This window comes from Pseudomonas sp. Z5-35, assembly GCF_051131945.1.
GTDB lineage: Bacteria > Pseudomonadota > Gammaproteobacteria > Pseudomonadales > Pseudomonadaceae > Aquipseudomonas > Aquipseudomonas marvdashtae.
In genome coordinates this window covers 1,453,085-1,677,728 of the sequence record NZ_CP071640.1, presented here as the reverse complement: position 1 = coordinate 1,677,728, position 224,644 = coordinate 1,453,085, and the positions used below count along the sequence as shown (strand labels likewise).

General features: G+C 58.1%; 226 protein-coding genes, 5 tRNA genes, 9 pseudogenes and 1 riboswitch (2 of these 241 cut by a window edge). Of the genes and pseudogenes, 111 read left to right on the top strand and 129 right to left on the bottom strand.

What is annotated here, in order from left to right; all coding sequences use genetic code 11:
* The 3 genes from J3P95_RS07955 to J3P95_RS07945 form a co-directional block, all read left to right on the top strand.
* Window positions 1-24, top strand: partial view of a hypothetical protein gene (locus tag J3P95_RS07955; RefSeq protein ID WP_172436054.1) — the 3' end only. It extends 165 nt beyond the left edge of the window; 24 of the gene's 189 nt are visible here — the last part of the coding sequence; its start codon lies off the left edge, out of view; its stop codon occupies window positions 22-24.
* Between the two features lie 196 nt (window positions 25-220).
* Window positions 221-931: a TorF family putative porin gene (locus J3P95_RS07950; protein ID WP_434561946.1), complete on the top strand. Its 711-nt coding sequence runs from the start codon at window positions 221-223 to the stop codon at window positions 929-931.
* A gap of 81 nt (window positions 932-1,012) precedes the next feature.
* The gene (locus tag J3P95_RS07945) at window positions 1,013-1,879 is read left to right on the top strand and encodes a DUF6279 family lipoprotein (RefSeq protein ID WP_434577937.1); all 867 of its coding nucleotides are present in this window, start codon (window positions 1,013-1,015) and stop codon (window positions 1,877-1,879) included.
* 57 nt (window positions 1,880-1,936) lie between these two features.
* On the opposite strand, the gene J3P95_RS07940 is transcribed toward J3P95_RS07945, so the two are convergent.
* On the bottom strand, window positions 1,937-2,329 hold the full coding sequence (locus tag J3P95_RS07940; protein ID WP_186614036.1) for a transcriptional regulator: 393 nt from the start codon (window positions 2,327-2,329) through the stop codon (window positions 1,937-1,939).
* Between the two features lie 181 nt (window positions 2,330-2,510).
* On the opposite strand from J3P95_RS07940, the gene J3P95_RS07935 reads away from it, so the two are divergent.
* On the top strand, window positions 2,511-3,242 hold the full coding sequence (locus J3P95_RS07935; RefSeq protein ID WP_434577938.1) for a DUF899 domain-containing protein: 732 nt from the start codon (window positions 2,511-2,513) through the stop codon (window positions 3,240-3,242).
* 198 nt (window positions 3,243-3,440) lie between these two features.
* Here the strand turns inward: J3P95_RS07935 and J3P95_RS07930 are convergent, their stop codons facing one another.
* Window positions 3,441-3,698 carry a BrnA antitoxin family protein gene (locus J3P95_RS07930; RefSeq protein WP_434577940.1) on the bottom strand — a complete coding sequence of 86 codons (258 nt, stop codon included), beginning with the start codon at window positions 3,696-3,698 and terminating at the stop codon, window positions 3,441-3,443.
* The gene (locus J3P95_RS07925; protein WP_434577942.1) at window positions 3,676-3,954 is read right to left on the bottom strand and encodes a BrnT family toxin; all 279 of its coding nucleotides are present in this window, start codon (window positions 3,952-3,954) and stop codon (window positions 3,676-3,678) included. Before J3P95_RS07925 ends, J3P95_RS07930 begins: the two co-directional genes overlap by 23 nt.
* 589 nt (window positions 3,955-4,543) lie before the next feature.
* Between J3P95_RS07925 and J3P95_RS07920 the strand changes: the two genes are divergently transcribed.
* From J3P95_RS07920 to J3P95_RS07905, 4 genes are all read left to right on the top strand, one after another.
* Entirely contained in the window at window positions 4,544-4,816 is a 273-nt protein-coding gene (locus tag J3P95_RS07920; RefSeq protein ID WP_434577944.1) for a hypothetical protein, read from the top strand.
* A gap of 115 nt (window positions 4,817-4,931) precedes the next feature.
* Window positions 4,932-5,234, top strand: a complete 303-nt coding sequence (locus tag J3P95_RS07915; protein ID WP_434577945.1) for a type II toxin-antitoxin system RelE/ParE family toxin — start codon at window positions 4,932-4,934, stop codon at window positions 5,232-5,234.
* The gene (locus J3P95_RS07910; protein WP_186636124.1) at window positions 5,227-5,526 is read left to right on the top strand and encodes an addiction module antidote protein; all 300 of its coding nucleotides are present in this window, start codon (window positions 5,227-5,229) and stop codon (window positions 5,524-5,526) included. The genes J3P95_RS07915 and J3P95_RS07910 overlap by 8 nt, the downstream gene beginning before the upstream one ends.
* Before the next feature lie 311 nt (window positions 5,527-5,837).
* On the top strand, window positions 5,838-6,113 hold the full coding sequence (locus J3P95_RS07905; RefSeq protein ID WP_434577946.1) for a hypothetical protein: 276 nt from the start codon (window positions 5,838-5,840) through the stop codon (window positions 6,111-6,113).
* 238 nt (window positions 6,114-6,351) lie between these two features.
* On the opposite strand, the gene J3P95_RS07900 is transcribed toward J3P95_RS07905, so the two are convergent.
* Entirely contained in the window at window positions 6,352-7,698 is a 1,347-nt protein-coding gene (locus J3P95_RS07900) for a DEAD/DEAH box helicase (protein WP_434577947.1), read from the bottom strand.
* A gap of 193 nt (window positions 7,699-7,891) precedes the next feature.
* On the opposite strand from J3P95_RS07900, the pseudogene J3P95_RS07895 reads away from it, so the two are divergent.
* The 11 genes and pseudogenes from J3P95_RS07895 to J3P95_RS07845 form a co-directional block, all read left to right on the top strand.
* Window positions 7,892-8,593: pseudogene (locus tag J3P95_RS07895) on the top strand (mechanosensitive ion channel domain-containing protein); the annotation flags it as partial.
* 1,183 nt (window positions 8,594-9,776) lie between these two features.
* Window positions 9,777-11,147: a site-specific integrase gene (locus J3P95_RS07890; RefSeq protein ID WP_434577949.1), complete on the top strand. Its 1,371-nt coding sequence runs from the start codon at window positions 9,777-9,779 to the stop codon at window positions 11,145-11,147.
* 61 nt (window positions 11,148-11,208) lie between these two features.
* Window positions 11,209-13,041 (top strand): integrase, encoded by a 1,833-nt coding sequence (locus tag J3P95_RS07885; RefSeq protein ID WP_434626462.1) that lies wholly within the window; start codon window positions 11,209-11,211, stop codon window positions 13,039-13,041.
* On the top strand, window positions 13,038-14,963 hold the full coding sequence (locus J3P95_RS07880) for an integrase (RefSeq protein ID WP_434577952.1): 1,926 nt from the start codon (window positions 13,038-13,040) through the stop codon (window positions 14,961-14,963). The genes J3P95_RS07885 and J3P95_RS07880 overlap by 4 nt, the downstream gene beginning before the upstream one ends.
* Complete coding sequence (locus tag J3P95_RS07875) at window positions 14,960-15,175, top strand: hypothetical protein (RefSeq protein WP_434577954.1); 216 nt, start codon at window positions 14,960-14,962, stop codon at window positions 15,173-15,175. The genes J3P95_RS07880 and J3P95_RS07875 overlap by 4 nt, the downstream gene beginning before the upstream one ends.
* A complete protein-coding gene (locus tag J3P95_RS07870) occupies window positions 15,172-15,564 on the top strand; it encodes a hypothetical protein (protein ID WP_434577955.1) in 393 nt (130 codons plus the stop codon). Before J3P95_RS07875 ends, J3P95_RS07870 begins: the two co-directional genes overlap by 4 nt.
* 491 nt (window positions 15,565-16,055) lie before the next feature.
* Entirely contained in the window at window positions 16,056-16,508 is a 453-nt protein-coding gene (locus J3P95_RS07865) for a hypothetical protein (RefSeq protein ID WP_434577957.1), read from the top strand.
* A 566-nt stretch (window positions 16,509-17,074) separates the two neighbouring features.
* Window positions 17,075-18,061, top strand: coding sequence for a tyrosine-type recombinase/integrase (locus tag J3P95_RS07860; RefSeq protein WP_434577958.1), 987 nt, complete (start codon window positions 17,075-17,077; stop codon window positions 18,059-18,061).
* A gap of 161 nt (window positions 18,062-18,222) precedes the next feature.
* On the top strand, window positions 18,223-18,537 hold the full coding sequence (locus J3P95_RS07855; protein ID WP_434577959.1) for a hypothetical protein: 315 nt from the start codon (window positions 18,223-18,225) through the stop codon (window positions 18,535-18,537).
* Window positions 18,538-18,875: 338 nt separating this feature from the next.
* Complete coding sequence (locus tag J3P95_RS07850; RefSeq protein ID WP_434577960.1) at window positions 18,876-19,136, top strand: hypothetical protein; 261 nt, start codon at window positions 18,876-18,878, stop codon at window positions 19,134-19,136.
* A gap of 15 nt (window positions 19,137-19,151) precedes the next feature.
* Window positions 19,152-19,754: a hypothetical protein gene (locus J3P95_RS07845; RefSeq protein WP_434577961.1), complete on the top strand. Its 603-nt coding sequence runs from the start codon at window positions 19,152-19,154 to the stop codon at window positions 19,752-19,754.
* A 456-nt stretch (window positions 19,755-20,210) separates the two neighbouring features.
* Here the strand turns inward: J3P95_RS07845 and J3P95_RS07840 are convergent, their stop codons facing one another.
* Window positions 20,211-20,426 carry a DUF6630 family protein gene (locus J3P95_RS07840; protein ID WP_434626459.1) on the bottom strand — a complete coding sequence of 72 codons (216 nt, stop codon included), beginning with the start codon at window positions 20,424-20,426 and terminating at the stop codon, window positions 20,211-20,213.
* An 869-nt stretch (window positions 20,427-21,295) separates the two neighbouring features.
* Here J3P95_RS07840 and J3P95_RS07835 point away from each other — a divergent pair.
* Window positions 21,296-22,435: a hypothetical protein gene (locus tag J3P95_RS07835; protein WP_434577964.1), complete on the top strand. Its 1,140-nt coding sequence runs from the start codon at window positions 21,296-21,298 to the stop codon at window positions 22,433-22,435.
* Between the two features lie 237 nt (window positions 22,436-22,672).
* Here the strand turns inward: J3P95_RS07835 and J3P95_RS07830 are convergent, their stop codons facing one another.
* The 5 genes from J3P95_RS07830 to J3P95_RS07810 all read right to left on the bottom strand — a co-directional run bounded on the left by J3P95_RS07830 (window position 22,673) and on the right by J3P95_RS07810 (window position 28,020).
* Window positions 22,673-24,097 carry a protein kinase domain-containing protein gene (locus tag J3P95_RS07830; protein ID WP_434626457.1) on the bottom strand — a complete coding sequence of 475 codons (1,425 nt, stop codon included), beginning with the start codon at window positions 24,095-24,097 and terminating at the stop codon, window positions 22,673-22,675.
* A 286-nt stretch (window positions 24,098-24,383) separates the two neighbouring features.
* Window positions 24,384-24,752, bottom strand: a complete 369-nt coding sequence (locus J3P95_RS07825) for a histone-like nucleoid-structuring protein, MvaT/MvaU family (protein ID WP_101220365.1) — start codon at window positions 24,750-24,752, stop codon at window positions 24,384-24,386.
* Window positions 24,753-24,828: 76 nt separating this feature from the next.
* Window positions 24,829-25,230 (bottom strand): hypothetical protein, encoded by a 402-nt coding sequence (locus J3P95_RS07820; RefSeq protein WP_434577966.1) that lies wholly within the window; start codon window positions 25,228-25,230, stop codon window positions 24,829-24,831.
* Window positions 25,223-25,726 (bottom strand): hypothetical protein, encoded by a 504-nt coding sequence (locus J3P95_RS07815; RefSeq protein ID WP_434577967.1) that lies wholly within the window; start codon window positions 25,724-25,726, stop codon window positions 25,223-25,225. Before J3P95_RS07815 ends, J3P95_RS07820 begins: the two co-directional genes overlap by 8 nt.
* Before the next feature lie 35 nt (window positions 25,727-25,761).
* Window positions 25,762-28,020, bottom strand: a complete 2,259-nt coding sequence (locus J3P95_RS07810; protein WP_434577969.1) for a hypothetical protein — start codon at window positions 28,018-28,020, stop codon at window positions 25,762-25,764.
* A gap of 138 nt (window positions 28,021-28,158) precedes the next feature.
* Here J3P95_RS07810 and J3P95_RS07805 point away from each other — a divergent pair.
* A pseudogene (locus J3P95_RS07805) lies at window positions 28,159-28,544 on the top strand (histidine phosphatase family protein); the annotation flags it as partial.
* Window position 28,545: 1 nt separating this feature from the next.
* Here J3P95_RS07805 and J3P95_RS07800 read toward each other — a convergent pair.
* Window positions 28,546-29,439, bottom strand: a complete 894-nt coding sequence (locus J3P95_RS07800; RefSeq protein WP_434577971.1) for a hypothetical protein — start codon at window positions 29,437-29,439, stop codon at window positions 28,546-28,548.
* A gap of 167 nt (window positions 29,440-29,606) precedes the next feature.
* Window positions 29,607-30,662: a hypothetical protein gene (locus J3P95_RS07795; protein WP_434577972.1), complete on the bottom strand. Its 1,056-nt coding sequence runs from the start codon at window positions 30,660-30,662 to the stop codon at window positions 29,607-29,609.
* A 153-nt stretch (window positions 30,663-30,815) separates the two neighbouring features.
* Between J3P95_RS07795 and J3P95_RS07790 the strand changes: the two genes are divergently transcribed.
* The 4 genes from J3P95_RS07790 (at window position 30,816) to J3P95_RS07775 (ending at window position 34,247) form a co-directional block, all read left to right on the top strand.
* Entirely contained in the window at window positions 30,816-31,817 is a 1,002-nt protein-coding gene (locus tag J3P95_RS07790; protein ID WP_434577974.1) for a hypothetical protein, read from the top strand.
* Complete coding sequence (locus tag J3P95_RS07785; protein ID WP_401352629.1) at window positions 31,814-32,878, top strand: hypothetical protein; 1,065 nt, start codon at window positions 31,814-31,816, stop codon at window positions 32,876-32,878. The genes J3P95_RS07790 and J3P95_RS07785 overlap by 4 nt, the downstream gene beginning before the upstream one ends.
* A gap of 10 nt (window positions 32,879-32,888) precedes the next feature.
* Entirely contained in the window at window positions 32,889-33,563 is a 675-nt protein-coding gene (locus J3P95_RS07780; protein ID WP_434577976.1) for a hypothetical protein, read from the top strand.
* 93 nt (window positions 33,564-33,656) lie between these two features.
* The gene (locus tag J3P95_RS07775; protein WP_434577978.1) at window positions 33,657-34,247 is read left to right on the top strand and encodes a hypothetical protein; all 591 of its coding nucleotides are present in this window, start codon (window positions 33,657-33,659) and stop codon (window positions 34,245-34,247) included.
* A gap of 124 nt (window positions 34,248-34,371) precedes the next feature.
* On the opposite strand, the gene J3P95_RS07770 is transcribed toward J3P95_RS07775, so the two are convergent.
* On the bottom strand, window positions 34,372-35,067 hold the full coding sequence (locus tag J3P95_RS07770; protein ID WP_434577980.1) for a hypothetical protein: 696 nt from the start codon (window positions 35,065-35,067) through the stop codon (window positions 34,372-34,374).
* Between the two features lie 278 nt (window positions 35,068-35,345).
* On the opposite strand from J3P95_RS07770, the gene J3P95_RS07765 reads away from it, so the two are divergent.
* Together J3P95_RS07765 and J3P95_RS07760 are read left to right on the top strand one after the other, a co-directional pair.
* Window positions 35,346-35,831, top strand: coding sequence for a hypothetical protein (locus J3P95_RS07765; RefSeq protein ID WP_434577981.1), 486 nt, complete (start codon window positions 35,346-35,348; stop codon window positions 35,829-35,831).
* 189 nt (window positions 35,832-36,020) lie between these two features.
* Entirely contained in the window at window positions 36,021-36,713 is a 693-nt protein-coding gene (locus J3P95_RS07760; RefSeq protein WP_068931345.1) for an ImmA/IrrE family metallo-endopeptidase, read from the top strand.
* A 258-nt stretch (window positions 36,714-36,971) separates the two neighbouring features.
* On the opposite strand, the gene J3P95_RS07755 is transcribed toward J3P95_RS07760, so the two are convergent.
* Entirely contained in the window at window positions 36,972-37,379 is a 408-nt protein-coding gene (locus tag J3P95_RS07755; protein ID WP_434577983.1) for a hypothetical protein, read from the bottom strand.
* A gap of 226 nt (window positions 37,380-37,605) precedes the next feature.
* A complete protein-coding gene (locus tag J3P95_RS07750) occupies window positions 37,606-38,160 on the bottom strand; it encodes a hypothetical protein (RefSeq protein WP_434581261.1) in 555 nt (184 codons plus the stop codon).
* Between the two features lie 298 nt (window positions 38,161-38,458).
* Here J3P95_RS07750 and J3P95_RS07745 point away from each other — a divergent pair, with 298 nt between their 5' ends.
* The 5 genes and pseudogenes from J3P95_RS07745 to J3P95_RS07725 all read left to right on the top strand — a co-directional run bounded on the left by J3P95_RS07745 (window position 38,459) and on the right by J3P95_RS07725 (window position 42,022).
* Entirely contained in the window at window positions 38,459-38,926 is a 468-nt protein-coding gene (locus J3P95_RS07745) for a helix-turn-helix domain-containing protein (protein WP_434626451.1), read from the top strand.
* A gap of 167 nt (window positions 38,927-39,093) precedes the next feature.
* Window positions 39,094-39,414: a hypothetical protein gene (locus J3P95_RS07740; protein WP_434577986.1), complete on the top strand. Its 321-nt coding sequence runs from the start codon at window positions 39,094-39,096 to the stop codon at window positions 39,412-39,414.
* A gap of 386 nt (window positions 39,415-39,800) precedes the next feature.
* Window positions 39,801-40,802: a metallophosphoesterase gene (locus J3P95_RS07735; protein ID WP_434577987.1), complete on the top strand. Its 1,002-nt coding sequence runs from the start codon at window positions 39,801-39,803 to the stop codon at window positions 40,800-40,802.
* A gap of 68 nt (window positions 40,803-40,870) precedes the next feature.
* A pseudogene (locus J3P95_RS07730) lies at window positions 40,871-41,479 on the top strand (histidine phosphatase family protein); the annotation flags it as partial.
* Between the two features lie 27 nt (window positions 41,480-41,506).
* The gene (locus tag J3P95_RS07725; RefSeq protein ID WP_434626656.1) at window positions 41,507-42,022 is read left to right on the top strand and encodes a DUF7693 family protein; all 516 of its coding nucleotides are present in this window, start codon (window positions 41,507-41,509) and stop codon (window positions 42,020-42,022) included.
* Window positions 42,023-42,222: 200 nt separating this feature from the next.
* Here the strand turns inward: J3P95_RS07725 and J3P95_RS07720 are convergent, their stop codons facing one another.
* The gene (locus J3P95_RS07720; RefSeq protein WP_434577988.1) at window positions 42,223-43,257 is read right to left on the bottom strand and encodes a chemotaxis protein CheB; all 1,035 of its coding nucleotides are present in this window, start codon (window positions 43,255-43,257) and stop codon (window positions 42,223-42,225) included.
* A gap of 12 nt (window positions 43,258-43,269) precedes the next feature.
* Here J3P95_RS07720 and J3P95_RS07715 point away from each other — a divergent pair, with 12 nt between their 5' ends.
* The 4 genes and pseudogenes from J3P95_RS07715 (at window position 43,270) to J3P95_RS07700 (ending at window position 44,960) form a co-directional block, all read left to right on the top strand.
* Window positions 43,270-43,524, top strand: a complete 255-nt coding sequence (locus J3P95_RS07715) for an AzlD domain-containing protein (RefSeq protein ID WP_434577990.1) — start codon at window positions 43,270-43,272, stop codon at window positions 43,522-43,524.
* A gap of 158 nt (window positions 43,525-43,682) precedes the next feature.
* Window positions 43,683-43,892, top strand: coding sequence for a hypothetical protein (locus J3P95_RS07710; protein WP_434581264.1), 210 nt, complete (start codon window positions 43,683-43,685; stop codon window positions 43,890-43,892).
* Window positions 43,889-44,364 (top strand): annotated as a pseudogene (locus J3P95_RS07705) (hypothetical protein). Before J3P95_RS07710 ends, J3P95_RS07705 begins: the two are co-directional and overlap by 4 nt.
* A gap of 5 nt (window positions 44,365-44,369) precedes the next feature.
* Window positions 44,370-44,960: an SH3 domain-containing protein gene (locus tag J3P95_RS07700; RefSeq protein ID WP_434626448.1), complete on the top strand. Its 591-nt coding sequence runs from the start codon at window positions 44,370-44,372 to the stop codon at window positions 44,958-44,960.
* A gap of 16 nt (window positions 44,961-44,976) precedes the next feature.
* On the opposite strand, the gene J3P95_RS07695 is transcribed toward J3P95_RS07700, so the two are convergent.
* The 5 genes from J3P95_RS07695 to J3P95_RS07675 form a co-directional block, all read right to left on the bottom strand.
* Complete coding sequence (locus tag J3P95_RS07695) at window positions 44,977-46,488, bottom strand: sensor domain-containing diguanylate cyclase (protein ID WP_434581268.1); 1,512 nt, start codon at window positions 46,486-46,488, stop codon at window positions 44,977-44,979.
* 291 nt (window positions 46,489-46,779) lie between these two features.
* The gene (locus J3P95_RS07690) at window positions 46,780-47,310 is read right to left on the bottom strand and encodes a hypothetical protein (protein WP_434577992.1); all 531 of its coding nucleotides are present in this window, start codon (window positions 47,308-47,310) and stop codon (window positions 46,780-46,782) included.
* Between the two features lie 113 nt (window positions 47,311-47,423).
* A complete protein-coding gene (locus tag J3P95_RS07685; RefSeq protein WP_041478933.1) occupies window positions 47,424-47,648 on the bottom strand; it encodes a DUF2188 domain-containing protein in 225 nt (74 codons plus the stop codon).
* Window positions 47,649-47,836: 188 nt separating this feature from the next.
* Window positions 47,837-48,676 carry an alpha/beta fold hydrolase gene (locus J3P95_RS07680; RefSeq protein ID WP_434577993.1) on the bottom strand — a complete coding sequence of 280 codons (840 nt, stop codon included), beginning with the start codon at window positions 48,674-48,676 and terminating at the stop codon, window positions 47,837-47,839.
* Between the two features lie 186 nt (window positions 48,677-48,862).
* Entirely contained in the window at window positions 48,863-49,873 is a 1,011-nt protein-coding gene (locus J3P95_RS07675) for a chemotaxis protein CheB (protein ID WP_434577995.1), read from the bottom strand.
* Between the two features lie 415 nt (window positions 49,874-50,288).
* Here J3P95_RS07675 and J3P95_RS07670 point away from each other — a divergent pair, with 415 nt between their 5' ends.
* The 4 genes from J3P95_RS07670 to J3P95_RS07655 all read left to right on the top strand — a co-directional run bounded on the left by J3P95_RS07670 (window position 50,289) and on the right by J3P95_RS07655 (window position 52,497).
* Window positions 50,289-50,699, top strand: a complete 411-nt coding sequence (locus J3P95_RS07670; protein WP_434577996.1) for a response regulator — start codon at window positions 50,289-50,291, stop codon at window positions 50,697-50,699.
* Window positions 50,700-50,882: 183 nt separating this feature from the next.
* Window positions 50,883-51,089 carry a DUF6555 family protein gene (locus tag J3P95_RS07665; protein ID WP_434581269.1) on the top strand — a complete coding sequence of 69 codons (207 nt, stop codon included), beginning with the start codon at window positions 50,883-50,885 and terminating at the stop codon, window positions 51,087-51,089.
* A gap of 154 nt (window positions 51,090-51,243) precedes the next feature.
* The gene (locus J3P95_RS07660; RefSeq protein WP_434577998.1) at window positions 51,244-51,936 is read left to right on the top strand and encodes a DUF421 domain-containing protein; all 693 of its coding nucleotides are present in this window, start codon (window positions 51,244-51,246) and stop codon (window positions 51,934-51,936) included.
* Window positions 51,937-52,164: 228 nt separating this feature from the next.
* The gene (locus J3P95_RS07655) at window positions 52,165-52,497 is read left to right on the top strand and encodes a hypothetical protein (RefSeq protein WP_434581271.1); all 333 of its coding nucleotides are present in this window, start codon (window positions 52,165-52,167) and stop codon (window positions 52,495-52,497) included.
* An 84-nt stretch (window positions 52,498-52,581) separates the two neighbouring features.
* Here J3P95_RS07655 and J3P95_RS07650 read toward each other — a convergent pair whose 3' ends face one another.
* Window positions 52,582-53,292, bottom strand: a complete 711-nt coding sequence (locus J3P95_RS07650) for an SOS response-associated peptidase family protein (RefSeq protein WP_434577999.1) — start codon at window positions 53,290-53,292, stop codon at window positions 52,582-52,584.
* A gap of 98 nt (window positions 53,293-53,390) precedes the next feature.
* Here J3P95_RS07650 and J3P95_RS07645 point away from each other — a divergent pair, with 98 nt between their 5' ends.
* Together J3P95_RS07645 and umuC are read left to right on the top strand one after the other, a co-directional pair.
* Window positions 53,391-53,822 carry a LexA family protein gene (locus J3P95_RS07645; RefSeq protein WP_434578001.1) on the top strand — a complete coding sequence of 144 codons (432 nt, stop codon included), beginning with the start codon at window positions 53,391-53,393 and terminating at the stop codon, window positions 53,820-53,822.
* A complete protein-coding gene (gene umuC, locus J3P95_RS07640) occupies window positions 53,809-55,089 on the top strand; it encodes a translesion error-prone DNA polymerase V subunit UmuC (protein ID WP_434578003.1) in 1,281 nt (426 codons plus the stop codon). Before J3P95_RS07645 ends, umuC begins: the two co-directional genes overlap by 14 nt.
* A gap of 78 nt (window positions 55,090-55,167) precedes the next feature.
* Here umuC and J3P95_RS07635 read toward each other — a convergent pair whose 3' ends face one another.
* From J3P95_RS07635 to J3P95_RS07620, 4 genes are all read right to left on the bottom strand, one after another.
* Window positions 55,168-55,509 (bottom strand): DUF3703 domain-containing protein, encoded by a 342-nt coding sequence (locus J3P95_RS07635; protein WP_434578005.1) that lies wholly within the window; start codon window positions 55,507-55,509, stop codon window positions 55,168-55,170.
* 15 nt (window positions 55,510-55,524) lie between these two features.
* Window positions 55,525-57,621, bottom strand: coding sequence for a heavy metal translocating P-type ATPase (locus J3P95_RS07630; RefSeq protein WP_434626652.1), 2,097 nt, complete (start codon window positions 57,619-57,621; stop codon window positions 55,525-55,527).
* 533 nt (window positions 57,622-58,154) lie between these two features.
* Window positions 58,155-58,799: a DsbA family protein gene (locus J3P95_RS07625; RefSeq protein ID WP_434578007.1), complete on the bottom strand. Its 645-nt coding sequence runs from the start codon at window positions 58,797-58,799 to the stop codon at window positions 58,155-58,157.
* Window positions 58,796-59,230, bottom strand: coding sequence for a disulfide bond formation protein B (locus J3P95_RS07620; RefSeq protein WP_434578009.1), 435 nt, complete (start codon window positions 59,228-59,230; stop codon window positions 58,796-58,798). The genes J3P95_RS07625 and J3P95_RS07620 overlap by 4 nt, the downstream gene beginning before the upstream one ends.
* 104 nt (window positions 59,231-59,334) lie before the next feature.
* On the opposite strand from J3P95_RS07620, the gene J3P95_RS07615 reads away from it, so the two are divergent.
* The 4 genes from J3P95_RS07615 to J3P95_RS07600 all read left to right on the top strand — a co-directional run bounded on the left by J3P95_RS07615 (window position 59,335) and on the right by J3P95_RS07600 (window position 61,994).
* Window positions 59,335-59,742 (top strand): MerR family transcriptional regulator, encoded by a 408-nt coding sequence (locus J3P95_RS07615; protein ID WP_434578011.1) that lies wholly within the window; start codon window positions 59,335-59,337, stop codon window positions 59,740-59,742.
* Between the two features lie 142 nt (window positions 59,743-59,884).
* Window positions 59,885-60,253: a hypothetical protein gene (locus J3P95_RS07610; protein WP_434626442.1), complete on the top strand. Its 369-nt coding sequence runs from the start codon at window positions 59,885-59,887 to the stop codon at window positions 60,251-60,253.
* Between the two features lie 60 nt (window positions 60,254-60,313).
* On the top strand, window positions 60,314-61,486 hold the full coding sequence (locus J3P95_RS07605; RefSeq protein WP_434578015.1) for a DUF3800 domain-containing protein: 1,173 nt from the start codon (window positions 60,314-60,316) through the stop codon (window positions 61,484-61,486).
* Window positions 61,479-61,994, top strand: a complete 516-nt coding sequence (locus J3P95_RS07600; protein WP_434578017.1) for a hypothetical protein — start codon at window positions 61,479-61,481, stop codon at window positions 61,992-61,994. The genes J3P95_RS07605 and J3P95_RS07600 overlap by 8 nt, the downstream gene beginning before the upstream one ends.
* A gap of 502 nt (window positions 61,995-62,496) precedes the next feature.
* Here the strand turns inward: J3P95_RS07600 and J3P95_RS07595 are convergent.
* From J3P95_RS07595 to J3P95_RS07585, 3 genes are all read right to left on the bottom strand, one after another.
* Window positions 62,497-62,775 (bottom strand): hypothetical protein, encoded by a 279-nt coding sequence (locus tag J3P95_RS07595; RefSeq protein ID WP_434578019.1) that lies wholly within the window; start codon window positions 62,773-62,775, stop codon window positions 62,497-62,499.
* Window positions 62,776-62,839: 64 nt separating this feature from the next.
* Window positions 62,840-63,223, bottom strand: a complete 384-nt coding sequence (locus J3P95_RS07590; protein WP_434578020.1) for a hypothetical protein — start codon at window positions 63,221-63,223, stop codon at window positions 62,840-62,842.
* 590 nt (window positions 63,224-63,813) lie between these two features.
* The gene (locus J3P95_RS07585; protein WP_434578023.1) at window positions 63,814-64,209 is read right to left on the bottom strand and encodes a DUF6957 family protein; all 396 of its coding nucleotides are present in this window, start codon (window positions 64,207-64,209) and stop codon (window positions 63,814-63,816) included.
* 130 nt (window positions 64,210-64,339) lie between these two features.
* Between J3P95_RS07585 and J3P95_RS07580 the strand changes: the two genes are divergently transcribed.
* Window positions 64,340-64,801: a helix-turn-helix domain-containing protein gene (locus tag J3P95_RS07580; protein ID WP_434578025.1), complete on the top strand. Its 462-nt coding sequence runs from the start codon at window positions 64,340-64,342 to the stop codon at window positions 64,799-64,801.
* A 307-nt stretch (window positions 64,802-65,108) separates the two neighbouring features.
* A pseudogene (locus tag J3P95_RS07575) lies at window positions 65,109-65,717 on the top strand (mechanosensitive ion channel family protein); the annotation flags it as partial.
* 13 nt (window positions 65,718-65,730) lie between these two features.
* Here the strand turns inward: J3P95_RS07575 and J3P95_RS07570 are convergent.
* The 3 genes from J3P95_RS07570 to J3P95_RS07560 form a co-directional block, all read right to left on the bottom strand.
* On the bottom strand, window positions 65,731-66,597 hold the full coding sequence (locus J3P95_RS07570) for a carboxylate/amino acid/amine transporter (protein WP_186636111.1): 867 nt from the start codon (window positions 66,595-66,597) through the stop codon (window positions 65,731-65,733).
* A 214-nt stretch (window positions 66,598-66,811) separates the two neighbouring features.
* Complete coding sequence (locus J3P95_RS07565) at window positions 66,812-67,411, bottom strand: FMN-dependent NADH-azoreductase (RefSeq protein ID WP_434578027.1); 600 nt, start codon at window positions 67,409-67,411, stop codon at window positions 66,812-66,814.
* Between the two features lie 150 nt (window positions 67,412-67,561).
* Window positions 67,562-67,876 (bottom strand): 3-phosphoglycerate kinase, encoded by a 315-nt coding sequence (locus tag J3P95_RS07560; RefSeq protein WP_186636105.1) that lies wholly within the window; start codon window positions 67,874-67,876, stop codon window positions 67,562-67,564.
* A 50-nt stretch (window positions 67,877-67,926) separates the two neighbouring features.
* Between J3P95_RS07560 and J3P95_RS07555 the strand changes: the two genes are divergently transcribed.
* The 4 genes from J3P95_RS07555 to J3P95_RS07540 all read left to right on the top strand — a co-directional run bounded on the left by J3P95_RS07555 (window position 67,927) and on the right by J3P95_RS07540 (window position 72,153).
* On the top strand, window positions 67,927-68,850 hold the full coding sequence (locus J3P95_RS07555) for a LysR family transcriptional regulator (RefSeq protein ID WP_109755825.1): 924 nt from the start codon (window positions 67,927-67,929) through the stop codon (window positions 68,848-68,850).
* A 13-nt stretch (window positions 68,851-68,863) separates the two neighbouring features.
* Window positions 68,864-69,667 carry an alpha/beta fold hydrolase gene (locus tag J3P95_RS07550; protein ID WP_434578030.1) on the top strand — a complete coding sequence of 268 codons (804 nt, stop codon included), beginning with the start codon at window positions 68,864-68,866 and terminating at the stop codon, window positions 69,665-69,667.
* Window positions 69,668-69,671: 4 nt separating this feature from the next.
* On the top strand, window positions 69,672-70,235 hold the full coding sequence (locus tag J3P95_RS07545; RefSeq protein WP_186636099.1) for a peptidylprolyl isomerase: 564 nt from the start codon (window positions 69,672-69,674) through the stop codon (window positions 70,233-70,235).
* 85 nt (window positions 70,236-70,320) lie between these two features.
* Entirely contained in the window at window positions 70,321-72,153 is a 1,833-nt protein-coding gene (locus J3P95_RS07540; protein WP_434578032.1) for an ABC transporter ATP-binding protein, read from the top strand.
* A 182-nt stretch (window positions 72,154-72,335) separates the two neighbouring features.
* Here the strand turns inward: J3P95_RS07540 and J3P95_RS07535 are convergent, their stop codons facing one another.
* From J3P95_RS07535 to aceK, 5 genes are all read right to left on the bottom strand, one after another.
* On the bottom strand, window positions 72,336-73,460 hold the full coding sequence (locus J3P95_RS07535) for a GNAT family N-acetyltransferase (RefSeq protein ID WP_434578034.1): 1,125 nt from the start codon (window positions 73,458-73,460) through the stop codon (window positions 72,336-72,338).
* 139 nt (window positions 73,461-73,599) lie between these two features.
* The gene (locus tag J3P95_RS07530) at window positions 73,600-74,910 is read right to left on the bottom strand and encodes an OprO/OprP family phosphate-selective porin (protein WP_434561916.1); all 1,311 of its coding nucleotides are present in this window, start codon (window positions 74,908-74,910) and stop codon (window positions 73,600-73,602) included.
* Between the two features lie 374 nt (window positions 74,911-75,284).
* Window positions 75,285-76,406 carry a beta-ketoacyl-ACP synthase III gene (locus J3P95_RS07525; RefSeq protein ID WP_434578036.1) on the bottom strand — a complete coding sequence of 374 codons (1,122 nt, stop codon included), beginning with the start codon at window positions 76,404-76,406 and terminating at the stop codon, window positions 75,285-75,287.
* A 229-nt stretch (window positions 76,407-76,635) separates the two neighbouring features.
* Window positions 76,636-80,547, bottom strand: a complete 3,912-nt coding sequence (hrpA, locus tag J3P95_RS07520; RefSeq protein WP_434578038.1) for an ATP-dependent RNA helicase HrpA — start codon at window positions 80,545-80,547, stop codon at window positions 76,636-76,638.
* A gap of 117 nt (window positions 80,548-80,664) precedes the next feature.
* Window positions 80,665-82,374 (bottom strand): bifunctional isocitrate dehydrogenase kinase/phosphatase, encoded by a 1,710-nt coding sequence (gene aceK / locus J3P95_RS07515; protein WP_434578040.1) that lies wholly within the window; start codon window positions 82,372-82,374, stop codon window positions 80,665-80,667.
* A gap of 130 nt (window positions 82,375-82,504) precedes the next feature.
* Between aceK and J3P95_RS07510 the strand changes: the two genes are divergently transcribed.
* Window positions 82,505-83,413 carry a DMT family transporter gene (locus J3P95_RS07510; RefSeq protein WP_434626435.1) on the top strand — a complete coding sequence of 303 codons (909 nt, stop codon included), beginning with the start codon at window positions 82,505-82,507 and terminating at the stop codon, window positions 83,411-83,413.
* Window positions 83,414-83,481: 68 nt separating this feature from the next.
* On the opposite strand, the gene J3P95_RS07505 is transcribed toward J3P95_RS07510, so the two are convergent.
* The 3 genes from J3P95_RS07505 to cysK form a co-directional block, all read right to left on the bottom strand.
* The gene (locus J3P95_RS07505) at window positions 83,482-84,345 is read right to left on the bottom strand and encodes a DMT family transporter (protein ID WP_434578042.1); all 864 of its coding nucleotides are present in this window, start codon (window positions 84,343-84,345) and stop codon (window positions 83,482-83,484) included.
* A gap of 338 nt (window positions 84,346-84,683) precedes the next feature.
* A complete protein-coding gene (locus J3P95_RS07500; protein ID WP_434578044.1) occupies window positions 84,684-85,622 on the bottom strand; it encodes an aspartyl/asparaginyl beta-hydroxylase domain-containing protein in 939 nt (312 codons plus the stop codon).
* Between the two features lie 201 nt (window positions 85,623-85,823).
* Window positions 85,824-86,798, bottom strand: a complete 975-nt coding sequence (gene cysK / locus J3P95_RS07495; protein ID WP_434561902.1) for a cysteine synthase A — start codon at window positions 86,796-86,798, stop codon at window positions 85,824-85,826.
* Between the two features lie 124 nt (window positions 86,799-86,922).
* On the opposite strand from cysK, the gene J3P95_RS07490 reads away from it, so the two are divergent.
* On the top strand, window positions 86,923-87,999 hold the full coding sequence (locus J3P95_RS07490) for a DUF748 domain-containing protein (RefSeq protein ID WP_434578046.1): 1,077 nt from the start codon (window positions 86,923-86,925) through the stop codon (window positions 87,997-87,999).
* On the opposite strand, the gene J3P95_RS07485 is transcribed toward J3P95_RS07490, so the two are convergent.
* On the bottom strand, window positions 87,996-88,496 hold the full coding sequence (locus J3P95_RS07485; protein ID WP_434578048.1) for a DUF2442 domain-containing protein: 501 nt from the start codon (window positions 88,494-88,496) through the stop codon (window positions 87,996-87,998). The two genes, J3P95_RS07490 and J3P95_RS07485, sit on opposite strands and share 4 nt — an antisense overlap.
* 402 nt (window positions 88,497-88,898) lie before the next feature.
* Here J3P95_RS07485 and J3P95_RS07480 point away from each other — a divergent pair, with 402 nt between their 5' ends.
* Complete coding sequence (locus J3P95_RS07480; protein ID WP_025212404.1) at window positions 88,899-89,744, top strand: AAA family ATPase; 846 nt, start codon at window positions 88,899-88,901, stop codon at window positions 89,742-89,744.
* A 34-nt stretch (window positions 89,745-89,778) separates the two neighbouring features.
* Window positions 89,779-90,957 carry a vWA domain-containing protein gene (locus tag J3P95_RS07475; RefSeq protein WP_305496176.1) on the top strand — a complete coding sequence of 393 codons (1,179 nt, stop codon included), beginning with the start codon at window positions 89,779-89,781 and terminating at the stop codon, window positions 90,955-90,957.
* Window positions 90,958-91,009: 52 nt separating this feature from the next.
* Here J3P95_RS07475 and J3P95_RS07470 read toward each other — a convergent pair whose 3' ends face one another.
* From J3P95_RS07470 to J3P95_RS07440, 7 genes are all read right to left on the bottom strand, one after another.
* A complete protein-coding gene (locus J3P95_RS07470; RefSeq protein WP_434578051.1) occupies window positions 91,010-91,930 on the bottom strand; it encodes a biotin-dependent carboxyltransferase family protein in 921 nt (306 codons plus the stop codon).
* A complete protein-coding gene (gene pxpB, locus J3P95_RS07465) occupies window positions 91,927-92,631 on the bottom strand; it encodes a 5-oxoprolinase subunit PxpB (RefSeq protein WP_434578052.1) in 705 nt (234 codons plus the stop codon). Before pxpB ends, J3P95_RS07470 begins: the two co-directional genes overlap by 4 nt.
* On the bottom strand, window positions 92,628-93,380 hold the full coding sequence (locus tag J3P95_RS07460) for a 5-oxoprolinase subunit PxpA (RefSeq protein WP_434578053.1): 753 nt from the start codon (window positions 93,378-93,380) through the stop codon (window positions 92,628-92,630). Before J3P95_RS07460 ends, pxpB begins: the two co-directional genes overlap by 4 nt.
* A gap of 62 nt (window positions 93,381-93,442) precedes the next feature.
* A complete protein-coding gene (locus J3P95_RS07455) occupies window positions 93,443-94,729 on the bottom strand; it encodes an MFS transporter (RefSeq protein WP_434578055.1) in 1,287 nt (428 codons plus the stop codon).
* A 326-nt stretch (window positions 94,730-95,055) separates the two neighbouring features.
* Window positions 95,056-95,598 carry a DUF2937 family protein gene (locus J3P95_RS07450; RefSeq protein WP_025212399.1) on the bottom strand — a complete coding sequence of 181 codons (543 nt, stop codon included), beginning with the start codon at window positions 95,596-95,598 and terminating at the stop codon, window positions 95,056-95,058.
* Window positions 95,599-95,610: 12 nt separating this feature from the next.
* Window positions 95,611-96,387, bottom strand: a complete 777-nt coding sequence (locus tag J3P95_RS07445) for a class II glutamine amidotransferase (RefSeq protein WP_434578057.1) — start codon at window positions 96,385-96,387, stop codon at window positions 95,611-95,613.
* Window positions 96,388-96,418: 31 nt separating this feature from the next.
* A complete protein-coding gene (locus tag J3P95_RS07440) occupies window positions 96,419-96,913 on the bottom strand; it encodes an MFS transporter (RefSeq protein WP_186636048.1) in 495 nt (164 codons plus the stop codon).
* A gap of 159 nt (window positions 96,914-97,072) precedes the next feature.
* On the opposite strand from J3P95_RS07440, the gene J3P95_RS07435 reads away from it, so the two are divergent.
* Window positions 97,073-99,127, top strand: a complete 2,055-nt coding sequence (locus J3P95_RS07435; RefSeq protein ID WP_434626429.1) for a S9 family peptidase — start codon at window positions 97,073-97,075, stop codon at window positions 99,125-99,127.
* 106 nt (window positions 99,128-99,233) lie between these two features.
* Complete coding sequence (locus J3P95_RS07430) at window positions 99,234-99,707, top strand: cyclic nucleotide-binding domain-containing protein (protein WP_434561886.1); 474 nt, start codon at window positions 99,234-99,236, stop codon at window positions 99,705-99,707.
* Here the strand turns inward: J3P95_RS07430 and J3P95_RS07425 are convergent.
* On the bottom strand, window positions 99,704-99,991 hold the full coding sequence (locus tag J3P95_RS07425) for a hypothetical protein (RefSeq protein WP_434578060.1): 288 nt from the start codon (window positions 99,989-99,991) through the stop codon (window positions 99,704-99,706). The genes J3P95_RS07430 and J3P95_RS07425 overlap by 4 nt on opposite strands.
* A gap of 75 nt (window positions 99,992-100,066) precedes the next feature.
* Here J3P95_RS07425 and J3P95_RS07420 point away from each other — a divergent pair, with 75 nt between their 5' ends.
* From J3P95_RS07420 to J3P95_RS07405, 4 genes are all read left to right on the top strand, one after another.
* Entirely contained in the window at window positions 100,067-100,753 is a 687-nt protein-coding gene (locus J3P95_RS07420; RefSeq protein WP_030141186.1) for a spermidine synthase, read from the top strand.
* A gap of 48 nt (window positions 100,754-100,801) precedes the next feature.
* The gene (locus tag J3P95_RS07415; RefSeq protein ID WP_186614107.1) at window positions 100,802-101,176 is read left to right on the top strand and encodes a YajD family HNH nuclease; all 375 of its coding nucleotides are present in this window, start codon (window positions 100,802-100,804) and stop codon (window positions 101,174-101,176) included.
* A 110-nt stretch (window positions 101,177-101,286) separates the two neighbouring features.
* Entirely contained in the window at window positions 101,287-101,757 is a 471-nt protein-coding gene (locus J3P95_RS07410) for an RNA methyltransferase (RefSeq protein WP_030141187.1), read from the top strand.
* A 76-nt stretch (window positions 101,758-101,833) separates the two neighbouring features.
* Window positions 101,834-102,211, top strand: a complete 378-nt coding sequence (locus tag J3P95_RS07405; RefSeq protein WP_434578062.1) for a YgaP family membrane protein — start codon at window positions 101,834-101,836, stop codon at window positions 102,209-102,211.
* Between the two features lie 28 nt (window positions 102,212-102,239).
* On the opposite strand, the gene J3P95_RS07400 is transcribed toward J3P95_RS07405, so the two are convergent.
* On the bottom strand, window positions 102,240-103,469 hold the full coding sequence (locus J3P95_RS07400; protein ID WP_434578064.1) for a hypothetical protein: 1,230 nt from the start codon (window positions 103,467-103,469) through the stop codon (window positions 102,240-102,242).
* 31 nt (window positions 103,470-103,500) lie between these two features.
* Window positions 103,501-103,950: a YcgN family cysteine cluster protein gene (locus tag J3P95_RS07395; RefSeq protein WP_033054039.1), complete on the bottom strand. Its 450-nt coding sequence runs from the start codon at window positions 103,948-103,950 to the stop codon at window positions 103,501-103,503.
* Window positions 103,951-104,087: 137 nt separating this feature from the next.
* Between J3P95_RS07395 and J3P95_RS07390 the strand changes: the two are divergent.
* Window positions 104,088-104,213, top strand: a pseudogene (locus J3P95_RS07390) (nitroreductase family protein); the annotation flags it as partial.
* Between the two features lie 55 nt (window positions 104,214-104,268).
* Here the strand turns inward: J3P95_RS07390 and J3P95_RS07385 are convergent.
* From J3P95_RS07385 to J3P95_RS07355, 7 genes and pseudogenes are all read right to left on the bottom strand, one after another.
* Entirely contained in the window at window positions 104,269-105,201 is a 933-nt protein-coding gene (locus tag J3P95_RS07385) for a D-2-hydroxyacid dehydrogenase (protein WP_434578066.1), read from the bottom strand.
* A gap of 120 nt (window positions 105,202-105,321) precedes the next feature.
* Window positions 105,322-105,615: a YcgL domain-containing protein gene (locus J3P95_RS07380; protein WP_186614117.1), complete on the bottom strand. Its 294-nt coding sequence runs from the start codon at window positions 105,613-105,615 to the stop codon at window positions 105,322-105,324.
* Complete coding sequence (rnd, locus tag J3P95_RS07375; protein WP_434578068.1) at window positions 105,612-106,745, bottom strand: ribonuclease D; 1,134 nt, start codon at window positions 106,743-106,745, stop codon at window positions 105,612-105,614. Before rnd ends, J3P95_RS07380 begins: the two co-directional genes overlap by 4 nt.
* A gap of 121 nt (window positions 106,746-106,866) precedes the next feature.
* A complete protein-coding gene (locus J3P95_RS07370) occupies window positions 106,867-107,508 on the bottom strand; it encodes a class I SAM-dependent methyltransferase (RefSeq protein WP_434578070.1) in 642 nt (213 codons plus the stop codon).
* Window positions 107,509-107,576: 68 nt separating this feature from the next.
* Window positions 107,577-109,226, bottom strand: coding sequence for a phosphoethanolamine transferase (locus J3P95_RS07365; RefSeq protein ID WP_434578072.1), 1,650 nt, complete (start codon window positions 109,224-109,226; stop codon window positions 107,577-107,579).
* A gap of 196 nt (window positions 109,227-109,422) precedes the next feature.
* Entirely contained in the window at window positions 109,423-109,788 is a 366-nt protein-coding gene (locus J3P95_RS07360; protein ID WP_434561870.1) for a 5-carboxymethyl-2-hydroxymuconate Delta-isomerase, read from the bottom strand.
* Between the two features lie 69 nt (window positions 109,789-109,857).
* A pseudogene (locus tag J3P95_RS07355) lies at window positions 109,858-110,187 on the bottom strand (LysR substrate-binding domain-containing protein); the annotation flags it as partial.
* Window positions 110,188-110,354: 167 nt separating this feature from the next.
* On the opposite strand from J3P95_RS07355, the gene J3P95_RS07350 reads away from it, so the two are divergent.
* From J3P95_RS07350 to J3P95_RS07340, 3 genes are all read left to right on the top strand, one after another.
* Entirely contained in the window at window positions 110,355-110,567 is a 213-nt protein-coding gene (locus J3P95_RS07350) for a YegP family protein (protein WP_434578074.1), read from the top strand.
* A gap of 132 nt (window positions 110,568-110,699) precedes the next feature.
* The gene (locus tag J3P95_RS07345) at window positions 110,700-111,506 is read left to right on the top strand and encodes an AraC family transcriptional regulator (protein ID WP_434578076.1); all 807 of its coding nucleotides are present in this window, start codon (window positions 110,700-110,702) and stop codon (window positions 111,504-111,506) included.
* A 102-nt stretch (window positions 111,507-111,608) separates the two neighbouring features.
* Complete coding sequence (locus J3P95_RS07340) at window positions 111,609-111,977, top strand: cupin domain-containing protein (protein WP_434561864.1); 369 nt, start codon at window positions 111,609-111,611, stop codon at window positions 111,975-111,977.
* A gap of 11 nt (window positions 111,978-111,988) precedes the next feature.
* Here J3P95_RS07340 and J3P95_RS07335 read toward each other — a convergent pair.
* From J3P95_RS07335 to dapA, 14 genes and pseudogenes are all read right to left on the bottom strand, one after another.
* Window positions 111,989-112,072 (bottom strand): annotated as a pseudogene (locus J3P95_RS07335) (phytanoyl-CoA dioxygenase family protein); the annotation flags it as partial.
* A 112-nt stretch (window positions 112,073-112,184) separates the two neighbouring features.
* Window positions 112,185-112,964 (bottom strand): methyl-accepting chemotaxis protein, encoded by a 780-nt coding sequence (locus J3P95_RS07330; RefSeq protein WP_434626649.1) that lies wholly within the window; start codon window positions 112,962-112,964, stop codon window positions 112,185-112,187.
* Window positions 112,965-113,042: 78 nt separating this feature from the next.
* A pseudogene (locus J3P95_RS07325) lies at window positions 113,043-113,819 on the bottom strand (MCP four helix bundle domain-containing protein); the annotation flags it as partial.
* A 390-nt stretch (window positions 113,820-114,209) separates the two neighbouring features.
* A complete protein-coding gene (locus J3P95_RS07320; RefSeq protein WP_434561862.1) occupies window positions 114,210-115,832 on the bottom strand; it encodes a hypothetical protein in 1,623 nt (540 codons plus the stop codon).
* A gap of 90 nt (window positions 115,833-115,922) precedes the next feature.
* A complete protein-coding gene (locus tag J3P95_RS07315) occupies window positions 115,923-117,566 on the bottom strand; it encodes a hypothetical protein (protein ID WP_434578078.1) in 1,644 nt (547 codons plus the stop codon).
* Entirely contained in the window at window positions 117,566-119,185 is a 1,620-nt protein-coding gene (locus tag J3P95_RS07310; protein ID WP_434578080.1) for a hypothetical protein, read from the bottom strand. The genes J3P95_RS07315 and J3P95_RS07310 overlap by 1 nt, the downstream gene beginning before the upstream one ends.
* Window positions 119,186-119,199: 14 nt before the next feature.
* The gene (locus J3P95_RS07305; RefSeq protein ID WP_434578082.1) at window positions 119,200-121,107 is read right to left on the bottom strand and encodes a hypothetical protein; all 1,908 of its coding nucleotides are present in this window, start codon (window positions 121,105-121,107) and stop codon (window positions 119,200-119,202) included.
* A 210-nt stretch (window positions 121,108-121,317) separates the two neighbouring features.
* Window positions 121,318-122,229 (bottom strand): Ig-like domain-containing protein, encoded by a 912-nt coding sequence (locus J3P95_RS07300; RefSeq protein WP_434578084.1) that lies wholly within the window; start codon window positions 122,227-122,229, stop codon window positions 121,318-121,320.
* 75 nt (window positions 122,230-122,304) lie between these two features.
* The gene (locus J3P95_RS07295; protein WP_434578086.1) at window positions 122,305-124,797 is read right to left on the bottom strand and encodes a hypothetical protein; all 2,493 of its coding nucleotides are present in this window, start codon (window positions 124,795-124,797) and stop codon (window positions 122,305-122,307) included.
* Window positions 124,798-125,008: 211 nt separating this feature from the next.
* Window positions 125,009-125,098 (bottom strand) — tRNA-Ser (locus J3P95_RS07290).
* A gap of 83 nt (window positions 125,099-125,181) precedes the next feature.
* Window positions 125,182-125,895 carry a phosphoribosylaminoimidazolesuccinocarboxamide synthase gene (gene purC, locus J3P95_RS07285; protein ID WP_030141208.1) on the bottom strand — a complete coding sequence of 238 codons (714 nt, stop codon included), beginning with the start codon at window positions 125,893-125,895 and terminating at the stop codon, window positions 125,182-125,184.
* 27 nt (window positions 125,896-125,922) lie between these two features.
* Window positions 125,923-126,681 carry an MBL fold metallo-hydrolase gene (locus J3P95_RS07280; RefSeq protein WP_434578088.1) on the bottom strand — a complete coding sequence of 253 codons (759 nt, stop codon included), beginning with the start codon at window positions 126,679-126,681 and terminating at the stop codon, window positions 125,923-125,925.
* A 4-nt stretch (window positions 126,682-126,685) separates the two neighbouring features.
* Window positions 126,686-127,801, bottom strand: coding sequence for an outer membrane protein assembly factor BamC (gene bamC / locus J3P95_RS07275; protein ID WP_434561848.1), 1,116 nt, complete (start codon window positions 127,799-127,801; stop codon window positions 126,686-126,688).
* Between the two features lie 17 nt (window positions 127,802-127,818).
* The gene (dapA, locus tag J3P95_RS07270) at window positions 127,819-128,697 is read right to left on the bottom strand and encodes a 4-hydroxy-tetrahydrodipicolinate synthase (RefSeq protein ID WP_434578090.1); all 879 of its coding nucleotides are present in this window, start codon (window positions 128,695-128,697) and stop codon (window positions 127,819-127,821) included.
* A gap of 315 nt (window positions 128,698-129,012) precedes the next feature.
* On the opposite strand from dapA, the gene J3P95_RS07265 reads away from it, so the two are divergent.
* Complete coding sequence (locus J3P95_RS07265) at window positions 129,013-129,573, top strand: glycine cleavage system protein R (protein ID WP_434561844.1); 561 nt, start codon at window positions 129,013-129,015, stop codon at window positions 129,571-129,573.
* A 10-nt stretch (window positions 129,574-129,583) separates the two neighbouring features.
* Window positions 129,584-130,057, top strand: a complete 474-nt coding sequence (locus tag J3P95_RS07260) for a peroxiredoxin (protein ID WP_434578093.1) — start codon at window positions 129,584-129,586, stop codon at window positions 130,055-130,057.
* A 57-nt stretch (window positions 130,058-130,114) separates the two neighbouring features.
* On the opposite strand, the gene J3P95_RS07255 is transcribed toward J3P95_RS07260, so the two are convergent.
* Both J3P95_RS07255 and J3P95_RS07250 read right to left on the bottom strand, forming a co-directional pair.
* Window positions 130,115-131,185: an AI-2E family transporter gene (locus J3P95_RS07255; RefSeq protein WP_434578094.1), complete on the bottom strand. Its 1,071-nt coding sequence runs from the start codon at window positions 131,183-131,185 to the stop codon at window positions 130,115-130,117.
* A 29-nt stretch (window positions 131,186-131,214) separates the two neighbouring features.
* The gene (locus J3P95_RS07250) at window positions 131,215-131,454 is read right to left on the bottom strand and encodes a sulfurtransferase TusA family protein (protein WP_304554895.1); all 240 of its coding nucleotides are present in this window, start codon (window positions 131,452-131,454) and stop codon (window positions 131,215-131,217) included.
* Window positions 131,455-131,551: 97 nt separating this feature from the next.
* Between J3P95_RS07250 and J3P95_RS07245 the strand changes: the two genes are divergently transcribed.
* Window positions 131,552-132,985 carry a M48 family metalloprotease gene (locus J3P95_RS07245; RefSeq protein WP_434578097.1) on the top strand — a complete coding sequence of 478 codons (1,434 nt, stop codon included), beginning with the start codon at window positions 131,552-131,554 and terminating at the stop codon, window positions 132,983-132,985.
* A 61-nt stretch (window positions 132,986-133,046) separates the two neighbouring features.
* Here the strand turns inward: J3P95_RS07245 and J3P95_RS07240 are convergent, their stop codons facing one another.
* From J3P95_RS07240 to rpoE, 4 genes are all read right to left on the bottom strand, one after another.
* A complete protein-coding gene (locus tag J3P95_RS07240) occupies window positions 133,047-134,474 on the bottom strand; it encodes a DegQ family serine endoprotease (protein ID WP_434561836.1) in 1,428 nt (475 codons plus the stop codon).
* Between the two features lie 230 nt (window positions 134,475-134,704).
* Window positions 134,705-135,652, bottom strand: coding sequence for a MucB/RseB C-terminal domain-containing protein (locus J3P95_RS07235; RefSeq protein WP_434578099.1), 948 nt, complete (start codon window positions 135,650-135,652; stop codon window positions 134,705-134,707).
* A gap of 8 nt (window positions 135,653-135,660) precedes the next feature.
* Entirely contained in the window at window positions 135,661-136,242 is a 582-nt protein-coding gene (locus J3P95_RS07230; RefSeq protein ID WP_186612236.1) for a sigma-E factor negative regulatory protein, read from the bottom strand.
* A gap of 30 nt (window positions 136,243-136,272) precedes the next feature.
* Window positions 136,273-136,854, bottom strand: coding sequence for an RNA polymerase sigma factor RpoE (gene rpoE, locus J3P95_RS07225; RefSeq protein WP_003172477.1), 582 nt, complete (start codon window positions 136,852-136,854; stop codon window positions 136,273-136,275).
* A gap of 559 nt (window positions 136,855-137,413) precedes the next feature.
* Here rpoE and nadB point away from each other — a divergent pair.
* Complete coding sequence (gene nadB, locus J3P95_RS07220; RefSeq protein ID WP_434561832.1) at window positions 137,414-139,030, top strand: L-aspartate oxidase; 1,617 nt, start codon at window positions 137,414-137,416, stop codon at window positions 139,028-139,030.
* Here the strand turns inward: nadB and J3P95_RS07215 are convergent.
* Together J3P95_RS07215 and J3P95_RS07210 are read right to left on the bottom strand one after the other, a co-directional pair.
* The gene (locus tag J3P95_RS07215; protein WP_434578102.1) at window positions 138,999-139,451 is read right to left on the bottom strand and encodes a protein YgfX; all 453 of its coding nucleotides are present in this window, start codon (window positions 139,449-139,451) and stop codon (window positions 138,999-139,001) included. The genes nadB and J3P95_RS07215 overlap by 32 nt on opposite strands.
* Entirely contained in the window at window positions 139,435-139,689 is a 255-nt protein-coding gene (locus J3P95_RS07210; RefSeq protein ID WP_007930227.1) for a succinate dehydrogenase assembly factor 2, read from the bottom strand. The genes J3P95_RS07215 and J3P95_RS07210 overlap by 17 nt, the downstream gene beginning before the upstream one ends.
* Window positions 139,690-139,839: 150 nt before the next feature.
* Here J3P95_RS07210 and J3P95_RS07205 point away from each other — a divergent pair, with 150 nt between their 5' ends.
* A complete protein-coding gene (locus tag J3P95_RS07205; RefSeq protein WP_434578104.1) occupies window positions 139,840-140,781 on the top strand; it encodes a YgfZ/GcvT domain-containing protein in 942 nt (313 codons plus the stop codon).
* A gap of 34 nt (window positions 140,782-140,815) precedes the next feature.
* A complete protein-coding gene (locus J3P95_RS07200; RefSeq protein ID WP_434561826.1) occupies window positions 140,816-141,637 on the top strand; it encodes an HDOD domain-containing protein in 822 nt (273 codons plus the stop codon).
* A 45-nt stretch (window positions 141,638-141,682) separates the two neighbouring features.
* On the opposite strand, the gene J3P95_RS07195 is transcribed toward J3P95_RS07200, so the two are convergent.
* The 3 genes from J3P95_RS07195 to J3P95_RS07185 form a co-directional block, all read right to left on the bottom strand.
* The gene (locus J3P95_RS07195; RefSeq protein WP_434578106.1) at window positions 141,683-143,074 is read right to left on the bottom strand and encodes a sensor histidine kinase; all 1,392 of its coding nucleotides are present in this window, start codon (window positions 143,072-143,074) and stop codon (window positions 141,683-141,685) included.
* A complete protein-coding gene (locus J3P95_RS07190; RefSeq protein ID WP_186612242.1) occupies window positions 143,067-143,738 on the bottom strand; it encodes a response regulator in 672 nt (223 codons plus the stop codon). The genes J3P95_RS07195 and J3P95_RS07190 overlap by 8 nt, the downstream gene beginning before the upstream one ends.
* Window positions 143,739-143,863: 125 nt before the next feature.
* Window positions 143,864-144,124 carry a hypothetical protein gene (locus J3P95_RS07185; protein WP_434561822.1) on the bottom strand — a complete coding sequence of 87 codons (261 nt, stop codon included), beginning with the start codon at window positions 144,122-144,124 and terminating at the stop codon, window positions 143,864-143,866.
* Between the two features lie 73 nt (window positions 144,125-144,197).
* Here J3P95_RS07185 and J3P95_RS07180 point away from each other — a divergent pair, with 73 nt between their 5' ends.
* Genes J3P95_RS07180 through J3P95_RS07165 form a run of 4 tightly spaced genes read left to right on the top strand, consistent with a single transcriptional unit; the run spans window position 144,198 to window position 148,243 of the window.
* Window positions 144,198-145,175 carry a Bug family tripartite tricarboxylate transporter substrate binding protein gene (locus J3P95_RS07180; RefSeq protein WP_434561820.1) on the top strand — a complete coding sequence of 326 codons (978 nt, stop codon included), beginning with the start codon at window positions 144,198-144,200 and terminating at the stop codon, window positions 145,173-145,175.
* Window positions 145,176-145,232: 57 nt separating this feature from the next.
* The gene (locus tag J3P95_RS07175; protein WP_434561818.1) at window positions 145,233-145,694 is read left to right on the top strand and encodes a tripartite tricarboxylate transporter TctB family protein; all 462 of its coding nucleotides are present in this window, start codon (window positions 145,233-145,235) and stop codon (window positions 145,692-145,694) included.
* A 1-nt stretch (window position 145,695) separates the two neighbouring features.
* Window positions 145,696-147,210, top strand: coding sequence for a tripartite tricarboxylate transporter permease (locus tag J3P95_RS07170; protein WP_434561816.1), 1,515 nt, complete (start codon window positions 145,696-145,698; stop codon window positions 147,208-147,210).
* Window positions 147,203-148,243, top strand: a complete 1,041-nt coding sequence (locus J3P95_RS07165) for an AbrB family transcriptional regulator (RefSeq protein WP_434561814.1) — start codon at window positions 147,203-147,205, stop codon at window positions 148,241-148,243. The genes J3P95_RS07170 and J3P95_RS07165 overlap by 8 nt, the downstream gene beginning before the upstream one ends.
* 28 nt (window positions 148,244-148,271) lie before the next feature.
* On the opposite strand, the gene ung is transcribed toward J3P95_RS07165, so the two are convergent.
* The gene (ung, locus tag J3P95_RS07160; RefSeq protein WP_434561812.1) at window positions 148,272-148,964 is read right to left on the bottom strand and encodes a uracil-DNA glycosylase; all 693 of its coding nucleotides are present in this window, start codon (window positions 148,962-148,964) and stop codon (window positions 148,272-148,274) included.
* Window positions 148,965-149,095: 131 nt separating this feature from the next.
* Here ung and J3P95_RS07155 point away from each other — a divergent pair, with 131 nt between their 5' ends.
* Window positions 149,096-150,208 (top strand): enoyl-CoA hydratase/isomerase family protein, encoded by a 1,113-nt coding sequence (locus tag J3P95_RS07155; protein ID WP_434578110.1) that lies wholly within the window; start codon window positions 149,096-149,098, stop codon window positions 150,206-150,208.
* Between the two features lie 23 nt (window positions 150,209-150,231).
* On the opposite strand, the gene cheR is transcribed toward J3P95_RS07155, so the two are convergent.
* Window positions 150,232-151,059, bottom strand: coding sequence for a protein-glutamate O-methyltransferase CheR (cheR, locus tag J3P95_RS07150; protein WP_434578112.1), 828 nt, complete (start codon window positions 151,057-151,059; stop codon window positions 150,232-150,234).
* 55 nt (window positions 151,060-151,114) lie between these two features.
* Window positions 151,115-152,041: a chemotaxis protein CheV gene (locus J3P95_RS07145; RefSeq protein WP_434578113.1), complete on the bottom strand. Its 927-nt coding sequence runs from the start codon at window positions 152,039-152,041 to the stop codon at window positions 151,115-151,117.
* Between the two features lie 78 nt (window positions 152,042-152,119).
* On the opposite strand from J3P95_RS07145, the gene flgA reads away from it, so the two are divergent.
* The 4 genes from flgA to J3P95_RS07125 all read left to right on the top strand — a co-directional run bounded on the left by flgA (window position 152,120) and on the right by J3P95_RS07125 (window position 154,712).
* Entirely contained in the window at window positions 152,120-152,884 is a 765-nt protein-coding gene (gene flgA, locus J3P95_RS07140; protein ID WP_434561804.1) for a flagellar basal body P-ring formation chaperone FlgA, read from the top strand.
* A gap of 161 nt (window positions 152,885-153,045) precedes the next feature.
* Window positions 153,046-153,357 (top strand): flagellar biosynthesis anti-sigma factor FlgM, encoded by a 312-nt coding sequence (gene flgM, locus J3P95_RS07135; RefSeq protein WP_434561802.1) that lies wholly within the window; start codon window positions 153,046-153,048, stop codon window positions 153,355-153,357.
* 48 nt (window positions 153,358-153,405) lie between these two features.
* Window positions 153,406-153,873 (top strand): flagella synthesis protein FlgN, encoded by a 468-nt coding sequence (locus J3P95_RS07130; protein WP_434561800.1) that lies wholly within the window; start codon window positions 153,406-153,408, stop codon window positions 153,871-153,873.
* A gap of 92 nt (window positions 153,874-153,965) precedes the next feature.
* Window positions 153,966-154,712, top strand: coding sequence for a flagellar brake protein (locus J3P95_RS07125; protein WP_434561798.1), 747 nt, complete (start codon window positions 153,966-153,968; stop codon window positions 154,710-154,712).
* 64 nt (window positions 154,713-154,776) lie between these two features.
* Here J3P95_RS07125 and J3P95_RS07120 read toward each other — a convergent pair whose 3' ends face one another.
* From J3P95_RS07120 to J3P95_RS07100, 5 genes are all read right to left on the bottom strand, one after another.
* A complete protein-coding gene (locus tag J3P95_RS07120) occupies window positions 154,777-156,144 on the bottom strand; it encodes an MFS transporter (protein ID WP_434561796.1) in 1,368 nt (455 codons plus the stop codon).
* A gap of 70 nt (window positions 156,145-156,214) precedes the next feature.
* On the bottom strand, window positions 156,215-157,456 hold the full coding sequence (locus tag J3P95_RS07115; protein WP_434563742.1) for a glutamine synthetase family protein: 1,242 nt from the start codon (window positions 157,454-157,456) through the stop codon (window positions 156,215-156,217).
* A gap of 244 nt (window positions 157,457-157,700) precedes the next feature.
* Window positions 157,701-158,393, bottom strand: a complete 693-nt coding sequence (locus J3P95_RS07110) for a sensor histidine kinase (protein WP_434561794.1) — start codon at window positions 158,391-158,393, stop codon at window positions 157,701-157,703.
* Entirely contained in the window at window positions 158,386-159,993 is a 1,608-nt protein-coding gene (locus J3P95_RS07105) for a response regulator (protein WP_434578117.1), read from the bottom strand. Before J3P95_RS07105 ends, J3P95_RS07110 begins: the two co-directional genes overlap by 8 nt.
* A gap of 218 nt (window positions 159,994-160,211) precedes the next feature.
* Window positions 160,212-160,288: transfer RNA gene (locus J3P95_RS07100), tRNA-Arg, on the bottom strand.
* A 529-nt stretch (window positions 160,289-160,817) separates the two neighbouring features.
* Between J3P95_RS07100 and J3P95_RS07095 the strand changes: the two genes are divergently transcribed.
* Window positions 160,818-161,144, top strand: a complete 327-nt coding sequence (locus J3P95_RS07095) for an Arc family DNA-binding protein (RefSeq protein WP_010226671.1) — start codon at window positions 160,818-160,820, stop codon at window positions 161,142-161,144.
* Window positions 161,145-161,266: 122 nt separating this feature from the next.
* Here the strand turns inward: J3P95_RS07095 and mgtE are convergent, their stop codons facing one another.
* A complete protein-coding gene (gene mgtE / locus J3P95_RS07090) occupies window positions 161,267-162,709 on the bottom strand; it encodes a magnesium transporter (protein WP_434578118.1) in 1,443 nt (480 codons plus the stop codon).
* A gap of 323 nt (window positions 162,710-163,032) precedes the next feature.
* Between mgtE and J3P95_RS07085 the strand changes: the two genes are divergently transcribed.
* A complete protein-coding gene (locus tag J3P95_RS07085; RefSeq protein WP_434581276.1) occupies window positions 163,033-163,524 on the top strand; it encodes a cell envelope protein SmpA in 492 nt (163 codons plus the stop codon).
* Window positions 163,525-163,564: 40 nt separating this feature from the next.
* Here the strand turns inward: J3P95_RS07085 and J3P95_RS07080 are convergent.
* From J3P95_RS07080 to ltaE, 7 genes are all read right to left on the bottom strand, one after another.
* A tRNA-Arg gene (locus tag J3P95_RS07080) sits at window positions 163,565-163,641 on the bottom strand.
* Between the two features lie 72 nt (window positions 163,642-163,713).
* Window positions 163,714-163,790 (bottom strand) — tRNA-Arg (locus J3P95_RS07075).
* A 107-nt stretch (window positions 163,791-163,897) separates the two neighbouring features.
* A tRNA-Ser gene (locus tag J3P95_RS07070) sits at window positions 163,898-163,988 on the bottom strand.
* A gap of 62 nt (window positions 163,989-164,050) precedes the next feature.
* The gene (gene csrA, locus J3P95_RS07065; protein ID WP_003178872.1) at window positions 164,051-164,239 is read right to left on the bottom strand and encodes a carbon storage regulator CsrA; all 189 of its coding nucleotides are present in this window, start codon (window positions 164,237-164,239) and stop codon (window positions 164,051-164,053) included.
* 185 nt (window positions 164,240-164,424) lie between these two features.
* A complete protein-coding gene (locus J3P95_RS07060; RefSeq protein ID WP_434561790.1) occupies window positions 164,425-165,666 on the bottom strand; it encodes an aspartate kinase in 1,242 nt (413 codons plus the stop codon).
* Window positions 165,667-165,751: 85 nt separating this feature from the next.
* The gene (gene alaS / locus J3P95_RS07055; RefSeq protein ID WP_434578120.1) at window positions 165,752-168,373 is read right to left on the bottom strand and encodes an alanine--tRNA ligase; all 2,622 of its coding nucleotides are present in this window, start codon (window positions 168,371-168,373) and stop codon (window positions 165,752-165,754) included.
* A gap of 146 nt (window positions 168,374-168,519) precedes the next feature.
* Window positions 168,520-169,524 (bottom strand): low-specificity L-threonine aldolase, encoded by a 1,005-nt coding sequence (gene ltaE, locus J3P95_RS07050; protein WP_434578122.1) that lies wholly within the window; start codon window positions 169,522-169,524, stop codon window positions 168,520-168,522.
* A 143-nt stretch (window positions 169,525-169,667) separates the two neighbouring features.
* Window positions 169,668-169,836: riboswitch (FMN riboswitch) on the top strand.
* Between the two features lie 101 nt (window positions 169,837-169,937).
* On the opposite strand from ltaE, the gene J3P95_RS07045 reads away from it, so the two are divergent.
* Window positions 169,938-170,447 (top strand): 6,7-dimethyl-8-ribityllumazine synthase, encoded by a 510-nt coding sequence (locus J3P95_RS07045; protein WP_434578123.1) that lies wholly within the window; start codon window positions 169,938-169,940, stop codon window positions 170,445-170,447.
* 58 nt (window positions 170,448-170,505) lie between these two features.
* Here the strand turns inward: J3P95_RS07045 and astE are convergent, their stop codons facing one another.
* The 13 genes from astE to acs form a co-directional block, all read right to left on the bottom strand.
* The gene (gene astE, locus J3P95_RS07040) at window positions 170,506-171,513 is read right to left on the bottom strand and encodes a succinylglutamate desuccinylase (protein WP_434578124.1); all 1,008 of its coding nucleotides are present in this window, start codon (window positions 171,511-171,513) and stop codon (window positions 170,506-170,508) included.
* 12 nt (window positions 171,514-171,525) lie between these two features.
* Window positions 171,526-171,813 carry a hypothetical protein gene (locus J3P95_RS07035; protein WP_003178862.1) on the bottom strand — a complete coding sequence of 96 codons (288 nt, stop codon included), beginning with the start codon at window positions 171,811-171,813 and terminating at the stop codon, window positions 171,526-171,528.
* 69 nt (window positions 171,814-171,882) lie between these two features.
* Complete coding sequence (astB, locus tag J3P95_RS07030; RefSeq protein ID WP_434578125.1) at window positions 171,883-173,229, bottom strand: N-succinylarginine dihydrolase; 1,347 nt, start codon at window positions 173,227-173,229, stop codon at window positions 171,883-171,885.
* 83 nt (window positions 173,230-173,312) lie between these two features.
* Complete coding sequence (gene astD, locus J3P95_RS07025; RefSeq protein ID WP_434563738.1) at window positions 173,313-174,782, bottom strand: succinylglutamate-semialdehyde dehydrogenase; 1,470 nt, start codon at window positions 174,780-174,782, stop codon at window positions 173,313-173,315.
* Window positions 174,779-175,804 carry an arginine N-succinyltransferase gene (gene astA / locus J3P95_RS07020; RefSeq protein WP_186635891.1) on the bottom strand — a complete coding sequence of 342 codons (1,026 nt, stop codon included), beginning with the start codon at window positions 175,802-175,804 and terminating at the stop codon, window positions 174,779-174,781. The genes astD and astA overlap by 4 nt, the downstream gene beginning before the upstream one ends.
* Before the next feature lie 54 nt (window positions 175,805-175,858).
* A complete protein-coding gene (gene aruF, locus J3P95_RS07015; RefSeq protein ID WP_434561778.1) occupies window positions 175,859-176,878 on the bottom strand; it encodes an arginine/ornithine succinyltransferase subunit alpha in 1,020 nt (339 codons plus the stop codon).
* A gap of 120 nt (window positions 176,879-176,998) precedes the next feature.
* On the bottom strand, window positions 176,999-178,219 hold the full coding sequence (locus J3P95_RS07010) for an aspartate aminotransferase family protein (RefSeq protein WP_434561776.1): 1,221 nt from the start codon (window positions 178,217-178,219) through the stop codon (window positions 176,999-177,001).
* Window positions 178,220-178,454: 235 nt separating this feature from the next.
* Complete coding sequence (locus J3P95_RS07005; protein ID WP_434561774.1) at window positions 178,455-179,435, bottom strand: GlxA family transcriptional regulator; 981 nt, start codon at window positions 179,433-179,435, stop codon at window positions 178,455-178,457.
* Between the two features lie 112 nt (window positions 179,436-179,547).
* Complete coding sequence (locus J3P95_RS07000; RefSeq protein WP_053124413.1) at window positions 179,548-180,312, bottom strand: ABC transporter ATP-binding protein; 765 nt, start codon at window positions 180,310-180,312, stop codon at window positions 179,548-179,550.
* A 56-nt stretch (window positions 180,313-180,368) separates the two neighbouring features.
* Window positions 180,369-181,067, bottom strand: a complete 699-nt coding sequence (locus J3P95_RS06995) for an ABC transporter permease (RefSeq protein WP_186635882.1) — start codon at window positions 181,065-181,067, stop codon at window positions 180,369-180,371.
* Window positions 181,064-181,753 (bottom strand): ABC transporter permease, encoded by a 690-nt coding sequence (locus J3P95_RS06990; protein ID WP_003178836.1) that lies wholly within the window; start codon window positions 181,751-181,753, stop codon window positions 181,064-181,066. The genes J3P95_RS06995 and J3P95_RS06990 overlap by 4 nt, the downstream gene beginning before the upstream one ends.
* A gap of 90 nt (window positions 181,754-181,843) precedes the next feature.
* A complete protein-coding gene (locus J3P95_RS06985) occupies window positions 181,844-182,617 on the bottom strand; it encodes an ABC transporter substrate-binding protein (protein ID WP_434561772.1) in 774 nt (257 codons plus the stop codon).
* 707 nt (window positions 182,618-183,324) lie between these two features.
* Window positions 183,325-185,280 (bottom strand): acetate--CoA ligase, encoded by a 1,956-nt coding sequence (gene acs, locus J3P95_RS06980; protein ID WP_434561770.1) that lies wholly within the window; start codon window positions 185,278-185,280, stop codon window positions 183,325-183,327.
* Window positions 185,281-185,689: 409 nt separating this feature from the next.
* Between acs and J3P95_RS06975 the strand changes: the two genes are divergently transcribed.
* From J3P95_RS06975 to J3P95_RS06960, 4 genes are all read left to right on the top strand, one after another.
* Window positions 185,690-185,953, top strand: a complete 264-nt coding sequence (locus J3P95_RS06975) for a DUF2790 domain-containing protein (RefSeq protein ID WP_434578129.1) — start codon at window positions 185,690-185,692, stop codon at window positions 185,951-185,953.
* Between the two features lie 488 nt (window positions 185,954-186,441).
* Entirely contained in the window at window positions 186,442-187,692 is a 1,251-nt protein-coding gene (locus tag J3P95_RS06970; RefSeq protein WP_417695946.1) for a ribonucleotide-diphosphate reductase subunit beta, read from the top strand.
* Between the two features lie 225 nt (window positions 187,693-187,917).
* Window positions 187,918-188,427, top strand: a complete 510-nt coding sequence (locus tag J3P95_RS06965; protein WP_434578131.1) for a BRO-N domain-containing protein — start codon at window positions 187,918-187,920, stop codon at window positions 188,425-188,427.
* Window positions 188,428-188,621: 194 nt separating this feature from the next.
* On the top strand, window positions 188,622-188,816 hold the full coding sequence (locus tag J3P95_RS06960) for a DNA-binding protein (RefSeq protein WP_434561764.1): 195 nt from the start codon (window positions 188,622-188,624) through the stop codon (window positions 188,814-188,816).
* On the opposite strand, the gene J3P95_RS06955 is transcribed toward J3P95_RS06960, so the two are convergent.
* Both J3P95_RS06955 and J3P95_RS06950 read right to left on the bottom strand, forming a co-directional pair.
* Entirely contained in the window at window positions 188,785-189,033 is a 249-nt protein-coding gene (locus J3P95_RS06955) for a type II toxin-antitoxin system Phd/YefM family antitoxin (protein WP_434561762.1), read from the bottom strand. The genes J3P95_RS06960 and J3P95_RS06955 overlap by 32 nt on opposite strands.
* Before the next feature lie 88 nt (window positions 189,034-189,121).
* Window positions 189,122-189,529 (bottom strand): helix-turn-helix domain-containing protein, encoded by a 408-nt coding sequence (locus J3P95_RS06950; RefSeq protein WP_434578132.1) that lies wholly within the window; start codon window positions 189,527-189,529, stop codon window positions 189,122-189,124.
* Window positions 189,530-189,843: 314 nt separating this feature from the next.
* Between J3P95_RS06950 and J3P95_RS06945 the strand changes: the two genes are divergently transcribed.
* Both J3P95_RS06945 and J3P95_RS06940 read left to right on the top strand, forming a co-directional pair.
* Window positions 189,844-190,833, top strand: coding sequence for a hypothetical protein (locus J3P95_RS06945; RefSeq protein WP_434578134.1), 990 nt, complete (start codon window positions 189,844-189,846; stop codon window positions 190,831-190,833).
* Window positions 190,834-191,092: 259 nt separating this feature from the next.
* On the top strand, window positions 191,093-191,410 hold the full coding sequence (locus J3P95_RS06940) for a helix-turn-helix domain-containing protein (RefSeq protein ID WP_434561756.1): 318 nt from the start codon (window positions 191,093-191,095) through the stop codon (window positions 191,408-191,410).
* Between the two features lie 12 nt (window positions 191,411-191,422).
* Here the strand turns inward: J3P95_RS06940 and J3P95_RS06935 are convergent, their stop codons facing one another.
* Window positions 191,423-192,469, bottom strand: coding sequence for an MBL fold metallo-hydrolase (locus J3P95_RS06935; RefSeq protein ID WP_434578136.1), 1,047 nt, complete (start codon window positions 192,467-192,469; stop codon window positions 191,423-191,425).
* A 187-nt stretch (window positions 192,470-192,656) separates the two neighbouring features.
* On the opposite strand from J3P95_RS06935, the gene J3P95_RS06930 reads away from it, so the two are divergent.
* Window positions 192,657-193,265 carry a TetR/AcrR family transcriptional regulator gene (locus J3P95_RS06930; RefSeq protein ID WP_434578138.1) on the top strand — a complete coding sequence of 203 codons (609 nt, stop codon included), beginning with the start codon at window positions 192,657-192,659 and terminating at the stop codon, window positions 193,263-193,265.
* 3 nt (window positions 193,266-193,268) lie between these two features.
* Here the strand turns inward: J3P95_RS06930 and J3P95_RS06925 are convergent, their stop codons facing one another.
* The gene (locus J3P95_RS06925) at window positions 193,269-194,216 is read right to left on the bottom strand and encodes a LysR family transcriptional regulator (RefSeq protein WP_434561750.1); all 948 of its coding nucleotides are present in this window, start codon (window positions 194,214-194,216) and stop codon (window positions 193,269-193,271) included.
* A 14-nt stretch (window positions 194,217-194,230) separates the two neighbouring features.
* Here J3P95_RS06925 and J3P95_RS06920 point away from each other — a divergent pair, with 14 nt between their 5' ends.
* Window positions 194,231-194,938 (top strand): CTP synthase C-terminal region-related (seleno)protein, encoded by a 708-nt coding sequence (locus tag J3P95_RS06920; protein ID WP_434563736.1) that lies wholly within the window; start codon window positions 194,231-194,233, stop codon window positions 194,936-194,938.
* Window positions 194,939-195,069: 131 nt separating this feature from the next.
* On the opposite strand, the gene J3P95_RS06915 is transcribed toward J3P95_RS06920, so the two are convergent.
* Window positions 195,070-195,396, bottom strand: a complete 327-nt coding sequence (locus tag J3P95_RS06915; protein ID WP_434561748.1) for a DUF2025 family protein — start codon at window positions 195,394-195,396, stop codon at window positions 195,070-195,072.
* A gap of 227 nt (window positions 195,397-195,623) precedes the next feature.
* Between J3P95_RS06915 and J3P95_RS06910 the strand changes: the two genes are divergently transcribed.
* From J3P95_RS06910 to J3P95_RS06900, 3 genes are all read left to right on the top strand, one after another.
* Entirely contained in the window at window positions 195,624-196,751 is a 1,128-nt protein-coding gene (locus J3P95_RS06910; protein WP_434561746.1) for a glycerophosphodiester phosphodiesterase, read from the top strand.
* 123 nt (window positions 196,752-196,874) lie between these two features.
* The gene (locus J3P95_RS06905; RefSeq protein ID WP_434578141.1) at window positions 196,875-197,180 is read left to right on the top strand and encodes a PepSY domain-containing protein; all 306 of its coding nucleotides are present in this window, start codon (window positions 196,875-196,877) and stop codon (window positions 197,178-197,180) included.
* Window positions 197,181-197,364: 184 nt separating this feature from the next.
* A complete protein-coding gene (locus J3P95_RS06900; protein WP_434561742.1) occupies window positions 197,365-198,387 on the top strand; it encodes a transporter in 1,023 nt (340 codons plus the stop codon).
* Window positions 198,388-198,590: 203 nt separating this feature from the next.
* Here J3P95_RS06900 and J3P95_RS06895 read toward each other — a convergent pair whose 3' ends face one another.
* The gene (locus J3P95_RS06895) at window positions 198,591-200,216 is read right to left on the bottom strand and encodes a methyl-accepting chemotaxis protein (RefSeq protein WP_434578143.1); all 1,626 of its coding nucleotides are present in this window, start codon (window positions 200,214-200,216) and stop codon (window positions 198,591-198,593) included.
* A 287-nt stretch (window positions 200,217-200,503) separates the two neighbouring features.
* Between J3P95_RS06895 and J3P95_RS06890 the strand changes: the two genes are divergently transcribed.
* The 3 genes from J3P95_RS06890 (at window position 200,504) to J3P95_RS06880 (ending at window position 202,217) form a co-directional block, all read left to right on the top strand.
* A complete protein-coding gene (locus tag J3P95_RS06890; protein ID WP_434561738.1) occupies window positions 200,504-200,647 on the top strand; it encodes a hypothetical protein in 144 nt (47 codons plus the stop codon).
* A 35-nt stretch (window positions 200,648-200,682) separates the two neighbouring features.
* Entirely contained in the window at window positions 200,683-200,934 is a 252-nt protein-coding gene (locus J3P95_RS06885) for a hypothetical protein (RefSeq protein ID WP_434578145.1), read from the top strand.
* An 83-nt stretch (window positions 200,935-201,017) separates the two neighbouring features.
* Window positions 201,018-202,217, top strand: a complete 1,200-nt coding sequence (locus J3P95_RS06880) for an MFS transporter (RefSeq protein ID WP_186635816.1) — start codon at window positions 201,018-201,020, stop codon at window positions 202,215-202,217.
* Here J3P95_RS06880 and arfB read toward each other — a convergent pair.
* Complete coding sequence (arfB, locus tag J3P95_RS06875; protein WP_434578148.1) at window positions 202,214-202,627, bottom strand: alternative ribosome rescue aminoacyl-tRNA hydrolase ArfB; 414 nt, start codon at window positions 202,625-202,627, stop codon at window positions 202,214-202,216. The two genes, J3P95_RS06880 and arfB, sit on opposite strands and share 4 nt — an antisense overlap.
* Before the next feature lie 107 nt (window positions 202,628-202,734).
* Complete coding sequence (locus J3P95_RS06870) at window positions 202,735-204,156, bottom strand: amino acid permease (RefSeq protein WP_434578150.1); 1,422 nt, start codon at window positions 204,154-204,156, stop codon at window positions 202,735-202,737.
* Window positions 204,157-204,813: 657 nt separating this feature from the next.
* Between J3P95_RS06870 and J3P95_RS06865 the strand changes: the two genes are divergently transcribed.
* Both J3P95_RS06865 and J3P95_RS06860 read left to right on the top strand, forming a co-directional pair.
* On the top strand, window positions 204,814-204,951 hold the full coding sequence (locus tag J3P95_RS06865; protein WP_042729498.1) for a hypothetical protein: 138 nt from the start codon (window positions 204,814-204,816) through the stop codon (window positions 204,949-204,951).
* 84 nt (window positions 204,952-205,035) lie between these two features.
* Window positions 205,036-206,001, top strand: a complete 966-nt coding sequence (locus J3P95_RS06860; RefSeq protein WP_434578152.1) for a leucyl aminopeptidase — start codon at window positions 205,036-205,038, stop codon at window positions 205,999-206,001.
* Between the two features lie 156 nt (window positions 206,002-206,157).
* On the opposite strand, the gene rluB is transcribed toward J3P95_RS06860, so the two are convergent.
* The 6 genes from rluB to J3P95_RS06830 form a co-directional block, all read right to left on the bottom strand.
* On the bottom strand, window positions 206,158-207,405 hold the full coding sequence (gene rluB, locus J3P95_RS06855) for a 23S rRNA pseudouridine(2605) synthase RluB (protein ID WP_434561728.1): 1,248 nt from the start codon (window positions 207,403-207,405) through the stop codon (window positions 206,158-206,160).
* Between the two features lie 144 nt (window positions 207,406-207,549).
* Complete coding sequence (locus tag J3P95_RS06850; RefSeq protein WP_434561726.1) at window positions 207,550-207,741, bottom strand: DUF1289 domain-containing protein; 192 nt, start codon at window positions 207,739-207,741, stop codon at window positions 207,550-207,552.
* 42 nt (window positions 207,742-207,783) lie between these two features.
* Complete coding sequence (gene scpB, locus J3P95_RS06845) at window positions 207,784-208,743, bottom strand: SMC-Scp complex subunit ScpB (RefSeq protein WP_434561724.1); 960 nt, start codon at window positions 208,741-208,743, stop codon at window positions 207,784-207,786.
* 11 nt (window positions 208,744-208,754) lie between these two features.
* Window positions 208,755-209,453, bottom strand: coding sequence for a segregation and condensation protein A (locus J3P95_RS06840; protein WP_434563734.1), 699 nt, complete (start codon window positions 209,451-209,453; stop codon window positions 208,755-208,757).
* A gap of 132 nt (window positions 209,454-209,585) precedes the next feature.
* On the bottom strand, window positions 209,586-210,215 hold the full coding sequence (locus J3P95_RS06835; protein WP_053124883.1) for an L-threonylcarbamoyladenylate synthase: 630 nt from the start codon (window positions 210,213-210,215) through the stop codon (window positions 209,586-209,588).
* Window positions 210,216-210,228: 13 nt separating this feature from the next.
* A complete protein-coding gene (locus tag J3P95_RS06830) occupies window positions 210,229-211,092 on the bottom strand; it encodes a PHP domain-containing protein (protein WP_434578155.1) in 864 nt (287 codons plus the stop codon).
* An 87-nt stretch (window positions 211,093-211,179) separates the two neighbouring features.
* Between J3P95_RS06830 and J3P95_RS06825 the strand changes: the two genes are divergently transcribed.
* The 11 genes from J3P95_RS06825 to J3P95_RS06775 all read left to right on the top strand — a co-directional run bounded on the left by J3P95_RS06825 (window position 211,180) and on the right by J3P95_RS06775 (window position 223,363).
* Window positions 211,180-211,776, top strand: a complete 597-nt coding sequence (locus J3P95_RS06825) for a septation protein A (RefSeq protein WP_434578157.1) — start codon at window positions 211,180-211,182, stop codon at window positions 211,774-211,776.
* A 1-nt stretch (window position 211,777) separates the two neighbouring features.
* Window positions 211,778-212,077, top strand: a complete 300-nt coding sequence (locus tag J3P95_RS06820) for a YciI family protein (protein ID WP_045156716.1) — start codon at window positions 211,778-211,780, stop codon at window positions 212,075-212,077.
* Between the two features lie 109 nt (window positions 212,078-212,186).
* On the top strand, window positions 212,187-212,597 hold the full coding sequence (locus J3P95_RS06815) for a translation initiation factor 2 (protein ID WP_434578159.1): 411 nt from the start codon (window positions 212,187-212,189) through the stop codon (window positions 212,595-212,597).
* 7 nt (window positions 212,598-212,604) lie between these two features.
* Window positions 212,605-213,282 carry a response regulator transcription factor gene (locus J3P95_RS06810; protein ID WP_434578160.1) on the top strand — a complete coding sequence of 226 codons (678 nt, stop codon included), beginning with the start codon at window positions 212,605-212,607 and terminating at the stop codon, window positions 213,280-213,282.
* 164 nt (window positions 213,283-213,446) lie between these two features.
* A complete protein-coding gene (locus J3P95_RS06805) occupies window positions 213,447-213,884 on the top strand; it encodes a Spy/CpxP family protein refolding chaperone (protein ID WP_434578162.1) in 438 nt (145 codons plus the stop codon).
* A 67-nt stretch (window positions 213,885-213,951) separates the two neighbouring features.
* Complete coding sequence (locus J3P95_RS06800) at window positions 213,952-215,280, top strand: ATP-binding protein (protein ID WP_434561712.1); 1,329 nt, start codon at window positions 213,952-213,954, stop codon at window positions 215,278-215,280.
* A gap of 118 nt (window positions 215,281-215,398) precedes the next feature.
* Window positions 215,399-216,826 (top strand): di-heme oxidoredictase family protein, encoded by a 1,428-nt coding sequence (locus J3P95_RS06795; RefSeq protein ID WP_434626412.1) that lies wholly within the window; start codon window positions 215,399-215,401, stop codon window positions 216,824-216,826.
* A gap of 28 nt (window positions 216,827-216,854) precedes the next feature.
* Window positions 216,855-217,919, top strand: coding sequence for an imelysin family protein (locus J3P95_RS06790; RefSeq protein WP_434561708.1), 1,065 nt, complete (start codon window positions 216,855-216,857; stop codon window positions 217,917-217,919).
* Between the two features lie 2 nt (window positions 217,920-217,921).
* The gene (locus J3P95_RS06785) at window positions 217,922-219,019 is read left to right on the top strand and encodes a DUF1513 domain-containing protein (protein ID WP_434578166.1); all 1,098 of its coding nucleotides are present in this window, start codon (window positions 217,922-217,924) and stop codon (window positions 219,017-219,019) included.
* 155 nt (window positions 219,020-219,174) lie between these two features.
* Complete coding sequence (locus J3P95_RS06780) at window positions 219,175-220,323, top strand: efflux RND transporter periplasmic adaptor subunit (RefSeq protein WP_434578168.1); 1,149 nt, start codon at window positions 219,175-219,177, stop codon at window positions 220,321-220,323.
* A gap of 13 nt (window positions 220,324-220,336) precedes the next feature.
* Window positions 220,337-223,363, top strand: a complete 3,027-nt coding sequence (locus J3P95_RS06775; protein ID WP_434561702.1) for a multidrug efflux RND transporter permease subunit — start codon at window positions 220,337-220,339, stop codon at window positions 223,361-223,363.
* 94 nt (window positions 223,364-223,457) lie between these two features.
* Here J3P95_RS06775 and J3P95_RS06770 read toward each other — a convergent pair whose 3' ends face one another.
* The 3 genes in view from J3P95_RS06770 to J3P95_RS06760 are tightly spaced (at most 5 nt apart) and all read right to left on the bottom strand, a layout consistent with a single transcriptional unit that may run on beyond the window.
* The gene (locus J3P95_RS06770; protein WP_434561700.1) at window positions 223,458-223,685 is read right to left on the bottom strand and encodes a hypothetical protein; all 228 of its coding nucleotides are present in this window, start codon (window positions 223,683-223,685) and stop codon (window positions 223,458-223,460) included.
* 2 nt (window positions 223,686-223,687) lie between these two features.
* The gene (locus J3P95_RS06765; protein ID WP_434578170.1) at window positions 223,688-224,395 is read right to left on the bottom strand and encodes a lipopolysaccharide kinase InaA family protein; all 708 of its coding nucleotides are present in this window, start codon (window positions 224,393-224,395) and stop codon (window positions 223,688-223,690) included.
* A 5-nt stretch (window positions 224,396-224,400) separates the two neighbouring features.
* Window positions 224,401-224,644: the 3' portion of a class I SAM-dependent methyltransferase gene (locus J3P95_RS06760; protein WP_434578172.1), read on the bottom strand. It continues 425 nt past the right edge of the window; 244 of the gene's 669 nt are visible here — the last part of the coding sequence; its start codon lies beyond the right edge, outside the window; the stop codon is at window positions 224,401-224,403.

Sequence of the window (224,644 nt, the reverse complement as noted above, 5' to 3'; positions counted from 1 at the left end):
CAGATCAGCCTGGGCAAGAAGTAAACTTCGTAACACCTGGTCCCAAAGCGCTTTGACGCTCGAAGCGCTTGGACTGGAACCCCTCTGCTTACCCCCCTTCGCGCAAAAATCGACGAACGGCCATCGCGGTCGAGCATTCGCCGGTATGCTTGCACCTCTCTAGCTCAGGCGTTTCAGCTTGGCTACGGTCCCCTGCTCCTCGCTATTCACGGAGTGAAGCATGCGCATTCACACGGTCGTGCTGTTGATCAGCCTATTGGCCTGTCCTCTCGTCCAAGGGCAGGTGTTCCAGCGCGAGCTCGGTGACTTCGACCTTAAACTCGGCACCACGCCCAGCCGTAGCATGGCCCAGGGCCTTGTCACGCCATCGAGCACCGGTTCGTTCCACGGCGGCCTGGACCTGAGCCATGACAGCGGCTGGTATATCGGCCAGTGGTCGCCCAGCGCGGGAGTGTCCGCCGATCTTGAAGTCGATTCCTACATGGGTTTCAAACAGCCCTTCGACCAGACCCTCGGTTATGAAGTCGGCCTTATCCATTACAGCTACCCCACCGTCGATACGCTCGACAGCCAAGAGTTCTATGGCGGCCTGACCCTGCTCGGCAGTCGCTTCGGCGCAGCCCTGAGCAATGACCCGGACAAACAAAACAGCACCTTGTTTGCCGACCTGGGCGGCAACGTGCCGTTCGGCATTGGCATCAGCGCCAAATACACCACCCACCAGCTCAACTCGCCGGTGTCTGTGGATAACGGCTCCATCAGCAGCTTCAGCGACTGGTCGTTGAAAATCTCCCGGCCTTGGAAAGGCATCGACCTGGACCTGATCTACAGCGACTCTAGCCTCAGCGGCAACAGCTGCTCGGCGTATTCCGGTCACAACAGTGAGTGCGACGGACTGGTCACACTGAAGATGGCCCATCCTTTTTACTAAGCGTTACGTATTCAATCGGCTGAACTGCGGCGCGCCTGCCATGCTCAAACAAAGCACCTACGCCCTTGCAAGGACTCGCTCATGTCGCGCTGGTTAACCCGCACCGCCATGTTTATCGCCATGCTTCTCGTGCTCACCGCTTGCAGCCGTGTCGGGCTGGCGTACCGCAACCTTGACCTGATCATCCCCTGGACGCTCAACGACTATTTGGAGATCAACGGTGAGCAAAAAGACTGGTTCGACGATCGCCTCAAGGAGCACCTGAGCTGGCATTGCAGCACGCAATTGCCCGGCTACCTTGACTGGCTCGATCGCCTGAAGACTATGGTGCAAACCAACCAGGTAACCGACGAAGCCCTGCAGCAACGCACCCGCGAGGCCAAGGCCGCCATCGCCGAAACCGCCCGGGAAATCACCCCGTCGGCCATCAAACTGCTGCAAGGCCTGAGCGACGACCAAGTGGCCGACATGGACGCCGCGTTTGTCAAAGACCAACGCAAACGCCAACGGGAATACCTCAAGCCGACGCTGCAACAGCAGATCAAGGAACGTGCCGAGCGCATGGAAAAACGCCTGAACGACTGGATCGGCCCACTCAACGACGCCCAGCGTCAACGGGTACAAGCCTGGTCCACCGCCCTCGGCGACCAGAACCAGCAATGGATCGCCAACCGCGCTCACTGGCAGAACCAATTCAGCCAAGCCGTGGCCCAGCGCCACAGCCCGGACTTTCCCAAACGCATCGAGCAATTGCTGGTCAACCGCGAAAGTCTATGGACTCCCGCCTACCGGGAGGCCTACAACAAGACCGAAGCACAGGCCCGCAATCTGCTGGTGGACCTGATGGGCGACAGCACCGCGGAGCAGCGTGAACGGCTGTTGCAAAAAATCGACGGGGTGAAAAGGGACTTCAGTGATTTGAAATGCTTGAAGGTAGCGCAACGGTAGGACAGGCCATCACCTGGGAGCGGGCGAGCCCCGCTCCCAGGTGATATAGCGCTGGATCTAGGCAATCTGCGCCTTCGAAGCCAAATCATCGAACGTAAACTCATCCAGCGCATCTTCCTGTTCATCCAGCACCTGGCGCGGATGATCGTTACCCGGAATGCTGCTGTCGATCAGGCTCAACAACCGCGAGCCACGCGGCGTCAGCACAAAATTCTCGCCATTGCCGCCTTCTTCCTCCGGACGAGGTTCAATATAGCCGCGCTCCAGCAGTAACTTCTCGTACTCTCCGGCGACCGCTTTCAGATGATCGAGGTTCTCGATTTCTTCGCCCTCAGCTGCTTTCGCCGCCGCGTGCTGCTCCGCATAGGGCCGAGGGGTAAAACTGTGGCCGGCGCCGTTCTGCACTTCGTGAAGCAACCGTTCGATCAAGTCCCAGTTATAAGTCGTCATCCTGGTCCATCCTCTAAAGAGTGAGATGCCTACTTGTTTTGTGACCGAGGCGGCGCCGCGCCGTTCAGCCGGGTTCACGACCGGTCCTCTCCCCGAGCCGACCAACGGCATGTCGAATCCGACGCCAACCAAACGACTAGGCAGAGCAACCGTCGATAAACGAATCTCTGAGGAGCAGCCCATGAACATCGAACACCATCCAGTCGTGTCGCGGGAAGAATGGCTCGCCGCCCGCACCCAACACCTGGCTCACGAAAAAGCCTTCACCCGCGAACGGGACAAACTCAGCGCCGAACGCCGCGCCCTGCCCTGGGTAAAAATCGACAAGCCCTACCGCTTCCAAGGCCCGCACGGCGAACTGAGCCTGGCCGACCTGTTCGGCGGTCGCAGCCAACTGATCATCTACCACTTCATGTTCGGCCCCGCCTGGACCGAAGGCTGCCAAGGCTGCTCGTTCCTGTCCGACCACATCGACGGCGCCAACCAACACCTGGCCCACCACGACGTGGCCGTCGTGGCCGTCTCCCGCGCGCCCCTGGCCGAATTCCAGCCCTTCAAACGCCGCATGGGCTGGGCCTTCGACTGGGTCTCGTCAGAAAGCTGCGACTTCAACTACGACTTCGGTGTCAGCTTCAAGACCGAAGACACCGCCGCCGGAAAAGCCACCTACAACTACGAAAAAACCGACACCACCGAAGGCGAACTCCCCGGCCTGAGCGTCTTCTATCGCAACGAAACCGGCGACATCTTCCACACCTACTCCACCTACGCCCGCGGCCTCGACATCCTGGTCGGCACCTACAACTACCTCGACCTCACGCCGAAGGGCCGCAACGAAGAGGAGATCATGGATTGGGTGCGGCATCATGATAAATACGAAGAGGCCAAGCCGCGTGGCTGCTGCCATGGCTGATGGGCCAGCCGCCCAGTCGAGCGCGGTATCCGTGGCGAGGGAGCTTGCTCCCGCTCGACTGCGTAGCAGTCGCCAGTTTTGCCTTAACCACAGCGCTGGGCGATAGGTTTGATGAAATCGGAGGAGCTGCGGGCGCAGGTAACAGAATTAACGACAACGGGCGACTTCTCAGCCACCCGTTTCATAGCATCAATTGGCTCACCGACGATGGCCCTGCTGAGCCTGCATGTATTGGCGAAGAAGCTGATTGATGCGTGTCTGATAGCCCGCGCCCTGCCCCTTGAACCACTCGACCACATCGGCATCAAGGCGAATAGTCACCGACTGCTTTACCGGCACACGCAGCTCGGCGCGACGGAAGAAGTCCTCATCCAATTCGGGGATATCCCTGGTATCGATGTCCGCGTCATCCAACTTGGCCAAGCGCTCCCAGTCAGTTTTCGATGTTTTCGACATAACGTATGGCCTCCTGCTTAGTAGCTTTTCGGGCGGAGATGATGCGGATCACATCGCCCCGTCGTTCGGTGTACACGACCACGCCAATCAACGTTTTGATCAATCCGATAGTGATCCAACGCTCTTCGCCGTAGGCCCTTCGGTCATCGTGCAAGACCAGCATCGGATGCTGAAAAATGCCCGGCACGTCGTTGAAGTCGATGCCGTGCTTAAGAATGTTGGCCCGGTTCTTGGCTTCGTCCCATTCAAACAGCATGGGACCGTCTGTACTTACTTACGTACATACACAGTACTCTCCTCTGCAGAAATACACAGCCCCGGTAGCTCGATGGAATGACCATCGGATCACTAGCGACATTGGAAACAGCTCAAAAGGCGCAACCGTATTCGACGCATGACGCCTCTTCCCCGAAGATTACTGTCGTAACCGTTCATCTGAAATCAGACGTATCCTGTAAAAAAGTGCGAAACGTCCTGCGCAGAGGTGGAAACCTCCTGCGAAACGAACAGACAAGGTGGCAAACAGGTCGTAGTAGGAAACGGGGGACTGACGCCGCATCACGATGAATACGAAAGAGAAAAACCCCACGGTTGCTGATGCGACTAAGCACAATCCTCAAGTCGATCACCGCTTCCGTGGCGAGGGAGCTTGCTCCCGCTCGACTGCGCAGCAGTTGCTTGCTTTAAGCCGACAAATACCAGGCCAAACGTCCTACATGAAGCTCGGAAAGCGGAGTCTTGTGGCACTGGAACGGGCCGGCCTATAGTTCGTCGTCGCCCAAAAGACGACCGGGTTTGGCGACCCGAATCAACAGAGAGGCTCATCAACTTCCGAGGCTCTTGCTATGACCAGATTCATGCCCATCACTGGCGTCGACTGCACTCCAGCCACCCTGCTCATCGACACCGAAGCCCCACTCAATGTCCTCTTCGAAACCGCCGACTACCGCATCCGCACCGTGACCCAGGTGCTGGAAAACATCGCGTTCCGCTCGGATATCAGCTCCGATACGGTAGTGCTTTCTGACTTTTGCAAGATGCTGACGATAGCGTTGCGCGACGGGTGTGATGTGATGGATGTGATTGGGAGACGGTTGCGGGCGCAAGCTGCTGAGTAGCGCAAATGGGCGACCTTTGGCCGCCCGTTTCACTTTCGAATTATGGAATAACAAGGCACACGCTTGACCCTGAATATGCAGCCTTGCTTTTTCTGTATTTTATAGACTACATTTTATGAAGAAGATCGAATCCAGCAAATTCCGATCCTGGCTGAAAAAGCTCAAGGATGACACCGGCAGAGCTCGTATCACCTCACGGATCAATCGACTGACAGAGGGGTTACCTGGCGATGTCGCTCCAGTCGGCCATGGTATCAGTGAGCTACGAATTCATTACGGGCCTGGCTACAGGGTGTACTTCCACCAGCAGGGCGACGTGCTGGTGATTCTACTCTGTGGCGGCGATAAGGGCAGTCAGAGCCGCGACATTGAAACCGCCCACCAGATAATGCAGGCGTGGAGAGCACAGAATGACTGAGACTTTTACAGAATTCGACCCCGCAGAATACCTCAGCACTCCCGAGGCCATCGCGGAGTTCATGAGCGATGCCCTGGAAACCGGCGATGCAAGCTATATCGCCAAAGCGATGGGGGTAGTCGCACGAGTCAAGGGGATGGCGGAATTGGCCAGGGAAACTGGCCTGTCGCGCGAACAGCTATACCGCTCGTTCAGCGAGCATGGTAATCCCACTCTGAAAACACTCCTGGCGGTCATGAAAGCACTTGGCGTCGACATGACGGCTCGGCCCCACACCCACACTACGTCGTAGCCATAACGGAAGCAGCGCAGGAAACGAGGACAGATTTATTTTGCTGTCTGCCCCTTGGCCGCCGCTGCCCTCGTTGTTCTACTCGTATGCCAACAATCCGCTCTACCTCGTCAATGAAGCGCCCTGTCCCGGTCAACTGATCACGCTGCAGCGCATCTTGCATCAAACGGACCTGATCTGTAGGTACAAAAAGATCCTGCGCGGCGGCAGGATTCCCCTCATCAGCAGCCCACCTTGCAATCACTGAACTTTCTCCCCGCCATCAGCCTCAACCGTTTATCTGCCCAACAAAGGAATACGAGGCCCGAGCCATGAAAACCCTGATCACACTCACCCTCGCTGCCACCCTCACCTGCGCCCTGCCCGCCTGGGCCGCTTGCACGCCCGAAGAAGCGACCATCAAGCGCGAGCAACTGGCGGATAAGGTCGCCAAGCTCACCGAGCAGGATCCATCCAAGGCCAAGGAGATGAATGACGAACTGCAGGCCATGAAGATGGAGACATCCAGCAAGAAGGTGCCGGACAAGTGCGAGTTGATTGATAAGCGCCTGCGGGAACTGGAGGAGGCGCAGAAGAAGGCGGAGTGAGCGCCGAGCTCAGCACATCCCGCTTCTGTGGCGAGGGAGCTTGCTCCCGCTGGGGTGCGAAGCAGCCCTGAAGTCAGTAACTCGGTGTGCCAGGGGCAAACGGGGTGCTTTTATTGGGGCTGCTGCGCAGCCCAGCGGGAGCAAGCTCCCTCGCCACAGGGTTTTGCGTCAGATTCAACTGCTCATAAAAAAACCGGACCCAAGGTCCGGTTTTTTTCATCAAGCGCTAACGCCGATTTTACTCAGCCGCCGGCGCCTCTGGCTTGCGGCGCTTGAGCGGGGCCATGCCGTCCTTGCTGACCAACGACAAGGCGTCGGTCTTCGGGCGGTTGGCGATCTTGCGCTTGGTCGGGGCCTTGGCGCCTGTTTTTTTCTTGTCGCCCTTGGCGTCGACTTTTTTCTTCTTCACACCAACGGCCTTGCCCGAGGCCTTGACCTTTTTCGGTCCGCCGTAGGTGCCTTTGACTTCCTTGATGGTGCGACGCTCGAAGCTCTGCTTGAGGTAGCGCTCGACGCTCGACATCAGGTTCCAGTCGCCATGGCAGATCAGCGAGATCGCCAGGCCCTCGTTGCCGGCGCGACCAGTGCGGCCGATACGGTGCACATATTCGTCGCCGCTGCGGGGCATGTCGAAGTTGATGACCATGTCCAGCCCATCCACGTCCAGGCCACGGGCCGCGACGTCGGTGGCGACGAGGATTTTCACGCCGCCCTGCTTGAGGCGGTCGATGGCCAGCTTGCGGTCCTTCTGGTCTTTCTCGCCGTGCAGCACGAAGGCTTTGTATTCCTGGGCAACGAGACGGCCATAGATGCGGTCGGCCATGGCCCGGGTGTTGGTGAACACGATGGCCTTTTCATAGGTTTCGTTGGCCAGCAGCCAGTTGACGATCTGCTCTTTGTGCTGGTTGTGGTCGGCGGTGATGATTTGCTGGCGCGTGGTGGCGTTCAGCTGGCTGACCGCGTTGAGCTGCAAGTGCTCAGGGTTGTTCAGGACCTTGGCGATCATCTCACGCAGGCCAGAACCGCCCGTGGTGGCGGAGAACAGCATGGTCTGCTGGCGGTTGGTGCACTCTTCCACCAGGCGCTGCACGTCTTCGGCGAAGCCCATGTCCAGCATGCGGTCGGCTTCGTCCAGCACCAGCACTTCGACTTCCTTGAGGTCGAGGTTGCCGGCGTTCAGTTGCTCGATCATCCGCCCCGGCGTGCCGATCAGGATGTCCGGCACCTTGCGCAACATGGCGGCCTGGACCTTGAAATCTTCGCCGCCAGTGATCAGGCCGGACTTGATGAAGGTGAACTGCGAAAAGCGCTCGACTTCTTTCAAGGTCTGCTGGGCCAGTTCGCGGGTCGGCAGCAGGATCAGCGTCTTGATGCTGACACGGACCTTGGCCGGGCCGATCAGGCGATTGAGGATCGGCAGCACGAACGCGGCGGTCTTGCCGCTGCCGGTTTGCGCCGTCACCCGCAGGTCACGCCCTTGGAGCGCGAGCGGAATAGCCGCTGCCTGCACCGGCGTTGGCTCGACAAATTTAAGCTCGGCCACGGCTTTGAGCAGGCGTTCGTGCAGGGCGAATTGGGAAAACACGGGTGCTACCTCGAAGAAATGCAAAAAAACAGCTGCATAGGGTAACGGTTTCAAGCGCGAAGGCCGAGTTTCTTTGTACAAACGGCGGCAAATCAGTGCATTTTTATCAGCCGTTATTGCAACAACGGTCACTTGAACGGGCTTAAATGCTCTAATCGCCCCGTCGCGTCTTTATAGAAGAACCGTCTCGTCCATGGACATCAAACAACTCTGGGTCAACATCCAAGACCTCTGGGGTGCCCTTGACCAGCATCCGCTCCTGCATTCCAGCCTCGCCCTGATGTTGCTGCTGGTCATCGCCCTGGTACTCGGGCGCATAGCGCGCTACCTGATCCTCCACGCCGCCAAGCTGCTTGGGCGCCAACCGGCCCTGCACTGGGTCAACGACCTGCGCCAGAACAAGGTCTTTCATCGCCTGGCACAGATGACGCCGTCGCTGATCATCCAGTTCGGCCTGCACCTGGTGCCGGAACTGAGCAAGACAAGCACGGTCTTCCTGGGCAATGTCGCCCTGGCGTTCACCATCCTGTTCATGGTGCTGAGCCTCAGTGCCCTGCTCAGCGCCCTGCTGGATGTGTACGCCCGCACCGAGCATGCCCGCACTCGCTCGATCAAAGGCTACGTGCAACTGACGAAAATGGTGCTGTATGTGTTCGGCGCGATCATCATCGTCGCCACGCTGATCGACCGTTCGCCGCTGTTGCTGCTGTCGGGCCTGGGTGCGATGTCGGCGGTGATCCTGTTGGTCTACAAGGACACGCTGTTGTCGTTCGTCGCCAGCGTGCAGTTGACCAGCAACGACATGCTGCGGGTCGGTGACTGGATCGAGATGCCCCAGGTCGGCGCCGACGGTGACGTGGTGGACATCACGCTGCACACGGTCAAGGTGCAGAACCACCCGTGAGTTATGAAAAACTGACTCTGACCCGTAGATAATCTCAAAAATGGACAATCCATTTCATCCTGATTTCCTGCTACCCCGAACCAAGCTCTCATCCCTCCACCCAGACTGTCAGCAATGGCTTCGGTGTGGCTAATACCTACTCAGCACTTCTTCGGCATTTAGTAGGTAACCCGAATAGGTGAATCGGTTTGCCAAAGAGACGGTAGCGAAGCAGCTCCAGCGTCTTGATGGCATCAGTCAATCACCTAGTGGTAATTGGATTGGGCAGGAGCAATAGTGCTGGAGAGGACTCGGATTTCATGTGTACGCCTCTCCAAATCATCCTTAGCCAACCCTAGCCATCTTCCCAGCACCTTATTAGATGGGGCTGACAATGTCGTCCTCAGGAATAGGTGCGCTGCCGTACCGCGCTTGGAAGATAGCTCCTGCTCCCGGAGGTGGATATGAGCAATACCTATTCACGCTGCATCATTCAATTCAGGCAGCACGATGCGTGCTGACTGGTGAAACGCCGAGCTTGCCAATCGGATACACGACTCTTCCGCAGGGAGGAAACCAGCACTCGCAAACGCAACATTAGCAAGCGAAGGAAAACCTCCAATCAGCCAGACGGGTGTAGCGATGCTGTCCTAAAGAGCCGTAGACACAGAGTGAGCGGCAATTAGCCGGCTAGCAGCTTTAAACACAAGTCGAACAGAACCTTGAAGCAGGCATTGAGCCGCTCTAAATACCTCCGGGTACCAAGGCCCTAACATCCAGAGCTAGGTGATCCAGCGACCGTTGGTCAATTGGTGTCGGTAAACATCCTGGCGCGAATAAACAATAAATAAGGTTGATTTAATAGTCCCTAGATATCGAAATTTCGCACTACTATTTTTTTCTATCAATACTGACCTTGCGTCCGTGAGCCGCAGAGCTCAAGGCGTGGCGAATAGCGCAACAAGAGCACCAGCCAAAATTTGGCAAACAATCAAACCTGACAATTCATTAATAAACAAATAAACATCAATAATGTGCATATAAGAGTCTACTCTCTGCATACTCTAAATGACTCTTGACAGCACCACCGGAGGGGAACTTCAATCGCTACCCCTAATCCATAATCGCGCCTTCGAGCATGCCAGCACTCGCAAACAAAACGCCTCGAAAAGTACCTGTGAGAAAGTACCGGTACGTGACGTTGCCGCTTGTGTCTTTATTTAGAAAGTCGAATCCCACTAATGATGGGGATGGCTCTGAGCAAGAAGCTACTTTGGCGGGTAACTATTCCATCAGACCGTTCGATAGCAATGGCGGAGATAAGGAAGTCCGTAACGTACCGGTAATCCTTAGGCCAGATGGTTCCATATGGAGACATGGTTCGCTTTACATCCTAGCGAGAGCCATGGATTTTGACGCGCCGTCAGATCAGACATTAAAAGGATTCGCCAAGGGTCTTGTGGACTACATGAATACGCTAGCACAAGACGGCGTTGATTATCTGGCAACACCCAAACGAGAAGGCGCACGCCCGACATTTCATTACAAGGCCGAGTTAAGCCTAAGGGTTAATCTGAATGAAATTGCACCTAGCACTGCAAACGGGCGAATTTCAGCAGTCGTGAACTTTTATCGCTGGATGCAGGGTCGTTACGACTATCATCCCACCGAAGCCCTATGGACAGAAAAAGTTTGCAGAATTCCATTTCATGACAGGAGAGGCTTCTATCGAAACAAAACAGTAATAACGACCAACCTAAGAATCGTGGCAACAGGTGAAGACTCTACAGACGATTACATTATCGATGAAGGTAAGCTCTATCCGTACAGCCAAGAGGAACAGACCGTTCTAGTGCAAACTTTGGTTGCAAGCGGCAATACCGAAATGTTTTTGGCTTTCCTTCTTTCCATATTTACAGGATCAAGGATCAGCACAACTTTTACCATCCGCGAGTGCAACATTGTGAATCCGGAATTCGTTAAAACAAATGAAATAGAAGTCAAAATAGGTCGCGGGACACTGATCGATAATAAATTTAACAAATCCATGCTCATATACATTCCCGCTTGGTTAAACGCCTTACTTTACGCCTACATAAATTCAGATCGTCATACTAGGCGAGTCACCAAGGCCTCAGCAAAAAACGGCGGGGAGCAATATGTATTTCTAACTCAACACGGCAATCCCTACTACATATCAAAAAATGATATTGAAAGGGGTCTAGACAAACCGATTCAAGAAGGCTACTCAGTTCGTCAGTTTGCCTCTAAAAAACTCCAACCTCTATTAAACCAGTCTGACACGCCATTCAAATTTAGATTTCATAATCTTAGGGCTTGCTTCTGCATGAATCTAATTGATCAAAAATTGAAAGGCATACCTAGCTCGGATGAGAATCGTATTTATGCCGTGCTAACTGAAGCGCAGCGAAGAATGGGCCACAGCGACTTTTCAACAACGCAGCGATACTCCCGTTTCCGGGAAACGAGAAATATCGGCCTGCAGGCTCAGAGTGACTTCGAACTTCACCTTCAGACCTTGGCGGAAAACTATGTTTACGCCTAAAGTTCGCTCAATACTGCGTAACAATCCAGCCATTACAGTCATTGACGTCGACAAGACCTCCATGATCGAAATTCATAAAATTATTGATAACAATGGAATTCAAAATCTTGCCTTCTTGGTAGTTGACGAAGACCTATTTCATGTCGGGTCACACTGCTTTACTCAGAGGCGCCGGATATCAGGGAGCTCTCTTTACAAGTGCAACCAGTACGATTACTGTCGCGATAAAGCCAAGGCAATTGATGGATGGGCCAGAGCGCTTATCGACAATCTCAAAACCGGCGAAATTAGGCCTATAACATTCATGGGGCGATGCCGGTTATTGAATCAGCAGTTCGAGTGGGCCTATAAGAATGGTTATTCCGACCTGTTGAAAAGCGATCAGAATTATTATGAATGCTATTCATCATACTCTAACGCTGTTTACAATCAGTGGGTAGGCGGAAAAAACGTAGACTCAACGGCCTCCGGAAAACAAACCTATGCGTTCAGTATTATCAAGTCTCTATTTCCCGATTCAGAAACGCACTTCAAACAGGCTTTACCGAGAGTTTATGTTAACACTAAGGCTCCTCCTAAAAACGAGACAAAGGTTCCTAAGGAAGATGAGTTGTCGCATGCTCTTGCGATCTCGTCCGACATTTTCAGCGGACTAACAAAATCGCTAATTAACTTCGACAAATATCCATTTCAAATTTTCTTATTCGGCAAGATGCAGTGGATCGTTCCTCATGAATATTTCTGCCATCCAAGAAATTTTGTTCCTCTCCAAGGCGCAAGTGAGGTCTGGGACTACAACACGGGTTCGTTGATTGCCAACCAACCCAGAAATCGCAGGAAGCGGTATAGGAACGGCCTTCTGTCGCTCGAGAGCGAAAATGCCAATCCCGCTATTCTAACTCAACATAGGCATCGGCTCGCCAAATGGGCGCATGACTGTTTTCTTCTTTTATTCGCGGCAAACACCGCAATCAACGAGAAACAGATCTCTGTCCTAGAGTGGCATACTGGAACCTACGACGTATTGCCGGCTCACCAAGGATTCCGTACTGTGAAGTGGCGAGCAGGTAACAAACGTCAGAGCTTTACCATAGCCGCGAAATTCGTCAAGAGATTTGAAGAGTATCTTGAATTAAGAAAACTTATCACCCGCAACTATGCTTCGAAGTATCTTTTTCTGCATGTACCGGTGATGCCAGAAGATAGGGTGAGACCTCTACAAAAAGGCTGCTTATTAAAACTTATATCTGCGATGCGCTCATTTGTAGACAAGGATTTCCCCAAGGTCGGCTACCGGCAGCTGCGCCTATATAAGTCAAACTACCTGCTCAAAGAGTACGGACTTGTCGTAGCAAGCCAGCTTCTACAAAGTAGGATCGGCACTATAGCCAAGGCATATTCATCAGCTGAAGACGATGTAGCCACTAAAGAAATCAGTGCATTTTACAATCTGCTATCAGATGCTATTAAAGCTTCAGCCCGAAAACGCCAGCAGGATATACCTGCTGGACACTGCATTGAACCCGGAAATGCTATAGCTGTGATGGAGATCGAGCCGGACGTTAGCCAACCAGCTTGTGAAAACTTTATCACATGCCTTTTTTGCACAAATTTTGTCGTGCATGCCACAGATAATGACATCAAAAAGCTTTTTAGCCTCAAGTATTTTCTCAACGAAATCCGCCACCAGTCTACTTCGACTGAAGAGTTCAATAAGTTAAACGGCCCAACAGTGGGACGAATTGAATCAATCTTAATAAGTATTAGCAAAATCTCACCGGAGCTCGCCGAAAGAGTTTTGACCATCCGGGCCTCTGTATTTGACCATGAAGAACTTTCTGGATACTGGGCAGCCCTACTTAACCAATTAGTTCACGTAGGGGCAATTAAATGAAATCATCATCCACTGTATCGCTCCAGCATGGTATCGATGCCTACATGGGCATCCCCGCCTACCTGGTCACTCCTGCGACCGTAATTAGCAGGGACATACACGGCAACATCTTAAGCGTCGTGAGAGATATTGAATGGCAGACGCCATTGTTGAGAAACCACCAAAATAGAAAGGCTTACATTAGCTTCAGCAAGTTCAGGACAAATACCGAACTTGAGATCAAGAACCTCGAACAAACACAAAGAATTGTTGCAGTCTGGATTTATCGGCCTTCACAGAGAACTGGCTCCTACCCGAGTATTGACACAGTGCGATCCTTCTTAACTGATCTCCGCAGACTCTCCAATCAAGCCACGAATAAGGGCATCACATTGGCGGAACTTCTCGAACATCCTGTCCATTTTAAGTCGCACGTTGACAAAATAAAGTCGTACACGACCCTCAGAACTCTACAGATGATTATCAACAAGGTGATTGAAGAGCACATACTTCCTGTGTCTACAACTATCACCAAGATACTCGACCGGGCAATTCGAGAATCAGAGGATGAGTCAGAGCAGCACCCCGTTATTCCAGGGCGAATTTTGTTCGAAAAGATTTCTCATTACACGTCCCTACTTCAGGAATATCAAGAAAACGAAGCAAAGCTTTCTGAATTGAACCGACGAGTAGGGTCGAATCGATTCTATGGTCGATTCAAAAGAAAGTCCAAGGATCCGCACAAACCCAACGTCGAGTTCGACGTCGCAATGGAAGAATGTGGTCTCTCAGCGATTCGTGACAAATATAAGATGAGGCAACTCTCGAATGTTGGCAATTTTATCAGCAGATGTAACTACGCTGCAAAAATGCTTATTCACGTCTTTACCGCCATGCGGGATCGGGAAGCCTACCTTTTAAAGGATGGTTGCGTTAAAAAAACAGGGCCTAAGACATACATTGTGGAAGGACTTACGGTAAAGCTCACCAAACAGCCTCGACCAGCCAAGTGGGTCACCTCCGAGTCAATTCTACTTCCTTACGATTGTGCTTGTAGCATCACTCGACTAATCAAAACATATATGCCAGCTTGCATAGATACTGAAAATCGCCTTTTTCTTTCAGTATCATACCTTCCGGTAGCCAACGAATACGAAAAAAAACAAAAAGATACCGAACTGTACCAGAGTGCCCTACACCCAACCCGCTGGGAAGAGACTTTTCCGCAAACAACAATTACAGATGAGGACTACCAGGAACTGGTGATGCTTGACCCACTTCGTAACTGGGCCGCCAATCCAAAGTTTCAAGTAGGTCAAAACTGGAACCTAACCACGCACCAATTCCGGCGATCAATGGCCGTTTATGCAGCTCAGAGCGGCTTGGTGTCCCTACCCACTTTGAAAAGAATGCTTCATCACACACTGCTACAGATGTCCATCTATTACACCCGGGGATTTGCATCTGCCAAGTTTCTTTTCTCCGAGCAGAATCCTGATTTGGCGGAGTTCTTCAAAGCGCAGGCAGTGAATGCTGAAGCTAGCCTCTTTCTCAAGGATGTAATTATGGAAAAAGCGAATCTGCACGGCGCTGCTGGAACCTGGTATGAGCGCAACGTTAAAACGGAATACGTCACCAACATTGTTACAAACTTCAAGGAAACCTTGAGCAAAATGAAACAGGGACTTCTTTCATATAAAGAGACGATCCTTGGTGGCTGCTTCAAGATTGGGGAGTGCAAGGAGCGAGCGCACCTTAATTACGTGAGCTGCGTAGACTGCAGCAGCGCCTGCATCAAGGAAAAAAAGCTAGACCAAACTATCCTAATTCAATCAAAAATCATCGAAAGCATTCCCGAAGGAACATTTGCCTACAACACAGAACAAACCAAGCTTAGCATGCTGCAATTTTTCAAAGACAAAATCTCACAGGTGATCGCATGACATCAGAAGGTATACAACACTACGAAGCAGTTCTTCAACGACTGATCAACAACAAGCCTGCTTCATCAGGAGTGAAAATAAGCCGTGATAGCGTGACTAAAGCAGCACTGCAAAAGAGCTCGCCTACCGGTAAACATTCCCGCCCCAAAGTACGCGCTCTAAAAAACAAAGCACAGCGTGTTGAGATTGTTAAGGATGATGTGAACTCATGACTTCCGATGTCATTCTTCAATATGAAACAGCACTTCAACGACTGGTTGATAACAAGCCAAACATCTTGCCGCTGGGCAGCAAGATCACAATCAACAACGTGGCCTTGGAAGCTGGGCGCGGGAAAGGCTCTATCAGAAAAGATCGGGAGTGCTTTGATGAGCTTCGCGAGAAAACCAAGGCTGCCGCAGACAAACAAAAAAAAGAAAACAGCGCGAAACCCAACAAAGCGTCTGAAAAGCTGTTCAAAGACCTCTATCACCAGAGCTTAGCCAGGGAATTGATGCTGATTTCTCAGATTGATGAGCTGGAGAAAGATCTTTCTGTATTGAGCAACGTGACGAATATCGCTACGCAGAAGAAAAAAAACAGAAAGGCGGCTGAGAAATGAGCACTCTGTACAAGATCTTAAAGTTCTTGTGGCCAGATGAGCAGAGTGACTGGGAGAAGAAGCAAGAGCGCTTGTTTATCGACGCCGTAAACAAATTGGAAAACTACTATGTGACTAACCGGGGTAGGCTTTCGATGGATCCTGAAGAAGCCAGAAAGGCCCTGCTCCGCTTCGCTCAGCAGTATAAAAAGCCCCCACAGGCAGGTCATCGCTTGGGGGTCGTACAGGCTGGAATACTCATGCAGCGGTATGCACGTAGGCGCTTGGATAGTGTATCGGCGGCTCGATATGAGTTTCTCGAGTCTGCTAATGGCCTTAGCGCCGTGGTAGCTGCAGAGCCACTTACATCGACTATCACCTGTCAGGATGGGCTGGAAGGTGTCCATTCTCCGTTGGGCAATGCCGTAAAGGTCATTACTCGCGATGACCTGGCTGGCATACCAACCTCGAGTCGGCAATCCATATGACGACGAATCTTAAGGAGCTTTGTGATGGGCGGTAAAAGGAAGCCTTTCATTACCACCAAGGCAGTAAGTGAGGCGGTTGTAAGATCGGGTGTAACTTGCGGATGGACGCTTCCACTGATCCAAGAGGTATGGGAGCTATCGTCGCTTCACCTATCCGAAGCAGTCATGAGAGATGTTTTTTCCACGATCCTCACTAAACCCACCGTTTCAGCGCTGTTCGACAGGAACGTGTATAGCGTTACAGGACAAGAGGCACTTCAATTCGTACCGCCAGCGGGCTCTATTAGCGACCCAGCGTACACTCTTAGCGAGATGCTGCGAGACGTGATCAAAGATCAATGGCCGATGGACAGGCTGCCACCATTCGCCAGCGAGTGGAATGACTTTAACGAGGCACTTTTTGAGACGCTATTTAACTCGGGCTTTTCATCGCGTCGCTTGAGAGGTTGGAAACTTGAGCAAGATTTGGGCATGTGAGTTGAAAATACTCGGATGTTCGGATAGCCTTATTGAGTCCTCGAGGACGGGATTACCTGGCTCCTGCGGTCAGCTTGCAAATCCTAAGAGTACAGGCTAGAACACCCTACTCAACCAATGTGCAATGAATGCTTGTCGTGCAGCTGACAACGACGCATTAGGCATTCATAGTTCGGCATGTGGGTTGAGTAGGTTCTAATCCACTCGCTGACCAACTTCTTCCAATCCCGGTAGTAAGCACCTTCTACCATACGTGTAGAGCCCCAGCTCGCCCATATTCACACCTATGTCCTCGAGTAGTGACCTCGTAAAGGCCGATAGTGACCCTTTCGACGTATACACATGGGAGTGCTCTTTTCCAGTCAAGAATGCCAGAGTGGCTACTTATACCTCTCACTAGACAGCTCAAAGATCGACGTGATAGCTTTCTCCGACCGATGTATCTGGATCGGGCGGTCGGCTCGCGAAGGCCTAAGTGCCACAGGTTTGCTAGACCCTTCTTCACGCACGCATTTCGACAATAGTCAGCGGGCAGCCGACGCCTCGACGTTATTGGAGAACTGCCAATGCGCGTTCCAGTACATCCAAAAGACCTCATCCGCAACAGTAGCCTGAAAAAGCTCGCCAAGAATCTGCAGAAGCAGTGGTGTGGCCCAAGCCCACTCACCCACACATCAGCCCTGGAGCTCCTTGCCCAGGGTCTTGGTTACAAGAACTACAAGGATCTGGCAGTTTCCACGAGTGAGCAGATGCCAGCAGGTACCTTTCCAAGCCAGTCTGCGGTGAGGCAGGCACTGATGCTCGCAATCAAAGCGGCGATGACACCCAGCGAGTGGTTTGCCTCAGACCAGGCGGCACTGGCGCAGATGATCGAGTCGCTGCACCTTAACGCTCTTTCAGCATTCAAAATGCCGAAAAAGGTTCATCAACCGCCACGTCATGGTGAACAGTCCACTGGGTCGAATATGTCCGCTTTGAGAACTCAGATGGCGAAGTCTGCACGGAAGCTCTCCTCCCACTTATCAGAGGAAGAACTTGAGTCTCTCAGTCGGGCCGTTGAGACCACGGAGAGCCCGCGAGATCAGGCACTGATGAGCTGCATGATGGCCGGCCTTCGAATAGAGGAATACTTAAGCGCTAGGCCCAGCGACTTTTCTGGAAATGATGAACGCATCCTCTTTGTGTCTCGGGGCCCCAAAAAAGCGCGAGTCACATTGCCTCGCAAATACTGGACACCCATCAGCCGCTTCATCATCACGGCGAATCTGGCGGGAAACGCTCTTCTGTTCCAATCCAAAAGGAGCCCAGAAATTCCTATGTCGCCTTCGGCGCTTAAAAAACTATGCGAGGCTTGGGCACACAAAGCTGGCATTGATCCTGCCAAAGTCAGTCCACTCACGATTCGCATGTCCTTAAAGTTGAACGCGGCTATGCAGATGGCCACTGTGAGTAGTCCGCTCCCAATCGTGGCAAAACAAATGGGCCACTGGCCAACGGAGTCGATGACGAAGTATTACCTGAGTAGCGGCTTTGCCTCCAAACCCAGCGATTGAGACGAGACGTTCAGGGTGGCAGTGACGGTGACCAAGAAGGCAATTTTTGACGCGTTCGGGACGGTTGTGCGGATAGATCGAAGAACGAACCCATACCGCCAATTGCTGCGGGAAGGCATCAAGCAAGCCGGCGCTCTCACCCTGGTGATGCACACGTCATCATGATGCTGAACTTGGAGCTGAATGAGCTCGCCGAGCACGTCGGCATCCTGCTTTCAGAATCTCGGCGAGTCGAGATGGAGTGCGCTCTGCAGGCCGAGCTCAACTCCATCGAGGCATATCCCGATGCAATTGAGGCGGTCGCTATGCTCCGGGAGCGTGGCGTTGCTCTCGTTATCAGCAGCAACCTTGCCCAGGCCCTATGGCGCGGCGGTGGAGCAGCTTTTCCCGAGCATGAATACCCACGCATTCAGCTTCGAGATCGGCGCTTCCAAACCCGATCCTCGTATTTACCTGGCCGTACTGGAGAGGCTTGATCTCAGGTCAGGAAGGACTGCCAGAACCGATGCACTTGAAGTTTGGATTGTAGGTGACTTAGCGCGGTGTGATCCGGATGGTGCCCGAGCACGTGCGCTAGTAACGCTGACTGTCTTGAACCAGGCCCGTCGATGCTCGCCGTTGTCCTAACAATGCCGGACTTTCATCCTTACGCCTGCGCGCTCGGCTTGCTAGTTGCTAGGAGCCTTCAACCTGAACTGCAGACAAAATCTTCCGCACCAGCTCAAGATTTTCCAAAACCAACCGTTTGTCATAGGTATGTACTCCCTTTGAGCGAACCGCTTTGATCCCACCAACCGATGATTACGCACAGCGTTTGAGTGCCGCCATTCCGTTTCCCAAGACGATCCTGGGCAACCGCCAGCACGGTGCCTGGCAACGTTTGATCAGCGTCATCAAGTCTTCAGAAACCCTTCCTGCATTTGATAAAGCAGCAGCCTATGTAGAGGGCTACGTACATGCGCTGGTCGACAGCGACCAGATCGGCATTTCCATCGAACGAGATGTGTTGATCATCGAGACTGTCGACGCTTGGCGATGCGCCCGTGTTGGCTCCAGCACCTCCACCTATTTGTAGCCACCAGTGAGTACCATGACTTCTATTTTTCAACGCTATGCCGACGACGAACCGTCTGAATTACGCATCCAGATGCCGCAGCGGGTTCTGGCTACAACCGTCAGTCATTACCAAATTGATGTTCTGGTAGGCCACTGGGAAATGTATCTGGTTGACTCCTCCTCCGCTCACGATAGGTTTCCATGGGCTGGACGATTTGTCATGGGCATGCCCGTACCAACTTGGGCGCGCGGCGTGCAGTGGAACGTCGGCCAGCAGGCTCGTTTCATTATCGCTGTTTGGGCAGGGCTAGACCTGGGAAGCTACCTTACAAACGACTGGTGCGAGCCTGCGAGCACTGGCAGGGCATTGGCGGAGAACAGCGAGATTCTGGTCGATGGACAGCAACGGCTTCACAGCCTTGAAGAGTATTTCCTTGATCGTCTTGCGGTGCCAGATGCACAAGGTCAGCCGAGGGTCTGGTCTGAGCTCAGCAATGGCGAGAGGAAGCGTTTTTTATCCACGATTTTTACCCATGCGAGGGTGTCTTCTGGCGACGAGATAGCATTGCGCAAAACGTATGACCTTTGCGCGCAGGGCGTTATGCCCAGGTCATTCGATCAGCGCACCTTTCGTTAGCTATCGACGCTACGGTCGTTGTGGCATGCCCCAAGAGGGGACGGCTGTCGTGAACCACGCCCCGTCAAGGACGGGGCGTGGCCCTTCGGGCTTCCATCCTCATGCTCTTCGACCCTTCTGGTCTGCGCGCTCCGCTTGCAGAGCGATCCGACTCACCTTCTTGCTTGGACATTGGCTACCGCTCCCACATACTGCTGAGCATCCGATCAAAGATGAGGCCGGGCAAATGGGTTGGCTATTTTGGAAAGACAAACGTCCTGAATGGGTTCAGGCAGAGGAGCGAGCGTTCATCAAGGCAGCCAACGGCTTGAAGACACTGCAGACAACACCTCGCGGTGGAATGCGCATTGACCCCGAGGAAATCAGGGATCAGATCCTTGAGGCCCGAGAGTTATACAAAAACTTGGTTCAAAAATAACGGTAGCAAGCAGGCAACCTGCTTGAAGCTTTTGCCCTTTACAAAGTTTCAAGCCTCGCCTCAATGCCGGCCTTTTTGGCCATCGCGATCATGATGTCGAGGCGGTCGGCATCCACGATAAATCCTACATACTCATCACCGCCGGTATTCAGGTGCAGGTAGCGTTTGCCAAACCTGGCCAGCCACTCATCAAACTCGGCAAGCACCTTTACAACAGTCATCCCCTCGCCTTGCTCGTACGGATACCAACTCATGTACGAACAGAGTGATAGCGGTTGGAGGCTTATGCCAAAGAGTGATGCGGGCGCGGCTCTTCGAGCACGGCTGTCGTAAACCAAGCCGCCTAGGCGTCTTGGCCCTGCGGGCGGACATCCTCGCGCCTGCGCGCTCCGCTTGCCCGATTCAGCACTACCTTGAGCCCCAATCATTCGAGGACAAGCTGTTGGTAAACTTCGATCTCGACCTTGCTCGGGTCACTGAAACTCACTACATCACCGGGAAAGCAGCGATTAATTTTCCTCGGTCGGGATCGACTACCTGAGGATGGCATTTCCTTGGCTACTGCGACTGGGACGCTGGGCAAGTGAAAGTCTCATTAGCGGGTATCCACTACCCCGATATTTAGTTTCTTTTTGGTGCTACTGGTGTGTTTGACGCCAGCGAGGATCCCGCCAGACGTGGGTGGCGTTTCGATTCCGCGATCTACATGGCAGACCATTTCCGCGCCGCTGAAGATATGGTTTACGCTAATCCACAATTGCTGCTGACAAATCGGCAATCTGCCCTGGGGCAGTTTTCAATCCGCGCGAACAGTAGGAGGCTCAGGCAAACCATTGGTGTCAACGCAAACTAAGTCCTAGAAGCTGTCGTCCTCGATCTATAGCCCATCTTGGGCTTCACGCTCCGCTTGCGAAACTCCAAGTCCCCAGCGAGGTTTGGTACTACCTGCCTAGCTAATGGATGTAGCCTTCTCGCCCTTGCTTAAGCTTGCGAATACCCTGCAAACTATACTGTCTTCGTGCCTCCGAAAAAGCCATCATTGCAATCGTGGGATATAGGTTTGCTCGATAAATCTCAACCTCTACATAAAACTTACCTCATCAACAAAAACGACCTACTAATTATGAAAATCTCTATTCCACTACTCACACTACTCGTATTAGGCACAGCCACGTCAATTGTCAGCATCACTCAAGATCAGGACATGCAATTTCTATATTCAGCACTTGCAACCTCACTTGGCATGGCCATAATTTTCCAATTCAATGGCTGGCTTACCCTAGATGATCGTCAGCTCTTCAAACAGCCACTTTTCATTATCGCCACAACTTATCCAGCTTATCTATTTTTAATATTTGGCTTCTGGGCTTGGAAAGATCACACACTAGAATTATCCGCTGATGGTTACGCACAATTCTTGGCAATTAGCAAACTACCATTAATTATGCTGGCGACTTCAGTCCCCCTTGGCGCCATAGTCAACAATGTACACCGGACAATCCAAACCGAGAAACAAATCAGTCAGAGCGAATTAAAAAATCGAAATGACATTTACTATGGCCACGTAAAGTTTATCGTCGACCAATTTGACAAAATAAAAGGGCGTGAGATATGTCATAAATTTCAATTTAGAATTGCAGACCACATAGCAAACAAAAAAGAAATCGAAGAAAAGATTTACGACATACAATCCCAAATAACAATAATCAAGCCAATAGAACTTTATGGAAAAATATTTACTCAAGCGTCTTCCACTAGCGGTTCAACACTTCAAGTGTCCTCTCAATTTCTTGACACCATACAAAAAGAATGGACTGACATTGAAGGGATTTGTAAGAAAATAATAAAAAAACCCGAACCGAATTCAGATTATTCTCTTTATCAAAAAGAGCTCATGGAGTGGTACCGGGATTTAAATTTCACCCACGAACGACTTTGCCACTATTTATGCCTAGATGGTTTCCAGTCGGAGTATTCATTCATCATGACAGACAAATATGGACACTGGCAACTTACTTCAACTTTCTCAAGCGGCAGTCATTTATACAACTCTTTGCGTTCACTAGCCACTGTAACGACTCTAATACTGGATAGAGTTCGCGACAGAACAATGGATGACTATTTCAAGCCAAACGAGCCAATTTTCAAAATTGGGGCACACTTCGCCAGCGACATGACCCAAATTCTCACTCCAATCATAATTTCCGATTATCTGAAACCAGACCTACATCGATCTTTAACTTCAACCTTACCTACCATATGATCAGAAGCGCTCAAGTGCAATGCAGATATTAATCTAACTATAGACACTCAGGACGAACGCACGGACACCGTGCAAACCTAATGGGCAACCTGTAATTAACGTTATGTGGGATACGTCGATCGCTCTTCGGCAGCCCCCGCCTGCATCCCAAGTGACCGCCCCAGCCGCGCCGACTCTCGAATTTCCCATCGGCGCAATTGGGTTAGGCTGGAAAGGGTTTTGGTTCATCCTTACCACCTAGCTCCTACTAGCGCTCCGCTGAATATAGGCCCTGAATTCGTCAGCGGACATGGTGTTATGCCGGGCGTCGTAGGTACCTGGTACGCGATTATAGACAGAAGAAGTGCTGAAGATCACGAAGCTGCCGCGTGACAATCGCGTGACACGCCTTGCCTCCTCACTCAGAGGTCTGCCTCGATACTCATTTTCGAACCAGGCATTCAGAGGTGCATAAACACCAGGTGCGATCTCAGTAAGCTCCTCAGAGTGTTCAAGGTATACGAAAGCATCATTATCTAGCGCAGGATAGATAGGTTTGAGTTCAAGCCTGAAATAATTCCACTCTGGCTTCCCGGCACATGACTCAAAATAGAGGCGCTCTGGACAGCAAATTTCAAACATACGATCACTGACCTGCAGCTCAATCATGTCGTTTTCCGGAGCAAGGTCTGCCGCTATCAGCGTCATTCCCCCTCCTGTCGGATAGAACATATGATTCAACCCGGAACTCGATGCGGCGGTATTCAGCACAGCGCAGATTTGTAGCCGGTCTTCCCACTGAGCTCTAGCTGGCGTCCCTAACGGGAATATTTTATCCGCGACCTCTCGCCACTCATGCCCATTTCTGGTATCGAAATCGTCATTGATGCCCTTCCATTGCTCCAACATCTCTATGAAATGCTCAAGAGGATGCCTCTGTCTGGGTTCGTGGTCGGTAGAGGTAGCTAAAAGCTCATCAAGTGGCGTCAGGTAGAGTTCGGGAAAGTAGTGGCGTAGCCCTACTGAAGTACGCGGGTCATACTGCCCATCGAACCCTAACGGCCTACGGGTCAGAACCATCCAGAGCGATTTTGCTAACGAATAAATGTCTGCCAGTTGTCCATCGGCCTCAATTGGTGCTCTCCTCATTTCTGGTGCCATAGTGAATTTCGCACCGACGTCCCGGCGCTCGGGTGTCAACCCTTCTGCGTTTGGGAGCTTCACCAGACCAAAGTCTGAGAGGCAAATCTGACCGTCCAGAACCAAGAAGTTAGCAGGCTTGATATCTCGGTGAGAGATACCTCCGCCATGCAGCCGACTCAAAGTCTTTGCCAGAGTCTGAAAGTCGGTGGCAATCTCGAATGGGTTCTTGTGCTCTATGGTGTCCAAGTAAGGCACAGCTAACGGCATGACGTACCAAGGTCTCTCCCTCTTAGGATTCGCCGGAATATAGCTGTCCAGTAGAGGCACGATTCCCTCTGGGATGCCCAGCCCCTTCAACACCTCTATCTCTCGACAAAAACGCTGATATGGCTCATCAGTGCCGCCGCGTATGAGGACTTTTATCGCTCGGCGTTCTCCACCTTCATTTGTGGCTTCCCAGACCTCGCCATTGCCGCCCTTGCCGAGGAGCTGACCCAATGTCCACTGACCAAAAACCGCACCTTGCTCAATCCTGCTCAAAACATGCTCTCGTTTAGGTGTTATTCAAATGCCTTCAAAAAGCAAGGCGGCTTACAGTGGGATGCTACGACCCCCTACCTATCGAGGCGGCGGTTCGGTGAAGCGAAGTCTAGGGTAGATCCTGCTTTCTCGAGCACATTCAGATATCTGATAAAACGCGGACAAAAGAGCTTGCTCTGACGGGCAATGCCGAACCTCGTTGTCAACTCAAGCGCTGCTGAACGAAGCATTTCCTATCCCAATAAAGAAGGGCCCCGCAAGGCCCTACATTTGTACTCAACAGATTTTACTGGGCCAGCCAGCTCTCGACCGTATCGGAACCATGTTCGGCTTTCCATTCCTTCAGCACTTTGTGATTGCCACCCTTGGTCTCAACCACTTCACCTGAGTGAGGGTTCTTGTAAACCTTGATGGCGCGCGCCTTGCGGACGCCCTTGGTCTCAGCGACTGCAGGAGCGCGGCGGCTAGAAGATTGCGGATCGAGAATCGCGACGATGTTGCGCAGGCTGTAACCATACTCGCCCAGAAGATCGCGGAGCTTCTTCTCGAACTCGATCTCACGCTTCAGGCCATCATCGTTTTTCAGTGTTTCAAGCTCTGCCAATTGGGCAGCAAGCTGCTGTTCAAGCGCGCGGAATTCAGCGAGACGGGACATGTAACACCTCAGATATTTAGTGTTGCCAGTATAGTCAGCACTATCCAAAGTAGACAATCGAAGGGCCCTCATACGCCTAACGCTGATGCTCACGCCTTGCAGACATGTGAGCATCCAAGTGCTTCATTTCACCCTGCCATTGAGTCAGAAATTTGTCCCAGTCATGGGCGTACGGGCCATCGACCAAGCGCGTCGAGCCGATGCTCGCTTGTAGAAAACGCTCACGCCACGGCTGTGGAATACTGGCCTCGTCAACGATGTTGATACCGGAACTGTGGCGCTCAATCAGGACTGCTTTGCGGACAGCATCAATATCGAGGTGTGGATGACTCTGGTTTAAGTCGACGCGCTCTTGGTCTTCAATGTCGTCAAGCACATTCAAAATAGCGACAGCTTGTGGGTCGCCCGGCACCAGGTGCGAAAGTGTCCAGAGGGCTTTGCGCCTAACAGACTCAACCGTACGAAGATCATCAGCCATGTTCAGCGCCTCGATTGGAACCGGCAGTCAGTCGACGATAAAGGTCGGCTAAGAGGCGAGCATCCAGCAGCGCGTGATGTGGAAGTTCCGGGAGCGTCACGTCGCCGATATCATCCGCTTCGAGATGCCTGAATAGCAGGATCAGGTTAGTCGCGCGATTGGCAACATTACCTGGCCAACGATGATCTACGTAGGCTAGTTGGCAGAAGAGATCCCAATCCCATTCTGGAGCATCGGAGCAAACCTCGAGGGGGCCTTCCAGATCACTCAGGAAAGCGAGCAGTGAGGATTGGGCTTCGACCAAGGTTTGCCCGTGCGCCGCTAGGTTGAGCTGAGGCAGCACGTTCAGGATCACGAAATCGCTGCAGTCTCCCACTACGTAGGTGTCCGTGAGTTCAACGTAGTATTCATGGCGTGCCTCGGACACGAGTGCCAGCGAAATCAACTTCGTGTCTCGGTTGAGCTTGGTGAACTCACAGTCCAGAAATAGCTTCATCCTCTCCTCCGTAGCCCTTACCCTTTTTACCTAGTTTAGAGATCTACATCGTCAAAGATGTCACGCCCTCCACCCGTTGCAGATGGCCGAATCAAATCGCTCCGTCCGACTGCTGGTTCCTCATACCGCTCTTGCGAGACCTCACTCACCCAATCGTCAACTCGACGCCGTTGGGTATCGAGCACATCCTCCATACCGGGCCATTCCGGAAAGGCCGCGTAAATACCCTCTAGCTCATCAATAAAATCACAAAAGTGGTTATCAGGATCGTTTTCGTAGCAATACGATTCCTGCAGGGATTTGCGAACCCTGTCTAGGTCAGGCAGCACATATTTCTGTACATCGCTGTAGAATTCTTCACGCTCGTGGCTAGTGAAGAACTCATGCATCTCGTTATCGTAGATGTGCCCGAGCTCATCATGATCAAAGACAAAGTCCCGAATCTTGGTGGAAATCGCTTCTCGTGCTGACTCAGGTAAAAGCCCTTGCCGTAGCAGGCGGAGCGCTAGATCAGATGACCTCGTGAACAGGTTTATCGCGAAGTCACGAACCAAGCTGGAGTGCAGCTTTCCATCAGTTTTCGAGTAGATGACCAAGAACACGTCATTTGTCCTGCGCTGCAGAAAAGAATAAAGCCTTCCCCGCCTGGTGCGCTCCATGTCGCCCTCGCATGCAACGTATTCACAGCACCGGTTCGCGATTTCTGCGAACATACTTGAAGGCAAAATCGTAGCGTTTTGAACCCCTGCGTTGCCGCATGTCACCAGTTCCATCAACCGCTCAATCGGTGTTCCATCCACAAAGATCTGCAGATGTTCAGGACTCTGGGCGAGTATCAACGCAAACGCATCCCCAATCGTAGGATGCTTGTATCGCCAGAAACGTCCATCAGCTGTATCCGCCATCTGAAGAAAACTTCCCCGGAGGCTATCAAGAGCTCGGATACACCCGGCCTGGCTACCGCCCAACCTCTCAATTGTCTGCATCTCGCCGCTAGACAGACTCACCGGGCTTTCGATTGCTCCATGCTTCATGTAGAGAAGAGCAAGTGCGGCCTGGCTCTCGTCATCCATTCCCTGCATCGTCTCGACGAGCCATCGCTCCTGCTTCGCGACAAATTCGTCGATATTTTTCTGGTCAATCTTTAGCGCTTTGGTGAATTCAACGCTCCCCAAGCGCCGAGCAGTCTCCGGAGCGAACCGACTATGAGCTGCCACTGCAGGAAGAAATTCCTTCAAGACCGTCCGAACCCGCTGTGGTTGGTTTCCAAGCTTCACATGGTTGTAGAGGATTTCTGACCTTTCCTGGGAGGTCAGCTCTTTGACGTCGATGACAACTTGGCTCTCTTCCATCAGAGGAAATGCTGTTTTCTTGAGGTCACGTCGGGCGCTGTTGTAAATGTAGTCACGGCTGGTCAGAACTATCCGATGCCCGCCTCGGATCATGGTCGTGAGAGCGGGAAGAATCCGGTTCCACTCCATCACCAAGTCTGCTTCGTACTGCATGGCCCCGAAGGCGTCATCAACCCATACGAATTGCGATGCTTCTTCAGTATTCCAGTGATCTCTTATCTGCTCGGGCCTCTCCAGCTTCAATACTAGGCTCCCCCATTTATCCATCGCACACATGGCCATGAGTGAGGCAATCGTTGTCTTACCTGCTGCGGGTTCTCCAACCAACAGAACAAAGCCATGCTGCTGAAGGGCTTGAAGCGCCTTGCGATAGGTGCCCGTCACCACGAGCTTTGAAAGGTCGGGAAGCTCCGTCAGCAGCGCCTTCGTCTGCTTGTAACGTCTCCCATCCAAGATCTGGCTAAGGTCGCCAAGACCATAGAGTCGGGGCACGTTCATGCGCAAATCACTGTTCAGCTGGATCTTCTCGCAGATCCAAGTAGAGCCCAGCAAAAGCACGTGCTTGGCCCCAGCATCCTCAAACGCCAACCGTATTTTGAGATTGCTATCCCCTGTCCAGCCTGCGTTTGTCATCAGGACATAGACATCACACTTTCCTTTAGCGACGAGCCTGCGCACCTTTTCAAGCTCACCAGTCACATCAGATAGAGTGAGATTGTGATCACGGCGCGATGTGAACTTGCACTGGATGACGAATTCGCCTTCATACAGTTCGTTTGGCTGAGGAGACCACGTCCCCTTGAACCCACCATCGCGGCCTCCGTCATTTCCTTCAAGGAACGTCTCGACTGTTTGGCCCAAAACTGTTGAGGCTACCGCCATGCACAGCTGCTGAAAACTATGCCAACCTAAGAGGTGAAGGTCGTATTTTGGCGGCGTCATGGGCATTCGATCCTTGCAGCAAAATCTAGGGGTAGGACAGAAAGCCATCATAGCGGAACTGCAATAATGCCGGGGCTGCAGTAGCAGAAGCGCACCTACTCCCCTACTGGCGAGATCGAATTGGAGGATATTCGGTTTATGAGACAGGTCAGGTGGATCCCTCATGGAGAAAGCGCTGCCAACGCCGACGAAGCCAGCCTGGATCACCCGACAATTCCTCTTACGTCGAAAGGGGTTGAGCAAGCGTGCTTGGTGGCCTGCTCTTTTCGCAGTGCTCCCGATCTGTTCGTTGCCTCTCCCTTCTCTTGAGCTGCGTCAACACCTATGGCTAGAGTGGCAAAGTTAATGGCCGTCCCGCATGAGAACTTGGCCAACTCAGGAATTCACGTATCTCGAGTTAGGTAGGTGCGCGAACACGCCCGTCACCCAACGGCGTGAGTTGGTCGACCCATACTGGTCTAGATCCGATCCTGCATTCAGGTATGACTCGGGGTGCCGAATTGTTTCTGGACTTCATATTCCGAGTCACTGATCACATAGTCCACGATACGTTGCCATTTCCAGAAGCTCCCTAGAGAACTGCTTGTGCACCCTTTCACGAACGGCATCCTTGCGGATTTGCATTGCCCCCATGAGGTACTCGACCGTGAATTGATAGTCTCCGTAGCCTTGCGAAAGTTTTTGCATGGAATCCGAAATAGCCACAATCGAACACGCCAATTGCCGACAACCTTCAGGTGAAACCGCATTCCATGCCAAACGTGGTGAATAGCGAAGCATGGTGTGACATGACACCAGCTGATTAACCACAGCATTCAACCCCAATAAGTCCCGCGTAGAATCCAGGGATGGATCAGGTGCGTACCAAAGCCATTCATCGACCGTTTCTCCTACCAGAGGGTTGACAAGCCCTTGGAACGACTCACCCGGTCGTTTCAGTAGGATCTCAGCAGCAGTGTCCGCATCTGTAAAAACTCGCATTCCCTTGCCCAAAGTCTCATAGGTCGCGGCCCTAGTCACAGCATCGCCAACAATGAAAGCACCAATCGACCGATCAATTTTATTCGGCTCATGGATATCTCCATACGCAAGACCACCCCTACATAGCAATCCTGTCCCGATTGCTTCGTGCATCAAGAAACGTCCCGCGTCAGTAACCGCACCAAGATCCTCAGACCATAGGAATGCACAATCTGATAATTGCGCGAGCTTCACGGACTTAAACCGTCGGCCTGTCCGCATCAGCACCTTTCGAAAAGCCAACAAAATCTGAGCAGCAAGCAACTGGTGCGGAAAGTTTCCTTCAGGCTTGATTTTCCAAGGTAGGTATTCTGATTCCGTGAGCTTGAGTCTCCCTCGAGTGAGAGCGCTGAAGCCGAGCATATCTACAAACAGCACCGCCCCTTGAAAACTACGCATTCTTTCTTCCTATTTTTTCGTGTGTCGGATATCACCAGACCGGCAGCGCCAGATTTTTAATAAACGCTAATAATTCTAGACATTTAAAATACTATATAACCCCCCCCAAGCAAGCCACTCAAGTTATAAAAAAACGAATTCACATTTTAGGAAAACTCCTAATCAACCTATCTTCCAAGCCCCATTAAAAACTGATCTACTCGATCAAACAGGTAGCTATTCGGATCAGTGCCTTCATCTTTGGCAATAAGGAGATTTACGATCTCAGGCACAGTTATAGGTATTATCAGTTTCCCATGCTCCCGCATGGCTCCAGCGATGACCGAAGTGGCAGACTCAGCACATTCCTCATGCGAGATTACAACTGCAACCTTCCTTAGAGCGGCTGGATAGAGATATCGCTCCGTCGTAATAATTTCATTCTGTGTAATAGGCTTGGTACAGTTCTTGAACTCGAACACCACATACCTACTGCCTAAGCCATCCAACATCAACCTCCACACTTCGGCTGATTTTGATAGTATTCGACACACCAAATCGCGACGATGAAGTCCGTCCACAGTTCGTGATTGCTCATGCCAGCCATAAAGATCATGCTCAAATAAATACTTGAGAGCATTAATAGTGGCACTTTCAAAATCAAAAGCCATAGGCCGACCTCGCTCAATGGCGAGCAATTCATCAGCTAACTGCCTACCCTTCTTAGGTGGAGCTTCAAAGTTATTACCCCTCATACCTGGACTTGCTACAACAGGGTAAACTAAGCGATCAATTACAGGTTCTTTAGCGGAGTCGATTTCCAGAAGCGCTTCAAGCTGATCTCGAATATCAGGAAACGGTGCCGCAAGGTCAAATAGCGTTTTCTCATCCCAAACGTCGACGTCAGGAAAACTCCCAATAATGTCGGCGAACTTTGGCCACAAAGGACATGAAATAACTAGGATTCCTTTATCCGCTCCAATCCGACTACGGGATTCCTGGGTGAACTCCAGTGCTCTGATAAACAATGTTGCCCCTGGAGGGGATGTTCGCCGGTAAAATTTCAGCTCAACCAACGTCAGCGCATCTGAACCGCCAAAGATGATATCCGGCTCGAAGCCGATGATGTCCTCAGGTTCCTGTCTGACATCCTGCTTACCTAAGCGACGCAAGAGCTCAGCGACGAGTGAGGTAAAGGCCAAACCAGACCGGAACGCGTTACGTCCTTTATTTCGTGCAACCATTGGCATCTCCATTCCAGATGGTCTACCGATCAATTTTCGGGGACAGAGCCGTTGATCCAAATTGGCAAGCGCCAAGGGACTACAAATCCCAAGAGGGCTGCTATGATGGCCAGTAGCCTATAGGCCAATCCGAAAATTTGCTAGGGATGCACCATGTCGGAAACAGTAAATATTGGCGAAATTGCTGAGGCGCTAGTCCAAGACATATTTTCTTATTTTAAATGGGAAATAAAACCCCGTTGGAATGAAAACTTCAGTTGTCACTGCCCTCACCATCTTACGCCTACAAAAAAACCTAAGGACAAGCATCCTGGCGATGTGATTTTTTTCTATGAAGATCCATACCTCGGATCGACAATCTACCTTCATTCCGACTTGAAAGCTTACAAAGAAGAATCAATCACCAAAACAAAGGTTCGCGAGGCTTTTAAAGCATTGGCCATGTCTATTGAATGCGCGCAGGACTCTGAATCTTGGAGAAGCACGTTCAGCATAGATACATCTGAAGAGCATGAGGTTCGCGGACTACTGATCGTCCACAATCATGATCATGGCTACCACAAAGCGTTTGGCGACCTGATCGATAATATAGGCTTCGATTCCATCCCTATTCCGGCCAATGTTTGCCTTCACTTCTTCGGCCCTGAGGATTTGATGCGCTTATACAGCATCGCAAATGACATTATGCGATTAATTCACCAGCGCAAAATATCGCCTGACTATACATTCTATTATCCAGACTTAGTAATGCGACACCGGCAGGGTGATGTTTGGGGACAACCAGCGACTGTAGAAGCGCTTACCAGTCCCTACCTTATTCTGCAGCACAGCAACCTACAGGCAGGGAACAACTCACAGGCTGGTTACGTCGTATATTACAACAGACCCGGTGCATCGCCTGAAGAGTTTGAATATCTCCTCGATAGTCTGTCCAGATACCAAATGCTAGAATCGGGAAAAGAAGTCCAAATTCGTGTCACCCATAAATCCCCACATCACGATGTGACGGCGAACTTCAACCTTGCGAAAACAAAATACGCAAAAATGTGGGGATTCGATCCTATACGGGAGCAGGTTCTAAACGACATAAAAATCTCCTCTATCACATCGATGGTAGATGGTTACAATATCGCATGGATGGGGTGGAGAGAATGAAAAAGAGAAAATTTGGCCCCGCACTTTACTTCGCATCTGACAAAAACGTATTTGATGCGCTCGTACAAAAACATAAAGTTGACGCACAGACGTTGACCACTTTATTTAGAAATAGAAATACTATCGTCTCCAAGGCAACAGACCGCGAAGTATTGGCTGATTATTTTTCCCGACTTACTCATGACTACTACGATCACAAGCTCATTTCCGAAAAAATCGGAATAGCTCCACGTAGGGAGCGCTCAACAACAGTGGAGCTCGTGGGAGAACTGGATGTCAACGATGTTCGCTCAGCTATCGAGGAATTAAAACGTGAGATTATCGAATCAGGAGATAACGCTTACATCTCACGAGAGGGTGACAACTTTAGTTTAACCATCCAATACTCCAGATTCGATTACAAAAAATCTGAGTTCGCACAGCTCGTTGTCAAGGATGCAGTAATCGAGTTTACCAAAACGGAAAATGGATACAGTATTGTTTCGCCCCAAAATGATTTCACCAACGAAATTCGGGATGAAATAGTATCAAGCATAACAACGCAAGCACCTACCCAGATTGAAAAGTTTATTGTCACACTTTTTGACAAACCATCACCTCAAGTAAGAACGAAATTCTTTATTGACTTAATCGATGGTCTTGAGGGCTTTAGCAAGCGGGATGTAACGGACGTTTACGTGTACAAGCCTAAGCCATCCGATGAGGATAGAGACGACCTAACAAGCGACGAAGACGAAACGCACATAGAAAAAGTATTGCTCCGTGGAAACGGTGTGAACAGGTCAGGCATTCTTAATGACTTGGTATCATCGGACACTTACTTTATTGTAAAAATTTGCTGGCTCACTAAGCGAGTATTAGGGAACGGTGATATTTATAAGCTCGAGGCGTCTTTTGCAGACCCTAAAGACTGTCATAAATTCTCTGTTCTGTTGAAGTCAGTCCATCCAAATATTGATGGAAAGTTTCCTCGCTCCAGAACTCCTTTAAAACCTGAAATTGATGAACTATCGAAGGCGATTGAGACGTCCGCTAAAAAAGCCATGGTAGCTATAAAATAGTGAGGCAAAAATGATCTCAAGATTCAAGTGGTATGCCGTTCGAGTTCCTTTTTCTGTGGATGAGTTTCTACAGAAACTGGCGCAGAGCCGGTACGATCCCTCACTAAATAGTGGTTTCATAGTAAATATTCCAGAGCGCTCATTCCAATTTTTTTGGAGAACATCTATATATGCTACGTCTATAGACCTTGATGGTATCAGCAAGCAAAATGAAGTCGTGTCAACGTGTAGCCAAAGGGTGACATTACTTGGTACTGACCAGCTAATGTTCCGAATGGAAGACCCGCCCCGCTCCTCTAAAGAGCTCCTCAACAGTCTAGACAAAATACTTGGTTTCGGATTTACCTGCGAGCAAATATTTGTCACTGATAAAATAGTCAAAGACTCAATCAAAAGCTTCCAGACGATCACTCTGAACTCGTTAAAACTATCAGGATCCATTAGCTCCATTGCTGCAACCGCACGTGTTGAGATCGCCTCCAAAGTCGGAATTGATCCCGAGAGCGTCGAAGCTTTTGGTTTGTCGCACTCAGTCGTGGACGCAGGATCCTACTCGGTGCGCTACAAAGGTCTGACGGGCCAGGTAGGGTTCACTAGAACCGGAATTTGTAAGCTGAGCGGTGACCTTACCCCTCGGGTGCAGTCGTACATTGAGACAACGTTAATGGCCGGCCTCAAGAAATGAATGCATCTCAGCTGAAATAAGGTAGCGAGATCTAACTGAGTCATCCTCAGGGACATTTGTGGCTCTACTGTTGAATATACATTAGGCAAGACGATGCGGATATATATTGGATACCAAGACGGCACAGGCAAAGTCACAGAGAGGGAGATATCAGACCTGCGCAAGGAAGCTGATAATACTATCGATGCTTTTTGCCACCTTCGAAGCGACCGTAGAAGTTTCAATCTTGATCGAATAATACGCTCGGTGGCAGTTGACACGGGCGAGGATCTCAACCCATATCAGCTAGTCCCGCTCATGCGAGCTCCAGACTCCCTTGACTCGCTTACCTGGCAAGTCAGACCAGCTATAAAGGCTTTGAAGTTTTTTAGCCTAACCACCCGAGGCTTTTCGAAGAGGGAGCGTCAGCACCTGAATAAATTCGTCAAAGAATTGGTTGCCCTTCCGCAAAGCGACGAGGAGATCAGTGACTGGGTCTACGATCTTTGGTGCGCTGATTTGTACCAATACCGTGACGGGGACGACAAAGAATACAAAGGGCTACTGGAATATATCCCTCCCTCGCTTCTGGAAGTGTGCCGCGCCTACGCTGTTAAAATATTAGGAGGGGCCGCTAACGAACCAGAAAACTCAAGATGGGGTGAAAGAATTGATGAAGAATTCGGGCCACCCCGGCTGTTCTGAACCCTCGATAACGGTGCCATGGCTGTTGACGCAAAGAAACATCCATGGCACCGTTATGAGCCATCTTAATCGCTGATCTACAGCGAGGTGACGCTAACTAGCTAACCAATTGAAACATAGCTAGCTAATTTTCTCCTAGGTAGCCGCAGACCACTGCGTACACTGCAGGTTCTTGGATATAAATAACGGCTAAACTTAGGAGTATCATCCCGAAAATCGCGGACACCACTCCCCTTACGATACCGAAGTCATTGACGCCTCGCTGGAGTTTTACCGAGCAAACGGTAAATGCAAGGTAAAATACGCCGATTAAAAAGTTCGACGCCCTCGAAATAGAACTTGCGGATATCGCTGCAGTGACATTCGCTCCAAATTCCCCAAGCTCACAGCTATGCACTAAAGCTGTCATTCTCGAACCCAGCGCTGGCATCTCAGCGATCTTCATAAAGACTAGGCAAATCGAGATATAAAAAAATGAGTTGATCGTAGAAAACAGCGCCCCCTTTCCAAACATGAAGCGTGCGCCTAACCAGAAGCAAGCTCCATAGAGGATCAGGAGCATGCAATTCAGGACAACCATGACGGCTACAAAGTCTTTACTCAGTTCTATCCCAATCCCTTTCAGCGATGGAAAGCTTAGAAGAGATAAAGCAACGGCCATTACGAGCCCGATCAAGCTGGCTTGCGCACACCAGTAATTGCGTAGCTTCATATCTTTGAAAAATTCGGTCGGAGTAATTATAGAACGCTGTAGATCTTTGGCTCCAGCCACGAACGTGGGAAAAACACTCTTGATCACAGAAAATATACCGTCAGACACGCACAGCCCCTTAGCTAATTAGTGAACACATACCATCGGCGGCACTCACTAATCCCTTAGCGAAACTACGATATTTTTTCACTGGTATTTTTCGAGCGTTACCTATTAGCTCGCAGCATTCTTCTCAAAGCGTAGTGATGCGCCACGCGCTTTAATACGGTTATGATTTACATCAACTAGAACAACGCGATCCTCCACCCTTCGATGGGGCGCTACACCACGAACTGGGGTGTGCTCCGCTTAACCGAATCGGCGCTCAAAAATTCAGGAAAGCCCTCATGGCCCAGCCGCTTTTCGACCTTGACCTCAAACGCGCATCCCGCGAAAACTACATAACAGGCAAGGCCGCCTTCAATTTTCCACATCCTGGAAGCACCACGGGTGGGTGGCATTTCCTTTCCTATTTTGATCGGGAATCCGGCGAGACCAAAGTGTCATTGGCAGGCATCCATTATCCTGACACCGCAGCCTACTTTGGTGACCTTGGCATCATCGACGTGACCGATGAGCTAGCAAAGCGTGGATGGTCTGTGGAGGGCCGACGTCTGTTCCTGGCCGATCACTACCGAGCCGCTGCGGACATGATCGTTAGATGGGCATTGAGTGAGTCTAATCACTGCAACGTAGAGATCGATGATTGGTTCCCCTCTCGTGCGGAAAGACAGCGACTGCTAGAGACTCTAGATACAGCAAGGTCAGAGCTTTCCGAGGTTGGCCGATGGCAAAAAGTGGAAGCGTGGCTGCGTACGCAAACCTTGAGCTAGGGTAGTCGGTAGTCTAGATCGCAACAGAGCAAGCACCGAGATGGGTTCTGGGCTGGAGTATCCAGCGCACGAGCACCGGGAGCCCACTCATGTCTTTAGCCCGACATCACCTTGGCATTACAGGTCGTTGACAACACTACATATGGTGATTATTCTGCAATAGCAGCACATCATATGGTGTAAAAAGCTATGAACCGTGAAAGCATTCAGCAAGCAGCCCATCGTCTTCATAAGGAAATTTGGGACAACCAAGAACGCCTATGGCCAAACCGACACCTGACGCCATTTCAGATGCTGGCACCTGAGGTTGCGGCCCATATTTTAGGACTTGATTACCAGCTCCTTCCTGACCTGGGTTCTCCACTGTTCGGGCGAGAGGGAGAGCGCTTCAAGGCTGCTGGCTTAATGAATCGCTCGATTCGACGCATAGCAGTTTCCACCGAATTCCCAATGAATGTGATCCGGTTCACCGGCGCACATGAGGTCGGTCACTTTGTGCTTCATGAAGATGAGGTGATGCATCGTGATAAGCCTTTGGACGGATCGGCACGAGGACAAAGTCGTCCTCCCAAGGAAAGGGAGGCTGATTACTTTGCGGCGTGTTTTTTGATACCAGCCCGACTTCTACTGGATGCTTTTGCTGCTCAATTTCAAATGAAGGGCCCCTTCCCTTTCACCGATACCACCTGTTACCACCTCAACCCTTCAGATCCATGGTCGCTTCTGAACGCAGAAAGGGATTCGCTTGATCGAGAGATTTCGCTGGCAAGGTGTGCCCGGTTCAATAACCGTAATTTGATTCCACTTTCGGTTCAATTTGGGGTTTCGGATATTGCGATGGCGATTCGAATCAAGGAGCTTCAGCTAGTACGCTGGCCTTAGCATCTATCCCCCTTGATGCTCTAGTGCCGATGTTCAGTGGTGCGTCGGCCAAAACAAGTCCCTGGTTGGTGGGGTTTCAACGAAATCGATGGATGTACTGAGTTCGTCTTGCATGTGCTCGAAGACTTTTTCGAGACGCGGATGAGCTTTCGATTCTCGCAGTGCATTCACTAACTCCAGAAGCTCTCGCCCTTGGGCTAGCGGCATCTGGATATCGCAGTACACCTTGTCATCGTCTTGTCCCATGCCCTCACCCGCTCAGTCTTTTTTAGATTTATTTCTTGCGGCCCGATGCTGCTCCAGGTGTCGCATCTCTGCTTCCCAACTCGCCAGGAATTTATCCCAGCCTGAGGCGTATGGCCCATCGACCAACCTGGTCGACCCGATGCTTGCCTGATGGAAACGCTCCCTCCAGGGTTGCGGAATGGTATGTTCCAAGATGATGTCGATTCCGGAGTGATGACGCTCCACCGAGACAGAGTTACGAACCTGAATGAGGTCGAGTGGCTTATCGCTACAGGGGGTGTCGTTTCGCTCTTGGTCGTCGAGATCATCGAGGATGGCAAGGAGGTCGGATGCGTTGGGATCACCAGGACGGAGGCTGGCAAGTGCCCACAGAGTCCTTCGTCTAGCGCCCTCAAGCTGACGGAGTTCATCGTGGGTCATTTCAGCCGCATCCTTGTTGATTTGATATCGGGCAGTAGCTATGGCGTGCCGCCTGCGGCGGAAGGCTGGCGAGAACTGAGCCACGGCTGCGCCGCGTCTCAGCCCGATGGGCGCTCATCCTGCACGCCTGCGCGCTCCGCTTGCCTGATACTCGCATGGAAAGGAAAGTCTGGCGCAGCGAGGCCGAAGCCGGGGCAGGTGTAACCGTGCCCTACGTACAGGATTATTACTTATGGAGCTTACTGAAGCGACTCGATAGCACTGCAGCTTCAGTAGTTTCCCAAGCTTCAGGATCAGACGTAGCGTTGAACATCAACCATGCCCTCCACAGGAAAAAGGCGGCAACCAAGCTCGACTCAATTACTGCAAATACCGTAGTAGTATACATATAATCTGAATTTTCCCCGAAGAAAAACAGCACTGGAAATATCGAAGCTATCCAGCCGGCGACGAAAGTTAAGCAAAATGCGATGGCCGCAGTGACCGTCAGGAAAAGCGGGACTTGATATCTATACTGGGTTGCAAATGATTTCTCGCCGTTTTGCTTTGCTAAGCCGTACAAAATGCCTGTGTTTTTTTCTTTGTCATTATTTCTTTTAAACAAGCCATACAGAGTTACACTCTCGCCGACCTCTAACTCTTCGTAAAACTTGTTCGACACTTGCAAATTCGGGATAACTGCACCATCAATGCTGACTTTAGCTTTATGTCCGCCGTTCATTCGATCAACAGATCGGACGTAGTCAACTTTTCCTGAAACTTTCACGCAATCGAACTTCATCACTCACTATCCCTGCCTTCGCTTAAAAAACCGCATTCAGTTCATGCCAGGAAGCCTTCTATGATGGTTGCAGGGAGGCATGCGGAGGCTATCCAATGCACGCTCTATGGAGCGGCTCGCATCAAGGCCACCGAGCCATGTTCCACCACCCGCTCTCCTGATCAAACCATCGCTCCTGACACCGTGGCGCCTTGATCGACGACCGCCTGACAAACCTAATGCCACGATAATATCACCATAGTCTGTTTATCGAAACACGCTTGCCGTGGCTCTATCCTCAGTTTTGAGGATCCGACTCATGCATCTGAAAGAAGCGCTGGCAGGAGCATTGCGTGGAGCTCGTGCTCATCAGGGGTTGAGTTACGAAGAGTTGGCGGGGGCAACGCACAGAACGTACGTAGGGAAGCTTGAGCAGGCCCGAGCGAACGCGACGTTGGAGAAACTGGACGAGATCGCTGACTATCTAGGGCTCGACCTTTTGACTATGGTCACTCTCGCCATTGCTGCGCAGGGTGACGAACTTCCATCCGAGGCTTTGCAACGTACTGCCTTGCGTGTCAGGGAATTCGAGATGTCTGGAGGGTGGCAGTTGGTAGAGGAGCAATTCAGTGACGGAAAGCTCATCAAGCGCTCCCAAGGCAAGCCAAAGCGGCCCGTTAATGCGAATTACATTCGAGCCCTGAAAGCGCAAGGTTTCGACAGGAAAACAATCGCCGAAAAGCTCGGCGTTGCGCGAAGCACTGTCCAAAAATATTGGAATACCTGAGCCGGCAGAACATCAGCGATCCTTGACTCACCCTGGCGTAACCATCCCACTCGACCAACCGTTTCTCCTGCATTCGCTCATGCAGTTTCTGACTCGGTTTTGAGTGGTTGCTCTAATTTCGCAGAGGTAAGGTCTGCCCTCAACTAAAGAAGAGAGCAGGTGTTTTGATGAAAAAAGTCTTAGGCGTAGCTTTGCTGCTAATTGTGGCGGATGCGCAGGCACAGACTGTGGAAGCGGAGATGACAAAGCTGAAGCTGCTTGCCGAAAGCTGTATCGCTTCACTTTCTACTCAGAGCTGCGGCGCAACCACTTCCTGTAATGTGTTCAAGAGCTACAGCAGAGAATTGATGCCGGATGGCCCTGCTGGCTATTACGAGTTGCATGGCCCGGATAAGTCAATGAACCCTCAAAATGGAAAGCTGGTTAGCGAGGCAGTGAAAGCCGCTTCCAAGGCAAATAAGGCCGGAGAAAAGTGCAATCCGACGTAGCTGCTTTTGGATCTGCAGGGCGCATTCCTATGCGATTCAGGTGGCCGATAGCAGTCTAGCGCCAGGCAGCTATCAGCCGGTTCCGTCCGTTTACGTAAAGCCCAGACGCTCGAACGACTGCTGAAGACAATCTGAGCAAATCGCGGTTTATGGCGCGCCCTATCGGGTCGGCTGTCGTAAACCATGCCATGGCTGACGCCAAGTCATGGCCCTTTGGGCTTCCATCCTCGCGCCTCCGGCCTACTGGCCTGCGCGCTCCGCTTGCCCCAAAGCAATGGAGCGTAGTCATCCTGCTTGGTCATATTTCTGTTGGAAGGTGGGGTTGCTGGGTGGACAATACGGTTTTGCTCACCTGGTAGCTGGCCACTGAGGAAGGAACCCCGCGCATGAGTCAGAAAGTCCAGAGGCTTCCCCGGAACGAGGTCGGTCGCGACTTCGTCGTCGGTGACATCCACTTCAAGACGATTGATCTTCATAAAGGATTGTTGAAGCTAGGTTTCGACAAAGCTACCGACCGAGTCATCGGGGTGGGTGACCTCATAGATCGCGGGCCTGGAGTCCTCGACGGTCTGAAGCTTCTTGGTGAGCCGTGGTTCTTCACTGTTCAAGGTAACCATGAGCAGATGCTTATCAATGCTTACAGGGAAAACCCTAGCGCTCGGTACGTAGCTCATGGTGCAGGCTGGTGGTCGACCATAGCCGACGAATCGAAAGAGATGATAATTGGAAAGCTTGAGAGCCTTCCCACAGTCATAGAAATTGAGTCCCCTCGCGGTTTGGTTGGCGTTGCTCACGCTGATGTCCCTGCCGGGATGTCATGGATCGAGTTCGCTCGAGACATCTCGATCCCTGCTGTCGAAGAGATTGCGCTATGGGGGCGCGAGCGGATCAAAAAGCACCATCGAGAAGGTGTAAAAGGGGCATGGCGTGTATGCACAGGGCACACCTGGATTCCAGAGCCGGTTCGATTAGGAAACGTTCTGGCACTCGATTGCACGGGAGGGGGGGAAGGGCCACTCGCTATCTATTGCGTTCAGGACGACACAATTTACGTCGAAGGGCGTGCAGTGTCACTTGACCAAGCGGACGTCGTTACCGAGTTACTGGAAGAGCTTGAGCATACGGCAGGTAATCTGAAAGCAACCATCCATGCTAATAGGCTTATTGAGGCGCAAAGCTTGAGCCATGAGGCCGACGAGTTGGCTCGTCGAGTGAGCACTATCTGGCTGACCTTGGGTTCGGAAATTAATGAGTCTCAGAAGTTACTTAACGCGCTTCACGGACTCAGCCTGCTCACCGGGGAACGAAGGGCAGCTAAGCTCGAAGAGCTGAAATTCAAGCATGCAGGCACCCAGATAGAGGGGTTGCTATCGAGACTTCTTGATTGAAGGTTGAGTACCAGTAATCTTGGGGATCTCAGAGAAATGACGGCCTAACCTGTGCGAGTAGATGGTTAATGAAGCATGTCAGGCTAATCCGCCACGGAGAGAGCGCTGCGAACGCAGGCCAAGCCACTTTAGATCACGCGACCATTCCTCTCACTCCGAAAGGAGTTGAGCAAGCGCACTTGGTGGCACTGTCGTTTAACCATGCACCGGCTCTTATCGTTGCCTCGCCTTTTACTCGAGCCCATTCGACCGCTATGGCGACCGCAGCGGCTTTCCCGCATATCCCATTTGAAACTTGGCCCATCCACGAATTTACCTATCTTGAGCCCGCACGGTGTATCGATACGACCGTTGCCCAGAGACGAGGTTGGGTGGACGCATATTGGGCCAAAGCAGATCCTGGTTTCACGGATGGTGACGGCGCTGAGTCATTTCTAGATTTCATAGCTAGAGCTCAGTCTTTCCTGAAGCGTCTTGCAGAACATCCCGCCCAAGACATCGTAGCGTTTACTCATGGTCAGGTTATCAACGCTGTAGCTTGGCTGATTGAGCGCAAACCTCTGGGCATTGATGGCGAAGCTATGGTGGACTGGCGTGAGTATGAGATCGCGAACCAAGTGCCCAATTGTGGTGGGTGCCTGCTTTCGAAAGATCCCGACCAAGCCGGGTGGAGAGTAAGCCGGTCAGCCGCCGAGGAGTCACGAATGGATGCCACCTGGCGCGTGCCGGGCAGAGCCTATCAAGTCGCCCGTGATCCTGAGCGCCTGCTTATTGAAGAGCGCGCCGAAGCTCTCTCAGCCGCAGGCTATCCGCTGCCAGGTGATGATCCGGCTATGTACGCTGAGCGAAGGCTGAAAGAGGCCAGAGCGGCAGCGGGTTCATCCCAGGTAGGTAGCGTTAGCGAAAACACTGCGGCTGAGCTCTTCGCAAGAGAGGTGTCCCAGGTACTGAGGGAGGCGATTTTCGGTCGCAGCGTCATGAGTAAGGTTGGTCATGAATCGTGGGACGAGATTTACGCCGGCCACTTCCTGATCAATGTAGACGGTTGGGATGTATCGATTTACAACGATTGCGATGAGCTTGACTACTGCGAAGAATGCGTAAGTCCAGATGGGCGGCGGTGGTCGTTTGACTCTGGAGATCGCTTTGGCACAGATCCCATAGCACTGCTCAGCACATGGGAGCATCAGACACTAGAGCGGATGCTGAAGGAGTTGTGAGTCTGATTTAACGTATCGTTGCGTGCCCCTACTAGGGAACGGCTGTCTTGAACCAAGCCTTGGCGTAACGCAAGCGTCTCGGCCTCCGGGCTTCCATCCTCACGCCTGCGCGCTGCGCTTGCATGATTACCGCCGAGTTTGTGGTGATCAGCTAGTTATCGCGGCAAACTCGGCGAGATACGCTGAGGGTCTTGGTTCGGTTAGCTGCCGTTAGCGTCATCATGCCCGAATAAAGTCGGATCAAGCACTAGACTACGCAATGACTCAAGGCGCCGTTCTGCAGCATCAGCTTGCTTGTAGAGCTCAGAAGCCTCATTGGGCGTACCTGCTGCTTTCGCCAGCTCGGCCATCTGGCGTAATAACATAATCCGCTCCTCCACTGCTCGCAAAGTGTCCCAAAGTCCGGTATCGATAGCGGCGTTGACCTCACAAATCAGCGACTTGATGGAAAACGCGTGACCGGTGTGGCAGCGAAACCTCACGATTGATCCTTCATGAATCTGTACCAAGACTCCGTGACAATCCGGGCAGGTGAACTTAGAAATTTTACCGAGATCCATGACGCCGGCTTCTAAACCGTTGCCGTTTATGGCAATGGTATTTTCGACTAGATGGCTTGTTGTTACTTCGCTCTGAGAGCGTTGACCAGCCAGGGTGCCGACCACTTTGGCTAACTCACGTGCGATGGATTCAACCGAGCCAACTAAATCGATCTCAACGTGTTGTATGGCACTTTCAGGCATAGAGCTGAGCATCGCTTCTGAGGGACTCTGAACGTAGCTCAAGCCACCTCGATCTTTCACCGCCCAAAGCCCAGCGGTGCCATCATCAAGTGCGCCTGACAAGACTATGCCTATTACTCTGGCGCCATAGCTCACCGCCGCTGAACGAAATAACACGTCCACAGCAGGCCGAGCTCGGCATTCCTTTGGCCCGCGCGTCAAGCGTATACCTTCCACCGTCACCACCAGATGACGATCCGCGACGGCCACATAAACGGTGCCCGGCTCCAGACGCTCACCGTCTTGAGCCGCCTTGACTCGCATCCTAGTCACCCTTGAGAGGATGCTGTGAAGCACGCTTGGCTCGTGAGCGGGAATATGCAGCACCACGAGAAATGCAGCTGGCAAATCTGAAGGGAGATGTTCAAAGAACGACATAAGGGCTTGAACACCACCCGCAGAAGTACCTATAACCACAACGTTTCGTGCACTAGCATCCAATTTACCATTCACGATTATTTTCCTATGTTTAATCTAAGAGCACGCAGGGAAGGCGTTTTCGTCATGTCCTTCGTGCCCATAAGCTACCGTGTGCAACAATTCATCAGTGCGATGTCTGGCTCAATCCTGATAGCTGTCCTCACACCCTTAGCGGTTACAGGTGGCAATGGCGCCCGTCTCGCCTTGTTGATGACGGGCATCATAACGCTGGTTTCGAAAAAACCTTTGCCAGCGATTGCTGCGGGCATTGCCGTAGCGACCCTATGGCGAAACCTTTGAGTTGGTTGTCGGCCCAGTTGCTGCGGCCTGGGCAGCCGCTTTTCCGTCGAGTTTGACTTACCTGAACCGTATCAGCGCCCTGCCGTGGTTTGAGGGGTAACGCAATTCTTTAAGCTATCCGGTTGCTATGCTGTTCTTTTAGCCTGAGGGAAACGTGCATCGTGACTGAATATTCACTGCCCGATATTTTGGAAAGGATGTACCAGAACCAACTCGCCCTAGAGGCCGCCCTGATGGAGCTGACTCTCCAGATTGAAGCTCAGGGCCAAGCCGAGTTGGGAGAAAACATCCGTGGCGCGCTTGACACAATCGGCGAGAACGCGGGCCACATCAAGCAAGGTCTAGCCCGGCTCAAAAATCTCTCATGATGCAGCCACTGGTCGATTTTGATCTCAAACGCGTCTCACGCGAGCACTACATAACCGGGAAAGCTGCGATCAATTTTCCAGATCCAGGTAGTACAACGGGAGGATGGCATTTCCTGTCTTACTTCGAGCGAGAATCCGGCGTGGCCAAGGTGTCTCTTGCGGGTATTCACTATCCTGACACCGCCGGTTTCTTTGGAAATTTGGGTGTCATGGACGTTACCGAACCACTCGCTCAGCGTAGGTGGTCTGTGGAGGGCGTAGGCTGTACATGGCGGATCATTACAGAGCCGCAGCGGACATGATCGCGAGATGGGCCCTTAGCGACTCCGAGCACTGCAATCTCATGATTGATGAGTGGCTTCCATCCCCATCAGAGAACCAACGACTATTTGAGGTACTCGGCGTGGCAAAGCCGGAGTTCCTCAATGTCGGCAGGCTGCAGAAAGTGGAAGCTTGGCTAAGCTTGCAGTAACGTAAATGCCGGGATGCAACCACAGGTTCGGTGCGAACTGGACGAGGGCAATGGATATGCGTAAAAAAACTCAGTCGTGGTTTGTCCCGCTTCTAATTCTCTTCGCTGTCTTTTGGGCAATAAGCAAGAAAGACACGCCTCCCGCTAAGGTTCCGCTCAGCCAGCAGCCCACGCCGAACGTCTTAGTTTCTGCTCCGCTACCAGCGACCCAGCCAGTACAGAGCGTACCAGTCGATCAGTTTGTAAATGCGGATCGGTTGAACCTGCGGAACCAGCCTGGAGGAAAGGTCATCTCGACCTTGAAACGTGGCGACAGGGTTCAAGTCTTCGAAAAGAAAAATGATTGGGTTCGCATCAGCGTGGATGGTCAGCCAGCTAAATGGCTATCATCTAAAAGCCTGTGTGACGGCGCGAATTGCTACGCAGTCTCCAAGCCGCAACCAGTCCGTCAGGCGAGACCTGCTCCTCAGCCTACTCCTCGACAAACGCCGAGTTATGGATCTTCCTGTCCTTGTTCTTCCGGAAACGTTTGTATCGGGCCAAGAGGCGGTCGGTACTGCATTACCTCAGGTGGAAACAAGCGCTATGGGGTTTGATGGATATGAAAACGATCTAGCTTTCTATCCGATTCCTTCCCTTTGACTTCGCGGCGTAAAGTAAACGGTCAGCTTTGAGGAGGAAATTCTTGTAATTCTCATCCCCTGCTTTGCAAGTAGAGATTACACCTGAGCTTATTGTGACTATGCCAAATGGGCTCGCTGAATGTTGAATTTTTGCGCTCAACAAGGAAAGTCTTATGTTTTCTGCAACCATAACCGCACCTGCGAGTTCGGTGTCCGGAAGCAGAACTACAAATTCTTCCCCACCGTAGCGAGCAGCGATATCACCTGGCCTGTTGACGTTGGCTGCAATAAGGTTCGCTACGTGCACAAGGCAATCATCGCCGCTCAAATGACCGTAATGGTCATTATATTGTTTGAATAAATCTATATCCAAAAGAATTAAGGCTAAGCTTGTCTGATTTCTCGTGGCACGCTTCCATTCTTTGTCCATAGCCAAGTCAAAACTTCTCCTATTGGCAAGAGAAGTGAGACCATCTGTATGGGCAATCACCTCTAGCTCTCTGCGGATTACTTTGAGCTCGCGCTCTGCAACAAGCAGTTGTTGGATCTGCCGATATAGCAAGCTGCCTAGAAATGCCAATGCCAATATGATGGAACCTACCAGTGCAGTCGATTGGTAAACATATGACCACCAAGGAGCAAATACATGCTCGTACGACACTCCGGCTGCTGCGACGATAGGCAGCCCAGCCAAGCGACGATAGGCATAGATCCGCTCAACACCATCGACAACGGATTTGAGAATTGCAGTACCGCTATCGCTCTGGGGTAGATACCGGCTAAAGATCTCACCTTTGGAAAGATTGGTCGTCATCAAAGCTGCGACTGTCGGGCGTCGGGCGAGTAGCTCGCCGTTATCGAGTGCTAGGAAAATTACTCCTTCGTCGTCAACGTCCACACGCTTGAAAAAGCTTTGAAAATAAGAAACCGGAACAGTGGCTAAAGCAACCCCCGCGAAGGCTCCATTAGCTGTTTCAATACGCCGGCTGATTGGAATCACCATGTCGCCAGTCGTACGACTTTCAACTATGGAGCCTACGTGGATGGACTGGTCATCATGCTCACGATGATAAATGAAGTACGCTCTGTCGCTGTTGTTTTTAGTTTGCAAACCTTCAGAGAATGAATTGGCCATCCAATTGCCTTGTGCATCGAAGATGAAAAGCCCCTGAATGCCTTCAATATCGCTCACCTGTCGGGCCATCAGCTTCGCTAAGCGCTCTTGTTGATCGGGGCCAATCCCATCGTGCGCTACACGCTCAGCGAGATCTCGCAAGGTATTGTCGGCTTGCAGCATCGTGTCACGTGCCTGCTGTTCTGCGGCAAGGACAATGTTCGAAACAGTTATTTTGGCCGCGTCTACTCGCTCGCCGGACGACTTCACCATCTGCCAAGCGGTTGCGAGGGTCAACGAAAAACAAACTAGAAGAATGAAACCTATCAGCGAAAGAGACAATGCTTTAGGTGTCAGCCTTGCTGATATCGGTAAGAAGAGCGTCATTTTTTCGTCGTCAAAATTTGCGGTGGGCTTAACAGAGCAATCTTCATACCGTAGATCTAAAGAAAGATCAAAGCATTCGCCCGCAGCTTCTGAGCGCCCCCGGAACGCGTCGAACATTGACAGAGCGCCCAAAATCCAATACCTGCGCCACCTTGTAAAACGCCTTAAACACCCCTTCGACTGATGGTGCGAAAACTCACCCCCATTGGCTGCTAAAGATATTTGCAGCCAGTTGCGCAGCGCTACCGATGCTCAATTGTGGCAGCGACGTTCGTGTGGGGGGTATATCAATCACTGCCACCCAAGCCTTGCCAGGATCTCGCGCCGGTAAGGTGTATCGATCTGGGAAGGCACTTTTCCGATGTAGTCGCGCGCATGCTCACGTGTTTCTCCGCTTAAGCCGGCAAGATAGGCAATAGCGTCTTCGGCTGCGGGAACTAGCCCTTCAATGCCTCTAAGCCTTGGTGGCAGTCCAGTCCAAATTACCGCGTCCAATTGGCGGTGGATTGCCCATTCAGCAATGACTCCCTCTGCCGTCGCACCGACCACGAAACTGCCGATGCCATCCTCCCGATCTTGAGGAACCCCCTCTCGAATTCTTAGGGCCTCGCGCGCGTCATCAAGGTTGTCCAGATCTAGTACCGCCCAAAGCACTTTGCACCCTGGGGCGTTCGCACATATGGCTGTCGTAAGGTCTCCGTTATCACTGACTCGGGCGAACTCGATGGGCAACACCGGGCCGTCCATAAACCATTCGCTCGCAAGCGGTAGGGTGTCCGGTTTCCAAATCAACGATCCCCATCCTAGGCATGCAATTACCATGATCAGCACCTGTGTTTAAAACGAGCTCACTTGAAATGACCGGATACATCTAGGTTGGCTGCTTGCACAGCAGTCCGGTGCAATGCGCACCGCCTCCAGGGCAGAGAATTGGTTCAGCCTTTTGTTTTCCTTGGATCCGCTGATCGAGGAAATGTACGTTCCTCTTGGATCGTGCCGTCCTCTTTGTGAATTTTGAGAGAGGCTGTTTTTCCTTGGAGAAACTCGCTCGCTATCTCGGTAATTTCTGCTTTGGTAGATGCGGTCTTGGAGGCGCGTTGCGCGCCCTCTTTGACGAGCTCCCAAAGTTTTTCCGTTTTTTTGATGTGATAGTTATCCATTGGCTCACCTCTGACGTGGAGATCAATACCTTTCAGGTTGACCATAGGAGAACCGAAGAGTTTGAACGGATTGGCGGCATTCTGGATGCTTACGGAGACCCCCTTGAGTTTTCTAGGGACGTGGGGGAAATGCCCGAAGCAGGAGCTGTAGCCGCTACACAGCAGGAAGAGCTTTAGCATGGCAAAGGTTAAACAGTCTTGGCTCGCTGCAAGCGTTGCTTACCGGCGCGGTTAGCAATCTCCGGCGCTGAGCCTTCACCGTTCTGTTCCCGGTAAAGAAAGTCGCGTATCAAAACAGCAGTTCGCCTGGCACTGGTCACTACGAAAAAATGCCCCTCGCCCTTGAGCACGCGCAGTTCGGCTTGTGGAATTGAGCGTCGCAGGATATGCGCGTTATAAGGCTGTACCAGGGTGTCACGGTCGCCGATCAGAATAAGCGTGCGCGAGCGCAGGCGGAATAACCGCAGCAGACTTGTCCAGCCTACCAAAGCGGCTAGCTGGTGATGATAGGTTCGCGGGCGTACGGTGAGCATTCGCTTCACAACACCGAAACGCAGCAGGGCCTGTGTCGAATTGGCTGAACCATCTCGTGCGGGCTGTTTGTCGCCTGCGTTCCCTCTAAAAAATTCCAAGATGTCGGCGGGCTTTACCAGTAGCACCGGGCCCGCAGAGGTCGCCGCTAGGATCAGCCTTCGTACCATGGTGGGATGACGAAGAGCCAACTCTTGCGCCAATGCCCCGCCCCAGCTCACGCCGAATACGTCAACATGGTCGATGCTCAGTTGCTTGAGCATTTCGGCGATCAGATCGGCATGACTTGGCAAACGCATCGGCCAGCGGGGCATCTGCGATTTGCCGACACCAGGCACGTCCAACGTGATCGTTGTGTAGTCGCCTAGTTCGTTGCGCAAAGCATCGAAGGTTTTGATCAAACCTCCCAGACCATTGAGTAGAATTAACGGAGGGCCTTGCCCGGCGATTGAAACATTCACCTGCAAGTCTTTAACGGTCATCATTCGGCTAGGCATGGGCTACCTCCCTCACTCGTGAAGCCGTGTAGATGAGCTGTTATAGGCGCTCTAGCACAGGCAGTCCTCATAACAACTCGGTTTTTTCCGGCCATAGACAGCCTGATAGAGCCTCAAATTATCTTGTGGACATCCTTACCGGAGCCGCACGCGTTACTGGACGGCGCAACCCGATTCGGCGCGTGTTCAACCGGCACGTAACGATGAAACCAATGCTTGGAGAGTCGCCTTGTGGCTTTCGAGTCCCTCACTTGCAAGCTCATATTCTGGTAACGCACCGATGCGCCCGCCATCTTTGCTGCTCTGCATGAGGCGACCAAGGAGCAATTGTTTTTCATGCAAGGCTCTAATGGCCACCCAGAGTGCTTCCTCAGTCGTTTCATCCTGCCCATGAAATAATGCGGCGGCGGTATAGGCATGGCCTGTATGGCAGCGAAACCGTAGAGAGGAAGCGTTCACCTCCCACAGAGCGCCTCCGCATTCAGGACAAGACAGGCCTGCGACTTGGCCGATCTCATTCAGCGCATAAAGGCCACCCTTGCTGGAATTCTCAGTCAGGTCATTTTCCGTAGCGAATGGCTCGATACGTTTTGACTCAGAAGGCGCCGTGGCCTCCGCTGTGCGTTGATTGATGACCTGTACGAGCCTCTCACTCAACTCAGCGACCGGCAGGCATCCGTCCACAACCACATGACGCAGAGCGTTCGTCGGCATTGAAGGCGCTTCGGCAGTCTTAGGATCTTGTACGAAAGCCAGTCCGCCATAGGCCTTTATCGCCTGAAGCCCAACTACACCGTCATCAAGCTCTCCGGTCAACAATACCCCTATGGCATTGCTTCCATAGCTAATGGCAGCCGATCTAAACATCGGATCAATCGCAGGCCGCGAGTGGTTTTCCTTTGCGCTTCGAGTGATCTGAATAGCTTCTTTTTTAACAAGCAGATGTTTGTCCGGAGGCGCTATGTATACACGACCCGTCTGTACCTGTTCTTCATTCACAGCGAAGGCGACGGGCAATGGGCTCGTTTGGGCAAGAAGGTTAGGGAGAGCACTAGGTTGGTCTCCGATGTGCATCGTGACAAAGACAGCCGCATTTAAATCAGACGGAAGCTCGGCAAAAAACTCACGCAATGCAGCGAGACCGCCGCTGGAAGTACCGATGACGATGACTTGGTGGTTGTGGCTTTCTTGCTGCATGAATCAATCCTAGGTTGCTAGCTGTTGCATGCTCCAATTTGACTCAACTGCCCCAGCTACTTTGCGAATGAGTGCTTGTCTGTGTCTCGATGATGCGTTGACCGGCTTCATAGTTTCGATAGATACCTCGGGGGGAAGGTTCGAAAAAATGCGCACTGCTTGATCTAGATCATGGGATTGCTGAGCAGCATCCTTAGCCCTAGGCGCACAATTGGATCTGAATTCGGTGCCCACTCAGGCGACTAGAAAATCGCGGCGCCAAGCTCTCGTTCAATACGCTGCGAGGACGTCTGTAGGGGCACGACCTGAGTCGAGTGTCCCGTGTGCTCCAAGCGCTTCCACCGCACACCCGCTATTTATGCTTACACTCATGCAACCGTTCCGTTTGTTTGGTCGGCTTTGAGAGGAGGATTGTTTGAACGTAAATTGGGAAGGATTGCTGCCGATTCGCGGCGAGGTCATCGTGATTGAGGACGACCCAACTCTGCAGTCGCTCATGACCGATATCATGGATGAGATTGGCGCTAGGACTGTCTCGTTCGCTACGGCGGATGATGCCTTAACCTACCTGCTCGGAGCACATGGTCAATGCGCCATAGTGATTGCCGATTATGGCGTCCCCGGACAAGTCCAAGGCATCGAGTTCATAGAGATGGTCAAAGGCAGGTGGCCTCACATCGCTGCGATACTTACCTCGGGTTATCTGATCGAGAGCACCGAAGTGCCAGCTCAAACTATTTACCTGCACAAACCTTGGTCACTTGATGAATTGGTGACGGCAGTGGCGGAGCTTTTGCAGCCCGATAAACCGATTAGCAAACGCTGAACCAGGCTCGAAATCGTAAGGCTAGGCAGGACATGGTTGGTGCTCAGCCCGCTAGGTCTGCAACACTACTGCTCATGAAGCCAATTCGGAGCTGAAGTCCCTGAATTTTTTGAATTTTTCCGCGCCCGATGACTCCGTTAACAATGAGCAGACGGAGTAAGTCATGGAAACAATCTATTCGTCATCAACTACAAGCTTCATGGTGTGCCGAAGTCCTTCATCATCCGTAGCAAAGCGATGCAAAACGCTGATGCCTGGCACTGGGCTAGTTGCGATGCGGGCGCAGCCCCCATTCCCAGGCATGGACGCCCGCCACTGAAGATGGTGTCCAAATCTCAAGCCGAAAAATACGGCATTACCGATGTCACCTGGCGAGCCAGCTCAACGTAGCAGCGCGTGATATGGCGCGAGCCTTTGATAAAGCCGCTACGCGTCGCAGCCCCACCGCAAAGTTCGATTCCCCGCTGAATACTCTGGTACCAGCTTTTGGAATCAAATGTTGAATCGATCCGTCGACTATTCTCACAATAAAATCGAGGTCACGATGTCGCCTTTTGATATCCAGCGGATGCTCATAGACGAATTTCCCTTAACGTTTTTGCTGGAGGTGGGTTTCCGGGCCACCTTCGCTTTTCTCGCAGTGTTTCTTTTTTTGAAATCCAGCGGTCGACGAGGGATCAGACAGCTTTCACTTTTTGAGCTGGTCGTGATTTTGACATTGGGCTCCGCCGCAGGAGATGTGTCCTTCTACCATGACGTTCCGCTGCTGCCGGTCGCCGTAGTATTTCTCACGCTCCTGCTTCTCTACCGGCTTACTGTCTTAGTGATGACCAAGAGCAAAAGATTCGAAGCCTGGATGGATGGGCTTCCGGTAACCGTCATCCGTGACGGTCTCTATGAGCTCAAGTCTTTAGAAACGCTGAACATCTCATCCAACGAATTGTTGATGGAGTTACGACAGCAAGGGGTGGAACATCTCGGACAAGTAAGGCTCGGTCTCGTTGAGACCGACGGCGACATCAGCCTTTATTTTTTCGAACAAAAAGATTTGCGCCCTGGGCTGTCCGTCCTACCATTAGAGCATCGTGCCGAGTTTGAAACTGCGCCTGCGTCGGCTCTGTATTGCTGCGTAAATTGCGGTTTCTCTCAGCAAATTGCGGAGGCCCAGCGGGCTGATTGTTCTCGGTGTAGTCATGACATCTGGTCAATTGCGCTCACAACACCGCGCTGTCGGTGACGACGCCCTCGGTTGGGCTACCGGGCACAGTGATGCTGTACGCCCGGTACGCCAGTGACCCAGCGGACGGGCTCATTACATTACTGTCTAAGGGGCAACTTTCGCGAGCCTGGAGGGGGTCTTGTCTTGAAATTGACCTGGGCAAGCGAAATCTCCTTCCGCTCCATAGCCCATCCTGATGTAAGCCTTCCTAAACTTGAGCTAATTGCTGCTCCATCGAGACGTTTTATGAAAGCTGATTTCACTGAAGAAGAAATGCGCCGAGCTTTGTTCGGTACGGCTAAGCCCGAAGAGGTTCTTGCACCTCCAGCACCGGAACCTGTGGCAGAAGTCGTCATCACCAAGCCGATAGCTGTATCTGCAGCCAAGAAGAAGCCGGCGAAACCGTTCACGCCTAGGCTCAGGGTCACGCTTCGGGTTGGAAACGAATTCGAGGGGACGATGCACGAGCTGATCCATGAGGCCGACACGCTGAGTTCGTTGCTTGCTGAGCAAGATGCTGTGAGGGCTGCCAGGCAGAAGTACAGGTACGTGGAAGTGGTATCGGTTAAATCGATGTAACAAACGCGGCTGGGCTAATGAGGTAGCTGTCGATGTGCCTATACAGAACGTGAGGCCTCTGCAGGGCTACGGTGTCGCGTCTGCTCAATCATCGACATCAGAGGCCAAGGAAAGCGGCTGAATCAGATGCGAGCCCTGATTCCGAACATTTCCGACATCCTTACCAACCTTGTACCAATGAAAATCTGTAGCGGGCCTGCATTGCTCCATCGCTAGTTCACGAGCTCGCTCAGGTGAGGTATCCGGGTCGATCCATTCACGCGCATGCTCCGGCGATAAGACTAAGGGCTTGCGGTCGTGGATATCGACCATGCCTTCATCACTCGCGGCGGTAATGATGACAAAGCCGTCGCGATCATCCGGCTCCATACCTTCGCGCACCTCGGCCAGCCCTGCGAAGAACATCGGAATTTGCTCTTTCAGAGTAATGAAATACGGCTGCTTTTTCTTCGGATCTTCTTCGTCCTTTACCCATTCGAACCAGCCATTCGCCGGAGCAAGCACGCGTCCGTTTGGCCAGAGCTGATTGAAAAACTTACCGGTGATGACGGTCTCGACTCTGGCGTTTATCGGGTCGGGACGCTTACCCTTCGCCCAGAAGGGCGACCATCCCCATTTGACCTTGTCGACACTCAACCCCTCTCCCCCTGGCCGAATGATCTCTACCCGCGTCGCCGGCGCGACGTTGTATCGCTCAATGGGCCAAAGGTCATAGCCATTGATCACTAGCTGCTTTGGCGCAAGCTCCTTGAGGTAGTGATCCATCGATTCGTAGATCGAGTAGCGTCCGCACATGCTGTCACCCGTCGAATTGTCGTGCTTATGAGATTGACCGCAAGCGAACCAAATCGTTAACTGTATACATATACAGTTTCCACTCTAAGGTTTGCATCATGAGCATCACCATTCTGGGCCCGCTGGCTACCGGCGGCGAGAAGCTGCCTCTGTACTCATTCAAGGTGCCTGCAGGCTTCCCTTCGCCCGCTGCTGATCACATCGAAAAGCACATTTCTCTAGATGAGCTCTTCGATATACGAGCTCCCCACGTCTACCTCGTGAGGATTGATGGCGACAGCATGCAGGGCGCGGGGATCTATTCGGGGGATATGGTGGTGGTTGATCGAAGCATAGATCCGATCAGTGGGGACATCGTCATAGCTGCCCTTAACTCTGAGCCATTGCTCAAGCGTCTGCATTTGCGCGACAACGCAGTAATACTTCTGTCGGAAAATCCCAAGTATCCGGCAAGGCACGTGATGGAAGGCGACGAACTCATGATTTGGGGTGTAGTGAAATACAGCGTCCGCGATCATGACAACACCTGAACCTGTCTTCGCCCTGATTGACTGCAACTCGTTTTACGCAAGCTGCGAGCGAGTCTTTAGACCCGACCTCGCTAAGACACCTATCGTGGTGCTGTCCAACAACGACGGCTGTGTGATTGCGCGTAGCTACGATGCAAAGCCTTTCGTGAAAATGGGTCAGCCGTACTTCCAGATCAAAGACCATCTCCGCCGGCATGGTGTTGTAGCGTTCAGCAGTAACTACGCGCTATACGGCGACATGAGCGAGCGCGTCATGACTATCATCGAATCGATGGTGCCAGCGCTTGAGGTCTACAGCATTGACGAAGCGTTTGCCGATCTGACTGGCATACAGGGTGATTTATCTGACTTTGGCCGAAGAATGCGATCCGTGCTTTTCAAGCGCACGGGCATCCCAGTCAGCGTAGGCATCGCTCACACCAAGACCTTGGCCAAGCTGGCGAACCATACAGCAAAGCGGTTATTGGATATTACCGGTGGTGTAGTGGATCTCTGTGATCCGTTCAAACGGGACTGGACGTTGCGCAATACGGATGTCGGCGAGGTCTGGGGCATCGGCAGACGCATGAAGGCTCACCTGGAAACGATGGGCATCAAGACCGCGATGGACTTGGCAAAAGCCGACCCCTGGGTGCTTCGCCAGAAATTCAGCGTGGTGATCGAAAAGACGGCTCGCGAACTCGCCGGCACTTCATGTCTCGAACTGGGCGAAGCTGACCCGCCGAAGCAGGAGATTTGCTGTAGCAGGATGTTCGGCACGCGGCTCACCGAGATTGAGTCCATCAAGGAAGCTGTCGCTACCTACACACAACGCGCGGCGGAAAAGCTCCGAGCACAAAACTCGCTATGCAAGAAAATCCGCGTGAGCGTTAGAACCGGCATGTTCAATCCCCAGGAAGCGAAATATGCGAATGGCGCCCTGGTGGAATTGCCGCACCCAACCAACGACGTGCGGCTCATGACCAAGGCAGCAACCGAAGCGGTTAACCGTTTGTTCCGACCTGGCTTCAAATACAGCAAAGCCGAAGTATTGCTGATGGATCTGCGACAGCCTGGCGAATTCACCGATGACCTGTTCGCACAATCTCAGCCGGTAATGGCGGATAAGGTGATGGGCGTGCTGGACGAGATTAATGGCCGCTGGGGAAAGGGAGTGTTGCGTTTAGCCAGCGTGCCTGTCGCCCCTGGTTGGGCAATGCGTCGGGAGCTGATGAGTCAGAGCTATACGACGAAGCTTGATCAGTTGTGGACGGTGAAAGCCCGCTAGCGAGGACGCGTTCGGCATCTGCAGCTTAAAAAATGCGCCTCCTATGCCGACTACTTACGCCCAAAAGCGGCCATTCCTTTAGTCTTCGCGCAGCAGTTCTTCCAAGTCGGCGGAAAGCGGCATCACAGACAAGGCATTGACTCGTGCTCTCCCCGTATTGCCTGCTGGCACCCAAACTCTGGAAAACAACAATGCCGCAATGATACGCGGAAGCTGACCCACCACCTCTCGCCAGTCCTTTGTCAGTACCCCCATTTTCAGCATGAGCCAGTGAGATTTCGCATGAGCCAGTGGCATACGCTGAGTAAGGATGTGCGCCCGCTCCAACCAGCGGTAGGCAGCCTGAATGTCACTAGCCCGTACAGCGAGCCCAGCCTCATTAAAGGCTTTGATTATGGCGCTACGCAAAGTCTCTTTCATGCCGACCTCGCAACTCTATCTCTTCAGCAGTCGGAGGCCATTGAGAACCACCAGCAAGCTGACCCCAACGTCGGCAAATACAGCCATCCACATGGTGGCCAATCCCATCAAGGTGAACACCAGAAATACGGCCTTAATGCCAAGGGCGAACACGATATTTTGTTTGAGGATCAACGCGGTCTGCCGTGACAGACGTACAAAGGCCGGGATCTTGCGCAAGTCATCATCCATCAGCGCAACGTCAGCCGTTTCGATGGCGGTTCCGGTACCAGCGGCAGCCATGGCGAAACCGATCTGTGACTTCGCCAGTGCCGGTGCATCGTTTATTCCATCACCGACCATCCCCACCACGTGGTTGCGGCTTTGCAGCTCACCAATGGCCGCCAGCTTGTCGGCAGGCAGCAGGTTTCCTCGCGGCTCATCAATTCCAACACGCTGGGCGATGGCTTCAGCCGTGTGTGCATTGTCACCTGTCAGCATCATGGTCTTGATGCCCAGCCCGTGCAGTTCCTTGATTGCGAGCTGGCTTGAATCCTTTACGGTATCGGCGACGGCAAACAGTGCAAATACCTGCGTAGAACTGGTCAACGCCACGACCGTTTTACCTTGACGCTCCATTCGACTCAGAGACTCGTTCAGCTGTGGTGTACCCAGCCCCAGCTCTCCGATCAAACGGTGGTTTCCAAGATAATAAAGCTGTCCGTTGATCGAGCCCTTTACCCCACGACCGGGAATAGCCTCAAAGCTCTCTACCTGTTTGAGCGTGGAGGCTCCCAGCCCCTCATGCCTGGCGATTGCCTGCGAGACCGGGTGATCCGAACGAGCCCCCAGACTGGCGGCAAGCAATTGTGGCGCCACATCTGAAGTCTCGGTCAGGGGCAGGTAGTCGGTCTGAACCGGCTTGCCGTGGGTGATGGTTCCGGTTTTATCCAGCGCGACAAAGCTCAGCTTGGCGCCAATCTCCAGGTAGACACCACCCTTGACTAGAATGCCTTTTCGAGCCGCTGCCGCCAGCCCGCTAACGATGGATACGGGCGTGGAAATGACCAGTGCGCAGGGGCAGGCAACAACCAGCAGCACCAAAGCGCGATAAATCCAGTCCGTCCATACCCCAGCCATGAACAAGGGCGGCAACACCGCAACGGCCAAGGCGAAGAAGAACACCCCTGGCGTATAAACCTTGGCGAACTTATCGACGAATCGCTGGGTGGGTGCCCGCGAGCTTTGAGCCTCTTCCACGGCGTGGATGATTCGGGCAAGCGTCGTGTTATTGGCCTCAGCGGTTACACGGTATTCGAAGGAGCCCGACTCATTGATGGAGCCGGCATACACCGGATCATCAATGGACTTTTCGATAGGCAGGCTCTCACCGGTGATGGGGGCCTGGTTGACGGTAGATGAACCTGAGGCTACATCACCATCCAGGCCGATACGCTCACCAGGACGCACCCTAACCAGCGCTCCGACCCTGACCGTCTTCACATCGACTTCCAGCCAGGAGCCGTCGGATTGGCGGACAGTCGCGCGTTCGGGGGTCAGATCCAGCATCCCTTTGATGGCGTTACGTGCACGATCCAGCGACTTCGCCTCGACCATCTCCGCGATGGTGAACAGCACCATGACCATCGCCGCTTCTGGCCACTGACCGATCAATACAGCGCCAGTCACTGCAATACTCATCAAGGCATTGATGTTCAGATTCAGGTGTTTAAGTGCAATCCAGCCTTTTTTATAGGTCGTAGGGCCACAGAGGGCGATGGCAAACAAGGCTACGACAGCAACCACCCACTCCGGGGCCGATTGGGTGAAATGCAATACTTCCGCGCCTGCCGCCGCAATACCAGACAGCGCCAACGGCCACCAACTACTTTTATGATCGGGTTTAGCTTGCGACTCTGTTTTCGCCGCATTGGCGTCAGGCGCCTTGTTCTCAGCCGTCAATGGCTCCGCGTTCATACCCAGCGACAGCACCGCTGCTTCGATGCCCAAGGTATCCGGTAACTCGTGCCACACACCCATTGTGCGGTTCATCATGTTGAATTCGAGTTTTTGTATTCCACTCATTCGAGCAAGCTTGCCCTCGATCATGGTCTGCTCGGAGGGGCAGCACATCTGTCCGATGCGGAAGCTGCTGAAGCGAGCCCCGCTGCTGGAACCCGTTTGGAGAACTTCTGGCGCTAAAGCCTTCGGCTCTGATGGTGCACAGGACACTTCGGTAAAAAGATCGTTGTCGAGCGCAGCGGCAGGTTTGCTTGGTTCGGCCAGCGTATACAGGGTGGACGGCGCAGTTGGAGCAGTGCCGCATGATCTGCCGCCGTCCGAAGCAGGCGCGCAGCAACCGGCGTCTTTTGCCCTGGACGGTTCTAGATTCGCGCCTGAGGACTTCGGGGCACAACAACTGTCAGCGGGCTGAGCTTTCGCTGCACCTGGATCGCAGGGCGTTGCAGCAGGGGCACAACAATCCGAGCCTGCGGACGGATCAAACACTTCGACGATGGTCTGTGTTTCAGGTGCTTGTTTGTCACCGCAACAGCTTTTCATGAGGACACTCCCAGCAGATATGGCGAAGAGTTAAAACCCTATAGCCACTATAGAGTCAAGCGAATCTGAAGATCGTTGACCCGTATTCAACAAACCAATCTCGTTTAGCGCGACTGGTTGATCTCGCTCCAGATCAAGTCATAAAGTGGCTGAGCGCCGAAGTTGGTCAGCGGTTTACCGTTGACGAAGAAGGTCGGGGTGCCGCTTACGCCTACCTTTTTCGCATCGGCAGCGTCTCGTTCAATGGTCGCGGTGATATCAGCAGACATCATGTCCTCGCGAGCTTTGGTCACGTCCAGGCCCGCCTGGCCCGCTGCGTCCCAAGCCGCCATAGCCTTAGCGTCGTCATGCCATTGCGGTTGAGCCTCGAGCACAGCTTCAAGTACCGGCACAAAAACGCCCTGTTTGCGCGCAGTTTCCAGGATGCGGATGGCCTCTTCAGAGCCCACGTGAAGACGAACATAACGCAGCACCAAGCGAACATCGCCTGGGTGCTGGGACATCATTTTTTTCACGATGGGATAGAAGGCGCGGCAACTCTCACACGACGGATCGAAGAACTCGACAATAGTGACCGGTGCCTTGGCAGGGCCAAAGCTTGGCGAATTGAAACGCACCAGTGCGCTGCTTTCCTGCACCGGTGCAGTCGCTTGGGGTACCGAGGAGGCACGATCATAAAAAAATGCAGCGACCGCAAAGCCGATAACGGCTAGGACACTGATGGCAAGGATGAGTGTGCGTCGGCTCATTGGGTGAATCTCCGGCGGATAAGAACAAGAAGAATGATCAGGAGGCTGAAAACACCTACCGATAACAAGGGCAGCGGCACGCTACCGAGAATGGTCATGTCGGCACCAGAGCAGGATGGGCCGGCACCGCAAGGTTTGATGCTTTCGGGGACTAACCCGAAATAAAGCAGGTTGTGATACAGGGCGATCAACCACCCCATCACGGCCAAAGGCAATGCGTAACGCCAGACGCTTATGTCCGACACACAGCAAGCGACACCCAGCACCAGTACCAGGGGAAACATGAAAGCGCGCTGAAACCAGCAAAGTACACAGGGCTCCTGCCCCATGACTTCGCCAACGAACAGCACGGTAATGGTGGAAACGAGTGCAATCAGCCAGGCACAAAGTAGTAATGCCCAGCCCTGGGGTTGTGGAGGTGAGGTTTGCATCGGGTTAAATCCTTTTCTTATAGACGAGGCGCACGCACGAATGGATTTGCTAATTGACTGATGTGAGTAGAATGAAGGTTCTAGCGACTATAAGGTCAAGCGAAATGAATGCGGCCACTTACACAGTCGGTGCCTTGGCGAAAGCGACCGATACCAAAGCGGTAACCATCCGTTATTACGAACAATTGGGCCTGCTACCCTCTGCCGGTAGATCGCCGTCGGGCTATCGCTATTACACAGATGGCGAGCGTGACCGCCTGTTATTCATTCGCCGTAGTCGCTCGCTAGGATTTAGCCTCGACGACATTCGTGAACTACTAGGTTTTGCTGATCGGCGAGATGCATCTTGCGCCGGGGTAGACGCAAAGGTCGAAGGACAACTGGAGCAGGTGCGAATGCGTATTCGCGATTTGCAAGGTCTTGAGACGGAGTTGCAGCGACTCAATCGTTGCTGCCAGGGTGGTGTGATCGAGCAATGCCGCATTATTGAATCGCTGTCGAAGCGTGATTGATAAGCTCTAGGACAGCCGCTAAGAGCTAAAAGTGGTAGCTCGTTAGTTGTTATAGACGAAACTGGCAGAGTGCTTCGAGATGCTGATGGCTTTTGGCCTCGATGCCAGCTAGATTTGGAGCTTTCTACGATCAAGGACGGATATGAAAAAGCTCATCGCAATCATGGGGATGTGTGTCGCACTCGGCGGTTGCGCTACGTCGCACTACACGGCAGGGCGGGACTTTCCTTCGGCCAGTGTAGCGAGCATCACCAAAGGCAAAACCACGACTACTGAGTTGAAGTCGCTATTCGGTGAGCCTTACGCCAAAAGCGCAGTCAGCGAAACTGACGAGAAGTGGATCTACACCTACACCAACGGCTCAGCCCATGCCCAAAGCTACGTGGTCACCATGAAGGTGACGACTACTGGCACTCAGAAAACGCTCGACGTCTTGATCCGTAATGACGTGGTCATCAACTACACGTTCAGCGAAGGCCCTGCGCCAGGCACAACTACCGCCACGAACTGAGATTGCCCCTTTGCACTGGGCGATCTACCGCGCTCAGCCAGTTGTTGATGGAGTACGGCCATGGACAGAACGTATGCCTTCGTGGATGAGTCCGGGAATTCCGACCTAGATACGTCGAAAGCTGGAAGCTCGGACTTCTTCATCGTGTGCTCCATTCTAGTGGCAGAGAAAGACCTGGAGGCTGCTTATGCCCAAGCTGAAGCGCTCCGCAAGCGGCATTTTCAAACAGGCGAGATCAAATCTAGCAATCTCAAACCCAAGGATTCAGATCGCCGCGCCCGGATCCTAAACGAGCTAGCCGAGCTGCCATTCAAGCTCTATTTCACCGTCGTTGATAAGTCCCGAATTCACAAAGACGGCGGCCTCCGTATCAAGACCTCGTTCATAAAATACCTGAACGGGTTGCTTTATGAACGCTTGTTCCGCGCATGCCCTGACCTCCAGATGGTCGTAGACGAGCATGGTGGCCAGGAATTTCAAGAGAGCCTCAAAAGCTACGTTGCAGAACGATTCGTGGACGACCTATTTGGCGATAAAGATGCCTTCCAGACGATGGCCAGTAAGGACAACGTTTTGGTTCAGGTTGCAGATTTCTTCGCTGGTTCAGTCGCTCAGATCTACGAAGAGAAAGCTTCGGAAGAAGCAGTTCTTGCCTACAAGAAAATCCTCCGCAGCCTGACGCTTGGAATGCTTGAGTGGCCATCCAAGTACCAGTCTCTTCTGCCGCCGCCGGCGTATGAACCTGGATATGCAGACTACCAGGTACACCAAGAAGCTCTCCGCCAGGCTGATCGTTTTAGCGAGCGCGTTGGTAAGCACCCCAATGAAGATGAGCGACTGCAGCTGAGCATCTTGCGGTTCTTGAGATTCCAAAGCGAACTCGTCACCAAAGACTACGTGCCAACCGCAGAAATAGTCGGCCACCTAAAAGATAGCGGCTTCGGAGATATCAACGACCAGAGGATCCGCTCCAGCGGCATCGCCAAGCTTCGCGATTCGGACGTGATCATCACAAGCGCGGCCAAAGGCTACAAAATTCCTCAGACACGGGCTGACATCAACGAGTTTCTGGAAAGGGCGTCAGGCATAGTCGTCCCTCTGCTGGAACGTGTCAAAAAGGCTCGAGAGGTGTATCGGCTGAGTAGTCGAGGAGAATATGACATCGTGACTGCAGCCAACCTGACTGAGCTTGCTAAGCTGCTCACTGCGCTCGAGGCGTTTGCAGATGACTGAACTCAGTCATGGCAACGAACCTCAGCAGGCTGCATTGATCCAGAATGAAATCCTAGAGATCTTGAAAGAGGCCAAGGTGCTCGCGCGTAGATTCTATCGCCTGACCGGCAAGCCGCTGGGCGTGATCGGCGAGGTGGCAGAGTACGAAGCTGCTTTGAAACTCGGTCTACTACTCCATCCTGCAAGGCAGGCCGGTTACGACGCTACAGAGACGCTGGAAGATGGCATCGCGAGAATCCAGATCAAGGGCCGCTGTATCTTGAACCCGCTAAAGATTACGGGCCGCATGGGCGCAATTGATCTACGGCAACCCTTCGATAGTGTGCTTTTGGTGCTGCTTGACTCAGAGTTCAACGCATTTGCAATGTACGAAGCGAGCCGTGCCAAGGTAGAGGCAGCGCTGACCTTGCCAGGGTCGAAATCCAGAAATGAACGGGGAGCGCTGGCGATTAGGCAATTCATGTCGATAGCTGCGTTGCGCTGGGCTCGTCATGAGCCTAGCGACTAAGAGTATTAACCGCCGTCTGGACGCCGAGTGCTGCGGATATGTCCCGTGTGACGAGCCAGGTTAATGTCCCTAATACGGCACGTTAATCACCATTTTTAGGCTTAATGACCCTATATGGGCACATTAAGCGGAGCGACGGAATGCAGCCTACGATGAGAGGAAGGCTTCACGTCCTCACCAGCTGCGACCTGCGCCATGACTGCTCAGCTGGCATCTCACCGAAAGCATTGTGCGCCAGCAAGCAACCGTTAGTGACTGTAAGACTAGCTTCCGAACCAGCCACTAGAGGGTTCGGCATATGACTTTACGAGTGAAAGCAAGCGGAGCACGCAGGCCGCTAGGCCGTAGACGTGAGGATGGAAGCCCGCCAGGGTCAAGACTCGTAGGGGCTTGGTGCACGACAGCCGTCCCAGGAGGGGCACGCAATGAACTGTCGGTCGCCGACCTAACCTCCAAAGCCGCATTCACTAATAGTCCTCGACGGCTAATCAGAAACGCAGAATCACAAATCCTTCTTCTCTTCCGTCAACTCAACGTCACCCAATGCCCCCAGGTGAATTCGTCGACAAGGTAGCTCTACAAGGAGACCTTGATCAACTAGCATCCGAGGAACCTCCCAAAGCAATTTGGTGATATCCCAAGTTTCCGTAACAGCAGATACGGTCTCGGCAACGAATGCGCCAAGGTCGAAATCTTGGGTCGCTACAAACGGCCCATCCCGGCTGTAGGTCTCAAAGACGCCGGAAGCAATGGAGACGACCTCGCCTTTCTTCAGGAGCATGAAGCCACCTTGATCCCAAAGTCACAACAGTAGGCCGAGACATTCCCTCCCTCCCGATGAAATATCACTGCAAGATCCGAGGGGTCGGATGGTACTGCCCATTAGTGGTACGCAAAAAATCACGCAAGCTGGCGCGGCCATTTTGGCGCTGAAAAGTTGCTAATACATAACGGCTATTCTCCGTCGTCATAACCCAGAATCTGCCTTCGCGCTCAACTTTCAATACGTCAGAAGTGCGGATCAAATGGCCGTCTCCGAACCGCCCGTACTGGTCTTTCCGCTTGTGGCCAAACACCACACCGATGCCTGCGCGCGCCCTTATGGATACACCACATAGGTACGCGGTAACCGGTAAGTCGAAGCCCTGCTCTCGCGCTTTTATGATTCGCAAGAGGTCGAAATCTGTATGGCGCTTTCCGTGGAAATTTACATCTATCGTGTCGAGCATATCTGCGCTCCAGTAGGGGCTGTATGGTGTGAACAAGAATTCGCCACGGAACCTGGCGCGCTGGTATCGTGGGGAATTACTGGTAAATTTCAGGCTGATCGAATCATGCTTGAGAGAAAGACGGGCCTCAGGTTGGCCAGCCCTTCAATCTTGAAGTCTCGCTGGTGTGAGGTGTGATACACCGCCCCCTTAGCCACTTCCAACAAGCAAACCTCAGAACCAGACCTGTCCTCACCTACGGTTACTCTGGTTAACCGCTCCATCTGCCAACCTCCGGACTTATTCATCCAAGATGGCGTCACAGCCATAATCTCGGTGATAGCTAAGTCCGCACCTTGGCTTACCAACATTTTCTGAAGCTGGTGGGTGTCGTCAATCATCACCGCGCACTCGCTGGGCCGACCCTCGTTTTCGACGCTAAGGGTCAAGTGATACCAAGGTGTTCGGAGCAGCCTTGAGACTCCGCGCCAATGGGACACGCCCTCCCCGAACATTCCTGGGACGCCAATCAGGTCGTTGTCTAAGGTTCTGAACATGTGTCGCCTCAAGCTGCTGGAGCACTTCAGTTGCCCAGCAGAACCGGTGGGTAATCAGAAAAGGGAAAATATCGCTTCGATAGAAGCAGACTTACGATGGCCTGGCCCGAGCAAGACGTAGACCGTGTTGCGTGTTTCGAATAGGTAGCCTTCCTTGAAAGCGGTGCCCATGCTTGAGCGCACCCAATGGCCTGGCTCGAAACGCCTCTGCTCGTCGTCCACAACTTTGTGGGCAAACATGAACATTGGCTGGCAGCCTGCGGCAGCTACTTTGGCTCGCTCGGTGTCGGTGACTATGGCGTCGAGGATTGTCCATTCTTCTACGGCGCAGAGGGGCATCCAGTTGTAGCGCTTTCTGGCTGCATACATCGCTGCCTCGAGACCGTGCTCAGAACCCATCAGGCTGACTCCGAGATCGCCCAACAGACCGTCTTCGATGATCCCATCCACGGCCCAACCCCTCTCTGTCAATATTCAATAATTAGCGGCTGAGGCGTAATACCGCCACAACGACAAATATATCTGTTTGTGTGGCGGTAGGCAAATACGACATACCGTCTCTTTTTATTGGGATAGTGAAATGTCGCTGCGGAAATCTTATGCAGCAGTAGTTCAACTGCTTCGCACTCGGAAAGGCTTGTCTCAAGCAAAACTCGCGGGCTCGTTAACACAAGCCCACGTGAGCGAGCTAGAGCTCGGTAGAAGCTCAGCGACCATCGAAATGAGTGCCCGACTTGCCTCAGCGCTGAAAGTAGAGCCAATAACTCTGCTGGCACTCGCTGCTGCCTCCCATGAGAAGTGCACAGTGCGGGAAGCTCTCCTGGCTGCGCTGGCTGAGGCTGAATCCCTAGGGCTAGCGGACACTCCTCTGCCAACCGAACCACAAGTTATGGCTCCGTCTAGAATGTTGGAAGCCAAGAGAAAATGGTTGGCCGTGCAAGAGCTGAAGGCGAAAGGGCTCAGTCAGAGTGAGGCAGCGAAACATCTAGGGGTGCCTGAATCGACGTTGCGTCGGTTGTGGCATCAGACGCTTAAAGATTAAGGCTGGTGCGGCGAATGCATCAACTGGGGCAATTAGCTAACTGAGAATCTTGCATTGGGGATCAGCAGCCCAACCAGGCTGGTGCCAAAATTCACGCTTTCAGGCGGCAGGAGCGAGGTAGATCTGAAAGGGCCAGCAAGGTCTGGATTTGCCCAGGGAAGCAGCTTTCCGAAAACCGCAGCGTTCCCCTATCAACAGTGAGATGTTGCCGACCCTGTCCATTTTTATGGAAAAAGATGGACAGATGCGATTGTCTGTAAGTGTTTGTTTTTTAATATTTTCGATTGTCCATTTTAGGGCCCTCTCACGGGTGTCAATTTTCGACAAGACCATCGTCTCGATCCCGACCTGGCGCCTGATGTCCGAGTCGTTCAAGAACTGGCGCGGCATGCAGCAGTCCGGCGGGCGGCGGATCAAGCGCAGCCTGTTCATCGACGCCAGCGGCGTGCGCTTCCTCCACGACGAGGAGGAACAGCGCCTGACCCAGGTGCACCTGCTGACCGACTACATCGGCCGCAAGCAGGCCGAACTCAAGGCCTGGAACGAAGCCCAGGGCAACGTCGCGGCGATGTCGGCCAACCGCCGGCGGATGACCAACCTGGGTACCTTTCGTGCCTATGCCCTGGCCTATCTGAAAAGCCACCCCGAGATCCAGCCGAACATGACCTGCATGGTCCGGCAGTTGCAGACCACCGCCCAAGGCATCCCGCTGGAAATCTACTGCTTCACTGGGACCACCGTGTGGGCCGACTACGAACGCATCCAGGGGGATATTTTCGACTACCTGCTGGCGGTGATGCCGGAGTTTGGATTGAACCTGTACCAGCAGCCCAGCGGCACGGATTTGCGCTCAGGATTGCTGCCGGCGGTGCTGGGGGCGAGCCACCTGCCGGAGACGGAGAAGCAGGTGGTCTGAACCACCACGATATTCAGGGCGAAGGCTGAGGTCGGCGAACCCCCAACCGACTGATCCACACTGCCGCCAGTATCACCGACCCGCCCAGTAGCAACCGCCCCAACGCCTCGTGCTGGTTCCAGATCAACAGGTTCACCAGCAGCCCCACCGGCACGTGCAGGTTGTTCATCACTGCCAGCGTGCCGCCGTTGACCAGGCAAGCGCCTTTGTTCCACCAGTACAAACCGAGCGCGGTGGAAACCAGCCCGAGGAATACCAGTACGCCCCACTGCAACGGCGCTTCAGGCCAGAAATCCGCCTTGCCGAACAGCAGGAACGCCGGCAACGCAACCATCAGCGCGCCCAGGTAGAAATAGCCGAAACGTCGGTAGTGCGGCAGGTCACTCGGATGCCGCGCTACCAAGTGCTTGTACAACACCTGCCCCGCCGCATAGGTGAAGTTGGCCAGTTGCAGCAGCAAGAACCCCATGAAGAAATCCGGGTTGATCCGGTCGTAGCGAATCACCGCCGCGCCGGCCACGGCCACCAGCGCCGCGATCAACGCCCAGGGATTGAAGCGGCGGTTGAGGGCATCTTCGATCAAGGTCACGTGGAGCGGCGTGAGAATGGTGAACAACAATACCTCTGGGACCGTCAGCACTCGGAAACTCAGGTACAGGCAAACGTAAGTCACGCCGAACTGCAAGGCGCCGATCAACAGCATGCCGCGCATGAACGACGGTTCCACCTGGCGCCAGCGCGTCAACGGAATGAACACCAGCCCCGCCAGCACGACCCGCACCAGCACCGCGAAATAACTGTCGACGTGGCCGGCCAGGTATTCGCCGATCAGGCTGAAGGAAAACGCCTGGATCAATGTCACAAAAAGTAGATAGCCCATACCGCCCTCGTTTCGAATGGCGGCGAAGATAACGGTTTTGAACAGTGGGAGCCATGAGATCGCAGGCAAAAAAAAGCCCGATCTCGCTTAAGCGTTCAATCGGGCTGATGCACTCAGGGAGCAATAAGTGCAAAGGGAGGTTCGATGCGCAAAACAGTTTGAAGGGAAGCGCCGAGTCACTAGACCACTTGGCGATTACCCGAGGATTAACGGATCAGGCGACCTGGGACAGCTTGGCGTTGGCCTGATTCAAGCCCTTCTCCTGGAAGTCACCGCCCAGGTTCAAGCCTTCGGCATGGATGAACGTGACGTCGTGGATGCCGATGAAGCCCATCACCTGGCGCAGGTACGGTTCCTGGTGGTCGGTGCTGCCGCCTGCATGGATGCCGCCGCGGGCGGTCAGGACGAAGGCGCGCTTGCCGGTCAATAAACCCTGGGGACCGGTGGGGGTGTACTTGAACGTCACGCCGGCACGCAATACGTGGTCCAGCCAGGCTTTCAAGGTGCTGGGAATCGCGAAGTTGTACATCGGCGCGGCCATCACCAGTACGTCGGCGGCCAGCAGTTCGTCGGTCAGTTGGTTGGAGCGCTCCAGCGAAGCGTTCTCGATGTCGTTGCGCTGCTCGGCCGGTTTCATCCAGCCACCCAGCAAGTTGGCGTCCAGGTGCGGCACCGGATTGACGGCCAGGTCACGAACGCTGATCCCATCGGCCGGGTGTGCGGCTTTCCACTGGTTGATGAAGGTCTGGGTCAGTTGGCGGGAAATCGAATCTTGCTGGCGGGCACTGCTTTCGATGATCAGGACGCGGGACATGGCTTTGTAGGCTCCATCTGAGAATGTTGTCAGTCGATGGAGAGAAGGTTAAGCGCGATCATATCGATGAAAAAGCGCAAATAATTGCTGCAATGCATCGATATTTTCGTTTATAAGCGGAGCACGCCTAGCGACGCTGCCCGCCGTTGGCTACTTCGGCTTACAGGTCAGCTCGATGCGCAGCTTGATGATGTTGCGGTTGAACTTGGCGGTGGCGTTCTTGAATTTGCCGGCGGCGACTTCGATCTTGCGGGTGCGCGGCGCTTCGGGGCCGTTGCGGAAAACCACGGCGCAAGCCGCGTCCGTGTTGCCGTAGTTGTTGACTTGGATCGAGCCAATATCGGCATCGGTGTCGTAGGCGGTGTAGTCGATGCTCAGGCCGTTGAGGTGTTTTTCCACATCGATCGGGTAGGCGAACGCGGTCAATGGCAACAGGGCCAGCAACGCACAACAGATTTTCTTCATTCGGCAGTCTCCACCAAGGGACCGCCAGCTTAGGACAAGAGGAGCTCAATATGAAAGCGCCCCGCGTGACCCTTGATCAGTGGCGAACGTTGCAGGCGGTGGTGGACCACGGTGGTTTCGCCCAGGCTGCCGAAGTGCTGCACCGCTCCCAATCCTCGGTGAGCTACACCGTCGCGCGCATGCAGGATCAGCTCGGCGTACCGTTGCTGCGCATCGACGGGCGCAAGGCCGTGCTGACCGAAGCCGGTGGCGTACTGTTGCGCCGCTCCCGGCAATTGGTGAAACAGGCCAGCCAATTGGAAGACCTGGCCCACCACATGGAGCAAGGCTGGGAAGCCGAAGTCCGGCTGGTAGTCGACGCGGCCTACCCCAACGCCCGCCTCGTGCGCGCCCTGACGGCGTTCATGCCACAAAGCCGTGGCTGCCGGGTGCGGCTGCGCGAGGAAGTGTTGTCGGGGGTCGAAGAAGTGCTGCTCGAAGGCGTGGCCGACCTGGCCATCAGCGGTTTCAGCATTCCCGGATACCTGGGCGCGGAACTGAGCGATGTGGAGTTCATCGCGGTGGCCCATCCCGAACATGCCTTGCACCGCCTCAATCGCGAGCTGAACTTCCAGGACCTGGAAAGCCAGTTGCAAGTAGTCATCCGCGACTCCGGCCGCCAGCAACCCCGAGATGTCGGCTGGCTCGGTGCCGAACAGCGCTGGACCGTCGGCAGCCTGGCTACCGCCGCGAGTTTTGTCGGCAGCGGGTTGGGATTCGCCTGGCTGCCCCGCCACATGATCGAGCGAGAACTCAAGGAAGGCTTGCTCAAGCGTCTACCCTTGGAACAGGGAGGCAGCCGCAATTCGACCTTCTATCTGTTCTCAAACAAGGAAAAACCCCTGGGCCCGGCCACACAAATCCTCATCGAACTGCTGCGCACCTTTGACACCGCGCCGCTGGATGCGCCGTTCGCCGCCCCAGAACAAGCCTGACAAGGAATTCGCGATGGCCTATTTCGAGCACGAAGGTTGCAACCTGCATTACGAGGAGTACGGCCACGGCGCGCCCCTGGTGCTGGTCCACGGGCTGGGTTCAAGCACGCGGGACTGGGAAAAACAGATCCCGGTGTTGTCCGCCCGCTATCGCCTGATCGTGCCCGATGTGCGCGGCCACGGTCGCTCCGACAAGCCCCGCGAGCGCTACAGCATCGAAGGCTTCAGCGCCGACCTGTGCGCCCTGATCGACCACCTCGACCTAGGCCCGGTGCACTTGGTGGGCTGGTCCATGGGCGGCATGATTGGTTTCCAGCTGGCGGTGGATGAACCCGCGCGGGTCAAGAGCCTGTGCATCGTCAACAGCGCCCCTGAAGTCAAGGTCCGCACGCCCGACGACTGCTGGCAATGGTTCAAGCGCTGGAGCCTGATGCGTCTTCTCAGCCTGGAAACCATCGGCAAGGCCCTCGGTGCGAAGTTGTTCCCCAAGCCCGAACAAACCGAGCTGCGCCTGGAAATGGCCCGGCGTTGGGCAGAGAACGACAAACGTGCCTATCTCGCCAGTTTCGACGCCATTGTCGGTTGGGGCGTGCAGGAACGACTCTCCCAGGTTGCCTGTCCAACCCTCATTATCTGCGCCGACCACGACTACACCCCGGTGGCGCTGAAAGAGGCTTATGTGAAACTGTTGCCTGACGCACGACTGGCGGTCATCGCCGATTCACGGCACGCTACACCGCTGGATCAACCCGAACGCTTCAACCAGACCCTGCTCGAATTCTTGACCGCTATCGATTCCACTACCCAGGATCATTGAACCCATGCTGAAAAAAATCGCCCTCGCCGCCGGCTCCGTCCTGTTTGCCGCCAACCTGATGGCCGCGCAACCAGCCAAGGCGCCACACGTCTTGCTGGATACCACCAACGGCCAGATCGAAATCGAACTGGACCCGGTCAAGGCGCCCATCAGTACCAAGAATTTCCTTGAGTACGTTGACAGCGGCTTCTACAACAACACGATTTTCCACCGCGTGATCCCAGGCTTCATGGCCCAGGGCGGCGGCTTTACCCAGCAGATGCAACAGAAAGACACCAAGGCGCCGATCAAGAACGAAGCCAGCAACGGCTTGCACAACGTTCGCGGCACCTTGTCGATGGCTCGCACTTCCAACCCGGATTCGGCCACCAGCCAGTTTTTCATCAACGTGGCTGACAACGCTTTCCTCGATCCGGGCCGCGACGCCGGCTACGCGGTGTTCGCCAAAGTGGTCAAGGGCATGGACGTGGTGGACGTCATCGTCAACTCCCAGACCACTACCAAGTCAGGCATGCAAAACGTGCCGATCGATCCTGTGATCATCAAGTCGGCCAAGCGCATCGACTAAACGCACAGGGCAAGCCTGAGCGGCGCCGGCAACCCCGCGCCGCTCACAGCAAAGAAGGAGAGCCCTCGCCCGGGCTATGTACCCCATGGTTTACCGCCGTTTTGAAAAACTGATCGACATCTTCCGCGACGCGCCGACCTCGGCCCCGCCGAACCGCGTCCTGCCCTTCTATACCTATTACCTGAAACAGGTCTGGCCCAGCTTCGCCGCGCTGCTGCTGGTGGGCCTGATCGGCGCGCTGATAGAAGTCGCGCTGTTCAGCTACCTGAGTCGCATCATCGACCTGACCCAGGCCACGCCCAGCGCAGACTTCTTCAAGCTCCACGGCGTGGAGCTGGCTTGGATGGCCGTGGTGGCGCTGGTGTTCCGGCCGATCTTCGTGGCCCTGCATGACCTCTTGGTGCACCAGACCCTGAGCCCCAGCATGACCAGCCTGATCCGCTGGCAAAACCACAGCTACGTGCTCAAGCAGAGCCTGAACTTCTTCCAGAACGACTTCGCCGGGCGCATCGCCCAGCGCATCATGCAGACCGGTAACTCGCTACGCGACTCGGCGGTGCAGGCGGTGGATGCGTTGTGGCACGTGCTGATCTATGCCATCAGCTCCCTGGTGCTGTTCGCCGAAGCCGATTGGCGCCTGATGATCCCGCTGCTGATGTGGATCGCCAGCTACATCGGCGCGCTCTGCTATTTCGTGCCACGGGTTAAGGAACGCTCCGTGGTCTCCTCCGATGCCCGCTCCAAGCTCATGGGGCGGATTGTCGATGGCTATACCAATATCACCACTCTGAAGCTGTTCGCCCACACCAACTTCGAACAGCAATACGCGCGCGAAGCCATCGAAGAGCAAACTGAAAAGGCTCAGCTGGCCGGCCGTGTGGTGACCAGCATGGACGTCGTCATCACCAGCATGAACGGGCTGCTGATCGTCGGCACCACCGCCCTGGCGCTGTGGCTGTGGACGCAATCGTTGATCAGCGTCGGTGCCATTGCGCTGGCCACCGGCCTGGTGATCCGCATCGTCAATATGTCCGGCTGGATCATGTGGGTGGTCACCGGCATCTTCGAAAACATCGGCATGGTCCAGGATGGCTTGCAGACCATCTCCCAACCCGTCAGCGTCACCGACCGCGAGCAGGCCAAGCCGCTGGCCGTGGCCCAGGGCGAGGTACGTTTCGAGCACGTCGATTTCCACTATGGCAAGAAAAGCGGCGTCATCGGCGACCTGAACCTGGTCATCAAGCCTGGCGAGAAAATCGGCCTGATCGGCCCGTCCGGCGCGGGCAAGTCGACACTGGTGAACCTGCTGCTGCGTCTTTACGACGTACAAGGCGGGCGCATCCTCATCGACGGCCAGGATATCGCTCATGTCGGCCAGGAAAGCCTGCGCGAGCGCATCGGCATGATCACCCAGGACACGTCGCTGCTGCACCGTTCGATTCGCGATAACCTGCTTTACGGCAAGCCCGACGCGACCGACGTACAACTGTGGGAAGCGGTGCACAAGGCCCGTGCCGATCAGTTCATCCCGCTGCTATCGGACGCCGAAGGCCGCAGCGGTTTCGACGCTCATGTGGGTGAACGCGGCGTCAAACTCTCCGGCGGCCAGCGCCAACGCATTGCCATCGCCCGGGTACTGCTCAAGGACGCGCCGATCCTGATCATGGACGAAGCGACTTCCGCGCTGGACTCGGAAGTCGAGGCGGCGATCCAGGAAAGCCTCGAGACGCTGATGCAAGGCAAGACCGTGATCGCCATCGCTCACCGCCTCTCGACCATCGCCCGGATGGATCGCCTGGTGGTGCTGGAAAACGGCCGCATCGCCGAGACCGGCAGCCATGCCGAACTGCTGGCCCATGGTGGGTTGTATGCGCGGCTTTGGCAGCACCAGACGGGTGGATTCGTGGGGATCGACTGACCGGGCCAGGTGATGAAGAACCCGTGGCGAGGGAGCTTGCTCCCGCTGGGGTGCGAAGCGCCCCCAAAAATCTAGGCTCCAACACAATAAATGGGTTGGACACCAGCCTTATTGGGGCTGCTGCGCAGCCCAGCGGGAGCAAGCTCCCTCGCCACAAGGTTTTGTAGTGACCATTAGCAACCTCAGCACTGCCGATAAGGCAGTGCTGCTTTCGCCTCTTCGGCATACGCCAGCACGCCCTCGTGCTCGCGCGCGAGAAAATCCGCCACCGCCGCTTTCAGCCCCGGATGGCGCAAGTAGTGCCACGAGCGGGTAATCACCGGCTCGAACCCGCGAATCAATTTGTGCTCGCCCTGGGCCCCGGCGTCAAAGCGCTGCAGACCGTTGGCGATCGCATAGTCCATGCCTTGGTAGAAACAGGTTTCGAAGTGCAGGCGATCAAACTCCGCCAGGCATCCCCAGTACCGCCCATAAAAGCTGTCGCCCCCCACCAGGCTGAACGCCATCGCCACCGGCCGTGAACCTTGCTTGGCCAGCACCACGCGAATGGCCTCGGGCATGCGCTCGGCCAACAGGCTGAAAAACGCCCGGGTCAGGTACGGCGCCTGCCGTCGCACCGCGTAGGTATTGGCGTAACAGGCGTAGACAAAATCCCACTGCGCCTCGTCCAGTTTGTGGCCTTCAAGCCACTCGAATTCGATGCCCTGCCCCGCCACTTGCTCACGTTCCTTGCGCATCTGCTTGCGCTTGCGGGAACTGAGCGCATCGAGAAAATCCTGGAAGTCCCGGTAACCGCGATTCTGCCAGTGGTATTGGCAGCCGATCCGCTGCAGCCAACCGTCCTGACCGGCCAGCGCCGCATCGGTAAAGGCATCGGTGAAGTTGATGTGAGCGCTGGAAAGCCCTTCGATTTCCAGGTAACCCGGCAGGCTGCCGAGCAATTCCAAGCCATCCTCCACACACGCCGCCAACAACCGCGGACCGCTGACCGGGCTGAACGGCACCGCCGTCAACAGCTTGGGATAATACTCGATGCCGGCCCGGGCGCAGGCATCGGCCCAGCCGTGATCGAACACATACTCACCGTAGGAATGCCATTTGCGATAACTGGGCAAGGCCGCCAGCAGCCGTCCGTCTTTCATGTGCAACAGGTGCTCGGGCTGCCAGCCGGAATGCGCGCCCAGGCTGGCGCTGTCTTCGAGGGCGCTTAGAAAGGCGTGGCGCAGGAAAGGTTGATTGGCGGGCACCAGCGCGTCCCACTCATGTGGCGCGATGGCGGACAGACTGTCCAGGACGTGAAGCGGCATGCAGTTCCTCGATATCCAGGCGGCGGATTACCCGAGTATCGCCGATCCAGGCCGGTCGGGCATAAAAAAACCCCGCCAGAGGCGGGGTTCAAAGGAGCATAACGGATGAAAGTGCAGCGGTGTATCAAGTCAAAGCGATTTAGAACACGTACTGAGCGCGGACAACAAAACCATCGCCGTCGTCATCGCCGTTGACGTTGGTGACCTTGTCGGTCTTGGCCTTGACGTAGGCACCGGTGATTTTCACCGCTTCGTTGGCGTACCAGTTCACACCTAGATTGTGCACCTTGGCTTCGGCATCGCCCACTTCGCGGGTCGCCGAGGCAGTGGTGATGTTGTCGTCTTCGACGGTCATGCTGTCGTAGCGGTAGAACACTTCCCAGGCACCGATGGATTTGTTCTGTGGCTTGATCGCGTCAAACTTGCCGACTTTATAACCACGGGACTCGCCGGTGAGGGTGTAGGCACCCTGGACGTAGAAGCCGTGGCCCTTGAGGTCTTCGAAGGCGTCGCTGTCAGCCTTGGTCTTGCGCGAGATGTATTCACCCTGGATCGACGCTGGCCCCATAGCGAAAGCGGCTTCCAGGCCGAAGGCGGTGTCAGTGTCGTACGAACCGGCCGGCGAGTTGTTCGCGCCGCCCAGGACCGGACGGTTGCCGTTAGGACCGGCATCGTTGCCGCCCAGGGTTTCAACGCCACGCATGCCCAGGCGGGAGCGATAACGAGCATCGAACGCAGTGTCGGAGACGTCACGGGAGGCCACGCTCAAACCGAAGTGCAGCACGTTGCCGGCTTCGTGCATCGGCGCGAATACAAAACGACCGTTGACTTGCTTGACGCTGTCGCCGTCAGCATCGTCATTGTCCTTGCTGAACACGCCGGCCGAAGCATAGAACGAATCAGCGAAAGTGCTGGATGCCTGGATACCCATACCGTTCTGCTTGTCCATGGCCCAATCGACCAGATCGTAGGCGGAGTTTCGCTCAGGCGCGGTGACCCATTTGGAGCTGGTGGCTTTTTCAAGGCCAAAGTCTGGGTCAAAACGGCCAACCTTGATGGAAACCGGTTTGAAACCGTTATAGGCCAGAGACGCCTCGTCGAAGTAGCCGTTATCGGAATCGCCGGTGTTATGGGACATGTCGTAGTTGATGGTGTATGCCCAATCCGTGTACAGCACGCCGGACAGTTCCAAGAAAGCACGACGGAAATAGGCGGCGTCTGCCGAATTGCCATTGTCGGTGTAGATCCCGTCGAACTGACTGTAGTCAGCCTGCAAACGACCGCCGAGCTTGAAGCTGAACTCTTTGTCAGTGGTAGCGACCTCAAGGCCGCCCTTGGTCTTGACCACGATATCGGCGCCATCGGTGGTGACGGTGCCGGCGAAAGCCTGGGCGGTTACTGCCATTGCCAGTGCGCTGGCGGCAACACCTGCGAAGTGCTTACGGATCATCGAAGAATTCCCCTAGTTGGTAGTCTATGCGTTAGAAAACACGCGGAACTGGGCCCGCTGGTGTTGGGAGGGGATCTTGGCGACGGGGTGTGTCAGGCAAGTTGCTATCACATAAAGATTTTATGACAGCGGAACTTTTTACTTCGAATCGGAATAACAAATGAGGCAGCTTCGAGAGGCAAGCTGCAAGCGGCAAGCTAGAGCGGTGAAGCAGCGATCAAGCTGCTTTCGTGGCGAGGGAGCTTGCTCCCGCTGGGCTGCATAGCAGCCCCAAACTTTATCTGGCACCGCAATGCATCAGATAGGACGCAGGGGGCTGCTGCGCAGCCCAGCGGGAGCAAGCTCCCTCGCCACGGGAAATCAATCAGGACAAATCAACGCTTGCGCAGGATCACGCTGCCAATCGAGTAGCCGGCGCCAAACGAGCTGAGTACCGCGACCGAGCCGCTGGGCAAGTCATCCTGATACATGTGGAATGCAATCACGGAACCGGCCGAGCTGGTGTTGGCGTAGCGGTCGAGAATCACCGGGGCTTCTTCCTCGGTGGCCTCGCGTCCCAGCAGTTTGCGCACGATCAGCTGGTTCATGCTCAAGTTGGCCTGATGCAGCCAGAAACGCCTCACTTCGCCGACGTTCAGCTGATTTTCCGCCAAATGAGCGCCGACCAGTTCCGCCACCATCGGGCAGACGTCACGGAACACCTTGCGGCCTTCCTGGACGAACAGTTTGTCTCGCGTGCCGAGGCCCTCTTCCGCCGCGCGGTTGAGGAAGCCGAAGTTGTTGCGGATGTTGTTGGAGAACTTGGTGAGCAGCTTGGTGCTGACCACATCGAACTGGTACGGCGATGTCGCCTGGTCGGCCCGCTCGATGATCACCGCCGTGGCCGCGTCGCCGAAGATGAAATGACTGTCGCGGTCACGGAAATTCAGGTGCCCGGTGCAGACTTCCGGGTTGACCATCAGGATCGCCCGGGCCTGGCCCAGTTGCACGCTGTTGGCGGCGGACTGGATGCCGAACGTCGCCGAGGAACAGGCCACGTTCATGTCGAAACCGAACCCTTCGATGCCCAGGGCTTCCTGGACTTCGATGGCAATGGCCGGATAAGGCCGCTGCAGGTTGGAACAGGCGACGATCACGCCGTCGATGTCAGCGGCGCTGCGACCGGCGCGTTCAAGGGCCTGTTTCGCGGCGCCTACGGCCATTTCGCAGAGCACCGACCACTCGTCATTGGAACGCTCAGGCAGGCGCGGCGTCATGCGTTGCGGATCGAGGATGCCCTCCTTGTCCATCACGAAACGGCTCTTGATGCCCGAAGCCTTTTCGATGAACGCCGCGTTGGATTCGGTCAATGCTTGGACTTCGCCGCGCTCGATGGCCTCGGCGTTGTCGGCGTTGAACTGCGCGACATAGGTATTGAAAGACTGCACCAGCTCTTCGTTGGAGATGCTGTTGGCCGGGGTGTACAGGCCGGTGCCGCTGATGACGACGTTATGCATGGTCGTGTCTCTGATCTGTTCAGGCAGAAAGTATTGGCACCGACGTACCAACACACAAAGGGACTTTTCCCATCCAGGGGAAGCAGCCCAGGCATCGCTTTATTCCGATCCGCCCGTGGTCTTGAAGCGCAAGACCACGGGACCGGCATTTATAGGCGCGAAGTTTGCCATAAACGCTGGCGTTTGGCCCATTCTCCGTTGCTGAAGACACAACACAGGAGCCGGACGGTCAAGCGTCCACCTGTCCCCACTGTTTGCTCAGGCGCTTGTCGGAAATCGGCACCTTGGTGCCCAGTTGCTGGGCGAACAGCGACACCCGATATTCTTCCAGCCACCAGCGATATAACTCCAACTGCGGATCGCGCTTGCCCTCCTGGGCATGTTTGCTCGCGCGGGCCTGGTATTGCGCCCAGAGGTTGGACAGCTCACCACTCCAGACCCGGTCTTTCTGCACCTGGCTGCCGAGTTTCTCGAAGCGTTGCTCGACGGCCTTGAGGTAGCGCGGCAGTTCCTTGAGCCACTGATGCGGGGTTTCACGTACGAAACCCGGATACACCAAGTGGCTGAGCTGCTGCTTGATATCGTTCAGGGCCACGGCCTGGGCCAGGTCGATCTTGCCTTTGAAGCGTTTTTGCAGGCCGTGCCAGAGCTTGAGGATGTCCAGCGTCAGCTTCGCCAAGCGTTCGGCATGCTCGGTCCAGCCGCCGCGCTTGCGCTCGGCCAAGGCCGCCAGTGCGGCGCCGTCACGGGGCAGGCTCGGCTCGCCTTCGAGCACGCAGCTGTCGAGGCTCGCCAACAGGATGTCTTCCACGAGGCCGTCGACGCGGCCCAAGTCACGGTACAGCAGGCCCAGCTCCGTCAAGCCCGGTAGCTTGCCTCGGAGGAACTTTGCCGGTTCGGCCAGTTGCTGCATCAGCAAGCGCTGCAAGGCGCGACGGTGCTGGAACTCGGCTTCGGCCGGCGTCGGGAAGCGCCCTTCCTTGACCACACCGCCCTCTTCCACCAGCGCCGGATACACCGTCATCGACAACCCGGCGATCTTCTGCTGGGTTTTCTCCGCGACCGGCGCAAAGACTTTCGCCTCCACCGGCGCCTGGCTTTTCGCCGTTTGCGGTACGGCCAACGCGGCCTGGCTGGCTTCGGCAAAGCGGGCGGTCAGCTCGGCCAGGTCACGGCCTTCGCCGAGGAACTTGCCCTGGCCGTCGACGATTTCCAGGTTCATGCGCAGGTGGCTCTCCACCTGCTGCGCCGCTTCGGCCCAGGCTTCGTCACTGACTCGCGCGCCGGTCATGCGCAACAACTCGCGGCCCAGCGCCTGGGGCAACGAGCCCTCGGCGAACGTCATGCGTTGCAGCGCGGCCTTGACGAAATCCGGCACCGGCACGAAATTCTTGCGCAAGGCCTTGGGCAGGTTGCGCACCAGGGCAATGCACTTGGCTTCGATCATCCCCGGCACCAGCCACTCCAGGCGCTCCGGCGGCAACATCGGCAGCAGTGGCGCCGGCACACGCAAGGTCACACCGTCGCGCGGGTGGTTGGGCTCGAAGTGGTAGCTCAACGGCAAGGTCAGCTCGCCGACGCGCAAGGTGTCGGGGTACTGCGTGGCCGTGACCTCGCTGGCTTCGCGGGCCAGCACGTCTTCTTCGCGCATGATCAGCAATTGCGGATCTTTCTGGCTCTTGATCCGATACCAACTATCAAAGGTCGCGGTCTGGTGGATCTCCGCGGGCAGGCGCGCATCGTAGAACGCGAAGAGGGTTTCCTCGTCCGCCAGGATGTCACGCCGGCGCGCCTTGGCTTCCAGTTCGTCGAGTTGTTCCAGCAGGCGGGTGTTGGCGCTCAGGCACTTGGCCTTGGACTGGATCTCGCCGCGCACCAGCGCTTCGCGGATGAACAGCTCGCGGGACACCACCGCGTCCACCGGCCCGTAGTGCACGGGCCGGCGACCGACGACGATGAGCCCGAACAGGGTGATCTGCTCGTAGGCCACCACTTGCCCGCGCTTCTTCTCCCAATGGGGTTCGAAGTGGTTTTTCTTGATCAGGTGCCCGGCCAGCGGTTCGATCCAGTCCGGTTCGATTTTCGCCACCATGCGCGCGTACAACTTGGTGGTTTCCACCAACTCGGCGGTCATCAGCCACTGCGGACGCTTCTTGCCCAGGCCTGACGACGGGTGGACCCAGAAACGCCGTTGACGCGCACCGAGGTAATCGCCGTCCTCGGTTTTCTGGCCGATCTGGCTCAGCAGGCCCGAGAGCACCGCTTTGTGCAGTTTCGGGTAGTCGGCCGGGTCTTTATTGAGGCTCAGCTGCATGTCGCGGCAGATCAGGCTCAACTGACGATGGGAATCGCGCCACTCACGCAGCCGCAGGTAATTGAGGAAGTTCTTGCGGCACCAGTTGCGCAGCGGGCTGGCGGTCAGGGCCTGGCGCTGCTCTTCAAAACCGCGCCATAGATTGACCAGCCCGGCGAAGTCCGAGTCGGCATCTTTCCATTGGGCGTGGGCCTGGTCGGCCGCTTGCTGGCGTTCCGGCGGGCGCTCGCGCGGGTCCTGGATCGACATGGCGCTGGCAACGATCAGCACTTCCTGGAGGCTGCCCAGTTTTGCCGCTTCCAGCAGCATGCGGCCCATGCGCGGGTCCACCGGCAGCCGCGCCAACTGCCGACCCAACGGCGTCAATTGGCTGTTGCGGTCCACCGCCGAGAGCTCTTGCAGCAGATTGAAACCGTCGCTGATGGCCTTGCCGTCCGGCGGCTCGATGAAAGGGAAGTCCGTTATCTCGCCGAGGCGCAGGTGCAGCATCTGAAGGATCACCGCCGCCAGGTTGGTACGCAGGATCTCCGGGTCGGTGAATTCCGGCCGGCCGAGGAAATCTTCTTCGCTGTACAGTCGAATGCAGATCCCCGGCTCGACCCGGCCACAACGGCCCTTGCGCTGGTTGGCGCTGGCCTGGGAAATCGCTTCGATGGGCAGGCGCTGGACCTTGGCGCGATAGCTGTAGCGACTGATGCGCGCGGTGCCGCTGTCGATCACGTAGCGGATCCCCGGCACGGTCAGCGAGGTTTCCGCCACGTTGGTCGCCAGCACTACACGCCGACCTGGGTGGGACTGGAAAATCCGCTGTTGCTCGGCCGGCGACAGGCGTGCATACAACGGCAGGATCTCGGTGTGCTTGAGTTGGGCCTTGCGCAGCATTTCCGCCGCGTCACGAATCTCCCGCTCGCCCGGCAGGAACACCAACACATCGCCAGGGCTGCGGCGCTCGCTACGTTCGTAGGCGGCGATTTCATCGAGGGTGGCGAGGATCGCCTGGTCGACGGTCAAGTCGTCCTCGACCCGATTGCCCTCCTCGTCCTGCTCCAGGGTCAGCGGGCGATACCAGGTTTCCACCGGGAAGGTGCGACCGGAGACCTCGACGATCGGCGCGTCATCGAAATGCTTGGAGAAACGCTCCAGGTCAATGGTCGCCGAGGTGATGATGACCTTCAGGTCCGGACGGCGCGGCAGCAGGGTCTTGAGGTAGCCAAGCAGGAAGTCGATGTTGAGGCTGCGTTCGTGGGCTTCGTCGACGATGATCGTGTCGTAGCGCTCGAGGTAGCGGTCGTTCTGGGTTTCGGCCAGCAGGATGCCGTCGGTCATCAACTTGATGAGGGTATTGGCGTCGCTCTGGTCCTCGAACCGCACTTGATAACCGACCAGCGCGCCCAACGGAGTGCCCAGCTCCTCGGCCACGCGGCTCGCGACGCTGCGGGCAGCGATCCGGCGCGGCTGGGTGTGGCCGATCAAGCCATGCTGGCCGCGACCGATTTCCAGGCAGATCTTCGGCAACTGGGTGGTCTTACCCGAGCCGGTCTCGCCGGCGATGATCAACACCTGGTGCTTGAGCAGCGCCTCCTTGATTTCGTCGCGCTTGGCGGCGATCGGCAGATTGTCGTCGTAGCGGATCAGCGGCAGGCTCGCCTTGCGCGCCAACACCTGGTCGCACGACGCTTGCATGCGCGCCACCCACTGGGCCAGCTTGGCCTCGTCGGGCTTCTTGCGCAGCTCGAACAACTGCCGCCGCAACCGGTTACGGTCGGCGAGCATGGCGTGATCGAGGTTTTTCAACAGTTTGTCGATAGCGGGGGCTTGGTCAGTCATCAGGTACGCAAGGGGAATAGGAGCAGCGGCAAGTTTCAAGCTGCAAGCTGCAAGTTGCAAGCGGCACTGGCCTGAAACTCGAACTTGCAGCTTGAAGCTTGAAGCTCGAAGCTGCCCCTATCCCCTGCGCCGATACGGGAACACGTCGATCACCTTCCCTGCCCGAATCGCCTCTTGCAGGCTTTTCCAGTAGTCGGCGTTGTACAGCTCGCCATGCAACTGGTCGAACAGCTTGCGCTGTCCGGCATCGGCGAACAGGAAGGGGGGGAATTCCTCGGGGAAGACATCCAGCGGCCCGATGGAATACCAGGGCTCGGACGCCATTTCGTCTTCCGGCGTGCGCGGCTGGGGGATATGGCGGAAGTTGGCTTCGGTGAGGAAGCAGATTTCGTCGTAATCGTAGAACACCACGCGGCCATGGCGGGTCACGCCGAAGTTCTTGAGCAACATGTCGCCAGGGAAGATGTTGGCGGCCGCCAACTGCTTGATCGCCAGACCATAATCCTCCAGCGCCTCGCGCACCTGGGCTTCGTTGGCGTTTTCAAGGTAAAGGTTCAGCGGCGTCATCCGGCGTTCAGTCCAACAGTGGCGGACCAACACCGTGTCGCCGTCCACCGACACCGTGGACGGTGCCACCTCCAGCAGTTCCTCCAGGCACGCTGGCTCGAACTTGCTCAAGGGAAAGCGGAAATCGGCGAACTCCTGGGTATCGGCCATGCGCCCGACCCGGTCGACGCTTTTTACCAGCCGGTATTTCTCGATGACCGTGGCCCGGTCGACGTTTTTCGACGGCGAGAACCGGTCCTTGATGATCTTGAACACGGTGTTGAAGCCCGGCAAGGTAAACACGCTCATGACCATGCCGCGCACGCCCGGTGCCATGATGAATTGGTCGTCGGTGTTCGCCAGGTGATTGATCAAGGCCCGGTAGAACTCCGACTTGCCATGCTTGTAGAAGCCGATGGATGTGTACAGCTCGGCAACGTGCTTGCCCGGCAGGATGCGCTTGAGAAAACCGACGAATTCCGCTGGCACCGGCACGTCCACCATGAAGTACGAACGGGTGAAGGAAAAGATGATCGACACCTGCGCCTCATCGGTGATCAGCGCGTCGATCTGGATGCCCCGGCCTTCGCGGTGCAGCAAAGGAATCACCAGCGGCCATTGCTCGTCCCGGGTGTAGATGCGCCCCACCAGGTAAGCGCCCTTGTTGCGATAGAGCACCGAGGAGAACAATTCCACTGTCAGCTCGGGGTCTTTGCAGACCCAGTCCGGCAGGTTCTCGCGCAGTTGGGTTTCGAGGCGTTTCAGGTCACCGGGCAGGTCGGCGTAGTCTTCGCTGAAGCGATAATCGGCGAACATCTGCGCCAGCATCTTGTCCAGCTGCCCTTCGGGTCTATAGGTACGAGTCTGGGCGGCGCGGGCACGACGCAGGCTCGGCCGGGTCGTGTGGATGAACATCGTGCCGTCGCTGATCAGGTCATGACTGAACAGGCCGCAAAAGATCGAGTTGTACCAAGTCTCGGACAACTCATCGTCGAAGCGCAGGTCGATCAGGCTGATATAGGCGCTTTTCACCAGGGGCCAGCAGCCGACATCCATCAGGGCTTCGGCAGCGAAGGCCCCGCGCAGCCTGGCCACGGTTTCGAAGACTTTTTCTTCGTACAAGCTGATGCGCGCCGCCGAAGCCGTCTGCGCCTCTTGCCACCGCGCTTGCTCGAACCGGGCGCGGGCACCGTCGGTGATCTGCCGGAAATGCTCACGATAATCGTCGAAGCCGTCGAGGATCGAACGGGCGATATCGGTGGCGGGCCATGGCTGCGACATAGGGAAAACCTCGGCGGGTCATGCTTGTTATTGGCGACTGAGCTTAGAGGCCAATTGCGCGGCAACGCAACCATTGCCATTGGTCTTGGGGGCGGCGACACTTGCGACCCCATCAAGGAAGGAAATCCCCGTGAACCCCGTCGATATCTTGCGTTTGCTATCACTGGCCGCCATTTGGGGGGCGAGTTTCCTTTTCATGCGCATTATTGCCCCAGTGATTGGCACGATTCCCACGGCGTTTTTTCGCGTTTCCATCGCCTTCGTCGGACTGCTGGTGATCCTCGCGCTGATGCGTATCGATTGGAATTTCCGCGGCAAACTGAAAATCGTGATGGTGCTGGGCCTGATCAACTCCGGCATCCCGGCGACCTTTTACTCCCTGGCCGCGCAAGTCCTGCCGGCCGGCTACTCGGCGATCTTCAATGCCACCACACCGCTGATGGGGGTGTTGATCGGCGGGTTGTTCTTCAGTGAAAAACTGACCCTGGCCAAGGTCAGTGGTGTGTTCCTCGGGCTCTTCGGCGTCGGCATCCTGACCGGCGCCGGCCCGGTGGCCTTCGACCTGCAATTGCTGATGGGCGCCCTCGCCTGCCTGCTCGCCACCACCTGCTACGGGTTTGCCGGTTTCCTCACCCGTCGCTGGCTCGATCACCAAGGCGGGCTGGACAGTCGCTTGTCGGCTTTGGGCAGCATGTTTGGCGCCACGGTTTTTCTGCTGCCGCTGTTTGGCTACAGCGTCATCAGCCAACCACCGGCCAGTTGGGGCGGCTGGAGCGTCTGGCTGTCGCTGCTGGGATTGGGACTGGTGTGCACCGCGCTGGCGTACATTCTTTATTTCCGCCTGCTCAGTTCCATCGGCCCGGTCAGGTCCATGACCGTGACATTCCTGATCCCGCCGTTCGGCGTGCTGTGGGGAGCGCTGTTGTTGGATGAGCCGTTGGGAATGGCGCACCTGTATGGCGGAGTGTTGATTGCCGCGGCGTTGTGGCTGGTGCTCAAGCCTGGGGCGGCGAAAGCGGGTGAGGTTTCTGCCCGTTAGTCTTTCGGCGAAGCTGAAAATGCCATCGCGAGCAGGCCCGCGATGGCATGGGTCCAGCCAGGGATCAGCTAGCGACTTTTACGAAACACAAACACCAACCCGATGATGATCAGCATCATCCCCAGCAAGCTCAACAACGCCAGCCGGTTGCCAAATACCAGGTAGTCCAGGATCGCTGTCACCGCCGGTACCAGGTAGAACAGACTGGTCACGTTGACCAGATTGCCCCGGGCGATAAGCCGATACAGCAGCAAGGTCGCCAGTACTGACACCACCAGCCCCATCCACAACACCGGCACGATGAAACCCATGCTGTGCTCGACGTGAAACGGCTGGAACGGCACGAACACCGCGCACAGGATGAGCCCCGCCAGGTATTGCACCGGCAGGGTGCCAAGCGGATTGTCGGTGATGCGCTTCTGCATGATGGAACCTGCCGTCATGCTCACCAGAGCCAGCAACCCGCACAGCATCCCCGCCAGGGACATACCCGCCAGGCCGATGCCTTGGTACACCACCATCACCAGTCCAACCAAGCCCAGCGCCAAGCCGAACATCCGTTGCCAGGACCGTTGGCGCTCCATGAGCACCACGGTGAGGATCGGCTGCACGCCCATCAGCGTAGCCATCACGCCGGGGGTAACGTTCAGCTGCAGCGCCAGCAGATAAAAAATCTGATAGGCCCCCAACAACACCAAGCCGGTCGCCGCCGCGTACAGCATCGGCTTGCCGGCCCGGGGCAGCTTGAATTTCAGCAAGGGGATCAACAGCACCAACGCGCACAACGCGATAGCAAAACGGATCAGCAGGAAAGCGAAGGGTGACGCGTGGGCCAGGCCCAGTTTTGAAAAGATCGCCCCGCTGCTCCACAGCAAAACGAACAGGCTCGTGGAAGCCGTCGCCAATAAGGCGTTTTTGGAAAAGGGAAACATGAAAACCACCTGTAGTCAGGCAAAAAGCCAACTCAGCCGAAGCTGAAATCCAGTCGTTTTTTCAGGCGGGCACAGGGAACGGCAACCGTCGCCGATCAGCCCTGGATGCCAACACCCGGCGGAGATACGCAGGCGTACACCGCAGAGCGACTGACAGGTGGAGGGTATTGACCGATCTGCTCAGGCCGCGGATTCCCGCACGGCACGACGCCAGCGTTGAACGCTGGAACCACAACCGCGGTGAAAGGGAATGCAGGCATGAGCCGATCTCTTGGAAGGCGGGTTCGAAAACCCGGAGAACGCTGACTATAACCAGCGCCCCATGAGCTACGCAATGTTTAAACGAACAACCAATACCCCAGCGCCGTCAACACGGCCACCGCCAGCACGGGCCGCATCACCCGATAGGCCTTGGGGTGCTTGCGCTTGAATTGCTTGACCCGGCCACTGACGCCGTCGCTGAACGATTTGCTCCAGGCATAGGCTAGGTTGATGCCGCCGACGTGCTCATCGTCCAGGTTCTGCGGCGCGGTGGCGCGTCCGAGGAAGGCGCTGATGGTGCGGTTGAAGCGCGTCATCAACGGATTTCTCAGGGGCCGCTCGACATCACAGAAGAGGATCACGCGAGTCTCGGGTGTTTCGTTCTTGACCCAGTGCACATAGGTTTCATCGAACATGACGTCTTCGCCGTCGCGCCAGGCATAGATCTGCCCGTCGACGAAGATCCGGCAATCGTCGGAATTGGGCGTGGACAGCCCCAAGTGATAACGCAGCGACCCTGCGAACGGATCGCGATGAGGATTGAGGTGGCTGTCGCCCGGCAGCAGCGCGAACATCGCGCCTCGCACGTTGGGGATGCGATTTACCAGCTCGACGGTTCTGGGGCACAACAGCTCTGCCGAAGGCAGCGGTTTGTCGTACCACTTGAGGTAAAAACGCTTCCAGCCCTTCTTGAAGAACGAACCGAAACCAGCGTCGTTGTTTTTCTCCGCGGCGCGGATGTAGCCCTCGTCGAACAGGTGCATGGCTTCGTCGCGGATCACCTGCCAGTTGTCCTTGAGCACATCCAGTTCAGGGAACTTGCTGCGATCCAGGTACGGCTTGGCAGGCACGCCGGAAAACAGGTACATCAAGGCGTTGTAGGGGGCGAACAACGCAGAGTGATTGACGAACTGGCGCAACACCGGCAAACGCGCCTTGCCACGCAAATGCACATAAAGCGTACTGCCCAGAAACAGCAGCAACACCGAGGCCTTGGCAACAAACGAAATGGTCATGGAACAGCTCCTTGTAGAAACCACTTACGCAACGCCAACTGCCCGACGTAGCCGAGGGCCATGCTAAATACTCATGGCCCGGGTAAAAACCATCTGACGTAACATTCTCTATTGAGTAAAGCGCAATAAACACTTTTTAACAGGCACCACCTGAACCTTGGCTGAAGCATCGGCAATCATTACCAACGTGGTGATGTTCGGTTACTGCTGCGTCTCCTGCTCGGTAAACAAGTCGCTGAACAGCATGCTCGACAGGTAGCGTTCGCCCGAATCCGGCAGGATCACGACGATCGTCTTGCCCTGCATTTCCGGTTTTTCCGCGAGGCGCACAGCCACTGCCATCGCCGCGCCGCAGGAGATGCCGCAGAGAATCCCCTCTTCCTGCATCAAGCGCAGGGCCATGGCCTTGGACTCATCGTCGGTGACCCGTTCGACCTGGTCCACGATCGACAGATCGAGGTTCTTCGGTACGAAACCCGCACCGATCCCCTGGATTTTGTGAGGACTGGGCTTGATCTCCTGCCCCGCCATCCGTTGGGTAATCACCGGCGACGCTTCGGGCTCTACCGCCACGGACAGGATCGGTTTGCCGCAGGTGTTCTTGATATACCGCGAAACGCCGGTAATGGTTCCGCCGGTCCCCACGCCCGCGACCAGCACATCGACGGCGCCATCGGTGTCGTTCCAGATTTCCGGACCGGTGGTTTTCTCGTGGATGGCCGGGTTGGCCGGGTTATCGAACTGCTGCGGCATGAAGTATTTCGACGGGTCGCTGGCCAGGATTTCGGCGGCTTTCTCGATGGCGCCTTTCATGCCCTTGGCCGGCTCGGTGAGCACCAGTTCCGCGCCCAAGGCCTTGAGCACCTTGCGCCGCTCGATGCTCATGGACGCCGGCATGGTCAGCATCAGTTTGTAGCCACGGGCAGCCGCCACGAACGCCAGGCCGATACCGGTGTTGCCCGAGGTTGGCTCGACGATGGTCATGCCAGGCTTGAGTTTGCCCGAGCTTTCAGCGTCCCAGATCATGTTCGCGCCGATCCGGCACTTGACCGAGTAACCCGGGTTGCGCCCTTCGATCTTGGCCAGGATGGTCACACCACGAGGGGCGATGCGGTTGATCTGCACCAGCGGCGTATTGCCGATGGAATGGGCGTTGTCAGCGTATATACGACTCATGACCGGGTCCTTAATGCAGAGGAATTTAGCGCTTTAAGGTAAGCCTGTTGCCAAAGGGCGTCCAGTTGCAGCGAACGTTCCCGCTGTGACAACGGTCAATGGTTTAACAACGGAGACTACTGACATGAAGCGTCGATACAGCTGGCCACTGTGGGCCTTCGTCGCCATCGTTGCGCTACTGGTGGCCTTGCATTTCGCCTTGCCTCACCTGGTGCGCAACTACCTGAACGACAAACTGGCCGACATGGGCAGTTACCGTGGCCAAGTGACCGATGTCGACTTGGCCCTCTGGCGCGGCGCCTATCGGATCAATGGCCTGCGAATCGTCAAGGTTGACGGCAAGGTCCCGGTGCCGTTCGTCGACGCGCCACTGGTCGATTTGTCCGTGAGCTGGCACTCACTGTGGCATGACCACGCGGTCGTGGCCGAGGTGGAGTTCGCCCATCCCGAAGTGAACTTCGTCGACGGTGGCGCCAACCGGCAAAACTCACAGACCGGTCAAGGCACCGACTGGCGCGAGCAGTTGAGCAAGTTGATGCCCATCACCCTCAACGAGGTGCGGATCAACGATGGCAAGGTGACCTTCCGCAACTTCAACTCCAAGCCGCCGGTGAACCTTCGGGCCACCAACGTGAACGCCACTTTCCATAACCTGACCAACGTGGTCGACACCGAAGGCAAGCGCGACGCTCGCTTCGAGGGCAAGGCCCTTGTCGCCGAACATGCGCCCCTGGAAGTCCAGGCCACCTTCGACCCGCTGAGCGACTTCGAGGACTTCGATTTCCGCCTGCGGGCCAGGAACATCGAGCTCAAACGCCTGAACGACTTCGCCGCGGCCTACGGCAAGTTTGACTTCAACGCCGGCCACGGCGACCTGGTGGTCGAAGCCGAAGCCAACAACGCCAAGCTCAGCGGCTATATCAAGCCGCTGTTACGCGACGTGGATGTGTTCGACTGGCAGCAGGACGTGGAAAACCAGAACAAGAATATCTTCCGCTCCGTCTGGGAAGCGTTGGTCGGAGGGGGTGAAACGGCCCTCAAGAACCAGCGCAAAAACCAGTTTGCCACCCGCGTGGAACTCAGCGGCAACGTCCACCAACAGGACATTGGTGCATTCGAAGCCTTCCTGCAGATCCTGCGCAATGGTTTTGTCCAGGCATTCAATGCCCGCTACGAGCAACCGCCGCCCTCCAAGGATTAACCCTTGCCGGTGACGGTATAACGGCCGGTCTGTTCCGCCGCCGCTACGGCTGGTGCGCGCTGCAGCGAGTCCCAGCCCAGGCACGCCAGGGCCAGCGAACGCGGCACCGCTTCGCGACCGCTGCTGTAGCGACTGATGCTACGGGCGCTGACCCCCAGCGCTTCGGCCGCCTGGTTCAACGGCAAGCCGGTACGGGCTCGCCAACTGATGAAGATGCGGGTGTTTTCATCCTTTGCATTCTGCGCCAGCGCATCCAGGTACAAAGTGTCGGCGCCGATCTGAATATCCAGCGCCGGCCACTCGACGCTCCAGCCGTCGTCACCCAGCACCGCGCCTTCAAACGCGCCCTCCTCCAGCAAAGGTCGCAGGCCCGGAAAATGTTGCACATCGGCGCTCAGGTCCAGCGTCAGTTGCTGACCATCGATAAAAGTCAGTTCGAGAATGCACGGTAATAAAGGCTGCACGGCCAATAGCCGCGGTCGTTTCATGGGTAGCATCGTTGCCAATCCTCCAGCAGTTGCGCCTGATGAGCCCTGACCCAGTCCAACGACCAACACGTGGCTTACGTGTAGCGCACTTGTGGCGAGGGAGCTTGCTCCCGCTGGGCCGCGAAGCAGCCCTAAAAGCCTGCGAGCGCTGCGCACTCGAGCGGGAGCAAGCTCCCTCGCCACAAGTGCGGCTGATCGTTAGAAAAATATGAATCCAGAAATGTATCGCCAAATTGGCGATATGCAATACTGGCAAGACGCCAAGACTGAGTCAACATGTGACGCCCCATTCAGAGACTGAATACAGCGTCTGCGTTCACAGTCGGCGGGGCCGCGCGTTATAGTCGGGCACGATATCTATTTCGCGCGCCCCGCCTCGCCGGGCCGGCGACTCCGTTCGAGGAAATACCGATGAAGTTCGAAGGCACCCGCGCCTACGTGGCCACCGATGACCTGAAACTGGCCGTGAACGCCGCCATCACCCTGGAGCGGCCGCTGCTGGTCAAGGGCGAACCGGGCACCGGCAAGACCATGCTGGCCGAACAATTGGCGGAGTCCTTCGGCGCGCGCCTGATCACCTGGCACATCAAGTCCACCACCAAGGCCCACCAGGGTTTGTACGAGTACGATGCGGTCAGCCGCCTGCGGGACTCGCAATTGGGCGTAGACAAAGTCCATGACGTGCGCAATTACCTGAAGAAAGGCAAGCTCTGGGAAGCGTTCGAGTCCGAGGAGCGGGTCATCCTGCTGATCGACGAGATCGACAAGGCCGACATCGAGTTCCCCAACGACCTGCTGCAAGAGCTCGACAAGATGGAGTTCTACGTCTACGAGACCGACGAAACCATCAAGGCCAAGCAGCGCCCGATCATCATCATTACCTCCAACAACGAAAAGGAACTGCCGGACGCCTTCCTGCGCCGCTGCTTCTTCCATTACATCGCCTTCCCCGACCGCGTTACCCTGCAAAAAATCGTCGACGTGCATTACCCGGACATCAAGAAGGACCTGGTCAGCGAAGCGCTGGACGTGTTCTTCGACGTGCGCAAGGTGCCGGGCCTGAAGAAAAAACCTTCCACGTCCGAGCTGGTGGACTGGCTCAAGCTGCTGATGGCCGACAACATCGGCGAAGCGGTGCTGCGCGAGCGTGATCCGACCAAGGCCATTCCGCCGCTGGCCGGTGCCCTGGTCAAGAACGAGCAGGATGTGCAATTGCTCGAGCGCCTGGCGTTCATGAGCCGTCGCGGCACTCGCTGATCCTCTTCGTCTAACAAGAGCGAGGGCGATTGCCATGCTGCTTAACCTGTTCAATGAGATGCGCGCTGCCAAGGTGCCCGTGTCGGTGCGTGAATTGCTGGACCTGATCAACGCGCTGAAGCAGCGGGTGATCTTTGCCGACATGGATGAGTTCTATTACCTGTCCCGAGCGATCCTGGTGAAGGACGAACGGCATTTCGATAAGTTCGACCGGGCGTTCGGCGCCTACTTCAACGGCCTGGAAAAACTCGACGATCACCTCCAGGCGCTGATTCCCGAAGACTGGTTGCGCAAGGAGTTCGAGCGCTCGCTGACCGACGAAGAACGGGCGCAGATCCAGTCCCTCGGTGGCCTGGACAAACTGATCGAAGAGTTCAAGAAGCGCCTGGAGGAACAGAAAGAACGCCACGCCGGCGGCAACAAGTGGATCGGCACCGGCGGCACCAGTCCGTTCGGCTCCGGCGGTTTCAACCCCGAGGGCATCCGTGTCGGCGACGCCGGCAAGCGCCAGGGCAAGGCCGTGAAGGTCTGGGACCAGCGCGAGTACAAGAACCTCGACGACCAGGTCGAACTGGGCACCCGCAACATCAAGATCGCCCTGCGTCGCCTGCGCAAATTCGCTCGCCAAGGTGCGGCCGAAGAGCTGGACATCGACGGCACCATCGACCACACCGCCAGGGACGCCGGCCTGCTGAACATCCAGATGCGCCCCGAGCGACGCAACACCGTCAAGCTCTTGCTGCTGTTCGACATCGGTGGCTCGATGGATGCCCACGTAAAGATCTGCGAGGAACTGTTCTCGGCCTGCAAGACCGAGTTCAAGCACTTGGAGTACTTCTACTTCCACAACTTCGTCTACGAATCGGTGTGGAAGAACAACCTGCGCCGCACCTCGGAGCGCACATCGACCCAGGACTTGCTGCACAAGTACGGCGCCGACTACAAAGTGATCTTCATCGGCGACGCGGCAATGGCGCCCTATGAAATCACCCAGGCCGGCGGCAGCGTCGAACACTGGAACGAAGAAGCCGGTTATGTGTGGATGCAGCGCTTCATGGAAAAATACAAGAAGCTCATCTGGATCAATCCGTACCCGAAGGACACCTGGGGTTATACCGCCTCGACCAACATCGTGCGGGAGTTGGTGGAAGACCGGATGTATCCGCTGACCTTGCGGGGCTTGGAGGAAGGGATGCGGTTTCTCTCCAAATAAGCGCTTCGCGCCAGTGATGACTCTTCGCGATCCCTTCGGATCGCGAAGCTTTTCAACCCTTCAAGAACGCCTGAAGACATTCAACCTGCTGCCGATGCGCAACCTCCTGCACCACTGGCCGCAACCGCACCTGCGTCCCCGGCAGGCATTGCGCCAGCCGGGCCAGGGACAGCGGCGTCAGGGCACCCAGGCGCGGATAGCCGCCGATGGTTTGCCGGTCATTGAGCAACACGATCGGCTGGCCGTCCGGCGGCACCTGCACGGCCCCCAGCGGAATGCCTTCGGAAATCATCGCCGGGCCCTGATATTCCAACGTTTTGCCAAGCAGGCGCATGCCCATGCGGTCGGCGCGACTGTCCAGCGTCCAGTCCGTATTGAAGGCGTCGAAGAGGCTCCGTCCACTGAACGCACCATTCTGCGCCCCGAGGATCAGGTCCAGCGGCTGCGCTTGCTGGAAATCGGGAATCAGCGCGTGCGGCATGGGCCGAGGCGTCGCCGCGCCTGAATAACTCAAGTGTTCGCCGCGACTCAACGCCCGCCCCCGCCCATCCAGGCCACCCAGTTCTTCGCGCACCACCGTCGCCCGGCTGCCCAGCACCGCGGGCGCGTCGAACCCGCCGGGCGCCGCCAGGTAAGCCCGGGCGCCAAGCACCGGCTGGGTGAGCGCCAGGGTCTGGCCTTGGCGCAGGCTAAAAAACCGCCACGACGCCACCGCCTGGCCATCCACCCGCGCGCCCAGATCAGCCCCGGCCAGCGCCAGCACGCAATCTTTCTCGGCCACCACGGTAAAGCCGCCGAGGGTGATTTCCACCACCGCCGCGTCGGGCGCGTTGCCCAACATCCAATTGGCCCAGCTCATCGACAGCCAATCCGCCGCGCCGCCCTGGGTCACGCCCAAGTGCCTGACGCCGAAACGGCCGCTGTCCTGCAACAGGCACAGCGGTGTGCTGGCCTCAATCAACAAACGACTCATGCCTGGGCCTCCAACGGAGTGTCGTCGCCCCCCAGGGCGATGAATTCTGCGTGATCGATGGCGGCAAACCGCACCGTGTCGCCGGGTCGCATCAAGCTGTAGCCGTCGCGCTCGCGGTCGAACAGTTTGGCCGGGGTACGACCGATCAGGTTCCAGCCACCTGGCGAGACCACCGGGTACGCCGCGGTCTGGCGCTCGGCGATGCCCACGCTGCCCGCGGCCACCTGCTTGCGCGGCGTATCGAGGCGCGGCGCGGCCAGTTCTTCATCAACCAGCCCCATGAAGGCGAAGCCCGGCGCGAACCCCAGGGCAAACACTTGGTACTCACGCTCGGTGTGGCGACGGATCACTTGCTCCACCGTCAACCCGCTGCGGCTCGATAGCAGGACCAGCTCGGGCCCGACGCTTAGGTCGTACCACACCGGCAACACATGGCATTGACCGACGGAGCCGGCGTCCGGCGAAAGGTTGTTCAGCGCCTCGCCGATCAGCTCGCGAGCCTGGGTCGGCGTCAGGGCCAGCAAATCGTAATGCACCATCAACGTAGTGTAGGACGGCACCAGGTCGATCAAGTCGCCGGCAAAAACCTCACGCAAACGCTCGCTGGCGGCGAGCATCCACGGCATGTTCGTCTCGGCGATCTCATCGAACAGGCGAACCATCAGGCAGTCCACCGCCACCACTTCCAAGCGCGGCTTCATGGCGCGCTCTGCCCGTCCAGGGCCTGGCGGATACGCTGCACGGCGGCCACGGAACTGGCGTTGTCGCCATGCACGCACAAGGTGTTGGCGTGCAGATTCAAGGGGCTGCCATCGCTGGCCGTTAGCGCATCGCCGCGGGCGATGGTCAGGGCCTGCTCAATGATGATCTCGGGATCGTGATGCACCGCCGCGGGCAATTGCCTGGAAACCAAATGACCGGCACTGTCATAGGCTCGGTCGGCGAAGGCCTCGAACCACAGCGTCAGGCCGTACTCATCGCCCAAGGCTTGGGCGGCGCTGTTGTCCCGGGTCGCCATCAGCATCAACGGCAACTGCCGGTCATAAGCGGCGATTGCCTGGATTACCGCGCGCAGTTGCGCCGGGTTGGCCATCATGTCGTTGTACATCGCACCGTGGGGTTTGACGTAGCTGACCCGGCCACCTTGGGCGCGGCAGATACCGTCCAGGGCGCCGATCTGATAGTGCAACAGGTCCTGCAATTCCTGGGCGCCATAGGCCATGGAACGTCGGCCGAAGCCCGCCAGGTCTTGATAGGCCGGGTGCGCGCCGATCCGTACGTCGTGGCTCAGCGCGAGGCTGACGGTCTTGCGCATGATGCTCGGGTCGCCGGCATGAAAGCCGCAGGCGACGTTGGCGCAATCGATGAAGGGCATCACCTCGGCGTCCAGACCGATGGTCCAGTTGCCAAAGCTTTCGCCGATGTCGCAGTTCAATAGCAGGCGGTTCACGGTGAACGCTCCTGTAGGCTCTTTCTTTTTAGCTATGAGGCATTGGCCCCACAGGTTATCAGTTACTCGGCTTCCAACTGCTTGCCTTGGGTTTCCGGCAGGCTCAGGGCCGCGAGGATCACCACTCCGTAGGACACCGCCGCGAACGCACCGATACCGACGCTCAATGGCACCTTCTGGCTGAGAATACCGATCAACAGCGGGAACAGCGCCGCCACTGCCCGGCCAATGTTGTAGCAGAAACCCTGGCCCGAGCCCCGGATGCGGGTCGGGAACAATTCAGTGAGGAACGAGCCCATGCCGCTGAACATTCCCGAAGCGAAGAACCCCAGGGGGAAGCCCAGCCAAAGCATCACGGTATTACTCACCGGCACTTGCGTGTACAGCAGCACGATCGTGAATGAGCCGACGGCGAACAGGACGAAGTTTTTCTTGCGGCCAAGAATGTCGCTCAAGTACGCGCTGATCACGTAACCCACATAGGAACCGACGATGACCATCGCCAGGTATCCGCCGGTGCCCAGCACGCTCAAACCGCGCTCGTTTTTCAGGAACGTCGGCAGCCAGGAGGTGATTGCGTAGTAACCGCCCAACGCGCCTGTCGTCAGCAGCGAAGCCCGGATGGTGGTGGAGAGGATGCCGGGGGCAAAGATCTCGTAGAACTTGGCCGGATTCTCCGGCGTCAGCCGGGCCTTGGTCTGGTTGTAGATTTCCGGATCCTTGACCAACCGGCGGACGAAAATCACGAACACCGCCGGCACGATGCCGAGAATGAACAAGGCGCGCCAAGCGTCTTCCGGCGGCAAGACCGAGTACAACAGCGCATACAGGATCGCCGTCATGCCCCAGCCCAGCGCCCAGCCCGATTGCACCATGCCCACCGCCTTGCCACGGTCCTTGGCGCGGATCACCTCGCCCATCAACACCGCGCCAGCGGTCCACTCGCCGCCAAAGCCGAAGCCCATCAACGTGCGGGCGATCAACAGCTGTTCGTAGTTCTGGGCGAAGCCGCAGAGGAAGGTAAAGAAGGCGAACCACAACACCGTCAGTTGCAAGGTGCGCACTCGGCCGATGCGGTCCGAGAGAATACCCGCGACCCAACCGCCGATGGCCGAAGCGATCAGCGTGCTGGTGTGGATCAGCCCCGCTTCACCGGTGGTGATGCCCCACATGGCGATCAGGGTCGGCACCACGAAACTGAGCATTTGCGTGTCCATGCCGTCCAGGGCATAACCGATCTTGCAGCTCCAGAACGTGCGCCGTTCCTGCTGGTTGATGTTGCGGTACCAGTCGAACGGGCCGGAACGGGCCTGCGGCTGGGGGACGCCGAGCGTGTCGGGTGCACTCATGGTGGTTCTCCACGGTTTTATTGTTGTGAGTCTCAACGACGCTGGCGTGGAGACCGTTGCCCCGATTCTTGAGCGCGCAGCCGATCCCGTCCAACGAATAAAACCTTGGCCGGGTCATAAGAAAAATTTGATTGGGCGGAGCATTGCCAGGAAAGGCGGACCGCTTCTGTGGCGAGGGAGCTTGCTCCCGCTGGTCTGCAAAGCAGACCCAAAACGGCCGGGCATCATCAACCTGACACTGCGCAGCGTCTGGTTTCGGGGCCGCTGCGCGCTGGAGCGCGAGCCCGGCCCAGCGGGAGCAAGCTCCCTCGCCACAAAAAGCGCTGTCAGAGTCCGCGCAGGTCGCGCTCTTCAATCGGCCGGCTCTGGCGCAGGCGTTTGCCGCCCAGCACGACCCAGTCGATCAGGCGGAACAGGCATTCCAGGCCGAACGACAGCAACAGGGCACCGCTGATGCCCCAGATCATAGCCTCGGGCGTCAGCAGGATCTGGTAGCTGTAGCCGTTCCAGGTTTCCTTGCGGATGTCCGGATCGGCCGCCAGCGCCACTTGCAGCAGGCGGATATACCACGGGCCTTGCATCGCCTGGAATTGCTTGTCCAACGCCTGCTGACGCACAAGCAACGTGTTCAGGCTGTCGGCATCGCTGCGAAAGATCGGGTCCTCGCTGGCGCGGTAATGCGCGACCAAGGCCTGCATGTCGCCCTTGAAAAATTGATTCGCGGTGCCCTGGAAACCCTGGAGCCCGGTTTGCGCCTCGATCAGGTGAGCTTCGACCCGCTTGGCATAGTCGCTGACAAAGCCTGGCACCTGGACCCCGACCAGCAGGCCCACCGCGAACAACACCAACCGTAGATAGCTGAGCAACATAGTCTGACGTCCTTATTCGGTTCGGCCGTGGCTGACGCATTCGCCGCGTCGCCACAGGCTCCATTGGCCCGGTTCGTAGCGGGTCCAGGTTTCGTTTTCAGTCAGGGGTTCGGTGGCAATCACCGTGACCACGTCGTTGGGTGTGGTTTCGGCCTGGAAATCGACAATCACGTCGACGTCCTTGAGCCGCGCCGGACCGAACGGTGCGCGCCGGGTGATCTGCGCGAGTTTGGTCGAGCAATAGCAGAACAACCAGTCACCGTCGCTGAGCAGGCAGTTGAACACGCCTTTGCTGCGATATTCGCTGCAGGCTTCGATCAACGATGGCAATAATTGCTCCACTTCCACCGGTTCCGGAAAGGCTTGGCGCAGGCGGTTGAGCAAATCACAGAATGCCGCTTCGCTGTCGGTATCGCCCACGGGGCGGTAGAAGCTCACGCCCGGCTGGAAATCGGCGAGCTGGCCGTTGTGGGCGAAACACCAGTTTCGCCCCCACAGCTCACGCACGAACGGGTGGGTGTTGGACAGGCAGACCTTGCCGACGTTGGCCTGGCGGATATGCCCGATCACCACTTCGCTCTTGATCGGATAGCGCTGCACCAGGTTCGCCACCTCCGACTCGCTGCTCGCGGCCGGGTCCTGGAACAGGCGCAAGCCGCGGCCTTCATAGAAGGCGATCCCCCAGCCGTCGCGATGTGGTCCGGTCTTGCCCCCGCGCTGCATCAACCCGGTGAAGCTGAACACGATGTCGGTCGGCACATTGGCACTCATGCCCAATAATTCACACATGCTCGAACCCTTGGAGGAATGGGAGGCCTGGCTACAGGCGCGGTTCGATACGCGAACGCTGAGGGTTACTCGGCACGGGTGGGCGACCGTAGCGGTCATCGCCGGCGACGCCGAACGGCGGTTCGTCGTCAGGCTCGGCTGCCTCGGCGGCTTTCGCGGCGGCAGCTCGCTCCTTGCGGGCCTTTGAAGCGCGTTCGATAGGGAAGCGGATCAGCACGACAATCAGGTAGAGGCCGAAGGCGATCATGCCGTACATGAGCAGGTCCGACGCTGCGCGCCAGAGATTGTTGCCAACCTTGAACAGCACATCCAGGGCGACAATTGCCAGCGCCGGCGCAACCTTTTCCTTCACCGGGTCGACGATGGTCGGGCTGAACAGCAGCACCGCCATCAACAGCCGCAGCGGCTCGCGCAACCAGCGCCACATGAAGCGGGTCATGCGCATCCATACCAGCAGGCAGCCCAAGGCGGCGAAGGCGTAGAGGCCCCAGGCAATCAGATAGTCGTTCTCGGTCATGGTGTCCATGGCAAGGCAGGCAAAGAGGCGCTTATAGTAACGGCTTTTCGCTCGTCAGGCTGCCCCGGTGTCTGCCCCTTGGCTGGCATGGTGAGTTTTTCGGTCCGGCAACAGAACTGACGTCACCGGCCACTTGTCCCTTTTCGTATCCAGCCCGAGAGTTTTTTCATGCCCCTATCCGCCCACGTTCCCGACGCACCGATTGCCCGCAAGGACGCCGGTGTCGACCCGTATGCCTGGCTGCAGGAGCGCGACACCGACGCCGTGCTCGAATACCTCAAGGCCGAAAACCGTTATCAGGAAACCCGACTCGCCGATCAGGCCGAATTGCGCGAAACGCTGTTCCAGGAAATCAAGGGACGGATCCTCGAGACCGACCTGTCCCTGCCCTCGCCCTGGGGCCCGTACTTGTATTACACCCGCACCACGGCCGGTGACGAATACCCCCGTCATTACCGCTGCCCGCGTCCGGCCGACGACAGCCTGACCGTCGATGAAAGCCATGAACAACTCTTGCTGGACCCGAACGCGCTGGCCGGCGGTGGGTTCTTTTCCCTGGGTGCGTTCAGCATCAGCCCCGACCATCAGCGCCTGGCCTACAGCCTGGATACCACGGGCGATGAGATCTACACCTTGTTCGTGAAGGAATTGTCCAACGACAAGGTCAGCGAACTCTCCTTCGAAAACTGCGACGGCAGCATGACCTGGGCCAACGACAGCCTGACGCTGTTCTTTGGCGAACTGGACGACACCCACCGCCCGCACAAGCTGCTGCGCTATCGCCTGGACGGCACGGCCGCCGAAGAGGTGTTCCATGAGCCGGACGGGCGTTTCTTCCTGCACTGCTACCGTTCGAGTTCGGAGCGCCAGCTGATCCTGTCCCTGGGCAGCAAGACCACCAGCGAGATCTGGGTGCTGGACGCCACACAACCGCAACGGCCGTTTACCTGCCTGGCGCCACGGGTGGAGCACCATGAATATGATGTCGATCACGGCTTGCTCGACGGCCAGTGGACTTGGTTCATCCGCAGCAACCGCGACGGCATCAATTACGCGCTGTACCAGGCGGCCGATACGGGCGAAGCGCCGACCGAGGCTGACTGGCAGCAGCTGATCCCCCACAGCGACACGGTGATGATCGATAGCCTGAGCCTCAACGCCAGCGCGATGACGTTGAGCCTGCGCGAAGGCGGTCTGCCGATCATCGAAGTTCATCCACACGGCTTGCCGGCGTATCGGGTGCAATTGCCAGACGCGGCCTACAGCCTGCACGTGCAGAACAGCCTGGAATTCGTCAGCGAGCGCGTTCGCCTGCGCTACGAGGCCCTGAACCGTCCGGCGCAAATCCGCCAGCTGGACCTGGCCAGCGGTGACCAGGTCGTACTCAAGCAAACCCCGGTGCTGGGTCCGTTCGACGCCGATGGCTACGTCAGCCAGCGCCTTTGGGCCACAGCACCGGACGGCACGCAAGTGCCCATCAGCCTGGTGGTCAAGCGTGAAGCCCTCGGCCAGCCGGTACCGCTCTATCTGTATGGCTACGGCGCCTATGGCGAGAGCCTCGATCCATGGTTTTCCCACGCGCGGCTGAGCCTGTTGGACCGTGGCGTGGCGTTTGCCATCGCCCATGTCCGCGGTGGCGGGGAACTGGGCGAGGCCTGGTATCGCGCGGGCAAGCAAGAGCACAAGCACAACACCTTCAGCGACTTCATCGCCTGCGCCGAACACCTGATCGCCGAGGGCTACACCACGGCCGAACAGCTGGCAATCAGCGGTGGCAGCGCCGGTGGCCTGTTGATCGGCGCGGTGCTCAACCAGCGCCCCGAGCTGTTCAAGGTCGCAATTGCCGAAGTGCCGTTCGTCGATGTGCTCAACACGATGCTCGACCCTGAGCTGCCGCTGACCGTCACGGAATACGACGAATGGGGCAATCCCGAAGAGCCGCAGGTCTATGATCGGATCAGGGCCTACGCCCCCTATGAAAACGTTCGCGCCCAAGCGTATCCGGCGATGCTGGTTATCGCCGGCTACAACGACAGCCGCGTGCAGTATTGGGAAGCGGCAAAATGGGTGGCCAAACTTCGGGCCACCAAGACCGATGACAATCCGCTGCTGCTCAAGACCGAACTGGGCGCCGGCCACGGTGGAATGAGCGGTCGCTATCAGGGATTGCGTGACGTAGCGCTCGAATATGCATTTGTCCTGAAGGTTTTAGGACGGGCCTGAGGAACTCTGTGGGATGGCCGGGTCTTAGCTCCATTGGCAAGGCATCCCATCTGTTCTCCCCCAAGGCCAGGCTGACCCTGTAAACACAAGAAAAGACCGTGACGACATGTCAGAACCGACTTTACTGAACAACCAGATTCGCGATTGGCTGATGGACTGCGGCTTGTTCGACCAATTGCTGCCCGTCGACTTCGCCGCGGCGTCGGGCTATTTCAGCATCAGCACCATCGCCCAAGGCGAGGCGATATTTCACGAGGGCGATGCTGGCAGCTTCATGTGCATCCTTCACACCGGCCAAGTGGCCGTACAAAAAACCGGCCCTGACGGCCAACCCGTCACCATCGCTACACTGCGCAGCGGCCGGGCGTTCGGCGAAATGGCCGTGCTCGATGGCGAACGGCGTTCGGCCAGTTGCATTGCAGCCACTGATTGCCAGTTGCTGAACCTGGGCAAGGATTCCCTGGAAAAAATGCTCAACGACGCGCCGAAGATTGCCGCCAAGATCATCCGCGCCCTCGCCGTCTCCCTGTCCAAGCGCCTGCGCATGGCCGATGGACAGTTACTGTCGCAGCAGGTCTAGCCACCAGGCGACTTGGCCTTCGGCGGCTTAGGTTCCAGGCCCGGTATCGGTTGGTCCTTCGGCGGCCTGGGCATTTCGATCGGCGGCAGCAAGGGCGGGCCGCCACTTCCAGGGCCGGCCTTGGGTACGCCACTGGGCGCGACCGGCGGGTACGGCATGGGCGTGGCGGCGCCGGGCGAACCGGGAATGCTCGGCGGCGATACTGGAATGGTCGGCTGCTGGGCCTGTGCATAACTTATCGAGAGCGCCGCCAGGGCAATGGCCGTTAGAATGCTGCACTTCATCAATGGCTCCATGGCTATTGTCTGCTTTGAGGCTAGTCCCTACCGGGCAAGTCTGCCCCTTCCCATGAGATTTCCATGAAACGTTTCGTTCTGCTCGACACCACGCCCATCCCTGACAACGGCGGTGCCCTGTGCCTGTTCGAATATGGCGAAGACTTCGTCATCAAGATCCAGGGCGGTGACGGCGGGCAGTTGATGAATACGCGCATGCACGGTTCCGAAGATGCCTTGGCCGAGATTCCTTGCCGCAAGGTCGCCGGCCGTCCTGGCTCGCGCGTGCTGATCGGGGGGCTCGGCATGGGCTTCACCCTCGCCTCGGCCCTCAAGCATTTGGGCAAGAGCGCCGAAGTGGTGGTGGCCGAACTGGTTCCCGGCGTGGTGGAGTGGAATCGCGGCCCCTTGGGCGAAAAGGCCGGACGGCCGCTGTCGGACCCGCGCACGGTGATCCGCATGGAAGACGTCGCCAAAGTGCTGCAAGCCGAGCCCCAGGGCTTCGACGCAATCATGCTGGACGTCGACAACGGCCCCGAAGGCCTGACCCAGAAAGCCAACAGCTGGCTGTACTCGGCCGGTGGCCTGGCCGCCTGCGCCAAAGCCCTGCGGCCCAAGGGCGTGCTGGCCGTGTGGTCAGCCAGTGCTGACCGGCAGTTTTCCGATAAGCTGAAGAAGGCCGGCTTCAAGGCTGAAGAGGTGCAAGTCTTCGCCCACGGCAACAAAGGCACCCGCCACACCATCTGGATTGCCGAGAAGCTCAAGGGCTGAGCTAAACTCTGTCCAACCGTCATCAGTCTTTTCCACAGAGGTGAACCCATGAGTTCGTCCCCCCCACCGTCCAACACCGCCAAGCTGGACCGCATCCTTGCCGACGCCCAGCGCGACCGGGAAATGGGCTACCGCGACAAAGCCCTGAAAATGTACCCCCACGTCTGCGGCCGCTGCGCCCGTGAGTTTTCCGGCAAGCGCCTGAGCGAACTGACCGTTCACCACCGCGACCACAACCACGACAACAACCCGCAGGACGGTTCCAACTGGGAACTGCTGTGCTTGTACTGCCACGACAACGAGCACTCGCGTTATACCGACCAGCAATACTTTGGCGACGGCTCCCTGAGCACGCCGAAGATCGCCAAGGCGACCCATAACCCCTTCGCCGCATTGGCCGGACTGATGAAAAAAGACGAATAGCAGGCCCCATCGGGGCAAGGGAGCCTGTTCCCTCGCCACGGGCGTATCGTTTTTCGTAAGTAAACGGCATTCCCCGTATAATCGCGCCTTTTCTCAAAGGCACCCCGTCCGTGGCCAACAAACGCTACAGCTGCATCGGTCTGTTCAACCCCAAGTCACCGGAAAACGTCGGTTCGGTGATGCGCGCCGCCGGTTGCTACGGCGTGGCGTCGGTGTTCTATACCGGCAAGCGTTATGAACGCGCCGCCGACTTCGTCACCGACACCAAGAAAGTCCATTACGACATCCCGCTGATCGGCATCGACGACCTGAAGAAGATCCTGCCACTTGGCTGCGTACCGGTGGCCGTCGAGCTGGTGGAAGGCGCCCGGCCGCTGCCCGAATACACGCACCCGGACCGGGCCTTGTACATCTTCGGCCCAGAAGACGGCTCGCTGGACAAAGACATCCGCGACTGGTGCGAAGACGTGATCTACATCCCCACCAACGGCTGCATGAACCTGGCGGCCACCGTCAATGTCGTGTTGTACGATCGCATGGCCAAAGGCAACAACACGCGCTCGGGTCCGCAATTCCGCTGATCGGCGCGAATTTGATGGAACGACGGATTCGCTCTGGCAGTCAGCTTTATACAAATCCCCACACTGGAGACAGATCATGAGCGATAACAATCCGTTCGGGCCGGTTGAGACCACCCCTTTTCAATCCCGTACCCCGCAAAACGTACACGGCTGGGAGCGCATTGGTTCACTGGCCGGTGGGGTGCTGATGATGGGCAAGGGCCTGCGCCGCGGCGGCGTGTTCGGCCTGGCTCAACTGGCAATCGGCGGCATGGCCCTGGCCCGCGGCATCACCGGGCACTGCTCGGCCAAGAGCATGCTGGAAAGGAATCGTCAGCATCTGCACGAAGCCCGCGCCCGTATTGAACAGGCGGGCGATGAGTTGTCGCGCATGAAGGCCAATGCAACGGCCGCGACCGACACAGCCACCGTGACCGGGAATGAATCGCTGGTTTCGCCGAAGGCTGGGCTCTGATCTCGGCTGTGCGACCGATGAAGCGAAATTACTGAAGTAACCGAGTGTCCAGCGCGGTAGAACGTTCGCCAAGAATGCTCTCGCTGAGCTGGACAAACTCCTCGGTATCCACCGTTTCCAAGCGCATCGCGCCCTGTAGCACGTCATCGAGCGAACGCTTGTTGCGCGTCTTCAGGCGGATTTCGCGGTCCAGCTCCTGCAACAACAGCACCGCCTTGGCCACCATAGCAGGGCTCGCCTGTTCGCCGCGCAAGGTCGTGACGCCCTTACTGTCCCGGGCGAGGCGATCATTCAGGGCCTGATAACGTTCGTCGCTCATGCCGCCAGCGCGGCGCAGCAATTCGATCGCGTAATACTCGTTCAGCCCTTCGCCGATCCAGTCGCTACGATCGTCATCGTTGATGCGCGCCAGCACCTGGACCAATTCCCGTAATAGCGGGCTGCTGCCCCGTTCGCTGACCAGCGGTGAACGGCTGTGCAGGTAAACCGAATCACGACCGGCCTGGGCACCACGCCACATCGGGTCGCTCGCACCGACAATCAGCAGCTTGGCAGGATGACGCGGCAGCGCTGCCTGCACTTGCGGCCAGACGAAGGTCAGCAGCGTCAGCACGTCCATCCGCCGCATGCCCTGGCCTTGGGGCGAAGCGACGGTGACCTCGGTCTCACCCAGGCGCGTGCGGCGGCTGCCGAGCTTGCCGGCGAGCATCCAGCCCGTGGGCCGGTCGAACAAGCGCGAAGGGTTATCGATACGAAAGCGTTGCTTGCCGATACGCGGCCAGGACGTCTCGATGCTCTTCCAGCCGCCGGGCAGTTCGAATTCCAGGCGCGACACCAACTCGATGCCGTCCTGCTGGTCCAGCTTGGCCGGCGGCACCAGGTCATCGCCGCGCATCAGCGCCCATCCCGGGGTCATGCGCGCCTCAAAAGAACCGTTCTTGCGCGATTCGCTGATGCGCACGCGGTAGGTCAGGCTCGCCTTGTCGGCGGCTGGACGCCAAACGCCTCGCGAGCCATGTCCGGGGGTGAGCTGCCATTGGCCGTCCGCCTTGAAATCGCTGTAGCGACCTTCGTCGCCGAGGTCGAAATCCAGGCTGCGCACCGCCGAGCCCCGCGCGAGGGTCAGGCGCACCTCGACCTGATCGCTTTGCGGCAACAGGTGGACGTGATAATCAAGGTCGACTTTCTGCGCCGCCCACAGCGACCCGCACAACGGCAGCAGTGCAGCCGCCAGCATCCATTTCAATCCTGCCGCCATGGGCGCTCCCTTTGGTGCGATGTCGTTGGATTCAGCCTGCGCGGAAAATCAGGTGATCTTCCCAATCGTCTTCAGCCACGCTGCCTTCGGCCAGCATGCGCCCCGATTGGGAAATGCGTTCGTGATGCACGGCGTCCCGATCGCCACAGACCAGATGGTGCCACAGCGGCAAGTCCTTGCCCTCGCTGACCAGTCGATAGCCACAGGTCGGCGGCAGCCATTTGAACTCATCGGCCTTGCCTGGCGTGAGCTGGATGCAGTCGGGGACGAAGTCGCGGCGATTGGGGTAGTCCGTGCACTGGCACGTCTTCAGGTCCAACAGTTTGCAGGCGATGCGCGTGTAGTAGACGCTGTTGTCGTCTTCATCCTCGAGCTTTTGCAGGCAGCACAGGCCGCAGCCGTCGCACAGCGATTCCCATTCCTGGGGATCGAGCTGATCGAGGGTTTTGCGTATCCAGAACGGTTCGACTTTGGCGGCCATGGCTCGAGCATCAACATCGCGTGGTGAAAAGGCCGACAGTCTAGTGCCGGGACCTCTGGAGGCCAAGCATTGGCGACTGTCGGTAACCGGGGGTTGTCAAGCCGGGCGCCGGGACGTAGGTTGCTGCATCACGTTCCGCCGCCGTGGCGATTGGCAAGCTCGGGGACAAAACCACTCTGGCCGACTACCTCCAGGCCCGGGAACTCCCAGGCCCACACCGGCCGTTGAGCGAGCTGGTGGCCGAAGGCGACTTCACTGTGTAAGGAGCCCGCTGAACCCGTGGCGATGGGTCCACAAGTCTTGGGTGGAGTCAGCGGATCAGTAACCCCGGCTGAAATCCACTTCCCCACGCAGCCCATCACCGGCCTCATACGCCCGCAGGTTTTCCAGGAACAGTTGCACCATCATCGGCGGCGAGGTCGGAGCCGAGCTGTGACCGGTCAGCAGCAGGCCCCACGCGGTCCAGAATGGATGACGCTGCGGTAATGGCTCTTGGCGGCAGACATCGATCACCGCGCCGGCCAAGTGCCCTTCTTTCAAGGCTTGCACCAGGTCTGCATCGACCACGGCCACGCCACGGCCAACATTGATGAACAACCCGGTGGGCTTGAAACGCTTGAACAGCGCCGCGTCATAGATGTCATGGGTGTTCGGGGTGTTCGGTAGCAGATTGATCACGTAATCCACTTCGCCCACCAGGCGCGGCAAATCTTCCAGCGCGCCGACTTCGACAAACGGCGCCAGCTCCCTGGTTTCGCTGGCGATGCCGTACAACTGCACGCCAAACGGCACCAGGAACTGCGCTATGCACTGACCGATATCGCCGGTCCCGACGATCAAAACCTTGCGCCCCGCCAGGCTTTGCCCTTGGCGATTGTCCCACTTGCGCTCCACCTGGCTGACCAACCGCGCCAGCACTTCGCGCTCATGGCCGAGCATGTAGGTCAGCACGTACTCAGCCATTAACTGACCGAAAATACCGACGGCGCGGGTCAGTCGATAATCGCGTGTCAAACCCTCGGCCAGCAGCGGCGTGATGCCTGCCCAGGTCGATTGCAACCAACGGGGTTGGTGGCCTTGACGCAACAGCGTCGCCAACAGGTCAGGCTGGCCGAGCCAGACCGGGCAGTCGCTGGCCAGCCGCGCCAGCTCGGCGGAGTCACCGCTGGTCAGCACTTCGATATCGGGTGCGGCTTGGCGCAGAAGCTGGGCATATACCGCGTGGTCGTGTTCGGCAATCAGAACGCGCATGAATCAACCTTTCAAAAACAGTGCAGACGGCCGCTGACAGAGTATCGCTCCGTCCTCACGGACCATCGCCAAAATCGTTTCAATGTTTCAAGAGCCCCGAGACGGGCGCCCGAGGTATTGTCAAATCGGGTCGTTGCGTCGTAGCAACTCTTCAGGCAGATGCTCGATGTACTCGTCTTCGGCCGGTGGCATTTGCAAGTGATAACCCTGGGTGTCGAGGTTTTCCAGCACCTTGTTGATGTCCTCCCGAGACAGCTCCCGCTCGGGACTCAGCACCAGGTCAAAGGCATGGATCGCCTTGCCGAATGCCGCCATCAATGGCTCCGGCACACGCTTCAAGGCATCGCTCTTGAGCACATACAGGTACATCTCGTTTTTCTTCGAGCTTCGATAGATGGAGCAGATACGTTTCAAGGCTGTTCTCCGGCGGTGGCCAGGTTGTCGAGCAGGGCCTGGCCCATCAACTCGCGGCGCCAGCCACGCAGCGAATCGGGCAATTGGTAAGGACCCTCGGGAAAGCCGCTTTTTATCAGGGCCTCGAGGGTTTTCTTGCGCAGCATCAGCTCCGGAGCTACGCCCAGGCGCTCGGCTTCGGCCTGCCCCAACGCCTTGAGGCGCTTGAGCAGCGCCGACGCCTCGATGGGCAGTGGCTCGGGCACGGCGGGTGGCCATTGCTCGGGAGGCACGCTGGCCGCACGTTTGATCAGGTCCAGCAGGAACTCCCCGTCCTGGCGCACGGTACGCGGGTGCATGTCTTCAATCTTCGCCAGCGCGCCGAGGTTATCCGGCTGCGTGCGGGCCAGGGGCCACAGTGAATGCTCACGGATGATGCGATTGCGCGGCAAGTCACGGGCCCGCGCTTCGCGCTCGCGCCAGGCACACAGCTCACGCAGCACGGCCAATTGCGCACGGGACAGCTTCCAGGCCAGCTTGGCCTCGCGGTACACCTCGTACGGGTCGATTTCGCGACGCAGGTTGGCCACCAGTTCGGCGCCGTCCTCTAGCACCCAGGCGTACTTGTCGTCGGAAAGTTTCGGGCGCAGCTGTACGAAAACTTCCGCCAGGTGCACTGCATCTTCCGCGGCGTAGCTGATTTGCGTCTCGGACAAGGGGCGTTGCAACCAGTCGGAACGGGTCTCGCCCTTGGGCAGTTCGATGCCCAGTACTTCCTGCACCAGCCGCGAGTAGCCCATGGAAAAACCGAGGTTCAAGTAGGCGGCGGCCAGTTGGGTGTCGAACAACGGCGCGGGCAGGCTGCCGGTCAGGCGCAGCAAAACTTCCAGGTCTTCGCTACAGGCATGCAACACCTTGAGCACCGCCGGGTTTTCCAGCAGCGCGGCCAAGGGTTTCCAGTCATTGATGGTCAAGGGATCGATCAGGTAGGCGCGCTTGCCGTCGCCGATCTGAAGCAAGCCGGCAATGGGATAAAAAGTGTCGACCCGCATGAATTCGGTGTCGAGGGCGACGAATGGCAACGCTTGCCATTCGGCGCAAAACTGACCGAGGCTATCGTTGTCGCGAATCCAGTGAATATCGATGGCCACACGGCTCTCCCTTGAAGAATGGCGCGCAGTATATATCGCCGTCGGCGGTTGCGAGCATCTACGGAGCAAGAGCTTGAGAGAAATTGCCTGCGCAAACGCAAGAATAGTCCTACATCCAGACTTAACCGGTCTTGCGTAATACGTAAACCCGCTTCAACGCGAAACCAGGCAGGAAATCCTGGTGCCACAGCACGGTGAACCCGGCCTCGATGAACTGCGCTTCGACGTCGGCCTTATCGGCCAGGCTTCGCGGTGCCGGCTTGCCGAGCTTGAGACGCCCTTCGATCTGGACCGAAACGATCACCGTGTCGCGACTGACCCGATGAAATTCGTGCAGCAAGGCCAGGCGATGCTCGCTGGCCTTGATGTGCAGAAACAGCTGCACACAAAAAATGCAGTCGACCGCGTTGGCTGACAGGCCGAGGGTAAACGCCGAACTCGGGAAAGTCGTGACCCGTTCGAGCAATGCGCCTTCATGATGGCTGCGGGCGTGCTCAAGCCTGTCTGGCGACGGGTCCGCCGCCAGGATCACCCGATTGGCATGTTCGCCCAAGACCGGCCAGAACCGCCCCGCCCCACACGCCACGTCCAGCACCAGCCCAGGCTCACCCGCCACTTTCAAGGCGTTGCGCACCAACTGCTCGTCACGCCAGAACGCCAGGCGCAAGCGGCGAGGCGCCGGCTGACGGCAGATTTGCGCATGCTCCTGGTCATGCTGCCTGGCGAACTCAAGCTCGACAGTGGATGGGAATTGCCGGGGCATGCTCACAGCTCATGAAAAAAGGTTGAAGGACAGGTTAAACAACGCTGCGTGAAAAAAAGGTGTAGGCATTATTCCCGGGCCAGCACACCGTCAATCACCGCACCGCGACAGCTGGCGAACAAGTCGAGATCCTGGTTGTAGACTTTGCTGTTGATCTCCAGCAGCCCGAGCATCGAATGGAACAGGTTGTCCTGGCTCAGGGGCTTGTCCCTACTCAGTTGCAGGCAATGGGTATCGACGGCGAAGGACTTTTGGTAGCTGTCGGAAAACCAAGCCAGCATCGCCACGTGCTTCTGTTGCTCCGGGGCCAGCATGTACGGCGTGCCATGAAGGAACAGGTTGTATTCGCCCAAGGACTCGCCATGGTCCGACAGATACAACATCGCGGTATCGACCTTGTCCTGATTGGCGCGCAGCAGATCGATCAGCGTCGACAGCACGTGATCGGTGTACACCAAGGTGTTGTCGTAACCGTTGACGATGCTTTCTCGACTGCAATTGTTCAGGGCGTTGCTTTCACACACGGGAGTGAAATGCTCGTACTCCTTGGGATAGCGCTTGAAATACTCCGGCCCATGGCTGCCCATCTGGTGCAACACCAGCACGGTGTCCTTGTCCAGGGTGTCGATGAAATGCTGCAGGCCCTGGAGCAGGATCTCGTCGCGGCACTCGCTGTTGGCGCACAGGCTCGGGTCCTTAAGATTGCTCACGTCCTGCACCGTGACCCGGTCACAGGTGCCCTTGCAGCCGGATTGATTGTCCCGCCAGATCACCTCCAGCCCGGCGCGCTTGAGCACGTCCAGCAGGCCCTCTTCGTTCCTGGCCACGCTGGCGTCGTAGTTCTTGCGCCCCATGTTGGAAAACATACAGGGCACCGACACGGCGGTTTCGGTGCCGCAGGAATGCACATCGGTGAAAGCGATCAGCCCCGCCTCCTTGTCCAGTTTCGGCGTGGTATCGCGCTTATAGCCGAGAATGCCGAAGTTTTCGGCCCGGGCGCTCTCTCCCACGACCAGCACGGTGAGGGATTTTCGCCCATGGGTTTGCCAGGCCGGGTTGCGACTCGCATCCTCGCCCAGGGCAATGAACGGTTGCTTGGCTGACACGACCTGCTCGCGCAAGTAGCCGATCGACGCGCCAATGTAATTGCTTGGCACGACCATCAAGTGCAGCTCGTGGTGGTTGCGAAACAACGAAGACAGGCCCTGGTAATTGCTCAATGCAACCCCACCGAGCACCGCAGCCGAGGCCACCACGACAATCAGTTTACTTAACAACTCCTTGGGCCAGCGACGATAGTTTATGGGGGTCTTGAATAATAACCACGCCGGCAAGACACCCAATAAGATCAAATAGGCAAACAACTTGACCGACAATAAGTCACGCACTTCCGTGGCATTGGTTTCGGCGAAATTGCGCAACATGCCGGCGTCGATCAATACCCCATACTGGGCCATGAAATACGCCACGCCGGCACTGATCACGAACAGCAGCGTCAGCACAGGCTTAAGCAGCGGACGGAACGCCAGCAGCGTCAGCACCAGGTTGAACGCGCAGAACACCATCACGCCAAAGGCCAGGCACAGCAACACTCCGTGACCGTCCGATGCGGTGATCGTGAGCAGGTGTTGCCAGAGCACCAGATTAAAGCCCACTAACAGAAACGCACTGGCGATCAGTGTCACCCACTCGGGGCGCACGGCTTTAATAGTTAACATGATGGCGGGGACTTCCTGAGCGCTGTCCTTTATAAGGCTGGCGCAGTAAATGTGAAAAATTCATTTCCTACGGCAACACAAACTTTAGATAGCCCGCCATCAATTTTTCGTGAAAAAGTTGCTGTTAAATCATTTTTTAAGTAGCACTTCAAACAGCCATCGCCCTACTCGATCCACTGCGTGTGCACACCGTATTTCAAAGACCGATGGCTGCCTTGGCGTAGGGTCCCCGATCAATATCGAGCACTTCCACGCACAACTGCACGCTGACGCCGACGGGCCATGGGCCCAGATCCTGGATCACCGCCAGCAGGCTATCGGCCAACTGCTTCTTGATCTCTGGTGAACGACCGCTTAGCAAGGCTAGTTTCACATGCACGAACCCGCGCTCACCCATGCCGGTGCCGACCCGAAAGGTCTCGATTTTCACGGCCCGGCTCTTGATGTCGAACTCGGCGGCGAACTGACCGGATGCCACCAGTGCGTTGTTCATGCGCAACAGCGCGACGTCGGCGTTCAGCTCGGTCAGGTTGGCGGTGTACTCCATGTGCAGGTGAGGCATGTGTTCGACTCCGTTTCGAAGATGATATCGGGATGACAATCGGCGCAACCATACCCCGACTTTGCTGTTTCAGGCACGTTTTGTTTCGCCCCTCGGGCCCTTGCGCTCACTCATGAACGCCTCCAGACGGGACCTCAGCCAACGCTCGGCCGGGTCATTGTCGACGTGGCTCAGCCAGACCATGGACAGGTCCAGGGTGGGCGTCTTGAAGGGAAAGGGTTCGCTGAACAACTGGCCGGAAGCAGCCATGGCGGTGGCGGTATAGTCCGGCAGGCTGGCGATCAGGTCTGTGCCTGCCAGTAGCGCCGGCAATGCGCTGTACTGCGGCACCGACAGCACGACCTGCCGCTTGCGACCGATCTCGGCCAGCCATTCATCGGCGAAGCCGGCAATATTGGCTTGCGCAATTCGTTGCGGTTCATGCATGGCTCCTGGTTCGAGTCGATTTTGAGCAAGCTCTGCAATGCCCTGAAATATCCCACAATCATTGGAAACGTATTGCCATTTGCGAAAGTTTTCAGCTTGGCTAGGCTTGCGACGACATGTTCAAAACGTGTCTTGAATGAATGAATCGCAGGGAGCGAACCGATGTATTTGAAATCTACAGACAGACCCGAGGCACCCCTTACACCGGACAAGGCCAGTGGCGCTGGCGCTTGAGGGCCGGCAATCACGAAACCATCGCCAGCGGCGAATCCTACGTGAACAAGGCTGACTGCCTGCATGTTATCGGGTTGATCAAAAGCGCCCACGGCGAGACGCCCGTGAAGGAAATCTGACCCCCGAGGGCTATTATCGCGAGGCTGCTCGGTGAAATGAGCAGCTCTGTCCAACACCAATTTCGTTGTTTTGCTTTGGCGTGTGGAACCAGGCGGGTATCGTGTACAGACAACAGCGAGAGGTCGATGCCCATGGCTCAATCAAGCATTTGTCGCGATTGGCTGCTGCGCGCTCCTGAATCGGGGAAGCTGGAACGCATCGAGGCCTATTTCAGTGGTCATGGCTACACCACCCACCGGCATGACACCTATGCCATCGGCTTCACCCTTTCCGGCGTCCAGAGCTTCAATTACCGGCACAGCAAACGTCATAGCCAGCCGGGCGGCACCATCGTACTGCACCCAGACGAGGTCCATGACGGTGAGGCCGGGACAAGCGACGGCTTTCGATACAGGATGTCCTACATCGAACCGGCGCTAATCCAGCAAGTGCTGGGGGGCAGGCCATTGCCCTTCATCGAAGGCGGGCTGTCGAACGACCCCCGACTCAACATCGCGACCCGCAGGCTATTGAGCACGCTGGAGCATCGCCTCGATCCGCTTGAAGAGGACGATGCCATCTACGACGTAGCCCAGGCACTCGCCGTTGCGGCAGGGAACAGGCGTGGACGCAGGTTGCTGGATTATCCTGCAGCGGAGCGCGCAAGGCTGTTCATCCATGATGCCCTTGGCCAGCCAATAACCTTGGATGACCTGGTCGAGGCCAGCGGTCGTGACCGATGGAGCCTGTCCCGGGACTTCCGCGCCTTGTACGGCACCAGCCCCTATCGTTACATCATCCACCGTCGATTGAGCCAAGCCCGTCGCCTGGTATTGCGCGGCATGCCGTTGAGCGAAACTGCCTTGGCCTGCGGTTTTTTTGACCAAAGCCACATGACGCGCCTCCACACCCGGGCCTTCGGCATCTCGCCTGCGCGCTGGCTGAAAATGCTGCGCTAAAGACCTGTGCCGAGCAGCGCAAAAAGCTGCACGATCATCCAATACCGGCCCCACCCCAAGGCAATAAGGTAGCGCTCATATTCCAGTTGAGAAGCGTGTCCGATGAATCATTACTCCCCCATTAACTTCGCCCAGAAATACGCGCTGTTCCACGAGCAGTGGGCGCCAAAAGTGGTCGCCGAAATGAACGACTACCAGTTCAAGATCGCCCGGCTAGAAGGCGATTTCATCTGGCACACCCATGCTGATACAGATGAAACCTTCATCGTGTTGGAAGGTGAGCTTCGTATCGATTTTCGCGAGGGTGCAGTGACGATTGGCGCGGGCGAAATGTTCGTCGTCAAAAAAGGTGTCGAGCACAAACCCAGTGCCAAGCAGGAAGTGAAGCTGTTGTTGATAGAACCTCGGGGCGTGATCAATACCGGCGAAGAAACCAATGAGCGAACAGCGGTCAATGATGTCTGGATCTGACTGGGCCAAGTTCAGTCGTATTCCGCTTCCTGACGGTCGCCCAGCAGCCGGCGCTGGCGAGGCGTCGCGGCGGCCAGGACCTCCGGATTGAACCTCCGCCGGCGCAGGTCGGTGATTCGCCTGACGTTCAACACAACGGGCATCAGGACAAAACCGTCCTGATGCAACGCTCGCAGCTGATCGTCAACGGACACGGCAGCACCCGCCTCAGGTACGGAAGCGGCCGGTCAGCTCTGCCAGGTTTCTCGACAAGTTGGAAAGCTGCTGGCTGGCGTGCATGCTTTGGGCGGAGTTGGCGGCTGCTTCGTTGGACAAGTCGCGGATGTCGGAAATATTGCGGGCTATTTCCTCGGTAACGCTGCTCTGCTCTTCACACGCGCTGGCGATCTGCGCGGCCATGTCGTTGATCCGCTGGATCGAACCGCCGGTACCGCTGAGCACCTGATCGACGCCCGCGGCGCGTTCAACGCTGTCGCGCGCCTTGTTGCTGCCGACCTGCATGGCTTGCACGGCCTTGGCAACACCGCTCTGCAAACGCTCGATGCGAACCTGGATGTCTTTGGTCGAATCCTGGGTCCGCGCCGCCAACGCCCTCACTTCGTCGGCGACCACGGCAAAACCACGGCCCTGCTCACCGGCTCGCGCGGCTTCGATGGCCGCGTTCAGCGCCAACAGGTTGGTTTGTTCGGCGATGCCACGGATCACCTCGAGCACGGCGCCGATGCTGGAAGTTTCCTGGGCTAGGGCCTCGATCGTGCCCGACGCGCTCTCCACCTCCTGAGCCAACTGGCGGATCGAATCGACGGTACTGCTGACCACTTGGGCGCCGTCGCGGGACTGGCTCGTCGCCTGCTGCGCGGCCTCGGAAGCGCTCGCCGCGTTATGGGCTACTTCATGCACCGCCGCGCTCATCTGCGTGGCAGCGGTGCTGACCTGGTCGAGCGCCGCATGCTCGCTGCTGATCAAGCGATCATTTGTCGCCGCCATGCTGGCCATGGCGCGCGCTGCGGAGTCGACCTCCCCGGTCACCCGCCCAACCTCGGCGATCAACGGCTGCAACTTGTCGAGGAAACGGTTGAAGGCGCTGCCGAGCTGGCCCAACTCATCGGCCGAACGCACTTCGAGGCGTCCTTTCAAATCGCCCCCGCCCTCGGCGATCTGCTCGACTCGCTGCAACAATCGGCGCATAGGGGTCAGCACTACCAGTGGCAGAACAACGATTACCAAGATGCAACCAAGCAGGCCGACCAGCAGAATCACGCCCTGATGCACCCCAACTGCTTCGCCGTTTTCAATCGCCGCGTCGCCCTCGCGGTGCGACGCGGCATCTTCCAGCTCACCCAGCTTGTCGATGGAATCACGCATGGTATCGAACAGGCGCTCGCTGTCACTAAAACTCAAGGCGCTGGCGCCCTGGGGGTCGCCGACAGACTGCTCGATGACCCGCCGCGAAACCTGCATCCATTTTCCAAAGCTGTCGTTGAACTGACTGACCAACGCCAGCGCCTCGGCACCGGGCTGCATCGCGGCATATTGCTGCACGCGGTCATAGGCCTGCTTGGCATTCTCGCCATGACTGGCGCTCAGCGCCTGCACGTGTACGTCTGCATGACCATCCAGCAGACTGCGCTCGGCGACGAACGCCTGATAAAGATCGCGATCCGCATTGAGCAACAGGCTGATGGCCGGCAAATAACGTTTGGTCAATTGCGTGCTGGACTCGGTCACTTGACCGATGCCGCGCATGCCCGTCCACCCCATTAGCGCCAGCAATACAGCCAGGAAGGCGACTGGGAGAGTGATCTTCCAGCGAAAGCCAAGGTCGGCAAAAAATCGCGGCATGGGGGTCACTCCTTACACGGGGGAATACCTACCTATCGGCAGCCATGTCTTGAGCTATAGCCCATTAGTCTGATTGTCACAAAGGTTTTGGTGTGAAGGGCTGTGGTTATGCAGGATGCGGAGGGGAGTTGAGCTGGATAAAAAAGTATGGGGTGGACGCAGTACCGTCGGGGAATTTTCTGACATTTTCCGCTCACATAATTCAGGGAAGCGTCCTACGCATCGTCTGATTGATGATCTCTGCAGGACGGCCCTATAGTCCAAGCGTCATTCGTAGGAGCGGCTTGGGTTTGGCGACTCGATGACAAATGGTGCGGAAACGGGACCGGCCACGATTTTGAGTTCGCTTGTAATCGCCCCGCTTCATAATCGTGGTCTCTCCCGAATGGCTTATTGTCCGTGCTCGCGAAACCACGACTCCATGTCCTGGACTCCCATAGCCTGCGGGGGCGGTGGGCAATTCTCTGTCAGACACTGTTCAGCGGGATCGAAGCGGAATACCTGGCCATCCGTAGCGTTAAGACGCATTTGTACAACGGGCCAGAAACGCCTCGTCTTCTGGTAATAATCGTCCTGGGTATAACGAGCTCCCGCCAACCCATCTCCCGGCCTGAGTCCGGGGCCGTGATACACCGCTTCAATGGGTAATTTCTCGGCAATGTCCTTCGGCCAGGCCGCCAGCACCAACTCGTTCCAGTTGTACTGGGGGTGCGCGACCGTGTTGCGGATGTCCATGACCACTTGGGCCATATCCGCCGATGTATCGAAACTGCAGGATTCATAAGGCGCCGTGGCGTACCGGCCCTGCCAGCTCGCCACGCTGTCAACACCTCCCGTTGCGCAGACCATACGCCCGGTGCAGGCTTCGATCAGATTCCCCGTATAACCGTCGAACGGGTACAGGCAACGCAGCGTCAGCGGATGGGCCGCTGGCGCGGAAGATTCCTTGAACAACAAGCCTTGAGGTCCGGCGGGCAAGTGCATCACAGCATCGGCCCGTGCATAACTGGCGGATACACCATTAATCTGTTCTGATCGGGGGCTGGGATCCCATGCGTGAAACGCCGTGACGGCTTCGGTCGATCTCAATATGATCCCATTGCAATAAAACGATGCCCGCCCATCCGGACAGGTCTTGGCCGTATCGAAATAGCGCCTGTTCAGCCGCTCCGCCACCTGATAACCAACGTACACTTGCTCCTGCACATCAAAACCAAACACCAGCCCGTCGGGCTGCGCCAGATCCAGACGCAGAATCGGCAGCCATTGACCAGTGGCCGCGAAATAATCGTTCTGGTCAGACTGGGCCACGCGCAGTCCCTTGTCCCCCTGTACGTCATAAAACAACGCTTGCACCGGCACTTGCGTCGGGGCCTGGGGATCCCAATTGCGTACCTGTACTTGGTTGGGTTGGGCAACCCAACTGCCGCCCAGTTGTTCATGGGCCAGCAGGCTGGCGCGAAACTGTGCCGCCACCCGGCTGCTCAGCGAACATTGCGCCGCAGGCTGCTGGTCTTGCTGCTGGAAATGCGCCAGCCAACCCGGCGCATCGTTCACGCCCTGCGCGGCGCAGGAGCCCGGATCACCCTCGCTGCCGCCTGCGCCACAGCCGTATTTATCCCTATTCGTCGATACCAACGGGTAGGCACAGAGCACGTCCAACGATTTTCCTTGGCTGATGGCAGTTACCGAATCACTGAACACCATCCCGCTGGGCTGTGTCAGAGTGCGGATGCCCAGGTCGCGGCGCAAATAGGAAAAGTCACGCGCGCCCAGGGCATCGGCGGTGGGACCATGCTCCCAGAATTTCACGGTGAAGCCGCTCGCCAGCCCACTGACCAGCACCCCGCTACAAAAGTAGGCCGGCTGGTTATTGGGGCATTGCTGCGGTGCATAGCGGTAACGATTATTAAGCAAGTGCGCGACTTCAGGCCCGGTGGCGGCCTGGACCGCCAGCACAAATACGATCGATACCAGACCCAGGAGCTTGCTCAGCAGAAAATTAAACCCCATGAATGCCTCCTTGAAACCAGGTTTACAGAATCACGCGTCGCCCCCCCGAACACAGACAAACAGCAATCGCCGTTGAACGAAGCAACATCGTTAAGGATCCAGGTACCGCTCCAGGTTCGGACCGAAATATTGTCGACCCGCCGCTCTTACCTGAGGAGCCGGACAACGATCGCTCAGACACTGGTCGTCCGGACTGAACCTAAATATCCGGGCATCCGGCGCATCCAGCCGCAGTTCGACAATCGGCATGAATCGACCGGTTTGCTGGAAGTAATCATCCTGGAGATAGCGTGAACCGACCGGCCCATTACCCTCGAAAAGCGCATCGCCATAAAACACCGCGTCGATCGGTAATTGCTCGGGAATGTCCTGCGGCCAGGTCCTGACCATGAACTCATTCCAATCCCTATCCGCCATGTGCACGCGAATATCGATCGTCAGTTGGATCTGCTCCGCAGTCGGCAAAAAACTGCAGGTGTTATAGGGATAGGTACCATAACGCTCCATCCAGGTAGCCACGCTGTCGATCCCCATTTGCTGGCACACACCATGGGACGAACAAGCTTCAGCCAGATTTGAGGTACCTGCATCGACAGGATAGGCACAACCCATCGTCAGCGGGTAAGTAGCCGGCGCGGCCCACTCTTTGAATAGGAACCCTTGACGCCAAACCGGTCTGAGGACGTGTGCATCGGCCCTCAAATAAGTCGTGGAAACACCATTGTTCCGAACAGATCCCGGGCTGGGATTCCAGGAATGGAATGCGGTATTCGCATCGGTTCCCCTCAACACCACTCCATTGCAGTAGAACGACGCACGACCGTCTGGACAGGTCGACGCCGTATCGAAATACCGCCTGTTGAGCCGCTCCGCCACCTGATAGCCCACGTACAGCTGCTCTTGCAAATCAAAACCAAACACCAAGCCGTCGGCCTGGGTCAGGTCCAGGCGCAGGATCGGCAGCCATTGCCCCGTGGCTGCGTAATAGTCCTTCTGATCGGACTGCGCCACGCGCAGTCCCTTGTCCCCATGTACGTCATAAAACAACGCTTGCACCGGTACTTGTGTCGGGGCCTGGGGATCCCAATTGCGTACCTGTACTTGGTTGGGTTGGGCAACCCAACTGCCGCCCAGTTGTTCATGGGCCAGCAGGCTGGCGCGAAATTGTGCCGCGATGCGGCTGCTCAGCGAACATTGCGCCGCAGGCTGCTGGCCTTGCTGCTGGAAATGCGCCAGCCAACCCGGCGCATCGTTCACGCCCTGCGCGGCGCAGGAGCCCGGATCACCCTCGCTGCCGCCTGCGCCACAGCCGTATTTATCCCTATTCGTCGATACCAACGGGTAGGCACAGAGCACGTCCAACGATTTTCCTTGGCTGATGGCAGTTACCGAATCACTGAACACCATCCCGCTGGGCTGTGTCAGGGTGCGGATGCCCAGGTCGCGGCGCAAATAGGAAAAGTCACGCGCGCCCAGGGCATCGGCGGTAGGACCATGCTCCCAGAACTTCACGGTGAAACCGCTCGCCAAACTGTTGACCAAGACCCCGCTGCAAAAATATGCCGGGTGTCCTCCGGCACACTGCTGCGGTGCATAGCGGTACCGATTGTTAAGCAATTGCGCGACTTCCGGGCCGGTTGCAGCCTGGCTCGTGAAAATGAGCAGTGCCAGCATCAGGACCAGACCTTTACCGAGCCAAACCGAATAACTACTCATCGTGACGCTCCCCGACACTATTGTCCGTGCTTGAGAAACCAGGCATCTGCTGCTTCCTGAGCCCCGAACGATTGCTGGGGTGGGGCGCAACTGCCAGCCAGGCATTGATCGTCGGGATTAAAGATGAATACCTGCCGGTCCGTGGCACCAAGGCGCAGTTGGACGACCGGCCAGAAGCGCCCCGTACTCTTGAAATAGTCATCCTGGATATAACGCGCGCCGGCCAGGCCATCCCGAGGGAAATAGGACGTGTGGCTATAGAAAAGAGCGTCGACGGGCAACTGCTCGGGAATATCCTCCGGCCAGGCCGCCAGAATGAATTCGTTCCAGTCGTATTCAGGCATCGGGATCGTTCTGCGGATCTCATCGATCAACTGAAGGTTCGTTACCGTTGGGTCGAAGCTGCAGGACAGGTAGAGACTCGCGTGGTATTTCGCCGTCCATTTTTCCAGGTTGTCGATCCCTAGATTGGCGCAGGCATCATTGACCAGGCAGGCGTCGGTGCCCCATCCCGTATGCCCGTCGTAGGGGTACCCGCAGCGCAATGTCTGCGGATGCGCGGACGGAGCTGCCATCTCCTTGAACAGCAGCCCCTGAGGCCAGACGGGCCTCGGGGCCAGGGAATCGGTCCTTAGGAGCGTAATGGAAATACCGTTGTTTTCTTTCGAAGCGGGGCTGGGATTCCAAGAATGAAAAAGTGGCGAAACATCAGTTCCTCTCAATATCACCCAATTGCAGTAGAACGATGCCCGACCATCCGGACAGGTGGCCGCCGTATCGAAATAGCGCCTGTTCAACCGCTCGGCCACTTCATAGCCGATATAAATCTGGTCCCACAGTTCGAAGCCGAAGACGTCATCCCGGGCCCGCGACATATCCAGGCGCAGGATCGGCAGCCATTGCCCGGTGGCCGCGTGATAATCGTTCTGATTCTTCTGCGCCACACGCAAGCCGCCGGTTTGACTCAAGTCATAAAACAACGCTTGCACCGGAATCTGCGTCGGCGCCTGTGCATCCCAAAGGCGCACCTGCAACTGATTGGGCTGGGTCACCCAGTCACCCCCCAACTGCTGGTGGGCCAGCAGGCTGGCGCGAAACTGTGTCGCGATCCGGCTGCTCAGCGAACATTGCGCGTCGAGCTGCTGGCCGTGCTGCTGGAAATGCACAAGCCAGCCAGGCGCATCGCTGACCCCTTGCGCGGCGCAGGAACCCGGATCGTCCACTGTCCCGCCGGCCCCACAACCCTCAAGCCCGTGTATCGTCGTCGGTAAAGGGTAGGCGCAGCGCACGTCGACAGTCTTGCCCTGACTGATAGCCGTGATCGAATCGCTGAAGACCATGCCATTGCTCTCGCGCAGGGTGCGTATACCCAAGTCTCGTCGCAAATAGGAAAAGCTCCGGGCACCGACCACGAGAGCGTTGTCCGTATGCTCCCAGAACTTGAGCGATAGCCCGCTCGCCAGACTGCTGACCAATACCCCGCTGCAAAAATATGCAGGGTTCCCACCAGCACACTGCTGCGGTGCATAGCGGTAACGATTGTTAAGCAATTGCGCAACTTCCGGGCCGGTGGCGGCATGGACTGTCACGCCAAGCAGTGCCCATGACAGCATCAATATCTTGAAGAAATGGCTCATGATCGCGAGGCCCGCTACGTCAATGCTTCGACGGCTCGATAACAAGCCACCTGGTCATTGAGCAAAGATCGCACCGCATCGCTGTCGCCCCCTCCTGCGGCATGGCCCCACGTCACGACCCGACCGTCTGCGGTCAAGGCAGTAAAACCATGGGTGTTGCCATAAATGGCCTGGACGTCCGTCAACCCTTCGGCGACAGGACTCGCGTCCCCGCCCACAGTGATATCGCCCCACGCCATGACACTGCCATCCTTGCGCAGGGCGGCAAAAGCCCTGGATGAGCCGACGACTTGGACAATGTCGTTGAGCCGGGCAATCTCGTCACTGAGTTCGCCCCCGGTTTGCGCCGTCCCCCAAGCCACCACGTGGCCATTTTCCCGGCGAGCCACGAATGAATGCCAATTGGCGACCACTTCGACGATATCGTCCAGGTCCCTGATCACGTCCGGCAACACGCCGCCGTGAGTCGCCGCGCCCCAGGCGACGATATGCCCACTGGCTCGCCGGGCAACGAACGCCTGCGCATTGGCACAACTCAACTCGACAATATCGTCCAGGTAGGCGATCTCTTCCGGCAGCGCACCGCCCTGCTCCGCTCCTCCCCAGGCAATCAGCCGGCGATTTTTGCGCAGGGCCGAGAACGCGGCGTCATTGCCCATCACGTCGTCGATATCGTTCAACTGCCCGACCGCTTCGCCCAACTCGCCGCCACTGGCGGCAGCGCCCCAGGCCACGATCTCGCCAGCGCGGCGGATCGCGACAAACGCCGACGCCCCGCCGCACACCCTGACGATATCCGTGTAGCCCTCGATGGGCGCGGGCAGCAACCCACCGCGTTCCGGATCTCCCCAGGCGACCAATTGACCACTGCGTTTGATACCGGCGAAAGCCGCGCCATTGCCCACTACTTGGGCAAAGTCCAGCCTCGACAGCTCACCCATGGTCGCGCCATGGGTGGCCAATCCCCAGGCAACGACATTGCCATTGGCCCGGCGCGCAGCGTAGGCGCCCGCCGTGGCGCTCACCTCGGCCATGTCGTCCATACTGATGATGGTCGGGGGAATTTTCGCGCCCTCGATGGCGTTGCCCCAGCCGACCAGATCGCCCATGCCCCGGAGGGCCACGAACGCCGCCTCCCCCGTCAGCATGCTATCCAGGCCATTACCCAACACGTTCGCCGGATTGACGATGATCTGAAAATCCGTCGTTCGCACGCGCAACGGACGGGACGAGTCGGTGTCACGAAAACTCGTGCCGGCCACCCAACCGTCGTCACCGTCGTATTGCCATTGCGCCAGGATTGGCCGCCCGGTCGACGCCTGAAATGCGCTCAACCGACGCGAACATGCCGAACAGCGATACAAACCACGGTTGTACCGCGCGCCCATGACCCGCAGCTCGCCGGAGCCTATGTCCCGCTTGATTGAGTACACGGCCTCTGGGCTCGGCTCGCCCCCGTTGACGGTATAGGACAACACGACAGACCGGCCTTCATTGGCGTCGATCACACTGTACGGGATGGCCACTTCCAACGCTTGCCCGCCCTCGCTCGGCAGGACCTTATGCGTCACCACGGTACTGCCGGCATCCGCCGCGCCCGCCAGGTTCACCCGCAGCACATCGCCAGCTCTCAGCCAGGCTTCGCGTGGGATCAGTACCGTGGCGTTGCCTAACAAGTCGTCCGGGTTCAGTTGGTTGTCCTCGGCCTTCAGAATCGTCGGCGCAGGCAGCGGCAGCTTTGCCACCCGAAAGCTGAAGACTTCAGAGTCCTCGTCTGCTCCGCCCGCCAAGCGCTGCACCGTGTAGCTCAGCGCCACGCTTTGGTCGAGGAACCGGCGGGCCTCTGCCTGAGCTACGGTGAAGTACAAAGGTAGGCCCACATCGTTATAGGTATAGGGCTTGTCGCGCGTGTAAGCGGTCACGACGCCTGCCGCGTCCGCCCAGCTGAGCACTGCAAGATCGCCCTCGACCAAGCTGCCTGCGGGAATTTGAACCCTGATACCCTGGGGCACCGAATCGGGATCAAGTGTCGCGTCCTCACCCACTCCCTCCACGGAAGGTGGTGGCAACAAAGCGTTTGCTGCAGTGTTCTCTGGCGTGTCGTTCATGTCGCGCCCCCCTCAAGCAAACGGTCATGACACTCGTTTGGAAATACCGAGTGCCTGGTGATGGGCGCCGGCATCGGCTGACGTCTTGTCACCGGTGTCCATGTCATAGATCCAATAAGTACCCGCCCCCGCAGCGTCACCGGTCCAGAACGAATAGGGCAGCCAACCCAAATATTCCCCGACCGCCTCACCAATGTCCGGGTGCTTGTACACTGCCCGTAACCGGTCGAGGTCCGAGCGCGTGACCCTGTCCAGGTCGGCGACAGCACAAGCCGCGGTCATGCCCTGCCAATCGGCGCTGTTACTCAGCCAATGCACTTGCCGGATGCCCTTGACGGTCAGCTCATACTGGCGCGGCTGATTCAGGCTGTCGGTGGCGGTGATCGTGCATTGGCCGTTGCCCCTGGCGGTCACCTCGCCGGCCTGGGCATCGACGCTGGCCACGTACTCGTTGCTGCTTTCATAGCGATAGGGCGGGGTGCCCCCGGTCGCCGGTCGTGTCATCCGGGCATAGGACGGTACGTCCAGCGGAGCCTTGTCGGCCACCGCGACATAATTATCCTGGCTGAGATCGAGTGTCGCAGGCGCCTCAAAGCCAACGTCTATTTTCAGTTCAAAATTGTCCGAGGGTTCCGTGCTGCCATCGCTCATCAGCACGTCATAACGGATGATTACGATACCGTCCGCATCAGCAACAAAATGCTCTGCCTCGACATAGAACACGACATCCTTGATCGTCGTTCCTACGGGTAGCTGATTACTGTAGGTAGGGCCGACGAAGACAAACGCCTTCTGCCAGCCAGTATCGGCGGCAGAGCGCTTGAGCCGGACACGGGCACCATCAAGCGGGATATCGGCAGGGTCGAGGATGCCGTCAGGCGCCTCATCCACCGACGGGGGAGGCAGGTTTACCGCACGTTCAGGTGTGCCGGACATGATGAGGCCTCATAGGTAGAGAGGACTCGGCGTCCTTACGGTGCGCCGAGACCGATCAAGAACCGGAAAAATGATTCAAGAGTGGCTGCTGGCGTGCTCAGCCTGGGCGGCCAGGGCCCTCGGTGCCGGTGGCGAGCGGTAGTAGGAGACGTTGTTGCGCAGTTGCCCCCTCACTGCGGCGTTGTTGCCACCGCCGCCAGAATGCCCCCAACTGACCACATCGCCACTGGTCGTCAATGCGGTGAAACCGTGGGAGTTGCTGTATATCGCCAGCGCGTCAGTCAAAACCGGCACCTCGCCGCCGCCCACCAGCGCATTGCCCCAGGCTATGACCGAGCCATCACTGCACAACGCGGCAAACGCTTCGGAACTGCCGGCAATCTGCACAACGTTTGTCAGCCCTCCAGGATGGGTACCGCCTTCATTAGGTCGCCCCCAAACCCCTACGGTACCGTCGCCACGACGCGCGGCGAATGCGCGCCAAGTGCTGACGACTTCGACAACGTTGCTGTTGGGTGACGGAACCCCGCCGCCTCCGTAATCCGGTGTGCCCCACGATTGCACCTGCTGACTGTTATTCAGGACACAGAACGCCTGGGCGTTTGAACACCCCAGAGAAGCAATGCCGGGGAGATTCGGTGACGTGCCGCCATAGGCAGTATTGCCCCAGGCCACCACTCGGCCGCCTGCACGCAAGACAGCGAAAGCGGCGAAACTGCCCAAGATGTCCACGGCATCATTGATAACGAGGTCCCCAGGCATCGTGCCGCCGTAGTCACCGTCCAAATTTCGACCCCAGGCCACGACAGGGTTATTCAGCCGACGAACCGCAAATGCCTGGGAGGCGCCGTAAACATGTGTTGTTCCGGGGAGCCCTCCCAGTTCCGGAGGAATCAAATCCGTCTCCTGACCTCTCCCCCAGGCCACCAGGCTATTGTTGCTGGTCTTGCGTCCGGCAAATGCATTGCCATTGGCGGCCAACTCGGCGAAGCCATAAGGCGATACGCTTCCCATCATCCCGCCTGCGTTCGAATCGCCCCAGACCCGCACAGTGCCGCCACTGTCCAGCGCCGCATAAGCGCTCTGGGTGCAGCTCACTTCGAAAATATTGCTCAGGGCGGGAGGTGCCGCGCCGAAATCCGGATTGCCCCAGCCCACCACATCGCCCTGGTCGCGCAAGGCTACAAAAGCTGCACCGCCATCGGTAAGCGTATCGGCCCCGTTGCCGAAAATATTCGCCGGGTTCAACGTCGCCTCATGGCTGCTGGAACGTACTTGCAAAGGCTTGGACGGTTGGGTATCACGCCAGCTAGCAGAAGGAGCACTCCAACTCGATTCGTCCAGGTACTTCCACTCCACCGGCAACGGCTGCAACGTGGTGGTATGCAGCGCGCTCAGTAACCGTGAGCTGCCGGAAGCTCGATAGGTGGTTCGGTTGAAACGCGCGCCCATCACCTTGAACGGCTCCTGCAATACAGCCGTCTCAACCCGCATGCTGAATGGCAATGACGGCCCGGTGATCGTGCCGTTTCGATCCCGCGTGTAGGTGACTTTCACATCCTTATTGAGAAATCTCTGAACATCAGCCGCAGGGATCGAGAACCGCAGATAACCTAGCTGCGTGTCATTGAACGTATAAGGTTTTGGTGGAGATACATAAGAAAGAGCGACACCGCTTTCATCCGTCCAGGTTACAACGACCTCATCGCCTTCCAGCAACGCCGTCCCCGGCACCCTGGTCCAGACCTGGGTTGTTTGAGAGGGATCGAGCGTGCCGCCGTCCTGAACACCTTCAACGTTGGGCGCTGGTAGGTCCTGCTCGACTTGACCAAGGTGGACATTGATATATTTGATTGACGACTGGTTGGAGTTGCCCAACTGATCCGTCACCCTGAATTCAAGCGGCGTGTTTGGGTTGTCCCCTGCCTGTATGAATGTATCGGTAAAGAGCGTATGCACCACGGGCACCGAACCGTCCAATACTTCAAATGGAACCGTCGCATTGCCTATCAAGAAATTGATGCGGTCGTAGGTCCGCCGATTGGAATAAGTAAAACCAAACGCTACACCCTGCGCCGCCCGTTCACCGCTGACTCCGTCGGCAATCACGTCGACTGGAATGACCAGGTCCAGGCCTTGGGGTGCAGGCTCCCCCGGCGCCCGCAGGTGATAAAGTACAAACAAATCCCCTGATGACGCACCGTTCTCACTGGGACGGGTTACTTTGTAGTGCAACCGGTTGACACCATTCAGTAACCGACCATGGGGCACATGCAGCTCCATGCGCAGCTGTTCTTCTCCTGGCCCTACGTCCTTACCATCCACCGGAAATGGATCGTCGTTGACGTACAAATCAGCTCGGTCATCCACCGCCATTGTCCAGGAACGTTTCTGGAGTTCGGTCCACGCGTCGATCAGGCATCTCAACCCCTTGGGCTGATTGTCGTACAGGCTCTTGGGAATGCCGCCATCCGCAATACCCGCCGGCTTCACTGGCGTCACCCACCCCATGATGATCACAGGGAATAGCTTGAACAATTCGTTCAAGGCGGAAGATTGGATGTCCATGATGTCTCCTGACAATGGTGGGCGGCCTTTCGGCATGGAGCCATGAGACTTCAAGCGGCGAAGGCTGCCTACTGTCAGAACTTACAGGTCGGATGGATTTAAGACGAACGGCGGGCTGGGGTGACTTGAGCGAAGGTGTTTTACAAAACGCCAGAAACGAAAAAGCCCCTGAAATGTTCAACCATTTCAGGGGCTTAGTCGTATTCAATTATGGCGGAGAGATAGGGATTTGAACCCTAGGTACTGTCGCCAGTACAACGGATTTCGAATCCGTCCCGTTCGGCCACTCCGGCATCTCTCCAGTGGCGCGCATCATACCAGCACATTCGCCGGAAGCGAACCCCCGGGCGAAATTTTTTCCGTGCTATCAGATGCTTGCGTCGATTACAGCGGTACACCCAGGCGCTGGGCGACTTCTTCGTAGGCTTCGATGACGTCACCGAGGCCTTGGCGGAAGCGGTCCTTGTCCATCTTCTTCTTGGTGTCCTTGTCCCACAGGCGGCAGCCGTCCGGGCTGAACTCGTCGCCCAGGACGATGGAGCCGTCGCTGAACACGCCGAATTCCAGCTTGAAGTCCACCAGCAGCAGGCCGGCATCGTCGAACAGCTTGGTCAGCACGTCGTTGACCTTGAGGGACAATTCCTTCATGCGCGCCAGTTGCTCGGCGGTGCCCCAACCGAAGGCCACGACGTGGGATTCGTTGATGAAGGGATCGCCCTTGGCGTCGTCCTTCAGGAACAGCTCGAAGGTGTAGGGATTGAGCTTCATGCCCTCTTCCACGCCCAGGCGCTTGACCAGGCTGCCGGCGGCGTAGTTACGCACCACGCATTCCACCGGGATCATGTCCAGCTTCTTGACCAGGCATTCGTTGTCGCCCAGCAGTTTGTCGAACTGGGTCGGCACGCCGGCGGCTTCGAGTTTCTGCATGATGAAGGCGTTGAACTTGTTGTTCACCATGCCTTTGCGGTCGAGCTGTTCGATGCGCTTGCCGTCGAACGCCGAGGTGTCGTTGCGAAACAGCAGGATCAAGCGGTCAGCGTCGTCGGTCTTGTAAACCGACTTGGCTTTGCCGCGGTAGAGTTCTTCACGTTTTTCCATGATGGGCTCCGCTTGCTAAGTAGTGGGCTAGGCGATATGTCGCCAGTCGAGCCCTGAATCTTGATCGGCCAGTTGCAGCCAGTCCGGGTCGCACCCGAGAGTGTCGACAAAACATTGCCGGGCCAGCTGCGGCAGGTTGTTCTTGCTGCTCAGATGGGCCAGGACCAGGTGTTGCAGGCCTTGCCAGCCCAACTCGGCCACCAGGAACGCCGCCTGGTGGTTGTTCAAATGTCCGTGTTCCCCGCCGACCCGCTGCTTGAGAAAGTACGGATAGTACCCCCGCGCCAGCATGTCGCGGCAGTGGTTGGACTCGATCATCAGCGCATCGAGGTCCCGATAACTGTCCATGACCCTGTCGCAATACGAACCCAGGTCGGTGAGCAACCCGAAGCGCCGCTCGCCATCGCTGAAGACATATTGCGTCGGCTCCCGGGCGTCATGCGCCACGCTGACCACGTTGATGTCCAGGGCACCAATGCGCAACTGCTCGCCGCCGGCCACGAAGCCAGCCGGTTCGATGGGTTTGCGCAGGCCGCCATGCGTTCCGCGGCTCAGGTAGACCGGCAGATTGTAACGCCGAGACAGCAAACCCACGCCATGCACATGATCGGCATGTTCGTGGGTCACGAGTATCGCGCTCAGTTGCGCCGGGTGAACACCCAGGCGCAACAGGCGCTTCTCGGTTTCTCGCAAGGAGAAACCACAATCGACCAGCACATAGGTGCCGGCGCTGGCGATCAGCGTGCCGTTGCCCTGGCTACCGCTGCCGAGAACGGCAAAACGCATCGGATCAGCCCAGGTTGTCCTGAATCACGCCCAACACTTTGCGGGCCACATCGGCCGGCGCCACGGTGTTGATGTTTTTCTCGACGGTCACCTGGACGTTGTCGCCGACCTTGCTCAGGCGAACCTGATAACGCTCGGCACGGGCTTCGATCTCTTCCTTGTCCGGCGCGCTGCCGAACAGACCACTGAAGAAGCCGGGCTTCTCGTCTTTCTTCTCGGCTTTTTCGGCGAGGTTGATGTAGTAGAGGCCCAGGCTGCGGTTGATGTCTTCAACTCGCCATTCGCCCTGCTCCAACGCACGACCCACGCTCGACCAGGCGCGATCCAGGTCGGAGCCGACGTTGAGCACCGGATTGCCGCTGCCGTCTTCGCTCAGGCTGACGCGGCTCGGCGTGTCGTAGTCACGGGTCGCCAGCATCGAGACTGAACCGCCCTGCTCGGCGTTACGGCTCATGCTGGCCAGCATGTCGTCGACCAGCGCGGCGTCGAGACTGTTGTTCACCGAACGGTTGGTGAAAGCCACGTCGGCGGTGCTGCCGGCAGGACGCTCGGCACTGACCACGTAGATTTCACTGGTGTTGCGCTGCACGCCCGGCTCGATACGCACCCGCACGCGGGTTTCGCTGTCGGCGGCGACACCGGCGGCGCTCAGGCGCTTGGCCATGGCCGCGGACAGTTCATCGGAGCGCTGCCAGGTGGTGGTGAACTCACCGGTCTGCGGACGCTGTTCATCCAGGCGGAAGCCGTTGTCCTGGAAGAACTGGATCGCCACGGGCCAAACTTCGGCCGGCGGGTGCTGGCCCATGACCCAGCTTGAGTCGCCACTCTTTTGCAGGGTGTAGTCACTGGCATCGGCCACGGCCGTCAACGGCTGTGGACGCGGGACGACGTATTCCCCTTTGACGCTGTCGTCGGCGACGTTGCGCGGGATCGGCAACAGCGGATCCAGGCGCTTGGCGACACTGACGTCGGGTGGCAGTTGCATCGGTGCAGTCTGTTGCGCTTCGAGGTAGTCGCTACCACGATCGCGGAAATAACCATCCGGGCCCCAGACCCATCCGCAGCCACTGGTGCTGGAGATAATCAAGGCAAGTGCGGAAAGGCCGGCCATTCGCTTCATGCAGTGTAGTTCCTCAATTAAACCAGGACGCCGGACTGGCGCATGGCCTGCCGCAGCTGTTCGTGACAGGTAGTGCTCAACCAGGTGAGCGGCAGGCGAATGCCTTCGTGCATCAAGCCCATTTCGACCAGGGCAAATTTCACTGGGATCGGGTTGGCCTCGATGAACAGGTCCTTGTGCAGCGGCATCAGTTTTTCGTTGAGTGCCCGTGCGGTCTCGGCGTTGCCCTTGAGCGCGGCCTCGCACAGGTCGGCCATGTCGCGTGGCGCGACGTTGGCAGTGACGGAGATGTTGCCCTTGCCGCCCATCAGGATCAGCTCGACAGCAGTCGGATCATCGCCGGACAGCACGATGAAATCCTGGCTCACGCCATCGAGGATGGCCTTGGCACGCGCCAGGTCGCCAGTGGCTTCCTTGATGCCGATGATGTTCGATACGGTGGACAGGCGGATAACGGTGTCGGCCTGCATGTCGCAGGAGGTGCGGCCGGGAACGTTATAGAGAATCTGTGGGATGTCGACGGCTTCGGCAATGTGCTTGAAGTGCTGGTACAAGCCTTCCTGGGTAGGCTTGTTGTAGTACGGAACGACCAGCAGGCAGGCGTCGGCGCCGGCTTCCTTGGCGTTGCGGGTCAGCTCGACGGCTTCGCGGGTGGAGTTGGCGCCGGTACCGGCGATCACCGGAATGCGCCCATTGACCTGCTTGACCACGGCGCGGATGACTTCGATGTGCTCGTTGACGTCAAGGGTCGCCGACTCGCCGGTAGTACCGACGGCGACGATGGCGTGGGTGCCGTTTTCAAGGTGGAAGTCCACGAGTTTGCTGAGGCTGGCCCAGTCAAGACGCCCTTGTGCATCCATGGGTGTGACCAGTGCCACCATACTGCCCGCAATCATGAAACCGCTCCTGCCGGAAAAAGAGAGCCGTAATGGTACTGGCGCCAAGATGCTTGTACAAGCGAACTCCCATTCCCCTTGGCGATGGTTTTCGCTACCCTTCAGCCTTTGATCGGTACCGATAAGCTCATACGCCGGTTTCCAGCCTCCGTTTTCGTCGCTACAAGCCTCGATCCTGCTCTTGAACAGGTGTTTGCGTGATGTCCCGCAACGCAGCGCCACAAAAAAGCAAAAGGCTTGAACCGTTCGTTTTCCCAGTGCTGTCGCCCCGTCGAGCTGAAACATACCGACCGCTCATCGCTTTAGGAATGCTGCATGTCCACCCCCACAGTCCGCGAACAATTCCTTGTTATCAGTGCCCTTGGCGCCAACCCCATGGAGCTGACTAACGTCCTGTGCCGCGCCAGCCATGAAAATCGCTGCGCCGTCGTGACCTCACGCCTGACCCGTCATGGCGAATGCAGCGCGCTCGTGCTCGAGATCTCCGGCAGCTGGGACGCCCTCGCCCGCCTGGAAGGTAGCCTGCCCGTGTTGGCCAAGAAGCACGCCTTCACCGTTAACGTGGTGCGCAGCGCTGTCTTGGAGAACCGTCCCCAGGCCCTGCCCTACGTGGCCTATGTGAGTTCGGCCTACCGCCCGGACATCATCAACGAGCTGTGCCAGTTTTTCATGGACCACCACGTCGAGCTGGAAAACCTCACGTGCGACACCTATCAGGCCCCGCAAACGGGCGGCACCATGCTCAACGCCACGTTCACCGTGACCTTGCCGGCCGGCACCCAGATCAGTTGGCTGCGTGATCAGTTCCTGGATTTCGCCGATGCGATGAACCTGGACGCATTGATCGAACCGTGGCGCCCACAAAACCCAATGTAAGGAAGCGTTCATGGCCGTTGCCATCGACCAGCCGGTTACCGATTTCCAAGCGCCCGCCACCAGCGGGCAGACCGTCAGCCTCGCGGCCCTCAAAGGCAAGCAGGTGGTGATTTACTTCTACCCCAAGGACAGCACTCCCGGCTGCACCACCGAAGGCCAGGGTTTTCGCGATCAATACGCACAATTCCAGGCGGCCAACACCCAGGTGTTTGGCGTCTCCCGGGACAGCATCAAGTCCCACGAGAACTTCAAGTGCAAGCAGGAGTTTCCCTTCGAGCTGATCAGCGACAAGGATGAAGCGGTTTGCCAGCTGTTCGACGTGATCAAGCTAAAGAAGCTATATGGCAAGGAGTACCTGGGCGTTGACCGCAGCACTTTCCTGATCGACAAGGACGGTGTATTGCGTCAGGAATGGCGTGGCGTGAAGGTGCCGGGCCATGTGGACGCGGTGCTGGCGGCGGCTCAGGCGCTGAATAACGCCTGAGGTGTCATTGCCTGTCTTGGGCACATGGCGAGCCGGCTCGCCATGTGCCCAGGCCCCCTACAAGAGCGGCGCCACCACCGGTTCCTTGCTAGGCCACGCATCCAGCACTGCCTTGAACAGCGTCGCCAGGGGAATCGCGAAGAACACTCCCCAGAATCCCCACAGCCCGCCAAACAGCAAAACCGCGCAGATGATCGCCACCGGGTGCAGGTTCACCGCTTCGGAAAACAGTAGCGGGACCAGCACGTTGCCGTCCAGTGTCTGGATGATTCCGTACACCGCCATCAAATAGATGAACTGGTCGCTCCAGCCCCATTGGAACAGCGCAATCAGCGCCACCGGCACGGTTACCACCACGGTGCCGACGTAAGGCACCACCACCGAAATCCCCACCAGCAGCGCCAGCAACGCGGCGTAGTTGAGGCCCAGGGCGACGAAACCGATATAGGTGACGCCGCCGCAGATGAAAATCTCGATGACTTTGCCGCGAATGTAGTTGGCGATCTGGCGATTCATTTCCTGGGCTACCCGAGTGATCAGCGCCCGTTCACGAGGAAGATAACCCCGAACCCAGCGCCCGATCATTTCCCGATCCTTGAGAAAGAAGAACACCAGGATTGGCACCAACACCAGATAGATCATGATGTTCACCAGCAGCGGCAAGCTGGACAGGGAGAATGTCAGCGCCCACTGGCCGAACTTGCCGATCTCGCCGCGCACCACTTCGATCGTCTGCAGCACCTGCTCATCCGAGACCAGGTGCGGGTAGCGCTCCGGTAATAGCAGCAGCAGCGATTGCCATTTCGCGAGCATCCCTGGCAGCTCGTTGAACAAGGTCACCAATTGGTGCCAGAGCAAGGGCACAATCACCACAAGGAACACCAACAGCAGCCCCATGAACAGGGCGAACACCAACCCCACCGCCACGGAGCCTGGCAGCCGCAAGCGCTCCAGCGTTGTGACCAGCCCCTGCATCAGGTACGCCAGCACCATCCCCGCCAAGACCGGCGCGAGCATGCCTCCCAACGTCAGGACAGCCGTGAAGGCCAGGAACAACAGCACGGCCAATACCACCGCCTCTTCATCGGAGAAGTAGCGCTGGATCCAGTCACGTAACACTTTGAACATTAAAAATCCCTATGAATTGCTGTCCGTTTTCAGGCTTTCTTCAGCCAATAACGGTAGACGCCGTTTTCGTCTTCTTCACGCAGCAGCGTGTGACCGGCCAGCCGTGCGAAGGTACGAAAGTCGCGCTGGGAGCCCGCATCCGTCGCGATCACCTTGAGCACGGCGCCGCTGGCCAGGCGATTGAGTTCCAGCTTGGCCTTGAGCAACGGCAACGGACAGTTCAGGCCGCTGGCGTCCAACTCGGCATCGTGGGCTACAGCATCGGTCATTGTTTCACTCCGCAACAGTCGTCGAGCCGCCTAGAATATCTGGTCCCGGACCCGCTGTCCGGCTACAGTAAGGTCTTTGTCGACTAAGGCTCCGTGCATGACATTTCTGCGCCCCACCCTGCTGACGCTCGCTTGCCTGCTCGCCTCACCGGGCTTCGCCGACGACCTGCCGTCACTTGGCGATGCCAGTTCTGCCATTGTCTCGCCGGAACAGGAGCATCAACTGGGTCGCGCCTGGCTGGCCCTGCTGCGCAGCCAGGTCTCGCAACTCAACGATCCGCAGCTCAAGGACTACGTCGAATCCAGTGTCTACAAGCTGGTGGAAACCAGCCAAGTCAATGACCGGCGCCTGGAGTTCATCCTGATCAACAGCCCCCAGCTCAACGCCTTCGCCGCACCCGGCGGAATCGTCGGGGTCAATGGCGGACTGTTTCTCAACGCGCAGACCGAAGGCGAATACGCATCGGTCATGGCCCATGAACTGGCGCACTTGTCACAACGTCACTTTGCCCGCGGCGTTGAAGCCCAACAGCGCATGCAAGTGCCGATGATGGCGGCGTTGCTGGCGGGCATCGTGATTGCCGCCGCCGGTGGTGGTGACGCGGGTATTGCGGCCATCGCCGGGACCCAGGCCGCCGCCATCCAGGAACAACGGCGCTTCTCGCGCCAGAACGAGCAGGAAGCCGACCGCATCGGTATCCAGAACCTGGAAAAGGCCGGCTACGACCCGCGGTCCATGCCGACCATGTTCGAGCGCTTGATGCGCCAGTACCGATTTGACGCCAAGCCCCCAGAGTTCCTGCTGACTCACCCGGTCACCGAATCGCGCATTGCCGACACCCGCAACCGTGCCGAACAGGCCAGGCCGGGGGGTATCGAGGACAGCATGCGTTATCAACTGATTCGCGCGCGGGTCCAGTTGACCTATGAAGAAACGCCGGGGCTGGGCGCCAAGCGTTTTCGCGCGTTGCTGGACGAAAACCCGAGGAACGATGTCGCCCGTTATGGCCTGGCGATCGCGCAAATCAAGGGCGGCCAGCTGAATGAGGCTCGCGAGAACCTCAAGCCGTTGTTGGCGAAATCGCCTAACGAGATCATCTACAACCTGGCCGAAGTGGATCTGGACATTACCAGCAACAAGCTGGCGGATGCTCAAGCTCGCGTCGACCGGCTGCTGGTGCAATACCCGGGCAATTATCCGCTCAACCAAGTGCGTGTCGACCTGTTGCTCAAGCAGAACCGCCCCGCCGATGCCGAGAAGGCCCTGGAAACTCTGCTCAAGAACCGCCCGGACGACCCGGACGTCTGGTACATGGTGGCGGAAACCCGCGGGCTGTCAGGCAATATCATCGGCCTGCATCAAGCACGTGCCGAATACTTCGCACTGGTGGGCGATTACCGTCAGGCCATCCAGCAGCTGGACTTCGCCAAACGGCGCGCCGGCACCAATTTCCCGTTGTCGTCGCGCATCGATGCCCGGCAACGAGAGCTCATGGAGCAGGAGCGCATGGTCAAGGACATGATGGGCTGAGCATTCGCCAGACATAAAAAAACCGCCTCGTTCGAGGCGGTTTTTTTCAGCGATCAACCGGTCATTCGGCCAATTTGAAAGTAATGAAGCTCGCGCGTCCCTGGCGCAGGACCCGCATCGACACCGAACGATTCTTCGGCAGTGCCTGGGCAATGTCGGTGAACGCCTTGGTGGAGCCGATGGCCTGATTGTTCAGGTGCGTAATGATGTCGCCCGGTTGCAGGCCGATCAGTGCAGCTGGACCGTCCTGTACTTCCTTGATCACGACGCCGCCTTGCAGCTCCAGCGTGCGCTTCTGCTCCTCGGTCAGCTCAGCCACGGCCACGCCCAGGCGATTGCTGCTGCGCTCTACGCCAGACTTGGGCTGTGAATCCAGTTCCTTGCCTTCTTCAGGGATGGCGCCAACCGTCAGCTCGACGTTCTTGCGCTTGCCTTCACGAATCACTTCCAGGTTGGCTTTGGCACCAGCCTTGAGGGCTCCCACCAGGTGCGGCAAGTCGGCGGACATGATGATCGGCTGGCCATTGAGGCTGAGAATCACGTCACCGACTTGCAAGCCACCCTTGGCTGCCGGACCACCTTCCTGAATCTGCGCCACCAGGGCGCCAGCAGGTTTTTCCAGCCCGAACGACTCGGCCAGGTCCTTGTTCACTTCCTGGATGACCACGCCCAACCAGCCGCGGCTCACCTTGCCCTCGCTCTTCAACTGGTTGGAGACGTCCATCGCAACGTCGATCGGAATGGCGAATGACACGCCCATGAAACCGCCCGAACGGGTGTAGATCTGGGAATTGATGCCCACGACCTCACCGTCGAGGTTGAACAACGGACCTCCGGAGTTGCCCGGGTTGATCGGCACGTCGGTCTGGATGAATGGGACGTAGTTTTCGTTTGGCAGGCTGCGACCGATGGCGCTGACGATACCCTGGGTCACCGTATGGTCGAAGCCGAACGGCGAACCAATCGCCACCACCCACTGGCCGGCTTTAAGATTCTGCGACTTGCCGAGCTTGAGCACAGGCAGATTCTTGCCTTCGATCTTCAGCAACGCCACGTCGGAGCGTGGGTCGGTGCCGACCAGCTTCGCCTTGAGCTCGCTGCGATCGGCCAGGCGAACGAGGATTTCATCGGCATCGGCGATCACATGATTGTTGGTCAGGATGTAGCCATCCGGCGAAATAATGAAGCCCGAGCCCAAGGACTGCGCTTCACGCTGGCGGCCACCACCGGGAGAGCGCGGCTGCGGCATTCCGCGTTCGAAGAACTCACGCAACATGGGCGGAAGGCCTTCCAGGTCTGGCATCTGCGGATCCATCACCCTGCGTTCCGGCAGCTTCTGCGTGGTGCTGATGTTCACGACGGCGGGCGAAGCCTGCTCGACCAACTGAGTGAAGTCAGGCAACTCGACCGCCACCGCGGGAACGGCCTGACCGAGAACCAGCACGGTGGCAAATATGGAGAGATAGGTTTTCAAGCGTGGTATCGACATACGGCTCCCGTTACGACGAGCATGGTTAAGCGATATGGAGCAGAAACACCAGAGCACGATACGCTGGTATTTATCCTCCGCAAACAGACAAGGCCAGAGCCGAGCGGCTCTGACCTAATAGAAAAAAAATCGTTTTTTTGCAAATGAAAATGCTGACAGGAAGTTTCGGCATTTCGATCAAGCCTCGGCGCTACCGGCCTCATGCGCAATCGAGCCACCTGAGCAATGGACTACTTGGCTGCCGCGACGTCGGAGCGCATGGACAGCGCAATCCGCTCTGCCGTACCGATAGGAATTTCTCCAACCACCGTGACCATCATTTCGCCTTGCGGCGTGGTGAGACGACGAGATACAGCAGCCGTCGGCCCCAACTGGGTGCGAGTGTCGGTAGCTGTAGCACCGTTCAAAGGTTCGAGAAACACCGAAAAGCGAGCCAGGCCATCGTCATACATCAGGCTGCTGACTCGGACCTTGGTGTCCGGATCCTTTCGCGCAACGCTGCTGGTCAGTTCGAAGCCAGGCGGAAGCCAGTCCGAATGCCAGGCGGTCTTAACTGCGGTGGCTTTATCAGGATCTTGCGCAACGGCCTTGCACTCGGCGCTGGCCTGCAGGTCACCGTCCGAAGGTTCGGCGATATTCAGGCGGGTAAACTGGAAGCGTTCGAGCAACTGGCCCTTGTCATTGAGCAACAGAGACTTGAGCGGCAAACCGGTTTCCTTGTCCAGATGCAACTCAAAGCCATAACGATGCTGATCTTTGGGCGTCAGGGCAACGATCACTGCCTGTCGCCCAGCCACACGCGACTTGCCAATGACGGCAAGGTCATACCAATTCTTGAGTTTTTGCGGGTCAAGCGCACGCGCAGTACCTTCAGGCGTATTTCCCAGCCCGGCAATCAAGCTGCCACTGACGCATTGAGTACGTCCATCAATGCGCATGACCTCCTGTGCCGAACCGTCGAGCTGCAATAGCCGCTCGCGGACTTTGCCATCAAGGACGCGATGCCAGATGTTATGGGTGGAAAAACTACCGTTACGCTCGTAAACGAAAGTACCTTGGAAGCTTTGCTGTTGCTCGGCTTGGCTTAGACGATTAAGCCAGTCTTGAGCCTCACCTGCATGGGCTGGAACAACGCACCAGCCACCGAGCAGAAGCGATAAGAGAGGTATGGCGCGCATGGTCCTCCTTAACGGTTTTCCAGACTGGCTGCACGAGCGTATGGCAGTGCACTTTCAGTCCCTTTCAACGCAGCCTGCTGGGCATGCTGGCGCAGATAATTGGGCAAGCGTTGATCATGCCAGCCTGGTTGTCCTTGAAGGACACCATTGGTGCCGGCAGCTTCCGAACCTTCGCTGTAGCCAGCCAGTACCGCAGGGCCTTTGACCTGTGGGGTGGCCAAGCTTGGCTGGTTGGATTGCTGGGCCATCTGAACACCGGCAATCTCATCCTGGTTGTACAAGCGCACACCTGCCAGAACGGCTACGGTCACCGACGCGGCCACAGCCAGTCGACCCAGGCTACGCCATGGACCACGAGAGGCTTTCGCCGGTACGGCTTCATCAGCCAATGCAGCAGAAACGGCCGCAGCGATGTCCAGACGCGGAAGCAGCAAGTCCTTGTGCATGACAGCCCGGGCGATCTGGTAACGAGCCCAGGTCTCACGGGTTTCAACATCGTCAAAGGCATTCAATACCCGACGCAATTCCAATTCGTCCGCTTCGTTATCCATCACTGCGGACAGCGATTCCTGCAGGGCTTCACGACTCATGGCGTTCCTCTCTTGGCTATCGCCGCTGTCTCAGTTTTCCTGCAACAACGGTTGCAGGGCTTTATCGATGGCCTCCCGAGCGCGGAAGATCCGGGAGCGCACGGTACCCACCGGACACTGCATGACGCTCGCAATGTCCTCGTAACTCAGACCGTCGAATTCACGTAAAGTTAAAGCCGTACGCAAATCTTCAGGTAATTGCTGGATGGTTCGATGGACGGTGCCTTCGATCTCATCCCGCAGCAAGGCTCGCTCCGGTGACTCGAGGTCCTTGAGGCCATGATCGCCATCATAGAACTCGGCATCCTCGGAACTTACATCGCTATCCGGCGGCCGACGGCCGCGTGAAACCAGATAGTTTTTCGCCGTGTTAATGGCGATGCGGTAAAGCCACGTGTAAAACGCGCTGTCCCCGCGAAAATTACCAAGTGCGCGGTAGGCCTTGATGAAGGCTTCCTGGGCGACATCCTGGGCTTCATGGGTGTCGTGCACAAAACGCACGATCAACCCGAGAATTTTGTGCTGGTATTTCAGCACTAGCAGATCGAAAGCTCGCTTGTCGCCGCGCTGAACGCGTTCGACCAGCTGCTGATCCTCTTCCTGGGTTAGCATGAACACTCCTCGATAAGCTCGAAGGAGGCTTGCATTACTAATTGACCGGGCTTGCAAACATAGACTCGGGCTTTTCGCAAAAGTTCTCCCCCTTCCAAGCAAGTTTCCGGCGTGCTCTGATCCGGCACGCACGAAAAGCGCAGCACGAGATTCCCCGGCTGCGCGAATAATCTGTCGCCGGGTTTGTCGGAGGAGGACTCAAACCGAAGTCCTGCACCAACCCGACGCCGTTCCCTTTTGCAGGCAACCGTCTATTGAACGTGGACGCTTGGCAAAAGTTCCCGCTATTTATAGAGCTCCGAAGCAAACATTGGCCTTGCGTGACGAGATAAACTGCGCTTAATCGACGAAACGGCCGCCTTGTCGTCCATCAGGAAAACCGTCTTGCGACGAAGCGCGTCGCTTTTCCCGCCCCACTGGTTCCATATTGCCATGAACACCCGGCTATTGTGCCGGTCCCCCCCTCTATATACTAGTGGGCTGCGTGGCTTCCCGACCCGATGTAGCGGTTGTCTGGTGCCAACCCCGAAACCGGGTCGCCTTGAGCGGAAAACTTCAAATGAGCCAACAGTTCCAACACGATGTTCTGGTAATCGGCAGCGGTGCCGCCGGCTTGAGCCTCGCCCTGACCCTGCCGGAGCACTTGCGCATTGCAGTGCTGAGCAAAGGCGACCTGGCCAACGGCTCGACCTTCTGGGCCCAGGGCGGCGTCGCCGCAGTGCTGGATGACACCGATACCATTGAGTCCCATGTCGACGACACCCTTAACGCGGGCGGCGGCCTGTGCCATCCCGACGCGGTGCGATTCACCGTCGAGCACAGCAAGCAGGCCATCCAATGGCTGATCGACCAAGGCGTGCCCTTCACCCGTGACGAGCAGTCCGGTACTGAAGACGGTGGATTTGAGTTCCACCTGACCCGCGAGGGCGGCCACAGCCACCGGAGGATCATCCATGCGGCCGACGCGACCGGCGCGGCCATCTTCAAGACCTTGCTGGCCCAGGCCCGGCAGCGCCCGAATGTCGAATTGCTGGAACAGCGAGTCGCGATCGACCTGATCACCGAAAGACGCCTGGGCCTGGACGGCGACCGCTGCCTGGGCGCCTACGTCCTCAACCGAGGCACCGGAGAAGTCGACACCTACGGCGCACGCTTCGTGATCCTGGCCTCCGGCGGCGCGGCGAAAGTCTATCTGTACACCAGCAACCCCGACGGCGCCTGCGGCGACGGTATTGCCATGGCCTGGCGTTCGGGTTGCCGGGTGGCGAACCTGGAATTCAACCAATTTCACCCGACCTGCCTGTATCACCCGTTGGCCAAGAGTTTCCTGGTGACCGAGGCCCTGCGTGGTGAAGGTGCTCACCTGAAGCTACCCAATGGGGAGCGTTTCATGCAGCGCTTCGATCCTCGTGCGGAATTGGCCCCAAGGGACATCGTTGCACGGGCCATCGACCATGAAATGAAGCGCCTGGGCATCGACTGCGTCTACCTGGACATCAGCCATAAACCCGAAGCGTTCATCAAGAGCCATTTCCCGACGGTGTACGAACGCTGCCTCGAGTTTTCCATCGACATTACCAAGCAGCCGATCCCGGTGGTGCCCGCAGCGCATTACACCTGCGGTGGCGTGATGGTCGACCAGCAAGGCCGCACCGACGTGCCTGGCCTGTACGCCATTGGCGAGACCAGTTTCACCGGCCTGCACGGCGCCAACCGCATGGCCAGCAACTCGCTACTGGAGTGCTTTGTCTATGCACGCTCCGCAGCGGCAGACATCCTTGAGCAGTTACCCCTTGTCGCCGTTCCCGCCGCCCTGCCCTCGTGGGACGCCAGCCAGGTCACCGACTCGGATGAAGACGTGATCATCGCCCACAACTGGGATGAATTGCGGCGCTTCATGTGGGACTACGTTGGCATCGTGCGCACCAACAAGCGCCTGCAACGGGCCCAGCATCGGGTGCGCTTGCTGCTCGATGAGATCGATGAGTTCTACAGCAACTACAAGGTGAGCCGCGACCTGATCGAACTGCGCAACCTGGCGCAAGTGGCCGAGCTGATGATCCGCTCAGCCATGGAACGCAAGGAAAGTCGCGGCCTGCACTACACGCTCGACTACCCGAACCTGCTGCCGGAAGCGCTGGACACTATTCTGGTGCCGCCCACCTACGCCGGCTGAACTTGAGCCGCACGCGCAGGCGCCGGTGGACATCCGGCGCCAGCGCGTCACGGGGCACGCACAATGAGCGGACCCGTCGCTCGCCCTGCAGGCGAAAGCGCAGCACGACGATCAAGGGTAACGCGAGGCTGTCGGGCCGCAACTGCACCGCTTGCCAGCCGCCACTGGCGCTCCAGAGCTGCCAGCCATCGGCATCACGACGCAAGCCACGAAAGGCTTGGCGATGAGTCAGCAATATATATCGCGGCAATACCCAGGCGCCGTGGCACATGCAAAGCACGACGCCAACGGCGGTGAACACGGGCGGGACAGTCAACAGCAACGACGAACCCAGGGCGAACACCTGGGCCAGCAGGTAGGCCGCCAGCAACTGCCCGGAGACGTGCCAGCGGCATTCGAAGCGATTACTTGGGCTGGACACGGTCCAGGATCATCCGGACCATGCGTTGCAGCTCCGGGTCTTCGGACTCACTGCGTTCCATGAACCAGCCGAACATATCCTGGTCCTCGCACTCGAGCAGGCGAACGTAGCACGCACGATCCACGTCATTGAGGTGTGGGTAGACCTCCTTCACGAACGGCACCAGCAGCACGTCAAGTTCAAGCATGCCGCGGCGGCTGTGCCAGTAGAGGCGATTCAGTTCAACATCTTCAACCATGGAGCGCTCCTCAAATAGAGCGCAAGTATACAGGCCCGACCGTGGCGCAACAGACGGCTTTGGTCGGGCGACGCCAATCCTTTGTAAACTACCCATTTCAAGGGCGCCCCCTTATGATGTCCACCAGACTTTTTTACCCTGCGATGACCCATGGCTGATTCCGCTTTTTTCTGCACCCTGTCCCACGAAGGCGTACTCGCGGTCCGCGGCGTGGATGCCGGCAAATTCCTGCAAGGCCAATTGACTTGCAATCTCAACTACCTGGGCGACAGCCGGGCCAGCCTGGGTGCCCGGTGCACTCAGAAAGGCCGGATGCAATCGAGCTTCCGGATCCTGCTCGAAGGTGACGGTGTCTTGATGGCGATGGCCACCGAACTGCTGGAGCCGCAACTGGCGGACTTGAAGAAATACGCTGTATTTTCCAAATCCAAGCTCACCGATGAAAGCGCAGCCTGGGTCCGCTTCGGACTGGAAAACGCCGACACGGCGCTCAGCGACCTGGGCCTGGAGCTGCCGGTCGACACTGACAGCGTTGCACGCCATGAGTCGTTGATCGCCATTCGCGTCTCTCCCGGCCGCGCCGAGCTCTGGGCTCGCGCCGAACAGGCCGATACGCTGCGCACCCGCCTGCGCGCGCTTCTGGCCGAAAGCGACCTGAATCAATGGTTGCTGGGCCAGATTCGCGCGGGCATCGGCCAAGTCATGCCGGCCACCCGCGAACTGTTCATTCCGCAAATGCTCAACCTGCAAGCCGTTGGCGGCGTGAGCTTCAAGAAAGGCTGCTACACCGGCCAGGAAATCGTCGCGCGCATGCAGTACCTGGGCAAACTCAAGCGCCGGCTGTATCGCCTGCAACTGGAGGCCAATGAAATGCCAGAGTCTGGCACCCCGCTATTTTCCCCCACTCACGGCAGCTCCATCGGCGAAGTGGTGATTGCTGCCCGTGCCGAACAAAACATAGAACTGCTGGCGGTTTTGCAGGCCGAAGCAGCAGAAGATGGCAATCTGCACCTCGGTGCTTTGGAAGGACCCGCGCTACACTTGCTGGACTTGCCTTACGAACTGGACCGCGACCGCGAAATCCAGCGTTGATCGCAACATTTTTCGCAGCACCTAGAGAAACGAAATGAGCGATTTGGCGGATAAGGTCCAGCGGGACTTGGTGGCGGCCATCGATAATGACGATTTGGTCCTGCCAACATTGCCGGAAGTGGCCATGCAGATTCGCCGGGCCGCCGAAGACCCGGAAATCAGCGTCAGCAACCTGAGCAAAGTGATCGGCCGCGACACGGCTCTGTCGGCGCGCCTGATCAAGGTCGTCAACAGCCCGCTGTTGCGAGCTACCCAAGAAGTAACCGACTTGCACACGGCCATCACGCGGCTGGGGGTCAACTACAGCAGCAATTTGGCCATCGGCCTGGTCATGGAACAGATATTCCATGCCCGCTCCGAGGTCGTGGAACACAAGATGCGCGAAGTCTGGCGCAAAAGCCTGGAGATCGCGGGCGTCAGTTATGCGCTGTGCCGCAGCTACACCCATCTCAAGCCTGACCAGGCTGCATTGGGTGGGCTGGTCCACCAGATTGGCGTCCTGCCGATCCTGACGTATGCCGAGGACAACAATGAGCTGCTCTCGGACCCGGTCAGCCTTAACCACGTCATCGAGTCGATTCATCCCGTATTGGGGGACAAGCTGCTCAGTGTCTGGGAGTTTCCAGAGAGGCTGGTAAAACTGCCGGGCCAGTATCTGGATTTCAGCCGGGACTCCAGGCAGCTCGATTACGTCGACCTGGTGCAGGTCGCCTCACTGTATTGCCACCGTGACACCGACAATCCGCTGGGCAGGATCGACGTGTTTGGAGTGCCCTCGGTCAAGAAGCTGGGCCTGGACCTGGACAACAAGGACCGGTGCGCAGACATCGAAGAGGCGCGGTCGATGTTTTACTGACAAATTTTGCAACCACCACACCTTCATGTGGCTTTCGGCTCGGACTCAGTCCGAGCCAGGAATAAAACTCACCCGCACCTTCAATCCCCCCTCCTGCCCATCATGCAGGGTGATCTGCGCCAAATGCGCCCGGCAGATTTCCCCGACGATCGCCAAGCCCAAGCCGGAGCCGGCCACTTGCTGGTTGCGCCGATAGAAGCGCTCGAACACCCGCTCTCGTTCATACAGGGGAATGCCTGGGCCATCATCCTCGACCTCGAGTATCGCCGGTGCGGCGACGCGCAGGATCACATTCCCGCCCGCAGGCGTATGGGCCAGCGCGTTGTCTACCAGATTGCTCAACAGCTCGTTCAGCAGCGTCGGTTCGCCCCGCAACCAGACAGGCTCCTCGGCTTCCAGGGCCAATGCGACACCACGCGCATGGGCCAATGGCGCCATGGCCATGCCCAGTTCACGGGCCAATTGGCTGAGATCGAGCAACTGCGCGCCGCCCTCGGCAATCGCCCTCGCACCATTTTCCACCCGGGCCAGCGACAGCAGCTGATTCGCCAGATGGGTCAGGCGGTCGGTGCCCTGGGCCGCGCTTTCCAGGGTTTCGCGCCACGTTGCCGGCTCGCTGGCGCGCAAGCCCAACTCCAGGCGCGCCTTGAGCGCGGCCAAGGGGGTTCGCAACTCATGGGCGGCATCGGCAATGAACTGCGCCTGACGTTCGAACTGGCCGCGCAAGCGTTCGGTGAAATGATTGAGGGCCCTCACCAGCGGCCACAGCTCATGCTGGACCTCTACCAGCGGCAAAGGTCGCAAGTCGTCCGGCTGACGCTCCTCCACTGCCGTGCGCAAGCGTTCCAGCGGACGCAGCGCGGCACTGACGGCGAACCACACCAACAGCAGCGCACCCACGGCGAGCATGCCTAACCGCAACAGCGTATCGGCCATCAGGCTCCGGGCCATGCTGACCCGCGCCTCTTCGGTTTCCGCCACGCGAATTTCCGCCATGCCATTCATCTCCGGCTCGCTCACGGCCTTGAGCAGGCTCACCACTCGCACATTCTGGCCTTCATATCGAGCGTTGTAGAAACGTGCCAGCGCGGGATAGTCATCGGTGCGCGGCGTACCGGGCGGCGGACCGGGAAGATTCTCGTAGCCTGAAATCAGCTTCTGGTGGATGTCGTTGACCTGGTAGTAGATCCGTCCGGCGCTGTCATAGGCGAAGGTATCCAAGGCCACGTAAGGCACATCGGCGCTGAGCGTGCCGTCTCGCTGCGAAAGGCCAGCAGCGATGGTCCGGGCCGAAGCCAGCAAGGTGCGGTCGTAGGCGGTATCGGCTGCTTCACGACCGTTCCAATAGGCGCTCAGGCCGCTGGCGAGCATCAGTACCACCAACAGCGATGCCAGGTTGCGCAGCAGCCGCCAACGCAGGCTGTCCGGCTTATGCATCGCGGGTTTCCAACAGATAACCCAACCCCCGGAACGTCACGATTGCCACCGCATGGCCGTCGAGTTTCTTGCGTAGACGGTGCACGTAGATTTCGATGGCATCGGGGCTCGCCTCTTCATCCAGGCCAAACACTTGGGCCGCCAACTGCTCCTTGCTCATCACCCGACCAGGCCGGGCGATCAACGCCTCCAGCACGGCCTGCTCACGGGAGGTCAATGTCATGAGTTCGTCGTCGAGGGTGAAGCGGCGGGTGTCGAGGTCGTAGACCAGTCCTCCGCAGCGCTGCTGGCGCTCGCCACCCAGGACGCTACGGCGCAGCAACGCCTTGACCCGGGCTTCGAGCTCAGTGAGTTCGAAGGGCTTGGCCAGGTAATCGTCGGCGCCGAGGTTCAGCCCGTGGACGCGGTCCTTGACATCGCTGCGAGCGGTCAACATCAGCACCGGCAAGGTCTTGCCCCGCGCTCGCAAGCGCGCCAGCACTTCGAATCCGTCCATGCGCGGCAACCCCACATCAAGGACCGCCACGGCGTATTCCTCGCTGCTCAACGCTAGGTCGGCGGCTACCCCATCGTGCAGCACATCCACCGTCAACCCCGTGCTCTTGAGGGCCTGGGCAACACTTTCAGCGAGCTGCAGATGGTCTTCGACGAGCAGGACACGCATGGGATTTTCCTCGATTCAGGGATGGTCGGGGCCATTCTTTGGCGCGGAGTTTACAGCCGCATTCGCCACTGTGGAGTCAAAAAACATCCTGAAACCTTTTGAAAGGTTCGCGAAAGGTTGGCCCGTTAGAGTCCTCCCACGGACAGTTTCGACTGCCGGTCGCGACACACCTTGCGAACGAAAAACGCCCCGAAGCGTTTTCGCCGAATAAAAACAATAAGCGGAGTATTCACCATGCTGTTCATGCAGCTCCAGGTTTCACCGCCCACCCGCCTTTCTCGCCTTGCCCAGACTACCCTTGCCTGTGCCGTCTCGCGCGCCGATTTTTCATCGACGTCACGGTGCGGCTGTGCGGCTTGAGCTGTCGCGCGGTTGATCAGCCGCATGGACCAGCACGGCGTCACGCCCTGGCATTACCTGATTTACAACACAAAACAACAACTCCTGTGGAGACAAAAAATGAACCTATCACTGCGTAAAGTAGCCCTGGCCGCCGGATGCCTGATGTTCGCCGGGCAACTGCTCGCCGAGCCCAAGCGCCCTGAGTGCATCGCACCGGCGTCCCCCGGCGGCGGTTTTGACCTGACGTGCAAGCTGGTGCAAAGCGCGCTGGTCAATCAGAAGCTGCTGACCAAGCCGATGCGCGTCACCTACATGCCCGGCGGTGTCGGCGCAGTGGCCTACAACGCGGTGGTTGCCCAGCGCCCGGCCGATGCCGGTACGCTGGTGGCCTGGTCCAGCGGCTCGCTGCTGAACCTGGCACAAGGCAAGTTCGGTCGCTTCGATGAAAGCGCAGTACGTTGGCTCGCTGCCGTGGGCACCAGCTACGGCGCCATCGCGGTGAAAAGCGATTCGCCCTACAAGAATCTCGACGATCTGGTACAGGCCCTGAAGAAAGACCCAGGCTCCGTGGTGATCGGTTCCGGCGGCACCGTCGGCAGCCAGGACTGGATGCAAACCGCGCTGATCGCCAAGGCCGCCGGTATCAACCCTCGCGACCTGCGTTACGTAGCCCTCGAAGGGGGCGGCGAAATCGCCACCGCACTGCTCGGTGGGCACATCCAGGTAGGCAGTACCGACATTTCCGACTCCATGCCGCACATCCAGAGCGGCGACATGCGCCTGCTCGCCGTGTTTGCCGAGAAACGCATCGAAGAGCCGGAGATGAAAGATATTCCGACCGCCAAGGAACAAGGCTACGACATTGTCTGGCCGGTGGTTCGCGGCTTCTACCTCGGGCCGAAGGTCAGCGATGAAGACTACGCCTGGTGGAAAGATGCCTTCGACAAACTGTTGGCTTCCGAAGAATTCGCCAAGCTGCGTGACCAGCGCGAGCTGTTCCCGTTTGCCATGACTGGTCCGGAACTGGACACCTACGTGAAGAAGCAAGTGGCTGATTACAAGGTGCTGGCCAAAGAGTTCGGCCTGATCCAGTAACCGTCTCTGTTCTCGCGGCGGCGCTGGCACTATGGCCGCGCCGCCCAGGAGTTAGTCATGCTTACCATCCAACGTATTTTTGCCGCGGTGCTGCTGCTGATCTGTATCGGCCTGGCACTGATGGCTTGGCCCTATCAGGCCGCCTTTTCCTACGAACCGGTCGGCCCGCGCGCCTTTCCATTATTGATCCTGGGACTGATGGGCCTGGCGCTGCTGTACATGCTGTTTCGCCCTACGCCCGTTGTGCACAGCGACGACGACCCGCAACTGGACCGCGAAACCCTGCAGAAAATTGGCATCTGCGTGTTACTCCTGCTGGTCTTCGCCGGAACCTTCGAGCCCCTGGGCTTCATTGTCGCCAGCATTCTGATTGGTGTGCCGATGGCGCGCCTGTATGGCGGTCGCTGGGTACCGAGCGCGGTGATCATCAGCCTGATGGCCATCGGTCTTTATCTGTTGTTCGACAAGCTGATGGACGTGCCGCTGCCCCTGGGCCTGCTCGACGTCCTGGAGAATTGATATGGATACCCTGAATTATCTAGGCCAGGGTTTTGGCGTTGCGCTGACGCCGTATAACCTCGTCACCGCGTTGAGCGGCACGCTGATCGGAACTGTGGTCGGGCTGCTGCCGGGCCTGGGCCCGATCAACGGCGTGGCGCTGCTGATCCCGATCGCCTTCGCCTTGGGCCTGCCACCGGAATCGGCGCTGATCCTGCTGGCGGCGGTCTACCTGGGTTGCGAATACGGCGGACGTATCAGCTCGATCCTGCTGAACATCCCGGGCGAAGCGTCCACCGTAATGACTACGCTTGACGGTTACCCAATGGCCCGCCAAGGCCTGGCTGGGGTGGCTTTGTCGCTGTCGGCCTGGAGCTCGTTCATCGGCGCGTTCATCGCCACCTGCGGCATGGTGCTGTTTGCTCCACTGCTGGCCAAATGGGCGATTGCCTTCGGACCGGCGGAATATTTCGTCCTGATGGTGTTTGCCATTGTCTGCCTCGGCGGCATGGCCGGCGATCGACCGCTCAAGACCTTCATTGCCGCGCTGATCGGGTTATTCCTGTCCGCCGTTGGGATCGATGCCAACAGCGGCGTGTACCGTTTCACCGGTGACAACATCCATTTGACCGACGGTATCCAATTCGTCGTGCTGGTGCTGGGCCTGTTCTCCATCAGCGAAATCCTGTTGCTGCTGGAAAAAACCCATCGCGGCCAGGAAGCGGTGGAGGCCACCGGGCGAATGATGTTCAACTTCAAGGAAGCGGCCTCGGTGTTCTGGGTGAACATCCGCTGCGGCGTGCTCGGTTTCATCATGGGCGTATTGCCTGGCGCGGGCGCGACCCTGGCCAGTGCCGTGGCCTACATGACTGAAAAACGCATCGCCGGAACCAGTGGCACGTTCGGCCAAGGCGACAAGCGTGGCCTCGCGGCCCCGGAAACCGCCATCGGCGGCGCAGCCTGCGGCGCACTCGTGCCGATGCTGACCCTCGGCGTTCCCGGCTCGGGCACCACGGCGGTGATGATCGGCGCGCTGTCGCTGTACAACATCACGCCCGGCCCGCTGCTGTTCCAGCAACAGCCGGACATCGTCTGGGGCCTGATCGCCTCGTTGTTCGTCGCCAACATCATGCTGGTGATCCTCAACATCCCGATGATCCGCATCTTCACGCGCATCCTGGCCGTGCCGAACTGGGCGCTGGTGCCGGTCATCGCGATCATCACTGGGATCGGTGTCTACGCGGTGCACGCCACTACGTTCGATCTGTTCCTGATGATCGGTATCGGCATCTTCGGCTACATCCTGCGAAAGTTGGACTTCCCGCTGTCGCCCGTCCTGCTGGGCTTCATCCTTGGTGGCCTGATGGAGCAGAACCTGCGCCGTGCGCTGTCGATCTCCAACGGTGCGCTGGAAATCCTCTGGTCGAGTCCGATCACCTTCGGTTGCTGGATCCTCACGGCGATCATGTTGTTCTTGCCACTGCTGCGCATCTGGCGTCGTCGCAGCGCCCAGCGTCGTGCCCTGGCCAATGTCTGAGGCGCCAACCTTCAGACAATGGTGGGGAACACCGCTGGTCGGCCTGGCCGGCGGTTACCTGGCCAGCCTGATCGGCTGGCCCTTGCCCTGGATGGTCGGCTCGCTGTTGGCGATCATCCTGGTGCGCTGTCTCACTCCCTGGCAACTGATGGAAATCCCCGGCGGCCGCAAATGCGGCCAATGGGTGGTGGGCATCGGTATCGGCCTGCATTTTACGCCGGTGGTGATGGAACAAGTCCTCAGCCACTTCGGCCTGATCTTCTTCGGCGCGCTGATTACCAGCGTGTCCAGCGTGGTGAGCGTGTGGCTGATGCGCCGCACTGGCGAAGACCGCGCCACCGCATTCTTCTCGAGCATGCCGGGCGGCTCCGGCGAGATGGTCAACCTCGGCGCCCGCAACGGCGCGATGCTCAGCCATGTCGCCGCGGGCCAGAGCCTGCGCGTTCTGGTGGTGGTGTTGTGCGTGCCGGCCGCGTTCAAATATCTGCTGGGTGAAGGCACCCCGCTACATCACGCCGCCACGGTGGATTGGTTGTGGCTGGCGATTCTGTTCCCGGCGGGCGCCCTGCTCGCCTGGGCCTGGGAACGCTTGCGCCAACCCAACCCCTGGCTGTTCGGGCCGCTGCTGGTCAGCGCGGCGGTGAGCATCGGTTGGGATTTGCACATCGGCCTGCCCGATGGCGGCAGCCAGATCGGCCAATGGCTGATCGGCAGCGGCCTGGGCTGTCATTTCAACCGGCAGTTCTTCCGCCGGGCACCGTCGTTCATGGGTCGCACCTTGATCGGCACGGTGTTGACGATGCTCATCGCCACCCTCGCAGCCCTCGGCCTGAGTACCCTCACTCACCTGGACCTGCGTTCGCTGACCCTGGGCATGATGCCCGGCGGCATCGCGGAGATGAGCCTGACGGCGGAAACGCTACAGTTATCGGTGCCGTTGGTGACAGCATTGCAAGTCATGCGGCTGTTGTTCGTGCTGTTTCTGGCGGAGCCATTATTCAGGTATTGGACTCGCAAGCCCGATTCGGTCTGATCGTCCGACGGGCTTTTTCGGCCTGCCACTAGACCGGCGGCAATCGCCAGTCGATCGGCTTCTCACCATTGTGTTCAAGAAACTTGTTGGTCCGGCTGAAATGCCCGCAGCCGATGAAGCCGCGATGGGCCGACAGCGGTGACGGGTGGACCGAGGTCAATATCAGGTGCTTGGTTGCATCGATCAGCTTCTGCTTGCTCTGCGCATGAGCGCCCCACAGCAGGAACACCGAGTGAGGCTGATGCTCGCTGACCACTTCGATGACCTTATCGGTAAAGTGCTGCCAGCCTTTTTTGGCGTGGGCATTGGCGTTGGCGCGCTCCACGGTCAGGGTAGTGTTGAGCAGCAATACGCCTTGGTCAGCCCAATGCTGCAAATAGCCATGGTTGGGAATGTCGATGTTCAGGTCGCGCTTCAATTCCTTGTAGATGTTCACCAGCGACGGCGGTGTCGGCACGCCCGGCTGTACTGAAAAGCACAGGCCGTGGGCTTGGCCCGGACCGTGATACGGATCCTGGCCCAGTATCACCACTTTGACCTCGTCCAGCGGCGTGGAGTTGAGCGCATTGAAGATCAGCGGGGCCGGTGGATAAATCTCCTTACCCGCCGCATATTCCCCGCGCAGGAACTCGCGCAACTCGGCCATGTAGGGCTGGTCGAACTCGGCACGCAGTGCCTGCTTCCAGCTCGGTTCGAGTTTGATACGATCGTCGGCAGTCATGGTTGCACTCGAAAAAAACAATGGGCGCACCCTAGGAAAGCCTACAGAGCTTGTCAATTGATCTGACGCTGATCCGGCACTTTCCCACACAGCAGTCATACTGATCATTCAATTTTCTGATCGAGGTCACGATGAATCTGCACTTCGAAGAACTCACCGGCATCAACGGAGCGCGCCTGGGCATCGCCACCCTGGACGCCGAAAAATTCTTGAACGCCCTGTCCCTGCCCATGATCAACGCCTTGCGCGATCGCCTCGACGCTTGGGCCAGAGAGCCGCAGATTGTCTGTGTATTGTTGCGCGGCAACGGCGCCAAGGCCTTCTGCGCCGGCGGCGAAGTCCGTAGCCTGGTGGAAGCCTGCCGCGCCCAACCCGGCGAAGTGCCGACACTGGCTGCGCAATTTTTCGCGGCGGAATACCGGCTGGATTTCAATCTGCATACCTACCCCAAGCCCTTGTTGTGCTGGGGCCATGGCTATGTGCTTGGCGGCGGCATGGGTCTGCTGCAAGGCGCCAGTACGCGGATCGTCACGCCAAGCAGTCGCCTGGCAATGCCGGAAATCAGCATCGGCCTGTATCCAGATGTTGGCGCCAGCTGGTTCCTGTCGCGCCTGCCGGGCAAGCTTGGCCTGTTCCTCGGCCTGACTGGCGCCCACATGAACGCCCGAGACGCCATTGACCTGGGCCTGGCCGACCGCTTCCTGCTCGATGAGCAACAGGACGATTTGATCGAGGGTCTTCTGCAGCTCAACTGGCAGGAGCAAACCCAGATGCAGCTCAACAGCCTGCTCAAGGCGTTGGAGCAGGAAGCCGTTGGTCAGTTACCGGACGCGCAATGGTTGCCGCGCCGGCAGAAAGTCGACGAATGGCTGGATGTCAGTGATGTGCGCTGCGCCTGGAAAGCCCTCAGCTTGCTGCTGGACCATCCGGACCCGCTGATCGCCCGGGCGGCCAAGACCATGACCGAAGGCTCGCCGCTGACGGCGCACCTGGTCTGGGAGCAGATCAGCCGCGCGCGCCATTTGTCATTGGCCGGAGTGTTCCGCATGGAATACACCCTGAGCCTGAACTGCTGCCGCCATCCGGAATTCAGCGAAGGCGTACGGGCGCGGTTGATCGACAAGGATCACAAGCCCCGCTGGCACTGGCCTGACATCAACCATGTGCCCGAAGCCGCAGTCGAGGCGCATTTCCACAAGGCATGGGAGGGGCGGCATCCGTTGGCGGATTTATCCAACGAGTAAACGGCCGACCCGCCGCACACCCATCACTTCGCCTGATAGATGATTCCAGGGCTGCACTGAACCATCTGGTAATGATCCGGCAAGCCGTTCAATGCCTCGGACGCGCCAAGGAACAGATAGCCGCCCGGCTTCAGGGTGCTGTGGATACGCAGCAGGATGTCCTTCTTCACTTCGGCGGAGAAATAGATCAACACGTTGCGGCAGAACACGATGTCGAACTTGCCCAGGCTGGCGTAGCTGTCCAGCAGGTTGAACGAGCGGAACTCCACGCGGCTCTTGATGGGCGCCTTGACCACCCATCTGCCCGGCCCTTTCGGATCGAAGTAACGTTGCAGGCGATCAGGCGACAGACCACGGCCAATGGCCAGGCTGTCGTACTCGCCGGTCTTGCAGTTGTTGAGCATGGTCGCCGACAGATCGGTGGCGACGATTTGTACGCCCATCTTCAACTGGCCGATGTTGGTCCGCTCGAACTCGTCGATGGACATCGACAGCGAATAAGGTTCCTGCCCCGACGAACAGGCCGCCGACCAGATGCGCAGGCGTTGGCCCGGGCTGGCCTTGATGGCCGCCGGCAAAACCCTGTTCTTCAATACTTCGAAGGGATAGGTGTCACGAAACCACAGGGTTTCGTTGGTGGTCATGGCGTCCACTACCATTTCGCGCAAACCGCTGCGTGGCTGGGTCTGGATACGCTGGACCAGTTCGCCCAATGATTTGATGCCCTGCTGTTCCATCAATTTATTGAGACGGCTAGACACCAGGTATTGCTTGTTTTCACCAAGCAAGATGCCACAGGCTTTTTCCAGGAAGACCCGGAACTGTTCGAAATCCAAATTACCCGTAGACAAGATACCGCCTCTTTTCTCTGTATTGACTTGCCGGGCGCACAACGCGCCCGACCTTTTAACCTGCTGACTTGATGCGTTCGACCACCCGGGAAGCCAGGTCATCGGGTCGGAACTTGGCCAGGAAATCATCGGCACCGACCTTCTTGACCATCGCCTGGTTGAACACCCCGGACAATGAAGTATGCAAGATGATGTGCAGCTTTTGCATACGCGGGTCGCTGCGAATTTCCGATGTCAGCGTGTATCCGTCCATCTCCGGCATCTCGATGTCGGAGATCATCATCAGGAATTCTTCTTCCGGTTTCTTGCCCTCTTCGACCAGCTTGCGCAGGTAATCCAGCGCTTGCCGTCCGTCGTTCAGGGCGACCACTTCGACGCCGATCGTTTGTAGACAACGGGTGACCTGCTTGCGTGCCACCGATGAATCGTCGACGGTCAGCACACGCAGCGAAATCGCCTTGTGCTGGGTCTCTTCGTCCACCACACCGACAGAGATCGCCTCTGGGGTCGGCGCCACTTCGGCGAGGATCTTCTCCACGTCGATGATTTCCACCAGTTGGTTGTCGACTCGCGTCACCGCCGTCAGGTAGTGGTCGCGGCCAGTGCCCTTGGGTGGCGGGTGGATCTCCTCCCAGTTCATGTTGACGATGCGCTCCACCGATCGCACCAGGAACCCTTGGGTCTTGGTGTTGTACTCGGTGATGATCACGAATGGGTTGCTCTGGTCCAGCAGCCGGCCGGAACCGGTTGCCATTGCCAGGTCGAGAATCGGGATGGTCGCTCCCCGGATATTCGCCACACCGCACACGACGGGACTGGACTTCGGCATCAACGTCAGCTTAGGGCATTGCAGCACTTCGCGGACCTTGAATACGTTGATCCCATACAGTTGTTGGCCATCGAGACGGAACAACAACAGCTCCAGGCGATTCTGACCGACCAGCTGTGTGCGCTGGTTTACCGAATCCATCACTCCCGCCATGCCCTGACTCCTACCTAACGCTAATGTGTCCGACGCGCATTCATCACTAAACGGCACGGGGCTTGCTATTGAACCGGCATGAACGCACAAACGACATTTTCTCGACGCCTGACCACTCTCTGCCGCCACTGGCTCGGTGCGTTGCTGGCTGCCTGCCTGCTCGCTTCGGGCGGTCCTGCCCTTGGTGCTGCTGCGGTCACCTTGCCTGATCTCCTTATCGGCGTCACTCAGGGCTTTCTTGAGTTCACCGTAGAAGACTATCTGGCAACCAGTCAAACCGAAGGGCGTTACGAGATCGAAGTCAACCAGCTCGACCCGCGCCTGCGGATGCCGATGTGCGACAAGGAATTGACTGCCTCGCTGGAGAGTCCGGCCAGGCCCCTGGGCCGCGTCACAGTGAAGGTTCGTTGTGACAGCGCCGCGCCCTGGACGGTGTTCGTGCCCGCTCAAGTGCGCCTGTTTCGCGAGATTGTCACCACTACTCGCCCGCTCAAGCGCGCCGGGATTGTCGAGCCTCAGGATGTGGTGCTGCGTGAGCGTGATGTCAGCCAGATTACCCAGGGTTTCCTGACCTCCGTCGATCAGGCCATCGGGCAGAAGCTTGTCCGACCAATGGTCACTGATCAGGTCGTTACCCTCGTGCATCTGGAACAAGCCGAAGTGGTCCGCAAGGGCGATCAGGTCGTGATCACCGCGCGCAGCGGCACCCTGGCCGTGCGGATGCCCGGCGAAGCCCTGTCCAATGGCGGCATGCGTGAACAGATTCGTGTGAAAAACCTCAACTCCCAACGGGTCATCAAGGCGCAAGTGATCGCGCCGGGCCAGGTGGAAGTGGCTATGTAAGGAGGGTGACAGGCTGGCGCTTGACCTCGGTGTTCCCTAGACTGTGCCTTACGCAAAGGCAAGCGCAGACGTGCGCACGTTCATTTGATAAATGAGCCTAAAGTTTATTTGGGAATGGCCGAAAACATGGCAAGCGTCCAAATACCCAGAGGTTTTTTACCATGGTCATCGATTTCAACCGTCTAAACAGCTCTTCGCCCACGACAGGCACCACACGTACCAGCGCCAGCAAGGAAACCGTCGAAGTCGACAAATCCAAGCCAGCCGAAAAAGCTACTGTCAGCAACGGGGAGTCGGTACACCTCAGCAATGAGGCTCAGCAGTTGCAAAAGGTCACTGATAAGCTGCGCGATCAACCTGTCGTCGACAACGCCCGCGTGGCGCAGTTGAAAGCAGCAATTGCCGATGGCAGCTACCAAGTCGACAGCAACCGTGTAGCCAGCAAACTGCTCAACTTCGAAGCCCAGCGCTAGGCCGCCGCCTGCGCCAGGCTTTTGGACGCTCAAGACCCAAGGCCAGCCATGCACGACACTCATTTATTGCAACTGATCAACGACGACTTCGCTCCAGCGCAACAATTGCTGGAACTGCTGCAGACCGAATCCCTGGCACTGCACGGTCGCGACATGCCCCTGCTGGAAAATATTCTGGCGCAGAAACAGGCATTGATCATTTTGCTCGATCAGCATGGCCGCAAGCGCAGCGAGATTCTCGCCAGCCTCAACCTGCCCGCCGACAATAGCGGCCTTGAGCAGCTGGCGACTCAATCATCAATCGGCGATCAGCTGTTATCCCAGAGCGCAGCGCTCACTGACTTGCTCAGCCAGTGCCAGGCCGCCAACGCTCGAATCGGCCAATCCATCCAGATGCAGCAGGCCGCTACGGCCAACCAGTTGCGCATCCTCAATGGTGGTGAAATCCCTACGCTTTATGACGCTCGCGGTTCGACCGCTAAACTGGTCAAGCACCGCCCGCTCAGCCAGGCGTGAAGGGAACGATGCCTGCGCACTATCAACGCGCGCTACATGCTGGCAAAATGCTGGCTCTTTGTAGTCGTATTTTGCCTGGAGATTGACCCACCGTGTTCAATGCCTCAAACGCGGATGATGCTCCGCAGCCACCGAAGGTCCTCAACACCCCTCTGGAAATCTCCGGCAACCTGCGGATGCTGCAAGATAGCCATGACCCGTTGATCATCACCTTCCATGAGCGCAGCCAGCGCTTCCAGAGCTATCTGGTGGATGTCGACCGCGAGCGCAATACCCTGGCCCTGGATGAAATGATCCCCCGTGACGGCGAGCGTTTCCTGCTGGCGGGCGAGCCGTTTCGAGTCGAGGGTTTCCATGATGGCGTGCGCATCGCGTGGGAAGGCAACGGTGCGCTGACCATCCAGGAGTCGAAAGACGGACGCTGCTACCGCGGCGCCCTGCCTGATGAAGTGGTTTATCACCAACGTCGCAATGCCTTCCGCGCCGCCCTGAAACTGGCGCAGCTGGTGAACGTGGAGTTGGGGGGCGACAAGCTGAAGTCCCCGGTGAACGGCAAGTTGCTGGATCTCTCCGCAACCGGCTGCAAGCTACGCTTCGATGGCGACATCACCGAACGACTGCAACTGGGCCAAGTCTACGAGCGTTTTATCGCCGCCTTGCCTTTCGGCAGCATGACCGCGCCGGTGGAACTGCGCTATCTGCATTTTGAAGAGCGGATCAATACCACCTTTGCCGGTGTTCGCTTTCACAATATCAGCGGCTTGGTGCAGCGTCAGGTCGAGCGTTTCGTGTATCAATTGCAGCGTGAAGCCCGCCAGTTCGATAAAGACGATTACTAATTTTTCGCGGGCATGAAAAAACGGGCAATCCTTACGAGGGATTGCCCGTTTTTTTATGCCTGGCTCAAGGCCTTGCCCGAGTGAAATCGGAGGGTGGAGGTTCATCGTCGGCCCCTTCGATGACCGGCTCCAATTCCGGCTCGGGCTCGGGCTCGACGTCCGGATTAGGCGACGTCTGCATCTGTTCCTGCACAACCTGCTCGTCGACCCGCGGATCGAGGCACGCTACCAAGGGTGAGCTGGTCATGTTGTCCGGCATGGCCACATGGTGCAGTGGCGCATCATCGACCTGATGCAGATTGGTGACCGCTTTCGGCCGGATCCGCCACACCAGGATCAACGCAAACAAGACGAAAAAGCCGTAGAGCATCTGGCTGCCATACAACTTCATCAGCACCCCGGCCACCAGCGGGCCAATACTGGCGCCAACGCCGTAGGTCACCAGCAACATGGCCGTCAGCGAGACCCGACGGTCCCCTTCGACATGGTCGTTGGAGAAGGCCACCGCTAATGGATACAGGCAAAACTGCACCAGGGAACAGAAGAACCCCGCCACGAACAACACTTCCAGCGGCACCTTCGGCAGGATGGCCAACGGCAGCGCGCACACCACCAGGATCAGCGCGAAGCAGCGGATCAACAGCGCCCTGTCGTAACGATCCGATAGCCAGCCCAACGGCCACTGCACCAGCAGCCCGGCAAAAATGCAGCTACCCATGAACAGGCCGACCTGTTCTGTGCTCAAGCCCTGCTGAGAAGCGTACAGCGGCGCCAGGCCGTAGAAGGAGCCGACAATCAGCCCCGAGCCCAGCACCGTGGTCAACGATTGCGGCACGCGCTTGATAAAGAAACGCGGCTCCATCGGCGCCGGATGCAAGGGCGCCGGGTGAATCCGCTGGGTCAGCGCCACCGGCACCAGGCACAGGGCGAAACACAACGCCACCAGCATCAGCAGCTCCAACCCAAGGGCCGGGTGCATGACCAGAATCAATTGCCCCAGCACCAGCCCCAGGTACGAGGCGATCATGTAGCCGCTGAACACCACCCCGCGCTGCTTGGCCTCTGCCTGCTCGTTGAGCCAACTCTCGATGACCATGTACTGGCACATCATGCCCAGGCCAACAATCATCCGCAGCACGATCCAGGCCGGCAGCCAATTGATCAGGCCGTGGCCCAATACCGCCGCGCCAACGATTCCGGCGCAGGCCGAATAGGCGCGAATATGCCCGACGCGGGCAATCAGTCGGTGACCGATCTTGCCTCCCAGCACCAGGCCGAAATAGTTGGCGGCCATCAGCGCACCGACCCACAGGCTGTCGACGTGGTCGGCGGCCAGGCGCAAGGCCAGGTAAGTACTCAGGAGGCCCGAGCCGATGAGCATCATCAGCGAGGAAAAATAAAGCGCTCGAAAAGGTTTCCAGATTTGGCGCATCGGCGTTCCGAGCGGCTCCTTGAGGTGAGTGAGGGCTATCTCTTGAAGATAGCCCTAATGCGGTGGTTCGTTATGCCTGGGCCGCTAGGACACGTCGCTCCCAGGGAGTGATTTCGTCAAAAAAACTGGTCAGTTCCAGGGTCTTCGAAGCGATGTAACCTTCGATGAACTCGGCACCGAACAGTTCCTTCGCCAACTGGCTACGCTTGAGACGCTCAAGGGCCGCGTGCAAGGTACACGGCAGGGACAAATTATCCGGCACCTCGAATTCGCCCTGGATCACAGCGCTCGGCTCAAGTTGGTTTTCGATGCCATGGAGGCCCGCCGCCAAGCTCGCGGCGATCGCCAGGTAAGGGTTGGCGTCGGCGCCCGGCAAGCGGTTCTCGACCCGTCGGGCCTGCGGCGCACTGGCGGGAATGCGCAACCCGGCGCAACGATTGTCATGGGACCAGCACGCATTGTTTGGCGAGGCGAACGGATGACACAGCCGATGGTAGGAGTTCACGTTCGGTGCGAACAGCGCGGTGAAATCCGCCATGCCGGCCTGCTGCCCACCAATGAAATGCCGGAAAGCCGCCGTCGGCTCGCCCGCCTCGTCGCTGAACACATTACGACCGCTGCCCAGCTCAACCACGCTCTGGTGGATGTGCATCGAGCTGCCTGGCGTATGGGCCAGGGGCTTGGCCATGCAGACCACGGCCAGGCCGTGCTTGAGGGCGACTTCCTTGAGCAGGTGCTTGAACAGGAACGTCTGGTCGGCGAGCAACAACGGATCGCCGTGGAGCAGATTGATCTCGAACTGGCTCACGCCCATTTCATGCATGAACGTATCGCGCGGCAAACCCAACGCCGCCATGCATGCGTAGACTTCGTTGAAAAACGGGCGCAAACCGTTGTTGGAACTCACGCTGAACGCAGACTGGCCGTCTTCGCGGCGACCATCGAGCCCCACCGGCGGCAGGAATGGCTGGGTAGGGTCCGCGTTGGGTGCGAACACGAAAAATTCCAACTCGGTAGCTACCACCGGCGCCAAGCCGCGGGCTGCATACCGGGCGATCACCGCTTTGAGCTGGCCACGCGTGGAGAGTCGCGAGCTTTCGCCGGTCAGCTCATCGGCGTCGCAAATAGCCAAGGCACGCGGCGACTGGCTCCACGGCAAGCGATGTACCTGCTTTGGATCAGCGACCAGCGCCAGGTCGCCATCGTCGCTACCGTAAAAACGCGACGGCGGATAACCGCCCATGATGCATTGCAGCAGAACACCACGCGCCATCTGCAACCGCCGGCCCTCCAAAAAGCCCTCGGCGGTCATTACCTTGCCCCTGGGCACGCCATTGAGATCCGGCGTGACACATTCAATCTCATCAATGCCCGTCAGTCGCTGCGCGAGTGAACGCTGGCCATCGGTCGTCATGACGCAATCCTTGTTATGTGCGGGCCGCGAACGGCAACCCGTACAAAATAGGCTCCAGCTGTTCGGAATATCAAGCGCCTGGAAACAATAAACACCGGCGCCAGGAAGACGATGTGCATCACCGGCTATTGGCGCAACGGGCTCAAGGCAGGTAAAGCCTGAACACCCCGCCACCCAGCACACCGCCATTGGCAATCTCGGTGCGCCCGCTCAAGCCACCACGCTGATGCAGCCCGGCAATCCTCGCGGCGAAGTACAGGCCCAACCCGGTGCTGCCGCTGCTGTGGTTGATACCCTGCACGTACTCGGCCTGACGCTCGATCATTTCGGGCGGGTAACCTTCGCCGTCATCATTGATGGTCAATACCAACTGCCCAGCCTCATCGCTCACACTGATCAACAGCGCTTGGCGAGCGTGGCGAATGGCATTGTTGATCATGTTATCGAGCACCGAAGCAATCAGCTCGCGATCGAAGAAACCCAGTGGGCTCAGCGGGTCGACCTCGTAGGTGGCCATGATCCCGCGACTGCGGAACACCTCCTGGTGGCCGGCCAGTTGTGCTTCGATGAAGTCATCCAGCTCGTGGTAAGCCGGATGCAATGGCAACTGGTTGACCCCAAGCTTGTATAACCCGAGCAATTGCACCAGCAGGCCGTTGAGATGGGCGAATTCGAACTCCATCACGCCCTGCTCCGACGTCTGCCGATCAGGTTCCGGCAAACGCTCGAGCCATTGCGTATGAGCCTGCATGAGCAAGGTCAGGGAGTTTTTCATGTCGTGCACGGTAGACGCGATCACCGTGGAAAAATCGAGCGCCTGTTCGCTGTCATTCATCGCCAAATGCCTTGCTTCGCAGTTTCTGATAACGCGCATGACGCGCATCGGTGTCGGGCATCATGCCCACCAGTTTCAGGCAGGCGCGGCATTCCTGCAGCAGCACCGATTCCACGCTGGTATCGGTGCCGTGCAACAGCGACTGCGCCAGGTTCAGGGCAATACTGATGTTCTTCGGTTGCATCTTCAGCGCCCGACGGAACAGCTCTCGCGCCTCAGGCAACGCGCCGGTCTTGTAGACGCGCACGCCCTCACGGTTCAGTTCGGCGGCGGCATTGCCCTGATTGAGAATATTGGGGTCATCGGTGAGCTTGGCGATACCTTGCATCACGGCTGGGTCATCGCCATAGATTTCTGCGCAGTTCTTGAGCATCGACTCGCCGGCGCTGGTCTGCCCAAGCATCTGCAACTGCTTGGCAACCAGCAAAGCGGCTTCGGCGCTCATGAACTGTTCCATGCCGTCGAGGCGCTGCAAGGCCTGCTCGGTCAGCTTTTCGGCGGTTTCGGCATCGTTGAGCAGCAGACTCGTGGCCTTCATCAAGCGCGCCCGAACCTGTAACCCCGGATCGCTGGGATTTTCCTTCGCCACGGCGCTGAGCGTCGTGTTGATTTCCAGCCGGGTACGCGTGTCCAGGCCTTTCTCGCTCCCCTTGCTGATCAACGCGTGGGCCAGGCCGAGATTGCTTTCCGGATCCTTGAAGCGCGACTGCGCACCCTGCCCGACCGCCTGGCGATAGGCTTTCGATGCGGTCTCGTAGTCTTCATTGGTCATTGCCAGCTTGCCCAGCAACGATTGCCGGCGCACCGCCAGCGGCGACAAGCGAACCGCCTCTTCCAGTACGTGTTGCGCCTGTTTCGTATCGCCTTCCGCCACCAGCACTTCAGCCATGCCGTCATATAAGGCCGGCATCATCGGGAATACTTTCAGAGCCTTCTCATAAACGTCCTTGGCCTGAAGGACCTGGCCGCGCTTGAACAACAACTTTCCCAGCCCCGCGTACGCCCATGGCAATGGGCGGTCCGCAAGAATGGTGTTGTATAGGCGCTCCAGCGCTTCGTTCTGATTCAAGTCCCGCAACGCATCGGCTCGATAACGCAGGCACAACGGTCCGTAGCGCGGATCCTGCTTGCACAGCGCGATGCAGGCGTTGAGCACTTCCATCGGCTTGCCACGATCAAGGGCCTGCAGGATCGGTTTGAGCAGCGTCTTGCGCTGCTCCAGACGCTCCAGGCGCTGGGCCAGGCCGGAACGGTTAAATGGTTTGGTCAGATACGCATCGGGCTCGTGCTCCAAGGCACTGAGCACCATCGCCTGGCTGCTCTCGGCAGTCACCATGAGGAACACGCTTTCATGGCTGATGAGCTTTTCGACCATCAGGTCTTCCAGCACTTGCTGGCCATTCTTGCGCCCGTCGCCCAGGTGATAATCCTGCAAGATGAAGTCATAGCGCTTCTGCGAGCACATGCGCAGCGCCACTTCACCAGTGTCGGCGGTGTCCACGTCCTTGACGCCCAGCTCACGCAACATGGACCGGACGGAACTGCGGAAATCCGAGAAATCATCGACGATCAGAAAACTTTTTTGGTGGTACGCGAGCATCGAGGATGTCCAGGCAAGTAAGAAAATAACCAATGGCATAACAACGAAACGCCGCCCCGCAGCCGGCGACGCGCGCAGAGGATAGACACTCGCAGCGCACATCGCGAGTCAATCCTGAACCTCGGGACGTCAGGAAAGGGGACTCATCGGGTTATCGGCAGCGGTTGGCGTTCCGTTAAGGAGATCGAGAGAGACTTGCAGGGAGAGGCAAAGAAAGATGGTGTCCCAGGGCAGGTTCGAACTGCCAACCTTCCCCTTAGGAGGGGGATGCTCTATCCAATTGAGCTACTGAGACACAGGTCGACCGCGAGAAACGCGGTGCGTTGGACGGCGTGCATGTTAACGGCCAGCCCTGCGTTTGTCATGTCGTCCATGTCTTTAAGTGTAGGCAAATGGTACGGCTCAGTAGCCGCAGCGACCGAGCCCGCTGAGAATCCAGCCGCCATTCATCCGCCTCACGGCGGCGCGGCCTAGTAAATCGGCCATTTGCCACTATCCTATGCATAACGAAGACGTCAGAGGGTTTCGCTCCGTACCGGTTATCCGCCCAACGGTATGGCACAACGACACGATGCAGTGGTCACAAATGCGGAACCTGTGTGTTTTTTCAAACCAGTCCGCATTTTTTGACGAAGGGTACTGGCATAACGCCTTTACGCGGATCAGAATTTGTCACAGAATTGGCGCCAATGATCTGGCAATTTTGAGGCATGATGCGGGCCTCTTAACAATTCAGGTTGAACATTTGGCTGTAGGACTTGTCCTATCGACATCCTGCGGCCAATCCCGAGAACCGCTCCCCTGAACTAACCGGTTAAATAAATATGCGCCCAATGAAACAGGCAATTTATTCCAGCCGTACGGCTGACAAGTTCGTCGTACGTCTGCCAGACGGAATGCGGGAACGCATTGCCGAGGTGGCTCGTAATCATCACCGCAGCATGAACTCTGAAATCATCGCACGCCTAGAGCAAAGCCTGATTCAGGAAGGTGCCTTGGGTGAAGAGCTGAGCATGCGCCTGGACAGCCCGGAGCTGTCACTGCATGAGCGCGAGTTGCTGCAACGCTTCCGGCAACTTTCCCATCGCCAGCAAAACGCCCTCGTTTCGCTGATCGCTCACGACGCCGAAATGGCCGCAGACGCGTCCTGATCGCATCCTTGACAGTAAAAGCCAGCCTCGTGCTGGCTTTTTTTGGCCCGGAATTCGGCCTCCCGCTGCGAATCATCACCCAATAAAAAACCCGCCAATCAGGCGGGTTTTTGATGAGCGACTTAGAGCAGGAAAATCGTCGCCAAGCCCAGGAAGATAAAGAAACCGCCACTGTCCGTCACGGCGGTAATCATCACACTGGCCCCCATTGCCGGGTCGCGCCCCAGACGGGCCAAGGTCATCGGGATCAATACACCCATCAGCGCGGCCAACAGCAGGTTGAGCGTCATCGCGGCAGTCATGACTACACCTAGCGACCAGCTGCCATATAGCAGATACGCCACCACGCCAATCACCCCACCCCAGATCACGCCGTTGATCAAGGACACTGCCAATTCCTTGCGCATCAATCGTGAGGTATTGCCGGTGCTGACCTGATCCAGCGCCATGGCGCGAACGATCATGGTAATGGTCTGGTTGCCGGAATTACCGCCGATGCCGGCAACGATCGGCATCAACGCCGCGAGCGCCACCAGCTTCTCGATGGAGCCTTCGAACAGGCCGATGACGCGGGAAGCGACAAAAGCCGTAATCAAATTGACCGCCAGCCAGGCCCAACGGTTACGCAGGGACTTCCAGACCGAGGCGAAAATATCTTCTTCTTCGCGCAGACCGGCCATGCTGAGGACTTCGCTTTCGCTTTCCTCACGGATCAGGTCAACCATTTCGTCGATGGTAAGACGGCCGATCAGCTTGCCGTTCTTGTCCACCACCGGCGCGGAAATCAAGTCATAACGCTCGAACGCCTGGGCGGCATCGTAGCCATTTTCGTCCGGGTGAAAACTCACCGGATCGCTGGCCATGACCTCGGCCACTTGCTTCTCTGGATCATTGACGAGCAAGCGCTTGATGGGCAGCACGCCCTTGAGCACGCCGTCGTAATCGACTACGAAGAGTTTATCGGTATGCCCCGGCAGCTCCTTCAGGCGACGCAGGTAGCGCAAGACCACCTCAAGGCTGACGTCTTCGCGGATGGTCACCATCTCGAAGTCCATCAGCGCACCGACCTGCTCCTCGTCGTAGGACAACGCCGAGCGCACACGCTCACGCTGCTGGCCATCGAGGGCTTCCATCAGCTCATGGACAACGTCGCGCGGCAGTTCGGGGGCAAGGTCGGCGAGTTCGTCGGCGTCCATCTCCTTGGCGGCGGCCAGCAGCTCGTGATCATCCATGTCGGCGATCAGGGTCTCACGGACCGAGTCGGACACTTCGAGCAGGATGTCACCGTCGCGATCAGCCTGGACCAGTTGCCAGACCGTCAGACGCTCTTCCAGTGGCAAGGCTTCAAGGATGTAGGCGACGTCGGCCGAGTGCAGGTCATCGAGCTTGCGCTGCAACTCGACGAGATTCTGCCGGTGGACCAGGTTCCCGACCCGGTCGGAGTGAGGGCCTTCCTGGCGATGCGTCAGGTCTTCGACGACCCGCTGGCGATGCAGCAGCTCAACGACTTGAGCGAGGCGATCCTGAAGGCTTTCCTGCGTTTTTTTTACTTCTACTTCGGTCATAGGCGAACTCCACTCCCAGCAGTGGAACACGCCGGAAGGATCAATCAGTCAATTCATGATTGGCAAAACGGGATATTGAGTAACTACTGGGTAAGTCCATGAAGATATTCCAAAGCCCCGGCGGGGCTGACGGGCGCAATCATACACCGCTTGACGCTGTAAAACGTTAAAAAATCATGGCAAGAACAAGCGCTTGCGAGACAAACCTGGAGACAGGCTGAACCTCTGCATTTACGACGACTTATCTTGAAAAGAAAACACACGCCGGGGCAAAAACCCAGCGGCTACCCTTTCATTTCTACGTCAAGGAGGACGCCAGGATGATGTCGCCAAGTCACTGTCTGTTTTTGCTCGCCGCCCTGCCCTGCCTGCCTTTATGGGCTAACGGGCTAACCGTGCACCGCTGCGAAAACGTCGCTGGGCAGGTTACGTTTACGAGTTTGAGTTGCGAAACAGGCGAGACCCTGTCGCTGCAGCAGATTCATTCGTTCACGCCGAGCCACGCCGAGCCGATGCTGCCCGAAGCGGAACCCCGCCAAACATCCAGCAACAAAACCAGGCGCAAGGAACCGACCATTGTCGGCCAGTTCGAAGACAACTGCGCAAATCTGATCAACGCCGGCCAGCGCCGCGAAGCCATCATCAACCAACGCATCATCGCCGGCATGAACCAGCACGATGTGATCAACGCGCTGGGTAAACCCGACACGATCAAGGTTCGGAATTCGACTACGCGGTATATCTACAAAGCGAAGAAAGGCCGCAGTGCAGAAATCGTATTCGATGAGAAAGGATGTATAAAAGGCAAATCGTAGACAGCAAAAAGCCCGCATTGAATGCGGGCTTTTTGGTGTTTGGTGCACTCGACAGGATTCGAACCTGTGACCGCTCGGTTCGTAGCCGAGTACTCTATCCAGCTGAGCTACGAGTGCAGATTGTGGTTTTATACCAGATCACAACTGGTTGAAGCCAAGTTATTTGCATCGCTGCAAGCAACTCTTAAATGGTGCACTCGACAGGATTCGAACCTGTGACCGCTCGGTTCGTAGCCGAGTACTCTATCCAGCTGAGCTACGAGTGCATTTGTTGCCGCGCATTATAGGTCGCCGAATCTTTTTGTAAAGCGCTTTTTTCAGTAATTTCAATCACTTACCGATCAAGCCAGACTACAGCGCACTAAACGAATAATGGCGGAGAACGGGGGATTCGAACCCCCGACACCCTTTTGAGGTGTACTCCCTTAGCAGGGGAGCGCCTTCGGCCACTCGGCCAGCTCTCCGCAACACGGGGCGTATATTAACCACCTTCATCCCCGTTTGCAAACATAAAAATCGATAAAAATTAATGGCTTGGTTCGTCGTCCTTCTCTTTCTTGATACGCAGGTAAATTTCCTCCCGGTGGACAGCAACCTCTTTCGGGGCGTTGACGCCGATACGTACTTGGTTTCCTTTGACGCCGAGCACGGTCACGGTGATTTCGCCATCGCCAATAATCAGGCTTTCTGCGCACCGACGAGTCAGAATCAGCATACCTTTCTCCTCACGCAATTCAGTTCAGGGACAACAGTCTGCAAAAAAAAGGCATGGGACCTACAACCGAAACGGTCGCAGCCTACAGGCCTAGTATTGACTAGCGCGCGCAAAAGAACAGTTTTGGGGCACGCCATTCAGAAAAACAAAGGGCGCGGTCAATGCCGCGCCCTCAGGACAATGCTTTACTCGCCCTGTCGGGCAGCAGCATCGAGTTCAAAAGCCGTGTGCAGGGCGCGCACGGCCAGCTCCAGGTACTTCTCTTCGATCACCACGGACACCTTGATTTCCGAGGTGGAGATCATCTGGATGTTGATGCTTTCCTTGGCCAGGGACTCGAACATGCGGCTGGCCACGCCTGCGTGGGAACGCATGCCGACACCGACGATCGAGACCTTGGCGATCTTGGTGTCGCCCACCACTTCCCGGGCGCCGATCTCGACAGCCGTCTTTTTCAGCACGGTTTCAGCGGCCTGGTAGTCGTTGCGGTGCACGGTGAAGGTGAAGTCGGTGGTGTTATCGTGCGCGACATTCTGCACGATCATGTCCACTTCGATGTTGGCGGCACTGATCGGGCCGAGAATCTTGAAGGCCACGCCGGGAGTGTCTGGCACACCACGGATGGTCAGCTTGGCTTCATCGCGGTTGAAAGCGATGCCGGAAATGATCGGCTGTTCCATGGATTCCTCTTCATCAATAGTAATGAGGGTGCCCGGACCCTCTTTGAAGCTGTGCAGAACGCGCAGCGGAACGTTGTACTTGCCGGCGAATTCGACCGCGCGGATCTGCAATACCTTGGAACCGAGGCTGGCCATTTCCAGCATCTCTTCGAAGGTAATCTTGTCCAGGCGCTGAGCCACGGGCACGACCCGCGGATCGGTGGTGTAGACGCCATCCACATCGGTGTAGATCTGGCACTCGTCAGCCTTGAGGGCTGCTGCCAGCGCCACGCCGGTGGTATCGGAACCGCCACGGCCCAAGGTAGTGATGTTGCCGTGCTCGTCTACGCCCTGGAAACCGGCGACAACCACAACGCGACCGGCCTTCAGGTCACCACGAATTTTCTGGTCGTCGATCTGCAGGATACGCGCTTTGTTGTGCGCACTGTCCGTCAGGATACGAACCTGGTTGCCGGTGTACGAAACCGCCGGCACGCCACGCTTGATCAGGGCCATGGCCAGCAAGGCAATGGTCACCTGCTCGCCAGTGGACACGATCACGTCCAGCTCGCGGGGGACCGGTTGCTGGTCGCCACTGATTTGCTTGGCCAGATCGATCAGACGGTTGGTCTCGCCGCTCATTGCCGACAGCACGACCACCAGGTCATCGCCCGCGTCACGGAATTTCTTAACCTTGTCGGCGACTTGTTCGATTCTCTCGACGGTGCCGACCGAGGTGCCTCCAAATTTCTGTACGATCAAAGCCATTTCAAAGCCGCCTCTGCCCATGAAGGGCGCCCAATAATCAATCAACAGCGGTCGGGCCCACGCTTGGCGAGCCCGGAGCGCTGCCTTAAATACCCTGCTCTACAAATGCAACGGTCTGGGCCAGCGCCGCGTCCAGGGCGCTGGCGTCGGTACCGCCGCCTTGCGCCATGTCCGGACGACCACCGCCCTTCCCGCCCACTGCCGCAGCGGCCTGCTTCATCAAATCACCGGCTTTGAGTTGGCCAGTCAGGTCTTTGGTCACGCCTGCGACGAGAACGACCTTTTCCTCATGGACACCGCCGAGCAGGATCACTGCGCGGCCGAGTTTGTTTTTCAATTGATCGACCAGCGCCAGCAGCGCCTTGCCGTCCTGGCCATCGAGACGCACGGCCAGCACCTTCACGCCCTTGACGTCCACGGCCTGGGCCGACAGATCGTCGCCCGCGGCGCTGGCAGCCTTGGCTTGCAACTGCTCGAGTTGCTTTTCCAGCAGGCGGTTGCGCTCCAGCACAGCCGAGAGCTTGTCGATCAAGTTGTCACGGCTGCCCTTGATCAGGCTCGCCGCTTCCTTGAGTTGTTCTTCCGCCGCATTGAGGTACGCCAGCGCCGCAGCGCCAGTGACCGCCTCGATACGCCGCACACCGGAGGCCACGCCGCCTTCGCTGACGATTTTCAGCAGGCCGATGTCGCCGGTACGATTGGCGTGGATGCCGCCGCACAGCTCCACCGAGAAATCACCCATGCTCAGCACGCGCACGTTGTCGCCGTACTTCTCGCCGAACAGCGCCATCGCGCCCTTGCGCTTGGCGGTCTCGATGTCGGTTTCCTCGGTTTCTACCGGGGAGTTCTTGCGGATCTCGGCATTGACGATGTCTTCCAGCGCCTTGAGTTGCTCCGGCTTGATCGCTTCGAAGTGACCGAAGTCGAAACGCAGGCGCTGGCTGTCCACCAACGAGCCCTTCTGCTGGACATGTTCACCCAGCACTTGGCGCAACGCTGCGTGCAGCAAGTGCGTGGCGGAGTGGTTCAACGATGTCGCGTGACGAACTTCGGCATCGACATGAGCGGCCACGGGGGCGGCGATCATCAGGCTGCCGGAGGCCAGCACGCCGTGGTGCAGGAACGCGCCGCCGGTCTTGGTGGTGTCACGCACGTCGAAACGCGAATTGCCCGCCTGCAAGTAGCCGCTGTCGCCGATCTGGCCACCGGACTCGGCGTAGAACGGCGTCTTGTCCAGCACGATCACGCCTTCCTGGCCTTCGCTCAGGATGTCGACCGACTGCCCGTCCTTGTAGATCGCGACAATCTTGGCCGAGCCGGTGGTCGCGGCGTAACCGGTGAACTCGGTCGCCACGTCAACCTTGACCAGACTGTTGTAGTCCATGCCGAAGGAACTGGCGGAACGCGCACGCACGCGCTGGGCTTGCATCTCGCGCTCGAAACCTTCCTCGTCGAGGGTCAGGTTGCGTTCGCGGGCGATGTCGCCGGTCAGGTCCATCGGGAAGCCATAGGTGTCGTACAGCTTGAACACGACATCGCCCGGGACCACGTTGCCCTTGAGGTCGGCCAGGTCCTGCTCGAGGATCTTCAGGCCCTGCTCCAGAGTCTTGGCAAACTGCTCTTCTTCGCCCTTGAGCACGCGCTCGATGTGCGCCTGCTGGGACTTGAGTTCCGGGAACGCCTCGCCCATCTCGGCCACCAGTGCCGCGACGATCTGGTAGAAGAAGCTGCCCTTGGCGCCCAGCTTGTTGCCGTGACGGCAGGCGCGACGAATGATCCGGCGCAGCACATAGCCGCGACCTTCGTTGGAAGGCAGCACGCCGTCGGCGATCAGGAAGCCGCAGGAACGGATATGGTCGGCCACCACTTTCAGCGAGGCCTGGTTGTCATTGGAGCAACCGATGGCCTTGGCCGAAGCGGTGAGCAGGCTCTGGAACAGGTCGATCTCGTAGTTGGAATGAACGTGCTGCAACACCGCACTGATCCGCTCCAGGCCCATGCCGGTGTCCACCGACGGCGCCGGCAGCGGATGCAACACGCCGTCGGCGGTGCGGTTGAACTGCATGAACACGTTGTTCCAGATCTCGATGTAGCGGTCGCCGTCTTCTTCCGGCGAGCCCGGTGGGCCACCCCAGATGTCGGCGCCATGATCGTAGAAAATCTCGGTGCAAGGGCCGCATGGACCAGTATCGCCCATGGTCCAGAAGTTGTCGGAAGCGTAAGGCGCGCCTTTGTTGTCGCCGATGCGCACCATGCGTTCAGCCGGGACGCCGACCTCTTTGGTCCAGATGTCATAGGCTTCGTCATCCGTCGCGTAGACCGTTACCCAGAGCTTCTCCTTGGGCAGGTTCAGCCACTTGTCGGAGGTCAGGAAGGTCCAGGCGAAGGTGATGGCGTCGCGCTTGAAATAGTCGCCGAAGCTGAAGTTACCCAGCATTTCGAAGAAGGTGTGGTGACGAGCGGTGTAGCCGACGTTTTCCAGGTCGTTGTGCTTGCCGCCGGCGCGTACGCACTTCTGGCTGCTCACCGCACGGGTGTAGGCACGTTTTTCCTGGCCCAGGAAGCAGTCCTTGAACTGGTTCATCCCCGCGTTAGTGAACAGCAGGGTCGGGTCGTTGCCCGGAATTAAAGAGCTGGAGGCTACTCGGGTGTGGCCTTGCTCTTCGAAGAAGCGAAGGAAGGCTTCACGGATTTCTGCGCTTTTCATTAGGTTCTTCCACGGAGGCTGCGGCCAAAGGCCTGTGCAAAACGTCAACAGACGAAGCAACGGCAAAGGGCCGCATTATATCGGCCCTTTGCGTGGGGTACAGCGTGTTTATGCGATAGAAACCGTCAATTGGACCGCTGAAAGGATCAGTTGCGGGAAAATTCGACGAAAGTGTCGATGACTTGGCCGATTTGCGCGGTGCTGATATCCATATGGGTCACCATGCGCAGACGGGGCGCGGCACTGAGCTGGATGCCTAGCTCAGCGGCGTAGGCCTTGATCGCCTCGGCCCGCTCGCCCATCCGCACGTAGACCATGTTGGTCTGTACTGGCTCGACGTCGTAACCGGCCGCACGCAAGCCCTCGGCAAGCCGCTGGGCATTGGTGTGATCGTCGGCCAGGCGCTGGACGTTATTTTCCAAGGCATACAGCCCCGCCGCCGCGAGGATCCCGGCCTGACGCATGCCGCCACCGACCATCTTGCGCAGCCGCCGCGCCTTGCCGATCAGCTCGACGCTGCCACACAGCACCGAGCCCACCGGAGCACCGAGGCCCTTGGACAGGCACACCGACACCGAATCGAAATGCTGGGTTATCTCGCGCGCGTCGACGTTCAGCTTGACCGCGGCGTTGTACAGCCGCGCGCCGTCCAAGTGCAGCGCCAAGCCGTGTTCCTCGGTGAAACGCCGGGCCCGGGCCAGGTATTCCAGGGGCAGGACCTTGCCCTGCATGGTGTTTTCCAGGGCCAGCAGGCGGGTGCGGGCGAAGTGGAAGTCATCGGGTTTGATCGCCGCAGCCACTTGCGCCAGGTCCAGCGAGCCGTCGGCCTGGACTTCGAGAGGCTGGGGCTGGATCGAGCCGAGCACCGCCGCACCGCCGCCTTCATATTTATAGGTATGGGCCTGTTGGCCGACGATGTATTCATCGCCGCGCTCACAATGAGCCATCAACCCCAGCAGGTTGCTCATGGTGCCGGTCGGCACGAACAACGCCGCCGCGAAGCCAAGGCGCTCGGCGAGTTCGGCTTCGAGGCGATTGACGGTCGGGTCTTCACCGTAGACGTCGTCGCCCGTTGGCGCATTGGCCATGGCATCGAGCATGCCGGCGGAAGGTTGAGTCACCGTGTCGCTGCGAAGGTCGATAACGCTCATGAATCTGGCCTCGGGTTCAGATGGGAATTCCCTTTCGGATGACAATTACTGCGGGCATGGTGACGAATAATCAAGCCAGTTGCCCATGCGTTGCACCGAAATATGTGTTAAAAATCCTCCGCCGCCACCAACCACGGCGACAAAAACGTTCTCAGGGCGGGGTGCAACTCCCCACCGGCGGTAATTGCGCGCAATGCCCATAGCCCGCGAGCGCTTGGCACTCACCACTTTCTTGCGGTGCAGTGACAAGGTCAGCAGACCCGGTGCGATCCCGGGGCCGACGGTCATAGTCCGGATGAAGAGAGAACGGGATTGACACCCAAGGGCCGCCTGCGACTGTCTTGTGCGCGGCGTACCCTCGAATCCCCTTCGATTCATGACGCCCTGTTTTTCACACAAACAGGAACCAGAACATGCAACCCACTGCAATCGACAGTAAAACCAAAACCCATCCGGGCGAGCGCGTCGCGTTCATCCAGGCCTGCTGGCACAAGGAAATCGTCGACCAGAGCCGTAAAGGCTTCGTCGCCGAGATGATCAACCAGGGTTATCAGGAAAGCGACATCGACTTCTTCGAGGTTGGCGGCGCCTTTGAAATTCCGCTGCACGCCAAGCTGCTGGCAAAATCCGGCCGGTACGCCGGCATCGTTGCTGCAGGCTTGGTGGTGGATGGCGGGATCTACCGCCACGAATTCGTCGCCCAATCGGTGATCAGCGGCCTGATGCAGGTCCAATTGGAAACCGAAGTGCCGGTGTTCTCGGTCGTGCTCACGCCGCACCACTTCCATGCCGGGGAAGAACACCAGAAGTTCTTTTTCGAGCATTTCGTGCACAAGGGCCAGGAAGCAGCGAAGACCTGCGCCGATACGCTGCACAAGACCCGGGCATTGCGCCGCAGTGAGCAGCGCGCCCTGGCAGTCTGAAGCCGATTCAATCGTGGGGGCGGACTTGCTCGCTCCCGCGATCGAGTTGACGCTGGCCTCAGGCCAGGTTTTCGTCCGTCGCCGGCACTATCAGAATCCCGGCGCGCAAGCCATTCTTGACCTTGGGGTTCGGGAAGATGATCCGGGCACCCTCCTCTTCGATCACCCAACGAGTCTGGGCGATGTCCTCGGCCAGCACATAACCTTTTTCAAGCTCGGAAAAATTCTCGATGTCCGCCGGCAAGTTCAGGCGGAAGCTATCGCTGTGCTTGATGATTTCCCGGGCGACGCTGAACAGTTGCAAGCCATCGAGCCCTTCATCCAGCTCCGGCTCGTTGCCTTCGATGATCTGTTGCAGGCGGGTTTCCAACAAGCTGACGTTAACCCCGTTGTTCTGCCCGAATGGCCGGGCCTTGCCCAGTTCCAGGGTGAAAGACTCGGCACCGAGCTGATCGTAGGTGTAGGCGCTGAACACGATGGACGGCTTGTTCTGCAGCAATACCGCCTCCATGCCCGCCGCGCGCAGGCGCGCCAGTTCGCGACGTGAATGCGGACGGCCTTCCTTCCAGGGATACAGGGCGAACTGCTCGATCTTCGAGCCACGAATGGCGGTGTGCAAATCGTAGTGCAGACGACTGCGGTCCGGCACGCTGAAGAAACTCGCGGCCAGCCGTTCAAGTTCACACGCTCGCAACGCTTCGGGGCCGCCGCTCAATTCGTGGCGACCATTGAACAGCCGGTTGACGTCCTGCTCGACGAAACGTTCTCCGCGACGGATCGCCTCGGGGTTGCCGAACAGGAACAAAATGCGCGCCCGCGGCTTCAGGTCGCCACGGGCAATGTCATGCAGCAGGCGGTCGAGCAATTCGATCGGCGCGGTTTCGTTGCCATGGATTCCGGCCGACAGCAGCAGGTCCAGGCCGTTATCCCGGGCTTGGGGCGGCTTGACCTCCAGCGCGCCCTCGCTCAACCAGCGCATCCGTACGCCTTCGACAGTCAGTTGAGTCTTCTCCGCCGGTTCACGGCCGGCCAGCGTCAGTTCAAGCAGTTTGCCGAGGGCGAGCATAGCGAGGGTTCCTTAATGGTCGTGGCCGCAATCCGGGCCATGGACATGGTCATCGTCGCCGACGTCGGCCGGTTCCATTTCCAGTTGCAGGCTGACCAGGTTGGTTGCCAATGGACGCAGCAACAGGTTGGCGTACTCCTCGTCCCCTTCCTCGACGTCGACGCCGATCAGCAACTGGCCGCGGCCGTCCTGCTGGATCCACAGTTCCTTGCCTTGCCACATCACTGCGACGCGAGTGCAGGAAGTTTCCAGTTGCGTGCCGTCGGTGTCTTCAAGGATCAGCTGCAGGGTATCGCTCATGTCTTTACATTCTCGTCTGGGGATAAGGCAACGCGCCCTGCTTTGACTGTAGTCAGGTCGCGCGCGCTTTCAATTGATCTGGAAAGGATAAACCGAGCCAAGTTTAAGGATTTGTGTCAGTTCATCCAGTGCCGACCGGCATTCAAGCAGCAATTGCGGGTCCGCCAGGTCATTTTCGCTCATGCGGTCGCGGTAGTGGCGCTCGACCCATTGGGTCAACGACCCATACAGCGGCGCGGTCATGATAACCCCTGGATTCACAGCCGCCAGTTCGGTCTCGTTAAGCGCAACGCGCAACCTCAGGCACGCCGGGCCGCCACCGTTCTGCATGCTCTGCTTGAGGTCGAAGACCTTCACTTCGCGAATCACCCCGCCAGAACCCGTCAGGCCTTGCAGGTATTGCCAGACGCGTTCATTGCCGCGGCATTCTTCCGGCACGATCAGCAGCATCGAGCCGTCGGGACGCGACAGCAGTTGGCTATTGAACAGGTAGGAACGTACCGCATCATCGACCGTGACCGCCGAACGCGGTACGCACACTGGCTGAAATTTCCCACCGACCTTGGCAAGTTTGCTGCTCAGTTCGGCCAGCATCTTGTCGGTCTCGAGGAACGCGTCCTCGTGATAGAACAACACTTCACCATTACCGACCGCGATGACGTCATTGTGGAAAACGCCCTGGTCGATCACCGCCGGGTTCTGCTGCGCATAGACCACGCCCTCTTCCCTCAGACCGTGCAGGCGGGCAACGGCCTGGGACGCCTCGAGGGTCTGGCGTGCCGGGTACTTCTGCGGCGATGGGTAACGGCTGTCGAAAGCGCTGCGACCGAACACGAAGAATTCGACGCCGGCCTCGCCGTATGCACGGCAGAAACGCGTGTGGTTGGCCGCGCCTTCGTCGCCGAACTGCGCCACCGCCGGCAATGCCGCGTGATGGGCGAAGTGCTGCGGGTCGGCGAACATCGCCCCCAGCACACGGCTGGTGGTCGGATGCTCAATGCTGCGGTGGTATTTGCAGTTCAGGTTGGCGGCGGTGAAATGCACACGGCCATCGGCAGTGTCGGCGCTCGGGCTGACGGTGGCGGCGTTGGCGACCCACATGCTCGACGCCGAGCAACTGGCAACCAGCAGCGGCATCGCTTCTTTCGCCGCCTGTTGGATGACTTGGGCATCGCTGCCGGCAAAACCCAACCGGCGCAGGGCCGCCACGTCCGGACGCTCCTGGGGCGCCAGCACGCCTTGCTGGAAACCCATTTCCATCAACGCTTTCATTTTCGCCAGGCCTTGCAACGCCGCTTCCTTGGGGTTGGAGGATTGCTGGCTGTTGCTCTGGGACGCGACGTTGCCGTAGGAGAGCCCGCCATAGTTGTGGGTCGGCCCCACTAGACCGTCAAAGTTGACTTCATAGGATTTCATCAGCGAGGCTCCACGAGAATCTGTTTTTTATAGGCATCAATAGCAACGATGGCGTAGCTATCGCGAGCAAGCTCGCGACAGATTTACACCATCCGCAGGCCGGGGGTCAGGGCAGCCGGCATGGCAAGGCTTGGGGTCTCCAGGGAGGCCACCGGATACGCGCAATAATCCGCCGCGTAATAAGCACTGGCGCGATGGTTGCCCGAGGCGCCGACACCGCCGAATGGCGCACTGCTGGCGGCACCGGTCAGCTGCTTGTTCCAGTTGACGATACCGGCACGGCTTTGCAGCCAGAACTGTTCGTAGCGCGCTTGCGAATCCGACAGCAAGCCGGCGGCCAAGCCATATTGAGTATTGTTGGCCTCGCTGATCGCTGCTGCGAAATCCTGGTAGCGGATGACTTGCAACAGCGGCCCGAACAGCTCCTCGTCAGGGCGCTCGGCCACGGCAGTCACATCGAGAATCCCCGGGGTCAGCAACGCAGCCTGTGGCTGCGGCTGGGTCATGGCCAGCAACGGCAGCGCGCCCTTGCCCAGCAAATGATTCTGTGCATCCATCAGCGCTTTCGCCGCGCCCAAGGACACCACCGAGCCCATGAACGGCGCCGGCTGCTGGTCGAAGGCGCCCACCTCGATGGTCGAACTGACTTGCACCAGGCGCTCGAGCAAGGCATCGCCCCACGCCCCTTCCGGCACCAGCAGACGGCGTGCGCACGTGCAGCGCTGGCCGGCGGAAATGAAGGCCGATTGGATGATGGTGTAGACCGCCGCATCGACGTCGGCCACCTCATCCACCACCAGCGGGTTGTTACCGCCCATCTCCAGCGCCAGGATCTTGTCCGGCCGACCGGAAAACTGTTGATGCAGCAAATTGCCGGTGCGACTGGATCCGGTGAAGAACAGCCCGTCGATCCCCGGATCCGCCGCCAGGGCGATACCGGTTTCCCGCGCGCCTTGCAGCAGGTTCAGCACGCCCGCGGGCAGGCCGGCCTCGACCCAGCATTTGACCGTCAGCTCGGCGACTTTCGGCGTCAGCTCGCTGGGCTTGAACAACACGCAGTTGCCTGCCAGCAGCGCGGGCACGATGTGGCCGTTGGGCAAATGGCCGGGAAAGTTGTAGGGGCCGAACACCGCCACCACACCGTGGGGCTTGTGGCGCAGCACGGCGGTGGCGTCGCCCAGCGGGCCGCTCTTCTCGCCGGTCCGCTCGCGGTAGCTCTGCACCGAAATCGCCACCTTGTTGATCATGCTGGTGACTTCGGTGGCCGATTCCCATAGCGGCTTGCCGGTTTCCTCACCGATGCAACGGGCCAATTCGTCAGCATGAGTCTTCAGGTTGCCGGCAAACGCTTCCAGTACCTGGATGCGCTCATCCAGCGAGCGCCGCGCCCAGTCCGGGAACGCCTGGCGCGCCGCCTGCACAGCGGACTCCACCTGCGCAGCCGTGGCGCCTTTGCCAGACCACAGCACCTGCTGCGTCACCGGGTTCAACGACTCAAAGACGTCGCCCTGGCCTTCCAGCCAACTTCCAGCGATGTACAGCGATTTCATTATTTCGACTCCCGAGCGGCAGACAACGCCACGGCACGCACTTGATCGCCGGCGTTGAGTTGAAGACGTTTGGCGGTCAGCGGATCGACCACCAGTGTGCCTGCGGCGAAGCGCGCCGGTGCTGCGGTGATGCGGCAGTCTTCACGCTTGCGGTTATGAATGAGAAACGGCGTGGCGTCATCGCCCGGCGTGCCGATGGCCAGCACCAACGCCTGGCTGTCTTTAATCGCGCGGATCTTGCCGGTCTCGCATTCCACGGCCGGGCCGGCATCGAAGATGTCGACGTAACCCTGGTAGCTGAAGCCCTCGCTCTTGAGCATCGACAGCGCCGGCTCCGTGTCAGGATGAACCTGGCCAATCACGGCCCGGGCATCTTCGGACAGGAAGCAGGTGTACAGCGGGAACTTGGGCATCAGCTCGGCGATGAAGGCTTTGTTGCCCACACCGGTCAGGTAGTCGGCTTGGCTGAATTCCATCTTGAAGAAATGCCGACCCAGGCTTTCCCAGAATGGCGAACGGCCGTTATCGTCGGACATGCCGCGCATCTCGGCGATGATCTTGTTGCCGAACAGCTGTGGAAATTCGGCGATGAACAACAGCCGCGCCTTGGCCAGCATCCGGCCATTGAGGCCACTGCGGAAGTCGGCGTGCAGGAACAGCGAGCACAGCTCGGAATTGCCGGTCAGGTCGTTGGCCAGGAACAACGTCGGAATTTCCCGGTAGATGTTCAGTTCCTGGGAAGCGCTGACCGTCAGGCCGACCCGGAAGTTGTACCAGGGCTCACGCAGGCCCACGGCACCGGCGATAGCGGAAATGCCGACCACGCGGCCGTCATCGTCTTCGAGCACGAACAGGTAGTCCGCATCGCCGCGCCCGGCTTCGCCGCGAAAGGTCTTCTCGGCCCAGCCGACCCGATGCGCCAGGCGCTCTTCGTTGGCCGGCAAGGTGGTCAGGCCAGTACCGGTGCTGCGGGCCAGGGCGATCAGAGCGGGTAAATCGCTGCTGCGTACGGGACGAACGATCATGCTATCTCCTCAAACGGGCCGCTCACGCCACCCGCGAAACTCAGCTGTAAGGCGTTAAACCGCTACCAGGCGCACACTCGCACCTTCGCCAACGCCCAAGGCTTCGGCCGCGTCCATGTCCAGCGTCACAGGCTTGCCCGGCGCGTAGTCGAGCTCGAGCAGCACGGCGCGGTAGTCCTGCAATTGGGCGTTGGCGACCAGGTATTGGCGGCCGGCGCCCTTGACCGGTTCGCCGATCTTGACCGGCACTACGCGGCTCTGGGCAATCGAGCGAATCCCCGAGACACGGGCATGCAGGGTCGGGCCACCGTCGAAGATGTCGATGTAGTGATCCGTCTCGAAACCCTCACGCATCAGGATGTCGAAGGTGATCTGTGCCCGTGGATGAACCTGCCCCATGGCTTCCTGGGCGGCGTCCGGCAACAACGGCACGTAGATCGGGTAATGCGGCATCAGCTCGGCGAGGAAGGTACGGCTCTTCAGCCCGCACAAACGCTCGGCGGCGGCGTAGTTGAGGTCGAAGAAGTTGCGACCGATGGCGTCCCAGAACGGCGAATCACCGTTCTCATCGCTGTAACCGACGATCTCGGTCACCACCGAATCGGCGAACCGCTCCGGATGGCTGGCGACGAACAGTAGACGCCCACGGGAGTTGAGCTCCGCCCAAGGCGACCCGACCAGTTCCGGCACCACATAGAAACTCGTCAACAGGCTGTTGCCGGTCAGGTCGTGGCACTGGGAAAGGACGTGGATCTTGTTGTGGATCTTCAGCTCGCGGGACGCGTGGACGAACGTTTCGTTGCGAAAGCTGTAGAACGGCTCGGAATAGCCGGCCGACGCGACGATGGCCGAACAGCCTACAAGCTTGCCGGTGGCGGTGTCTTCGAGGACGAAGAAATAACTCTCCTCGCCGTTGAAACTGACTTCGGCGGAAAACGAAGCTTCGCTTGCGGCGATCTTGTCGCTCAGGCGTTCCACGTCATCCGGCAAGGAAGTGACACCGATCGGACTGTCCGCAGCCAGACGCTGTACCTCGCCCAGATCCGCCATTTGCGCGGGGCGCATCACCAGCATGGTGTCACTCCTTAACTTGAAATAAACGGTTCGACCCTGAGGTCGATACACAGAGAAAAAACATCAATGGATGAGCGGCACTGCGCCGCTCATCCATTGGAGCTGGTCCAGCTGGGTGAATCAGGCTTGCGTCAGCTTCGCCGCGGCCCGCTCGAAGCGGTCCAGGCCGGCGTCGATGTCGGCGTCTTCCACCACCAGGCTCGGGGCGAAACGGATCACGTCCGGGCCGGCTTGCAGGATCATCAGGCCTTCCTGCTCGGCGGCGTTGAAGATGTCCTTGGCCTTGCCCTTCCAGGCGTCGTTCAGCACGCAACCCATCAGCAGGCCCAGGCCACGCACTTGGGTAAACATGCCGTACTTCTCGCCGATCTGCTCCAGGCGCGCCTTGAATTTCTGATGCTTGGCTTTGACGCCGCCGAGGACTTCAGGCGTGTTCACAACGTCGATCACCGCCTCGGCCACCGCACAAGCCAACGGGTTACCGCCATACGTCGTGCCGTGGGTACCGACCACCAGGTGCTTGGCCAGCGCTTCGGTGGTGAGCATCGCCGCGATCGGGAAACCACCGCCCAGGCTCTTGGCGCTGGTGAGGATGTCCGGAACCACGCCGTAGTGCATGTAGGCGAACAACTCGCCGCTGCGGCCCATGCCGGTCTGCACTTCGTCGAATACCAGCAGCGCGTCGTGCGCATCGCACAGCTCGCGGGCGCCTTGCAGGTAGGCCAGTTCGGCCGGCAATACACCGCCCTCGCCCTGGATCGGTTCCAGCACCACGGCGCAGGTCTTGTCCGAGACAGCCGCTTTCAGCGCCGCCAGGTCGTTATAAGGAACGTGGGTGATGCCGGTGATTTTAGGACCGAAACCGTCGGAGTACTTCGACTGCCCGCCAACATTGACGGTAAACAGCGTGCGCCCGTGGAAACTGTTGAGCGCGGCGATGATTTCGTATTTCTCGCTGCCGAAACGGTCGAACGCAACGCGACGGGCCAGCTTGAAGGCGGCCTCGTTGGCTTCGGCGCCGGAGTTGCAGAAGAACGCGCGCTCGGCAAAGGTTGCGTCAATCAGCTTATGAGCCAGTCGCAGCGCCGGTTCATTGGTGAATACGTTCGACACATGCCACAGCTTGTTGGCCTGTTCAGTCAGGGCGCCGACCAGCGCCGGATGGGCATGCCCGAGTACGTTGACTGCGATACCGCCAGCAAAATCGATCAACTCGCGACCGGACTGGTCCCACACGCGGGAACCGGCACCACGCACAGGAATAAAGGCAGCAGGCGCATAGTTGGGAACCATCACCTGGTCGAAATCGGCGCGTTGTACCGCGGCTTGCTCAACGGACATCGGAGTCTCCTGAAGAGGAACACTCGCCTGGAACTGGCGAGCTTGGTAAGGATTGTAAGGACAGTTTTCAGCCCGGCCTTGCCGCCAAGCGACAACTTCTTATAGCGCCAACCCACGTTTTGCGCGGGTTTACGGCAATGCGACAAATAGCGTCGCAAAGGCGCAGTTTAAACGTTGCCGATGTCTTTGAGGTGCCCGCATAACGATTTGCTGCAGCCCCGTGACGCGTCCAGTCTCAGCCGCGCTCGGACGGCACCGAAGACAGTTCGAACGGGCTGCTGCTGCGGCGCTGGTTGCGATCTTCCCGCGGCGTGGCGCCGAAGAAGTTGCGATAGGCGCTGGAGAAATGCGGCCCCGAGGAGAATCCGCAGGACAGGCCGATCTGGATGATGGATTTGCTGGTCTGCATCAACATCTGCCGCGCCTTGTTCAGGCGCAGCTCCAAGTAATACTGGCTCGGCACGCGGTTGAGGTATTGCTTGAAGATCCGCTCCAGTTGCCGGCGCGATACGCACACATGCTGAGCGATTTCGTCGGTGGTCAGCGGCTCTTCGATGTTGGCTTCCATCAGCAACACCGCCTGGGTGAGCTTCGGATGGCTGGAGCCGAGGCGGTTCTGCAGCGGGATGCGCTGGCGTTCGCCGCCCTCGCGAATGCGCTCGACCACCAGTTCCTCCGACACCGCGCCGGCCAGTTCCGCACCGTGATCCCGCGCCAACACCGCCAGCAACAGATCGAGCACCGACATGCCGCCACAAGCGCTCAGGCGATCACGATCCCAATCGAACAAATGACTGGTCGCGATGACCTTGGGAAAGCGCTCGGAGAAATCATCCTGCCAGCGCCAGTGCACGGCAGCGCGATAACCGTCGAGCAAGCCCAACTGAGCCAGCGGATAGACACCGGCGGACAGGCCACCGATGACACAACCAGCACGCACCAACTGCTTGAGCGCGCTGCTTAGCGGCGAAGCCAGCGTGGTCGGTGGCTCATCGGCCAGCAGGAACAGTTTCTGCAAGCCTTCGAGCTTGCCGGCCCAGGGTTCACCCGGCAATTGCCAGGCGCCCTCGGTCGGCGGCTCGGCTTGCAGGAACGACAGCTCGTAGACCACGTCCGGATGCACTCGCTGCGCAACACGCAAGGCCTCCTCGGCCAGCGCCAGCGTCAAGGCTTTAGTGCTGGGCCAAATCAGGAAACCTATTCGATGGGCAGTCATGGCGGGCAATCCGAAGCGAAAACAGTGTTAAAGCCAAAAGCGGCTGCAACCAAATTAGACCATCTGGCGCATGGCGCGCAGCATGATCCAATCGAGTGCGTAACGGGAGCGACTACTTGAGGCTGCCCGAGAGGAATTGTTGCAGGCGCTCCGATTGCGGATTGACCAGCACTTCGCGTGGGTTGCCGCTCTCTTCGACGATGCCTTTGTGCAGGAACACCAACTGGTTCGACACTTCGCGGGCAAAACCCATTTCGTGGGTCACCACCACCATGGTCCGCCCTTCCAGGGCCAGGGCCTGCATGACCTTGAGCACGTCGCCCACCAGCTCCGGGTCGAGGGCCGAGGTCGGTTCGTCGAACAGCATCACCTCAGGCTCCATCGCCAGCGCACGGGCAATCGCCACGCGCTGCTGCTCGCCGCCGGACATATGCCCCGGGTAAGCATCCTTGCGGTGCGCCACGCCGACCTTGTTCAGGTAGTGCTCGGCTTTCTCCCGCGCTTCAGCCTTGGCCACGCCCAGCACATGCACCGGCGCCTCCATGATGTTTTCCAGCGCGGTCATGTGCGACCACAGGTTGAAATGCTGGAACACCATCGACAGCCGCGAACGCATGCGTTGCAGTTGCTTGGGGTCCGCAGCCTTCATGGCGCCATCCTTGCCCGCGACCAGTTTCAGCTCTTCATTGTTGAGCAAGATCTTGCCGGCATGGGGTTGCTCAAGCAGGTTGATGCAACGCAGGAAGGTGCTCTTGCCGGAGCCACTGGAGCCGATGATGCTGATCACGTCGCCAGCGGCGGCTTTCAGGGAGACGCCCTTGAGCACTTCGTGACTGCCATAGCGTTTATGCAGGTCTTGGACTTCAAGCTTGTACATGCGGTCGGTTCTCACAAAACGTCAATCGTTGAGCAGTCGATCGGATCGATGCGTTATCAGTGCTTGCGCGGGGCCAGGTAACCCAGCCAGCGGCGCTCGGCCAATTTGAACAGGCGCACCAGGATGAAGGTCAGGCACAGGTAGAAGACGCCGGCCGTGATGTAGGCCTCGAACGGCAAGTAATACTGCGCATTCACCGTGCGCGCGGCGCCGGTGATGTCGATCAGGGTGACGATGGACGCCAGGCTGGTGGTCTGCAACATCATGATCACTTCGTTGCTGTATTGCGGCAGCGCCCGGCGCAAGGCCGATGGCAGCAGGATCCGGCGGTACAGCTTGTAGCGTGACATGCCCATGGCCTTGGCCGCCTCGATTTCACCGTTAGGCGTGGCCCGCAGGCTGCCGGCGATGATTTCCGCGGTGTAGGCGCTGGTATTGATCGCAAATGCCAGGCACGCACAGAACGTCGCGCTGGACAGCCACGGCCAGAGGAAACTCTCGCGCACGGCTTCGAATTGCGCCAACCCGTAGTAGATCAGGAACAGTTGCACCAGCATCGGCGTGCCGCGGATTACGTAGGTGTAGAGCCAGGCCGTCATGTTGACGATCGGCTGCTTGGACACCCGCATCAACCCCAGGGGCAGCGCGGCCAACAGACCAAAGAACAACGACAGGGCCAGCAGCTTCAGGGTGGTCAGCAGGCCACTGAAGTACAGCGGCAAGGCTTCATAGATGACGTTGTAGTCGAAGATCATAGATCAGCCGCCCTTACGCCTACCGAGTAGCGCTTCTCAAGGTGACGCAACGCCAGCAACGAGACACTGGTGATCACCAGGTACATCGCCGCCACTGCGAGGAAGAAGGTGAAAGGCTCGCGAGTGGCATCCGCCGCCTGCTTGGCCTTGAACATCATGTCTTGCAGGCCCACCACCGAAATCAGCGCGGTGGCCTTGGTCAGCACCAGCCAGTTGTTGGTGAAGCCCGGAATCGCCAGACGAATCATCTGCGGCACCAGCACCCGGAAGAACACTTGGAAGCCGTTCATGCCGTACGCCATGCCCGCCTCGGCCTGGCCCTTGGGGATCGCCATGAACGCACCGCGAAAGGTTTCCGACAGGTACGCACCGAAGATGAAGCCCAGGGTGCCGATACCGGCCGCCAGCGGGTTCAGGTCGATGTAGTCGTCATAGCCGAGCATCGGCGCCACGCGATTGAGCAAGTCCTGGCCGCCGTAGAAAATCAGCAGGATCAGCACCAGGTCGGGGATGCCGCGGATGACCGTCGAATACAGGTCGCCCAGCCACGCCAGCCAGCGCACCGGCGAGAGGCGCAACGCGACGCCGATCAACCCCAGGACGATGGCCAAGGCCATGGACGACAAGGCGAGCTGAAGCGTCAACCATGCGCCATCGAGGATGACAGCCCCGTAGCCTTTCAACATGATTCAGGTCCTCGAAAGTGGGATGAAAAAATGGCGCAAACCGCAGAGATCCTGTTGCTTGCGCCATTTCGCACGAGTGGCGGGACGTGCTTACTTGCCGTAGATGTCGAAGGCGAAGTATTTGTCTTGGATTTGCTTGTATTTGCCGTTCTCACGAATGGCAGCGATTGCACTGTTGATCTTGTCCTTCAACGCATCGCCCTTGCGAACCGCGATACCCACGCCGTCGCCGAAGTACTTGACGTCGGTAAAGGCCGGGCCGACGAACGCGAAGCCCTTGCCCGCGTCGGTCTTGAGGAAGCCGTCCTCCAACAGGGTAGCGTCTGCCACGGTGCCGTCGAGGCGGCCGGCGGACACGTCCAGGTAGATCTCGTTCTGCGAACCGTACGGCTTGATCTCGGCACCCAGCGGGGCCAGGACTTCACGGGCGAAACGCTCGTGGATCGAACCGCGCTGTACGCCGATGTTCTTGCCCTTGAGTTCGGCCAGGCCGTCGCTCACCTGGGTACCGGCCTTCATCACCAGACGGGCCGGAGTGTTGTAGTACTTGCCAGTGAAATCAACCGACTTCTTGCGATCTTCTGTGATCGACATCGAAGACAGGATGGCGTCGATCTTGCGGACTTTGAGCGCCGGGATCAGGCCGTCGAACTCTTGCTCGACCCACACGCACTTGACCTTCATCTCTTCGCACAGCGCATTGCCGATGTCGTAGTCGAAACCGACGATGCTGCCGTCCGGAGCCTTGGAAGCAAACGGAGGGTAAGCCGCTTCGATACCGATCTTCAGGGGTTTCTCATCAGCGAATGTTGGCAGGGACAGCACGGACAGTGCCAGGGCGCCAAGCAGCACAAGTTTCTTCATCTTGGGACTCCATCGGTAAAGGGCGAAAACGGCAGAGTGAGCAACAGCCCAATATGCGAATGGGTGGAACGAACTTTGGTGCTGCGTCCGAAATGCGCGCGTTTATTCAACGCACGCCACGACGAGCGAGTGATCGGCATTCTAACGACAGGCCCGAAGCCGATATTTCTTCAATGCGACAACAAATTACAGAAGCACCGAGAAAGCTGTTCGAGCACATTGACAGCCCCGCAAAATCATGCAAGAGCAAAAGAAAGGGAACCGATCCGTGCTGCAAATAGCGGGCCCATTATTCGCAAACCCTTCTAATCCGGCAAGCACAGCGTGTCGGCTTGTTTTCCGAGACGCCCGGAGCCGCCCTATAACGGGGCTTTGCGTTTCACATCGCCCCGTCGTGGCGCCTTTGGTTACACATTTCAAAACACCGGTAACGTTCAGGCACCTCCTACTTTAAACGCCGATATTTATTCATCCACCGAACCCGTGGCGAGGGAGCTTGCTCCCGCTGGGCTGCGCAGCAGCCCCAAAAGCCAGGCACCGCGTTTGTTCAGGCATACCGCATTGGCCGGTTTACGACTGCTGCGCAGCCGAGCGGGAGCAAGCTCCCTCGCCACAAAGGCACCACACTTCAAGCCCTCCCAGCGCGCCCACAAAAAAGCCCCATCCGGCAAATACCGGGCGGGGCTTTTTGGCTCTACACGCGACCGTCAGGCGACGTTCATGGTCTTGTGCGTCTCGATCAGGTGCGCAACGACGCTTGGGTCGGCCAGGGTGGAGATATCACCCAACCCGTCGTACTCCGCCGTGGCGATCTTGCGCAAGATACGGCGCATGATCTTGCCGGAACGGGTTTTCGGCAGCCCCGGCGCCCACTGGATCACGTCCGGCGAGGCAATCGGACCGATCTCCTTGCGCACCCAGTTCTTCAGTTCCAAGCGCAGGGCCTCGCTGGTTTCTTCGCCAGCATTGAGGGTGACATAGACATAGATGCCCTGCCCCTTGATGTCGTGCGGCACACCGACCACCGCCGCTTCGGCGACTTTCGGGTGCGCGACCATGGCGCTCTCGATCTCGGCCGTGCCCATGCGGTGGCCGGACACGTTGAGCACATCATCCACTCGACCGGTGATCCAGTAGTAGCCGTCTTCGTCGCGACGAGCGCCGTCACCAGTGAAATACATGCCGCTGAACGTCTTGAAGTAGGTATCGACAAAACGATCATGGTCGCCATACAGGGTACGGGCCTGGCCTGGCCAGGAATCGAGAATCACCAGATTGCCTTCGGCGGCGCCTTCGATCAGGTTGCCGAGGTTGTCCACCAGCGCCGGCACCACGCCAAAGAACGGACGCGTGGCCGAACCCGGCTTCAACGCCGTGGCGCCTGGCAGTGGGCTGATCAGTACGCCACCGGTTTCGGTCTGCCACCAGGTGTCGACGATCGGGCAACGTTCCTTGCCGACGTTCTTGTAGTACCAGCCCCAGGCTTCCGGGTTGATCGGCTCGCCTACCGATCCCAACAGGCGCAGGCTGCTGCCATCGGCGCCTTCGACGGCGGCGGTGCCTGAGGCCATCATCGCGCGGATGGCGGTCGGCGCGGTGTAGAGGATGTTGACCTTGTGCTTATCGATGACCTTGGCCACCCGGGTGATGTCCGGGTAGTTCGGCACGCCTTCGAACATCAGCGTGGTCGCGCCATTGGCCAGCGGGCCGTAGACGATATAGCTGTGACCGGTAACCCAACCGACGTCGGCGGTGCACCAGTAGACCTCGCCCGGCTTGTAGTCGAACACCCGCTCATGGGTCAGCGCCGCGTAGAGCAAGTAACCGGCGGTAGTGTGCTGCACGCCCTTGGGCTTGCCGGTGGAACCGGAGGTATAGAGGATGAACAGCGCTTCCTCGGCGCCCATTTCCTTCGGCGCGCAAACAGTGCCGGCCACCTTCATCAGGTCTTCGTACCAGATGTCACGGTGCTGGTTCCACTTGATGTTACCGGCGGTGCGCTTGCACACGATGACTTTCTGGATGCTGCTGGTTTCCGGGTTGGTCAGCGCGTCATCGACGTTGGCCTTGAGCGGAATCTTCTTGCCGGCGCGAATGCCTTCGTCGGCGGTGATCACCACTTTGGATTTGCAGTCGATGATCCGGCCAGCCAGGGCTTCGGGCGAAAACCCACCGAACACCACCGAATGGATCGCACCGATCCGGGTGCAGGCGAGCATGGCAACCACGGCTTCGGGAATCATCGGCATGTAGATGGTCACCACGTCGCCGCGATGCACGTCCTGGCCGCGCAGGGCGTTGGCGAACTTGCAGACTTCTTCATGCAGCTCGCGATAGGTGATGTTGCGACTCTCGGACGGGTCATCGCCCTCCCAGATAATCGCGATTTGATCGCCGCGCTCGGCCAAGTGACGGTCGAGGCAGTTATAGGAAACGTTCAAGGTGCCGTCGGCAAACCACTTGATGTCGACATGGTGATCGTCGAAGGACGTCTGCTTCACCGTGGTGAAAGGCTTGATCCAGTCGAGGCGCTTGGCCTGCTCGCGCCAGAAGCCATCCGGGTTGACGACCGACTGCTGGTACATGGCTTTATAGGTCGCCTCGTCAGTCAGCGTATTGGCCGCAACCTCGGGACGAACGGGATACACAGAAGCCGCACTCATCTTTCTTACCTCGGTGACAATAGTTGTTTTTGTATGGTCCCGTTGTAGCCCGGGGCGGGCCTATAGAACCATTCGACGATGGTAGTAACAAGTCCCTACAAAATGTCGGTACTAGCCTTCAACTCCGCCCCTGCAAGCGCTCCTTTGCGAGAACCCGCTTGCTCGGGATCCGCCAGATGCTCAGTGCATCCTGAGCCGATTATTGCCAGAACGATCAATAGTGTTTATCAAAACCGAGACTGTTTAGCCCTGCCCTCGCCTCCTAAAATCAGCCTCGCCAACCGGCAAAAAGATTGACGCAACACAGCCCCCACGAAGGCCGTTGATCGAACTTTCCCAACATCTGCTCCACACGCAGCCCCAAAAAGGCGGCGTGACCCCACTCGACCTCAAAAAAGGTGAAATTCAAATGAAAGCTTTATGGGCCCTGGTCCTCGGCAGCCTTTGCGCCACCGCAATGGCTGGCGAAACCCCAATCAAAGCCGGGCAGCGAAAACCGGCAATTGAGGACTACAGCTACTCCACTCACCTGGACATTACCAAAGTCATCTCCATGAGTACGATCCCGAACGTTTGCGAAGTGGTCCCAGCCCAAATGGAATACGATGACTCCAAGGGGCAGCGCCACATCCTGCGCTACCGCGTCATGGGCAATGGTTGCTCCAGCGATTGATCACGACTGGCGCTTTCCAAGGCCCGATTCCGGTCGGGCCTGGTTGTGTCTGAAGCAACCAAAAAACGTCATAAAACACAACATGTAGTGCAAAACCGCAAAAACCGATCATTTTCTGATCAAAAAAATCCGTCATCCACCCCATGCAAAAAAAATCTTCAATGACCAAAGCCTTGTAAACCCTCGCTCCCACGCGGATATCTCCCCCGCCAGCTCTTCTGTGAGCTATTTCGCCGCACCACGTAGGCAAAAAAGTCCTTATAATGCCGCCTTAAACGGGCCTGCAATATTCCCTTACAGGGGTCAGAACCAGCCTGAAGCCCACGCAACGGTCGATACGCCGGTGCGTTCACAGCCGCTTCAGTAAACCCGTACTTTTTTCTGTTTATTGCCTGCGTCAGCTGCTGCAACAAACGATTTTCCAAGATCCACCGCGGCCAGTAGGCCTTTCAATGGGCATCTGGCCCTCACGCAGGAGACGACACGTCATGCTGAGCTGGGACGAATTCGACAAAGAAGACGACGGCGAAGTCGCGGTAAAAGGCGCCAACGCCGGCCACGCTTCTGAAGCCAACATGGACCGCCTCGACAGCGCCGGCGGTGCCGCCGCGCTCGAAGCCCGTGCCGTGACGGCCAGCGACTCGGCCGCGATCATTCGCGCCAAGGCCGCCCTCGATAAACTCGACGTTGCCGAAGGCCTCGCCGAACTCGAAGGCGCCTCCGCCCGTGTCGCCGTCGATGAAAAGCGCATGATCAACTGCCGCGCCGACCTCAACCAGCTCGTGCCTTTCAAGTACGACTGGGCCTGGCAGAAGTACCTGGACGGCTGCGCAAACCACTGGATGCCGCAAGAAGTCAACATGACCGCCGACATCGCCCTCTGGAAAACCCCGGAAGGCCTGACCGACGACGAACGCCGCATCGTGATGCGCAACCTGGGCTTCTTCTCCACCGCCGACTCCCTGGTCGCCAACAACCTGGTCCTGGCCGTGTACCGCCTGATCACCAACCCGGAGTGCCGCCAGTACATCCTGCGCCAGGCCTTTGAAGAGGCGATCCACACCCACGCCTACCAGTACTGCATCGAATCGCTGGCCATGGATGAAGGCGAGATCTTCAACATGTACCACGAGATCCCATCGGTCGCGAAGAAAGCCGCCTGGGGCCTGAAATATACCCGTTCGATCTCCGATCCGAAGTTCGAAACCGGCACCCCGGACACCGACAAAGAGTTGCTGCGCAACCTGATCGCCTACTACTGCGTCCTGGAAGGCATCTTCTTCTACTGCGGCTTCACCCAGATCCTCTCCATGGGCCGCCGCAACAAAATGACCGGCGTCGCCGAGCAGTTCCAGTACATCCTGCGCGACGAGTCCATGCACCTTAACTTCGGCATCGACGTGATCAACCAGATCAAAATCGAAAACCCACACCTGTGGGACGCCGAGATGAAGGAAGAAGCAACCCAGATGATCCTGCAAGGGACCCAACTGGAAATCGAATACGCCCGCGACACCATGCCTCGCGGCGTGCTGGGCATGAACGCGGCGATGATGGAGGACTACCTCAAGTTCATCGCCAACCGTCGCTTGTCGCAGATTGGGTTGAAGGAAGAGTATCCGGGGACGACGAATCCGTTCCCTTGGATGAGCGAGATCATGGACTTGAAGAAAGAGAAGAATTTCTTTGAGACTCGGGTGATTGAATATCAGACGGGTGGGGCGCTTAGCTGGGATTGATGTCTAAGTCCTAAGTTGAACCATCAGCGACTTAACTAAAAACCCCGTGAAAACGGGGTTTTTTATATTTCTGCAGCACCAAAGCCGCGTTTAACTCTGGGACCGGAACGCTACCTTTACCCTACGCAAAACTCAGAATCGTTCCGTATTGACGCCGCATCTCCTCGTTATCTGTTATGCCCACGAAAGCGCAGCTCTGTTCTCCGTGTACCTCGGAGACCCATCATGTCTGATGCTTACATTCCGGCGGTTTCTACCCGTCACAACGTCCATCTGCATGCCCTCTTGGTTGAAAACCAGGCTTGGTTCAGCGCCTCCGATTTGGGTCGCTTGATGAGCAAGCACCTCGATGAACGCATGACCCGCAAGCTTGACCCTGACCAGCGCAGGATGATGCTCATGCACATCCACGGCTTGACCGAAGAGCGTCTGATGCTGAGCGAGTCGGGCGTTTATGCATTGCTGGTTTATCACTACTGCCCTGAGTATCGATTGCTGCGTGAGTGGATCACGCATCAGGTAGTGCCTACCCTGCGGGATGAACGCTACTCGCATAAGATGGAACGACCTACGTTGAGTGTGCTGGATTGGCCGAAGATTTCGCTGTGCATGCTGCACTGGCAGGATGAGCCATGGATTCGTTTGCGGGATATGCCGGCGGTGCTGGTGGATGATCCGTTTAGCCAGCATGAATCCTGGTGGCGGAAAGCCTCTCGGATTATGCGAGGGTTTTGAGCTTCAATCGGAAGCCGTCGTCCGTGTTCGGGCGGCGGTTTTTTGTCGGGGATATGGAATTGGGGCTGCTACGCAGCCCAGCGGGAGCAAGCTCCCTCGCCACGGGAGTTGAGACGGCGACGCGGCAAGCTCCGTGAGTTTGAGAGCACCAATGCCAGTTCAGCCTGTTGAAAAAAGACCCAAGGAGACATGTAATGACGAAAAAAATAAGAACTGAGGCCTTCGAGTCGATTCACAGCTCGGCCGAAGCGCTGCTGAAAATCGGCGCTATCGACATGGCCACTATGCGGGAGTTCGATGAGGCCTGCATAACCGAGGTGTCTGCTGAAGTCTTAGAGCAAGAAGGCTCGTCTGAACTCAAAGCTGGCCGCCCTCAAAACCATCAATGACTTCTTCGGAGGAACGGCCAAACTCCGCCGACATCCAAATCTTCCCCTTCAACCGCCCAGGCTTGCGCGCCTGCGGTGTATCGATATGGGGCACCAGATCCAGATAAGGCTTGCCGGCCTTGGTGATCACCACGCTGTCGCCCCGCCATGCACGTGCACCCAGTTGAAAGAGCTGGGACTTTGCTTCGTGTAGGGTTACTCGCAGTTGCTCGCTCATACACCGCTCCAATGATTTAGCTGGACCAAGCTTGAGTGCTCGATAGGTTCTAGCTGGCGCTTCTAGTCACTGTCCTGAGGTTTGTCACTTAATCGGCCTTGCCGCCATCCTTGGTCTTCGTAACAACGCTACCAAGCTGTGCTGCGGTTTTGCGTCGGGGATTAGCGCCGCGAACAGGCGTTTCAGGATCCGTTTTTCGTTTCTGTGGGGGCGGTGCGTAGATGGATGTTGCAGCCTTCGTCAGCCCCAATCGCAGCCCGAACTTTCTCAGAATACATTCGAGCGTGTTGATGGTCGGGTTACCCTTGTCCTTCTCGATCTGGTACAGGGCCTTGGTCGACATCTTGCACATGACAGCAAAGGTTTCCTGATCCAGCCCGGTCACTTCAAGCCGTAGTCGGCGGATAGCGGTTCCCAGGGTTTCAAATCCCGTCACATGCTGCGTGACGATGTCGGCAATAATCTCCCTGCGTTGTTCGACGGTGGGCTCATTCATCGAAGTTCCTAGTCGCTGTTTTCGGCATTATATTGCCGACTATCTGAGAGATCGGGCTATAACCGGCATTATAGTTCCGATTACTCCGTGTAAGGAACTGCAGAACGGGGGCTGCTTCGCAGCCCAGCGGGGATAAATCCCCTCGCCACGGGTTGCTGTCAGGGCGCAAGTAGAGGGCAGGCTTGATGATCGGGTTGGGGATTGGGAATCGCGAGCAGGCTCACTCCCACAGAGTTTGTGGTGCGTTGAAACTTTGGATGCAGCCCGCCGCGTCCTTCGGTATTAATACACTTCCTCTCACGGACCCGAGCCCGATGAAATTCGATACTGCCTACTGCCTCAGCCTCGATGCCAAGCTTTCGATCTATGACGTTCGGGATCTGAATTTCGACGAGACCATGGCCTTCGATTCGGCCAAGGAGCGCTTTCAGTGCCCCAACGATGCCTGTCGGGCGGCGTTTGATGAGGAGAATCGGCTGACGACGTTCAACGCCAAGAACGTCAATTACATCCGCACGCCACATTTCAAGAATCAACCTACTACCCAGCATATCGAGGGTTGCCCGTATGTCAGTCCGAAGATGCCGGGGCTGGGTCTGGAGAGTGGCGAGGCAGAAACGGATGATGGCCGTGAAGAGCATTTTCCGTCGGAGCTGTTGCTGACTCGGCGTGAGTACATTCGCAAGCCGTCGGATCAGCCGAAGGATCTTGCTGCGACTCGGCCCACGTCGAATCTTCCATCGTCCCACGGTGACAACGCCCATTCGGCCCAGGACTCGACACCCGACAAGACCAGCGTCTTCGCCCACCCGGTGGAGTGTTTCGTCTCGAACTTCGCGGACAAGGACCTGCTCAAGAGCAAGCCGCTGAAGATTGGCGAGCACACGGCGCCCTATGGGTCGTTCTTCAAGAAAATTGATTACTTGCAGGACAACAAGGGTTTGATTTACTGGGGCAAGATCAAGCAGATCAAGGATTACACGCTGAGCTTTCGCATCGATTTCGAAGCAAAGGTCTGGTTCAAGCAGCCGGACGAGGCGAAGAAGAAGCCTTACTCGGTCAACGTTTACCTGAGCAAGAAGCTGATCGATAACTACCGCAAGCGCAAAGCTTTCCTGGCAGAGATCAAGCATGCAATCGACAGTGACGCGCCGTTGTATTGCTTCTTTTATGGCGTGACGCCGGAGTTGAAGCAGGTGCCGAGCAAGAAGAACCCCGAAGAAACGTTCGGGGTGTTCAGTGCCAGTATCGAGAGCCTGGATCACTTCATTATTCGGGAGGCGCCGGGGTTGTCCGAGAAGTGACTTGCAGCACCACGCTTTTTATTGCGTCTCCAACCACCACAACCGGCAAACTCAGCGGGTTGCCGTGGGATTACACCGTCGTACTGTGTCAGAAAACCGCGTCGGAACAAGATGGAACATCGTGGAAAACTGGGACATGCCCCGAGTGCCTGGCTGGAGAAGACCGCTGGTCATTGATCAAAAAAATGAGATTGAAGTGGACTCAAAACAACTGTACAAAAACACAGTATTTTTCGAATCCATCGCTTTGGAGCACCCCATGGCCTCTCTCGCAATCAAAACCACCTTGGAACGCATCGCGGTCTATCAATTCACCCCCGCTCACAGCCAGCAGGCCCGAGCCATGCTGGGCTGGAGTGTCGAAGAGCTGTCGCGACAGTCCGGCGTCTCGGTCCGGGCCATTCGGCGCTTCGAGGCCGGTGGCGAGCTGCTTGACGTGACGCGCCTGGCGCTGGCCTTCCGGCTGGAGGCCGAAGGGTTGGTGTTCTTCCCGGGTTTCGCTCCGGGACGCGGCATGAATATCAAAGGCGCCACGCCAGATCCGATGGAGCGGTCGGACTACGCAATGATCGAATAAACGAGCCGGGCGTCAGGCCATGCCGGTCTGGTTCTGATAAGCCGAGGGCTCCACGTCCAGCCACCAGGCGCGGCCACGTTGCGGTTGCGTCAGGGTGAATGCTTCGCCCATTTGCGGCGTAGTGATGCAAACGTTGCGCTCCCAGGCCAGCGCCAGGATGCGGTCGAAAGGTTCATACCAGGCGTGCATCGCCAGGTCGAACGTGCCGTTGTGGATCGGCAAGAGCCAACGGCCCTTCAGATCGATATGGGCCTGCAAGGTCTGCTCCGGCTGCATGTGGACATGGGGCCAATCGACGTTATAGGCGCCGGTTTCCATCAGCGTCAGGTCAAAGGGCCCGTATTGCTCGCCGATGCGTTTGAAACCATCGAAATAACCGGTGTCGCCACTGAAGAAAACTCGCGTGTCGCCATCGATCATTACCCATGAGGCCCATAGCGTGCCATTGCTGTCGAACAGGCCGCGCCCGGAGAAGTGCTGGGACGGCGTGGCAACAAATTCGATGCCCGCCACCTCGGTGCCTTGCCACCAGTCCAACTGGCGCACCTTGCCGGCGTCGATACCCCACTTGACCAAGGTATCGCCCACGCCAAGCGGTGCCAGGAAATAGCGAGTCTTGGCGGCGAGTTTCAGGATGGCGTGATGATCGAGGTGGTCGTAATGGTCATGGGAAAGGATCACCGCTTCGATCGGTGGCAGCTCCTCAAGGCTGATGGGCGGCTGATGAAAACGCTTCGGCCCGGCCCACTGCACGGGCGAGGCGCGCTCGGAGAAAACCGGATCGGTCAGCCAGAATTTGTCCCGCAGCTTGAGCAACACGGTGGAATGGCCGAGACGGAAGACGCTGTGGTTCGGCGCCGCCAGAAGGGCGGCGCGAGTCAACGGTCGAACGTCGATGGTGCCCGCAGGCCGTGTATTGCGCGGTTTATGGAAGATCATGTTCCAGATGACGCGCAAGGTTGTGCCAAAACCCTCACGTGGCGTAACGGCATGATTGCGGTATTTGCCCTGTTCATGCCGTGACGAAGGATTTTCGGTCGAAAAAGAAGGGTTGGTCATGTGCGATAACTCCAAGGGCGTCGGCGCGCTGCACTTCGCCGTCGTGGGACGCTGGATGGCCGTTGCAATGCACGCTCAGCCACTTGAATCAAAAACTACACTACATGGTGTAGTTTCTAGATTGCATGAATCTCCTGGGCAAGTAAACTGCCGGGTGTAACTTCTTTTTTCCTACCGACAAATGCCCATGACCGTACCGCAGCGCCTTACCGAGCGAAAACGCGAAGCCATCCTTCAATCCGCGATTGCGGAGTTTCGCAGCAGCGGTTTCGAGATCACCAGCATGGACAGGATCGCGGCGACTGCCGGCGTCTCGAAACGCACGGTGTATAACCACTTCCCCAGCAAGGAAGCCCTGTTCGCCGAGATTCTGAATCGACTATGGAACAGCATCACGGCAGAACAGCTCACCCCTTACGCCACGGATCAGCCTTTACGCGATCAGCTTCGAACGCTGCTTCAAGCCAAATTGCACATGCTGGCGGACGAGAATTTTCTCGACCTGGCGCGCATCGCCATCGCCGCAACGATCCACTCTCCGGAGCGGGCCCAAGACATGGTTGCGCGTATGGGCGAGCGTGAAGAAGGCTTGACCGTCTGGATTCGCATGGCCCAGGCCGACGGTCGATTGAAACCGGTTGACCCGGCATTCGCTGCCCAACAGATGCATGGGCTGATCAAGACATTCGCTTTCTGGCCGCAGATTTCCATGGGCCAGCCGAGCCTTGCATCGCCTGAACAGGCCCAGGTGATCGAATCTGCGTTGGACATGTTCCTGGCCTGTTACCAACGCTGAACCTCAGCTGCGCCGCAGAGTGCGCCCCAGCTCATCGAACAGCGTCACCACCGAGCGCAACGCGCGGCAGTCCGGTCGGGTCAGGAGCCAGAGCGCCGTGTCATACCCGGCCAATGGCTCACCAACGGGCGTCAGGCCCTGGTTGCCATCGATCAAAAAGTCCGGCAGTGCCGCCACTCCCAAACCGGCCCGCACCAGTTCGGTGACAGAAAGCATGCTATTACAACGATAGGCCGGCACCACCCCAGGCAAGTGCTGGCGGCGCCAGGCCACGGTGGGGTGATCAGGCAGGAAATCGTCCGGTGCGATCCAGGTCATGGACGCCAGGTCCCGCAGACTCGTCGAGCGCAGATACGCGTCGCCAGCACATACCCGATAAACCACATTGCCCAGATTGCGTCCCACCAGATGTTCCGGCGGCGTACGGGTCAAGCGCAAGGCAATGTCGGCATCGCGGCGGCTCAGGTTGGCGAAGTCGTTCGAGGTGCTCAGCTCCAGCGTCAACGCTGGATAAGCGGGCATGAACCGCGCCAACGCCGGCAGCAGCAATGCCTGCAGGACCGCGTCGGTACACGTCAGGCGCACCGTGCCGCTGACTACCTGGCCGCCCTGCTCCACGCCGACGCGCGCCGCCTCCAAAGCCTGTTCGGCACGTTCGGCTTGTTCGGCCAACGCCTGGGCCAGGCTCGTGGGTAAATACCCGGAACGGCTCTTTTCGAACAATGGCTGGCCCAGGGCCGCCTCCAGCCGACGTACCGAACGAAACACCGTCGATACATCCACGTGCAATAGCCGAGCGGCCCGGGCCAGCGAGCCGCCACGGACCAACGCCAGGATCAGGGACAGATCGGGATAGTCGAGACGATAGTGCGTCGCTGCATTGATCACTTGGGTAAACGCCAATATTGATTGCACAAACGCCAATCTATAGTGACGACCATGAATCAACAAGCGGCGGACCTCCCATGGAAAATCAGCATCCGTTAAACATCGCCCTGGTCGGCGACCACGACCCACGCATCACCGCGCATCGAGCGATCCCCCTCGCACTTGAGCTGGCTGCCAAGCAAACCGGCCATTCCATTCGTCTGCAATGGCTGGCAACACCGCTTATCGAGAACGCTGTGCTGGAGAACTTCGACGGTGTCTGGTGCGTACCCGGCAGCCCTTACCAAAACGAAAACGGCGCCTTACAAGCCATTCGTTTTGCCCGCGAACGGCTTCGCCCTTTCTTGGGCACCTGCGGCGGTTTTCAACATGCTGTGCTGGAATATGCCCGTAATGTGATGGGCTGGGCCGATGCCGTTCATGGTGAAACCTCTCCAGAAGCTGAACGGCCGCTGCTGACGCCGCTGAGCTGTGCCTTGGTCGAAACCATCGACAGCCTTCAGTTCGAGGCGGGCTCGCTGATTGCCAAGGCCTATGGCCGACAGACCGCGTTCGAGGGCTACCATTGCCGCTTCGGGGTCAATCCGGATTTTGAAAAAGACTTGCTGAGCCAGCGCCTGCACGCCGTTGCCCGGGATTCGGCCGACGACTTGCGAGCGGTGGAGCTGCGGGACCATCCGTTCTTTGTCTCCACGCTGTTCCAACCTGAACGTGCCGCATTAGAAGGACGGGTGCCCCCGCTGGTCCGCGCATTTGTCGAAGCCTGCGCGAGGAAAATATCATGAGCGCTGATCAATCTGTGGCGTGGTGGCTGGGAAGCTTTCGTGGCGAGGGAGCTCCCTCGCCACAAAACCGTGCCGTTCCAAAAATCTTTGTTGGCCCCACAGGGTTTTCTATTCAGTTCAACATCGAGTGCTCAGCCTTCCACCAACTGCCGCACCGCCATGATTTCCGGCAGATCGCTACGGGCCATGTACAGCCGCAACGGTTCGGTGAGGTTGATCCGGTCGTCGACGTGCTGGTCCAGCAGCAACTGGATTCGCTCGCGGTTGAGGGTCATGGCGCCGTCAGCCGCTGGAGTCCAGACGAATTCACTGGTGGGGATGATGCCGTCGTCGGCCACGTCCATGCCGAAGGCATCTTCGCTGAAACGCACAATGTACTGGCCGGTCTTGCGGTTCAGGCCGACGAAGCCCTTGAGCTGGTCCGCGGCCTGGCAGATGAATGTGGAAGTGGTGCGCATGGTAAACCTCAGGACGTCTGATTGATGGTTTACACGCAGGGCAAGCGAATACAGATTTTGAGGTTTCCCTCTGGCGGGGAAACTGGTGCCGCCAAGGTTACTTCAAAACATCCCGAAAATGCGTGGGAAAGATCTGCATCGCACAGGTTTATGACGGTCTGGCGATAGCGCCGAGCGCGTTCAGTTGTTAAAAGAGAGGTCTTTACACCCACGAAAGGACCTCGAACATGCCTGTCACACTCCCCCGTAGCGCGTTGATGCTGAGCCTGTTGCTCGGTTTCGGTCAGGCACATGCCGCCGAAGTCCCGAATCCCAAGGCCCTGGCAACCCTCCAAGGTATCCCCCACCCGGCGGTCATCGCCCATCGCGGTGCATCGTTCGACGCGCCGGAGTCCACCGCCGCGGCCTATAAACTGGCGCGTGACCTGGGCGCCGATTATCTGGAGCTCGACCTGCAACGCAGCAAGGACGGCGTGCTGTTCGTCTTGCACGACGACAGCCTGTTGCGCACCACCGATGTCGCGACCAGGTTTCCCGAGCGCAAGGACAAGACCGCCAACGAATTCACCATGGCCGAGCTCAAGACGCTGGACGCCGGCAGCTGGTTCAACGCGGCCTACCCGGATCGCGCGCGTCCTTCATACGCGGGTCTGAAAATCCTGACGCTGGACGAAGTCATCAACATCGCCGAGGGCAACCCGCAACACAAACCAGGGCTGTACATCGAGACCAAGGAGCCCAAGCTGTTTCCAGGCATCGAGCGCGACCTCAAGGACAAGCTGCAAGATCGTGGCTGGTTGAGCCCGGCAGGCTCCAAGCTGGCCAAGGGCGCCATCGGGGTAGGCCAAGGAAAGGGCAAGGTGGTATTGCAAACCTTCGAAAAGAGCAGCCTGGAACTGCTGCACAAGGAAATGCCGAAGGTGCCGAAAATCCTGTTGCTGTGGGTCGGCGAAGGCAATATCGAGCCCAAGTCCAAGGTGACGTTTGCCGAATCCGGCGAAACCGACAAGGCGGCGTACTACGCCAAACAGGAACCCAAGGATAAGGCCGAGTTCGAACAATGGGTCCAGTACGCCAAGGCCCAAGGCGCCATCGGCACCGGTCCTTCGGCGGCGTTGACCCATGGCGGCAGCCAGAGCTACACGGACCTGGTGCAGCCGTGGATGAACCAGTACACCCATGACCAAGGTTTACTGGTACATGTCTACACTGTGGATGAGCCGGTGGACTTCCAGAACGTGATGAATGCCGGCGTGGATGGCATTTTCACCAACCGGGCCAGTGAGTTGCTCAAGTACTTCAAGCGTCCCGAAACCGGCAGTGTGGCGCAACTATTGGAGAAGAACGGCTACTGAAGCATCAGGGCCGGATCGGGGCAGTTGCTGCAAGTTTTCCGAATTAAGGGTGAATTAAGTTGCCACAGATAATCTGAACCCACTTAAACGAATCACCCTTTAACGACACCAAGGAAAGACCTCATGAAAACGTTGACTGCCCTGTTCACCGCTGCCGCCCTGACCCTCACCGCCGGCCTGGCCCAGGCTGATGTTCGAATCGACCAGATTCCCCAGTTGGTCAAGGACGGCAAAATCAAATCGCTGGAATCGATGAATGCCGAAGCCCTGAAGTTGCACCCGGGCGCCACCATCACCGATACCGACCTGGACAATCACTTCAACGGCTATGAATATGAAGTGGAACTGAAAACCGCCGATGGCAAAGAGTATGACGTCGATTTTGATGCTACAACCGGCAAAGTCCTGAGCAACAAGCAAGATACTTGATCCCTCGATAAAGAGCCGCGCAACTTCCAAGTTGCGCGGTTTTTCTTTGCATCCGCCGAATGTAAACCGCTGCCGATCAGCCAACCCAGTCCAACCGTCACAAAACCTTCAAAAAACCCTGCAATGATGCCGCTCAAGTGAACCTGTCATCGCCACGACAGGCACTTCCCGCCAGCGAGCCTTCATGAACCACAGCATCGACCAAAGCCACCGCGATCCGGACCTGTTCGGCCTGCTCTACGGGTTTCGCTTCCGCCCCGGCGAACGCGGGCGAGAGATCGATTCGGCCCAGGCCCTGCGAAGCCTGCAGCAACCGGAGGATGCCGACGAATTCCTCTGGCTGCACCTGAACCTGGCTCATGCCGCTTGTGAGCGCTGGATGAAAAACCATCTGGCCTTGCCCGTGGAGTTTTTCGAAGCGTTGCACGAAGGCTCGCGCTCGACCCGCATCGAACACGTGGACTCAGCCTTGCTGGCCGTGGTGAACGATGTGGTATTCAACCTCAGCAACCTGGTGTCCTCGGATGTGTCCACGTTGTGGGTTTGCGTCCACAGTCGGCTGATAGTCAGCGCACGCCTGCAACCGCTGCACTCGGTCGACAAGCTGCGCTCGTCGGTCAAGGCCGGGGAACACTTTCGCTCGCCGCTTGAACTACTCGTGCATTTATTGCGCGACCAAGGCGAAGTGCTCACCCAGATCGTGCGCAAGACCAGCCTCAGCGTCGACCAGATCGAAGACCAACTGCTGTCTTCGCGCGTGTCCAACAACCGCGCCGAGCTAGGCAGCCAACGCCGGATACTGGTGCGCCTGCAACGCCTGCTGGCATTGGAGCCGGGTTCGTTGCTGCGTCTGCTCAATCGCCCACCGCAGTGGTTGCAGAAAGAAGACGTCAAGGAGCTGCGCAAATCCACCGAGGAGTTCGCGTTGATCATCAACGACCTCACCGCCCTTGGCGAGCGGATCAAATTGCTGCAGGAAGAAATTGCCGCCAACCTCAACGAACAGAGCAACCGCACGCTGTTCACCCTGACGGTGGTCACGGTGCTGGCGCTGCCCATCAACATCATTGCCGGTTTTTTTGGCATGAATGTCGGCGGTGTGCCGTTGGCCGGTGATGACCACGGCTTCTGGATCCTGGTGGCGTTGGTGGCGACCTTCACCGTGATTGCAGGCCGATGGGCATTTCGCAAGCGGCGCGATTACTGAGATTGGCCCACCTCGGGCTCGCATAAGCTGTTGTGGCGAGGGAGCTTGCTCCCGCTCGGCTGCGCAGCAGTCGTAAAAGCTGCCTACCGTTTTATTCCTGACCCACCGCGTTGAATGGCTTTAGGGCTGCTACGCAGCCCAGCGGGAGCAAGCTCCCTCGCCACGGGTGTTAATCAGACCCTATTGCAAACAGGTCAACGCTCTCAGGCACTCAACCGCGCCGTCACTTCATTCAACTGCCCGGACAACCCGTGCAGATCCCGGCTCGCCGCTTCGGTGCGCTGCACGTTGTCCAGGTTGGTGCTGGCAATGCAGGTGATTTCTGTCAGGTTGCGCGAGATGTCCTCGGCCACCGAGGTCTGCTCTTCCGCAGCCGTAGCGATCTGGCGGTTCATGTCGCGAATCGCTTCGACCGCATGAGTGATGCGTTCGAGCATCTCGCCGGCCTGGGTCACTTGCTCGACACTTTCTTCGCTGCGCGACTGCCCGCTTTCGATGGCTTGGGCCGCGTCCACCGCACCGGTTTGCACCGTCTGGATGATCTGGTTGATCTCGATGATCGACGACGCCGTGCGCTGGGCGAGGCTGCGTACTTCATCGGCGACCACCGCAAAACCACGCCCTGCCTCACCGGCTCGAGCGGCTTCGATGGCGGCATTGAGGGCCAGCAGGTTGGTCTGTTCGGCAATTCCGCGAATGACTTCCAGCACCTTGCCGATGCGACCGCTGTCGGTTTCCAGGCGACGAATGACCGTGGCGGTGTTGGCGATTTCGCCGCGCATCTGGGTGATGGTGTGGATGGTGCCTTGCATCACCTTCTCGCCCTGTTGCGCCGAGTGATCGGCCTCATCGGCGGCCCGAGCGGCGTCGGCGGCATGGCGGGCGACTTCCTGGGCGGTGGCGGACATTTCGTTCATCGCCGTCGCCACCTGATCGGTGCGTTCGAATTGTTCGCTCGTCCCCTGGCTCATCAGGCTGGCGATGGCATTGAGCTCACCGCTGGCGCTGTCCAGCTCCGTCGCACTGCGTTGCAGGCGCGTGAAGGTTTCGGCGAGGAAATCGCGCAGCGTATTCGCCGCCAGGGCCAGGTCGCCCAACTCATCCTGGCGGGTGCTGGTGACGCGTTCGCCAAAACGCCCGCGGCTCAGTTGAGTCACGTATTCGATCAGGTTACGGATGGGCTGCACCAGGTTGCGGTTGATCAGCCACAGGCTCAGCAGCCAGACCAGCAGCCCCGAGACAAGCATGATCACAGTGCCCAGCATGATCGTGCGATCGGCACCGGCACTGATCAGCGCCGATTGTTCATCACCCAGTTTATGCAGCTCGACCACCAGCTCGCTCATCTGCTCACTGGTCGCACGGTCGACACCCTTGACCGCCGCGTCACCCGCCGAAGCGTCGCCGCCTGCCGCCACAAACGCATCACGGCCCTTTTGATAGCCCGCACCTAGCTGGGCATGTTCGCCCCGCAGACGTTCGATGCGTGATCTGATGGGAGCGGGAACCCCTTCGTGCTTGATCAATTCGCCCAAGAGGCTCTGGACGTCGCCCTGACGCGCCTCGAACTGCTTCCAGTATTTATCCAGCTCCGCCGGTTGCTTGCCACGCAGCAAGACGTTCTTCCACTCCTGGACCTGAACTTTGAATTGCAGGTTGGCCTCATCGATCAATTGCGACGCACGCAACGGGCCATCAATCAGGTTGCGATAATTGTGAATGCCATCGGAAAGGAAATGAAAGGACGCCAGGGCGATCAACAGCATCGCCAGCAGGCTACCCGTCAGCAAGGCAAGGATCTGGGCTCTCAGGGATTTTTGTAGGAACATGCAATCGATCTCTTCAAATAAAGGACCTCCATGTCCAGGGTCCACTGTCGCAACTGAGCGTGGAAGATATGAACATGGGATCGGCCCGCATCCAGTGTTCTTGAGCCTTGGCGACCATCGGTAGCGGCGTCGTTTTTCCCCGGTGGTCATGACTTGTCCAGACAATCCCTTTTGTCGCGCATCGGGGTTTAAAAGTCTTTTTGTCATTTCTCCTGGGGTATCCTGCCCACGCTTTGTACAAGCGCGGATCTACCCGATCGATCAACAGACTTTGCGAGGAGCGCGATATGCACGAGATTCCTAATCTCCCCTTCCCAAGCCTGCACGAACCTGAGCAGACGACCACGCTACAAGCCGGGGGGCAACCCGACGCCCAGCAACCCGAGCCGCCGCAAGCCACTGAACGCCGCCAGGCCGACAGCGACGACTGATACACCCGCACCAACAGACTGTGGAAAGCGCTAAGATGCGCTTTCCACACCGCCTGAATTCCGAGCCCCGTACCATGACCGATGACATCCCTACCTTCAGCGAAGCCCAGGCCAGCATGCTGATCGGCACAGCGGAAAAAATGGTCGATATCTGGACCCGCCTTTCTCCTGAGAAACAAGCCACCCTGCTGGCTCGGTTCGGCACGGAGGAAAATGCCCTTGCTGCGTTGGTGACCACACATCTGGTCGCTGACAAAAACACAGCTGAACCGCCGCCCGGCAAATAGTTTTACTTTTCCAGTCGCCATCCCCACGGTCGCCGCTATCATAAGCAGCCTATCTATCCAGCTGCCCCGTGGACCTTTTACCCATGCCAGATCCCCAGCGCCCCTTGGCGGTCACGCTGCAAGTCGTCTCCATCGTCCTGTTCACTTTCATCGGCTACCTGAATATCGGCATTCCCCTGGCCGTGCTGCCCGGCTTCGTCCATGGCGAACTGGGTTTCGGCGCGGTGATCGCCGGGCTGGTAATCAGCGTCCAGTACTTGGCCACCTTGCTCAGCCGTCCTTATGCGGGACGCATCATCGACAACCTGGGCAGCAAGCGCGCAGTGATGTTCGGCCTCGCCGGCTGCGGACTGAGCGGTGTGTTCATGCTGGTGTCTGCCTGGACGCCACACCTGCCGACATTCAGCCTGATCAGCCTGCTGATCGGTCGCCTGGTGTTGGGCAGTGCGGAAAGCCTGGTGGGCTCGGGTTCGATTGGCTGGGGCATCGGCCGAGTCGGGGCGGCGAACACCGCCAAAGTGATTTCCTGGAACGGAATTGCCAGTTACGGCGCGCTGGCGATCGGTGCCCCGCTGGGGGTTTGGCTAGTCAATGCGTTGGGACTTTGGAGCATGGGCGTCAGCATCATTGCGCTCGGCCTGCTGGGGCTGGCATTGGCTTGGCGCAAGACCGCGGCGCCCATCGTCTCTGGCGAACGCCTGCCCTTCATGCACGTGTTAGGACGAGTGCTTCCCCACGGCTGCGGGCTGGCCCTGGGGTCCATCGGGTTCGGCACCATCGCGACTTTCATTACCCTGTACTACGCGACACAGCACTGGGATAACGCCGTGCTGTGCCTGAGCCTGTTCGGCGCCAGCTTCATCGGCGCACGCTTGCTGTTCGGCAACCTGATCAACCGTCTCGGTGGGTTCCGGGTGGCGATCGCCTGCCTGTCGGTGGAAACCCTCGGTCTGTTGCTGTTGTGGTTGGCGCCGGATGCGCAGTGGGCCCTGGCGGGTGCGGCGTTGAGTGGTTTTGGTTTCTCGCTGGTATTCCCGGCGCTGGGCGTGGAAGCGGTCAACCTGGTGCCGGCCTCCAGTCGTGGGGCGGCGGTGGGTGCTTATTCGCTGTTCATCGACTTGTCGCTGGGCATCACCGGTCCGCTGGCCGGTGCGATTGCCGCAGGGTTCGGCTTTGCCTCGATCTTCCTGTTCGCCGCGCTGGCGGCGTTGGGCGGGCTGGCGTTGAGCGTCTACCTGTATCGCCAGGCACCTCGCTACCGTGAAGAACGGGAAAAGAACTAGAAATCCACCTTGCCGCGACCGGCCTTGATCGAACCGCGCTTGGTCTTGGATTCCAGGCGGCGCTTTTTTGAGCCCAAGGTCGGCTTGGTCGGGCGGCGCTTCTTTTCGACTTTGGTGGCGCTGAGGATCAACTCGACGAGACGCTCCAGGGCATCGGCGCGGTTCTGCTCCTGCGTACGGTATTGCTGGGCCTTGATGATCAACACGCCTTCGCTGGTAATCCGACTGTCACGCAGCGCCAGCAGCCGCTCCTTGTAGAACTCGGGCAAGGACGAGGCCGGAATGTCGAAGCGCAGGTGCACGGCGCTGGAAACCTTGTTGACGTTCTGCCCGCCGGCGCCTTGGGCGCGGATAGCCGTCAGCTCGATCTCCGCGTCGGGGATGTGCACGTTGTTGGAAATCACCAGCATGGAAAGTGTCCGGTATCAGGCTCCACAGGATACCCCGAATTTTCAGGTGTCTTGCCTTAATGCAACAAACCCGGCACTTGGCCGGGTTTGTCGTATTTCAAGATTGCTTACTTGGCAGTAGCCGCCATCGTCAGTTCATGCCGGGCACTGCGCTTGTTCTTGATCACGTAGCACCCCCACATGAACACCACCCACACCGGAATCGCATAGACCGAGATCTGAATGCCCGGGATCAACAGCATCACGCCCAGGATGAACACCACGAACGCCAGGCAGACGTAGTTGCCGTACGGATACCACAACGCCTTGAACAGCGGCGTCTGGCGAGTCTGGTTCATGTGCTGGCGGAACTTGAAGTGCGAGTAGCTGATCATCGCCCAGTTGATCACCAACGTCGCGACCACCAACGACATCAGTAACTCCAGCGCATGCTGCGGGATCAGGTAGTTCAGCAGCACCGCCACCAGCGTGACCGCCGCCGATGCGAGGATCGAACGCACCGGCACGCCGCGCTTGTCGATTTTCGCCAGGCCCTTGGGCGCATCGCCCTGCTCGGCCATGCCGAGCAACATGCGGCTGTTGCAGTAAGTGCCGCTGTTGTACACCGACAACGCAGCGGTCAACACGACGAAGTTGAGAATGTGCGCCGCGGTGTTGCTGCCCAGCATCGAGAACACCTGGACGAACGGACTGCCGCTGTAGGCATCGCCGGACGCATTGAGCGTGGACAACAGGCTGTCCCACGGCGTCAACGACAGCAGCACCACCAACGCGCCGATGTAGAAAATCAGGATGCGGTAGATCACTTGGTTGATGGCTTTGGGAATCACGGTTTTCGGTTTGTCGGCTTCGGCTGCGGTGAAACCGAGCATTTCCAGGCCGCCAAAGGAGAACATGATGATCGCCATCGCCATGACCAGGCCGCTCACGCCGTTGGGGAAAAATCCGCCATGGGCCCACAGGTTGGTCACCGAGGCTTGCGGGCCGCCGTTACCGCTGACCAGCAAATAGCTGCCCAAGGCAATCATGCCGACAATCGCCACCACCTTGATGATCGCAAACCAGAACTCGGCCTCGCCGAAGACTTTGACATTGGCCAGGTTGATGGCGTTGATCAGGACGAAGAACGCCGCCGCCGACGCCCAGGTCGGGATGTCCGGCGCCCAGTAATGAATGTATTTGCCGACCGCCGTCAGCTCGGACATGCCCACCAGGATATAGAGGATCCAGCAGTTCCAGCCCGACAGGAACCCGGCGAAACCGCCCCAGTATTTATGGGCAAAGTGACTGAAGGAGCCGGCGACGGGCTCTTCGACGATCATTTCACCGAGCTGGCGCATGATCATGAAGGCGATGAACCCGCAGATGGCATAGCCGAGGATCATCGACGGGCCGGCTGATTTCAGCACCCCCGCCGAGCCGAGGAACAGGCCGGTGCCGATCGCGCCGCCGAGGGCGATCAACTGGATGTGGCGATTTTTCAGGCCGCGCTTCAGCTCGCCAGAATGCGTATTTTCTACAACGGTCATGCGTCACCTATTTGTTTTTATCTGTGACGAAATCGGACCCGACACGCTTGTGGCGTGGCGGAGTGAACAAGGCGGATAACCTTGAAAGTGCGTGGGTACGCGAAGGGTCACAGTAAAACGCGGCGCATTGTACACTGCAGTCCCCTCGCTGCCAGACACCACCCGATCAGCGTCTCACCCCGCACTTGAGGTCTGGCGCGCATCTGACCCTTCCCGCGGGCTTGAAACAAGCGCTGCGAAGTAGCAAAAAAACGCGTCAAGCCGGGCCACCCGGCAGCTTTTTCTTACAGCCCTTCCAAATGCCGATACCGGTCCGCTCCAACGGTCAAAACCGTCAGCATTCCTTTACAAGCCGTAACGTAGACTTTCCATGCGGGAAGTTTTCGAAGGATGACCGCAAATTGACGGTAGGTAGCTACCTAACAAAAAAACAAGCCCACATGACTGTTTTCCAAAGGGTAAATCCCCCACGTAAATTAGAATAAAAAATTCATAATAAAAAAATAGATTATTTTTTTGCATTCCAAAAAACCCTCGACTAGGTTTTCCCCCACTTGCCACGGCATCGTGCCGGCGAGTTTTTGCGGTGCCGGTTCGCTCGGGTTCTGCTCACGAATCGGCCCGCGTTTTCCGCAAAAGTCATCTAGGAGATTCACTATGCAAACACTGGACAAAGACTTGGAAACCGAACTGCAACTGGATGAATGGTTCGAGGCACCGACCCATGAAGCCGCCGTCGAAATGATGCAAGCCGACGCCGTCGTTCCGTTCGGCACGGCGATGTGGCCTCTGTAAGCGATACCCGGCGGAGCTGATCCGGCCGGTCGGTTCCGCCACTTTGCTAACAGGACGCCAATCATTCGTCAGGGAAGAATAAGCATGGACACACAACGAGCCATCTCACATTTCCTTTACTACCTCGAACATCATCCCGCCCTGGCCGGCATCCAGCCCGCCAAGGTATTGCTCGGCCACACCGCCGACTACGAAGCATTGACCGGTGCCATCGCCGAACAGGCTGGCAGCGGCTCGCCGTTCCAGTTCAGCGCCATGCGCCTGGATCTCGAAACTACCGAGCGCCTGTCACAGGCCATTGCTGAAAGCGATCTGTACATTTTCTTCTACGACTCTTCCACCCTGCCCAATCCACGTCCCGACGGCCCGGACTTTGTCCGTGCGCTGCAAAGCGTGATGGCGGACAACTGGAAGAAATCGCTGCTGTTCAAAGATTACGGCGACTATTTCTACGACACCTTCAGCGTCATCCCCCAACGCATCGCCGGGCTCAACAGTCACCTCATCCGCCGCATGTCCCAAGCCGCGACCTTGAGTTTCGAAGATGGCCACGGCTCATATTTCGACACGGCGTTGAACGGCGTGAAGAAGTGGACCGACATCAATGGCGTCGGCAACTACGACCTCGCCCCCGGCGAAATTGCTACCCACAGCGACGCCATCAATGGCCAGGTGAAATTCGTCGGGACGTTTCTCAGCACGATTCCGTTCGCTCGTAAATATGGTGTGCTGCAATCGCCGCTGGAGCTGTGGATCGAAGATTCGACCATTCAGAAAATTGCCACCGACGTGCCGGGCCTGGAACACGATTTCAACCGATACCTGGACGCCAACCCATCGAACCGGCGCATCGAGGAGTTGGGAATCGGCACCAACGAAGGCGTCAAGAGCCTGTACGCCCGCAATGCCGGTTTCGAAGAACGCCACTGCGGCCTGCACCTGGGGCTGGGCGGCGGGGCCAAGGGCAGCCATCATCTGGACCTGATCTTTGAAGGCGGTGTGCTGGCGCTGGACAATAAGCCGATGTTTGATGGGCGGTTTGTGCTTTAGGGGCAGTTTTGAGCTGCGAGCTGCAAGCTGCAAGAAAGAGCGGGCACCGAGGGTGTGCCTTATCCGAAACGTATCATTCAGCCAAGCAAAAAAAAAACGCCAACCCAACGGTTGGCGTTTTTTCTTGCCGCTTGCAGCTAGAAACTCACAGCTGCCTCACTCCGGCTTCCGGCGTCCAAACCCTGGACGCTGGCCGGAACCGGCCGGCGCGCCACGGCGTTTGCCTGATGGCGCGTCACGGTCGGCCAGGATGATGCCCGGACGCTTTTTCGGTGCAGGCTTGGCCGGGCGCTTGGTGTCGGCCGGACGGTCGGCGACCGGTGTGCCGCGACCTGCCGGAGCGCCGCGACCTTCGCCACGCTCAGTGCCACGCTCGGTACGGCCGTTGGCCGGACGTGGCGTGCGCGGGCCACGCTCGCCGTCCTGGCGCGGCGCCGGCTTGCGGGCCGGGCGTTCGCCTTCGAGTTGCGGCTCACGGGAAGGACGCGGGCCGGTCGCTGCGCCGTCGGCAGCAGGGCGCAAGGTACGCACGCGCTCGGTCTTGCCCATCGGACGCGAGGACTTGCGCTGCATGCGATCCAGCTTGTCCTTGCTCTTGGCGGTCATCTGCGGCATTGCCACAGGCTTGAGGCCCACTTCGGCCGCCAGGATATCGACTTCCTGCTGGGTCATTTCGCGCCAGCGGCCCATCGGCAGGTCGGAGTTGAGGAACACCGGGCCGAAACGCACGCGTTTCAGGCGGCTGACCACCAGGCCCTGGGATTCCCACAGCCGGCGCACTTCACGGTTCCGGCCTTCCATCACCACGCAGTGGTACCAGTGGTTGAAACCCTCACCGCCTGGGGCCTGCTTGATGTCGGTAAACCGAGCCGGGCCGTCTTCCAGCACAACGCCGGCCTTGAGGCGCTCGATCATTTCGTCATCGACTTCACCACGCACGCGCACGGCGTATTCGCGGTCCATCTCGTAGGACGGGTGCATCAGGCGGTTGGCCAGTTCACCGTCGGTGGTGAACATCAGCAGACCGGTGGTGTTGATGTCCAGGCGACCGATGTTGATCCAGCGGCCTTCTTTCGGACGCGGCATCTTGTCGAACACCGTCGGACGGCCTTCCGGGTCGTCACGGGTGCAGATTTCACCGTCGGGTTTGTTGTACATGATCACGCGGCGCACCGTTTCGGCGGCCTCTTCGCGCTTGATCACCTTGCCATCGATGGTGATAGCGTCGTGCATGTCGACACGCAGGCCCAAGGTGGCATCTTTGCCGTTGACCTTGATGCGGCCCTGGGTGATCCAGGCTTCCACGTCACGGCGCGAGCCGACGCCGATACGGGCGAGGACTTTTTGCAACTTCTCGCCTGCTGGGCCGATTTCCTGGCTGTCGTTCTGGTCTAGGTCTTTCATTTCTGGGCACCTCCCGGTGTGGTCGGGTCAGGCGTGGCCTGACGCTTTGAAAACAGGTCATTCGGCGAAGGGATCGCCAAAGGGTCGCGAATCATACGCTCGTTGAGGCTTTCGCGCATCAGAGACTAGCTGATCGTACAGTGCTTAGCGCTTTTTCCGCCGACCGGTGGCGCCAAGCTTGATCAGGCGCAGCGCCGCTTCGGCGAGTACGACGCGCCTGTCTTCTTTGTCGAGTTTTTTCCAAGCCTTGATTTCGCGCTTGCTGCGCCCGCAGCCGATGCAAATATCATCGTCGAACTTGCAGAGGCTGATGCAGGGGTCTTTGATGGCGCTCATGATAATTCCTGTCACGCCGCAAGCCCGGGATGGGCAAGCGGGTCAATCTTCGAACTGGCGCCGCTCGTTTTCAATCGCTTCGGCCAGGGCGCGAGCCTCGGCCTCTTCGTCGCTCAGCTCGGGTTCGGGCTCGCGCGGTTCGAGGGCGGCAACCGCAGCGAGCAGCTTTTCCCGTGCCTGTGCAACGCCGAGAATATCGTCTTCGGGTTCGGGTTCAGGCTCGACAGCAAGTTCAACTGCATCGACTTGCTGTGGCTGTTGTTCCGTCCCGTCCTCAATATCCGGAGCGTCACGCAGCAAATCGTCGAAGTCAGTCTTCAGGCCCTCCTCCATGGTGTCCAGCTCCAGCAACAACGAATGGAAACTGGTCTCCTCCTTCGGCTCCTCAGGCTCGGCACTGGCATCGGCCAACGCTTGCAGGCTTTGAGGCACCGGGGCGTCGTCGAACCCGAGCATAGGTTCTGGCTCCAGCTCCCGCAGCTCGGCCAGCGGCGGCAGGTCGTCGAGGTTCTTCAAGTTGAAGTGATCGAGAAAAGCCTTGGTGGTGGCAAACATCGCCGGTTTGCCCGGCACGTCACGATAGCCGACGACGCGGATCCACTCGCGCTCCAGCAACGTCTTGACGATGTGGCTGTTGACCGCCACGCCCCGTACATCCTCGATCTCGCCCCGGGTGATGGGTTGGCGATAGGCAATCAGCGCCATGGTTTCGAGCATCGCCCGGGAGTAACGCTGCGGCCGCTCCTCCCAAAGGCGCCCGACCCAGGGCGAGAATTTCTCGCGGATTTGCAGGCGATAACCAGACGCCACCTCCTTGAGCTCGAATGCCCGCCCCTCGCAGGACTTGCCCAACAGTGTCAGGGCTTTCTTGAACACGGCCGGCTCGGGCCGCTCGCCTTCTTCGAAGAGTTCGAACAGGCGCTCCATCGATTGCGGCTTTCCGGAAGCCAACAGGAAAGCTTCAAGCAAGGGCGCCAGCTCGCGGGGTTCAGTCAGATTCATTGATTTGCTCGTTATTCGGCTCGGGCCCGCACGTGGATCGCTGCGAACGGCTCATTCTGCACCAGCTCGACCAAGGATTCCTTGACCAATTCCAGGACTGCCATAAACGTCACCACCACCCCCAGCCGCCCTTCCTCGGCGGTGAACAGCTCGACGAACGGCACGAAGCCGCCGCCCTTGAGCCGCTCCAGCACATCGCTCATGCGCTCGCGGGTGGACAGTGCTTCGCGGCTGACCTGGTGACTTTCAAACATATCGCCCCGGCGCAAGACCTCGGCCATGGACATCAACAGCTCTTCCAGGCTCACGTCTGGCAGCAACTTGCGCGCCCGCGCTTCAGGCGCATCGAGCTTGGGCACCACCACGTCGCGCCCGACCCGGTTCAGGCCATCGAGGCCTTCGGCCGCGGCCTTGAAGCGCTCGTATTCCTGCAAGCGACGGATCAGCTCGGCCCTCGGATCGTCTTCTTCCTCTTCGACCGCGGCCGAACGCGGCAGCAACATGCGCGACTTGATTTCGGCCAGCATCGCGGCCATCACCAGGTATTCGGCCGCCAGCTCCAGGCGCACCGACTGCATCAGCTCGACGTAGCCCATGTATTGACGGGTGATTTCCGCCACGGGAATGTCGAGGATGTTGATGTTCTGTTTGCGGATCAGGTACAGCAGCAGGTCAAGCGGGCCTTCGAAGGCTTCGAGGAAAACCTCCAGCGCATCCGGCGGGATGTATAGGTCCAGGGGCATTTCCAGGACCGCCTGGCCATAGACCATGGCAAAGGGCAATTCCTGTTGCGCGCCGGCCTGGCTGTCGACGCTTTCGACGGCGGTCTCAACAGCGGACATTCAGGCCTCGACCATGAACGGCGTCGGATCACCGCAGCCGACACGCACCACTTGGGGCTCGCCATCGGCGAGGTTGATCACGGTGGAGGCCGACATGCCGCCGAAACCGCCGTCGATGATCAGGTCCACCTGGTGCTCGAGTATCTGGCGCATTTCATAGGGATCGGTCAACGGCTCGGTCTCGCCGGGCATGATCAACGTCACGCTCATCAGCGGTTCACCCAACTCAGCCAGCAGCGCCAAGGCAATCGGGTGGCTCGGCACACGCAGGCCGATGGTGCGTTTTTTCGGGTGCAGCAACAGCCGCGGGACTTCCCGCGTGGCGTTGAGAATAAATGTGTAAGGGCCTGGCAGATGAGCCTTGAGCAGGCGGAAGGTGCCGGTGTCGATCTTGGCGAACAGCCCCAACTGCGACAGGTCGCTACAGATGAGCGCGAAGTTGTGCTTGTCATCCAACTGGCGCAGGCGTCTTACCCGCTCCACAGCATTTTTATCGCCGATCTGGCAACCAATCGCGTAGGACGAGTCGGTGGGATAAACCACTACACCACCACCACGGATGATCTCCACCGCCTGTTTGATCAGGCGCGCTTGCGGGTTTTCCGGATGAATCTGGAAAAATTGACTCACGTGTTCTACCTGTTCAGACGGCGGCGATAACGGGATCATGTTTGAATCTACACCATAGTGGTGGCAGATCTTCCGGCAACGGGCGGTATTCGCCAATCTCGGACCAGCCCCCCGGGCCGTGGAAATCACTGCCGGCGGTGACCAGCAGCCCAAACTCCCGGGCGAGGATCGCCAGGCTGCCGACCTGCTCGGCCGGCTGATGGCCATTGACCACTTCGATGGCATGGCCCCCTGCTTGAATATAGTCGGCTATCAGGCGGCGGCGCTTGCTGCGGGTGAAATCGTAGTGCCAGGGATGTGCAAGGCTGATCCACGCCCCGGCGGCTCGCAGCGTCGCGACGGTTTCCTCCAGGGTGGGCCAATGCTGCTTGACGTCCCCCAGCTTGCCGGCCCCCAGCCATTTGCGGAAGGCTTCGGCGCGATCCTTGACATAACCTTCGCTCACCATCCAGTCGGCAAAATGCGGCCGGGCCGGCGCATTGCCGCTGTCGCCTAGGGCCTGCTGGATTTGCCGGGCGCCTTCCAGCGCACCGGGCATGCCCTTGAGGGCCAGCTTGCGGCTGATCTCCTCGGAGCGCAGCCAGCGACCGTCGCGCAATTGTGCGATGGCCTGGACCAGCGCCGGCGCATTCACATCGAAACCGTAGCCCAGCACATGGATGGTCGCCCCGCCCCAGGTGCAGGACAGCTCAACACCGTTGACAAGCTGCATGCCCAGCGCGGTGGCGGCGCTGCGCGCCTCGTCCAGGCCTTCGAGGGTATCGTGATCGGTCAGGGCCAGGACTCGCACGCCGTGCTCGTACGCCCGCGCCACCAGAACCGCAGGCGCCAGGGCACCATCGGAGGCCGTGCTATGGCAGTGCAAATCAACATTCACGAGAGTTTGTTACCTCAAATCAGCTGGCCCTATCGCGGCCAAGGATGTTTGTTATTATGCCGCCACATCCTGCTTCTGGCTGCCACTGTGAAACAATTCATCGATTTCATCCCGCTCCTGCTGTTTTTCATCGTCTACAAACTTGATCCACGGACCGTCGACATCGCCAGTCACTCGTTGACTGTTGGCGGTATCTACAGCGCCACCGCCGTGCTTATCATCAGTTCCCTGGTGGTCTATGGCGCGCTCTTCGTTTCCCAGCGCAAGCTGGAAAAAAGCCAGTGGCTGACCTTGATCGCCTGCCTTGTCTTCGGCAGCCTGACCCTGGCCTTCCACAGCGAGACCTTCCTGAAATGGAAAGCACCGGTGGTCAACTGGCTGTTTGCCCTGGCCTTTATCGGCAGCCACTTCATTGGTGACCGCCTGTTGGTCAAGCGCATCATGGGCCACGCCCTGAGCTTGCCAGAGGTGATCTGGACCCGGTTGAACATCGCCTGGATCGTTTTCTTCCTGTTCTGCGGCGCCGCCAACCTCTTCGTTGCATTCACGTTCCAGCAATACTGGGTCGACTTCAAGGTCTTCGGCAGCCTGGGCATGACCTTGCTGTTCCTGATTGGCCAGGGCATCTACCTGTCCCGTCACCTGCACGATGCCGACCCCACCACGCCAAAAACCGAGGACTGACATGCTCTACGCAATCATTGCTACCGACGTCGCCAACTCCCTGGAAAAACGCCTGGCCGCCCGCCCGGAACACCTGGAGCGCCTGCAGCAGCTCAAGGCCGAAGGCCGCATCGTGCTGGCCGGCCCGCACCCGGCGGTGGACAGCAATGATCCGGGCGCGGCGGGTTTCACCGGCAGCCTGATCGTGGCCGAGTTCGACTCCCTGGCCGCCGCGCAGGCCTGGGCCAAGGCCGATCCGTTCGTGGCGGCCGGCGTCTACGCCGATGTCGTGGTCAAGCCGTTCAAGCAAGTCCTGCCGTAACTCCCTCCTGGCGCAATGAGCCTGCGCGGCTCATTGCGCTCGATTTGCTCATTTTTCCCGTGCGCCTGCCGACAACCTGTCTAATCTCGATTGGAATTCAGGAGTTGCAATGCGCAAAGGTCCGTTGTGCCTGTTGTTGGTATCGTTGGCGATCGGAGCGCCCGCCCATGGCGAGGAAAGCGCCGAGGGCAGCCATTCGGCGCCGTTATCCCTGAGCGCCGGCGGCCAGATCGCCGAATTGCAGCAACGCTTGAAAGACAGCGAACGCCAGCGTGAAGAGCTGGGCAAACAACTGCAGAATGCCGACAGCGAGCGCGAAAGCGCTGTGCTGGCCCGGCTGCGCCAGGAAAACCAGCGCTTGAAGCTGCAACTCAAGGAAGCCCAGGCCAGCCCGCTGCCACGCCTGTTGACCGATCAACAGCAATGGTTCGTCATTGGTGCCGGGGTAGCGCTATTGGCCTTGCTCTGCGGTATCTTTGCCAGCGGTGGACGTAGACAACGTCGGCAATGGCTAAATTGAGTGAGTCATGAGCGAGCTGTTACTGATAGATGATGACCAGGAGCTGTGTGAGCTCCTCTGCAGTTGGCTGGGCCAGGAAGGGTTTCAGGTCCGCGCCTGTCACGACGGCCAAAGTGCCCGCAAGGCCTTGGCCGAGACCGCCCCTGCTGCAGTGGTGCTGGATGTGATGCTGCCCGACGGCAGCGGCCTGGAACTGCTCAAGCAATTGCGCAACGATCACCCGGAGTTGCCGGTACTGATGCTCTCGGCCCGGGGTGAACCGCTGGACCGTATCCTTGGCCTGGAGCTGGGCGCCGATGACTACCTGGCCAAGCCCTGCGACCCACGGGAACTGACCGCCCGGCTGCGCGCCGTGCTGCGCCGCAGCCACCCGACGGCCGTGTCCAGCCAGATCGAACTGGGCGACCTGACCTTCAGCCCGGTGCGCGGCGTGGTCAGCATCGACGAGCAGCAACAGGCCCTCACCGTTTCCGAAAGCCGCCTGCTCGAAGCATTGCTCAAGCAGCCGGGCGAGCCGCTGGACAAGCAGGAATTGGCGCAGCTCGCCCTGGGCCGCAAGCTGACCCTGTACGACCGCAGCCTCGACATGCACGTGAGCAACCTGCGCAAGAAAATCGGCCCCCACCCCGACGGCCGGCCGCGGATCGTGGCGCTGCGTAGCCGTGGTTATTACTACAGCCTCTGAACACTGTTTGGACCTAGGGCCACGGGGTTTGTGCAGGCTGTTTTGTCAGCATCGAACCAAACCGTCTTTACCCAAGCTTTACGCCCCCCTGACCGCCGCTGACCTTGATCTCCGTAATCTGCACACATCCGGAACTGACCGGGAATGAGACAAGGAGAAACACCATGCGCAAGACCCTTATCGCTCTGATGTTCGCCGCCGCCCTGCCGACCGTCGCCATGGCCATGCCTGAAGGCCCCGGCCCGATGGGCCCGATGGACGGACCGCGCCACGGCGGGCAGATGCACGACAAAGGTCCGTACAGCCAGCTGGACCTGACCCACGAGCAACGCCAGCAGATCCGCAAGATCATGGGGGAGCAGCGTCACGAACGTCGCGAGCTGGTCGAAAAATACCTGGCCAAACTCTCGCCGGCCGATCAGAAAGCCATGCAGGACGAAATGCAGGCTCGTCACGAAAAGGTCGATGCCCAGATCCGTGGCCTGTTGAAGCCTGAACAACAGAAAGAGTTTGATGCGATCCAGAAAAAGCAGACCGAACGTCGCGCCGAGTGGGCTGAGTTCAAAGCCTGGAAAGCGCAACAACCGCAAAAAGCGCAATAATGCACTGAAGCTTGCCCAGCCCAACGGCCACTCGCCGTTGGGCTTTCTTTGTTTTCGAGGATTTATCGTGCGTTCATTGTTCTGGCGCATCCTGGCCAGTTTCTGGCTGGCCATTGCCCTGGTTGCAGGGCTTTCGATTCTCATGGGCCACATGCTGAATCAGGACGCATGGATTCTCACCCGCCATCCGGGTCTCAACACCCTGGCCGAGGAATGGACGCAAACCTATGAAAGCCAGGGTGAAGAAGCCGCCCAGGACATCCTGCAACAACGCAAGCGCCAATATCGAATCGACGTCCAGGTGCTCAACGAAAGCGGTGACCCGGTGGTGCGCGGCACCTTCCCACCTCGCGCCGCCGCCTTCGAGGCACGGCAAAAGCGCCTGCCCTGGCGGCGGCTGACCGACGAGTTCACCAGCGCAACAACCGGCGACACATACCTGTTCATCTACCGCATTCCCCATCCTGAACTGGACGCCTGGCACCGCGAGAGCCTGCTCTTGCCCCTCAGTGCACTGGGGATCGCGTTGGTGGTGCTGACCCTGTTCAGCCTGTTGGTGACCTTCTCCATCACCCGTCCACTGAGTCGCTTGCGCGGTGCGGTGCATGATCTGGGGCAGGCCACCTACCAGCAAAACAGCCTGGCCAAGCTGGCCAACCGCCGGGACGAGTTCGGTGTACTGGCCACCGACTTCAATCGCATGGGCGCGCGCCTGCAAAGCCTGATTGCCAGCCAGCGCCAATTGCTGCGAGACGTCTCCCATGAGCTGCGCTCGCCCCTCGCCCGCTTGCGCATCGCCCTGGCGCTGGCCGAACGGGCCAATCCTGCGGAGCGGGAGAAACTGTGGCCACGCTTGACCCGCGAATGTGATCGCCTGGAAGCGCTGATCAGTGAAATCCTGGTCCTGGCCCGGGTCGATGCCGACAACGCCAGCGCCGAAGAAGTCGATCTCAACGCCCTGTTGGTCACGCTGCAAAAAGACACCCAACTGGCTTCGCCTGAACAGCATGTCCAGGTGGCAGCGGAGCCGAACCTCACCCTTAAAGGCTGGCCGACCATGATCGAGCGGGCTGTGGATAATTTGCTGCGCAACGCCCAGCGTTTCAGTCCGAGCGGGCAGCCCGTGGAGATGCGTGCAGTGCAACAGGGCGAACGGATCCTGATCAGCGTGCGCGACCATGGGCCAGGCGTGGAGGCCGAACACCTGGACCAGTTGGGCGAACCCTTCTACCGGGCCCCCGGCCAGACCGCCGCCGGCCATGGCCTGGGGCTGGCAATCGCCCGCCGCGCGGCGGAACGCCACGGGGGTGCGCTGGTATTGGCCAACCATCCGGAGGGCGGGTTCATCGCGACGCTCGAGCTGCCGCTGGTGCCGGGGGCCGTGGTGCAACCTTAAAATGGAGCTGTGGCGAGGGACCTTGCTCCCTTAAACCAAACGATAATTCCTCTTATTCAAACTGCCCTGCCCTGTTAGACTTTGCGCCCGCGTTTCACTCGTCCCCGCAGGATTCCCAATGCCGTCGTTGTCTCTTCGCTTATGCGCACTGTTCCTGGCCCTGGGCCTGAGTGCCTGCGACGACGCCCCGCGTTTTACCCAGGCCGAACCCGGCGAAGCCAAGTCCGGCGGCAGCGCGACGGTGCGCAAGGCCGATCAGAACGCCTTCTCCTTGCCTTCGGCCAACCTGCCGCCTTCGCGGCGCGTGGATTTCAGCGTCGGCAACAGTTTCTTCCGCAGTCCCTGGGTGATCGCCCCTTCGACGACCACCGCACGGGACGGACTCGGCCCCTTGTTCAATACCAACGCCTGCCAGAATTGCCACATCAAGGACGGGCGCGGCCACCCACCGGCTCCAGATGCCGCCAACGCGGTGTCGATGCTGGTGCGCCTGTCGATTCCCGATGCGCCGACCTATGCGAAGGTCATCGAACAACTCGGTGTCGTGCCAGAACCAGTGTATGGCGGCCAGTTGCAGGACATGTCCGTACCTGGCGTCGCCCCGGAAGGCAAGGTGCGGGTCGACTACACACCCGTCCCTGTGCGTTTCAAGGACGGCACCGTCGTGGAACTGCGCAAGCCAAACCTGCAGATTACCCAGCTGGGTTATGGCCCGATGCACCCGGACACGCGTTTTTCGGCCCGCGTCGCCCCGCCAATGATCGGCCTGGGTCTGCTGGAAGCCATCCCCGACGAAGCCATCCTGGCAAATGCCGAGGCCCAGGCGCGGGAGAACAACGGCATCGCCGGGCGCCCCAACCGGGTCTGGGACGATGTGCAGCAGAAAACCGTGCTGGGGCGTTTCGGCTGGAAAGCCGGACAGCCAAACCTCAATCAGCAGAACGTCCACGCCTTCTCCGGCGACATGGGCCTGACCACCACCCTGCGGCCCTTCGACGACTGCACCGAGGCCCAGGTCGATTGCAAGCGAGCGCCCAATGGCAATGGCCCGGAAGGCGAGCCGGAAGTCAGCGACAACATCTTGCGACTGGTACTTTTCTACAGCCGCAACCTCGCCGTACCGGCCCGTCGCGAGGTGAATGCGCCCCAGGTGCTGGCCGGCAAGAACCTGTTTTTCCAGGCCGGCTGCCAGTCCTGCCATACGCCCACATACACCACCGCCGCCAACGCTGCCGAACCGGAGCTGGCGAACCAGGTCATCCGCCCTTACACCGACCTGCTGCTGCACGACATGGGCGAAGGCCTGGCTGACAACCGCAGCGAATTCAAGGCCAGCGGCCGTGACTGGCGAACCCCGCCGCTGTGGGGCATCGGCCTGACCGAAACCGTCAACGGCCACACCCAGTTCCTGCATGACGGTCGCGCCCGCAGCCTGCTCGAAGCCGTGCTCTGGCATGGCGGCGAAGCCCAGGCGGCGCAACGACAAGTCTTAGCCTTCAATGCCGAGCAACGCGCCGCGTTGCTGGCCTTCCTCAATTCTCTTTAAACGTACGTTCCAGAAACGGGAGCCCGACATGTTCCGTCCCAAGCTGTTGTTCACCAGCCTCGCCGCCATCGCCCTGGGGGCCTGCTCGCCCCAGGACCCACAAGCCGTCACGTCGGCCGCCATTGCCAAACAGGTGATCCTGCCGACCTACAGCCGTTGGGTCGATGCCGATCGGCAGTTGGCGACCAGCGCCCTCGCGTTCTGCCAGGGCAAGGAAAACCTGGAAAGCGCCCGCGCCGACTTTCTCAAGGCACAAAAAGCCTGGGCCGAACTACAACCGTTGCTGATCGGTCCGCTGGCCGAGGGCAACCGCGCCTGGCAGGTGCAGTTCTGGCCAGACAAGAAAAACCTCGTGGGCCGTCAGGTCGAGCAACTGGTCAACAGCCAGCCGCAGATCGACGCCGCCGGCCTGGCCAAGTCCAGCGTCGTCGTGCAAGGGCTTTCGGCCTACGAATACCTGCTGTTCGACGCCAAGATCGACATGGCCGACAGCACGCAAAAAGCCAAGTATTGCCCGTTGCTCATCGCCATCGGCGAACGCCAGAAGCAGCTCGCCGAAGAGATCCTGTCGCGCTGGAACACCCACGACGGCATGCTCGCCCAGATGAGCAAATTCCCGAACCAGCGCTATGCCGATTCCCACGAAGCGATCGCCGATCTGCTGCGCGTCCAGGTCACCGCCCTGGACACCCTGAAGAAGAAGCTCGGCACGCCGATGGGCCGCCAGAGCAAGGGCGTGCCGCAGCCGTTCCAGGCCGATGCCTGGCGCAGCCAATCGTCGCTGCAAGGACTGGAAGCCAGCCTCAGCGCCGCCAGGACCGTGTGGGTCGGCGTGGACAACAAAGGCCTGCGAGGCTTGTTGCCAAGTGACCAGAAACCGCTGGCCGACAAGATCGACGCCGCCTACGACGCCTCGTTGAAACTGTTCGCCAGCAGCCAGCGCTCGCTGGCCGAAATGCTCAGCGATGATACCGGGCGCCAACAACTCAACGACCTGTATGACAGCCTCAACGTCGTCCATCGCCTGCACGAAGGCGAACTGGCCAAGGCGCTGGGCATTCAACTGGGCTTCAACGCCAACGACGGTGACTGATCATGTTTCGACGTCAGGCTCTGGCGCTCGGCAGCTTGCTGCTGGGCGCCGTTACCCTGGGCGGCTGGACGCTGTTCAAGCAAAAGGACAAGAGTCCGCTGCTGCTTTCGGCACGGGACGATGGCGACGGCAAGCACTACGCCGTCGGCTATCGACTGGACGGCACCCGGGTGTTTGCCACCCAGGTCGGCCAGCGTTGCCATGACATCATCAATCATCCAGCGCAGCCGATTGCGCTGTTCGTTGCCCGCCGTCCAGGCACCAAAAGCTACCTGATCGACTTGCGCGACGGTGCGCTGTTGCAAACCATCAGCTCATTGCCGAACCGGCACTTCTATGGCCATGCGGTGATCCATCGCAGCGGCGAATGGTTGTATGCCACCGAGAACGACACCCGCGATCCGGGACGCGGCCTGCTGGGTGTGTACCGCTTCGAGGGCGAGCGGCTGGCGCACAGTGGTGAGATTTCCACCCACGGCATCGGCCCTCATCAAGTGTCGTGGATGCCCGACGGCGAGACCTTAGTGGTGGCCAACGGCGGTATCCGCACCGAGGCCGAAAGTCGCCTCGAGATGAACCTCGATGCGATGGAGCCGAGCCTGGTGCTGATGCGCAGAGACGGCACACTGTTGAGCAAGGAGACCCTCCCCCAGCAGATGAACAGCGTGCGCCACATGGGCATTGCCAGCGACGGCACCATCGTCACTGGCCAGCAGTTCATGGGCGCCGCCTACGAGTCGTCGCAACTGCTGGCGATCAAGCGACCGGGACAACCGTTCCAAGCGTTCCCAGTGCCTGAACGCCAGTTGCAAGCCATGGGGCACTACACCGCCAGTGTGGCCGTGCACAGCGACTTGCGGCTGGTGGCCCTGACGGCGCCACGGGGCAACCGGTTCTTCATCTGGGACCTGGACAGCGGCGAGATTCGCCTGGACGCGCCCTTGCCGGACTGCGCCGGAGTGGGTGCGGTGGCCGACGGGTTTGTCGTGACATCCGGCCAGGGCCGTTGCCGTTATTACGACTGCACGCAGACACAACTGGTTGCAAAACCCTTGGATCTGCCGGCGGGGCTCTGGGACAACCATTTGCATCTGGCCTGAGCGAGGGGAGCGAAGCCCATCGAAGCCCAGCTCCCTATTTTTCGGAATAATCCCACGCATTACAGGCCCAACAGCATATGGAATACACCGCCCACTCGGAGTAATGTGCCCGCCTATCTGTTTCTCCTCTCGGCTCTTTTCCAAGGAAGTGGAACATGCTGCGACGCCGCATGCTGATCATGTTGGGTGTTGTCCTGCTGGTGGTGCTGTTGCTGGCGGGCTACAAGTCCTTCTCCATCTACCAGCAAATCCAGATGTTTTCTGCACCCAAACCGCCGGTCAGCGTCGCCGTGGCCAAGGCCACCGAGCAACCCTGGCAGTCTCGCCTGCCCACCGTTGGCAGCCTCAAGGCCCTGCAAGGCGTTGACCTGAGCCTGGAGATTGCCGGGACCGTGCAAAAGGTGCAGTTCGAGTCCGGGCAGAAGGTCAAGGCTGGCCAACCGATCCTGCAACTGGACAGCGAAGTCGAAAGTGCCCTGCTGGAAACCGCACAGGCCGACCTCGGCCTGTCACAGCTGGACTTCGGCCGCGGCCGTCAACTGGTGGGCAGCCAGGCAATTTCCAAGGGCGAATTCGACCGTCTCTCGGCGCAGCTGAAAAAGAACCAGGCCACGGTCAACCAGCTCAAGGCTTCGTTGGCGAAGAAACACATCGTCGCGCCGTTCAGCGGCACCATCGGCATTCGCCAGGTGGACGTCGGCGACTACCTGGCCAGCGGCACGGTGATCGCGACCTTGCAAGACCTCAGCAGCCTTTATGTGGACTTCTACGTGCCTGAGCAGACGGTGCCTCGATTGGCTATCACCCTGCCAATCAACGTCAGCGTCTCGGCCTACCCCGGCCAGGCCTTCACCGGCACCATCAGCGCCATCAACCCCAAGGTCGAGGACAGCACTCGCAACGTGCTGGTACGCGCCACCCTCGCCAACCCCGACGGCAAATTGTTGCCCGGCATGTTCGCCAATCTGCAGGTCATCCTGCCCGATGTGGCCGCCGGCATCGTCGTGCCGGAAAGCGCCGTGACCTACACGCTCTACGGCAACTCCATGTACGTGGTCACGCAAAAGAAAGCCGCCGACGGCAGTGTCGAGATGGATGACAAGGACCAGCCGCTGTTGATCGCCGAACGGCGCTTCGTCGAGACCGGCGAGCGGCGTGACGGCAAGGTGCTGGTGACCAAGGGCTTGCAGAGCGGCGAACAGGTCGTGATTGCCGGCCAGATCAAACTGGACAACGGTACGCCCATCGCCATCGGCGATGACAAGACCCTGACCGAACAGAACAGCCCGTCACCCGCGGACTGATCAAGGAACCCCCATGGCTTTTACCGATCCGTTCATCCGCCGTCCGGTGCTTGCCACCGTGGTCAGCCTGCTGATCGTGCTGCTGGGCTTCCAGGCCTGGAGCAAGCTGCCCCTGCGTCAGTATCCGCAGATGGAAAACGCCTTGATCACGGTGACCACCGCTTACCCGGGGGCCAACGCTGAAACCATCCAGGGCTACATTACCCAACCGATGCAACAGAGCCTGGCCAGTGCCGAGGGCATCGACTACATGACCTCGGTCAGCCGCCAGAACTTTTCGGTCATCTCGGTCTATGCCCGTATCGGTTCCAACAGCGACCGGCTCTACACCGAACTGCTGGCCAAGGCCAGCGAGGTCAAGAACGAGCTGCCCCAGGAATCGGAAGACCCAGTGCTCAGCCGCGAGGCCGCCGACGCCTCGGCATTGATGTACATCAGTTTCTTCAGCAAGGAATTGAGCAATCCCCAGATCACCGACTATCTGTCGCGGGTGATCCAACCCAAACTGGCGACACTGCCTGGCATGGCTGAGGCCGAGATCCTCGGCAACCAGGTCTTTGCCATGCGTTTGTGGCTGGACCCGGTCAAGCTCGCCGGTTTCGGCCTGACCGCCGCCGACGTGACCAATGCCGTGCGCCAGCACAACTTCCTCTCCGCAGCCGGTGAAGTAAAAGGCGAGTACGTGGTCACCAGCATTAACGCCAACACCGAGCTCAAGTCCGCAGAAGCATTCGCCGCGATTGCGCTCAAGACCGAAGGCGACAGCCGCGTGTTGCTGCGGGACGTGGCACGGGTGGAAATGGGTGCCGAAAACTACGATACCGTCAGCTCCTTCGGTGGCACGCCTTCGGTGTACATCGGCATCAAGGCAACACCGGGCGCCAACCCCCTCGATGTCATCAAGGAAGTGCGCAAGATCATGCCTGAACTGGAGGCGCAGTTGCCCTCCAACCTCAAGGCCGAGATCGCCTACGATGCGACGCTGTTCATCCAGGCGTCCATCGACGAGGTGGTAAAGACCCTGTTCGAGGCAGTGCTGATCGTCATCGTCGTGGTATTCCTGTTCCTCGGCGCGCTGCGTTCGGTACTCATCCCGGTGGTGACCATTCCACTGTCGATGATCGGCGTGATGTTCTTCATGCAGCTCATGGGTTATTCCATGAACCTGCTGACGTTGCTCGCCATGGTGTTGGCGATCGGCCTGGTGGTGGACGACGCCATTGTGGTGGTGGAGAACATTCACCGGCACATCGAAAAAGGCAAGACCCCGTTCGACGCCGCGATAGATGGCGCGCGCGAAATAGCCATGCCGGTGGTCTCGATGACCATCACGCTGGCGGCGGTGTATGCGCCGATTGGCCTGCTAGAAGGCCTGACGGGGGCGCTGTTCAAGGAGTTCGCACTGACCCTGGCCGGAGCGGTGGTGATATCCGGAATCGTCGCCCTGACCCTGTCGCCGATGATGTGCGCGATGCTGCTGCGCCATGACGAAAACCCGTCGGGATTGGCCCATCGACTGGACGTGATCTTCGAACGCTCGAAGACCCGTTACCAGCGCATGCTTCACGGCACGCTCAATACCCGTCCGGTGGTCCTGGTGTTTGCGGTGATCGTCCTGCTGCTGATACCGGTGTTGATCATGTTCACCAGGTCGGAACTGGCGCCCGACGAGGACCAGGGCATCATTTTCATGATGGCGAACGCCCCGCAGCCCACGAACCTCGACTACCTGAACAGCTACACCGATCACTTCATTACCATCTTCAAGGAGTTTCCGGAGTACTACTCCTCGTTCCAGATCAACGGCTACAACGGCGTGCAATCGGGCATCGGCGGTTTCCTGCTCAAACCCTGGAACGAACGCAGCCGCACCCAAATGGAAATCCTGCCTGAAGTCCAGGCCAAGCTGGAAAGCGTACCTGGCCTGCAGATCTTCGGTTTCAACCTGCCTTCACTGCCCGGAACCGGCGAAGGCCTGCCGTTCGCGTTCGTCATCAATTCGCCGAAAGACTATGCGACGCTCCTGGAGGTTGCCGACCGGGTGAAAAAACGCGCGGTGGAATCCGGCAAATTTGCTTTCATGGACATCGACCTGGCTTTCGACAAGCCTGAAGTAGTGGTGGACATCGATCGTGAAAAGGCTGCCCAGATGGGCGTCTCGATGCAGGACCTGGGCGGAACCCTGGCGACATTGCTGGGTGAATCCGAGATCAACCGCTTTACGCTCGAAGGGCGCAGCTACAAGGTCATCGCCCAGGTCGAACGACCGTTCCGGGACAATCCGCAGTGGTTGAACAACTACTACGTGAAGAATGCCCAGGGTGAATTGCTACCGTTGTCGACGCTGATCAAGGTGAGCGACCGGGCCCGACCGCGGCAACTGAACCAGTTCCAGCAGCTAAACGCCGTCACGATCTCTGGCTTCCCCACGGTGAGCATGGGCGAGGCCATCGAGACCGTGCGCCAGATTGCGCTCGAGGAAGCACCGGTGGGATTCTCCTTCGATTACGCCGGTGCTTCACGCCAATTCGTACAGGAGGGCAGCGCGCTGTGGGCAACCTTTGCCCTGGCGCTGGCCATTATCTTCCTGGTGCTGGCTGCGCAGTTCGAAAGTTTCCGGGACCCGCTGGTGATCTTGGTAACGGTGCCGCTGTCCATTTGCGGAGCGCTGATCCCGCTGTTCCTCGGGTGGTCGAGCATGAATATCTACACTCAGGTGGGGCTGGTGACGCTGATCGGATTGATCAGCAAGCACGGCATTCTCATCGTCGAGTTCGCCAACCAGCTGCGCAAGGAACAAGGCCTGAGCCCGCGGGATGCAGTGGAGCAAGCGGCCTCGATTCGCCTGCGGCCCGTATTGATGACCACAGCCGCTATGGTGTTCGGCATGGTGCCGTTGATCCTGGCCACAGGAGCCGGGGCGGTAAGCCGCTTCGACATCGGCATGGTCATCGCCACGGGCATGACGGTCGGAACCTTGTTCACCTTGTTCGTATTGCCCTGCGTCTATACCTTGTTGGCAAAACCGGACAAAGCCTGAGATACGAGCATCACGGGACGCCTGTGGTGCATGGAATCCGCAGGAAAATAAAAGGCCTCGCAAATGCGAGGCCTTTTATTTTTAACCATGACACTTAACTCTGCGGCCGCATGCCTTGAGACAGGCTGAACATGAACAGCAACAAGTCGTCATCCGGTCGGATCGCCTCGCTGGTCTTGGCCACGCGAGGCACAGGGCAATGCGCGCCAACCGTGGAGGCACTGAGGATCTGCGAACGCGGCTGTTCCCACACCGCCACCGCCATTGAGGTAACTGCCAGGGCTCCGACTAAAAATAAACCTCTAGCAATTTCTAGTTTCATCGTTATAAACCTTTGATAGCGCTGCCAAACGCCGTCTCGTAAAAGTAGACCAGTTTTTCCCAGTCGGCGCCTTGGAACGACGAATGGCGCTGTAGCTGCTTCATGTCGTGAGACGCCGCACTTCGAGCGGTCAGGCGTTGCCGGCATTTTTCCAGATCCAGCAATGCCACTTCGGCCTTGGCCGATTCGCCTTCTCCGGTCACACGCACAAATACGTGCTTGATGTAGAGACAGCCATGCTGCCAACGACCTTTGTGCATACGAGCGAGGCTTTCAGCCAATTCCTTGAGGATACGCTCATGAACTGCCTCGCCATGACGTTCGCGACCGCCCCCCGCGTACCAATGCTCGATTTCCTCGAAGCCATCCAGCGCTTGGGTAACCAGCAGCGCACGCCATTTATGTACCGGGTCCCGCTGCGCACCGCAAAAGACAATCTGGGGGACCGTGACGTTGAGCTCGGTCAAGGCCAAAAGCGCTCGTTCTTCGCGCAGCACAGTCGGGCGACCAAACGGGTGCAGCAGGCTGCGGTAGATGTGGCCAGTCTGGCGCTTTGCATAAAGCAGTGCTCCACCGCTGCTAAGCCGCTGGACACCACTTTCACCGCCACGGCGCGTATTGGGTTCTTCGACCCACTCCCCGCGCTGATTCCAAAAATGATCAAAGCAACTACGAGAAGCCACTGAGGCTTCTACTGCCGGTACAGCCATGCCTGCTACCCCTTGCGTAATACATAAACTCGCCACATGGCATAGAGCGGTAGGAAATCAAGTTGTTCCAGAATGCGAAACCCAGCCTGTCGGAATTCGTCCTCTACTGTAGCAACCGGTAACACAAATCGGTTTTGGTAGTCTTTCTGCCCACGCGTGCGCTCCAGGCGCTTGCGTTTCCAAGCCTTGAAATTGCCATCGACCCACAACGAAACGATCACGCTGTCACGGCTGACACGCTCGAATTCC

Bases quoted from the DNA above. Each gene is read 5' to 3' on its own strand.
- J3P95_RS07950 (WP_434561946.1), top strand. From the start codon at position 221: ATGCGCATTCACACGGTCGTGCTGTTGATCAGCCTATTGGCCTGTCCT.
- J3P95_RS07945 (WP_434577937.1), top strand. From the start codon at position 1,013: ATGTCGCGCTGGTTAACCCGCACCGCCATGTTTATCGCCATGCTTCTC.
- J3P95_RS07940 (WP_186614036.1), bottom strand. From the start codon at position 2,329: ATGACGACTTATAACTGGGACTTGATCGAACGGTTGCTTCACGAAGTG.
- J3P95_RS07935 (WP_434577938.1), top strand. From the start codon at position 2,511: ATGAACATCGAACACCATCCAGTCGTGTCGCGGGAAGAATGGCTCGCC.
- J3P95_RS07930 (WP_434577940.1), bottom strand. From the start codon at position 3,698: ATGTCGAAAACATCGAAAACTGACTGGGAGCGCTTGGCCAAGTTGGAT.
- J3P95_RS07925 (WP_434577942.1), bottom strand. From the start codon at position 3,954: ATGCTGTTTGAATGGGACGAAGCCAAGAACCGGGCCAACATTCTTAAG.
- J3P95_RS07920 (WP_434577944.1), top strand. From the start codon at position 4,544: ATGACCAGATTCATGCCCATCACTGGCGTCGACTGCACTCCAGCCACC.
- J3P95_RS07915 (WP_434577945.1), top strand. From the start codon at position 4,932: ATGAAGAAGATCGAATCCAGCAAATTCCGATCCTGGCTGAAAAAGCTC.
- J3P95_RS07910 (WP_186636124.1), top strand. From the start codon at position 5,227: ATGACTGAGACTTTTACAGAATTCGACCCCGCAGAATACCTCAGCACT.
- J3P95_RS07905 (WP_434577946.1), top strand. From the start codon at position 5,838: ATGAAAACCCTGATCACACTCACCCTCGCTGCCACCCTCACCTGCGCC.
- J3P95_RS07885 (WP_434626462.1), top strand. From the start codon at position 11,209: ATGATCGAAATTCATAAAATTATTGATAACAATGGAATTCAAAATCTT.
- J3P95_RS07880 (WP_434577952.1), top strand. From the start codon at position 13,038: ATGAAATCATCATCCACTGTATCGCTCCAGCATGGTATCGATGCCTAC.
- J3P95_RS07875 (WP_434577954.1), top strand. From the start codon at position 14,960: ATGACATCAGAAGGTATACAACACTACGAAGCAGTTCTTCAACGACTG.
- J3P95_RS07870 (WP_434577955.1), top strand. From the start codon at position 15,172: ATGACTTCCGATGTCATTCTTCAATATGAAACAGCACTTCAACGACTG.
- J3P95_RS07865 (WP_434577957.1), top strand. From the start codon at position 16,056: ATGGGCGGTAAAAGGAAGCCTTTCATTACCACCAAGGCAGTAAGTGAG.
- J3P95_RS07860 (WP_434577958.1), top strand. From the start codon at position 17,075: ATGCGCGTTCCAGTACATCCAAAAGACCTCATCCGCAACAGTAGCCTG.
- J3P95_RS07855 (WP_434577959.1), top strand. From the start codon at position 18,223: ATGATGCTGAACTTGGAGCTGAATGAGCTCGCCGAGCACGTCGGCATC.
- J3P95_RS07845 (WP_434577961.1), top strand. From the start codon at position 19,152: ATGACTTCTATTTTTCAACGCTATGCCGACGACGAACCGTCTGAATTA.
- J3P95_RS07840 (WP_434626459.1), bottom strand. From the start codon at position 20,426: ATGAGTTGGTATCCGTACGAGCAAGGCGAGGGGATGACTGTTGTAAAG.
- J3P95_RS07835 (WP_434577964.1), top strand. From the start codon at position 21,296: ATGAAAATCTCTATTCCACTACTCACACTACTCGTATTAGGCACAGCC.
- J3P95_RS07825 (WP_101220365.1), bottom strand. From the start codon at position 24,752: ATGTCCCGTCTCGCTGAATTCCGCGCGCTTGAACAGCAGCTTGCTGCC.
- J3P95_RS07820 (WP_434577966.1), bottom strand. From the start codon at position 25,230: ATGGCTGATGATCTTCGTACGGTTGAGTCTGTTAGGCGCAAAGCCCTC.
- J3P95_RS07815 (WP_434577967.1), bottom strand. From the start codon at position 25,726: ATGAAGCTATTTCTGGACTGTGAGTTCACCAAGCTCAACCGAGACACG.
- J3P95_RS07810 (WP_434577969.1), bottom strand. From the start codon at position 28,020: ATGACGCCGCCAAAATACGACCTTCACCTCTTAGGTTGGCATAGTTTT.
- J3P95_RS07800 (WP_434577971.1), bottom strand. From the start codon at position 29,439: ATGCGTAGTTTTCAAGGGGCGGTGCTGTTTGTAGATATGCTCGGCTTC.
- J3P95_RS07795 (WP_434577972.1), bottom strand. From the start codon at position 30,662: ATGGTTGCACGAAATAAAGGACGTAACGCGTTCCGGTCTGGTTTGGCC.
- J3P95_RS07790 (WP_434577974.1), top strand. From the start codon at position 30,816: ATGTCGGAAACAGTAAATATTGGCGAAATTGCTGAGGCGCTAGTCCAA.
- J3P95_RS07785 (WP_401352629.1), top strand. From the start codon at position 31,814: ATGAAAAAGAGAAAATTTGGCCCCGCACTTTACTTCGCATCTGACAAA.
- J3P95_RS07780 (WP_434577976.1), top strand. From the start codon at position 32,889: ATGATCTCAAGATTCAAGTGGTATGCCGTTCGAGTTCCTTTTTCTGTG.
- J3P95_RS07775 (WP_434577978.1), top strand. From the start codon at position 33,657: ATGCGGATATATATTGGATACCAAGACGGCACAGGCAAAGTCACAGAG.
- J3P95_RS07765 (WP_434577981.1), top strand. From the start codon at position 35,346: ATGGCCCAGCCGCTTTTCGACCTTGACCTCAAACGCGCATCCCGCGAA.
- J3P95_RS07760 (WP_068931345.1), top strand. From the start codon at position 36,021: ATGAACCGTGAAAGCATTCAGCAAGCAGCCCATCGTCTTCATAAGGAA.
- J3P95_RS07755 (WP_434577983.1), bottom strand. From the start codon at position 37,379: ATGACCCACGATGAACTCCGTCAGCTTGAGGGCGCTAGACGAAGGACT.
- J3P95_RS07750 (WP_434581261.1), bottom strand. From the start codon at position 38,160: ATGAAGTTCGATTGCGTGAAAGTTTCAGGAAAAGTTGACTACGTCCGA.
- J3P95_RS07745 (WP_434626451.1), top strand. From the start codon at position 38,459: ATGCATCTGAAAGAAGCGCTGGCAGGAGCATTGCGTGGAGCTCGTGCT.
- J3P95_RS07740 (WP_434577986.1), top strand. From the start codon at position 39,094: ATGAAAAAAGTCTTAGGCGTAGCTTTGCTGCTAATTGTGGCGGATGCG.
- J3P95_RS07735 (WP_434577987.1), top strand. From the start codon at position 39,801: ATGAGTCAGAAAGTCCAGAGGCTTCCCCGGAACGAGGTCGGTCGCGAC.
- J3P95_RS07725 (WP_434626656.1), top strand. From the start codon at position 41,507: ATGGATGCCACCTGGCGCGTGCCGGGCAGAGCCTATCAAGTCGCCCGT.
- J3P95_RS07715 (WP_434577990.1), top strand. From the start codon at position 43,270: ATGTTTAATCTAAGAGCACGCAGGGAAGGCGTTTTCGTCATGTCCTTC.
- J3P95_RS07700 (WP_434626448.1), top strand. From the start codon at position 44,370: ATGCCGGGATGCAACCACAGGTTCGGTGCGAACTGGACGAGGGCAATG.
- J3P95_RS07695 (WP_434581268.1), bottom strand. From the start codon at position 46,488: ATGACGCTCTTCTTACCGATATCAGCAAGGCTGACACCTAAAGCATTG.
- J3P95_RS07690 (WP_434577992.1), bottom strand. From the start codon at position 47,310: ATGGTAATTGCATGCCTAGGATGGGGATCGTTGATTTGGAAACCGGAC.
- J3P95_RS07685 (WP_041478933.1), bottom strand. From the start codon at position 47,648: ATGGATAACTATCACATCAAAAAAACGGAAAAACTTTGGGAGCTCGTC.
- J3P95_RS07680 (WP_434577993.1), bottom strand. From the start codon at position 48,676: ATGCCTAGCCGAATGATGACCGTTAAAGACTTGCAGGTGAATGTTTCA.
- J3P95_RS07675 (WP_434577995.1), bottom strand. From the start codon at position 49,873: ATGCAGCAAGAAAGCCACAACCACCAAGTCATCGTCATCGGTACTTCC.
- J3P95_RS07660 (WP_434577998.1), top strand. From the start codon at position 51,244: ATGTCGCCTTTTGATATCCAGCGGATGCTCATAGACGAATTTCCCTTA.
- J3P95_RS07655 (WP_434581271.1), top strand. From the start codon at position 52,165: ATGAAAGCTGATTTCACTGAAGAAGAAATGCGCCGAGCTTTGTTCGGT.
- J3P95_RS07650 (WP_434577999.1), bottom strand. From the start codon at position 53,292: ATGTGCGGACGCTACTCGATCTACGAATCGATGGATCACTACCTCAAG.
- J3P95_RS07645 (WP_434578001.1), top strand. From the start codon at position 53,391: ATGAGCATCACCATTCTGGGCCCGCTGGCTACCGGCGGCGAGAAGCTG.
- umuC (WP_434578003.1), top strand. From the start codon at position 53,809: ATGACAACACCTGAACCTGTCTTCGCCCTGATTGACTGCAACTCGTTT.
- J3P95_RS07635 (WP_434578005.1), bottom strand. From the start codon at position 55,509: ATGAAAGAGACTTTGCGTAGCGCCATAATCAAAGCCTTTAATGAGGCT.
- J3P95_RS07630 (WP_434626652.1), bottom strand. From the start codon at position 57,621: ATGTGCTGCCCCTCCGAGCAGACCATGATCGAGGGCAAGCTTGCTCGA.
- J3P95_RS07625 (WP_434578007.1), bottom strand. From the start codon at position 58,799: ATGAGCCGACGCACACTCATCCTTGCCATCAGTGTCCTAGCCGTTATC.
- J3P95_RS07620 (WP_434578009.1), bottom strand. From the start codon at position 59,230: ATGCAAACCTCACCTCCACAACCCCAGGGCTGGGCATTACTACTTTGT.
- J3P95_RS07615 (WP_434578011.1), top strand. From the start codon at position 59,335: ATGAATGCGGCCACTTACACAGTCGGTGCCTTGGCGAAAGCGACCGAT.
- J3P95_RS07610 (WP_434626442.1), top strand. From the start codon at position 59,885: ATGAAAAAGCTCATCGCAATCATGGGGATGTGTGTCGCACTCGGCGGT.
- J3P95_RS07605 (WP_434578015.1), top strand. From the start codon at position 60,314: ATGGACAGAACGTATGCCTTCGTGGATGAGTCCGGGAATTCCGACCTA.
- J3P95_RS07600 (WP_434578017.1), top strand. From the start codon at position 61,479: ATGACTGAACTCAGTCATGGCAACGAACCTCAGCAGGCTGCATTGATC.
- J3P95_RS07595 (WP_434578019.1), bottom strand. From the start codon at position 62,775: ATGCTCCTGAAGAAAGGCGAGGTCGTCTCCATTGCTTCCGGCGTCTTT.
- J3P95_RS07590 (WP_434578020.1), bottom strand. From the start codon at position 63,223: ATGCTCGACACGATAGATGTAAATTTCCACGGAAAGCGCCATACAGAT.
- J3P95_RS07580 (WP_434578025.1), top strand. From the start codon at position 64,340: ATGTCGCTGCGGAAATCTTATGCAGCAGTAGTTCAACTGCTTCGCACT.
- J3P95_RS07570 (WP_186636111.1), bottom strand. From the start codon at position 66,597: ATGGGCTATCTACTTTTTGTGACATTGATCCAGGCGTTTTCCTTCAGC.
- J3P95_RS07565 (WP_434578027.1), bottom strand. From the start codon at position 67,411: ATGTCCCGCGTCCTGATCATCGAAAGCAGTGCCCGCCAGCAAGATTCG.
- J3P95_RS07560 (WP_186636105.1), bottom strand. From the start codon at position 67,876: ATGAAGAAAATCTGTTGTGCGTTGCTGGCCCTGTTGCCATTGACCGCG.
- J3P95_RS07555 (WP_109755825.1), top strand. From the start codon at position 67,927: ATGAAAGCGCCCCGCGTGACCCTTGATCAGTGGCGAACGTTGCAGGCG.
- J3P95_RS07550 (WP_434578030.1), top strand. From the start codon at position 68,864: ATGGCCTATTTCGAGCACGAAGGTTGCAACCTGCATTACGAGGAGTAC.
- J3P95_RS07545 (WP_186636099.1), top strand. From the start codon at position 69,672: ATGCTGAAAAAAATCGCCCTCGCCGCCGGCTCCGTCCTGTTTGCCGCC.
- J3P95_RS07540 (WP_434578032.1), top strand. From the start codon at position 70,321: ATGGTTTACCGCCGTTTTGAAAAACTGATCGACATCTTCCGCGACGCG.
- J3P95_RS07535 (WP_434578034.1), bottom strand. From the start codon at position 73,460: ATGCCGCTTCACGTCCTGGACAGTCTGTCCGCCATCGCGCCACATGAG.
- J3P95_RS07530 (WP_434561916.1), bottom strand. From the start codon at position 74,910: ATGATCCGTAAGCACTTCGCAGGTGTTGCCGCCAGCGCACTGGCAATG.
- J3P95_RS07525 (WP_434578036.1), bottom strand. From the start codon at position 76,406: ATGCATAACGTCGTCATCAGCGGCACCGGCCTGTACACCCCGGCCAAC.
- hrpA (WP_434578038.1), bottom strand. From the start codon at position 80,547: ATGACTGACCAAGCCCCCGCTATCGACAAACTGTTGAAAAACCTCGAT.
- aceK (WP_434578040.1), bottom strand. From the start codon at position 82,374: ATGTCGCAGCCATGGCCCGCCACCGATATCGCCCGTTCGATCCTCGAC.
- J3P95_RS07505 (WP_434578042.1), bottom strand. From the start codon at position 84,345: ATGTTTCCCTTTTCCAAAAACGCCTTATTGGCGACGGCTTCCACGAGC.
- J3P95_RS07500 (WP_434578044.1), bottom strand. From the start codon at position 85,622: ATGACCATTTCGTTTGTTGCCAAGGCCTCGGTGTTGCTGCTGTTTCTG.
- cysK (WP_434561902.1), bottom strand. From the start codon at position 86,798: ATGAGTCGTATATACGCTGACAACGCCCATTCCATCGGCAATACGCCG.
- J3P95_RS07490 (WP_434578046.1), top strand. From the start codon at position 86,923: ATGAAGCGTCGATACAGCTGGCCACTGTGGGCCTTCGTCGCCATCGTT.
- J3P95_RS07485 (WP_434578048.1), bottom strand. From the start codon at position 88,496: ATGCTACCCATGAAACGACCGCGGCTATTGGCCGTGCAGCCTTTATTA.
- J3P95_RS07480 (WP_025212404.1), top strand. From the start codon at position 88,899: ATGAAGTTCGAAGGCACCCGCGCCTACGTGGCCACCGATGACCTGAAA.
- J3P95_RS07475 (WP_305496176.1), top strand. From the start codon at position 89,779: ATGCTGCTTAACCTGTTCAATGAGATGCGCGCTGCCAAGGTGCCCGTG.
- J3P95_RS07470 (WP_434578051.1), bottom strand. From the start codon at position 91,930: ATGAGTCGTTTGTTGATTGAGGCCAGCACACCGCTGTGCCTGTTGCAG.
- pxpB (WP_434578052.1), bottom strand. From the start codon at position 92,631: ATGAAGCCGCGCTTGGAAGTGGTGGCGGTGGACTGCCTGATGGTTCGC.
- J3P95_RS07455 (WP_434578055.1), bottom strand. From the start codon at position 94,729: ATGAGTGCACCCGACACGCTCGGCGTCCCCCAGCCGCAGGCCCGTTCC.
- J3P95_RS07450 (WP_025212399.1), bottom strand. From the start codon at position 95,598: ATGTTGCTCAGCTATCTACGGTTGGTGTTGTTCGCGGTGGGCCTGCTG.
- J3P95_RS07445 (WP_434578057.1), bottom strand. From the start codon at position 96,387: ATGTGTGAATTATTGGGCATGAGTGCCAATGTGCCGACCGACATCGTG.
- J3P95_RS07440 (WP_186636048.1), bottom strand. From the start codon at position 96,913: ATGGACACCATGACCGAGAACGACTATCTGATTGCCTGGGGCCTCTAC.
- J3P95_RS07435 (WP_434626429.1), top strand. From the start codon at position 97,073: ATGCCCCTATCCGCCCACGTTCCCGACGCACCGATTGCCCGCAAGGAC.
- J3P95_RS07430 (WP_434561886.1), top strand. From the start codon at position 99,234: ATGTCAGAACCGACTTTACTGAACAACCAGATTCGCGATTGGCTGATG.
- J3P95_RS07425 (WP_434578060.1), bottom strand. From the start codon at position 99,991: ATGAAGTGCAGCATTCTAACGGCCATTGCCCTGGCGGCGCTCTCGATA.
- J3P95_RS07420 (WP_030141186.1), top strand. From the start codon at position 100,067: ATGAAACGTTTCGTTCTGCTCGACACCACGCCCATCCCTGACAACGGC.
- J3P95_RS07415 (WP_186614107.1), top strand. From the start codon at position 100,802: ATGAGTTCGTCCCCCCCACCGTCCAACACCGCCAAGCTGGACCGCATC.
- J3P95_RS07405 (WP_434578062.1), top strand. From the start codon at position 101,834: ATGAGCGATAACAATCCGTTCGGGCCGGTTGAGACCACCCCTTTTCAA.
- J3P95_RS07400 (WP_434578064.1), bottom strand. From the start codon at position 103,469: ATGGCGGCAGGATTGAAATGGATGCTGGCGGCTGCACTGCTGCCGTTG.
- J3P95_RS07395 (WP_033054039.1), bottom strand. From the start codon at position 103,950: ATGGCCGCCAAAGTCGAACCGTTCTGGATACGCAAAACCCTCGATCAG.
- J3P95_RS07385 (WP_434578066.1), bottom strand. From the start codon at position 105,201: ATGCGCGTTCTGATTGCCGAACACGACCACGCGGTATATGCCCAGCTT.
- J3P95_RS07370 (WP_434578070.1), bottom strand. From the start codon at position 107,508: ATGCCCCGGCAATTCCCATCCACTGTCGAGCTTGAGTTCGCCAGGCAG.
- J3P95_RS07365 (WP_434578072.1), bottom strand. From the start codon at position 109,226: ATGTTAACTATTAAAGCCGTGCGCCCCGAGTGGGTGACACTGATCGCC.
- J3P95_RS07360 (WP_434561870.1), bottom strand. From the start codon at position 109,788: ATGCCTCACCTGCACATGGAGTACACCGCCAACCTGACCGAGCTGAAC.
- J3P95_RS07350 (WP_434578074.1), top strand. From the start codon at position 110,355: ATGAATCGCAGGGAGCGAACCGATGTATTTGAAATCTACAGACAGACC.
- J3P95_RS07345 (WP_434578076.1), top strand. From the start codon at position 110,700: ATGGCTCAATCAAGCATTTGTCGCGATTGGCTGCTGCGCGCTCCTGAA.
- J3P95_RS07340 (WP_434561864.1), top strand. From the start codon at position 111,609: ATGAATCATTACTCCCCCATTAACTTCGCCCAGAAATACGCGCTGTTC.
- J3P95_RS07330 (WP_434626649.1), bottom strand. From the start codon at position 112,964: ATGGCGGCGACAAATGATCGCTTGATCAGCAGCGAGCATGCGGCGCTC.
- J3P95_RS07320 (WP_434561862.1), bottom strand. From the start codon at position 115,832: ATGGGGTTTAATTTTCTGCTGAGCAAGCTCCTGGGTCTGGTATCGATC.
- J3P95_RS07310 (WP_434578080.1), bottom strand. From the start codon at position 119,185: ATGAGCCATTTCTTCAAGATATTGATGCTGTCATGGGCACTGCTTGGC.
- J3P95_RS07300 (WP_434578084.1), bottom strand. From the start codon at position 122,229: ATGTCCGGCACACCTGAACGTGCGGTAAACCTGCCTCCCCCGTCGGTG.
- J3P95_RS07295 (WP_434578086.1), bottom strand. From the start codon at position 124,797: ATGGACATCCAATCTTCCGCCTTGAACGAATTGTTCAAGCTATTCCCT.
- purC (WP_030141208.1), bottom strand. From the start codon at position 125,895: ATGGAAAAACGTGAAGAACTCTACCGCGGCAAAGCCAAGTCGGTTTAC.
- J3P95_RS07280 (WP_434578088.1), bottom strand. From the start codon at position 126,681: ATGCGTTTTGCCGTTCTCGGCAGCGGTAGCCAGGGCAACGGCACGCTG.
- bamC (WP_434561848.1), bottom strand. From the start codon at position 127,801: ATGAAGCGAATGGCCGGCCTTTCCGCACTTGCCTTGATTATCTCCAGC.
- dapA (WP_434578090.1), bottom strand. From the start codon at position 128,697: ATGATTGCGGGCAGTATGGTGGCACTGGTCACACCCATGGATGCACAA.
- J3P95_RS07265 (WP_434561844.1), top strand. From the start codon at position 129,013: ATGTCCACCCCCACAGTCCGCGAACAATTCCTTGTTATCAGTGCCCTT.
- J3P95_RS07260 (WP_434578093.1), top strand. From the start codon at position 129,584: ATGGCCGTTGCCATCGACCAGCCGGTTACCGATTTCCAAGCGCCCGCC.
- J3P95_RS07255 (WP_434578094.1), bottom strand. From the start codon at position 131,185: ATGTTCAAAGTGTTACGTGACTGGATCCAGCGCTACTTCTCCGATGAA.
- J3P95_RS07250 (WP_304554895.1), bottom strand. From the start codon at position 131,454: ATGACCGATGCTGTAGCCCACGATGCCGAGTTGGACGCCAGCGGCCTG.
- J3P95_RS07245 (WP_434578097.1), top strand. From the start codon at position 131,552: ATGACATTTCTGCGCCCCACCCTGCTGACGCTCGCTTGCCTGCTCGCC.
- J3P95_RS07240 (WP_434561836.1), bottom strand. From the start codon at position 134,474: ATGTCGATACCACGCTTGAAAACCTATCTCTCCATATTTGCCACCGTG.
- J3P95_RS07235 (WP_434578099.1), bottom strand. From the start codon at position 135,652: ATGCGCGCCATACCTCTCTTATCGCTTCTGCTCGGTGGCTGGTGCGTT.
- J3P95_RS07230 (WP_186612236.1), bottom strand. From the start codon at position 136,242: ATGAGTCGTGAAGCCCTGCAGGAATCGCTGTCCGCAGTGATGGATAAC.
- rpoE (WP_003172477.1), bottom strand. From the start codon at position 136,854: ATGCTAACCCAGGAAGAGGATCAGCAGCTGGTCGAACGCGTTCAGCGC.
- nadB (WP_434561832.1), top strand. From the start codon at position 137,414: ATGAGCCAACAGTTCCAACACGATGTTCTGGTAATCGGCAGCGGTGCC.
- J3P95_RS07210 (WP_007930227.1), bottom strand. From the start codon at position 139,689: ATGGTTGAAGATGTTGAACTGAATCGCCTCTACTGGCACAGCCGCCGC.
- J3P95_RS07205 (WP_434578104.1), top strand. From the start codon at position 139,840: ATGGCTGATTCCGCTTTTTTCTGCACCCTGTCCCACGAAGGCGTACTC.
- J3P95_RS07200 (WP_434561826.1), top strand. From the start codon at position 140,816: ATGAGCGATTTGGCGGATAAGGTCCAGCGGGACTTGGTGGCGGCCATC.
- J3P95_RS07195 (WP_434578106.1), bottom strand. From the start codon at position 143,074: ATGCATAAGCCGGACAGCCTGCGTTGGCGGCTGCTGCGCAACCTGGCA.
- J3P95_RS07190 (WP_186612242.1), bottom strand. From the start codon at position 143,738: ATGCGTGTCCTGCTCGTCGAAGACCATCTGCAGCTCGCTGAAAGTGTT.
- J3P95_RS07185 (WP_434561822.1), bottom strand. From the start codon at position 144,124: ATGCGGCTGATCAACCGCGCGACAGCTCAAGCCGCACAGCCGCACCGT.
- J3P95_RS07180 (WP_434561820.1), top strand. From the start codon at position 144,198: ATGAACCTATCACTGCGTAAAGTAGCCCTGGCCGCCGGATGCCTGATG.
- J3P95_RS07175 (WP_434561818.1), top strand. From the start codon at position 145,233: ATGCTTACCATCCAACGTATTTTTGCCGCGGTGCTGCTGCTGATCTGT.
- J3P95_RS07170 (WP_434561816.1), top strand. From the start codon at position 145,696: ATGGATACCCTGAATTATCTAGGCCAGGGTTTTGGCGTTGCGCTGACG.
- J3P95_RS07165 (WP_434561814.1), top strand. From the start codon at position 147,203: ATGTCTGAGGCGCCAACCTTCAGACAATGGTGGGGAACACCGCTGGTC.
- ung (WP_434561812.1), bottom strand. From the start codon at position 148,964: ATGACTGCCGACGATCGTATCAAACTCGAACCGAGCTGGAAGCAGGCA.
- J3P95_RS07155 (WP_434578110.1), top strand. From the start codon at position 149,096: ATGAATCTGCACTTCGAAGAACTCACCGGCATCAACGGAGCGCGCCTG.
- J3P95_RS07145 (WP_434578113.1), bottom strand. From the start codon at position 152,041: ATGGCGGGAGTGATGGATTCGGTAAACCAGCGCACACAGCTGGTCGGT.
- flgA (WP_434561804.1), top strand. From the start codon at position 152,120: ATGAACGCACAAACGACATTTTCTCGACGCCTGACCACTCTCTGCCGC.
- flgM (WP_434561802.1), top strand. From the start codon at position 153,046: ATGGTCATCGATTTCAACCGTCTAAACAGCTCTTCGCCCACGACAGGC.
- J3P95_RS07130 (WP_434561800.1), top strand. From the start codon at position 153,406: ATGCACGACACTCATTTATTGCAACTGATCAACGACGACTTCGCTCCA.
- J3P95_RS07120 (WP_434561796.1), bottom strand. From the start codon at position 156,144: ATGCGCCAAATCTGGAAACCTTTTCGAGCGCTTTATTTTTCCTCGCTG.
- J3P95_RS07115 (WP_434563742.1), bottom strand. From the start codon at position 157,456: ATGACCGCCGAGGGCTTTTTGGAGGGCCGGCGGTTGCAGATGGCGCGT.
- J3P95_RS07110 (WP_434561794.1), bottom strand. From the start codon at position 158,393: ATGAATGACAGCGAACAGGCGCTCGATTTTTCCACGGTGATCGCGTCT.
- J3P95_RS07105 (WP_434578117.1), bottom strand. From the start codon at position 159,993: ATGCTCGCGTACCACCAAAAAAGTTTTCTGATCGTCGATGATTTCTCG.
- J3P95_RS07095 (WP_010226671.1), top strand. From the start codon at position 160,818: ATGCGCCCAATGAAACAGGCAATTTATTCCAGCCGTACGGCTGACAAG.
- mgtE (WP_434578118.1), bottom strand. From the start codon at position 162,709: ATGACCGAAGTAGAAGTAAAAAAAACGCAGGAAAGCCTTCAGGATCGC.
- J3P95_RS07085 (WP_434581276.1), top strand. From the start codon at position 163,033: ATGTCGCCAAGTCACTGTCTGTTTTTGCTCGCCGCCCTGCCCTGCCTG.
- csrA (WP_003178872.1), bottom strand. From the start codon at position 164,239: ATGCTGATTCTGACTCGTCGGTGCGCAGAAAGCCTGATTATTGGCGAT.
- J3P95_RS07060 (WP_434561790.1), bottom strand. From the start codon at position 165,666: ATGGCTTTGATCGTACAGAAATTTGGAGGCACCTCGGTCGGCACCGTC.
- alaS (WP_434578120.1), bottom strand. From the start codon at position 168,373: ATGAAAAGCGCAGAAATCCGTGAAGCCTTCCTTCGCTTCTTCGAAGAG.
- ltaE (WP_434578122.1), bottom strand. From the start codon at position 169,524: ATGAGCGTTATCGACCTTCGCAGCGACACGGTGACTCAACCTTCCGCC.
- J3P95_RS07045 (WP_434578123.1), top strand. From the start codon at position 169,938: ATGCAACCCACTGCAATCGACAGTAAAACCAAAACCCATCCGGGCGAG.
- astE (WP_434578124.1), bottom strand. From the start codon at position 171,513: ATGCTCGCCCTCGGCAAACTGCTTGAACTGACGCTGGCCGGCCGTGAA.
- J3P95_RS07035 (WP_003178862.1), bottom strand. From the start codon at position 171,813: ATGAGCGATACCCTGCAGCTGATCCTTGAAGACACCGACGGCACGCAA.
- astB (WP_434578125.1), bottom strand. From the start codon at position 173,229: ATGAAATCCTATGAAGTCAACTTTGACGGTCTAGTGGGGCCGACCCAC.
- astA (WP_186635891.1), bottom strand. From the start codon at position 175,804: ATGATCGTTCGTCCCGTACGCAGCAGCGATTTACCCGCTCTGATCGCC.
- aruF (WP_434561778.1), bottom strand. From the start codon at position 176,878: ATGCTGGTGATGCGCCCCGCGCAAATGGCGGATCTGGGCGAGGTACAG.
- J3P95_RS07010 (WP_434561776.1), bottom strand. From the start codon at position 178,219: ATGTCCGTTGAGCAAGCCGCGGTACAACGCGCCGATTTCGACCAGGTG.
- J3P95_RS07005 (WP_434561774.1), bottom strand. From the start codon at position 179,435: ATGACTGCCCATCGAATAGGTTTCCTGATTTGGCCCAGCACTAAAGCC.
- J3P95_RS07000 (WP_053124413.1), bottom strand. From the start codon at position 180,312: ATGTACAAGCTTGAAGTCCAAGACCTGCATAAACGCTATGGCAGTCAC.
- J3P95_RS06995 (WP_186635882.1), bottom strand. From the start codon at position 181,067: ATGATCTTCGACTACAACGTCATCTATGAAGCCTTGCCGCTGTACTTC.
- J3P95_RS06990 (WP_003178836.1), bottom strand. From the start codon at position 181,753: ATGTTGAAAGGCTACGGGGCTGTCATCCTCGATGGCGCATGGTTGACG.
- J3P95_RS06985 (WP_434561772.1), bottom strand. From the start codon at position 182,617: ATGAAGAAACTTGTGCTGCTTGGCGCCCTGGCACTGTCCGTGCTGTCC.
- acs (WP_434561770.1), bottom strand. From the start codon at position 185,280: ATGAGTGCGGCTTCTGTGTATCCCGTTCGTCCCGAGGTTGCGGCCAAT.
- J3P95_RS06975 (WP_434578129.1), top strand. From the start codon at position 185,690: ATGAAAGCTTTATGGGCCCTGGTCCTCGGCAGCCTTTGCGCCACCGCA.
- J3P95_RS06970 (WP_417695946.1), top strand. From the start codon at position 186,442: ATGCTGAGCTGGGACGAATTCGACAAAGAAGACGACGGCGAAGTCGCG.
- J3P95_RS06965 (WP_434578131.1), top strand. From the start codon at position 187,918: ATGTCTGATGCTTACATTCCGGCGGTTTCTACCCGTCACAACGTCCAT.
- J3P95_RS06960 (WP_434561764.1), top strand. From the start codon at position 188,622: ATGACGAAAAAAATAAGAACTGAGGCCTTCGAGTCGATTCACAGCTCG.
- J3P95_RS06955 (WP_434561762.1), bottom strand. From the start codon at position 189,033: ATGAGCGAGCAACTGCGAGTAACCCTACACGAAGCAAAGTCCCAGCTC.
- J3P95_RS06950 (WP_434578132.1), bottom strand. From the start codon at position 189,529: ATGAATGAGCCCACCGTCGAACAACGCAGGGAGATTATTGCCGACATC.
- J3P95_RS06945 (WP_434578134.1), top strand. From the start codon at position 189,844: ATGAAATTCGATACTGCCTACTGCCTCAGCCTCGATGCCAAGCTTTCG.
- J3P95_RS06940 (WP_434561756.1), top strand. From the start codon at position 191,093: ATGGCCTCTCTCGCAATCAAAACCACCTTGGAACGCATCGCGGTCTAT.
- J3P95_RS06935 (WP_434578136.1), bottom strand. From the start codon at position 192,469: ATGACCAACCCTTCTTTTTCGACCGAAAATCCTTCGTCACGGCATGAA.
- J3P95_RS06930 (WP_434578138.1), top strand. From the start codon at position 192,657: ATGACCGTACCGCAGCGCCTTACCGAGCGAAAACGCGAAGCCATCCTT.
- J3P95_RS06920 (WP_434563736.1), top strand. From the start codon at position 194,231: ATGGAAAATCAGCATCCGTTAAACATCGCCCTGGTCGGCGACCACGAC.
- J3P95_RS06915 (WP_434561748.1), bottom strand. From the start codon at position 195,396: ATGCGCACCACTTCCACATTCATCTGCCAGGCCGCGGACCAGCTCAAG.
- J3P95_RS06910 (WP_434561746.1), top strand. From the start codon at position 195,624: ATGCCTGTCACACTCCCCCGTAGCGCGTTGATGCTGAGCCTGTTGCTC.
- J3P95_RS06905 (WP_434578141.1), top strand. From the start codon at position 196,875: ATGAAAACGTTGACTGCCCTGTTCACCGCTGCCGCCCTGACCCTCACC.
- J3P95_RS06900 (WP_434561742.1), top strand. From the start codon at position 197,365: ATGAACCACAGCATCGACCAAAGCCACCGCGATCCGGACCTGTTCGGC.
- J3P95_RS06895 (WP_434578143.1), bottom strand. From the start codon at position 200,216: ATGTTCCTACAAAAATCCCTGAGAGCCCAGATCCTTGCCTTGCTGACG.
- J3P95_RS06890 (WP_434561738.1), top strand. From the start codon at position 200,504: ATGCACGAGATTCCTAATCTCCCCTTCCCAAGCCTGCACGAACCTGAG.
- J3P95_RS06885 (WP_434578145.1), top strand. From the start codon at position 200,683: ATGCGCTTTCCACACCGCCTGAATTCCGAGCCCCGTACCATGACCGAT.
- J3P95_RS06880 (WP_186635816.1), top strand. From the start codon at position 201,018: ATGCCAGATCCCCAGCGCCCCTTGGCGGTCACGCTGCAAGTCGTCTCC.
- arfB (WP_434578148.1), bottom strand. From the start codon at position 202,627: ATGCTGGTGATTTCCAACAACGTGCACATCCCCGACGCGGAGATCGAG.
- J3P95_RS06870 (WP_434578150.1), bottom strand. From the start codon at position 204,156: ATGACCGTTGTAGAAAATACGCATTCTGGCGAGCTGAAGCGCGGCCTG.
- J3P95_RS06865 (WP_042729498.1), top strand. From the start codon at position 204,814: ATGCAAACACTGGACAAAGACTTGGAAACCGAACTGCAACTGGATGAA.
- J3P95_RS06860 (WP_434578152.1), top strand. From the start codon at position 205,036: ATGGACACACAACGAGCCATCTCACATTTCCTTTACTACCTCGAACAT.
- rluB (WP_434561728.1), bottom strand. From the start codon at position 207,405: ATGAAAGACCTAGACCAGAACGACAGCCAGGAAATCGGCCCAGCAGGC.
- J3P95_RS06850 (WP_434561726.1), bottom strand. From the start codon at position 207,741: ATGAGCGCCATCAAAGACCCCTGCATCAGCCTCTGCAAGTTCGACGAT.
- scpB (WP_434561724.1), bottom strand. From the start codon at position 208,743: ATGAATCTGACTGAACCCCGCGAGCTGGCGCCCTTGCTTGAAGCTTTC.
- J3P95_RS06820 (WP_045156716.1), top strand. From the start codon at position 211,778: ATGCTCTACGCAATCATTGCTACCGACGTCGCCAACTCCCTGGAAAAA.
- J3P95_RS06815 (WP_434578159.1), top strand. From the start codon at position 212,187: ATGCGCAAAGGTCCGTTGTGCCTGTTGTTGGTATCGTTGGCGATCGGA.
- J3P95_RS06810 (WP_434578160.1), top strand. From the start codon at position 212,605: ATGAGCGAGCTGTTACTGATAGATGATGACCAGGAGCTGTGTGAGCTC.
- J3P95_RS06805 (WP_434578162.1), top strand. From the start codon at position 213,447: ATGCGCAAGACCCTTATCGCTCTGATGTTCGCCGCCGCCCTGCCGACC.
- J3P95_RS06795 (WP_434626412.1), top strand. From the start codon at position 215,399: ATGCCGTCGTTGTCTCTTCGCTTATGCGCACTGTTCCTGGCCCTGGGC.
- J3P95_RS06790 (WP_434561708.1), top strand. From the start codon at position 216,855: ATGTTCCGTCCCAAGCTGTTGTTCACCAGCCTCGCCGCCATCGCCCTG.
- J3P95_RS06785 (WP_434578166.1), top strand. From the start codon at position 217,922: ATGTTTCGACGTCAGGCTCTGGCGCTCGGCAGCTTGCTGCTGGGCGCC.
- J3P95_RS06780 (WP_434578168.1), top strand. From the start codon at position 219,175: ATGCTGCGACGCCGCATGCTGATCATGTTGGGTGTTGTCCTGCTGGTG.
- J3P95_RS06775 (WP_434561702.1), top strand. From the start codon at position 220,337: ATGGCTTTTACCGATCCGTTCATCCGCCGTCCGGTGCTTGCCACCGTG.
- J3P95_RS06770 (WP_434561700.1), bottom strand. From the start codon at position 223,685: ATGAAACTAGAAATTGCTAGAGGTTTATTTTTAGTCGGAGCCCTGGCA.
- J3P95_RS06765 (WP_434578170.1), bottom strand. From the start codon at position 224,395: ATGGCTGTACCGGCAGTAGAAGCCTCAGTGGCTTCTCGTAGTTGCTTT.